General features: G+C 63.8%; 203 protein-coding genes and 3 pseudogenes (2 of these 206 only partly in view). 124 read left to right on the forward strand and 82 right to left on the reverse strand.

Features of this window, described 5'->3' with window-relative positions:
• The 3 genes from SPYCA_RS16070 to SPYCA_RS16080 all read left to right on the forward strand — a co-directional run.
• A protein-coding gene (locus SPYCA_RS16070; RefSeq protein WP_120221785.1) for a strawberry notch-like NTP hydrolase domain-containing protein crosses the window boundary here: on the forward strand, positions 1 to 430 show its 3' portion. Its footprint begins 3,920 nt before the window's first position; 430 of the gene's 4,350 nt are visible here — the last part of the coding sequence; its start codon lies beyond the left edge, outside the window; it ends in the stop codon at positions 428 to 430.
• A 1-nt stretch (position 431) separates the two neighbouring features.
• The gene (locus SPYCA_RS16075) at positions 432 to 1,481 is read left to right on the forward strand and encodes a DUF7146 domain-containing protein (RefSeq protein ID WP_120221786.1); all 1,050 of its coding nucleotides are present in this window, start codon (positions 432 to 434) and stop codon (positions 1,479 to 1,481) included.
• 309 nt (positions 1,482 to 1,790) lie between these two features.
• On the forward strand, positions 1,791 to 2,702 hold the full coding sequence (locus SPYCA_RS16080) for a DUF2493 domain-containing protein (RefSeq protein ID WP_120221787.1): 912 nt from the start codon (positions 1,791 to 1,793) through the stop codon (positions 2,700 to 2,702).
• A 17-nt stretch (positions 2,703 to 2,719) separates the two neighbouring features.
• Here the strand turns inward: SPYCA_RS16080 and SPYCA_RS19130 are convergent, their stop codons facing one another.
• Positions 2,720 to 3,253, reverse strand: coding sequence for a hypothetical protein (locus SPYCA_RS19130; protein WP_146625168.1), 534 nt, complete (start codon positions 3,251 to 3,253; stop codon positions 2,720 to 2,722).
• 253 nt (positions 3,254 to 3,506) lie between these two features.
• On the opposite strand from SPYCA_RS19130, the gene SPYCA_RS19340 reads away from it, so the two are divergent.
• The 3 genes from SPYCA_RS19340 to SPYCA_RS16095 all read left to right on the forward strand — a co-directional run bounded on the left by SPYCA_RS19340 (position 3,507) and on the right by SPYCA_RS16095 (position 5,148).
• On the forward strand, positions 3,507 to 3,671 hold the full coding sequence (locus tag SPYCA_RS19340) for a hypothetical protein (protein WP_172595107.1): 165 nt from the start codon (positions 3,507 to 3,509) through the stop codon (positions 3,669 to 3,671).
• Positions 3,672 to 3,815: 144 nt separating this feature from the next.
• Positions 3,816 to 4,220, forward strand: a complete 405-nt coding sequence (locus SPYCA_RS16090; protein WP_120221789.1) for a hypothetical protein — start codon at positions 3,816 to 3,818, stop codon at positions 4,218 to 4,220.
• A 607-nt stretch (positions 4,221 to 4,827) separates the two neighbouring features.
• Positions 4,828 to 5,148 (forward strand): DUF736 domain-containing protein, encoded by a 321-nt coding sequence (locus SPYCA_RS16095; RefSeq protein WP_120222397.1) that lies wholly within the window; start codon positions 4,828 to 4,830, stop codon positions 5,146 to 5,148.
• Positions 5,149 to 5,197: 49 nt separating this feature from the next.
• Here the strand turns inward: SPYCA_RS16095 and SPYCA_RS16100 are convergent, their stop codons facing one another.
• The gene (locus tag SPYCA_RS16100) at positions 5,198 to 5,410 is read right to left on the reverse strand and encodes a helix-turn-helix domain-containing protein (RefSeq protein ID WP_232003370.1); all 213 of its coding nucleotides are present in this window, start codon (positions 5,408 to 5,410) and stop codon (positions 5,198 to 5,200) included.
• 236 nt (positions 5,411 to 5,646) lie between these two features.
• On the opposite strand from SPYCA_RS16100, the gene SPYCA_RS16105 reads away from it, so the two are divergent.
• The 10 genes from SPYCA_RS16105 to SPYCA_RS16150 all read left to right on the forward strand — a co-directional run bounded on the left by SPYCA_RS16105 (position 5,647) and on the right by SPYCA_RS16150 (position 12,444).
• A complete protein-coding gene (locus SPYCA_RS16105) occupies positions 5,647 to 5,913 on the forward strand; it encodes a DNA -binding domain-containing protein (protein ID WP_120221791.1) in 267 nt (88 codons plus the stop codon).
• A 156-nt stretch (positions 5,914 to 6,069) separates the two neighbouring features.
• A complete protein-coding gene (locus SPYCA_RS19625) occupies positions 6,070 to 6,339 on the forward strand; it encodes a transcriptional regulator domain-containing protein (RefSeq protein WP_232003371.1) in 270 nt (89 codons plus the stop codon).
• A gap of 1 nt (position 6,340) precedes the next feature.
• Positions 6,341 to 6,844, forward strand: coding sequence for a DUF2285 domain-containing protein (locus SPYCA_RS16115; RefSeq protein ID WP_172595109.1), 504 nt, complete (start codon positions 6,341 to 6,343; stop codon positions 6,842 to 6,844).
• Positions 6,845 to 6,976: 132 nt separating this feature from the next.
• A complete protein-coding gene (locus SPYCA_RS16120) occupies positions 6,977 to 7,249 on the forward strand; it encodes a helix-turn-helix transcriptional regulator (RefSeq protein ID WP_120221793.1) in 273 nt (90 codons plus the stop codon).
• Between the two features lie 8 nt (positions 7,250 to 7,257).
• Positions 7,258 to 8,151 (forward strand): replication initiator protein A, encoded by an 894-nt coding sequence (locus SPYCA_RS16125; protein ID WP_120221794.1) that lies wholly within the window; start codon positions 7,258 to 7,260, stop codon positions 8,149 to 8,151.
• 212 nt (positions 8,152 to 8,363) lie between these two features.
• Positions 8,364 to 8,837 carry a DUF2840 domain-containing protein gene (locus SPYCA_RS16130; protein ID WP_172595110.1) on the forward strand — a complete coding sequence of 158 codons (474 nt, stop codon included), beginning with the start codon at positions 8,364 to 8,366 and terminating at the stop codon, positions 8,835 to 8,837.
• A complete protein-coding gene (locus SPYCA_RS16135; RefSeq protein WP_120221796.1) occupies positions 8,834 to 9,412 on the forward strand; it encodes a S26 family signal peptidase in 579 nt (192 codons plus the stop codon). The genes SPYCA_RS16130 and SPYCA_RS16135 overlap by 4 nt, the downstream gene beginning before the upstream one ends.
• A gap of 3 nt (positions 9,413 to 9,415) precedes the next feature.
• Positions 9,416 to 9,745, forward strand: a complete 330-nt coding sequence (locus SPYCA_RS16140; RefSeq protein WP_120221797.1) for a DUF736 domain-containing protein — start codon at positions 9,416 to 9,418, stop codon at positions 9,743 to 9,745.
• Between the two features lie 4 nt (positions 9,746 to 9,749).
• Positions 9,750 to 10,451 carry a lytic transglycosylase domain-containing protein gene (locus SPYCA_RS16145; RefSeq protein WP_120221798.1) on the forward strand — a complete coding sequence of 234 codons (702 nt, stop codon included), beginning with the start codon at positions 9,750 to 9,752 and terminating at the stop codon, positions 10,449 to 10,451.
• A gap of 247 nt (positions 10,452 to 10,698) precedes the next feature.
• The gene (locus SPYCA_RS16150) at positions 10,699 to 12,444 is read left to right on the forward strand and encodes a relaxase/mobilization nuclease domain-containing protein (RefSeq protein ID WP_120221799.1); all 1,746 of its coding nucleotides are present in this window, start codon (positions 10,699 to 10,701) and stop codon (positions 12,442 to 12,444) included.
• A gap of 100 nt (positions 12,445 to 12,544) precedes the next feature.
• Here SPYCA_RS16150 and SPYCA_RS16155 read toward each other — a convergent pair whose 3' ends face one another.
• Positions 12,545 to 13,177: a citrate synthase gene (locus SPYCA_RS16155; RefSeq protein WP_120221800.1), complete on the reverse strand. Its 633-nt coding sequence runs from the start codon at positions 13,175 to 13,177 to the stop codon at positions 12,545 to 12,547.
• 49 nt (positions 13,178 to 13,226) lie between these two features.
• Between SPYCA_RS16155 and SPYCA_RS16160 the strand changes: the two genes are divergently transcribed.
• Positions 13,227 to 14,441 (forward strand): IS256-like element ISSpma2 family transposase, encoded by a 1,215-nt coding sequence (locus tag SPYCA_RS16160; RefSeq protein WP_006954973.1) that lies wholly within the window; start codon positions 13,227 to 13,229, stop codon positions 14,439 to 14,441.
• A gap of 25 nt (positions 14,442 to 14,466) precedes the next feature.
• Here SPYCA_RS16160 and SPYCA_RS16165 read toward each other — a convergent pair whose 3' ends face one another.
• The gene (locus tag SPYCA_RS16165) at positions 14,467 to 15,105 is read right to left on the reverse strand and encodes a hypothetical protein (RefSeq protein ID WP_120221801.1); all 639 of its coding nucleotides are present in this window, start codon (positions 15,103 to 15,105) and stop codon (positions 14,467 to 14,469) included.
• 20 nt (positions 15,106 to 15,125) lie between these two features.
• Here SPYCA_RS16165 and SPYCA_RS16170 point away from each other — a divergent pair, with 20 nt between their 5' ends.
• The 16 genes from SPYCA_RS16170 (at position 15,126) to SPYCA_RS16245 (ending at position 30,558) form a co-directional block, all read left to right on the forward strand.
• Positions 15,126 to 16,577: a CoA transferase gene (locus tag SPYCA_RS16170; protein ID WP_197715352.1), complete on the forward strand. Its 1,452-nt coding sequence runs from the start codon at positions 15,126 to 15,128 to the stop codon at positions 16,575 to 16,577.
• On the forward strand, positions 16,574 to 17,305 hold the full coding sequence (locus SPYCA_RS16175; RefSeq protein ID WP_120221803.1) for a class I SAM-dependent methyltransferase: 732 nt from the start codon (positions 16,574 to 16,576) through the stop codon (positions 17,303 to 17,305). The genes SPYCA_RS16170 and SPYCA_RS16175 overlap by 4 nt, the downstream gene beginning before the upstream one ends.
• Positions 17,306 to 17,421: 116 nt before the next feature.
• Complete coding sequence (locus tag SPYCA_RS16180; protein WP_120222398.1) at positions 17,422 to 17,838, forward strand: NUDIX hydrolase; 417 nt, start codon at positions 17,422 to 17,424, stop codon at positions 17,836 to 17,838.
• A gap of 450 nt (positions 17,839 to 18,288) precedes the next feature.
• The gene (locus tag SPYCA_RS16185) at positions 18,289 to 20,277 is read left to right on the forward strand and encodes a conjugal transfer protein TraG (protein ID WP_120221804.1); all 1,989 of its coding nucleotides are present in this window, start codon (positions 18,289 to 18,291) and stop codon (positions 20,275 to 20,277) included.
• The gene (locus SPYCA_RS16190; RefSeq protein WP_120221805.1) at positions 20,274 to 20,663 is read left to right on the forward strand and encodes a CopG family transcriptional regulator; all 390 of its coding nucleotides are present in this window, start codon (positions 20,274 to 20,276) and stop codon (positions 20,661 to 20,663) included. Before SPYCA_RS16185 ends, SPYCA_RS16190 begins: the two co-directional genes overlap by 4 nt.
• A 280-nt stretch (positions 20,664 to 20,943) precedes the next feature.
• A complete protein-coding gene (trbB, locus tag SPYCA_RS16195) occupies positions 20,944 to 21,927 on the forward strand; it encodes a P-type conjugative transfer ATPase TrbB (protein WP_120221806.1) in 984 nt (327 codons plus the stop codon).
• An 8-nt stretch (positions 21,928 to 21,935) separates the two neighbouring features.
• On the forward strand, positions 21,936 to 22,256 hold the full coding sequence (locus SPYCA_RS16200; RefSeq protein WP_443029508.1) for a TrbC/VirB2 family protein: 321 nt from the start codon (positions 21,936 to 21,938) through the stop codon (positions 22,254 to 22,256).
• On the forward strand, positions 22,256 to 22,531 hold the full coding sequence (locus SPYCA_RS16205) for a VirB3 family type IV secretion system protein (protein ID WP_120221808.1): 276 nt from the start codon (positions 22,256 to 22,258) through the stop codon (positions 22,529 to 22,531). The genes SPYCA_RS16200 and SPYCA_RS16205 overlap by 1 nt, the downstream gene beginning before the upstream one ends.
• 4 nt (positions 22,532 to 22,535) lie before the next feature.
• A complete protein-coding gene (gene trbE / locus SPYCA_RS16210) occupies positions 22,536 to 24,992 on the forward strand; it encodes a conjugal transfer protein TrbE (RefSeq protein ID WP_120221809.1) in 2,457 nt (818 codons plus the stop codon).
• Between the two features lie 5 nt (positions 24,993 to 24,997).
• Complete coding sequence (trbJ, locus tag SPYCA_RS16215; protein ID WP_120221810.1) at positions 24,998 to 25,756, forward strand: P-type conjugative transfer protein TrbJ; 759 nt, start codon at positions 24,998 to 25,000, stop codon at positions 25,754 to 25,756.
• Positions 25,757 to 25,760: 4 nt separating this feature from the next.
• Positions 25,761 to 26,108, forward strand: coding sequence for a putative entry exclusion protein TrbK-alt (trbK-alt, locus tag SPYCA_RS16220; protein ID WP_120221811.1), 348 nt, complete (start codon positions 25,761 to 25,763; stop codon positions 26,106 to 26,108).
• 1 nt (position 26,109) lies between these two features.
• Positions 26,110 to 27,426, forward strand: a complete 1,317-nt coding sequence (trbL, locus tag SPYCA_RS16225) for a P-type conjugative transfer protein TrbL (RefSeq protein ID WP_120221812.1) — start codon at positions 26,110 to 26,112, stop codon at positions 27,424 to 27,426.
• A 3-nt stretch (positions 27,427 to 27,429) separates the two neighbouring features.
• Positions 27,430 to 28,113, forward strand: coding sequence for a conjugal transfer protein TrbF (trbF, locus tag SPYCA_RS16230; protein ID WP_120221813.1), 684 nt, complete (start codon positions 27,430 to 27,432; stop codon positions 28,111 to 28,113).
• A complete protein-coding gene (gene trbG / locus SPYCA_RS16235; RefSeq protein ID WP_120221814.1) occupies positions 28,110 to 29,132 on the forward strand; it encodes a P-type conjugative transfer protein TrbG in 1,023 nt (340 codons plus the stop codon). The genes trbF and trbG overlap by 4 nt, the downstream gene beginning before the upstream one ends.
• Positions 29,129 to 30,334 carry a TrbI/VirB10 family protein gene (locus SPYCA_RS16240; RefSeq protein WP_120221815.1) on the forward strand — a complete coding sequence of 402 codons (1,206 nt, stop codon included), beginning with the start codon at positions 29,129 to 29,131 and terminating at the stop codon, positions 30,332 to 30,334. The genes trbG and SPYCA_RS16240 overlap by 4 nt, the downstream gene beginning before the upstream one ends.
• On the forward strand, positions 30,331 to 30,558 hold the full coding sequence (locus tag SPYCA_RS16245; protein ID WP_120221816.1) for a DUF2274 domain-containing protein: 228 nt from the start codon (positions 30,331 to 30,333) through the stop codon (positions 30,556 to 30,558). Before SPYCA_RS16240 ends, SPYCA_RS16245 begins: the two co-directional genes overlap by 4 nt.
• On the opposite strand, the gene SPYCA_RS16250 is transcribed toward SPYCA_RS16245, so the two are convergent.
• From SPYCA_RS16250 to SPYCA_RS16305, 12 genes are all read right to left on the reverse strand, one after another.
• Positions 30,546 to 31,442 carry a LysR family transcriptional regulator gene (locus SPYCA_RS16250; RefSeq protein ID WP_120221817.1) on the reverse strand — a complete coding sequence of 299 codons (897 nt, stop codon included), beginning with the start codon at positions 31,440 to 31,442 and terminating at the stop codon, positions 30,546 to 30,548. The two genes, SPYCA_RS16245 and SPYCA_RS16250, sit on opposite strands and share 13 nt — an antisense overlap.
• Before the next feature lie 46 nt (positions 31,443 to 31,488).
• A complete protein-coding gene (locus SPYCA_RS16255; RefSeq protein ID WP_120221818.1) occupies positions 31,489 to 33,204 on the reverse strand; it encodes an acyl-CoA dehydrogenase in 1,716 nt (571 codons plus the stop codon).
• Positions 33,205 to 33,234: 30 nt separating this feature from the next.
• The gene (locus tag SPYCA_RS16260) at positions 33,235 to 34,167 is read right to left on the reverse strand and encodes an electron transfer flavoprotein subunit alpha/FixB family protein (RefSeq protein ID WP_120221819.1); all 933 of its coding nucleotides are present in this window, start codon (positions 34,165 to 34,167) and stop codon (positions 33,235 to 33,237) included.
• Positions 34,167 to 34,919 (reverse strand): electron transfer flavoprotein subunit beta/FixA family protein, encoded by a 753-nt coding sequence (locus SPYCA_RS16265; protein ID WP_120221820.1) that lies wholly within the window; start codon positions 34,917 to 34,919, stop codon positions 34,167 to 34,169. The genes SPYCA_RS16260 and SPYCA_RS16265 overlap by 1 nt, the downstream gene beginning before the upstream one ends.
• A 98-nt stretch (positions 34,920 to 35,017) precedes the next feature.
• Positions 35,018 to 35,800 (reverse strand): SDR family oxidoreductase, encoded by a 783-nt coding sequence (locus SPYCA_RS16270; protein WP_120221821.1) that lies wholly within the window; start codon positions 35,798 to 35,800, stop codon positions 35,018 to 35,020.
• Positions 35,797 to 36,792, reverse strand: coding sequence for an acrylyl-CoA reductase (NADPH) (acuI, locus tag SPYCA_RS16275; RefSeq protein WP_120221822.1), 996 nt, complete (start codon positions 36,790 to 36,792; stop codon positions 35,797 to 35,799). The genes SPYCA_RS16270 and acuI overlap by 4 nt, the downstream gene beginning before the upstream one ends.
• Complete coding sequence (locus SPYCA_RS16280; RefSeq protein ID WP_120221823.1) at positions 36,789 to 37,550, reverse strand: glucose 1-dehydrogenase; 762 nt, start codon at positions 37,548 to 37,550, stop codon at positions 36,789 to 36,791. Before SPYCA_RS16280 ends, acuI begins: the two co-directional genes overlap by 4 nt.
• 283 nt (positions 37,551 to 37,833) lie before the next feature.
• Positions 37,834 to 40,413 carry a TonB-dependent receptor gene (locus SPYCA_RS16285; protein WP_232003374.1) on the reverse strand — a complete coding sequence of 860 codons (2,580 nt, stop codon included), beginning with the start codon at positions 40,411 to 40,413 and terminating at the stop codon, positions 37,834 to 37,836.
• A 47-nt stretch (positions 40,414 to 40,460) separates the two neighbouring features.
• Positions 40,461 to 41,570, reverse strand: coding sequence for a saccharopine dehydrogenase family protein (locus SPYCA_RS16290; protein WP_120221824.1), 1,110 nt, complete (start codon positions 41,568 to 41,570; stop codon positions 40,461 to 40,463).
• Positions 41,567 to 43,189 carry an AMP-binding protein gene (locus tag SPYCA_RS16295; RefSeq protein WP_197715353.1) on the reverse strand — a complete coding sequence of 541 codons (1,623 nt, stop codon included), beginning with the start codon at positions 43,187 to 43,189 and terminating at the stop codon, positions 41,567 to 41,569. The genes SPYCA_RS16290 and SPYCA_RS16295 overlap by 4 nt, the downstream gene beginning before the upstream one ends.
• On the reverse strand, positions 43,186 to 44,409 hold the full coding sequence (locus tag SPYCA_RS16300; protein WP_120221825.1) for a thiolase family protein: 1,224 nt from the start codon (positions 44,407 to 44,409) through the stop codon (positions 43,186 to 43,188). The genes SPYCA_RS16295 and SPYCA_RS16300 overlap by 4 nt, the downstream gene beginning before the upstream one ends.
• A 96-nt stretch (positions 44,410 to 44,505) precedes the next feature.
• The gene (locus SPYCA_RS16305; RefSeq protein ID WP_232003375.1) at positions 44,506 to 45,831 is read right to left on the reverse strand and encodes an acyl-CoA dehydrogenase family protein; all 1,326 of its coding nucleotides are present in this window, start codon (positions 45,829 to 45,831) and stop codon (positions 44,506 to 44,508) included.
• A 183-nt stretch (positions 45,832 to 46,014) separates the two neighbouring features.
• Between SPYCA_RS16305 and SPYCA_RS16310 the strand changes: the two genes are divergently transcribed.
• Positions 46,015 to 46,980 carry a helix-turn-helix transcriptional regulator gene (locus SPYCA_RS16310; RefSeq protein ID WP_172595111.1) on the forward strand — a complete coding sequence of 322 codons (966 nt, stop codon included), beginning with the start codon at positions 46,015 to 46,017 and terminating at the stop codon, positions 46,978 to 46,980.
• Positions 46,981 to 47,292: 312 nt separating this feature from the next.
• Here the strand turns inward: SPYCA_RS16310 and SPYCA_RS16315 are convergent.
• Positions 47,293 to 47,786: pseudogene (locus tag SPYCA_RS16315) on the reverse strand (transposase); the annotation flags it as partial.
• Between the two features lie 126 nt (positions 47,787 to 47,912).
• Between SPYCA_RS16315 and SPYCA_RS16320 the strand changes: the two are divergent.
• The 3 genes from SPYCA_RS16320 to SPYCA_RS16330 are packed head-to-tail and all read left to right on the forward strand — an operon-like array spanning position 47,913 to position 49,380.
• Positions 47,913 to 48,794: a HesA/MoeB/ThiF family protein gene (locus SPYCA_RS16320; protein WP_172595112.1), complete on the forward strand. Its 882-nt coding sequence runs from the start codon at positions 47,913 to 47,915 to the stop codon at positions 48,792 to 48,794.
• 29 nt (positions 48,795 to 48,823) lie between these two features.
• Positions 48,824 to 49,138 carry a DUF6527 family protein gene (locus SPYCA_RS16325; RefSeq protein WP_197715354.1) on the forward strand — a complete coding sequence of 105 codons (315 nt, stop codon included), beginning with the start codon at positions 48,824 to 48,826 and terminating at the stop codon, positions 49,136 to 49,138.
• Between the two features lie 23 nt (positions 49,139 to 49,161).
• Positions 49,162 to 49,380 carry a hypothetical protein gene (locus SPYCA_RS16330; RefSeq protein WP_146625169.1) on the forward strand — a complete coding sequence of 73 codons (219 nt, stop codon included), beginning with the start codon at positions 49,162 to 49,164 and terminating at the stop codon, positions 49,378 to 49,380.
• 35 nt (positions 49,381 to 49,415) lie between these two features.
• Here SPYCA_RS16330 and SPYCA_RS16335 read toward each other — a convergent pair whose 3' ends face one another.
• The 9 genes from SPYCA_RS16335 to SPYCA_RS16380 form a co-directional block, all read right to left on the reverse strand.
• Complete coding sequence (locus SPYCA_RS16335; protein WP_197715355.1) at positions 49,416 to 49,940, reverse strand: helix-turn-helix transcriptional regulator; 525 nt, start codon at positions 49,938 to 49,940, stop codon at positions 49,416 to 49,418.
• Positions 49,941 to 49,945: 5 nt separating this feature from the next.
• Positions 49,946 to 50,179, reverse strand: coding sequence for a hypothetical protein (locus SPYCA_RS16340; protein ID WP_120221830.1), 234 nt, complete (start codon positions 50,177 to 50,179; stop codon positions 49,946 to 49,948).
• A 60-nt stretch (positions 50,180 to 50,239) separates the two neighbouring features.
• Complete coding sequence (locus SPYCA_RS16345; protein WP_120221831.1) at positions 50,240 to 51,508, reverse strand: tyrosine-type recombinase/integrase; 1,269 nt, start codon at positions 51,506 to 51,508, stop codon at positions 50,240 to 50,242.
• Between the two features lie 430 nt (positions 51,509 to 51,938).
• The gene (locus tag SPYCA_RS16355; protein ID WP_120221832.1) at positions 51,939 to 52,523 is read right to left on the reverse strand and encodes a cation transporter; all 585 of its coding nucleotides are present in this window, start codon (positions 52,521 to 52,523) and stop codon (positions 51,939 to 51,941) included.
• Positions 52,524 to 52,639: 116 nt separating this feature from the next.
• Positions 52,640 to 55,801, reverse strand: coding sequence for an efflux RND transporter permease subunit (locus SPYCA_RS16360; protein ID WP_120221833.1), 3,162 nt, complete (start codon positions 55,799 to 55,801; stop codon positions 52,640 to 52,642).
• Positions 55,802 to 55,818: 17 nt separating this feature from the next.
• Positions 55,819 to 57,081 (reverse strand): efflux RND transporter periplasmic adaptor subunit, encoded by a 1,263-nt coding sequence (locus SPYCA_RS16365; RefSeq protein ID WP_120221834.1) that lies wholly within the window; start codon positions 57,079 to 57,081, stop codon positions 55,819 to 55,821.
• Positions 57,078 to 58,313 (reverse strand): TolC family protein, encoded by a 1,236-nt coding sequence (locus SPYCA_RS16370; RefSeq protein WP_003046513.1) that lies wholly within the window; start codon positions 58,311 to 58,313, stop codon positions 57,078 to 57,080. The genes SPYCA_RS16365 and SPYCA_RS16370 overlap by 4 nt, the downstream gene beginning before the upstream one ends.
• 65 nt (positions 58,314 to 58,378) lie before the next feature.
• Entirely contained in the window at positions 58,379 to 58,717 is a 339-nt protein-coding gene (locus SPYCA_RS16375) for a hypothetical protein (protein WP_120221835.1), read from the reverse strand.
• A gap of 49 nt (positions 58,718 to 58,766) precedes the next feature.
• Positions 58,767 to 59,147, reverse strand: coding sequence for a DUF3703 domain-containing protein (locus SPYCA_RS16380; protein WP_120222402.1), 381 nt, complete (start codon positions 59,145 to 59,147; stop codon positions 58,767 to 58,769).
• 438 nt (positions 59,148 to 59,585) lie between these two features.
• On the opposite strand from SPYCA_RS16380, the gene SPYCA_RS16385 reads away from it, so the two are divergent.
• The 13 genes from SPYCA_RS16385 to SPYCA_RS16445 all read left to right on the forward strand — a co-directional run bounded on the left by SPYCA_RS16385 (position 59,586) and on the right by SPYCA_RS16445 (position 75,258).
• Positions 59,586 to 59,948 carry a hypothetical protein gene (locus SPYCA_RS16385; RefSeq protein ID WP_146625170.1) on the forward strand — a complete coding sequence of 121 codons (363 nt, stop codon included), beginning with the start codon at positions 59,586 to 59,588 and terminating at the stop codon, positions 59,946 to 59,948.
• A gap of 188 nt (positions 59,949 to 60,136) precedes the next feature.
• Complete coding sequence (locus SPYCA_RS16390; protein WP_232003377.1) at positions 60,137 to 61,321, forward strand: TolC family protein; 1,185 nt, start codon at positions 60,137 to 60,139, stop codon at positions 61,319 to 61,321.
• Between the two features lie 109 nt (positions 61,322 to 61,430).
• A complete protein-coding gene (locus SPYCA_RS16395; protein WP_120221838.1) occupies positions 61,431 to 62,600 on the forward strand; it encodes an efflux RND transporter periplasmic adaptor subunit in 1,170 nt (389 codons plus the stop codon).
• Positions 62,601 to 62,603: 3 nt separating this feature from the next.
• Positions 62,604 to 65,846 carry an efflux RND transporter permease subunit gene (locus tag SPYCA_RS16400; protein WP_120221839.1) on the forward strand — a complete coding sequence of 1,081 codons (3,243 nt, stop codon included), beginning with the start codon at positions 62,604 to 62,606 and terminating at the stop codon, positions 65,844 to 65,846.
• 12 nt (positions 65,847 to 65,858) lie between these two features.
• On the forward strand, positions 65,859 to 66,203 hold the full coding sequence (locus SPYCA_RS16405) for a DUF190 domain-containing protein (RefSeq protein WP_120221840.1): 345 nt from the start codon (positions 65,859 to 65,861) through the stop codon (positions 66,201 to 66,203).
• 81 nt (positions 66,204 to 66,284) lie between these two features.
• Positions 66,285 to 66,755 (forward strand): SRPBCC family protein, encoded by a 471-nt coding sequence (locus SPYCA_RS16410; RefSeq protein WP_120221841.1) that lies wholly within the window; start codon positions 66,285 to 66,287, stop codon positions 66,753 to 66,755.
• A gap of 190 nt (positions 66,756 to 66,945) precedes the next feature.
• A complete protein-coding gene (locus SPYCA_RS16415) occupies positions 66,946 to 69,486 on the forward strand; it encodes a heavy metal translocating P-type ATPase (protein ID WP_120221842.1) in 2,541 nt (846 codons plus the stop codon).
• 44 nt (positions 69,487 to 69,530) lie between these two features.
• Positions 69,531 to 72,710 (forward strand): efflux RND transporter permease subunit, encoded by a 3,180-nt coding sequence (locus SPYCA_RS16420; protein WP_120221843.1) that lies wholly within the window; start codon positions 69,531 to 69,533, stop codon positions 72,708 to 72,710.
• Between the two features lie 13 nt (positions 72,711 to 72,723).
• Positions 72,724 to 73,209, forward strand: coding sequence for an SRPBCC family protein (locus SPYCA_RS16425; RefSeq protein WP_120221844.1), 486 nt, complete (start codon positions 72,724 to 72,726; stop codon positions 73,207 to 73,209).
• On the forward strand, positions 73,206 to 73,640 hold the full coding sequence (locus SPYCA_RS16430) for a disulfide bond formation protein B (protein ID WP_120221845.1): 435 nt from the start codon (positions 73,206 to 73,208) through the stop codon (positions 73,638 to 73,640). The genes SPYCA_RS16425 and SPYCA_RS16430 overlap by 4 nt, the downstream gene beginning before the upstream one ends.
• Positions 73,637 to 74,281 (forward strand): DsbA family protein, encoded by a 645-nt coding sequence (locus tag SPYCA_RS16435; protein ID WP_120221846.1) that lies wholly within the window; start codon positions 73,637 to 73,639, stop codon positions 74,279 to 74,281. Before SPYCA_RS16430 ends, SPYCA_RS16435 begins: the two co-directional genes overlap by 4 nt.
• 188 nt (positions 74,282 to 74,469) lie before the next feature.
• On the forward strand, positions 74,470 to 74,775 hold the full coding sequence (locus SPYCA_RS16440; protein WP_120221847.1) for a hypothetical protein: 306 nt from the start codon (positions 74,470 to 74,472) through the stop codon (positions 74,773 to 74,775).
• 66 nt (positions 74,776 to 74,841) lie between these two features.
• Positions 74,842 to 75,258, forward strand: coding sequence for a hypothetical protein (locus SPYCA_RS16445; protein ID WP_120221848.1), 417 nt, complete (start codon positions 74,842 to 74,844; stop codon positions 75,256 to 75,258).
• A gap of 26 nt (positions 75,259 to 75,284) precedes the next feature.
• On the opposite strand, the gene SPYCA_RS16450 is transcribed toward SPYCA_RS16445, so the two are convergent.
• Both SPYCA_RS16450 and SPYCA_RS16455 read right to left on the reverse strand, forming a co-directional pair.
• Positions 75,285 to 75,944, reverse strand: a complete 660-nt coding sequence (locus tag SPYCA_RS16450) for a class I SAM-dependent methyltransferase (RefSeq protein WP_120221849.1) — start codon at positions 75,942 to 75,944, stop codon at positions 75,285 to 75,287.
• 46 nt (positions 75,945 to 75,990) lie between these two features.
• Positions 75,991 to 76,680 (reverse strand): helix-turn-helix transcriptional regulator, encoded by a 690-nt coding sequence (locus SPYCA_RS16455; protein WP_146625172.1) that lies wholly within the window; start codon positions 76,678 to 76,680, stop codon positions 75,991 to 75,993.
• Between the two features lie 167 nt (positions 76,681 to 76,847).
• On the opposite strand from SPYCA_RS16455, the gene SPYCA_RS16460 reads away from it, so the two are divergent.
• The 13 genes from SPYCA_RS16460 to SPYCA_RS16505 all read left to right on the forward strand — a co-directional run bounded on the left by SPYCA_RS16460 (position 76,848) and on the right by SPYCA_RS16505 (position 88,786).
• Positions 76,848 to 78,041, forward strand: coding sequence for a DUF932 domain-containing protein (locus SPYCA_RS16460; protein ID WP_120221851.1), 1,194 nt, complete (start codon positions 76,848 to 76,850; stop codon positions 78,039 to 78,041).
• A gap of 121 nt (positions 78,042 to 78,162) precedes the next feature.
• Positions 78,163 to 80,280: a ParB/RepB/Spo0J family partition protein gene (locus SPYCA_RS16465; protein WP_120221852.1), complete on the forward strand. Its 2,118-nt coding sequence runs from the start codon at positions 78,163 to 78,165 to the stop codon at positions 80,278 to 80,280.
• A 265-nt stretch (positions 80,281 to 80,545) separates the two neighbouring features.
• Complete coding sequence (locus SPYCA_RS19765) at positions 80,546 to 80,767, forward strand: hypothetical protein (protein WP_331852509.1); 222 nt, start codon at positions 80,546 to 80,548, stop codon at positions 80,765 to 80,767.
• 14 nt (positions 80,768 to 80,781) lie between these two features.
• A complete protein-coding gene (locus tag SPYCA_RS16470) occupies positions 80,782 to 81,504 on the forward strand; it encodes a DUF7146 domain-containing protein (protein WP_331852510.1) in 723 nt (240 codons plus the stop codon).
• A 316-nt stretch (positions 81,505 to 81,820) separates the two neighbouring features.
• The gene (locus tag SPYCA_RS16475) at positions 81,821 to 82,753 is read left to right on the forward strand and encodes a DUF2493 domain-containing protein (protein WP_120222403.1); all 933 of its coding nucleotides are present in this window, start codon (positions 81,821 to 81,823) and stop codon (positions 82,751 to 82,753) included.
• A gap of 243 nt (positions 82,754 to 82,996) precedes the next feature.
• On the forward strand, positions 82,997 to 83,740 hold the full coding sequence (locus SPYCA_RS16480; protein ID WP_120221854.1) for a helix-turn-helix transcriptional regulator: 744 nt from the start codon (positions 82,997 to 82,999) through the stop codon (positions 83,738 to 83,740).
• Positions 83,741 to 83,830: 90 nt separating this feature from the next.
• On the forward strand, positions 83,831 to 84,448 hold the full coding sequence (locus SPYCA_RS16485) for an acyl-homoserine-lactone synthase (RefSeq protein WP_120221855.1): 618 nt from the start codon (positions 83,831 to 83,833) through the stop codon (positions 84,446 to 84,448).
• 13 nt (positions 84,449 to 84,461) lie between these two features.
• Positions 84,462 to 85,373, forward strand: a complete 912-nt coding sequence (locus SPYCA_RS16490; protein WP_443029490.1) for a phytanoyl-CoA dioxygenase family protein — start codon at positions 84,462 to 84,464, stop codon at positions 85,371 to 85,373.
• The gene (locus SPYCA_RS16495; protein WP_172595115.1) at positions 85,370 to 86,008 is read left to right on the forward strand and encodes a GntR family transcriptional regulator; all 639 of its coding nucleotides are present in this window, start codon (positions 85,370 to 85,372) and stop codon (positions 86,006 to 86,008) included. The genes SPYCA_RS16490 and SPYCA_RS16495 overlap by 4 nt, the downstream gene beginning before the upstream one ends.
• Positions 86,005 to 86,211, forward strand: coding sequence for a hypothetical protein (locus tag SPYCA_RS19135; protein WP_146625173.1), 207 nt, complete (start codon positions 86,005 to 86,007; stop codon positions 86,209 to 86,211). Before SPYCA_RS16495 ends, SPYCA_RS19135 begins: the two co-directional genes overlap by 4 nt.
• Before the next feature lie 72 nt (positions 86,212 to 86,283).
• Entirely contained in the window at positions 86,284 to 86,406 is a 123-nt protein-coding gene (locus SPYCA_RS19735; protein WP_269462429.1) for a hypothetical protein, read from the forward strand.
• A gap of 56 nt (positions 86,407 to 86,462) precedes the next feature.
• Positions 86,463 to 87,110: a lasso peptide biosynthesis B2 protein gene (locus SPYCA_RS16500; protein WP_120221857.1), complete on the forward strand. Its 648-nt coding sequence runs from the start codon at positions 86,463 to 86,465 to the stop codon at positions 87,108 to 87,110.
• Positions 87,107 to 88,786, forward strand: a complete 1,680-nt coding sequence (locus SPYCA_RS16505; RefSeq protein ID WP_120221858.1) for an asparagine synthase-related protein — start codon at positions 87,107 to 87,109, stop codon at positions 88,784 to 88,786. Before SPYCA_RS16500 ends, SPYCA_RS16505 begins: the two co-directional genes overlap by 4 nt.
• On the opposite strand, the gene SPYCA_RS16510 is transcribed toward SPYCA_RS16505, so the two are convergent.
• The 6 genes from SPYCA_RS16510 to SPYCA_RS16535 all read right to left on the reverse strand — a co-directional run bounded on the left by SPYCA_RS16510 (position 88,717) and on the right by SPYCA_RS16535 (position 98,280).
• Positions 88,717 to 90,702 (reverse strand): Atxe2 family lasso peptide isopeptidase, encoded by a 1,986-nt coding sequence (locus tag SPYCA_RS16510; RefSeq protein WP_172595116.1) that lies wholly within the window; start codon positions 90,700 to 90,702, stop codon positions 88,717 to 88,719. The two genes, SPYCA_RS16505 and SPYCA_RS16510, sit on opposite strands and share 70 nt — an antisense overlap.
• On the reverse strand, positions 90,696 to 93,629 hold the full coding sequence (locus SPYCA_RS16515; protein WP_172595117.1) for a TonB-dependent receptor: 2,934 nt from the start codon (positions 93,627 to 93,629) through the stop codon (positions 90,696 to 90,698). Before SPYCA_RS16515 ends, SPYCA_RS16510 begins: the two co-directional genes overlap by 7 nt.
• A 93-nt stretch (positions 93,630 to 93,722) precedes the next feature.
• Positions 93,723 to 94,643, reverse strand: coding sequence for a FecR family protein (locus tag SPYCA_RS16520; RefSeq protein WP_120221861.1), 921 nt, complete (start codon positions 94,641 to 94,643; stop codon positions 93,723 to 93,725).
• Positions 94,640 to 95,218, reverse strand: coding sequence for an RNA polymerase sigma factor (locus SPYCA_RS16525; protein ID WP_120221862.1), 579 nt, complete (start codon positions 95,216 to 95,218; stop codon positions 94,640 to 94,642). Before SPYCA_RS16525 ends, SPYCA_RS16520 begins: the two co-directional genes overlap by 4 nt.
• 273 nt (positions 95,219 to 95,491) lie before the next feature.
• The gene (locus tag SPYCA_RS16530; RefSeq protein WP_146625174.1) at positions 95,492 to 97,150 is read right to left on the reverse strand and encodes a hypothetical protein; all 1,659 of its coding nucleotides are present in this window, start codon (positions 97,148 to 97,150) and stop codon (positions 95,492 to 95,494) included.
• A 203-nt stretch (positions 97,151 to 97,353) separates the two neighbouring features.
• A complete protein-coding gene (locus SPYCA_RS16535) occupies positions 97,354 to 98,280 on the reverse strand; it encodes a lipid kinase (protein ID WP_120221864.1) in 927 nt (308 codons plus the stop codon).
• A gap of 369 nt (positions 98,281 to 98,649) precedes the next feature.
• On the opposite strand from SPYCA_RS16535, the gene SPYCA_RS16540 reads away from it, so the two are divergent.
• Entirely contained in the window at positions 98,650 to 98,973 is a 324-nt protein-coding gene (locus tag SPYCA_RS16540) for a DUF736 domain-containing protein (RefSeq protein WP_120221865.1), read from the forward strand.
• Between the two features lie 83 nt (positions 98,974 to 99,056).
• Positions 99,057 to 99,986, forward strand: coding sequence for a HEPN domain-containing protein (locus tag SPYCA_RS16545; protein WP_120221866.1), 930 nt, complete (start codon positions 99,057 to 99,059; stop codon positions 99,984 to 99,986).
• A gap of 29 nt (positions 99,987 to 100,015) precedes the next feature.
• Here the strand turns inward: SPYCA_RS16545 and SPYCA_RS16550 are convergent, their stop codons facing one another.
• The 3 genes from SPYCA_RS16550 to SPYCA_RS16565 are packed head-to-tail and all read right to left on the reverse strand — an operon-like array spanning position 100,016 to position 101,863.
• Positions 100,016 to 100,888 (reverse strand): RES family NAD+ phosphorylase, encoded by an 873-nt coding sequence (locus tag SPYCA_RS16550; protein WP_120221867.1) that lies wholly within the window; start codon positions 100,886 to 100,888, stop codon positions 100,016 to 100,018.
• Positions 100,888 to 101,583, reverse strand: a complete 696-nt coding sequence (locus SPYCA_RS19140; RefSeq protein ID WP_146625175.1) for an HNH endonuclease — start codon at positions 101,581 to 101,583, stop codon at positions 100,888 to 100,890. Before SPYCA_RS19140 ends, SPYCA_RS16550 begins: the two co-directional genes overlap by 1 nt.
• A 49-nt stretch (positions 101,584 to 101,632) precedes the next feature.
• A complete protein-coding gene (locus tag SPYCA_RS16565; protein WP_232003378.1) occupies positions 101,633 to 101,863 on the reverse strand; it encodes an EexN family lipoprotein in 231 nt (76 codons plus the stop codon).
• Positions 101,864 to 102,030: 167 nt separating this feature from the next.
• On the opposite strand from SPYCA_RS16565, the gene SPYCA_RS16570 reads away from it, so the two are divergent.
• From SPYCA_RS16570 to SPYCA_RS16600, 7 genes are all read left to right on the forward strand, one after another.
• Positions 102,031 to 102,663, forward strand: coding sequence for a hypothetical protein (locus tag SPYCA_RS16570; protein WP_146625176.1), 633 nt, complete (start codon positions 102,031 to 102,033; stop codon positions 102,661 to 102,663).
• A gap of 57 nt (positions 102,664 to 102,720) precedes the next feature.
• Positions 102,721 to 103,896, forward strand: coding sequence for a MarR family transcriptional regulator (locus SPYCA_RS16575; RefSeq protein ID WP_232003380.1), 1,176 nt, complete (start codon positions 102,721 to 102,723; stop codon positions 103,894 to 103,896).
• Complete coding sequence (locus SPYCA_RS16580; RefSeq protein WP_197715356.1) at positions 103,896 to 104,393, forward strand: hypothetical protein; 498 nt, start codon at positions 103,896 to 103,898, stop codon at positions 104,391 to 104,393. The genes SPYCA_RS16575 and SPYCA_RS16580 overlap by 1 nt, the downstream gene beginning before the upstream one ends.
• A 100-nt stretch (positions 104,394 to 104,493) precedes the next feature.
• The gene (gene istA, locus SPYCA_RS16585; RefSeq protein ID WP_114268144.1) at positions 104,494 to 105,735 is read left to right on the forward strand and encodes an IS21 family transposase; all 1,242 of its coding nucleotides are present in this window, start codon (positions 104,494 to 104,496) and stop codon (positions 105,733 to 105,735) included.
• On the forward strand, positions 105,732 to 106,577 hold the full coding sequence (gene istB, locus SPYCA_RS16590) for an IS21-like element helper ATPase IstB (protein WP_053554354.1): 846 nt from the start codon (positions 105,732 to 105,734) through the stop codon (positions 106,575 to 106,577). The genes istA and istB overlap by 4 nt, the downstream gene beginning before the upstream one ends.
• Before the next feature lie 79 nt (positions 106,578 to 106,656).
• Positions 106,657 to 107,115 (forward strand): hypothetical protein, encoded by a 459-nt coding sequence (locus tag SPYCA_RS16595; RefSeq protein WP_232003382.1) that lies wholly within the window; start codon positions 106,657 to 106,659, stop codon positions 107,113 to 107,115.
• Positions 107,116 to 107,219: 104 nt separating this feature from the next.
• Positions 107,220 to 108,391 (forward strand): IS3-like element ISSpma3 family transposase gene (locus SPYCA_RS16600; RefSeq protein WP_120218809.1). Its coding sequence is split into 2 segments (ribosomal slippage): positions 107,220 to 107,472 and positions 107,472 to 108,391, totalling 1,173 coding nucleotides; the frame shifts between segments, so codons are not numbered across the junction.
• Between the two features lie 32 nt (positions 108,392 to 108,423).
• Here SPYCA_RS16600 and SPYCA_RS16605 read toward each other — a convergent pair.
• Positions 108,424 to 108,735: pseudogene (locus SPYCA_RS16605) on the reverse strand (glutaredoxin domain-containing protein); the annotation flags it as partial.
• A gap of 170 nt (positions 108,736 to 108,905) precedes the next feature.
• Between SPYCA_RS16605 and SPYCA_RS16610 the strand changes: the two are divergent.
• Together SPYCA_RS16610 and SPYCA_RS16615 are read left to right on the forward strand one after the other, a co-directional pair.
• Entirely contained in the window at positions 108,906 to 109,304 is a 399-nt protein-coding gene (locus tag SPYCA_RS16610) for a MerR family transcriptional regulator (protein ID WP_039578962.1), read from the forward strand.
• A 646-nt stretch (positions 109,305 to 109,950) separates the two neighbouring features.
• Positions 109,951 to 112,065, forward strand: a complete 2,115-nt coding sequence (locus tag SPYCA_RS16615) for a TonB-dependent receptor (RefSeq protein WP_058455286.1) — start codon at positions 109,951 to 109,953, stop codon at positions 112,063 to 112,065.
• Positions 112,066 to 112,372: 307 nt separating this feature from the next.
• On the opposite strand, the gene SPYCA_RS16620 is transcribed toward SPYCA_RS16615, so the two are convergent.
• From SPYCA_RS16620 to copC, 8 genes are all read right to left on the reverse strand, one after another.
• Entirely contained in the window at positions 112,373 to 113,650 is a 1,278-nt protein-coding gene (locus SPYCA_RS16620) for a hypothetical protein (RefSeq protein ID WP_011542709.1), read from the reverse strand.
• A gap of 185 nt (positions 113,651 to 113,835) precedes the next feature.
• Positions 113,836 to 114,429 carry a c-type cytochrome gene (locus tag SPYCA_RS16625; RefSeq protein ID WP_223181176.1) on the reverse strand — a complete coding sequence of 198 codons (594 nt, stop codon included), beginning with the start codon at positions 114,427 to 114,429 and terminating at the stop codon, positions 113,836 to 113,838.
• A 264-nt stretch (positions 114,430 to 114,693) separates the two neighbouring features.
• On the reverse strand, positions 114,694 to 115,170 hold the full coding sequence (locus SPYCA_RS16630; protein ID WP_011542707.1) for a YybH family protein: 477 nt from the start codon (positions 115,168 to 115,170) through the stop codon (positions 114,694 to 114,696).
• 52 nt (positions 115,171 to 115,222) lie between these two features.
• Positions 115,223 to 117,544 carry a heavy metal translocating P-type ATPase gene (locus tag SPYCA_RS16635; protein WP_039578973.1) on the reverse strand — a complete coding sequence of 774 codons (2,322 nt, stop codon included), beginning with the start codon at positions 117,542 to 117,544 and terminating at the stop codon, positions 115,223 to 115,225.
• Positions 117,545 to 117,710: 166 nt separating this feature from the next.
• Positions 117,711 to 118,388, reverse strand: coding sequence for a class I SAM-dependent methyltransferase (locus tag SPYCA_RS16640; RefSeq protein WP_003046415.1), 678 nt, complete (start codon positions 118,386 to 118,388; stop codon positions 117,711 to 117,713).
• A gap of 137 nt (positions 118,389 to 118,525) precedes the next feature.
• Positions 118,526 to 119,152 (reverse strand): helix-turn-helix domain-containing protein, encoded by a 627-nt coding sequence (locus SPYCA_RS16645; protein ID WP_231732870.1) that lies wholly within the window; start codon positions 119,150 to 119,152, stop codon positions 118,526 to 118,528.
• Positions 119,153 to 119,247: 95 nt separating this feature from the next.
• Entirely contained in the window at positions 119,248 to 120,216 is a 969-nt protein-coding gene (gene copD, locus SPYCA_RS16650; protein ID WP_003046408.1) for a copper homeostasis membrane protein CopD, read from the reverse strand.
• A gap of 6 nt (positions 120,217 to 120,222) precedes the next feature.
• Positions 120,223 to 120,612, reverse strand: a complete 390-nt coding sequence (copC, locus tag SPYCA_RS16655; RefSeq protein WP_232003687.1) for a copper homeostasis periplasmic binding protein CopC — start codon at positions 120,610 to 120,612, stop codon at positions 120,223 to 120,225.
• A 158-nt stretch (positions 120,613 to 120,770) separates the two neighbouring features.
• Between copC and SPYCA_RS16660 the strand changes: the two genes are divergently transcribed.
• The 10 genes from SPYCA_RS16660 to SPYCA_RS16700 all read left to right on the forward strand — a co-directional run bounded on the left by SPYCA_RS16660 (position 120,771) and on the right by SPYCA_RS16700 (position 129,295).
• Positions 120,771 to 121,016, forward strand: a complete 246-nt coding sequence (locus tag SPYCA_RS16660; RefSeq protein WP_137870392.1) for a hypothetical protein — start codon at positions 120,771 to 120,773, stop codon at positions 121,014 to 121,016.
• 2 nt (positions 121,017 to 121,018) lie between these two features.
• The gene (locus SPYCA_RS16665) at positions 121,019 to 121,456 is read left to right on the forward strand and encodes a periplasmic heavy metal sensor (RefSeq protein WP_003046401.1); all 438 of its coding nucleotides are present in this window, start codon (positions 121,019 to 121,021) and stop codon (positions 121,454 to 121,456) included.
• A complete protein-coding gene (locus tag SPYCA_RS16670; RefSeq protein ID WP_003046398.1) occupies positions 121,453 to 122,037 on the forward strand; it encodes an RNA polymerase sigma factor in 585 nt (194 codons plus the stop codon). The genes SPYCA_RS16665 and SPYCA_RS16670 overlap by 4 nt, the downstream gene beginning before the upstream one ends.
• Before the next feature lie 119 nt (positions 122,038 to 122,156).
• Positions 122,157 to 123,992, forward strand: coding sequence for a copper resistance system multicopper oxidase (locus SPYCA_RS16675; RefSeq protein ID WP_374046507.1), 1,836 nt, complete (start codon positions 122,157 to 122,159; stop codon positions 123,990 to 123,992).
• Positions 123,989 to 125,200, forward strand: a complete 1,212-nt coding sequence (locus SPYCA_RS16680) for a copper resistance protein B (protein ID WP_003046391.1) — start codon at positions 123,989 to 123,991, stop codon at positions 125,198 to 125,200. The genes SPYCA_RS16675 and SPYCA_RS16680 overlap by 4 nt, the downstream gene beginning before the upstream one ends.
• A gap of 92 nt (positions 125,201 to 125,292) precedes the next feature.
• Entirely contained in the window at positions 125,293 to 125,682 is a 390-nt protein-coding gene (locus tag SPYCA_RS16685; protein WP_223181178.1) for a DUF305 domain-containing protein, read from the forward strand.
• A 58-nt stretch (positions 125,683 to 125,740) separates the two neighbouring features.
• A complete protein-coding gene (locus SPYCA_RS16690) occupies positions 125,741 to 126,208 on the forward strand; it encodes a DUF411 domain-containing protein (protein WP_223181175.1) in 468 nt (155 codons plus the stop codon).
• A gap of 26 nt (positions 126,209 to 126,234) precedes the next feature.
• A complete protein-coding gene (locus SPYCA_RS19145; protein ID WP_003046382.1) occupies positions 126,235 to 126,582 on the forward strand; it encodes a hypothetical protein in 348 nt (115 codons plus the stop codon).
• On the forward strand, positions 126,554 to 126,748 hold the full coding sequence (locus tag SPYCA_RS16695; protein ID WP_058806627.1) for a DUF411 domain-containing protein: 195 nt from the start codon (positions 126,554 to 126,556) through the stop codon (positions 126,746 to 126,748). The genes SPYCA_RS19145 and SPYCA_RS16695 overlap by 29 nt, the downstream gene beginning before the upstream one ends.
• A 75-nt stretch (positions 126,749 to 126,823) precedes the next feature.
• Complete coding sequence (locus tag SPYCA_RS16700) at positions 126,824 to 129,295, forward strand: TonB-dependent receptor plug domain-containing protein (protein WP_120221872.1); 2,472 nt, start codon at positions 126,824 to 126,826, stop codon at positions 129,293 to 129,295.
• A gap of 36 nt (positions 129,296 to 129,331) precedes the next feature.
• On the opposite strand, the gene SPYCA_RS16705 is transcribed toward SPYCA_RS16700, so the two are convergent.
• Positions 129,332 to 130,237: a LysR substrate-binding domain-containing protein gene (locus tag SPYCA_RS16705; protein WP_003046376.1), complete on the reverse strand. Its 906-nt coding sequence runs from the start codon at positions 130,235 to 130,237 to the stop codon at positions 129,332 to 129,334.
• A gap of 55 nt (positions 130,238 to 130,292) precedes the next feature.
• Between SPYCA_RS16705 and SPYCA_RS16710 the strand changes: the two genes are divergently transcribed.
• From SPYCA_RS16710 to SPYCA_RS16740, 7 genes are all read left to right on the forward strand, one after another.
• Positions 130,293 to 131,363: an amino acid ABC transporter substrate-binding protein gene (locus SPYCA_RS16710; protein ID WP_003046368.1), complete on the forward strand. Its 1,071-nt coding sequence runs from the start codon at positions 130,293 to 130,295 to the stop codon at positions 131,361 to 131,363.
• Entirely contained in the window at positions 131,360 to 133,552 is a 2,193-nt protein-coding gene (locus SPYCA_RS16715) for an ABC transporter permease subunit (protein WP_223181174.1), read from the forward strand. Before SPYCA_RS16710 ends, SPYCA_RS16715 begins: the two co-directional genes overlap by 4 nt.
• 70 nt (positions 133,553 to 133,622) lie before the next feature.
• A complete protein-coding gene (gene metC / locus SPYCA_RS16720; protein WP_232003384.1) occupies positions 133,623 to 134,789 on the forward strand; it encodes a cystathionine beta-lyase in 1,167 nt (388 codons plus the stop codon).
• Positions 134,786 to 135,538, forward strand: coding sequence for an amino acid ABC transporter ATP-binding protein (locus SPYCA_RS16725; RefSeq protein WP_039578994.1), 753 nt, complete (start codon positions 134,786 to 134,788; stop codon positions 135,536 to 135,538). Before metC ends, SPYCA_RS16725 begins: the two co-directional genes overlap by 4 nt.
• 285 nt (positions 135,539 to 135,823) lie before the next feature.
• Positions 135,824 to 138,529, forward strand: a complete 2,706-nt coding sequence (locus SPYCA_RS16730; RefSeq protein ID WP_037553305.1) for a TonB-dependent receptor domain-containing protein — start codon at positions 135,824 to 135,826, stop codon at positions 138,527 to 138,529.
• 11 nt (positions 138,530 to 138,540) lie between these two features.
• A complete protein-coding gene (locus tag SPYCA_RS16735) occupies positions 138,541 to 139,245 on the forward strand; it encodes a PepSY domain-containing protein (protein ID WP_011542692.1) in 705 nt (234 codons plus the stop codon).
• On the forward strand, positions 139,242 to 139,976 hold the full coding sequence (locus tag SPYCA_RS16740) for a PepSY domain-containing protein (protein ID WP_011542691.1): 735 nt from the start codon (positions 139,242 to 139,244) through the stop codon (positions 139,974 to 139,976). The genes SPYCA_RS16735 and SPYCA_RS16740 overlap by 4 nt, the downstream gene beginning before the upstream one ends.
• 6 nt (positions 139,977 to 139,982) lie before the next feature.
• Here the strand turns inward: SPYCA_RS16740 and hutC are convergent, their stop codons facing one another.
• From hutC to SPYCA_RS16770, 6 genes are all read right to left on the reverse strand, one after another.
• Entirely contained in the window at positions 139,983 to 140,783 is an 801-nt protein-coding gene (gene hutC / locus SPYCA_RS16745; RefSeq protein ID WP_011542690.1) for a histidine utilization repressor, read from the reverse strand.
• Between the two features lie 63 nt (positions 140,784 to 140,846).
• Positions 140,847 to 142,172: an alginate export family protein gene (locus SPYCA_RS16750; RefSeq protein ID WP_011542689.1), complete on the reverse strand. Its 1,326-nt coding sequence runs from the start codon at positions 142,170 to 142,172 to the stop codon at positions 140,847 to 140,849.
• A 162-nt stretch (positions 142,173 to 142,334) separates the two neighbouring features.
• On the reverse strand, positions 142,335 to 143,090 hold the full coding sequence (gene arsH, locus SPYCA_RS16755) for an arsenical resistance protein ArsH (protein WP_011542688.1): 756 nt from the start codon (positions 143,088 to 143,090) through the stop codon (positions 142,335 to 142,337).
• Positions 143,091 to 143,095: 5 nt separating this feature from the next.
• Positions 143,096 to 144,160: an ACR3 family arsenite efflux transporter gene (arsB, locus tag SPYCA_RS16760; RefSeq protein ID WP_011542687.1), complete on the reverse strand. Its 1,065-nt coding sequence runs from the start codon at positions 144,158 to 144,160 to the stop codon at positions 143,096 to 143,098.
• A 9-nt stretch (positions 144,161 to 144,169) separates the two neighbouring features.
• A complete protein-coding gene (arsC, locus tag SPYCA_RS16765; protein ID WP_011542686.1) occupies positions 144,170 to 144,598 on the reverse strand; it encodes an arsenate reductase (glutaredoxin) in 429 nt (142 codons plus the stop codon).
• Between the two features lie 13 nt (positions 144,599 to 144,611).
• Positions 144,612 to 144,941, reverse strand: coding sequence for an ArsR/SmtB family transcription factor (locus tag SPYCA_RS16770; RefSeq protein ID WP_011542685.1), 330 nt, complete (start codon positions 144,939 to 144,941; stop codon positions 144,612 to 144,614).
• On the opposite strand from SPYCA_RS16770, the gene SPYCA_RS16775 reads away from it, so the two are divergent.
• The gene (locus SPYCA_RS16775; protein WP_232003386.1) at positions 144,916 to 145,461 is read left to right on the forward strand and encodes a DUF5990 family protein; all 546 of its coding nucleotides are present in this window, start codon (positions 144,916 to 144,918) and stop codon (positions 145,459 to 145,461) included. The two genes, SPYCA_RS16770 and SPYCA_RS16775, sit on opposite strands and share 26 nt — an antisense overlap.
• A 26-nt stretch (positions 145,462 to 145,487) precedes the next feature.
• Here the strand turns inward: SPYCA_RS16775 and SPYCA_RS16780 are convergent, their stop codons facing one another.
• The gene (locus tag SPYCA_RS16780; protein ID WP_120222408.1) at positions 145,488 to 146,756 is read right to left on the reverse strand and encodes a tyrosine-type recombinase/integrase; all 1,269 of its coding nucleotides are present in this window, start codon (positions 146,754 to 146,756) and stop codon (positions 145,488 to 145,490) included.
• A 387-nt stretch (positions 146,757 to 147,143) separates the two neighbouring features.
• Here SPYCA_RS16780 and SPYCA_RS16785 point away from each other — a divergent pair, with 387 nt between their 5' ends.
• Positions 147,144 to 148,790 carry a class I SAM-dependent methyltransferase gene (locus SPYCA_RS16785; protein ID WP_120222409.1) on the forward strand — a complete coding sequence of 549 codons (1,647 nt, stop codon included), beginning with the start codon at positions 147,144 to 147,146 and terminating at the stop codon, positions 148,788 to 148,790.
• Here the strand turns inward: SPYCA_RS16785 and SPYCA_RS16790 are convergent.
• Positions 148,787 to 149,041, reverse strand: a complete 255-nt coding sequence (locus tag SPYCA_RS16790; protein ID WP_120221873.1) for a hypothetical protein — start codon at positions 149,039 to 149,041, stop codon at positions 148,787 to 148,789. The genes SPYCA_RS16785 and SPYCA_RS16790 overlap by 4 nt on opposite strands.
• 243 nt (positions 149,042 to 149,284) lie before the next feature.
• Here SPYCA_RS16790 and SPYCA_RS16795 point away from each other — a divergent pair, with 243 nt between their 5' ends.
• The gene (locus SPYCA_RS16795) at positions 149,285 to 150,106 is read left to right on the forward strand and encodes an IS5 family transposase (protein WP_066114500.1); all 822 of its coding nucleotides are present in this window, start codon (positions 149,285 to 149,287) and stop codon (positions 150,104 to 150,106) included.
• A gap of 22 nt (positions 150,107 to 150,128) precedes the next feature.
• Here SPYCA_RS16795 and SPYCA_RS16800 read toward each other — a convergent pair whose 3' ends face one another.
• A complete protein-coding gene (locus tag SPYCA_RS16800; RefSeq protein WP_146625177.1) occupies positions 150,129 to 150,941 on the reverse strand; it encodes a phospholipase D-like domain-containing protein in 813 nt (270 codons plus the stop codon).
• A 227-nt stretch (positions 150,942 to 151,168) separates the two neighbouring features.
• On the opposite strand from SPYCA_RS16800, the gene SPYCA_RS16805 reads away from it, so the two are divergent.
• The 4 genes from SPYCA_RS16805 to SPYCA_RS16820 all read left to right on the forward strand — a co-directional run bounded on the left by SPYCA_RS16805 (position 151,169) and on the right by SPYCA_RS16820 (position 154,999).
• Positions 151,169 to 152,340 (forward strand): IS3 family transposase gene (locus SPYCA_RS16805; RefSeq protein ID WP_120218721.1). Its coding sequence is split into 2 segments (ribosomal slippage): positions 151,169 to 151,433 and positions 151,433 to 152,340, totalling 1,173 coding nucleotides; the frame shifts between segments, so codons are not numbered across the junction.
• Positions 152,341 to 152,445: 105 nt separating this feature from the next.
• A complete protein-coding gene (locus tag SPYCA_RS16810; protein WP_120221875.1) occupies positions 152,446 to 152,646 on the forward strand; it encodes a hypothetical protein in 201 nt (66 codons plus the stop codon).
• Positions 152,643 to 153,737, forward strand: coding sequence for a cell wall hydrolase (locus SPYCA_RS16815; protein ID WP_120221876.1), 1,095 nt, complete (start codon positions 152,643 to 152,645; stop codon positions 153,735 to 153,737). Before SPYCA_RS16810 ends, SPYCA_RS16815 begins: the two co-directional genes overlap by 4 nt.
• Positions 153,738 to 153,739: 2 nt before the next feature.
• A complete protein-coding gene (locus SPYCA_RS16820) occupies positions 153,740 to 154,999 on the forward strand; it encodes an HlyD family type I secretion periplasmic adaptor subunit (protein WP_120221877.1) in 1,260 nt (419 codons plus the stop codon).
• Here the strand turns inward: SPYCA_RS16820 and SPYCA_RS16825 are convergent.
• The 6 genes from SPYCA_RS16825 to SPYCA_RS16850 all read right to left on the reverse strand — a co-directional run bounded on the left by SPYCA_RS16825 (position 154,945) and on the right by SPYCA_RS16850 (position 161,476).
• Positions 154,945 to 155,976: a transglutaminase-like cysteine peptidase gene (locus tag SPYCA_RS16825; protein WP_120221878.1), complete on the reverse strand. Its 1,032-nt coding sequence runs from the start codon at positions 155,974 to 155,976 to the stop codon at positions 154,945 to 154,947. The two genes, SPYCA_RS16820 and SPYCA_RS16825, sit on opposite strands and share 55 nt — an antisense overlap.
• Positions 155,977 to 156,085: 109 nt before the next feature.
• Entirely contained in the window at positions 156,086 to 157,543 is a 1,458-nt protein-coding gene (locus SPYCA_RS16830) for a cobyric acid synthase (protein WP_120221879.1), read from the reverse strand.
• A gap of 25 nt (positions 157,544 to 157,568) precedes the next feature.
• A complete protein-coding gene (locus SPYCA_RS16835) occupies positions 157,569 to 159,029 on the reverse strand; it encodes a S41 family peptidase (RefSeq protein ID WP_120221880.1) in 1,461 nt (486 codons plus the stop codon).
• Positions 159,030 to 159,073: 44 nt separating this feature from the next.
• Entirely contained in the window at positions 159,074 to 159,769 is a 696-nt protein-coding gene (locus SPYCA_RS16840; RefSeq protein ID WP_120221881.1) for an RlmE family RNA methyltransferase, read from the reverse strand.
• Complete coding sequence (locus tag SPYCA_RS16845; RefSeq protein ID WP_120221882.1) at positions 159,766 to 160,857, reverse strand: Ppx/GppA phosphatase family protein; 1,092 nt, start codon at positions 160,855 to 160,857, stop codon at positions 159,766 to 159,768. The genes SPYCA_RS16840 and SPYCA_RS16845 overlap by 4 nt, the downstream gene beginning before the upstream one ends.
• A 214-nt stretch (positions 160,858 to 161,071) precedes the next feature.
• Positions 161,072 to 161,476, reverse strand: coding sequence for a glycine zipper 2TM domain-containing protein (locus SPYCA_RS16850; protein ID WP_120221883.1), 405 nt, complete (start codon positions 161,474 to 161,476; stop codon positions 161,072 to 161,074).
• 213 nt (positions 161,477 to 161,689) lie between these two features.
• On the opposite strand from SPYCA_RS16850, the gene SPYCA_RS16855 reads away from it, so the two are divergent.
• A complete protein-coding gene (locus SPYCA_RS16855; RefSeq protein WP_232003388.1) occupies positions 161,690 to 162,634 on the forward strand; it encodes an esterase-like activity of phytase family protein in 945 nt (314 codons plus the stop codon).
• Between the two features lie 36 nt (positions 162,635 to 162,670).
• Here SPYCA_RS16855 and rpmB read toward each other — a convergent pair whose 3' ends face one another.
• Positions 162,671 to 162,964 (reverse strand): 50S ribosomal protein L28, encoded by a 294-nt coding sequence (rpmB, locus tag SPYCA_RS16860; protein WP_120221885.1) that lies wholly within the window; start codon positions 162,962 to 162,964, stop codon positions 162,671 to 162,673.
• 130 nt (positions 162,965 to 163,094) lie between these two features.
• Here rpmB and tadA point away from each other — a divergent pair, with 130 nt between their 5' ends.
• On the forward strand, positions 163,095 to 163,550 hold the full coding sequence (gene tadA, locus SPYCA_RS16865) for a tRNA adenosine(34) deaminase TadA (protein ID WP_120221886.1): 456 nt from the start codon (positions 163,095 to 163,097) through the stop codon (positions 163,548 to 163,550).
• Between the two features lie 128 nt (positions 163,551 to 163,678).
• Here tadA and SPYCA_RS16870 read toward each other — a convergent pair whose 3' ends face one another.
• The gene (locus SPYCA_RS16870; protein WP_120222410.1) at positions 163,679 to 164,383 is read right to left on the reverse strand and encodes an NAD-dependent deacylase; all 705 of its coding nucleotides are present in this window, start codon (positions 164,381 to 164,383) and stop codon (positions 163,679 to 163,681) included.
• 108 nt (positions 164,384 to 164,491) lie between these two features.
• Between SPYCA_RS16870 and dapB the strand changes: the two genes are divergently transcribed.
• A complete protein-coding gene (gene dapB / locus SPYCA_RS16875) occupies positions 164,492 to 165,217 on the forward strand; it encodes a 4-hydroxy-tetrahydrodipicolinate reductase (protein ID WP_120221887.1) in 726 nt (241 codons plus the stop codon).
• A gap of 46 nt (positions 165,218 to 165,263) precedes the next feature.
• Here the strand turns inward: dapB and SPYCA_RS16880 are convergent, their stop codons facing one another.
• Positions 165,264 to 165,698, reverse strand: a complete 435-nt coding sequence (locus SPYCA_RS16880) for a hypothetical protein (RefSeq protein ID WP_232003390.1) — start codon at positions 165,696 to 165,698, stop codon at positions 165,264 to 165,266.
• A gap of 261 nt (positions 165,699 to 165,959) precedes the next feature.
• Here SPYCA_RS16880 and nth point away from each other — a divergent pair, with 261 nt between their 5' ends.
• Positions 165,960 to 166,616: an endonuclease III gene (gene nth, locus SPYCA_RS16885; protein WP_120221889.1), complete on the forward strand. Its 657-nt coding sequence runs from the start codon at positions 165,960 to 165,962 to the stop codon at positions 166,614 to 166,616.
• A gap of 93 nt (positions 166,617 to 166,709) precedes the next feature.
• On the opposite strand, the gene SPYCA_RS16890 is transcribed toward nth, so the two are convergent.
• The 6 genes from SPYCA_RS16890 to SPYCA_RS16915 all read right to left on the reverse strand — a co-directional run bounded on the left by SPYCA_RS16890 (position 166,710) and on the right by SPYCA_RS16915 (position 175,280).
• Complete coding sequence (locus SPYCA_RS16890) at positions 166,710 to 169,169, reverse strand: TonB-dependent receptor (protein WP_120221890.1); 2,460 nt, start codon at positions 169,167 to 169,169, stop codon at positions 166,710 to 166,712.
• A 272-nt stretch (positions 169,170 to 169,441) separates the two neighbouring features.
• Positions 169,442 to 170,713 carry an ATP-dependent Clp protease ATP-binding subunit ClpX gene (gene clpX / locus SPYCA_RS16895; protein WP_011543013.1) on the reverse strand — a complete coding sequence of 424 codons (1,272 nt, stop codon included), beginning with the start codon at positions 170,711 to 170,713 and terminating at the stop codon, positions 169,442 to 169,444.
• Between the two features lie 193 nt (positions 170,714 to 170,906).
• A complete protein-coding gene (clpP, locus tag SPYCA_RS16900) occupies positions 170,907 to 171,557 on the reverse strand; it encodes an ATP-dependent Clp endopeptidase proteolytic subunit ClpP (protein WP_120221891.1) in 651 nt (216 codons plus the stop codon).
• A gap of 152 nt (positions 171,558 to 171,709) precedes the next feature.
• Positions 171,710 to 172,048, reverse strand: a complete 339-nt coding sequence (gene fdxA, locus SPYCA_RS16905; RefSeq protein WP_120221892.1) for a ferredoxin FdxA — start codon at positions 172,046 to 172,048, stop codon at positions 171,710 to 171,712.
• Between the two features lie 114 nt (positions 172,049 to 172,162).
• Positions 172,163 to 172,513 carry an RNA-binding S4 domain-containing protein gene (locus SPYCA_RS16910; protein ID WP_120221893.1) on the reverse strand — a complete coding sequence of 117 codons (351 nt, stop codon included), beginning with the start codon at positions 172,511 to 172,513 and terminating at the stop codon, positions 172,163 to 172,165.
• A 7-nt stretch (positions 172,514 to 172,520) separates the two neighbouring features.
• Positions 172,521 to 175,280 carry a helicase-related protein gene (locus SPYCA_RS16915; RefSeq protein ID WP_120221894.1) on the reverse strand — a complete coding sequence of 920 codons (2,760 nt, stop codon included), beginning with the start codon at positions 175,278 to 175,280 and terminating at the stop codon, positions 172,521 to 172,523.
• A gap of 436 nt (positions 175,281 to 175,716) precedes the next feature.
• Between SPYCA_RS16915 and SPYCA_RS16920 the strand changes: the two genes are divergently transcribed.
• The 4 genes from SPYCA_RS16920 to SPYCA_RS16935 all read left to right on the forward strand — a co-directional run bounded on the left by SPYCA_RS16920 (position 175,717) and on the right by SPYCA_RS16935 (position 181,298).
• Positions 175,717 to 177,261 (forward strand): M23 family metallopeptidase, encoded by a 1,545-nt coding sequence (locus SPYCA_RS16920; protein ID WP_120222411.1) that lies wholly within the window; start codon positions 175,717 to 175,719, stop codon positions 177,259 to 177,261.
• A 221-nt stretch (positions 177,262 to 177,482) separates the two neighbouring features.
• On the forward strand, positions 177,483 to 178,481 hold the full coding sequence (gene hemB / locus SPYCA_RS16925; RefSeq protein ID WP_120221895.1) for a porphobilinogen synthase: 999 nt from the start codon (positions 177,483 to 177,485) through the stop codon (positions 178,479 to 178,481).
• 4 nt (positions 178,482 to 178,485) lie between these two features.
• Positions 178,486 to 180,744 (forward strand): spermidine synthase, encoded by a 2,259-nt coding sequence (locus SPYCA_RS16930; protein WP_120222412.1) that lies wholly within the window; start codon positions 178,486 to 178,488, stop codon positions 180,742 to 180,744.
• Complete coding sequence (locus tag SPYCA_RS16935; RefSeq protein ID WP_120221896.1) at positions 180,741 to 181,298, forward strand: gamma carbonic anhydrase family protein; 558 nt, start codon at positions 180,741 to 180,743, stop codon at positions 181,296 to 181,298. Before SPYCA_RS16930 ends, SPYCA_RS16935 begins: the two co-directional genes overlap by 4 nt.
• A gap of 87 nt (positions 181,299 to 181,385) precedes the next feature.
• Here the strand turns inward: SPYCA_RS16935 and SPYCA_RS16940 are convergent, their stop codons facing one another.
• From SPYCA_RS16940 to SPYCA_RS16965, 6 genes are all read right to left on the reverse strand, one after another.
• Complete coding sequence (locus SPYCA_RS16940; protein WP_120221897.1) at positions 181,386 to 181,958, reverse strand: urate hydroxylase PuuD; 573 nt, start codon at positions 181,956 to 181,958, stop codon at positions 181,386 to 181,388.
• Between the two features lie 79 nt (positions 181,959 to 182,037).
• Positions 182,038 to 182,709, reverse strand: a complete 672-nt coding sequence (locus tag SPYCA_RS16945) for an inner membrane-spanning protein YciB (RefSeq protein ID WP_120221898.1) — start codon at positions 182,707 to 182,709, stop codon at positions 182,038 to 182,040.
• Positions 182,706 to 183,632 carry a signal recognition particle-docking protein FtsY gene (gene ftsY / locus SPYCA_RS16950; protein ID WP_120221899.1) on the reverse strand — a complete coding sequence of 309 codons (927 nt, stop codon included), beginning with the start codon at positions 183,630 to 183,632 and terminating at the stop codon, positions 182,706 to 182,708. The genes SPYCA_RS16945 and ftsY overlap by 4 nt, the downstream gene beginning before the upstream one ends.
• Positions 183,629 to 184,882, reverse strand: a complete 1,254-nt coding sequence (locus SPYCA_RS16955; RefSeq protein ID WP_120221900.1) for a MiaB/RimO family radical SAM methylthiotransferase — start codon at positions 184,880 to 184,882, stop codon at positions 183,629 to 183,631. The genes ftsY and SPYCA_RS16955 overlap by 4 nt, the downstream gene beginning before the upstream one ends.
• A complete protein-coding gene (gene dapF, locus SPYCA_RS16960) occupies positions 184,879 to 185,685 on the reverse strand; it encodes a diaminopimelate epimerase (RefSeq protein WP_120221901.1) in 807 nt (268 codons plus the stop codon). The genes SPYCA_RS16955 and dapF overlap by 4 nt, the downstream gene beginning before the upstream one ends.
• A gap of 51 nt (positions 185,686 to 185,736) precedes the next feature.
• Positions 185,737 to 187,368: a putative bifunctional diguanylate cyclase/phosphodiesterase gene (locus tag SPYCA_RS16965; RefSeq protein WP_120221902.1), complete on the reverse strand. Its 1,632-nt coding sequence runs from the start codon at positions 187,366 to 187,368 to the stop codon at positions 185,737 to 185,739.
• A 247-nt stretch (positions 187,369 to 187,615) separates the two neighbouring features.
• On the opposite strand from SPYCA_RS16965, the gene ffh reads away from it, so the two are divergent.
• The 4 genes and pseudogenes from ffh (at position 187,616) to SPYCA_RS16985 (ending at position 191,279) form a co-directional block, all read left to right on the forward strand.
• Positions 187,616 to 189,082 carry a signal recognition particle protein gene (ffh, locus tag SPYCA_RS16970; RefSeq protein WP_120221903.1) on the forward strand — a complete coding sequence of 489 codons (1,467 nt, stop codon included), beginning with the start codon at positions 187,616 to 187,618 and terminating at the stop codon, positions 189,080 to 189,082.
• 37 nt (positions 189,083 to 189,119) lie between these two features.
• Positions 189,120 to 189,569: pseudogene (gene rpsP, locus SPYCA_RS16975) on the forward strand (30S ribosomal protein S16); the annotation flags it as partial.
• Positions 189,570 to 189,701: 132 nt separating this feature from the next.
• The gene (rimM, locus tag SPYCA_RS16980) at positions 189,702 to 190,193 is read left to right on the forward strand and encodes a ribosome maturation factor RimM (protein ID WP_120221905.1); all 492 of its coding nucleotides are present in this window, start codon (positions 189,702 to 189,704) and stop codon (positions 190,191 to 190,193) included.
• A 201-nt stretch (positions 190,194 to 190,394) separates the two neighbouring features.
• Positions 190,395 to 191,279: an OmpA family protein gene (locus tag SPYCA_RS16985; protein WP_120221906.1), complete on the forward strand. Its 885-nt coding sequence runs from the start codon at positions 190,395 to 190,397 to the stop codon at positions 191,277 to 191,279.
• Between the two features lie 92 nt (positions 191,280 to 191,371).
• Here the strand turns inward: SPYCA_RS16985 and SPYCA_RS19350 are convergent, their stop codons facing one another.
• Positions 191,372 to 191,539 carry a hypothetical protein gene (locus SPYCA_RS19350; protein WP_172595119.1) on the reverse strand — a complete coding sequence of 56 codons (168 nt, stop codon included), beginning with the start codon at positions 191,537 to 191,539 and terminating at the stop codon, positions 191,372 to 191,374.
• 102 nt (positions 191,540 to 191,641) lie between these two features.
• Here SPYCA_RS19350 and SPYCA_RS16990 point away from each other — a divergent pair, with 102 nt between their 5' ends.
• The 7 genes from SPYCA_RS16990 to SPYCA_RS17020 all read left to right on the forward strand — a co-directional run bounded on the left by SPYCA_RS16990 (position 191,642) and on the right by SPYCA_RS17020 (position 196,353).
• Positions 191,642 to 192,562, forward strand: a complete 921-nt coding sequence (locus SPYCA_RS16990; protein ID WP_120221907.1) for a LysR substrate-binding domain-containing protein — start codon at positions 191,642 to 191,644, stop codon at positions 192,560 to 192,562.
• A gap of 58 nt (positions 192,563 to 192,620) precedes the next feature.
• Positions 192,621 to 192,908, forward strand: coding sequence for an AbrB/MazE/SpoVT family DNA-binding domain-containing protein (locus tag SPYCA_RS16995; protein WP_120222413.1), 288 nt, complete (start codon positions 192,621 to 192,623; stop codon positions 192,906 to 192,908).
• Complete coding sequence (locus SPYCA_RS17000) at positions 192,905 to 193,285, forward strand: type II toxin-antitoxin system VapC family toxin (RefSeq protein ID WP_120221908.1); 381 nt, start codon at positions 192,905 to 192,907, stop codon at positions 193,283 to 193,285. The genes SPYCA_RS16995 and SPYCA_RS17000 overlap by 4 nt, the downstream gene beginning before the upstream one ends.
• Positions 193,282 to 194,028, forward strand: a complete 747-nt coding sequence (gene trmD, locus SPYCA_RS17005; RefSeq protein WP_120221909.1) for a tRNA (guanosine(37)-N1)-methyltransferase TrmD — start codon at positions 193,282 to 193,284, stop codon at positions 194,026 to 194,028. Before SPYCA_RS17000 ends, trmD begins: the two co-directional genes overlap by 4 nt.
• Positions 194,025 to 194,402 (forward strand): 50S ribosomal protein L19, encoded by a 378-nt coding sequence (gene rplS / locus SPYCA_RS17010; RefSeq protein WP_053555131.1) that lies wholly within the window; start codon positions 194,025 to 194,027, stop codon positions 194,400 to 194,402. The genes trmD and rplS overlap by 4 nt, the downstream gene beginning before the upstream one ends.
• A 108-nt stretch (positions 194,403 to 194,510) precedes the next feature.
• Positions 194,511 to 195,536 carry an aspartate-semialdehyde dehydrogenase gene (locus SPYCA_RS17015; RefSeq protein ID WP_120221910.1) on the forward strand — a complete coding sequence of 342 codons (1,026 nt, stop codon included), beginning with the start codon at positions 194,511 to 194,513 and terminating at the stop codon, positions 195,534 to 195,536.
• 169 nt (positions 195,537 to 195,705) lie between these two features.
• Positions 195,706 to 196,353, forward strand: coding sequence for a DUF2238 domain-containing protein (locus SPYCA_RS17020; RefSeq protein ID WP_120222414.1), 648 nt, complete (start codon positions 195,706 to 195,708; stop codon positions 196,351 to 196,353).
• A gap of 73 nt (positions 196,354 to 196,426) precedes the next feature.
• Here SPYCA_RS17020 and SPYCA_RS17025 read toward each other — a convergent pair whose 3' ends face one another.
• Complete coding sequence (locus SPYCA_RS17025) at positions 196,427 to 198,364, reverse strand: M61 family metallopeptidase (RefSeq protein ID WP_120221911.1); 1,938 nt, start codon at positions 198,362 to 198,364, stop codon at positions 196,427 to 196,429.
• 120 nt (positions 198,365 to 198,484) lie between these two features.
• Between SPYCA_RS17025 and hisS the strand changes: the two genes are divergently transcribed.
• Positions 198,485 to 199,780, forward strand: a complete 1,296-nt coding sequence (hisS, locus tag SPYCA_RS17030) for a histidine--tRNA ligase (protein ID WP_120221912.1) — start codon at positions 198,485 to 198,487, stop codon at positions 199,778 to 199,780.
• A gap of 90 nt (positions 199,781 to 199,870) precedes the next feature.
• On the opposite strand, the gene SPYCA_RS17035 is transcribed toward hisS, so the two are convergent.
• A complete protein-coding gene (locus SPYCA_RS17035; protein ID WP_120221913.1) occupies positions 199,871 to 200,197 on the reverse strand; it encodes a GIY-YIG nuclease family protein in 327 nt (108 codons plus the stop codon).
• A gap of 71 nt (positions 200,198 to 200,268) precedes the next feature.
• Between SPYCA_RS17035 and prfA the strand changes: the two genes are divergently transcribed.
• The 5 genes from prfA (at position 200,269) to SPYCA_RS17060 (ending at position 206,422) form a co-directional block, all read left to right on the forward strand.
• Positions 200,269 to 201,336, forward strand: a complete 1,068-nt coding sequence (gene prfA / locus SPYCA_RS17040; protein WP_120222415.1) for a peptide chain release factor 1 — start codon at positions 200,269 to 200,271, stop codon at positions 201,334 to 201,336.
• Between the two features lie 102 nt (positions 201,337 to 201,438).
• Positions 201,439 to 202,263 carry a peptide chain release factor N(5)-glutamine methyltransferase gene (prmC, locus tag SPYCA_RS17045; protein ID WP_232003392.1) on the forward strand — a complete coding sequence of 275 codons (825 nt, stop codon included), beginning with the start codon at positions 201,439 to 201,441 and terminating at the stop codon, positions 202,261 to 202,263.
• Positions 202,264 to 202,519: 256 nt separating this feature from the next.
• Positions 202,520 to 203,371, forward strand: a complete 852-nt coding sequence (locus tag SPYCA_RS17050; RefSeq protein ID WP_120221915.1) for a DUF4167 domain-containing protein — start codon at positions 202,520 to 202,522, stop codon at positions 203,369 to 203,371.
• A gap of 62 nt (positions 203,372 to 203,433) precedes the next feature.
• Positions 203,434 to 204,858 carry a DUF4139 domain-containing protein gene (locus SPYCA_RS17055; protein ID WP_120221916.1) on the forward strand — a complete coding sequence of 475 codons (1,425 nt, stop codon included), beginning with the start codon at positions 203,434 to 203,436 and terminating at the stop codon, positions 204,856 to 204,858.
• Between the two features lie 10 nt (positions 204,859 to 204,868).
• Positions 204,869 to 206,422, forward strand: coding sequence for a DUF4139 domain-containing protein (locus tag SPYCA_RS17060; RefSeq protein WP_120221917.1), 1,554 nt, complete (start codon positions 204,869 to 204,871; stop codon positions 206,420 to 206,422).
• A gap of 70 nt (positions 206,423 to 206,492) precedes the next feature.
• Here the strand turns inward: SPYCA_RS17060 and SPYCA_RS17065 are convergent, their stop codons facing one another.
• The gene (locus SPYCA_RS17065; protein WP_120221918.1) at positions 206,493 to 206,885 is read right to left on the reverse strand and encodes an acyl-CoA thioesterase; all 393 of its coding nucleotides are present in this window, start codon (positions 206,883 to 206,885) and stop codon (positions 206,493 to 206,495) included.
• Complete coding sequence (locus SPYCA_RS17070; protein ID WP_120221919.1) at positions 206,882 to 207,184, reverse strand: hypothetical protein; 303 nt, start codon at positions 207,182 to 207,184, stop codon at positions 206,882 to 206,884. Before SPYCA_RS17070 ends, SPYCA_RS17065 begins: the two co-directional genes overlap by 4 nt.
• Positions 207,185 to 207,308: 124 nt before the next feature.
• Here SPYCA_RS17070 and SPYCA_RS17075 point away from each other — a divergent pair, with 124 nt between their 5' ends.
• A protein-coding gene (locus SPYCA_RS17075; RefSeq protein WP_120221920.1) for a CBS domain-containing protein crosses the window boundary here: on the forward strand, positions 207,309 to 207,689 show its 5' portion. 45 nt of this gene lie beyond the right edge of the window; only the first 381 of its 426 coding nucleotides appear in the window; its start codon is at positions 207,309 to 207,311; its stop codon lies beyond the right edge, outside the window.

Here is a 207,689-nt window from a genome sequence, read left to right on the forward strand (position 1 = left end):
TCTCCCCATCTGGAAGCGGCTGCCCGAAGAATCGACCCGCGTGTACCGGCTCCAGACCGACGATGGCATGAGCATTGTCGGGCGCAGGGTGTCACCGGCATGGGCAGCGAACGCGACTGCCTGCAGCGACGCGCCCGAACTGTCGCCGCCGCAGGCGCTAGCGTTGCTGCGCGAGGGACATACGGTGCTTGACCTTGCCGATGGCCTTCAACTGCGCCGCTCGCGGTTGATGCAGGCGAACCGGATCGAGCTAACCGGCTTTGCTCCGACAGCGGTCGACCGCCTGAAGGCGATGGGGCTGTTCTCGGAGATAATCAGCTGGAAGCTGCGCCTGTTCGTCCCTGACGACACAGTGGCAGGATGCCAGGTGCTCGAACGGCTGTTCGAACGCCATCCGCTGGCCCGCATTCTCGACCGAAAGGCGGCCTGACATGGGAGGGGTTTCAACGCGCGCGGCTGACCTGTCAGAACGGCTCGCCCAGAACGCACAGGCCGTTTGCCGCCACTACCTCCCTGCAGGACGCCGCGAGGGGCGCTACTGGATGGTCGGCGATGTCGCCGGGTCGCCTGGGCGCAGCCTTTACGTCCGCCTGTTCGAAACCGACCGCGGTGCAATTGGCAACTGGGTCGATGCGGCGACCGGCGAACATGGCGACCTCATCGACCTTATCCGGCTCAACCAGCGACATGGGCGGCTTACCGAGACCATCGACGAGGCCGAGCGCTTCCTTTCACTGCCGCCACCGTCGGACGACGAACAGCGGAAGCACTCGTCCGGTCCACCAGCACGCGCAGGATCGCCAACCGCCGCACGGCGTCTCTTCGCAGCCTCCAAGCCGATTGTCGGCACGTTGGCGGCGACCTACCTGCAATCACGCGGCCTCGCACATCACGCAGACTTGCCAGCCCTGCGGTTCCACCCCCGCTGTTACTATCGCCCCAACGACGACGATGTGCCCGGAACTCCCGGTGCATTTGCGGCGCTGATTGCCGCGGTCACCGACGATGACGACCTGCAAACCGGTACGCATCGCACCTGGCTCGATCTATCCGGCAACAAGAAAGCCGCTGTCGCATCGCCGCGCCGGGCGATGGGCAATATCCTCGGCAACGCGATCCGGTTCGGTCAGGCGCAGGATGTCATGGCCGCCGGCGAAGGCATCGAAACCATGCTGTCCCTGCGCGAAGTCCTACCGACCTTCTCGCTGGCCGCCGCCACTTCCTCGTCGCACCTCGCCGCCATCCTGTTCCCGACGTCCCTCCGCCGTCTCTATGTCGCTCGCGACCGCGATGCAGCCGGGGATGCAGCATTCTCAATCCTGACCGAGCGAGCACAGGTCGCGGGGATCGAACTGCTCCCGCTCATGCCCGCGCTCGGCGATTTCAACGACGACCTGCGCCTGCATGGATCATCGGTCCTGAGCGAACGGGTCGTCATACAGTTGCATGAGGCCGATCGGGCGCGATTCCACCGTCGTTGAGCTGGGCCGAAACGGGATCGGGATGATGGTTCCCGTTCAAGGGCAGGTCTGTGCAGTCTCGCCAGACTCACCCGGCCTTCTTTGGGGGCGATCCGGGAGACCGGCTGCGGCGCGGCCGCAATGGCGGTGCGGCGACTATTTTCCGGCGGCGCGGTGCCCGCGCCGTTCCATCGCGAAGCAAAATAGCTGCCGTCCCGCCATCCTCCGCTTTCGCTTCGGCCTTGCAGGTGCGCCCGCACCGCAGCCGGTCAGAGGGATCGCCGGAAGGCCGGGCGAGGTGCCCGGCTCAGATCCGCGAGGACCGCCATCATGTCCGAACCCTTCGAACCCGATCACGAAATGTCGCCCACCGCCCATCTCCTCGATGAAATCGCCCTCTACGGCTACCGCCCCTTCTCGGACGAAGCCGACCCGCGGCCACTTCCCGACGAGCGCATCGCCGCTGGCGCGGTCGTCGACATGTTCGACGCGCTAATCGCGACCATGATCGACACCCGGCTCGAACCCGATCTTGAGGACCTGTGCTGGTCGCTCGCCAACCTCTTCCACCGCGCCCAGGGCCGGATCCAGCGCGAACTTGACGACAACGAGGATGCCCAGAAACGCGGGCAGCGCGAACAGGATGGCTCCGAGGTCAAGTCGGTCGAACTGGAACGTCTGATCAACGAAGGCATTGGCCTGATCGAACGGCGAAACGCGATGGAATTCATGCGCGAGGCTGCTTCCGACCAGTTCGAAGCACATTTCCGCAAGGCCTGGACCCCGCGCACCGGTTCACTCGTCAATCATCGCACCATGACTGCCGCCATGATCGACAGCCGCGACTTCCTTGCCGCCAAGCGCCGTTCCGAAACCGAACCACTGCTGCCGACTGGCACACGGATCGCCTTCACCTCCGGTCCCGCATATCAGGATCACAATCGCATCTGGGCTGTGCTCGACAAGGTTCTCGCCAAATATCCCGACATGGTCCTGTTCCACGGCGGCAACCCGACTGGTGGCGAGCACATCGCATCGCTCTGGGCGCGGAATCGCAAGATCGTCCATGTCCCGTTCCGGCCCGACTGGGAGCGGTTCAAGAAAGCAGCCCCGTTCCGTCGCAACGATCAGATGCTGGATGCGCTGCCCAAAGCCGTGGTTGCGTGTCCGGGCAACGGCATCAATGCCAACCTGGTCGACAAGGCCCGCAAGCTGGGGATTTCGGTCTGGGCGATCGAATGAACCTCGGCACAGACTGATCATTTTCCAGCCGACTTCCAGAGATCGCTCAATCGTAGCTTGATCGCGTCAAGCGCAGCTTGATCTGCGGCGCTTAAGGTCACTGCGATGTATTCATCCGTGCGATACCTATCGAGAATTGCGTTGCGGGCCTTGGCCATGGCGACGAACTCGATTGCAACAGGGGTGTCGTTGGCTGGCGTGATCACGTTGGATCGAAACTGGCTTGGATTGTAGACTGCGGTCGAATCCGGCAGGAAGAGTATCTCGGAGACGTCGCCCAGCTGCGGGCTAACATCAAGCAGGTCTCCGCGCCGATTGCGCCAGACTCCATGATGCTCAGCCTCAAAGTACAATCCGGGTATGTGCCAGATCGCCCATCCGTAAGCGATTGATCCACCCGCTCGGGATATCTTGCGCGCCACATTGTCAAAGCAAGCCGAAGCTTGTGCATCAGACGACCGCTTGGATCGGACGTAAACCGGGCGATCAGGCGAAATCGACTGGCAGAAGCTCTTCAATTCCGGAGTTATCGATTTAGGCAGCGTATTCATATGCAAGTGCATAGCTCGCGAGCGCGGGGCGCTCCAGCACCACCATCCGCACAACTATCGGGGATCCACCCCACTCTTAACGGCCAATCCGTTGGCCGACCCCAAGCCTCCTTCAATCAACCCGTGAAGGGTCCGCTACGCGTTCGCGTGCGGCCACTGCGGCCTGCTGCCTTCGTGGTGATTGCGGCTTTGCGCCGTCTGTCCGGGGCCTGTCGAGCGGGGATGGTCCCTGCTCCGAGACAGGAGCTCGAACATGTCACTCACCATCGCACAGCGTCACGCCTGGAGCCTCGCCCGCACCCTGATGGTCTGCGTTACCCTGTTCCACGCCGGTAACGGCTACGCCGCCGTCCCGACCTCAGAATTCGATGGCGACCCCAGCAGCATCGTTCGCGAATATGACCCGTTCAACCCCTGAACGCGCCGCACCGCACATCGCGCGCTGGCCGGATGCCCATCGGGTATTCCGGTCTGCGCCTGTGTCTGCTATCAATTTCAAGCACATTGCGCTGCGGTGGAGGTGGAGAGCGCGTCCCTTGCCCTTGGTTTCAAGGAGGACGCCATGTTGATCGGCCTTGCCCTGATAATCGTCGCAGTATTTATGTGCTGCGCGCTGCTTTTCCGCCTCTCGATCTACGCGCTGCCGCTGTTCGTGGCCTTTCTCGCTGGGTCGGCAACCTATCGCGGCGACAACGGCATCGTCGCTGCACTTGTCGCAGCAGCCATTGCCGCGATCGTGCTGCTCGCTGCCGCCCAGTTCGCACTGGCCTTTGCCAAATCCGACCTGACGCGGGCGGCGGTCGGCATTGCCTTCGCAGCTCCTGCCGCGGTCGCCGGCTATCATGCTGTCCACGGCATCGCGGCCGCGACCATGCCGCAAAGCGCATGGCAGCTTGCCGTTTCGTTGATCGGTGCTGCCGTCATTGCGACTGCTTCCTGGACTGAGTGGAGCCGGGCCCGCCTTTAGCTTCGGCGTCCCTCAAAGCCCCGCCCGGCAGGTGCCGGACGGGTCTGGCACGGTCAGATTGGCCGTGACGGGGCGGGCGATGGGATCAAGCGAGGCCTGCCCTCGTCGTTCCGGGTTGGAGCAAGGCTGGGCGGTTGCCAGGTCGAGCCAGCCATGACCATCCGGCCTTCCAAGATCTTGCGGGTTTCGGGCCGAGCTCGGCGTCGCGAATGGACCGGCGAAGGCGCGTTGCAGTCGCAAGGCATTGGGAAGCGGAAACGATCAACTGCCCCGCGATGGTGAACATCGCCCCGCTCGTTGCGCGGTCTGGCAAGTCCGGAACGGCCATGGCTTCCTGCTCAAGTGTGACCCGAGCCCACTGCCGCCTCTGCAATGGCTCTGGTTGGCAGGGGATGGCTTCGCCGCTTGATCCCTTGCTGCAACGCCGTCTCAGCCAACTTTCTTCCCCTGAGCGTACCGCCCATTCCTCGCGCGGCAAGAAAGCCGTCTGGCCGCCGTCCTCCACTCGCGTTCCGGTCCTGCGGATGCAGCGGGCACAAGCCCCTGCCTTCAACCAGCCATCGAGGCCGCGATGGGCGCGGGTTCGACCAACTTGAAGGAATGCATCATGGCCAACATCGGAACTTTCACCAAGACCGGCAACGAATACAAGGGCGAGATCGTCACCATGTCGGTGCAGCAGAAGAACGTCCGCATCGTTCCCGAGACCAGCGACAACGAGAACGCTCCGTCGCACCGGGTCTTCGTCGGCCGCGCGGAAATCGGCGCCGCCTGGACCAAGACCTCGAACGAAGGCCGCGACTATCTCTCGGTCAAGCTCGACGATCCCAGCTTCACCGCCCCGATCTTCGCCAACCTGTTCGACGACGAAGACGGCAAGTCCTACAACCTGATCTGGTCGCGCGCTCGCCGCACCAACGGCGACTGACCGGCAAGCCAGCCCCGTCCGGCACCTGCCGGGCGGGGCTTCGGCATGTTCATGCCTCGCTGTCGGCGGGCGGATCGGCGAGAAGATCGGCGGGCTTCACCCGAAGCGCCTGAGCGGTTTCGTGGATGGAAAGCAACGTTGCGTTTTGGCCGCCGCGTTCGATCATGCTCACATAGGCACGATCGACACCCATCCGCTCGGCGACCGCTTCCTGGCTCAAACCTGCGGCAACACGATAGTGACGCACGTTCGCGCCGAACAACTTACGGATATCCATCCGTAGCTTAGAAACCTGTCGCGTATCTCCGTGCTACGTATTATAATACGCGGATATTTGCGGCAGCCTACGCCGTTCGCTGTTTCGAGACGACGCTTGCTTGTACCCAAAACTGCACACCGCCCTACCAATAATGGAATAGGTCAAGTTTTCACCGTTTTGGACGGTGTTCGTGCTATGTGTAACTCCATGCAAATCGAGTCGAAGCGAAGGCTCGGCCCATGACGACACCGCCATTTGAGGACCGCGCGCCAGCCGATGATCACATCACGGCTTACGACGAGCGCCATTTTGTCACGTATTTACGGATACTTGATGCAGCCGATGAAGGAGCTGACTGGCGCGAGGTGGCGGGCATTGTCTTCGGCCTCGATGCCGACGCCGAGCCTGATCGTGCCCGCCAGGTCCATGACAACCATCTGGCGCGGGCGCGCTGGATGACCGCACACGGTTACAAGCATCTTCTTGATAAATCGCGAGAAGGTTGATTTTCGCCAGTACAATGCGGACGAATCCCTAGTCGCGCTCTCGGTTTTACTACGGAGGCCCGCACAAAGTTCCGCAAACTTGGTGACTAGCGAGTTCTCTTTACCGAACAAAGACTTGATGCTTGGCCTTCTCGCCTGTGCATTGCAGAGGTCTTTATGTCCGGTGGTTCGTCTTGGCGGTCACCATCGACCGCAGATCAGTATCGAGACCATGACTATGCGGATTTCGCGCAGGAATTTCTGAATCGCAACGCCGACTATTGCCAGGACCATGCCGACACCATGGCTCGCATCGCGGCGTTTCCCCAGACCGAGATGATACAGCGGGAGGGCCTGTCCCGGCGTTGGGGCTTGAGCTTTCCCCACGGACCCGCTGGCAAACCCGCGCGAAGCGCCCGCGCTCTGGTCGCCCGACGCCGCGCCTGACGTGGTGATCATCGAGGCGGAGGATCCGGGACGAGCCACCCCGCTTCCGCCCGGCTTTGAGCCGCTGGTGAAAGACACCAGTCCTACCGAACATCACCTGGTCGCTGCCCGCGGCGCGGCTCGGCTTCGCCTGTGCGTGCGCCATGCGCCGTCGCGGTCCGTCCCGGCCTTCTCGATCCCCTGCGATGCGGCTTGCGCGTTGCGGCTCGCCGCCGCTTCCCGCTTGCAGCGGGTGACGCGCGGCGACCGCATCGCGGCCGACCGGGCTGTGCTTCCCACCACCAATCAACGCAGGCGCTACACCGGGCTGCTCCGCATTCATGACGCGCTGGAGGCTGGCGCCTCCTCGCGCGACCTCGCCTTCGGCCTCGTTTTCCCGAACCATCGCCCACTTGCAGGAGCGATATGGAAGGGCTCGGGCGAGCGGCGGCACGTGCTCCGGCTGATCGCCGATGCTCGCCGCCTTATCGAGGCCGGATACCGAAGGCTGCTCCTCCATCGCTGATCGCACACGGGAGGGGGTGACAAAATCACCGCCCCCCATTCTGTCACTCCCTTGGCCCGCCTCCGCCACGCCAAAGCTCGCGAACCCCAGCGACAGCCCGCTGCCGCTGCCACCCTGCGCCGGAGCCTTGCCATGGATGCCAGACCCACGCCTGTGACTGCCCGTTTCTTGCGGACGCCCGATGCCGCCGTGCATCTCGGGCTCTCCGCCCGCACGCTCGAGAAGCACCGCTGCTTCGGCACCGGGCCGGTCTACCGCAAGCTCGGGGGGCGGATCGTCTACTCGGTCGCCGATCTCGATGCTTGGGCCGAACAGGGCCTGCGCCGTTCGACCAGCGATCCGGGCAAGGGTGTGGTCCACCCTGCCAAGCGGCTCGATGGCTATACCCCGCCGGTGCGGCGCTGAGGGCAGCCATGCGCCGCATGTCCGCCTTTCCTGCCAGCGCGCAGCAGCTCGACCTGTTCGTCAGCCAGGGCGGCGACATCGCCGCCCGCGACGCCCAGGACCTGATGGCCTGGCCCTTCTTCAGTCTGGCCAAGTCGAAGCGCGTCACGCCCATCGACTTCCGGATGGGCGAGGTGTCGATCCTGGTCGAGGCAACCGCCGAACATGGTATGGCGACCATCTGGGACGCCGACGTGCTGATCTGGGTCGCGAGCCAGATCGTCGAGGCGCGCGACATGGGCCGCCCGACCTCGCGTCTGATCGCCGCGACCCCGCACGAGATACTCGCGTTCACGCGCCGCGGCACCGGCAAGGCGAGCTACGAGCGGCTCAAGGCCGGGCTCGACCGGCTGCAATCAACCACGATCGCGACCTCGATCCGCCAGCGTGACGCGCGGCGGCGACATCGTTTCTCCTGGATCAACGAGTGGAAAGAGCGCCTCGACGGTTCGGGCCGTGCGCTCGGGATCGAGATGATCGTGCCCGACTGGTTTTACGAAGGCGTGATCGATCAGGCGCTCGTGCTGACCATCGACCCCGATTACTTCGCGCTGACGGGCGGCCTGGAACGCTGGCTTTACCGCCTTGTGCGCAAACACGGCGGCAAGCAGAAGAGTGGCTGGAGCTTCGACTTCCAGCACCTCCATCTGAAGTCCGGCGCGCTGTCGCCGCCCAAGCGCTTCGCGTTCGAGCTGCGCGACATCGTGCGGCGACAGGCGCTCCCCGGATACCAGCTCACCATCGAGCACGCGCTCGGCCGCGAGCGGCTCAGCTTCGTCGCGCTCCCGGTCGATCCGTTCAACGCCGCGATGCGGCGCGTGGGCCTCCGCAGCGTCGATTTTGGCTCTGGGGATAAGTCGTGATGCAACACGGACTATCAGGAACCGCCGGACTCGGACGATCAGGAACCCGAAATTCGGACTATCGGGAACCGGAATCGCCTCCAAACCCGCAGAAATCTGCGCGGAATTTCGCCCTTAACTATCCTAACAAAGAATCCTTCGGATTCTTGCTAACGGAATCCCGCCTGTGGACGGATGGCGGTGCGCCACCGCGAAGGCCAGCCGAGACGGGGTTGAGCGATGGGCCGCAGCTGACCCATGTCACGCTCGTCTGGCGTGAAGGCAGCCAGGAAGATTGGCTCAAGTTCGGCAAGCCGGTCGCCGAGACGATCGTCGACCGCAGGCAGCGCATCGAAAGCTATTCCGCAGGCCAGGTGTTCGGCCTGGTGCGCTGGGCTGCCAATGATTATGGCACGATCCGCTCGACGCTCGACATCGTGCGTGCCGTCGGAGCGCACGAGTCCTGCACCCCGATCGCGCAGGTCGATCCCGGCGGCGAGCTTCTGCTCTCCGTCCGGGGCTGGCCCAAGGTCAACCACGTCTTTCGCCTGATCGACGCGATCGAGGCGGCGGGCATCGACCCTTGCGAGGTCGCGCCCGATCATTGGCGGCACATCCACAACCGCATGGCCGGGCGCGAACGACCGCGCGGCTACAGCCCCGCGCGGCACCGCGCCTGGCTCCAGCGCAAGACGCTGCTCCCATGATGCGGCGGCGCTTCACCCTCGCTGGCATCGTCGCCGCCGCCACACTCGCAACGCTGACCTTTCGGCCCACGCGCTACGCGGTGTGGAACGCGACCGCCTCGGTCCCGACCGGGCTCTACGCCATCCGGGGCAAGGCCAGCCTGCACGTCGGCGAGCGCGTGGCCGTCGAGCCGCCGCAGCGGCTGCGCCGCCTGCTCGCCGAGCGGCACTACCTGCCGACAGGCGTTCCGCTCTTGAAGCGCATCGCCGCCGTCAGCGGCCAGCGCGTCTGCCGCTTCGCGCATGGCGTGACGATCGACGGCGAATATGTCGGCGCGGCGCGCGCCCGCGACCGGCTCGGACGCCCGCTCCCCGTCTGGGCGGGCTGCCACGCCCTGCGATCCGGCGAGCTGTTCGTGATGAACCCGGCCGCGCCCGACAGCTTCGATGGCCGCTATTTCGGCGTGCTGCGCCTCACCGATGTGATCGGCCGCGTGACACCCATCTGGACCGATGAAGCGGGCGACGGTGACCACACCTGGTTCGCCGACCCCCGGGCAACCGTACCCACCAGTTCACCAACCGAAGGAGACTGAACGATGAAGATTGGCTATTTTGTGAGCAGTGAGGACGGCTTTTCCGGACACATTTCAACGCTCACACTCGACGTTGACGTGGTGCTGCTCGCCGCCGAACCGTCCGACAACGAGAACGCGCCCGACTACCGGGTGATTGCCAGCGAGGGTGACGAGGCGCGCGAGATCGGTGCGGGCTGGAAGCGCACCGGCGAGAAGGCCGGCGACTATCTCGCGATCCAGATCGACGATCCGATGTTCGTCGCACCCTTGCGCGCCAACCTGTTCAGGGAGAATGGCAACGGCCACATCCTGATCTGGTCGCGCCCGTCCCGGCACGACAAGGCGGACTGAGCCGGTGCGCCGGAATCGTTTGGCTATCGCCGCGTTCCTCGCAGCCACCCTGTTCGGTTGCGCGCCTGCCTTCGGGCAGGCCGCTGCCGAACGGGTAGCACCGCGTATCGTCGACATCGCTTCGCACGTCGCCGAGGCGTCGCAGCGCTTCGGCATTCCCGAAAGCTGGATCTATGCCGTGATGCGCACCGAGAGTGCGGGCCGGATCGGCGCAGTCTCGCCTGCCGGAGCGATGGGTCTGATGCAACTGATGCCCGGAACCTGGGCGCGCCAGCGCACCCGGTTCGGACTTGGCGCTGACCCGTTCGATCCGCGCGACAACATCATGGCGGGAACCAGCTACCTGCGCGAAATGTACGACAGCTACGGCACCACCGGTATGCTCGCGGCCTACAATGCCGGACCGGTGCGCTACGAACAGTGGCGGGATAACGGTCGCCCGCTTCCCGCCGAGACCCGCGCCTATGTCGCCAGGATCGCACCGATGCTGCAACCGGGCGGCGCGGCAATGGTCGTTGCCAGCGCATCGCCCGTGCAGCCGGTTCGCATCAGCTGGACACAAGGGCAACTGTTCGCCGTGCGCGGGGATGCAGCGGCGGACGCATCCGGCAGCTTCGCCGCCGCCGCGCCGCCGACCTCCATTCCCGCTTCGCCCGCACCCATGAACGGCCTCTTCGCGCCCGTATCGGGGAGCCGTCCGCAGTGATCCCCTGTTCGATCCTTGATCGTGTCACGGCGTCGATTGGCGTGGGAACGTGCGGAGGGGCAGCAGGAGAAGGAGCAGGTTCAGGAGGATGGCAAGATGAAAGCGGAGCCAGCCGCCGGGGTGTGGGGGTGCGGATTTGCGTGGTTTCCAGAGCCAGCCGCCTGATACCCCGGCTGGCTCCTATCCAGAGAATGCGCACAATTCCGCCGTGGGCAGAGCCAGCCGCCATGCCGCACCGCAGAAGCTCATGAGCGACGATGACTTCGAGATCAAACCGGGGCGCATCCGTGATCGCGCCGCCGGTCAGCGCAAAGCGCGCACCCTCAAGGCGCAGCTTCGCGCCTTGTCCAACCGGGCCGGGCACGGCGGTCGATCCGGTCGCTCGGGTGCCAGGCGCGGAACCGGACGTCTGGCACGGGGCCGGATTGCCAGCCTGCGGGCGACCGCGCGCGCCAGCCAGCGCCGCGTCATCATCAAGGCGCGGATCGTGCGGCACCGGGGTTCGCGGTTCACCGCAGCGCCGCTCGCCCAGCACCTGACCTACCTAAAACGCGACGGTGTGGCTCGCGACGGGAAGGATGCCGAACTATTCGGTGCCGATCGCGAGCCGGTCGACGGCAAGCTCTTCGCCGAGCGTTGCGCCGATGACCGGCACCACTTCCGCTTCATCGTTTCGCCCGAGGATGCAGGTGAGCTGGCCGATGTCCGGACCTTCACCCGCGATCTGATGACCGACATGGCGAAAGATCTCGACACCCGGCTCGACTGGGTGGCGGTCGATCACTGGAATACCGACAATCCGCACATCCACATTCTGGTCCGGGGCAAGGCCGACGATGGCCGTGATCTGGTGATCGACCGGGGCTACATCAGCGAAGGGATGCGCGCCCGCGCCGAGCAGCGCGTGACGATGGAACTGGGTGCGCGTAGCGAGCAGGACATCGAGCGGACGCTGCACCGCGAGATTGACGCCGATCGCTGGACCAGCCTCGACCGCCGCCTCCAGCGGATGGCCGATGAGCTCGGCGGCGTGATCGATCTGCGCCCCGATCCGCAGCGGACTGCAAACCCCGGCAACCAGCATCTTATCGGCCGCGCCACCAAGCTTGAACGCATGGAGCTTGCCGACAGGATTTCGTCCGGGTGCTGGCGGCTCAAGCCAGGGTTCGAACAATCGCTTCGTGAGCTGGCCGTCAGGGGCGACGTGATCAAGACGATGCACCGGGCGATGACCGGCCAGGGCTTCGCTGCGGAGACCGGACGGTTCGCCATGCACGATGGGACCGCGCCGGAGCCGGTGATCGGGCGACTAGTTGAGCGCGGGCTTCACAACGAGCTGACCGGCGAGGCCTATGCCGTGATCGATGGTGCCGACGGCCGCGTCCATCATCACAAGTTCAGTGACATCGACATGACCGGCGATGCTGCGCCCGGCGCGATCGTCGAGCTCAGGACCTGGACCGACCGGCGCGGCCGCGAGCAATCATCGCTCTGGACGCATTCGGATCTCGATCTTGCCAGTCAACAGACCGCGCGGGGTTCGACCTGGCTCGACAAGCAGCTCGTCGCCACCGAACCGCAGGCGCTAGGCGCCGGGTTCGGGGCCGAGATCGAGGCGGCCAAGACCCGGCGACTGGAATATCTCGAAGCCGAGGGTCTGGCGAAGCGGCAAGGCAATCGCTTCGTGCTGTCCCGCAATCTGCTGGGCACACTGCGCGATCGCGACCTTGCCGAGGCAGGAACCGCGCTCTCCCGCGAGCACAACCTCCCCTATCGTCAGGGCAGGCCCGACGGCGAGGTGTCCGGCGTCTATCGCGGACGCGTCCAGCTCGCATCAGGGCGCTTTGCGATGATCGACGACGGCCTCGGCTTCTCGCTCGTGCCCTGGTCGAAGCAGCTCGACCGGCACCTGGGACAATATGTCAGCGGCGCATCGCGATCGGGTGGCGGGATCGAGTGGACGCTCGGACGCTCGCGCGGGATCGAGATTTAGGATGCCATTTTGCGACAACAATGCGGTCGCTACGCGCATCGCATCGCGCCATCCAAACTAGCCGTCTGTTAAGAATGGACCTCGTTTATGGCACCAAGGTTCAATCAAGCGCTAACGTCGGCCCATCATAGCGACCGCGCGGGCGGATGAGCTGACCGGACCGAGATTGCTCCATGGCATGTGCACACCAGCCAACGCTGCGACCGATCAGGAAGAGGCTGAAGGACGCATGTTGAGGCAATCCAAATTGGGTGGAAATTGCAACGAGTCCAAAATCGCAATTGGGTCGCAAGCCCGTTTTCGTGAAAACGGCGTCCGCCAAGCGCTTCATGCCATCAGGGATGACGCTACCCTCAAGCATGACAACCGTACGCGGATCGCCATCCGGATAAAGGGGATGGCCAAAGCCGGGCAGCTCTGCGCCGCGATTTAGCCAGTGATCAACCGTGCTTGCCACGCCGTCGCGCGAGGCTTCGGCGATTAGCTGGCTTAACGCCGATGTCGCACCGCCATGGCGCGGACCGGAAAGGGCGCAGAGTCCGGCGAGGACGCTTGCAGCAAGCGACGCTCCCGTCGATGCGGCAACCCGCACGGCGAAGGTAGACGTCGTCAGATCATGATCAGCGTTAGCGTCCGCGCTCGTGGTGTAATTTCCGGTGTAGGCGATGGTGTATTCCGGGGTGGGGCATGCCCCACCCCGGAATGCGGCGTCGCTGGTGGCCACCGGGTTCATCGTTATGGTGGAGTTTGCACACTTCAACCGTGACGAAGAGGAGTTCCCGATGACCGAGGACAGATTACTGATCGAAGAGCTGGCTGCAAAGGGCGGCCAACCGGATTTTTTGCGCACCATCGCCGAGAACGTGCTGCAGCTGATCATGGAGGCCGACGTTGATGGCCTGATCGGCGCGGGTCGCCACGAACGCAGCAGCGAGCGCGCGACCTGGCGCAACGGCTATCGCGACCGTTCGCTGGATACCCGGGTAGGCACGCTGAACCTGAAAATCCCCAAGCTGCGTGCTGGGTCCTATTTTCCGGGCTTCCTTGAGCCCCGCAAGATGGTCGAGAAAGCGCTGGTTGCGGTGATCCAGGAAGCGTGGATCGGCGGGGTCAGCACCCGGCGGGTCGATGAACTCGTCCAGGCCATGGGCATGACCGGCATCTCCAAGTCCACCGTCTCCAAGCTTTGCAAGGACATTGACGAGCGCGTCCATGCCTTTCTGAAACGCCCGCTCACCGGCGAATGGCCGTATCTCTGGCTCGATGCCACCTATCTCAAGGTACGCGAAGGCGGGCGGATCATCAGCGTTGCCGCAATAATCGCCATGGCCGTCAACACCGAGGGCCGGCGCGAGATCGTCGGCCTGCATATCGGCCCCTCGGAAGCGGAGGTCTTCTGGTCCGACTTCCTGAAGGACCTTGTTCGGCGCGGTCTTACCGGCGTGAAGCTGGTCATCTCCGATGCTCACGAGGGCCTCAAGGGCGCGATCACCCGCGTCATGGGCGCCACCTGGCAGCGCTGCCGGGTGCACTTCATGCGCAATGCCCTGTCCTATGTGCCCAAGGGCCAGAACACTGTCGTCGCCGCCGCGATCCGCCAGGTCTTCCTGCAGCCCGATCAGAAAAGCGCAACGCAGGTCTGGCGACAGGTCGCCGACCAGTTGCGCACCCGTTGGCCCAAGCTCGGCGCCTGCATGGACGAGGCCGAAACCGACGTGCTCGCCTACACCGGCTTCCCCACCCAGCACCGCACGAAGTTACACTCAACCAATCCGCTCGAGCGGCTCAACAAGGAGGTCAAGCGCCGCGCCGACGTCGTCGGAATCTTCCCGAACGAAGACAGCATCATCCGCCTCGTCGGGGCTGTGCTGATGGAGCAGAACGACGAGTGGCAGCTCCAGCACCGATACATGCAGATCGAAGGCATGGCCGAACTCAACCAACCCATGATCGAGGAGGAAAATCAGCCCCTACACATCACCGCCAAAGCCGCCTGACGATGGCCCACGGCCACAGCCGAAATTACACCACCTTGACGGACGCGACCTGATCAGCCATCAGCACGAGCGCTTCACGCAGCTTGGGCGCTGCCGCCGGATCGCAGCCCCAGCCCTCCACAAGCCGCTGGTGAAGCGGTGCATCATCCGATGTTGCGCCAGATGCGTTGGCAAGCGAACCGACAATCAGGCCGGCATCCTGCATCAAGGTCATGCTTCCGCGGCCAAGGCTTGGCTGCGACATCGATGCGAGATCAGCGAGCGCGGCAAAGGGATCAAGGGCAGCAACCGGACGACCGGACAGATCAGCTGGAATCGCCGCTTCCCACAGCAGGCCAGCGACATGCTCCAGGTTTGCGGTATGCGCTAGCGCGACTGCGTCTTGCCCCTTGAAGAATAATCTCCCTTTGGTTGAGGTTGAAATCCCGGTCGGGATAGTCGGTTCGCCGAGCGACAGGGCCCCGGCAGCAATGGCCGCAGCCTTGCGTCCGCGCGAGCGCTGCCTCACCAGTTCATCGATATCGCCAGCATGGTAAAGGCTGCGGCGCGCGTCCGCGCGATCCGGTTCCATACGGATGCGACCGCGACTGACATAGGCGTATAATGTCTGCGCCTTGACCCCCAGCAGGGCCAGCGCAGCGTTACGATCAATCCATGATTTCATATTGATTATATGTATCAAGATTGATCGCAAAGCCCAAGTGCGGAATGTTGCTCTCGTTTCACGAGGAAGCACTGATGCCCCAACAGTCTCCAAATACGATACTCTCGCGCTGCCTTTCAGCGCTTGGGCTGACCGATGAAGCGTTCGAGCGGCTCCGCATAACGGGCACTGATAGCCTTCTGTCCTGCTTTCCCGTTACTGATCTGGCTGTCGCATCGATCGGAGCGGCCGGACTGGCGGTGGCAGACTTGATGGCCGCTCTGGAACAGACCGTGCGTGTGGAGGCGGATCGGCGTCTTGCTTCGCTCTGGTTCGATTTCACGATTGCGCCTCAGGGGTGGGAATTGCCCAACGCCTGGGATGCGATTGCGGGGGATTATGCGGCTCGCGATGGCTGGATCAAATTGCACACCAATGCGCCGCATCACAAGAAAGCCGTGCTTTCCGTTCTAGGCTGTGCACCGGAACGTGATGCTGTAGCTGCCGCCGTTGCCGGACTATCCGCGCAAGAGCTGGAAACAGTGATTGTCGCAGCGGGTGGCTGTGCAGCGGTGCTGCGGAGCCATTCGGAGTGGCAGGAGCATCCGCAAGGCCGTGCAGTGATCGCCGAACCTCTCGTTCGATGGGAAGAAGTCAACAGCAACAACCCCTCGGAATGGCGGCCTAGCGCAGATCGCCCCTTGGCAGGCTTGCGCGTTCTAGATCTGACACGAGTCTTGGCAGGGCCGGTTGCGACCCGCTTTCTGGCCGGCTTCGGCGCTGAAGTGTTACGGATTGATCCACCAGACTGGGACGAACCTGCTGTTGTGCCCGATGTAACGCTCGGCAAGCGGTGCGCGCAGCTTGATCTTCGCCGTCAGTTTGATCGAGAAGTGTTTGAGCATCTGCTGTCTGAAGCGGATGTGCTGGTTCATGGCTATCGGCGTGATGCGCTTGATGCTATGGGGTATGGCTCTGCCGCGCGGCAGACCATCCGGCCCGGCCTGATCGACGTTTCGCTCAATGCCTATGGTCATTCCGGGCCTTGGGCGAACCGACGCGGGTTTGACAGTCTGGTTCAGCTTTCCTCGGGCATTGCTGCGGCGGGCATGGTCTGGCGGTCGGCGGATCGGCCTGTCTCCTTGCCCGTGCAGGCGCTCGACCACGCTACGGGATATTTGATGGCGGCTGCTGTGATCCGCGGGGTGCGCGCGCGCTTGTCGGGTTCGACCCAGCTAAAGGCGCGCCTTTCCCTTGCGCGCACAGCTGAGCTCTTGTTCGCCGCCCGTGGCGAACCAACCACCGCGGATTTTTCGCCAGCCGCGAGCACGGATTATGCCAGCGATCCGGAAATTACTCCCTGGGGTCTTGCGCGTCGATTGCAGCCACCGCTGCAGTTGTCGACCTGCGCCATGCATTGGGATCGACCAGCACAAAAGCTCGGATCGGCACACGCGCGTTGGGGCGAAGGGCTTGTCGGGGGATCAGCATGACCGCTCTCTATGATTCAATTGGCCTCAATTATGCCGATTTGCGCAAGCCGGACCCCCGCATTGCCTCGGCGATCATGGGCGCGCTGTGTGACTGCCGATCAGTGGTCAACGTGGGGGCGGGCACCGGCTCCTACGAACCGACCGACCGGCAAGTGGTAGCGGTCGAGCCGTCGATAGATATGATCCGCAAGCGTGTGATCAATGCGGTGCCCGCAGTCCAGGCATCGGCAGAAAAACTGCCATTCGACAACAACAGCTTTGACGCTGCCATGGCAATTTTGACTGTGCACCACTGGCGCGACAAGCCCAGTGGCTTGCGCGAACTGCGGCGGGTGGCGCGCGGCAGAGTGGTTCTGTTGACGTTTGATCCCGCCAGTCGCCCGTGGCTCACCGACTATCTTCCCGAACTCGCGGCACTTGACGAAGCGCAGATGCCTTCGCTCGACGACTACGAGAAGTATTTGGGTCCGGTCCGTACAGAGCCACTCCTGATCCCGCATGATTGTAGCGACGGCTTCCTCTATGCCTATTGGCGCAGGCCGCAAGCGTACCTCGACCCAAGGCTCCGTTCGGGCAGTTCTTCATTTTGGGCTCTGCCTGACGTTTCCAGAGGGATCGCGCGCCTCAGCCACGATCTCGAGACGGGCGAGTGGGCGCGGAGATATGCAAACCTGCTTGAAAGCGACGTTTACGATGCGGGCTATCGTCTGGTTGTGACAGTCGACTGAGGTCATCTGGATATTGGTAATCAGGGTGAAGGTCGATAGTTCGTTCATTTGATTGCAAATGGCTTGTGCCGGATCCACTTCTGGCCATCACAATGTGCACGACCAGAGAACTCCAGATGCGCAATATCGTAAATGCTCTGCTGCTTTCCGAAGACAAAGTCTTACTCGCCCGGCGGAGTCTGCACCGCAAAGCTTATCCGGACCTCTGGAGTTTTCCAGGAGGACACGTCGAGGGCGATGAAACATTCGACGAAGCACTGTGTCGAGAAGTGTCCGAAGAGCTCGGAATTGTCCCGTTGTCATACAATCCGATATCGCGAATTTCCGATCCAAACGCGACTTCTGAACCTATCTGGTATCACTTGTATGCCGTCACGGCATGGGAAGGTGAGCCTGCGATTATCGACGAAGAACATTCGGAACTGCGTTGGTTCTCCCTCCGCGAGGCAAATTCGCTAGATGACTTGGCACTTGAAGAATATCGGGCCGTATTTGTCGAACTGATGGCGCAGTCGTCGCTTAACTTTTCGTGATTGTGATTTCGGCTCACGGACATGGAGTTGTCACATTTCAGCGAGCAATCCGATGTCATCGAATTAAATTCGCGGCCGATAAGCGTGCCGGTGGATCGGCCTTCAGGGCGCGAGGTCATGAGCAATCTGCCTCATCGACCTGCTGGTGCAGGCGTTGAACTAGGAGCGGGTTCTACTCTAATCGGGCTCAAGCCAATTTGGGATTCAACGCAGCACGCAAGCGGCTCAGGGGCCGAAACGCTGCTGGCTGGGGAGCACCAGGCTGGCCTCAATCCAAGCCGATTTGATCAGAATCACTCACTGGTGATTTCCGCTTTTCGACGTCTTCGTTCGTAAGTAGACGTTCCGGAATCCCCGAAAAACCCGCCATCACAAGTCAGAGCTCGCCAGAGTGCGATGAGAACCGTTGCGCGCTTGCTCAACTGATCGGTCGCGCCCCATGCTGGCGCTATGTCCGCAGCGAAAATCCTCTGGGGCCAGGTGCTGGCCGTATTCCTGATCATCCTGATCAGCGTATGGGCGGCAACTCAGTGGACGGCCTCCGCGCTCGGCTTCCAGCCCGAGCTGGGTGTGCCCTGGTTTTCGCTGTTCGGCCATCCGGTCTACCGGCCATATGACCTTTTCTGGTGGTGGTTCTCCTACGATGCCTATGCGCCGCAAATCTTCGACAAGGGTGGGATGATCGCGACATCGGGCGGCTTCGTCGCCATAGTGGTAGCCATCGCCATGTCGGTCTGGCGCGGCCGCGAGAACCGCAACGCCAACACCTACGGGACCGCGCGCTGGGCGACCCGCGAGGATATCCGCAAGGCAGGTTTGTTTGCTGACAGCGGAGTGGTGCTCGGCCAGTTCAACAACAACTACCTGCGTCACGACGGTGCCGAGCATGTGCTGTGCTTCGCGCCGACCCGTTCGGGCAAGGGCGTCGGCCTCGTCATTCCGAGCCTGCTCACCTGGCCGGGCTCGGCCATCGTTCACGACATCAAGGGCGAGAACTGGGACATCACCGCCGGGTTTCGCAGCACTTTCAGCCGCACCCTGCGCTTCGATCCAACCAGTCTCGATTCCGCTGCCTACAACCCGCTGCTCGAGGTGCGCCGCGGCATCAACGAAGTGCGCGACGTCCAGAATATCGCCGACATCCTGGTTGATCCCGAAGGCAGTCTAGAAAAGCGCAATCACTGGGAGAAGACCAGCCATGCCCTGCTGGTCGGCGCGATCCTCCATGTCCTCTATGCTGGAGGCGACAAGTCGCTCGCCGGTGTCGCGGCGTTCCTGTCCAACCCCGACGACACCATCAAGAACACGCTCTATGCGATGATGGACACGCCGCATCTGGGCGAAGCCGGGCCGCACCCGGTGGTCGCCAGTGCCGCGCGTGAATTGCTCAACAAATCCGACAACGAGCGATCGGGCGTACTGTCGACCGCGATGTCGTTCCTCGGACTCTACCGCGATCCCGTGATCGCCAAGGTCACCAGCCACTCCGATTGGCGGATCGCCGATCTCGTGGAGGGCCGTCCAGCCTCGCTCTATCTGGTCGTGCCGCCATCCGACATTAGCCGGACCAAGCCGCTGATCCGGCTGATCCTCAACCAGATCGGCCGCCGCCTTACCGAAGAGTTCGATCCCAAGGCCAAGCGCCAGCGCGTGCTGCTGATGCTCGACGAGTTCCCGGCATTGGGCCGGCTTGACTTCTTCGAGAGCGCGCTCGCGTTCATGGCCGGCTACGGTCTCAAGGCGTTCCTGATCGCGCAGTCCCTGAACCAGATCGAGCGCGCCTACGGCCAGAACAACGCGATCCTCGACAACTGCCATGTTCGCGTCGCCTTCGCGACCAACGACGAGCGCACCGCCAAGCGTGTGTCGGAGTCGCTGGGGACGACCACAGAGCAGCGCTCGATGAAGAACTACGCCGGGCACCGGCTGTCGCCATGGCTCGGCCACCTGATGATCTCGCGCTCGGAAACTGCGCGGGCGCTTCTCACCCCTGGCGAGGTTCTGCAACTGCCCGAGACCGATGAGGTCGTACTGATGTCCGGCGCCCCACCGATCAAGGCCAAGAAGGCGCGCTACTACATGGATCGCCGGCTTCAGGCCCGTGTGATCAAGGCACCGGCCAACTGCGGCCAGGCGAAGGCTCCCCGCTCGCCTGACGACTGGAGTGCGCTTCCCCCGATCGAGGCCGACCCCGACTTGGCCGCAGAACATCGGCGCAGGCGCGATTCCGCCAATGGCGGTTTGCGGCGCGAGCCGGAATTGCCGGAGCATGTCGAGGTAGTTGCCCGGCCAAAGGCACCGACAGCGGAGTTCGAGTTTTCCGATGCCGATGGTGCCGAAGACGAACAGGCAACTGCGAACAACGAGCGAATCCGACGGACCATGGAGCGCAGCGCCCGGCAAGCCTCGCTCGATCTGGGTGATGGGATCGACATGTGAAGCTCAAACGCACCTTCCGCCTGCCGCCCGACGTGATCGACCAGCTAGCAGAGTTCGCGACGCGCAAGCGGGTGTGCCAACCCGATATCGTCGAAGCCGCGCTTCGCTCGTTCATGTCGCCCGACAATCCGGAACAACTCGAAGCCGCACTCAGCCGACGCCTCGACCGCATCGACCGGCGTATTGGCGCGCTCGATCAGCAGGCCGAGATCACGACCGAGGCCCTGGCCCTGTTCGTGCGCTTCTGGCTTACCGCCAATCCGCCTCTCCCAGACAGCGCGCTGGCGGCTGCGCAGGCACAGGGCAAGGACCGATATGACGGTTTTGTTGAAGCGCTTGCCCGGCGACTGGAAGGGCGGTCGCGGTTGGGGGACTTACTGAAGTAGGCCAGTGCCCAAGCCAATTCTGGCGCAAATTTCTGCTCGACTCGATTGCCCTTACGACAGGTAAGGGTAGGTCGAATCGCGCTTTGTATATTCCGCCTTGGAGGGCGCGATCGAGATAGTCACTCCCATTCGGTAGTCCGCAAAAGCACCGGGAATTTCTTGATCTTCGCCAGTCTACGCTGACCGCAACAACCTGTTGCCATCCCACATTCTGATGTCTCTTTGATCTGCCTCGCGAGTGCAGCCGGTGGTCGGTTGCCTCAATTGAACGGGGCATCCCATGAGCGTCATTCCGATCCGGTCCGAAGCATCGTCGCGCGGTGCGCGCATGCTTCGCACGGCGCTCGGTCCGGAGATCGCGGCCTGGCTTGAGGACACCTCCGTCATTGAAGTCATGCTCAATCCCGACGGGCGGCTGTGGATCGACCGGCTGGGCGCCGGGATCGCCGATACGGGGAGCGGGATGTCAGCTGCCGATGGCGAGCGGATCATTCGGTTGGTTGCGCATCATGTCGGGGCGGAAGTTCATGCCAAGGCACCTCGGGTGTCCGCCGAACTGCCCGATACAGGTGAGCGGTTCGAGGGGCTTCTGCCTCCGGTCGTGGCCGCGCCGAGTTTCGCGATCCGCAAACCTGCCGTCGCGGTGTTTACGCTCGCGGATTATGTTGCGGCGGAGATCATGGCTGGGTGGCAGGCTGAGGCGCTGATTGCCGCCGTTGCTGCCCGCAAGAATATCCTGGTCGCGGGTGGCACGTCGACCGGCAAGACCACACTTACCAATGCGCTGCTCGCCGAGGTCGCCAAAACCGACGATCGGGTGGTTCTGATCGAGGACACGCGCGAACTGCAATGCGCCGCGCCCAACCTGGTGTCGCTCCGCACCAAGGACGGTGTTGCCACCCTCTCAGACCTGGTCCGCTCGGCACTACGTTTGCGACCTGACCGCATCCCAATTGGCGAGGTGCGCGGCGCCGAAGCGCTCGACCTGCTCAAGGCATGGGGCACCGGCCATCCCGGTGGTGTCGGCACGATCCATGCCGGATCGGCACTCGGCACGCTGCGGCGCATGGAGCAGCTGATCCAGGAAAGCGTGGTCACTGTGCCGCGCGCGCTGATCGCCGAGACCATCGACGTGATCGCCGTGCTCGTCCGTGACGGCACCGGGCGGCGGCTGGCCGAACTCGCTCAAGTCACCGGGCTCGATGCCCAAGGCGACTACCGCATCCTTCCCATCACACCCCAAACCAAAGGAGTTATCTCGTGATCCAGACCATTTCGCGCGCCCGTGCCCGCCTGTCCGCTGCCATGCTCGGCGGCTTCGTTGCCCTCTCCGTTGCCACGCCCGCTTATGCGGCGGGTTCGTCGATGCCGTGGGAAGCGCCGCTCCAGTCGATCCTTGAATCCATCCAGGGACCGGTGGCCAAGATCGTCGCGGTCATGATCATCATCGCCACCGGTCTGGCGCTCGCGTTCGGCGATACATCGGGCGGCGCGCGCCGGATGATCCAGATCGTCTTCGGTCTGTCGATCGCCTTTGCCGCCTCGTCCTTCTTCCTGTCGTTCTTCTCATTTGGCGGCGGAGCGCTGATCTGATGGAGACCGCGCCGCTTGGATTGCCCGACGGGTATGTCGTCCCGGTTCACCGCGCGCTGACCGAGCATATCCTGCTCGGCGGCGCGCCGCGTGGGCTGGCGATCGCCAATGCCACGCTGGCTGCTGCGATAGGGCTTGGTCTGCGCCTGTGGATCGCCGGCGTGGTGATCTTCGCGCTTGGCCACATAGTCTCGGTCTGGGCGGCGCGGCGCGATCCGCAGTTCGTCGATGTCGCGCGGCGGCATCTGCGTTTTCCCACCTATCTGGGGGTCTGAGCCGATGCTCTCGCTTCGCGAATATAGGAACAAGGCTGATCGGCTTGCGGACTTCCTGCCCTGGGCAGCTCTGGTCGCACCCGGTGTGGTGCTCAACAAGGATGGCAGCTTCCAGCGCTCGGCTCGCTTTCGCGGTCCCGATCTCGACAGTGCCACGCCTGCCGAGCTGATCGCGACGACCGCGCGGCTCAACAGCGCGCTGCGGCGGCTGGGTTCGGGCTGGGCCATCTTCGTCGAGGCGGTGCGCCGACCGGCGCAGGACTATCCCGATAGCGATTTTCCCGACCCGGCGTCGATGCTTGTCGAGCGCGAACGCGCCGCGCAGTTTGCCGAAGAAGGCGCACATTTCGAGAGCGCCTATTTCCTGACGTTGCTTTGGATGCCGCCCGCCGAAGACGCCGCCCGCGCCGAGAGTTGGCTCTACGAGGGCAAGGCCGAAAGGGGCATCAACCCAAAGGAACTGCTCGACCTCTTCATCGACCGCACCGAGCGGTTGTTACGTCTGGTCGAGGGGTTCGTCCCCGAAGTCGCCTGGCTCGATGACAGCGAGACGCTGACCTACCTGCACAGCTGCATTTCGACCCGCAGCCACCGCGTGCGGGTTCCGGAAACCCCAATGCACCTCGATGCGCTGCTGGCCGACGAGCCGCTCACTGGCGGGCTCGAACCGCGCCTCGGTCGCGCCCATCTACGCACGCTAACCGTGGTCGGCTTTCCCAGTTCAACCTTCCCTGGCCTGCTCGACGAGCTCAACCGGCTCGCCTTCGCTTATCGTTGGTCAACCCGCGCGGTGATGCTCGACAAAACCGATGCGACCAAGCTGACGGCGAAGATCCGGCGGCAATGGTTCGCCAAGCGCAAGTCGGTCGCCGCGATCCTCAAGGAGGTTATGACCAACGAGGCGTCGACGCTTCTCGACAGCGACGCCTCGAACAAGGCCGCTGACGCCGATGCAGCGCTGCAGGAGCTTGGCGCCGATCATGTCGGCCAGGCCTATGTCACCGCCACCGTCACCGTCTGGGACGAGGATCCTGCGCTCGCAGCCGAGAAGCTGCGACTGGTCGAGAAGGTCATCCAGGGCCGCGATTTCACCGTGATCGTCGAAGGCATGAACGCGGTCGAAGCCTGGCTCGGCTCGCTGCCCGGCCATGTATACGCCAATGTCCGCACACCACCGATTTCCACGCTCAACTTGGCCCACATGATCCCCCTCTCAGCCGTGTGGGCCGGGCCGGAACGGGACGAACACTTTGCCGCCCCTCCGCTCTTCTATGCGCGGACCGAAGGTTCGACCCCGTTCCGGTTTTCGCTCCATGTCGGTGACGTCGGGCATTCCCTGATCGTCGGGCCGACTGGGGCGGGCAAGTCGGTGCTGCTCGCGCTAATGGCACTGCAGTTCCGGCGTTACAATCGCGCCCAGGTCTTCGCCTTCGATTTCGGTGGCTCGATCCGTGCCGCCGCGCTCGCTTGCGGCGGCGACTGGCAGGATCTGGGCACCAGCCTTTCCGAAGACAGCGCTGGCGCGGTGCTGTTGCAGCCGCTGGCACGCATCAATGAACCTGCCGAACGCAATTGGGCCGCCGAATGGCTCCAGGCGATCCTCACTTCCGAAGGTGTGGCCGTCGATCCGGCGACCAAGGAGCATCTTTGGTCGGCGCTGACTTCGCTTGCCACTGCTCCTGTTGCCGAGCGCACGCTGACGGGACTTGCCGTGTTGCTCCAGTCGCAGGCATTGAAGCAGGCGCTGGCGCCCTACTGCATCGGCGGACCGTTCGGGCGGTTGCTCGATGCCGAGATTGAACATCTAGGCGTAGCCAGCTTCCAGGCGTTCGAGACGGAAGGGCTGACCGGATCGGCGGCCGCGCCTGCCGTGCTCTCCTACCTGTTCCACCGTATCGAAGGACGGCTCGACGGCTCGCCGACGATGATCATCATCGACGAAGGCTGGCTGGTGCTGGACAGTCCGGCCTTCGCCGCGCAGCTGCGCGAATGGTTGAAGACGCTGCGCAAGAAGAACGCGAGCGTGGTTTTCGCGACGCAGAGCCTTGCCGACATCGAGACGAGCGCGATCGCGCCTGCCATCATCGAAAGCTGCCCGACCCGCATTTTTCTGCCCAACGAGCGTGCCGTCGAACCGCAGATCTTGAGCATCTACCGCCGCTTTGGCCTCAACGACCGGCAGATCGAGATCGTCGCGCGGGCGACCCCCAAGCGCGACTATTATTGCCAGTCGGCGCGCGGCAACCGGCTGTTCGAGCTGGGTCTTGGCGAAGTCGCGCTCGCTCACACCGCCACCTCGTCGAAGACCGACCAACTGGCGATTGCCGAACTGACCGAAACGCATGGGACGACAGGCTTTGCGTCCGCCTGGCTGCGTCATCGCGGCCTCGCATGGGCCGCTGACATGCTCCCGGCTCTCGAACCCATTCCCCCCGCCCAATTGGGCCAACCCAAGGAGTAATGCCCATGAAGTCCCCCCGCATCCGCAATCTGCTCGCCGCTGGCGCGGCCTTGCTGTCGATGACAGTCACCGCGCTTGTGCCCGCACCGGCCTATGCGCAGTTCGGCGGGATCGTTTACGATCCCTCGAACTACTCGCAGAACATCCTGACGGCGGCGCGCACGCTCGAGCAGATTAACAACCAGATCCGCCAGCTGCAGAACCAGGCGACCTCGCTGATCAACGAAGCGCGCAACCTGCAAAGCCTGCCGCTGACGATGCTCCAACCGTTGCAGCAGCAAATCCAGCAAACGCAGCAGTTGCTCGCCCGTGCGCAGGGCATTGCTTACGATGTCCAGCAAATCGAGCGCGAGTTCGGACGGCAGTACAAAGATATCGACCTGACCGGCAGCCAGCGCGCGATGGTCCAAGGTGCTGAGGAGCGCTGGCGGGGTAGCGTTGCCGCGTTCGAGGATGCGCTCAAGGTTCAGGCCGGTGCGGTCAGCAATATCGAAGGTGCGCGCACCGCAGTGCAAAGCCTGGTCACCGCCAGCCAGTCGGCAACTGGCGCGCTGCAAGCCGCGCAAGCCGGAAACCAGCTGCTGGCGCTTCAGTCGCAGCAGCTCGCCGACCTGACTGCGACCGTTGCCAGCCTCGGGCGCGCCCAGTCGCTCGATGCCGCCAATGCTGCTGCGGCCAAGGTCCAGGCGCGCGAGCAGCTTCGCCGCTTCCTTCAACCCGGGCGCGGTTACGTTCCCACCACCGCCCAGATGTTCCGGAACTGAGGCGATGGACACCAAGCTCTTCGCGCGGATCGGAGCTGGGGCATTCGTCGCTGTGGCACTGACGATGTCGCTGCTTCAGCTGCGCGAAGAGCGCCCGGAACCGCTGCCGGAAGTGATCACCGTCTGGGAGCCCGACGGCGATCCACTGCCTGCACAGCTGCGTGCCTGCGGGGCGATGGGCGAACTCGCGCTGTCGTCGCCCGACTGCCGCGCGGCTTGGGCCGAGAAGCGACGGCGGTTCCTTGGGGTAGAGTCCGAAGCCAGCGACGCTGCCAGCGATCGTGCGGTCGGTGCGAGTGCGGCTCCGGCTCCGATGCCGTCATCCGAATCCCAATCAGCAAAGGGCTTTTGACATGGGTGGCACCGGCGTCGTCGACCGCTTCCTCGACATCTTCTCGCGCTACATCGACAGTGGCTTCGGCCTGCTGTCTAGCGAGGTCGCGTTCATTGCGACCACTTTGATCGTGATCGACGTGACGCTGGCCGCTTTGTTCTGGTCGTGGGGCGAGGCCGACGACGTGCTCGCGCGTCTGGTCAAGAAGACGCTGTTCGTCGGGATCTTTGCCTACATCATCGGCAACTGGAACAACCTCGCGCGCATTGTCTTCGAGAGTTTCGCCGGGCTTGGCCTCAAGGCCAGCGGCACAGGCTTTACCGCTGCTGAACTGCTGCAGCCAGGCCGGGTCGCGCAGGTCGGCCTCGATGCCGCACAGCCGATGCTGACCGCGATTTCGGACCTGATGGGGTTCGTCAGCTTCTTCGAGAACTTCCTCCAAATCGTGATCTTGCTGGTCGCCTGGGCGATCGTCATCATCGCCTTCTTCATCCTGTCGATCCAGTTGTTCATCACCCTCATTGAGTTCAAGCTGACCACGCTCTGCGGGTTCGTGCTGATCCCGTTCGGCCTGTTCGGCAAGACCGCGTTCATGGCTGAGCGCGTGCTCGGCAATGTCGTCTCATCCGGTATCAAGGTGCTGGTGCTTGCGGTGATCGTCGGCATCGGCTCGACCATCTTCTCCGAGTTCACCAGCGCGATTTCAGGCGAGCCGACCATTGAGGACGCGCTGTCGATCATGCTCGCCAGTCTGGCTCTGCTTGGCCTTGGCATCTTTGGCCCTGGCATCGCCAATGGCATCGTCTCTGGTGGACCGCAGCTTGGCGCAGGTGCTGCTGCCGGGACCGCGCTGCTTGCCGGTGGTGCAGCCGCAGGTGCGGTTGCTGGAGCGAAGCTCGCAGGCGGCGCGGTCGCCAGCGCTGCATCCAACGTCGCGCATGGCACCTCGCGTGCCGCTGGCGGGGCTACCATGGCCTATGCCTTGGGTTCGGCGGGCAAATCTGGCGCGGCTGCGGTCGGCTCAGGCATGGCCGCGGTCGGCGATGCCGCCGTGGGGGCTGCAACCTCGCCGCTGCGCAAAGCGGGCGATGGCGTGAAGCAGTCGTTCCGCGAAGGCAGCCGCGCCGCAATCACCAACACCGGCGGCACGATCACGCCCGGACCAAACACACCGCCGCCACCTCCGCCAAGCGCCGACGCAGGTCAACCAGCTTGGGCCAAGGCGATGAAGGACCGGCAGACCATCGCGCACGGCGCGACCATCGCCGCCCATACGCTGAAATCTGGCGACAGCCACGGCGGCGGAGCTTCCATCGACACTTCCGAAAAGGACTGACCTATGTTCCGACGACCCTCGATCCGCTACGGCAAGACCCCCGACCCCGAAACGCCCTACCAGCGCGCCGCGCAGGTCTGGGATGACCGGATCGGTTCTGCCCGCGTCCAGGCGCGCAGCTGGCGGCTTGCCTTCTTCGGCGCGCTCGGTCTTTCGACGTGCCTCACTGCGGGGATCATCTGGCAAGGTGCGCGTGGTTCCATCATCCCTTGGGTAGTTCAGGTCGACAAGCTCGGTGAGGCGCAGGCCGTCGCCCCCGCCGATGTCGGCTATACGCCTTCGGACCCCCAGGTAGCGTTCCATCTGGCCCGATTCATCGAGCAGGTCCGCGCCGTCCCCGACGATCCGATCATCGTCCGCCAGAACTGGCTGCGCGCCTACGATTTTGCGACCGACAAGGGCGCGCTTGCGCTCAACGACTACGCTCGGACCAATGATCCGTTCGCCCTGATCGGCAGGGAGCAAGTTGGTGTGGACGTCACCAGCGTCATCCGCGCCTCGCCGACCAGCTTCCGCGTCGCCTGGGTCGAGCGGCGATACCGCGACGGCAGTCTTGCCGAAACGAGCCGCTGGACCGCGATCCTGACCATCGTCGTCCAGGTCCCCCGCACCCCCGATGCCCTGCGCAAGAACCCGCTCGGCATCTTCGTCAACGCCATCAATTGGTCGAAGGAACTCGGATCATGATCAGCACTTTTGCAACGGCCAATCGCCGCATCGCCTTTGCCGTGCTCGCAGCAAGCACAGCGCTTGCCTCGCCCGTGCAGGCCAAAGAATCTAAAACGCATCAGCCTGCATCGCCTGCGGTTCCGGGCGAGGTTCCGCAGGCGACCCATTCAGCCGAGCGTGTGATCGCGATCCCTGTACCGCTACCGCTTCCTGGCCAGCTCAAACAGTTTCCGCAAGCGTCGCTCCCCCGCGCTGCGGGCCGCTCCCGCCCGTCCTTGCCCCGGGACAGGGTGGGAGCGGCAATGGAGGCGGCACGGGTGCAGCCCGACCGAACCGGGTTCATCAACGCGATCCAGGTCTTTCCCTACACCGAAGGCGCGCTCTACCAGGTCTATGCCAAACCCGGACAAGTGACCGACATCGCCCTGCAGGAAGGTGAACAACTGGTCGGCTCGGGTCCGGTCGCATCCGGCGACACGGTGCGCTGGATGATCGGCGATACCGTCAGCGGCAGCGGACCCGCGTCGCGGGTTCACATTCTGGTGAAGCCGATCCGTCCCGACATCGCGACCAATCTGGTGATCAACACCGACCGGCGCACATACCATGTTGAGCTGCGTGCCAATCCTTCGGTCTATATGGCGTCGGTCTCCTGGACCTATCCGCAGGACGAGTTGATCGCGCTGCGCCAGGCCCGGGCCGAAGCAGAGCGTGCCGCGCCAGTTACGGCGGGCATGGATCTGTCGCTGCTCAATTTCCGATATGCGATCGACGGCGACCGCCCCGACTGGCGGCCGCTGCGCGCGTTCGACGACGGGGTCCGCGTGTTTATCGAATTCCCCGAGAGCATCGCGCAGGGTGAGCTGCCGCCGCTATTCGTGATCGGCGCCAAGGGCGAAGCCGAATTGGTCAACTACCGGGTCGCCGGTCGCTACATGATCGTCGACAGGCTGTTCGCAAAGGCCGAACTGCGGCTCGGCGGGCGCAAGGGGCAGCAGACTGTCCGGATCACCTCCAACCGGCGGGGGCGGGCATGAACGGGCAAGGTCAGACCGAACGCCCCGAAGTACCGCCCGTGGATCCGGATAGCGCGGTCAAGCTGCGCGGCGATCCACCGCGCGTGATGCGTCTGTCTCGCAAAGCGATCGGCATTGCCTCGGCCTGCGGTTTCGCGCTGGTCGGCGGTGCGCTGATCTATGCGCTCCAGCCTGCTGGCCGGAAGGGGGCTGAAGAACTCTACAACACCGATGGCGTGGCGGTGGCCGACAATCTCGCGGGAGCACCCAAGGATTACGGCCAGGTGCCCAAGCTCGGGGCTCCGCTCCCCGGCGATCTTGGCAAGCCCATCCTCGATGCCCAGCGGCGCGGTGACGTCGCTGCCCTGCCTCCGATTGGCGCGCAGCCGCCTGCGGCTTCAGTCGACCCGGCAGTCGCTGCCGCTGATGCCGCTCGCAATCGCGCCGAGCAGGAACGCGAAGTCGCGCGCGGTAGCCGCCTGTTCTTCGGCGGCGGATCGCCGGGAAGTGGGAGTGCGGGCCTTGTGAGCCTCCCGCCACCAGCCGAAGCATCGGCTGCAACACCTGTGGCGGCGCCGCAGTCCGACGCTGCCCGCAAGCAGGCCTTCCTTCAACGCGCCAGTGACCGGCGCACCGTGTCGGGCGAGCGCCTGACCGGATTGGCCTCTCCTTCAATCCTGCAGGCGGGATCTGTCATTCCCGCAGCGCTGATCACAGGCATTCGCTCCGACCTTCCAGGGCTGGTGACCGCACAGGTTACCCAGAATGTCTTTGACAGCCCGACGGGGCGCATCCTGCTCATCCCGCAGGGCTCGCGGCTGATCGGCGACTATGACGCCGACGTCGCTTTCGGGCAGAGCCGGATCCTGCTCGCCTGGAACCGGCTGATCCTGCCCGATGGCCGCTCGATTGTGCTCGAACGTCAGCCTGCGTCCGACCCACGTGGGTTCGCAGGATTGCAGGACGGCACCGACTATCATTGGGGCGGCTTGCTCAAGGCCGCGCTGGTCTCGACCTTGCTAGGCGTTGGTTCGGAGCTTGGCTCGGGCAGCGATGACAACATTACGCGCGCCTTGCGCCGCGGCAGCCAAGACAGCATCAATCGCGCCGGCGAGCAGATCGTGTCGCGCGAACTCAATGTGCGACCGACACTGACCATCCGGCCCGGGTTTCCGGTGCGGGTGTTGGTGACCCGCGATATTGTGCTGGGAGATGGCCAATGACGCGGCTGAAACTGGCCGACCTCGCCGATGAAAAGCCGGTGCGGCTGACAATTGAGGTGTCGGCGCGGCTGCACCGTGAGCTGCTCGCCTATGCGACCGTGCTCAATGGTGGCGACACCAAAGGCGCGCCGGCGCCCGAGCGGCTGATCCCGCCGATGATTGATCGGTTCATCGCGACTGACCGAAGCTTTACGAAATCGCGCCGATCGGCTCAGCTGGGATAGCGTTCCCCGATCATCGAGAAGAACTGCTTGAGGGCTGGGTTGGCGTTGCCGTCGCGCCAATAAAAGGCATAGTCGAGCCGGGTTGGACCATTGGCATCGAATATCTCGCGGAATTCGATATCCGGCCAGTTCACGCCCTGGGAAGCTTCGGTCGCGATCGTGATGAAGCGCTTGGCCGCCACGATGCTGATCACGCTCTCAAGGCTGGTGTTCTGGCGGATGATCGCCGGACTCTTGCTTTGCTCGGTCAATCGCGCAGCGATGAGGTTGCCGAACGATGGCCCCAAACCGCCAGCCTGCACCACGAAAACTTCACGGCGCAGATCCTGCCAGTAGATGCGATCCCTTGCCAGCAACTCATGATCGACCGGGAGGGCTACAAGTATCCTCTCGGCCCAGGCCGGGCGTGAAGCCAGGCCTTCCTCTTCGATGCCGATGGGGCAAACCGCGAGATCGATCGTCCCAAGATGAAGGCCGTGGCGCAATTCGTCGGGACCGGCCTCTTCGCCGTCGAACTGGACGTCCGGGAATTTCGTCAGATAGTCCGAGATTGCCAGCTTGAGATTGCCCGACATCAGACTTGTGCAGAAGCCTACAGTGATCCGGCCTTGCAAACCGTAGCTCACGTTGCGGGCAATGGTTTTGAGGTTATCGACATCGGTGATGATGCGGCGGGCGAGTTCGACGCACACCTGACCATGTTCGGTCAGTTCTGCACCGCGCGTGGAGCGCTCAAACATCTTTATGTTGAGACGGTCCTCGAGCTGTTGGACCCGCCTGCTCAGGGTGATTTGTTTGACGTTAAGCATTGCCGCCGCCCGCGCGAAACTCTTCGCATCGGCCGTTGCGACCGCATAGCGAAGTTGGCGCAGTTCAATTGGCATTGGAGTTTGGCGTTGATCTATCTGAGACCAAATCGATCATAAGCCATCACATCTCCATCGGTAGGCCGTCATAAAGATGCAATGCTCCAGCTCTTACCGATGACGCCAATCCCCCTACTTCTGGCACGAGGTGAGTGAGATACCAGTCAACGGCGGATCGCTTTCGGGACAAAAATCCTACTTCGCCTTCACCGCTGGCTAGTAGGCGCGAGGCAATAAGGCCCTGGCGTTCCATCAGCCAGCCACATATCATTGTGCTCACCATGGTCAGATAAGGCGCGCTGGCGGCCAACCGGTCGTCGATTTCGGCGTATAGCAGCACCTTCGTCAGTTCTTCGACTGTCGCGGCAAGGGCAAGCACCCCCTTATCTCGCGCTTCGGCTCGCACTTCGGCGATCAACGTAGCCATGCCCGCGCCACCATCGCCAGTCAGCTTGCGGCCAACCAAGTCAGCGGCCTGAATTCCGTTGGTACCTTCATAGATCGGCGCAATGCGCGCATCGCGGTAATGCTGAGCGGCCCCTGTTTCCTCGATAAAGCCCATACCGCCATGCACCTGGACTCCCAGTGAAGTTACTTCGCAGCCAATGTCGGTGGCGTGGCTCTTGGCCAACGGAGTCAGCAGATCCAATCGCTGCTTGGCGCCCACGATGCCAAGATGGGCGCGGTCGATTTCTGCCGCGGCGGCATAGACCAAGGCGCGCGCCGCTTGGGTCTGCGCCATCATCCGCATCAGCATGCGCCGCACATCAGGGTGCTGGACGATTACCACAGGGCGGGTCGCATCGCCGCCCACGCGAGATGACTGAACCCGTTCTCGAGCATAGGCCAGCGCCTGCTGGGTCGCGCGTTCGGCTATCTGCACGCCTTGCAAGCCAACATTAAGCCGGGCGTTGTTCATCATCGTGAACATCGCCCGCATTCCGCCGAATTCCGGCCCGATCAGCCAGCCGTGGCAATCGTCGTTATCGCCAAAGGACATGACACACGTGGGAGAAGAATGGATTCCCAGCTTGTGCTCGATCGAAACGCAGCGAAGATCGTTGCTGCTGCCATCTGGGCGTACCTTGGGTACCAGGAACAGCGATATTCCGCGCGTTCCCGGCGCGCCGTTTGGTGTGCGGGCCAAGACTAGATGGATGATGTTGTCCGCCAGATCATGCTCACCAAAGGTGATAAAGATCTTGGTCCCCTTGACCCGCCACGAACCATCGCCCGCCGGCGTTGCAGAAGTGCGCAGCGCGCCGACGTCCGATCCGGCCTGCGGCTCGGTCAGATTCATCGTGCCAGTCCATTCGCCAGACACTAGCTTTTCTAGATAGGCCGCGCGCAACTCGTCGCTGCCGTGGCTGGCCAACGCCTCGACCGCGCCAGAGGTCAGGATCGGGCATAGGCCAAAGCCCATGTTGGCCGCACCCAGGCTTTCGATCACGGCGAAGCCCAGCGCGTTGGGCATGCCCTGGCCGCCGTATTCGACCGGACCCGCAATCGTCCCCCAGCCGCCATCGACATAAGCACGGTAGGCTTCGCGAAAGCCCGGCGGCATGGTCACGTCGCCATCAACCCATCTGGGATTGACGGTATCGCCGGTGCGATTGGTTGGTGCCCATTCCCCTTCAGCCAGCGCCGCTGCGCCTCCCAGGATCGCGTCAATCATGTCAGGCTCGGCCGCAGCAAAGCGCTCTGCGGTGGCCAGATCGGCGATCCGCGCAACATGTTCGAGGACAAAGCGTTGTTCGGTCACGGCAGCGGTAAAAGTCATGGTGGCCCTTCTTAAATTTGTGGACGCTGCTCAGAGCTTGCCGGTCAGTTCCGGTACCGCGTTGAACAGATCGGCGACCAGGCCGATGTCCGCCACCTGGAAGATCGGGGCGTCTTCGTCCTTGTTGATGGCGATGATGGTCTTGGAATCCTTCATGCCCGCAAGGTGCTGGATCGCGCCCGAGATGCCGACCGCGACATAGACTTCGGATGCCACGATCTTGCCGGTCTGGCCGACCTGGAAGTCGTTGGGCACGTAGCCAGCGTCGACCGCAGCGCGGCTGGCGCCAACCGCGGCACCCAGCTTGTCGGCCAGCGGGAAGATGGTGGCCTTAAAGGTATCTGCGTCTTTGAGCGCACGGCCACCCGAGACGATGATCTTGGCGCTGGTCAGTTCGGGACGTTCGCTCTTGGCGATTTCCGAACCGATGAAGCTCGACAGGCCGGCATCGCCCGCGCTCGAAACGGCTTCAACGCTGCCCGAGCCGCTGCCGACTTCCGCCTTGGCAAAGGCGGTGCCGCGCACGGTGATCACCAGCTTGGCATCGCTCGATTCGACCGTGGCGATGGCGTTGCCGGCATAGATCGGGCGGGTGAAGATCTTGGGGCCTTCGACCGAAAGGATGTCGGAAATCTGCATCACGTCGAGCAGTGCGGCCACGCGCGGTGCCACGTTCTTGCCGGTGGTTGTGGCAGGAGCTAGGAACGCGTCGTGGCTGGCCATCAGCCCGGCCACCAGCGGCGCGACGTTTTCAGCCAGCGCATTGGCATAGGCCGCGTCGTCAGCCAGGTGGACCTTGCCAACGTCGGCGATCTTGGCGGCTTCGGCAGCAACGCCGGCGCAGCCCGAACCGGCGACCAGCAGGTGGACTTCACCCAGCTGGGCAGCGGCGGTGACGACGGCCAGGGTAGCATCCTTGACCGAGGTGTTGTCGTGTTCGACCCAAACGAGCGTCTTGGCCATCAGGCGACTCCCATTTCCTTGAGCTTGGCGACGAGGGCGTCCACGTCTGCCACCTTGATGCCGGCGCTGCGCACCGGCGGTTCGCTGACCTTAAGGGTCTGCAGGCGCGGCGCGATGTCCACGCCGTAGTCGGCCGGGGCCTTGGTGGCGAGCGGCTTCGACTTGGCCTTCATGATGTTCGGCAGCGAGGCATAGCGCGGCTCGTTGAGGCGCAGGTCGGTGGTGACCACTGCCGGCAGCACCAGCTTCACGGTTTCCAGACCGCCGTCGATTTCACGCTTCACGACGACCGAATCGCCTTCAACGGTGACTTCGTTGGCGAAGGTGCCCTGCGGGCGGCCCATCAGCGCGCTGACCATCTGGCCGACCTGGTTCGAGTCGTCGTCGATCGCCTGCTTGCCGGTGATGATCAGGCCCGGGGCCTCTTCCTCGGCCACACCCTTGATGATCTTGGCGACGGCGAGCGGCTCAACCTCGACGCCATCGTCGACCTGGACCAGCACGGCGCGGTCTGCGCCCATCGCCAGCGCGGTGCGCAGCGTTTCCTGGGCCTTGGCTGGACCGACCGAAACCGCGACGATCTCCGAAACCACGCCCTTTTCCTTGAGGCGGATGGCTTCTTCGACCGCGATCTCGTCGAACGGGTTCATGCTCATCTTCACATTGGCGAGATCAACGCCGGTACCGTCGGATTTCACCCGCGGCTTCACGTTGTAGTCGATCACGCGCTTCACGCAGACCAGGGCTTTCATCAAACTTTCTCCAAGTGTACCTGCCGTTACAAACCGCCTTGAAGCAGCATCGTGATCTGGCTTCCTTACTCACGCGTCGTCACGGTGCGGCGAAGGTGTCAAAAACCTGTGATGCTCTTCACAAAGTTTCGCCGCGCTTCCCAAGGTGTTTCATCAATCTTCGACGCGACGGCGGCGTCAGCGTCAGTGACGAACCAATGCACCTTGCGGCCCGTGGTGGCAGCGAATGCTGTATCAGCGACCTGTGCGGGCGTTACGTTGATGCCAAGGATATCGACCGACTTGGCCCTTCTTGCGGCATTCTGCACCATCGGTGTTGCAACATAGGCTACCATCACGTCGCTGACCCAAATCCCGGCGCCTTCCAGCTCGATGTTCCACGCTTCGGTAAGCCCACGCACCGCAAACTTACTTGCTGAATAGACCGCTTCCTCGGGAATGCCGTAGATCGCGGAGACAGAGGACATGTTGACAATGTGCGGATCGCGGCCCTTCCTTAGCCAGGGAATGGCAGCATGAGTGGCATTGATGACGCCCATGAGATTGACATCAACGATATCCTTCAGCCGATCGAGATCGGTTTCCGCAAACGCGCGCATTTCCAGAATGCCGGCGCAGTTGAACAAGGCGTCAAGTCCACCTTGTTCTCTGCAAAAACACGCCAGCGCATCAGCGAGTGCGCCGGCGTCTCGAACATCGGCTTCGTAGACCAGGGCGTCGCCGTGCAGTTCTTCCCGTAGGGCTTCCAGCAGGCCGGCATTCCGATCGGACAAGCCGACCCGCCAGCCTGCGGCTAGAAATCGCTTTGCACTCTCCCGCCCGATCCCAGATGCAGCACCTGTGATGAAGATCGATTTTTGGTCCTGCTTGTTCTGCGTCATGTTCCTACTTCCACAACAATCCGTCCACGAACCCCGCCAGCCAAAATGGTCGGTGCCACTTCGATCACATCCGCCAATGCAATTTCGTTTGTCATGCTTTTGAGGAGGCCGAGGTCCAATTCCGCCGCCAGAGCCTTCCAGGTCGTTTGCCGCAACTCGACGGCAGCGTGCACGCTATCGACGCCACAAATGGTAATGCCGCGTAATGCCAGCGGATACATGGTCGCCGGGAAGTCGGCTCCCTGCGCGATACCGGTTGCCGCGACCGTGCCCCCGTAACGGAGCGACGCGCAGATGTTGGCCAGCATATGACTGCCGGCGGTATCGATAGCGCCAGCCCAACGCTCTTTCTGCAACGGTGCTCCAGCCTGCGCGAATTCGGCGCGGTCGATTAGCGACGCGGCGCCGAGATGGCGCAGGTAAGGCTCTTCCGACAAGCGTCCCGTCGCCGCTACAACTCGATACCCGCGCCTAGCCAGCAACGAAATGGCGATACTTCCAACGCCGCCGCTTGCGCCGGTGACTAGAATTTCACCGTCATCGGGCTGTACACCCTGTCGTTCCAAAGCAAGCACACATAGCATAGCGGTATATCCGGCGGTGCCGATCGCCATTGCCTGTTTCGCCGAGAAGCGATCAGGACATGCGACGAGCCAGTCGCCGTCAAGACGGCACTTGCCGGCATATCCGCCCCAATGCCGTTCACCCAGACCCCAGCCGTTGGCAATTACGCGGTCGCCGGGTCGCCAGCGGGGGTGGTCGCTCCATTCGACGATCCCGGCCAGATCGATGCCGGGCACCATCGGAAAGGACTGAATCAGCGGGATCGCGCCGGAAAGGAGAAGGCCGTCCTTGTAATTGACCGTCGATGCTTCGACCCGAACCAATGTATTGCCGGGTGGCAGGGCGGTTTCGTCAATACTCCGGAACGATACCTTTTGTCCGTCTCCTTCGCGATCGATAATGATCGCCGGGAAGGTTTCTGCGCTCATGCGGTATATCCTCCGTCGATGATCAATTCTGCGCCGGTCATGTAGCTGGAGTCATCCGAAGCCAGGAACACCACTGCGCGCGCGATCTCGTCGGTTTCACCGAACCTGCCCATCGGCGTACGTGCCAACGCCTGGGCACCAAAATCGTCCGGCAGCAGTGGAAGGGCGTCAATTACAAGGGGCGTCGCAACATATCCGGGATGCAGGCTGTTGATGCGGATCGGATAGCCTGAACGCGCGCAATGCAGTGCGGCGGACTTCGTCAGGAGACGAACACCACCCTTCGATGCATTGTAGGCTGGTACATGGGGATTGCCGACGATACCTTCGATCGACGAGACGTTGATGATGGCTCCCCCTCGCTGCTTCATACTGCGGACCGCAGCGCGTGTACCAAGAAACACGGCGTCGAGGTTGACCGCCATGGTCTTGCGCCAGGCCTCAAACGTCTGATCCTCGATCGAACCCGGGATTGCGATTCCGGCATTGTTGACGACGATATTGATCGGGCCAAGCGCGGCACCAGCGATCTCAAATATCTCGTCCCAGCCAGGTTCGGAGGTAACATCCTGCCGATGAAATACCGCCTTGTGACCACTGCTCGCGAGTTGATCGACTAGCACCCGGCCTTCATCGACGATGACGTCGGTCACGACTACCGCTGCACCTTCCAGTGCAAGGGCGCGGCAGATTGCATTGCCGATGCCGCGAGCGCCGCCCGTGACCAAGGCGACCTTGCCTACTAATCTGCCTGACATATTTTATGCTCCCCCTATTGAACTGCGAATGTGCCACCGTCTGTTTCGGCGTGAAGTTTGTCATGAATTTTGCTTGGTCGCTCCGATCACCTGTCGCGACAGCCGTTGAACTGGTCAGGCAAAGGAGGGGTAAATCAGCGCGTAGATCTAGCGAGAAGCGCTGTCGATAACCCAACTCTGTTTCTGATAGTATGATACGAAACGAGAGTTTCGGTTCAGACACTCAATGCATAATTGGCCAGCGAATGGCCGGGAGGGATGTTCTTCCTCCCGGCCATCGCAATCAGAACCTTGCAGTCAATTCGACACCATAGGTCCGCGGTGTACCACGGTTCAGGTAATCGAGGCCGAAAATGTCGATGTTAAGACCATAGCTGTAGTAAAATTTGTTGGTCAGATTCTTGACCCAGAAACTTGCAGAGTAGTTCCCTCTTTCAACAGTCAGGCGACTGTTTGCGAGCCAATAACCCGGGTTTCCGCATGTAATGGCAACACCTGCTGGGCGGACGGCTCCAGGAGCACCAGGCCTATCACACGGATTCAGACCATAGTCTCCAAACGGATCGAAGAAGTATCGACCCGTATAGGCTGCGTCGGCGCGCAGGTTCACCTTCCAGTCGTCCGATTTGTAAGCATCCCAGTCGAGACCGAACGAGAAGGTTTCACGCGGTGCGTTCGGGAATGGGTTGCCATTGACGTTGCGAGTGGGGCTCGAAGGATCAGCCGGATTCAGGACATTACCCTGATACTTGCTTCTGAGCAGGCTGGCCGAAGCGTCAAAACGCAGTGAAGGAACGATCTGCCAAGTGAGCTCCGCCTCGCCGCCATAAAGGCGGCCATCGGCACTGCGTGTGAACGACGTGGCGCCAATAACCTGTGTAACTTGGTGCCCCTTATAGTCGTAGTAAAATCCAGCTAAGTTTATCTGCACGCGCCGATCAAATAGGCGCATTTTCAAACCGCCTTCATAGGCATTAATTTCTTCAGGCTGAATGTAATAAACCTGGTTGGTTCCCTGATAAGCCAAACCATTGAAGCTACCACTCCGATAGCCACGGCTATAGTTCACATAGCCCATAATATCGTCAGAAAAATCATAGCTGACGTTGAAACGGCCAGTGAGGCGATTGGCACGCTCGCGTTGCTCAAGTGCAGGCACCGACGGGTCAAATGGAAATGTGTAAGGAATGGTGCTGGCAACGATGTTGGTACCGCTCAGGTCGAACAGGACGGTACGGCCATTGAGGTAGTTGATCTTGTCGCGCGTGTATCGCAGTCCCAAACTGACGGTAAGCGCGTCAGTCACATCATAGGTCGCATCGGCGTAAATCGCCATCGATGGCCGGCTGACAGTGAATTGCTGGACGCCATTGATTGGACCGAACGGCGGAGCACCCGCCGCACGGCATGCTGCGGAAATTGCGCCGCCGAAACCGCCGCCACCGGAATTGTTGAGTTGGACATCGGTCAGGAAGGCAATGAGCGACCGAGCATCAAGAAAACCATTCGGGTTGCCTGTGGCCACTGGAGCACAGCCAGCAGCGGTGGTGGGATCAAGCGCCGGGTTGACAGCAAATGCCGGAATAATAGCTGCAGCTTGCGGCGCAGACACGGGGGCGTTGAAAAAGCTGTTGCCAACCCCCGCTCCACGCAGAAGGGGTTCAAGCACGCCGAAGAAATCAATCTCGTTGCGTGTCTTGATCGTGTCCTTGCCGTAGTACAAGCCAGCGATCAAGTTCAACTTGTCGGTGTTGAAACTGAAGCGCAGATCCTGGTTAAAGTTGCGGCTGGTAGAATTGTAGCGTAGTGCACACACGTCGTTTGGCGAGCCATCACAATCAAATGGCGAGTTGCGATACTTCCCCCAATCATAGCCTGTGATCGAGGTCAGAGTCAGACTATCGGACAGCTCTGCAGAGATGTTCAAGGACAATCCACTCGAAGAGGTGTAGTAGTTTCCTCCTGTGTCAGCAGCCACTTCATCCCTATTCAGGGCACGGCCGCCATTCTGTGCCGGATCGAACCGCGAATAGCCCAGAACATCGCGATCCCCTGCCAATTGCCCGATTGCATAGGGGTTCGGGGCAACTGGATTGTCGCGTGCCACATAACCTTTGAGGTTGATATCGAGGGTTTCACTGGGCTTCCAGCGTATGCTCACGCGACCAGCAACTGTGTCTGTAGTCCCTGTATCCCGGTTCTGAACGGGATTGAACTGCCAACCATCCCCTTTGGCGAAAGTCCCGGCGATGCGGATGCCAAGCACGTCCGGAACGAGCGTTGCCTCAGCGGCTCCCTCCAATGTCCATGTGTCATAATTGCCGTAACCAGCGGTCAGATAACCTTCTGAATCGCTTAGCTTGGGCTTGTTGCTGAAAAAGCTGATCGCACCGCCTGTGGTGTTTCGGCCATAGAGCGTACCCTGCGGGCCGCGCAGCACCTCGACGCGCTCCAGATCGTAAAGTTGCTGGCCGTGGCTGGCTCGGAAGCTCTGGTAGACTTCATCGACATAGACGCCGACGGGCGATGCGGTCGAAGCCGAGAACTCGTTTGCGACCGACACCCCGCGCAGAGCGAAGTTCGGCTGGGTTCTGCCATATGGGGTGGTGATCTGCAGGCTTGGAACAAAGCCCTGCAAATCCGACGTTTCGCTGACGCCGCGAGACTGGAGTTCGTCGCCCGCAAGCGCGGAGACAGCAACCGGAACGTCCTGAAGATTCTGCGAACGTTTTTGTGCTACAACAACAATATCGGCAATTGCCCCATCGTCTTGTGAAACGGCTTCTGCTTCCTGGGCCAAAGCAGGTGTGCCAAATAGCACCAATAGTGCCGATCCGGTCAGTAACCGTGTGTAAGTTTTCAAGGAAACTCTCATCATAACCCCCTTAATGTCTTGATTTTCCGTTAATTTTATAGTGCCGTGGCTGACCAGCTATGGTAGCCCTTCTCTGCCCAGGCATTGAGAATGTTGCGGGCTCCGATAGCTTTTGATGGCGATTGGAAGCCTGTGGCGAGAAGTTTGCCTGCCAGAATACGACGGCACGCTTCTGCTGCGAGTTCGCCGGTCTGAAGATAGGGTGAGTTGCCGCGCATGACGACGCTGACCCCGTTCATATTGCCGCGACCAATGCATGAGATCACGGAGCGATTCCTGTTCGGATCCTCGCGATCAGGTTCAACTTGGGTGAGATCGCCGCCAAGCTCGTTTGTCACGCGCTCCTGAGCATCATAATCAAGATTGCGGTATTTTTCCTCAAATTCCTTGAGGACATTGAGGACCGCACCAAACATAACCTGATTCTTGAATCCAACCAGGGTCGTGCAATTCGTGACGCGGGCGTCGTCCATATACCAGATCGGTTCGCCGCCGCCGCTCCACGGCAGCGCCTTGAACAACCGGTTCTGGTCGGGCGAACGCACATCATAGGCCGTGGCATAGGGCCACATGACCAGTTCGTTGTGTTCGAGAAAATACTGCGGCTTTGTGCACATCCGCAGAAACGACTTGGTCGATGCGACGCTGGTGCTCGAATCCGCGAGATAGAGGATGTCGAGTGAGTCGACGCCCGGCGTCTCGAGAGCGATCTCTGCCGCGATATTGCCTGCCGCCCACATATATGAGGACGCTGGCGCGAGCAGCAAGCTCTTGGCGGAAAACTTCGCGCCGTAATTGTCGCGACAGAAGGCCATCCAGTCGGTCTCGCCCGTGGTATCGAGGTAGTGACACCCCGCATCGAGTGCCGCCTGAACGACCGGCTCGCCAAGCTGCATGAATGGCCCAGTTACGTTGTAGACGACCTTCGCGCCCTGAAAGAGCGCAGCGAGCGATGCCCGGTCATGCGCTACTTCGGCGATGCTGTAGTCCGCGCCGGCGAGTTCCGGCACTTTCGCCATCTGCTCTTCCAGGCGTGCCTTGCTTCGCCCGGCTGCGATGAATGGAATCCCGGCCAAAGCCAGATGCCAAACGATCAGTTTGCCAGTGTAACCGCTGGCGCCATAAACCACGACAGGTGCCGTCATGATGTAATCCTCTCCTCGCTTGTGTTCCATGTTGTCAGGCCGTTCCTGTCGAACAGGTGGCAGTTTCCTTCTTCCAGCATCGCCGCGAGATGCCGGTCCTGGGGTTTCTCCGATGCCGTCTTGGGGATGGCCTGGACGATCTGGAGGTAGGTCGGCACATTGGCCGAACCGAGCGCTGCGGCACATGCCGGAATGACCATCGCAGCATCGAAACCGTCTCCGGCGACGATCGCCGCGATCACTTCCTTTTCGCCCGGCGTGTTCCTCGGCGTGGAGAGACCATAAACATAGGTATCCGCTACGCCTGGCATCGCGGCAATCGCGGTTTCGATCGCGCGACCGTCGATGAAGTCACCGTTGCGCCGGATCGAATGGCCGTCGCGATGTGAGAAGAACAGCCAACCGTTTTCGTCTTTCCAGCCAATATCGCCCGTGTGAAACCAACCGTTGCGCGTTTTTGCAGCCGATGCCTCGGGATTGCCGAAATACGTCACCGGAGCCACCGAGCCGTCCTCGTTCCGAAAGCAGATTTCGCCAGGTTCCAACGCGGGAAGTACTGTGCCGTCGCTGCCGAGTATCTCGCAGATGCCGCCACCCGGCGGTTTCCCGATTGAACCGACTGGGCCGGTGCCGGGCGGGTTGAGCGACAGACCGCCTTCCGCAGCACCGAAGAACTCGAAGATCCCGACGCCGAACCTATCTTCGAATGCACGCCACATCGAAGCTGGCATACCGGCGCTCAGCACAAAGCGAACCTTGTGCGCGCGATCAAATGGTCCGTCTGGCTCGGCGAATATCGCCGTCGCCATGCCACCCAGCAGGTTGAAGGTGGTACAGCCGTACCGCGCCAGGATTTCCCAAAGCCGGGATTTGGTAAACTGTCGGCTGATGATGACGGGGAGTTGTAAGGACAAACCATTCCCGAGCGTGATAAGTTGGGCATTGGCGTGAGTCAGCGACAGTCCGGTGTAAAGAATGTCGTTCGGCTTAAGTCCGATCACCGCGCCGAGCGACGCGACCGCTGCGAAACGTGCGTGTGGTGCGAGGATTGCTTTGGGGTCCCCGGTCGTGCCGGACGTAAACAGCATCTGCATCGGCTTATCGGCCGGGCGCGGCGCGACTTCCCCCACTGGCTTCGCCGCAGCTCGGACATCGGCCAACGCATGGTGATCTTGGTTGCTACCCAAGTCGTCGATGACCCAGACCCAGGCAAGATCGGGCAGTCCCTCTCGCAAGGCATTGAGATGGGGCAGGACGTCGCGCGAGACGATCGCTCCCCTGCAACGCGAGAAGCGAAGCATATAGGCGAGCTTGTCGCCTCGGGTGCGAGGATCGATGGGCACGAAAACCGTTCCGGCGATCTCGGATGCTACCATTGCCTCGAGAAATTCGGGATGGTTGCGCATGATAAGTGCGAAGGCGTCGCCTTCGACCATGCCTGCACCCCGCAGTGCGCCAGCAAGTTCCCGACCCGCGAGAAGCAGATCGGCATAGGTGCGCGCTTCCTCGACGAAAGTGCCTTCAGGATCGATGTCGACAAAGGTGACGATTGGCGCCGACATGTTCGAGGCCACGCCGTCGAGCACCATTCGCAGCAGAGGCCGGACCGGCGCGCTCATCGCGATAGCACCGTCATGGCGATGGCGGCTGCATCGGTGCCGATGAAGCCTCCGCCATTTTCTGCGAACGCCAGTTTCGCCCCTACGGCCTGGCGCGCACCGCATCGCCCGCGCAGCTGCTGGACCAATTCATGGATCTGGCCGAGACCGGTAGCGCCGATCGGATGCCCCTTGCGAACGAGGCCCCCCGAGGGATTGACCGGCACATGCCCGCCGAGCGTCGTGGCACCGCTGGCGAGGAAGGATGGCCCTTCGCCAATCCCGCACAGGCCCAACGCTTCATAATAGATGAGTTCGGCCGGCGACGTTGCATCATGGAGTTCGACGCAGTCGATGTCGCGCGGATCGATACCGGCTTCTTCATAAGCCTGGCGCGAGACCGTGACCGTGACACCCGGCGCTCCAGAGACCACGTCGAAACCACTCGACACGATCGAGGAAAGCACATGGACCGGGTCACTGATGCCGAGTTCCGCAGCCACGCGCGGGGAGACGATCACTGCCGCCGCCGCCCCGTCGCCAATGGGCGAGCACATCGGCAACGTGAGCGGCGGAGAGATGAGCTTGGCGGAGAGAACGTCCTCGACGCTCAGCACATCGCGGAACTGAGCATTGGGGTTGAGACTGCCGTGCCGGGAATTCTTAGCCGAAACCAGGGCGAAGTCGCGTTGGGTCGCGCCGCTTGCCGCCATATAGTCGCGCGCCATCCGTGCGTAGATATCCATGAACAGCGAGCGACGGTCCTGCGGCGCCGCCTCGACTTGCGCTGCACTGAGATCGCCAACCAGATACTGGTCCAACAGTTCCGGGCGCTCTGTGTCGACGCAGCCCGCATAGACGGCCATGGGCCGCTCCTTGTCGGGATGGTAGAGTTTCTCCATCCCGAAGGCGAGAACGACATCATAGGCACCCAGTGACACCATCGAGCAAGCCTGCTGGAACGCGGTCGATGCGGTAGCGCAGGCATTTTCCACATTGATCACGGGGACGCCGCCGAAACCCATCTGTCGAAGCACGACCTGGCCAGCGACGCAGACTTGGCCGGTAACCACGGGCCCGCCAGCATTACCTGACCAAACCGCCTGTATGCGATCGAGCCCTATGCCGGCATCGCTCAGCGCTTGCCGGATCGCGTCCTGGCCGAGACTGGCAAGGGTGCGATCGAGAAGTTTCCCAAACGGAGTGATCCCCACTCCCGCAATGACCGCCTTCTGGCGCAAGACAATTCTCCCCTTCCGCAGCCCCAAATTGGAGCGCGGCAGATGCAATTTTCGACAGACAATGCCCTTTTGCTGCCGCCGGATGGCGGCGCAGCCTCAGGCAGTGGGTTTCAGCAGATCGGGATCGACCATAAGCGTTCCTCCCTTGATCGACAGAATCTCGTTGCAACCGTCCTCAATCAGTGAGGAGCGCGCGTCACGAAATATCTTCTCGACCGGATATTCGCGAGTGACACCGTTGCCTCCGAACATCTGGACAGCATCGCTGGCCACTTCGAGGGCGTGTTGAGTTGCGGTCACTTTCGAGAACATCGCAGCCTGAAGCGCAGGCATGTCGTTGAGCATGTTGAAGGTCGTGACGCGGCGGGTGATCGCGCGCGAAAGCTCGACCTTGCGCGCCATGTGAAACAGACGCTTGGCGACATCCTGGTGGCGGATAATCGGAACACCGCCTTGCTTGCGCTCATGAGCATAGGCGAAGGCATGCTCGTAAGCGGCGCGCGCACAGCCGGTGAAGACACCGCCCATCAGTGCATTGGCCTCGCTGTGGATAGCATAAACGCCCTTCTTGTAATCCTCGGGCGCGACGATGAGGTGATCGATGTCGAGTTCAACATTGTCGAAGAAGATCTCGCCCTGCGGCAGGGCGCGCTGTCCCATCTTCTCGAGCGGTTTGCCCTTGGATACGCCCAGTGACTTCAACGGCACGATGACGACAGCACCGCGGCTCGAGTCGATGCCAGCTTTCGTTTCCGCTGCGCAATAAAGGATGGCAAGCTCGGCGATTGGGCCGTTTGACACCCATGCAGACTTTTGCCCCGAAATGATTACTTTGCCATCACTGATCTTGGCGACGCAGTTAGGCCGGCCGTAAGTCCCCTGCGGGTGAAAGATTGCTCCGTTTGCGTCGAGTGAGTCGCTGCCATGATCGGGTTCGGTGATGCCCCAGCATCCGATCAGCTCCTCGGGATAGGTCTTGAAAACGAATTCGTTGCCGAATTTCGCAGCCATATAGTGCGGCAGAAGATCGACGCCTGCCGAAATGGCGAGACCAGCATCGCCCCAACCCAGCTCCTCGAAAAGGATGGCGAAGATGTCAGGCATGAGATTCGGCGGGAAGGTCGCAAGCGCCTCCATAGTGATACCGAGTTCTGCATAGGCTTCACGAAAGGCCCAAAGCTGTGATCCCGGCGCGATGACCTCTTCGGCGCTCAGGCGATCGAGATTCCGCCCGATTGGTTGCATGACCTTTTCGGCGAATCCGTGCACGCTCTGCTGCAATTGCGCCACGAGATCGTCGAGTGGAGGTTCGGCGCCGAGTGAGCCAAGCCTGACCTTGGGATTCTCGTCCCAACGAATGAACGGGCGGGGGCCGGTCGCTTCGACCGGCAACGCTTCGAGCGCTGCAACTTGACTCATCATATCCTCTCCATCCAATCTCGGATTTCCGAGTTGTTATTGGCTTAGCGGAGTGGATGCTTGCATTGAATGGCTCCATCTGCCAATATTTGACTTTAACTGCCATTTGGGTGGTTTGGTGCAAGGCAGACAATGCAGATACACCTCCTAGAAACCGTTCGGCTGTCGAATCAAAGCCTCCGGATCATGGCGTCAGCCCTGGAGGAGAATGCCATCAATCCGGTGCCTTTGCTTGTTCAGGCAGGAATTGCGCCTGACATTATCAACAACGTACAAGGCGAAATTACTTGCGCGCAAGAACTTCTGTTCCAGCAGTACTTTACCGATAAAACACGCAATATTCCAGGACTTTGGATGAGAACTGGCCTGCGCTATAGAGTCATGTCTTATGGCCCACTCGGCTTGGCTGTGCTGGCAGCAAGTAATGTAACTGAGGGGCTTCACGTATTGGGCGCGTTCCAAGGTCTAACTTTCTCCTTGATGTACTACGAGGTGGAAATGGAAGACGACCAAGCCGTCGCGCTCACTGCCCATGACCATGATGTTCCGGCAAGCCTCCGCGAGTTTCATCAGGAACGAGCTCTTGGCTCTGTGACCATGTTTCTCAATGACATGCAGCCACCACAGTTTCCACTAGTCCGTATTGAATCAACCCTACAACGGGCTGCTGGATGGCAAGGCTGCGACGCATTGCTTGGCGCGCCTGTAATTTTTGGAGCAAAAACAACCCGCTGGATATTCAAGAAGGGGGCTGGCGACTTGCCTCTTCCGATGGCGAGTCCTCTCTTAGAAGAGACATACAGCAGCTTATGCAAGAAACTCGTTGCGACCGCCTCGGTCCAAAACTCGTTTGTGAGTCACGTTCTTGACCTTCTTGTGCGATCGGGGCGCGGCTTTCCGTCGGCCGCCGAAGTCGCCGCGCAATTGCACGTATCTGAACGAACATTGCATAGACGCCTCGAATCAAATAATACTAGTTTTGGAAAATTGTTGGATCGAATTAGATATGATCGCGCTCTCGATCTCCTAAATAAATCAACACTCACCATTGAAAAAATAGCTGATATGCTTGGATTTTCAGAAACATCGAGTTTTACGCGCGCTTTCAAGCGTTGGTCGGGAGTTTCTCCGCAGCAGCACAGAATGAAATAGAGAGTCTATATATAAATTATCTCGATTTTCGATAATACGCTCTCTCTCTGTTGCGTACATTTTGGCTACGCATTCATTACCTTGGGCTAAAGTGATGTCGGTAGCTTTGAATACCGGATTGCCCTGTTCGATAAGTTCTGCAATGGCTTGCCTCAGCTTGCCGGTGCTGTTGTGAGCTGGACATCTCGAAGAACCGTCCATTTGCGGGCTGACGAGGCGACGGCACGGCTTTGATTGTGCGGAAGTGGCGCTCCGCCAACGATCATTGTCTGATTTTGCAGGTGGCTCCGGCTCTTTTGGTCGTTTCCGGTGTCACGCGGGCGCAGTACGCCCCTCTAGCCAAGCGAGCCGCTGGAAGTTATTAGCGAGGTTCGCCATGCCGATCTTGATGCGGGCGCGGGCGATGCCGATGGTGCGCACGGCGAGCCCCATGCGGTGCTTTTGCCCAGCGAACACGTGCTCGACCGCCGAGCGGACAGCGGATCGCTTCGCATTGGCCCTGGCGATACGATCGGGCATCGGCCGGCGCGGCGGCTTCTTCTGGTGGATGTGGCTGGTGAACATGCATTTAGCCAGGAATGCCTCGTTCTTCTTCGACCGATAGGCGGTATCGGCCCAGACGCCCGAACCGGTGTTGTCCTTACTGACCACGTCGGCAGCCGGGCGCCGTCGTGGGCATTGGCGGCGCTCGCGTCCCATTTGCGAATGAGGTCATGGGCGCGGTCGATGCCGATGTGGTTCTTGTAGCCGAACATCCGGATGGCGAGGTCGACCGGCTTGAACGTCATCGGATCGGCACCCTGCCGTCCGGGCAAATGCTGGGGCGGGTCGGCCTCCCCGATGGATCGCAGCACTCCATTGCGCAGATCGGAATTGCTGGCCGCCAGCCGCAATTCTGGTGGCGGGAAACACATTCAGACAGTTCAGCTTCCATGGGAACGGTGGGGCGGCATTCGCGCGGCTTCGGCCAGGAGATGCGCAGTGAACTGAAGCGGCTCAGCGTCGGCATCGTCGGGGTCTCCGGAACTGGCAGCATCGTTGCCGAGCAATTCGCCAGACTCGGCTTCGGCCGGATGGTCTTGGTCGATCCCCAGCGTGTCGAAACCCGGAACCTCGATCGGATTTTGAACGCGACCGCGACCGATGCGCGGGACGCTACGTTCAAGGTCGATGTCGCCAAGAGAGCGATTGACGCACTGGGGTTCGGCATCCAGGTGACGGCCATCCCGGCGAACATAGTCGATCGCGACGCAGTGGTCGCACTGGCCGCCTGCGATATCCTGGCCGGCTGTGTCGATGGCGCCGAAGGCAGGGCGATCCTTGACCGTCTGGTGGCAACGCAGCTGCAAGTGCTCGTCGATGTCGGTGTTGGCGCGGTGGCAGACGAAGACGGCTCGATCGATCAGGTCGACACTGCGGTGAACTTCATCGTCCCCGGAGGATCGAGCCTGCTTTCCAGGGGTGTCTACACGCCCGAGCAAGTCCACGCCGAAAGTCTGGCCCGGGCCGCGCCGGAAGAGTATGCCCGGCAGCGCGCGGAAAAATACATTATTGGCCGTGACGAGGAACAGCCGGCGGTCATCGGCATCAACATGCTCGGTGCGGCGAGCGCGGTTGTCGAACTGATCGCGCGGCTTTACCCGTTCCGCCATAACCCCGATCCTGCCGCTTTCGATGCCGTGCGGATGAACCTGGCGGAAGTCGAATTCACCACCGAGACCTACGAAAAGCCGTGCCCGGTCATGGGCAAGCTGTTCGCGACTGGCAGACGCGAACCCCTGCTCAACCTGCCGCAATTGTCGAGGAAAATCTGATGCGGAAGTTGCGATCGATACCGAGGCTGGTGAGCCTCTGGCTGCAGGACAAGTATTATTCCCGGTGGGGGCGTTACCGCGTCATCGAAGACGAAGATCTGCCTGACGATGCCATTCCCGGCAAGCTCTACCTGGTCGGCGAAGATTGCCGCTACTGGATCGCTGCCATGCGGTGTCCGTGCGGGTGCGGCACCTTACTGGAAATGAATCTGTTGCCTGACAGCGAGCCCGTCTGGTCGCTCAGTCTCACCTCAACCGCACCAACTCTGCATCCGTCGGTTTGGCGCAAGGATGGCTGCCAGGCGCACTTTCTGCTGCGCAACGGCCGCGTTGTTTGGTGCTGACAGCCACGTTCAAGGATTCGATCATGCCCGCTAAGAGTGGCCCTCGGGGTGAAGTCCACGCGATTGACGGGAATGGTGAACCCGTCGTCATCCGGGTATTCTGGAAGCGTGGCTCGACCTATCTGTCGCTCAACGGGCACGAGCACCTCGTCCATCCGTCCAATCTGCGCCGGGCGAGCGGCTTCGCCTTGGAAGCGGTTCTGGTCTATCACGTTTCCGATGCGGTCTATGTGCCGCGCTAGGAAACCGGCCCCCATGCGCCGCTAGCTTCCCGCGGCTAGGCGGGTTCGAGCATCTCCAGCCGCCGCATGAAATTGTCCGGCTGCCCATCGTGCAGCTCGAGGAAGCGGTTGGCTTCCTTGACGATCCGCGCTTCGACCACGGCCTCACGGTCGATCCTCGACTGGGCGTGGAGCCACTCGGTCACTTCGAGCCAGTCCCATAGCGGGCTGTTCGAGGTGACCCGGGCAACCGGATTGGGGAAGCCGGAGCCGCGTTCCGCCTTCGTGTAGAGCGAGATCGCCTGGCGAGTGAGGCCAGAGCGTTCGGCAATGTCACTTAGGCTCACCAGATAGTCAGGCTCGACGCGTTCGACCTTGGCACCGGTCTTGAGGATGTCCTCATATGCCGATGCAACCGCCTTGGAGAAGGACACGGCTTCACGGGCGAACTCGGCGATGATCACGCCCTTCTGGAAAGAGAGGGTGGCATCGTCGCAGCCCGCCTCAAAAAAGCGGTCCTCATAGCCTTCCATCTCGGGATCGAGACCGGAGGCGACAATCGTGAACTCGTGCGTCTTCATCTCAATCACTCCGTGCCCGGATGGGGGCACCGCGCCACGTCACGCCGGATCGCCTTGGCGTGGTTCTCCGCATTGCGCGGGGTGCTCCACACCGAGACCATGCAACCGTCGCGGTCAGCCCAGGGGCAGTAAAGCCGTCCCCAGGCATGGCCGCTGATCGGAACCACCCGCCAGCCCAGCGCTTCGGCATGGGCGACAGCTTCCTCAATCTCCTTGTTCGGATGGCGTGGCCTTGCCATTCGACTGAACTCCTTATCGCTTATCCGTTGACATTTGTCAACACCATAGCTGTTTTGCAGCTACACGCCTGTCCCCAGCGCCGCCGCCAGTTGCGCGCCAACCCGATCAGCCGCGAGTTTTGAGGGATCCATCTCGACATGCGCGTAGATCATCGTCGAGCGCATGTTAGCATGGCCGAGGATGGCGCCGGTGAGGGCCAGAGCCTCACCGCTGGAGGTGGCGATGGCACCCACGGTGTGGCGCAGCGTGTGTGGCGTCACGCCTTCCAATCCAGCCTTGGCGATGATTTTCGGCCACACCTTCTTGGTGCCCTGAAAGAAGCTCTCGCCGCTGTCGGCGGGGAAGACGAAGTCTGAGTCCTCATCGCGCTCGATTGTCTGCAGCAGCTTGACCGCGGCAGCGGCCAAGGGACGTACCGACCGACCGGTCTTGCTGTCGGCCAGTACGAGCAGGCCACGCTCGAAATCGATCTCGTTCCATTTGAGTTCGGCGATCTCCTGGCGGCGGCAGCCCGTCAGCACCCAGAGGCGGGTGATCTGGAGCGCCTTGAGGTTCATCCCTTCCGCCTCGAGTTCGTCCAGCGCCGTGCCCAGCCGCTTGATCTCGTCGATCGACAGGAAGCGCTCGCGGCGATTGTCGGTCTTGCGCACCACCGCCTTCTCGCAAGGGTTGGTCTCGACGATTTGGCGCCGAACGGCAAAACTGAAAACCGCTGAGAGATCGCGGAACACTTTTCGAGCGGCCCCGTCACCGCCCCGGACGACGATCCGCTTGCGATGGCCGATCTTGGTGTCGCTCGCAGACTTGCCAGTGGCGACGTCGCGGAAGAAGCGCTCGATCTCGGACACATTGACTTCAGACACGCGCTTGGTGCCGAGAAGGGGAACGACATGGTGGCGAAGCCGCGCGATGGTGTACGTTTTCGTCCGGTCCTTCATCGGCTCGCCCTGGCGCTTGCCGCGCTGGATGAAGCAGCCTTCCTTCTCGTAGAGATCGATCAGCGCGGCCATCTTGAGCTCTTCACGCCTCGCATTGCGCTGCATGGCGGGGTCTTCGCCCACCATTGCTTCGGCGAGGATCTGCTGTGCCTTCTTTCGGGCCTGCTCGACGGTCAGCGTTCCATGGCGGCCGACAGTCACATAACGCCTGGGTGCAGATCGCCCACCACCGTTTGCCCGATACCGAACAACGTATGTCTTGGCACCCGACGTCCCGACACGTAGACCAAAGCCAGGCAATTTGCTGTCCCAGACATCATAGCGCCTGTCGGCAGCGTTGCAGCTATCGACCACTCCTTTGGTCAGGACGGTTTCAGAGGTTTTGGGCATGGCTCACTTGACCCTGGTTCACTGCTTCTGGTGTCCACCGGGCGTCCACCAAATGGCGAACTAACGGTAGCAGAAGGATGAGTCAGCGTAGGCTCCAAGTCAAGAAAAGTATTGATTTATATGGCTTTGGAGCATGTTCGGATACGATGGCGTACACCCGGAAAGATGCTCGGAGAACTTTGCCAAGGTTGGGGTCGAGGGTTCGAATCCCTTCGCCCGCTCCAGTTTTACTAACAATTTCAGGCACTTACTCCGAACGGCGGCGTAATATGCGTCGTTACGCGGCCCGAATTTTGCCTCGCGTAATAAGGACGTAATATGATGGGAGCGAGCTGTCGGGCGCCTCTAGGGCGGGATCGGCGGCGTTGTTCGCAGAGGTCCGAACATTCTTCCGCCGATCCGATGCGCCTGAAAGCTTCTAGGCTCGCTGCTATTTGGCCTCTTGCCGGGCGTCGCGAAGGATTTCGATCCCGCCCTTGATCGCGATCAGCGCGGTCGCGAATCCCACCAGGAGGTCCGGCAAGTTCGTGCCGAGCCACCACACGAGGACACCCGCGATCAGGATGCCGCCGTTCGAGATGAAGTCGTTGAAGCTGAACGTGGTCGCGGCGCGCAGATTGACGTCCGGATCCTCAATGCGCTGTAAGAGCTTCAGGCAGGCATAGTTTACGACCGCAGCGACGGCGGACATGATCATCATCGTCGGGCCGATCGGCTCGCTGCCTTCGAAATAGCGGCGTCCGACGTCGAACAGGACGCCGGCCGCAAAGATCAGCAGCATGACGCCCGATGCCGTGGCTGCACGGGTTTTCCATTGCAGGCCGTGGCTGAGCGCAACGAGGCTCAAGGCATAAACCGCGGCGTCGGACAGATTGTCGAGCCCGTTGGCGATGAGCGCGCTCGAATCGCCGAGCGCGCCGGTTACAAGGAAGGCGATCGCAATCGCCGCGTTCAGGACGAGAACGATCTGGAGCGTTCGCTTCTCGCGATCGCTCCCGGATGCTTTTTCTTTCATTGCAAGCTCCTCAATCCTCACCATCCCTAAAAGGAGGCGGAACCCTCTTGGGTTCCGCCCCAGTCGCATTCCCGGTTGCCGCCGACAGGGGGGAATGGCGGCCATCCGGGAGGGTCTCAGCCCGCGGGGCTGGGCACGCCGCTCGGGCGCGCCAACTCTTCCTCTTCGATCTTCGCGGTCCGTCGATGGACCAGGAGGTAAAGCGCAGGCAGCACCAGTAGCGTCAGGATCGTCGAGGAGATGATCCCGCCGATGACGACGGTCGCCAGCGGCCGCTGCACCTCGGATCCCGCCCCGACATTGAGCGCCATCGGTACGAACCCGAGCGACGCGACGAGCGCGGTCATCATCACCGGCCTGAGGCGGGTAAGTGCGCCTTCGCGGATCGCATCGACGAGCGCTTTTCCGCGTTCGCGCAAATCATTGATGAAGGACAGCATCACCACGCCGTTGAGCACCGCGACCCCGGAGAGTGCGATGAACCCGACGCCCGCCGAGATCGAGAGCGGAATGTCGCGAAGCGCCAGCGCCGCGACGCCGCCCGTCAGCGCCAGCGGCACGCCCGAGAAGACGATCGCCGCATCGCGAACCGACCCGAACAGCATGAACAGCAAGCCGAAGATCAGCAGCAGAACGAGCGGCACCACGATCTGGAGGCGCTCGGTCGCCGACTGAAGCTGCTCGAACGTCCCGCCATAATCGACATAGTAGCCGTCGGGCAGCACGACATCGGCTTCCACCTTCCGGGTCAGTTCGTCGATAAACGAGCCAAGATCGCGGCCCCGGACATTCGCCGTGATCACCGCGCGGCGCTTGCCATTTTCGCGGCTGATCTGGTTCGGCCCGGCTGCAAGCGAAATGTCTGCCAATTCCGAAAGCGGCACGAAGCCGCCGGCAGGAAGCGCGACGGGGAGGTTGCCGAGCGACGCGAGGTCGGTGCGAATGGCTTCGGGAAGCCGGACGACGACATCGAAACGCCGGTCGCCCTCGAAGAGCTCGCCCGCCTGCCGGCCCCCGGTCGCGGTCGAAACCGCATCCTGGACCGTCTCCATGCTCACGCCATAGCGCGCAAGCTTGTCGCGATCGGGCGTGACCGAGAGCATTGGCAGGCCGGTGACCTGTTCGAGTTTCACGTCCTGCGCGCCCGCGACTCCGCCGGCGACTTCCTCGATCGCCTGCCCGGTTTCGAGCAGTTGATCGAGATCGTCGCCGAACAGCTTGATCGCAACGTCGGCGCGAACGCCGGCGATCAGCTCATTCATCCGCATCTTCACCGGTTGGGTGAACTCATAATTATTCCCCGGCACTTCGTTCACCGCCTTGTTAAGCTCGGCGACGAGCTGGTCGCGCGGCTTTCTGGGGTCGGGCCACTCCTTCCGGTCCTTGAGCATGATGAAATTGTCGGCGACCGACGGCGGCATCGGATCGGTCGCGACCTCGGGCGTACCGATCTTCGCGAACACCCGCTCGACTTCGGGGAACTGCCTGATTCTCTTCTCCAGCGCCTCCTGCATCGCGATCGACTGGGTGAGGCTCGTTCCCGGAATGCGCATCGCGTGCATCGCGATATCGCCTTCGTCGAGGTCCGGAATGAACTCGGACCCAAGACTCGTCGCTGCCACGCCGCTGAGTGCGACGAGCAGCAGCGCGCCCGAAAGCGCCGCCTTTGGCCAATTCAGGACTCGGTCGAGCATCGGACGATAGCCCTTGCCGAGACCGCGCATCAGCCAATTCTCCTTCTCCTCGACCTTGCCGGTAACGAAGAGCGCCACCGCGGCCGGAACCAGGGTGAGCGACAGGAGCAAAGCGGCGGTTAGCGCGAGGACGACCGTGATCGCCATCGGATGGAAGGTCTTTCCTTCGACGCCTTCGAGCGCGAAGATCGGCAGATAGACCGCGGTGATGATGATAATGCCGAAGATGCTCGGCTTGATCACCTCGGCGCTCGCCGAGGCAACGAGGCCGAAGCGTTCGTCGCGATCGAGCAGGCGTCCGAGCCTGTGCTGGGCCTCGCCAAGCCTGCGGAGACAATTTTCGACGATGATGACGGCCCCGTCGACGATGAGGCCGAAGTCGAGCGCGCCGAGACTCATGAGGTTCGCCGATGTCCGCGTCTGGAGCATGCCCGTCAGCGTCATCAGCATGGCAACGGGAATGACCGCCGCCGTTATCAGCGCCGCACGGAAATTGCCGAGCAGCAGGAAGAGGATCACGATGACGAGCAGCGCGCCCTCGGCGAGATTCTTCTGCACCGTCGAAATGGTCCGTTCGACGAGTGCGGTGCGATCATAGAGCGGCTTCGCAACCACGCCCTTCGGCAAGGCACGCGAGGCTTCGACGAGCCGTTCGGCCGAGGCCTGTGCCACCACGCGCGGATTTTCGCCGATCAGCATCGAGACCGTTGCAAGGACGACCTCCTTGCCATTCTCGGTCGCGGCGCCCGTGCGAAGGCCCGATCCGATCGCGACATCGGCGACGTCGGCGATCCGGATCGGAACGCCGCCGCGGGTGGTGACGATGATCTGCGACAGATCGCGCTCATTATTGGCCTGACCCGGAACGCGGATCAATATCTGTTCGCCGCTGCGCTCGACATAGCCGGCGCCGCGATTGGCATTATTGGCCTCGAGCGCGGTGACGACATCGTTGAGCGAGAGATTGAGCGATGCAAGCGAAGCCGGATTGGGGGTCACATGATATTGGCGGGCATAGCCGCCGATCGTGTTGATCTCGGCGACCCCCGGAATCGTCCGCATCTGCGGCCGGATGACCCAGTCGGACATCGTTCGGAGGTCTTCCGCCGTGTAGGGCGTGCCATCGGGCTTTCGTGCGCCCGGTTCGGCTTCGATCGAGAACATGAAGATCTCGCCGAGGCCGGTAGAAATCGGCCCCATTTCGGGCTCCATTCCGGGTGGAAGCTGGCCGCGCGCGGCCTGGAGCCGCTCGTTGACCTGCTGGCGCGCGAAATAGATGTCGGTCCCGTCCTCGAAAACGACGGTGACCTGGCTGAGCCCGTAGCGCGAGATCGATCTGGTATAGTTGAGGTTCGGGATGCCCGCGATCGCGGTCTCGATCGGATAGGTGATGCGCTGCTCGGATTCGAGCGGCGAATAGCCTTCCGCTTTTGTGTTGATCTGGACCTGGACGTTGGTGATGTCGGGAACGGCGTCGATGGGCAATTTGGTCGCGCTCCACGCGCCGATCGCGCACAGGAGCGCGACGACCGCGAGGACGAGCCATCGTTGCCGGATCGAAAAGCCTATGGTTCTGGCTAGCATGTTATCCTGCTCCCCGATCAATGGTCGTGGCCCGCGCCGGACTTTTCGATGTCGGCGCGAACGAGGAAACTGCCCTTGGTGACATAGGCGGTGCCGGGCTTGATGCCCGACAAGACCTCGGTCCATTCGGGCGACGAACGGCCGAGCTTCAGCATCCGGACCTCATAGTCCTGCCCGAAATTGGCAAAAACCACCTTGAAGTCGCGGAAGGGCTGGATCGCCTCGGTGCGCACGGCGAGCGGCACGGTGACGGGGTTGACCATCACGCGGCCGCGCAAGGCCATGCCGGGGCGGAGCGTTCCCGAACGGTTGGGGATCGTCGCGCGGATGAGAGCGGTGCCCGCCTCTACATTGCCGTCGGGCAGGAACTGCCCGAGCGGCGCGGTCGCGATTTCGGCGCCGTCTTGCGTCTCCACGGTCACCCGCATCCCTGGACGGATAATCGCGAGGTCGCGGGGGAAGATGTTGAAGACGACCGTGGTCTGCGCCGGGTCGGTGACCACATAGAGCGCGCGCCCGTCGGTGACGTCACCGGGGTTAGCGTTGCGCTCAGCGATCACGCCGCCGACCGTCGCATAGACCGGATAGACCTGGAGGCTCTCGCTCGACTCGATGCGCGCGAGAAGCTCTCCGCGGCGGACGCTATCGCCCACCGCCTTGGTCACCGAGACGACGCGACCGGGGAACTGGCCGCGAATTTCGGAGCGGGCGGTCGGCGACAGTTGGACGGTGCCGTAGAGTTCGCGCATCTCGCCGACGGTCGCCGGTCCGACGACCGCGGTTTCGATGCCGCCGGCCTTCGCGGCGTCGGCCGCGATCCGCGTGCGCCCTTCGGGGTTCGCATATTTCCAGACGTAGCGCTTGCCGCCCGTCACCGCGACAACCTCGACATCGAAGCTGTGCGGTTCAGTGACGACGCCATGGCCTGCGAGGAATTTGCCCTGCGGGCGGAAGGTGAAGCGATCGACATCGCCGCCAAGCCGCGTGAGCGTGATGGCGAGCTGGACATCCTTGGGGTCCACCGGCTTGCCGTCCCGCGTTGCGAAAACGCGAAATTGCGGCTCGGTGCCATTCTCGAAGATCGTGACCTCGACAGCGAAATCGCCGTTCTTGAGCAATTTGCCGCCGTTCGGGCCTTTGGCATCTTCCTCGCCTTCGCCCTCGGCGTGGCTTTCGCCTTCTTCATGCTTGTCTTCGCTCTCGGCTCCGCCGCCGCAGGCGGCGAGAGGCACGGCAAGGAAAAGCGCCGCAGCCGCGGCGGGAAAAGGAAACTTCTTCATGGAATATTCTCCGCAAGGGGAGCCGCATCGAAGCGGCCGGTCAGGCGATCGATTTCCGCGAGCAAATCGCGGTAGCGCGTCATGGCTTCGGCCCACTGACCCTGGATCTGGATGATGACGTCGGCGGCATCCTGCACATCGGCGAACAGAAAGCCGCCGCGGGCATAGCCTTCGCGCACCTGACCGAGCGTCTTCACCGCCTTGGGATAGACGTCGTTCATGATGCCCTCGGCCCGCACCCGTGCGGCGTCGGCATCGGCGCGCAGCGACGCGAGGCGCCGCAGCCGTTCGAGGCGGCTCGCTTCGGACTGGAATTCGAGCTGCCGTCGTTCGGCCTGCGCCCGGGCGATATTGCCCTGGTTGCGATCGAACCGTCCGAGCGGGATCGAGATGCCGCCAAGAACGGCGACATCGTTGGTTTCGCGAAGAAAGCGCGTTCCGCCCGAGACCGTATAGTCCTGGTGCGCACGGCTCTGCTCGACGACAACCTGCGCCCGGGCCCGGTCGACCGCGGCGTCGAAGACCGCCGCGTCGGCTTCGGCCAGCGGCGGATCGCGCGGATCGGGTTTCTCGATCCCCTCGGCGATAACGAGGCTATCAGGCGTGCCGCCCCAGAAGGAGGTGAGCAATGCGCGTGCGGATTGCCTCTTCGCCTGGGCTTCCTTAAGGGCCAGTTCGGCTTCGAGAATGCGGGCATCAGCGCGCGTCTCCACGAACAGCGGATCCTTGTAGCCGCGCACGCGGCGTATGGCCTCGGTCCGCATCTCCTTTTCAAGTTTGACGCGATCCTCTGCGATCCAGACCATCTGCTCGGCGATCTGGACGTCGATATAGGCGCGCTGCACTTCCTGGGCGATGTCGAGCCGGACGAGCCGCCACTGCGCCTCGGCGAGTACGACACCGCGCTCGGCAAGAGCCATCCGCGCCTCGCGCTTGCCCCCGCGTTCAAGCGGCTGCGAATAGGTGACGGTGAGTTCCGATTGCCGGAACAGGCCATAGCCGCCCGTCCCGACGCCATTGTCCATGTCGACCGACACGGTCGGATTGGGGCGGACGCGGGCTTGCAGCTGGTCGGCGCGCGCAGCGTCGACCCCCGCTTCGCCCGCTCTAAGCTCGGGCGATGCAGCGATGGCCCGCTCGACCGCTTGGTCGAGCGTTAGCGGCTGGGCCCAAACGGACCCCGCCAGCAGCGCAGCCCCAGCCAACAGGGCGGCGCGCATATGGATATGCATGAATGATCACTCCTGAACGGTTCGACTGAGCGCAGGCCGAAAAGGGGCCGCGCGGCAGGCTTCGTTCAGGCGAGGGGCGGGTTCAGGGGCGGTGCGAGCGCGCGCGAAGCGAGGCGCGTCGCGGGCAGCGCAAAGTGCAGGCCGCCGGAAAAACAGGACAGATCGTCATGACCCGAAAGGGCCTGATCGGATGCGACCGGGCAATTATGGTGACTGCCGTGGAGGTCGGCGTCCTGCTGACCTTCTTGCGTGTTCCTATCCGACGCATGGCCCGGCTCGACATGGTGGGACAGATGCGAATCCGTCGCGTGATGCGTCATGCCCGCCATCGCCGGCGCAGCATTGTGGAGCCCGCTGAGCAGCAGGATGAACACAAGCAACAGGCGAAGGGGAGCGCCGGACATGGTCGCGCCCCTAACAGCGAATGACCGGTTCCGGAAGTCCAAAACCGGATCAATCGGTTCGCGCAGCGCCTCCCTCCCTCGACCGGGCCGTCTCGATCAGCGCTTCCAAAGCTTTCGGCATCGGCATCGGCTCGAAGGCGCTCACCCGCGCGCGGCCAATATTCCCTGCTGGGAGACGGCCGGTCAGCGAACCGAGCGGAACGAGCAGGAACCGCATCGCCTGGCCGGCAGCCTCGCGGGCATCGCCGAGCTCTATCGCGTAGCGAAACATGTGCCAGTGGGAGGCGAGATGCGCGCCCATAAAGGGCTGGCTCAATATATGTTCCCATTCGAGCGCCTGCCACGCAGCGGCTTCATCTCCGATCCGGCGTGATTCGCAAAATAGGCGATATTGATCGCGCAGCAGCGGCTCGATGACGGCCTTGCTCACGGGTTTTGCTATCGGCGGCACCATGCTCTTCCCCTTTTTTGTCCACCGCAGGCTTTTGCACCCTGCAGTAGATACAGGGTCAAGCCCTGATGTTCCGGCAGGACGCTGTGCCGCTCGGCTTCCGATTTACGCCCTTGTCTGACGGGAAGCATATCGCTCGAATGTCGTCACGAACAAAGGAGGCGGGAGCCAATAGCGGAGCGATAGAAATAACAGCAAAAGACATTCGTAGAATTATTGTGCCTAACGCGCGATTGTTCGGCGGATATCCTGTTTACTTAGACCGTCCTGCAACTATAGCGGGGCAAGATGCACTTCTCCGTTGCCTCCATGAGATAATATTACGGAGACGGTTCGAGGCATCGAAGAGTGCCGCCGAAGTTGATTGAAAATCTTCTACTTTTCACCGCGCCGTTTCGATGCTAGGGGCCGGTCTCAATGCGACGGGTGATCCTCTTCCTCCTGACTCTTCTCCTTGCATCCGGAACGGTTGCGGGGTCGCTCGCACATGCGACCGAGGATCGGGCCGAGGCGAGCCTTTTTGTCGCGGCGATCGAAGCCGGCTGCGTTTCCGCACCGGCGATCGAAAGCGCCGAAGTCGACAAGAAAAAATCCTCTCCCGGCGAAAAGCAGCAGGTGCCCGCCGCCGCTCATGGTTGCCATGGTCACCATTCGGGCGTCCCGGCGGAAACGCTGTCGGCAGCGACCGAAACACCTGTCCCTGAAGCGCACACGCGCATCCTGACGGCAGCCTTGCCGCCCGTCGCCTATATCGGCACGTTCCGCCCTCCAATCGCCTGACGCTCTAGGTCTGCGCGCGCCCTTCGCGTGCGCTTCTCCCTGGAAACGTCAGGAGTATCTTTTTCATGAAATCCATAGTTGTCGCCGCGAGTCTCGTGGCGCTCGTTGCAGGCGCAAATTCCGCGCCCGCCGCTGCCCAGACGGCAGCGACGGAGTTGGTGGGACCGCCTTCTTCCGCAGGCGAGGCCGTGCGTACCGGCCCGCTTCCCGCTCGATTGTCCCTCGCGCAAGCGATGGAGGAAGCCGACGCGCGCTCGCCGCGCGTGGTTGCTGCCGAAGCCGAAGTGGAGGCCGCTCGCGGTCGCCAGCGTCAGGCGGGCTATCGCTACAATCCGACGCTCAATGTCGATGTCGAGAATTTCGCGGGCACCGGCCCCTATTCGGGCCTAAACGGTCTCGAAACGACTGTGTCGGTAAACCAGCGTCTCGATATCGGGGGCCGGCGTCGGGCGCGCATGACGCTCGCCGACGCCGAGTTTCTGGCTGCGAAGTACAGGTTGGAGATTGCGCGCGCAGATCTTGCGCTCGATGTCCGCAACCAGTTCGCGACCGCTCTCGCGGCGCGCGATAGCCTCGCGCTCGCACGCGAAAATGAAGCGCGTGCCCGTGAACTCGTCCGCGTGGCACAGGCCATGGTCGATACCGGCAACGAGCCGCCGCTCCGCGCGTTCCGCGCCAATGCGGCTCTCGTTCAGGCCACCGCCGAGCTACGCACGGCCGAGGTCGAAGAAAGAACCGCACGGCGTTCGCTCGCGGCGCTCCTCGGAAGCTCCGTCCCGCCTGCCGAGTTGATGGAAGGCGATATGTGGGTGGCACCGGAGACGGTGGACTCGCTCGCGACGCTCGACGTTCGCTTGGCAGAAACCGAGAAGCTGATTGCTGAGGCGCGGCTCCAGGGGCAGCGCGCCGATGGCCGGCTCGACCCGTCGGTCGGCTTCGGGGTGCGTCAGCTTCGCGACACCGGCGATCGTGCATTGATCGCCAACGTCTCCGTGCCGCTCCCCGTCTTCGACCGCAACCGCGGCAACATCTCGGCGGCCAAGTCCGATGTCGGCGCCGCCATTGCGCGGCGCGAGAATGCAGTGGTCAACGCTCAGGCGGAGATCGCCAATGCGCAGGCCGAACTTGAAGCCGCAGAGGCCCGCCTCGCGGCGCTTGAGGGCAGCGGCATCGAGCAGGCGCGCGAAGGTGTCCGGCTCGCCGAACTCAGCTACCGCGCCGGCAAGTCCTCGCTCGTCGAATATATCGACGCGCAGCAGGCCTATGCGGCGACTCAGGCCGAGCTGATCGCGGCGCGCCAGGCCCGGGCCGAAGCCCGCGCCATCCTCTCGCGCCAGGCAGCCGCCGACGGCGATGCGGATCACCAGCCATGAGCGCGCCGAGCCTTCCAGTGGACGGAGGCGCCTTCGCCATCGTCCTTCCAAGTCAACAGGGGTGCGCCGCCGGTCGGCGCGCGAACCGCATCAACAGCGGAGATAGAATATGATCACCAAGGACAAGCGTCTCCTCGGCACTGTCGCGGGCGCCATGATACTCGCGGCCGTCACGGGCTTCGGCGTTGCACGCTGCACCGCCGACCCGGCCGCCGCGCCGGCTGCCGAAGGCGAAGAGGAAGCGGCGAGCGAAGCCCTTCCGAGCAGCCTCGCCATCACGCCCGAAGCGATCAAAGCCGCCGAAATCGGCGTCGAGACGATCGGCGCCGGCGGACTCGGTTCGGAAATCATCTCGCAAGCGACCGTTACCGCTTCGCCGAGCGGCGAGGCGATCGTCACCGCCCGCGCTGGCGGCGCGGTCACCCGTCTTTTCAAGCGGCTCGGCGATCCGGTCAGCGCCGGTGAGACGATCGCGATCGTGCAAAGCCGCGACGCCGCCCAGATTGCGGCCGAACGGATTGCCGCCGATGCACGCTCGACGCTCGCGCAGAAAAATCTCCACCGCGAGAAGACCCTTTTCGACCAGAAGGTGTCGGCGCGCGTCGACTATGAGCAGGCGCAAGCCGAAGCCGCGGCTGCCGCGGCGGAAGCGCAGCGCGCCCGCGCCGCCGCGAGCGCGGCGCAGGTCACGCGCGATGGCAGCAGTGTCATTGTGGCAAGTCCGATCTCGGGGCGGATTACGGCCGAGAACGCCAGCCTTGGGGCCTTTGTCCAGCCCGAAACCGAACTGTTCCGCGTTGCCGATCCCAGCAAGGTGCAGATCGAGGCCGCGGTTGGTCCGGCCGATGCACAGCGGCTCTCGCTCGGAGATCGTGCGATCATCGAACTTCCCGACGGCCGGACGATCGATGCCCGCGTGCGGGCTGTGACCCCCGGCCTGTCCGGCGACACGCGCTCGGCAACCGCCGTGCTCGACGTGCCTGGCGCGTTGCAGCCGGGCCTTGCGGTTCGGGTACGTCTGCTTCCGAGCCGCGGCGCCGAAGCCGGTGGCCCCGCCCGAATCGTGATCGCCGACGAAGCCCTCCAGACGCTCGAAGGCCGCGACGTGGTGTTCGTGCGCACCAAGGATGGCTTCCGCGCGCAGCAGGTCACTGTCGGGCAGCGTAGCGCCGGCCGCGTTGAAATCCTCTCCGGGCTAAAGCCGGGCCAGATCGTCGCGACCAAGAACGCATTCCTGCTCAAGGCCGAACTCGGCAAGGGCGCGGGCGAGGAGGAATAAACCGTGATCGCGAAACTGATGGCGCTATCCGTCCGCGCGCGCTGGGCGGTACTCTTTCTCTTCCTCGTGATAGCCGGGCTCGGCGTATGGCAGCTCACCAAGCTGCCGATCGACGCGGTTCCCGACATCACCAACAAGCAGGTGCAAATCAACACGATCGATCCGCGTCTTTCGCCGGTCGAAATCGAGAAGCTCGTAACCTACCCGATCGAAATCTCGCTGGCTGGCATTCCGGGGCTCGAGACGACACGCTCGATCTCGCGCAACGGATTCAGCCAGGTGACGGCAATCTTCACCGATGAAACCGATCTGTATTTCGCACGCCAGCAGGTGGGCGAGCGGCTGCTGCAGGCGGGCGAAAATCTCCCCGATGGAGCGCAGCCGCAGATCGGTCCCGTGACGACCGGTCTTGGCGAAGTCGTCATGTACACCGTCGGCTATAAGAATGCCGACGGAAAGGGTGCCAAGAAGGTAGCGGGCCAACCCGGCTGGCAGCCGGACGGCAGCTATCTGACCCCCGAGGGCGATATCCTCACCGACGAGATCGCCAAATCGGGCTATCTTCGCACGGTGCAGGACTGGATCGTCAGCCCACAGCTCAAGTCGGTCGGCGGCGTCGCCGGCGTCGACTCGATCGGCGGCTATGCCAAGACCTTCGTGGTCGAGCCCGATCCGACCCGTCTCACCAGCTACGGCATTTCGTACGGCGAACTCGGCGAAGCCCTCGAACGCGCCAATCTCGCGGTCGGTGCCAACTACTACAACCGGGCAGGCGAGGCCTATCTCGTGCGCGTCGATGCACGCGTCCGCTCGGTCGACGAGATCCGCAACGCGGTCGTCGCGACGCGCGGCGGCGTCCCCGTCACCGTCGGGCAGCTTGCCAATGTGAAGATTGGCGGCGATCTTAGAACCGGTGCGGGCAGCATGAACGGCAAGGAGGCCGTCATCGGGACCGTGCTCATGCTGATCGGTCAGAACAGCCGCACGGTTGCGGAGGACGTCTCGGCGAAGATCGCGCAGGTGTCGAAGACGCTGCCGCCGGGTGTCGAGGTGAAAGTGGTGCTCGACCGCGCCAAGCTCGTGAACGCGACCGTCGGCACGGTTGAAAAGAACCTCACCGAAGGCGCGCTGCTCGTGGCGGCCGCGCTCTTCTTCCTGCTCGGCAACTGGCGCGCCGCGATTATCGCGGTGCTCGTCATTCCCTTCTCCTTCCTGATGATGGCGATGGGCATGAACGCGTTCCGGGTCCCCGGTAACCTGATGAGCCTCGGCGCGCTCGACTTTGGTCTGATCGTCGACGGGGCGGTGATCATCATCGAAAACTGCCTCGCCAGACTGGCGCACCGGCAGGAACATGAAGGGAGATTGCTCAATCTTCGCGAACGTCTCGAGGAGACGATGCGCGCCAGCCAGGAGATGATCAAACCGACCGTCTTCGGGCAAGCGATCATCCTGCTCGCCTTCGCGCCGCTGCTGATGTTCACGGGCGTCGAGGGCAAGACCTTCTCGCCGATGGCCATTACCATCATGCTCGCGCTCGTTGCCGCCTTCATTCTCGCTATCACGCTGGTTCCGGCGCTTGTCGCGCTGATGATCCGCGGCAAGGTTGCCGAGAAGGAAGTCTGGGCAATCCGCAAATCGAAGGAGCGCTATCTGCCGCTGCTCGATAAGGCGATTGCCAAGCCCTGGCCTTTCATCGCGGGCGGCTTTGCTTTCTTCCTCTTCGCCATCCCGGCGTTCGGCCTGCTTGGCTCGGAATTCATTCCGCAGCTCGATGAGAAGAATATGGCGCTCGCCTCGACGCGCGTGCCGTCGGTCAGCCTCGAACAGTCGCTTGCGATGCAGCGCAACGTCGAGACAGCCATCTCGAAATTGCCCGAGGTCGAGCTGATGTTCTCGAAGACCGGTACAGCCGAGGTCGCGACTGATCCGATGCCGCCGAACATCTCGGACGGTTTCATCATTCTGAAACCGCAAGACCAATGGCCCGTCGGGGTCGATTCCAAGGCCGACGTGGTCGAGCGCATCGAGAAGGCCGCTGGCGGCCAGCTCGGCCAGCTCTACGAGGTCAGCCAGCCGATCGAGCTTCGCTTCAACGAACTGATTGCGGGTGTCCGCGGTGACGTCGCGATCAAGCTCTATGGCGACGACCTCGACAAGATGTCGCTCGCCGCGAACGAGATGGTGAAGGTGCTTCAGGGCATTCCGGGAGCGGGCAGCGTCAAGGCCGACCAAGTCGGCGGGGCTCCGATGCTCGACGTGAAGCTCGATCGCAACGCGATTGCGAGGTACGGCCTGTCGGTCCAGGAAGTCGCCGACACCGTGTCGGCAGCGCTCGGCGGGCGCGAATCGGGCCTGCTCTATGAGGGCGACCGGCGCTTCGACATCACCGTGCGCGTTCCAGACGCAACGCGCGTGAATCTCGACGATATTCGCGCGCTTCCTGTCCTCCTTCCTTCGGAAGGCGACAATCGCGGGCAGATACCGCTCGCGCAAGTGGCGCAGATCCGGCTGACCGAAGGGCTCAACCAGATCAGCCGCGAGAATGGCAAGCGGCGCGTCGTCGTGCAGGTGAACCTCGAAGGCCGCGATGCGGGGTCCTTCGTGGCGGAAGCGCAGGCGAAGATTGCCAATGTGAAGCTCCCGGCGGGCTATTATCTCGAATGGGGCGGGCAGTTCGAAAGCCTGCAGGCTGCGTCGAAGCGGCTCTCCATCGTGGTGCCGCTCTGCTTCGCGGGCATTTTCATCCTGCTCTACATGGCGCTCGGCACCTTCGGACGCGCGACCGCCGTGTTCCTCGCGGTGCCGCTGGGCCTCGCGGGCGGGGTGTTCACCCTCGCGCTTACCGGGATCAACTTTTCGGTGTCTGCGGCGGTGGGCTTCATCTGCCTTGCCGGCGTCGCGGTGCTCAACGGTCTCGTCGTCATGACGGCGATCCGCGAGCGGCTTGAGAATGATGTCCCGCTCACGGAGGCAATCCGCGAGGGCATGACCGAGAAGATGCGTGCGGTGATCATGACCGGCTTCGTGCCCGCGATCGGCTTCGTGCCGATGGCGATCGCGACCGGAACCGGCGCCGAAGTGCAGAAGCCGCTCGCGACCACCGTCATAGGCGGCCTCATCGCGGCGACGATCCTGACGCTGCTCGTGCTCCCCGCGATCGCGAAGGTCGTTCTCGGGGCGGACTGGCAGCCGAAGTTCCTGAAGCGGAGAGCGGAGCCGGCAGTGCAGCCGGTCGCGGAATAGGGAGAGACTGTCATGACAAAAGCATCCAAGCTCTTGCGCATCTACACCGATGAATCCGCCTTCTTCGGTGATCAGCGGGTCTTCGAATTCATCTCCGAACTCGCTCGCCAGCAAAAGCTGGCAGGCGTTACGGTGCTCGAAGCGGTTCTCGGTTTCGGTCGCTCGGCGCATCTCCACCGCAAGCATGCGCTGGAGAATGACCGGGCGGTCGTGATCGAGATCATCGACGAGGGGCAGCGGCTCCGCGACTTCGCGGCGCAGCTGACCGAAATACCGGACATCGGGCTCATCACGCTCGAAGCGGTCGACATCCTCGGCGGGAAATCCGCCGCGGAGCCCCCCGATGTTCAGAGCTGACCGGCATCTTGCCGGTCTACACCGCGGCGCAGGTCCCCGGCCTGCGTCGCGGACCAGCTCGCGCGAGCGAGGAGGTCTCCGATGTTCTCGGTAGGCACCTCGCTCCGCTTGCCGGTCCCGATCGGGCGCGTCTGGCGTCTGCTCGTCGATATCGAGCGCTACGGCGACTGGCATCCGACGCTTCGCTTCACCGATCGCCCGGGAGATGAAGAACGCGTCGACTATGTCTACTCGCCGCGCGGACCGCGCGGGCCGGAACTGTCTGCCGAGGGCCGGATCACGCGGCTCGACTGGCTCTCTGGCTTCTCCTGGCGGACGGGTATGCGCGGCCTCCTCGTCATCGAGGAAAGCTACCGGCTCGAAAAGCTCGGGCAGGGTGTCGAGGTGACGCACCGGCTCGATTGCCGCGGTTTCTTCTCGTGGCTCGGCTATCCCTTCCTGCGCCGCGCCTGCTCGGTGTTCCTGCGCCGCTCGAACGCTGCGCTGGAAAAGCATTTCCGCCGCACGACGGTCCAGTCCCGCTACGCGCGGCCGAGCGGACGTCGCGCATGATAATGAATTCGAAACCTGGCCGTCGGAGGCCCCTCTCAATCGCCCCCCTCACCACGGGCAGGGATCTCCGGCTGTCAGGGAGGTGCGGGAGCCGGGTCGCATCCCGCAATGGCTCCCGCACCTCATCCTGCCGGGCGTTTCGTGTAAGTCCGGATCGCAGTGCCGATCGCCAAGAGAAAAGGATGGCATCATGAGTGACCAGTTGCGGCTCGATATTCCGCTTCTCCTCCCTGAAGTCGCCGACACCGCCGACCGCTGCGTCGCGCGCCTGATGGGCGAACTCGAAGGACGCGAAGGCGTCGACAAGGTCCATGTGGTCCGCTCGAGCGACGGTTCGCCGCCGCAGCTCTGCATCCACTACCGTCCGGATATTCTCCCGCTCGAACGTGTGCGGCAACTCGCGCGCAGCGCCGGTGCCGAGCTCACTGGCCAATATCAACATCTCTTCTGGGACGACCTCGAAGGCGTCGGCCACGCCCGTCGCGCGCGGACCATCGGACTGAAGCTTCGCGAAATGCCGGGCGTGATCGAGGCCGAAGTCGGCGCCGCCGGCACGCTGCGCGCCGAGTTCCAGCGCTCGGAGACCTCCATCGAAACGATCAGAAAGACACTCTCGGATATGGGCGTCACACAGAAATCGGCTACCGTGGCCGCGGTTGCCCCGGCACAGGCCCCCCATCAACATGGCGATGATGGCCATGACCATGGACCGGATCATGCGCATGGGCCTGATCACAAACATGGCCATACGGGCGAGGACAGCCACGACCATGGCCATGATCATGGCGGCATTTTCGGCGAGCGGACCGAGCTGATCTTCGCGCTGCTGTGCGGTCTCGTCCTCGGCATCGGCTTTGCCATCGAGAAGCTCGCCGCGGCACCGGAGTGGGTGCCGCTCGCATTCTATATTGCCGCTTATGGCTTCGGCGCCTGGTTTACGGTCCGCGAGGCCATCGAGAATCTGAAGCTCAAGCGCTTCGAGATCGACACGCTGATGCTCGTCGCCGCGGCCGGCGCTGCCGCGCTCGGTGCGTGGGCCGAAGGCGCGCTGCTCCTCTTCCTCTTCAGCCTCGGCCATGCGCTCGAACACTATGCCATGGGCCGCGCCAAGCGCGCGATCGAGGCGCTTGCGGAGCTGGCGCCGCAGGCCGCGACGGTGAAGGATGCCGACGGGACGGCGCGCGAAGTCCCCGTCGAGCAACTGGCGATTGGCGACACCGTCATCGTCAAGCCCAACGAGCGTCTTGCCGCCGACGGCTTCGTCGTCGTTGGCCGCACGGCGATCGATCAGGCCCCGGTGACTGGCGAGAGCGTCCCCGTCGACAAGGAACCGGTGACCGATCGCGCGCAGGCCGCGGCAAAGCCCGATGCACTCGACGCGAAGTTTCGCGTCTTCGCAGGCACCATCAACGGCTATGGCGCGATCGAGATCGCGGTAACCCGTCTTGCGGCCGATACGACGCTCGCCAAGGTCGTAAAGATGGTGAGCGAGGCCGAAACGCAGAAGTCGCCGACCCAGCGCTTCACCGACAAATTCGAGCGCATCTTCGTACCGAGCGTTCTCGCGCTCGTGTTCGTCCTGCTCTTTGCTTGGGTCGTTGTCGACGAACCATTCCGCGACAGCTTCTATCGCGCCATGGCGGTCCTCGTCGCGGCAAGCCCCTGCGCGCTCGCGATCGCGACGCCGAGCGCCGTCCTGTCGGGCGTTGCGCGTGCGGCGCGCGGCGGCGTGCTGGTCAAAGGCGGTGGCCCGCTCGAAAATCTCGGCTCGCTGACTGCGCTGGCGTTCGACAAGACGGGAACGCTCACCGAAGGAAAGCCGCGCATCACCGATGTCTTGCCGGCCAGCGGCGTGCCGAAGGAGGAACTGCTGCGCATCGCCGTGGCGGTCGAGCGGCTGAGCGATCATCCACTTGCCGCCGCCATCGCGCGCGATGGTGAGGCCATGCTGACGTCGACGCGCGTACCGGTAGCGGACGACCTCAACAGCCTGACGGGTCGCGGCGTCACGGCGAAGGTCGAGGGCGAGACCGTCCTGATCGGCAAGGCCGAAATGTTTGGTGCCGACGGCATCGCGCCGATCGGCGGCGAAATGGCGGCTGCGATCGCCGGCCTCCGCGAGCAGGGCCGCACGACGATGGTCGTTCGAATGGGCGACCGCGACCTTGGCGCGATCGGTCTGATGGACACGCCGCGCGAAGCGGCGCGCGAAGCGATCGCCAAACTGCGCGAACTCGGCATCGGCCGGATGATCATGATTTCGGGCGATCACCAGAAGGTCGCGGAATCGATTGCCGCCGAAGTCGGGATCGACGAGGCCTGGGGCGACCTGATGCCCGATCAGAAGGTCGACGCCATTCGCGACCTCAAGGCGCAGCAGCCGGTCGCAATGGTCGGTGACGGTGTCAATGACGCACCGGCGATGGCGAGCGCCACCGTCGGGATCGCGATGGGCGCCGCGGGGTCCGATGTCGCCCTCGAAACCGCCGACGTCGCGCTGATGGCCGATGACCTCGCTCATCTGCCGTTCGCGATCGGGCTCAGCCGCCAGACGCGCCGCATCATCCGCCAGAATCTGGTGGTCAGCCTCGGCGTCGTCGTGGTCCTCGTGCCGGCGACGATCTTCGGGCTCGGAATCGGTGCGGCGGTCGCGGCGCACGAAGGCTCGACCCTCGTCGTCGTCGCCAACGCGCTTCGCCTGCTCGCCTATCGCGATCGCAGCATGGGCTGAGGGCGCACAGTCGCGGCGGGATCGAACCGGAAGGGTGAGAGAGGATGAACTTCAAGAATATCTCGGCCTGGTCCATCCGGAACCCGATCCCGCCGCTCGTCATGTTCTTCGGTCTGACGGTGGCGGGCATCGTCTCCTTCCTGATGATGGGGGTCCAGAGCGATCCCGACATCGATTTTCCGGGCGCCATCGTCATCATCGCCCAGCCGGGAGCCGCGCCGACCGAACTCGAAACGCAGGTCACGCAGCGCGTCGAGGCGGCGGTGCGGACGATCGAGGGGATCGACGAGCTCAATTCGACGGTTACCGAAGGCCAGTCGCAGACCTTCGTCCAGTTCGCTATCGGCACTCCGATCGACCGGGCGGTGACCGATATCCGGGACAAGATCACCCAGATCCGCAGCAACCTGCCGAACGGCATCCTCGAACCGCAGGTTATCCGCCTCTCGACCTCGGGCAACACGCTTGCCTATTGGTCGGCCTCGGCCACCGACATGACGCTTGAGGAATTGAGCTGGTATGTTGATAATGTCGTCGCGAAGCGGCTGATCGCGGTCCCCGGCATGGGCGACGCCTATCGACGGGGCGGCGTGAGCCGCGAAATCCGGGTCATCCTCAACCCCGAGCGGATGCGCGCCTATGGTCTCACCGCCGCAGCGGTGAACACCCAGCTCGTCCAGCTCAACGTCAATGCGGCCGGCGGCCGGATGGAGGTCGCGGGGTCCGAGCAGGCGGTCCGCATCCTCGGCAACGCCAGCAGCGCCAACGCCCTCGGCGAGACGCTGATCTCGGTCGGGACGAACCGGACCGTGCGCCTTGCCGATATCGCAGAGGTCAAGGATCTCTACGCCGAGCAGCGCTCGGTCTCGAAGCAGGACGGGCGGCAGGTGCTGACCTTCGGGTTCGAGCGCGCGAAGGGCGCCTCCGATGTCACCGTTTACGACGCGGCGGTCGAGGAACTGCGCAAGCTCGAGAAGGAGAATCCCAAGGTCAAATTCACCGAGCTGTTCAGCGATATCGAATATACCAAGGGTCAATATCATTCGGCGATCAATGCGATGGTCGAGGGCGCGATCCTCGCAGTCGTCGTCGTCTTCCTTTTCTTGCGCGACTGGCGGGCGACGCTGATATCCGCGCTCGCCATCCCGCTGTCGGCGGTCCCGACCTTTCTGTTCATGGACCTGATGGGCTTCTCGCTCAACATGATGACCTTGCTCGCGCTCAGCCTCGTTGCCGGCGTGCTGGTCGACGATGCGATCGTCGAGATCGAGAATATCGTGCGCCACATGCGGATGGGCAAATCGGCCTATCAGGCCTCGATCGATGCCGCCGACGAGATCGGCCTCGCGGTGCTCGCGACAACCATGACGATTGTCGCGGTGTTCCTGCCGGTCGGGCTAATGCCGGGCGTCGCCGGGCAATATTTCAAGAATTTCGGACTGACGGTCGTGGCCGCGGTGCTGATGAGCCTCGCGGTCGCGCGCATGATCACACCCATGCTCGCCGCCTATTTTCTCTCCGCGCAGGGTCCGCAAAAGCATGGCGAGGGCCCGCTGATCGACACCTATATGCGCATCTTGCGCTGGAGCCTCGATACCAGCGGGGCCGCTGCCGCGCGTGCGCGCGGCGGGCGCTGTAAATGGCTCGGTTACATCAAGGACCATCGCGTCTGGGTGGTCGGCATCGGTGTGCTGGCGCTCTTCGCGACCATTTTCAGCTTCTCGCTGCTCCCGATGACCTTCCAGCCGTCAATCGATTCCGACACGAGCCGCGTCGCCATCCAGCTCGCCCCGGGTGCAACGCTCGAACAGACCGAGGCGGTGGCCGACGAGGTGACCGATCTCATGAAGCGCGACCCGCTCGTCGAATCCGCCCTGTCGCGGATCGATGTCGGCACGGCGACGGTCTATCTGAAATTGCGCAAGGATCGCGAGCTCACCTCGACCGAGTTCGAAAAGGACCGCGCGCCGCGGCTCGCGCAGGTTCCCGATGCCCGCATCAACTTCCAGTCACAGCATGGCGGCGGCGGCGGCAGCAGCCGCGACATCTCGATCACGCTCGGCAGCGACGACCCGAAGAAGCTCGACGATGTCGGCAACCGGCTGCTTGCCGAAATGGCACGCGTGAAGGAAATCCGCTCGCCGCGAGTCGAGGGCAATCTTCAGCGCCCCGAGATCGTCATACGCCCTCGCTTCGCGCTCGCCGCGCAGCTCGGGGTGACGACACAGGCCCTGAGTCAGTCGATCCGCGTCGCGACACTTGGCGAGATCGATCAGAACAGCGCCAAATTCTCGCTGTCAGACCGCCAAATCCCGGTCCGCGTCGCGCTCGCGGAAACCGCGCGCGAGCGGCTCGATACGCTCCGCAATATGCCGGTTCCGACCCGGAACGGCGGAACCGTGCCGCTGTCGGTCGTCGCCGAAATCGGCTTCGGCGCTGGCCCGACCCAGATCAATCGCACCAATCAGGTGCGCCAGCTTACCATCGGGGCCGACCTCGCCCCGGGCCTCGTGACGGGTCAGGCGTTGGAAGAGATCGAGGCCCTGCCGGCGCTCAAGCAGCTTCCTGCCGGCGTCACGCGGCTCGTGCTCGGCAGCGCCAAATGGCAGGCCGAGATGCTGCGCAACTTCGCGATCGCGGTGGTGTCGGGCATCTTCCTCGTGCTCGCCGTCCTGATCCTGCTCTATCGCAAGATCATCCCGCCCTTCGTCAACATGGGTTCGCTGCTGCTCGCTCCGCTCGGCGGCGCGATCGCGCTGCTCTTGACCGGCTATCCGCTGTCGCTCCCCGTCTTCATCGGGGTGCTGATGCTGCTCGGGATCGTCGGCAAGAACAGTATCCTGCTCGTTGACTTCGCGATCGAGGAGATGGCATCCGGCGTGCCGCGCGACGAGGCGATCGTCGATGCCGGTCACAAGCGCGCGCAACCGATCCTGATGACCACCGTGGCGATGGTCGCCGGCATGATACCGACCGCGCTCTCGCTCACCGGCGACGGCGCATGGCGCGCGCCGATGGCGGTCACCGTGATCGGCGGACTCATCCTGTCGACGATGCTGACGCTGCTGATCGTGCCAGCGTCCTTCAGCCTGGCGGCGGGCTTCGAACGCCGGATGGCCCCGCGCCTGCGCCGCTGGTTCACAACGGGCGGCGCGCACGCCGACCCATCGCCTGCTGGCGTCACCGACATCGGGGCGGGGCAAAGCCCGGCGGCCGATCGATAGAGGAGTGAAGTTGATGGAGTTCGAGCGGGAGCATGACCTCCCCTATAGTCCGGAACAGATATGGGCGGTCCTCGGCGATTTCGAGAACCACCGGATCTGGAACCCCTATGTCCGGATCGAGCGGCTTGCCGAGGACCCGATCGCGATCCGCTATTCGATGCGTATGGATCCGCACAAACCCAAGTTTCTCGAAGTCTCGGCGGCGGTGCTCTCCGCGCGCCCCGGCGAGGAGTTGATACTCGACGTCAAGCCGAGCTTCATCCTCCAGTTCGAGGAGAGTTACATCCTGACCCCGACGGCAAGCGGGACGAAATTCGTTCACCGCTATCGTTGCCGCGGGCCCTTTGCCTGGCTCCGGCTTCCCGGCATCAAGACCAGCTTTCAGCGAATGATCGCGTCGATCGACGGCATCCTGCTCAGCTACCTCAAGTCCAAATACAGCAAGCCGCAACCGCCGCCGCGACGGCCCAGGTCCAAGTTCAAAGGTGGCCGGCGATGACGAGCTTTCCGCTGCTCGCGCCGCACAAATGGCGTCCGCTTGGCGCGGCTTGGGCCATTGCCCTCCTGTCGAGCCTAGCCGTCCTCTTCGTCGGCGAGGTCATGGGCCAGGCGCCGTGCGACCTCTGCTGGTTTCAGCGCGCCTTCATATTTCCGCTTGCGATCATTCTCGGCATCGCAGCGTTCAAGTCGGACCGCGCCGTTGTGCCTTACGGGCTGGCGCTGGCAGCGGGAGGCGGCCTCGTCGCCCTCTATCATAGCCTGCTCTACGTCGGCGTCATTCCGGCCCCGATCGTCCCCTGCACCGGCGGCCCGTCCTGCTCGGGCGAGAGCATGGCGATCGGAGGGGTGCCGCTGCCCCTGCTGTCGCTCGCCGCCTTCGCTTCGATCCTCACCCTCTTGCTGACTTTCCAAAGGAGACTGAAATCATGAACAGACGTATCGGTGTCGTTGCCACGCTTGTCTTCTCGGCCCTCGCCTTCACCGGCGGCGCGATGCTCTACAGCGGAACCGCCGAGGGCGAACCCACGAAAAAGGTCGTGGCAGGGCCCGTCGACAGCCTCATTCGTCCGCACTCGCCGATCATCGGCCCCAAGAATGCGCCCGTCACCATCGTCGAATTCTTCGACCCGTCGTGCGAGGCCTGCCGCGCCTTTTATCCGACGGTGAAGGGCATCGTCGCCAAATATCCCAAGGATGTGCGTCTCGTGATGCGCTACCTGCCGCTGCACCCCGGCTCGGCCGAGGCGATCGTGATCCTCGAAGCCGCGCGCGTCCAAGGCAAGCTCGAGCCGGTGACGGCGGCGCTGCTTGAGGCGCAGCCCGACTGGCACGACGGCAAGATGGAGGGCGCTTGGGCCGCGGCCGAGAAGGCCGGCCTCAATGTCGCGAAGGCGCGCGCGATGCCGACCGCCGATGCCATGAAGTGGATGGAGCAGGACATTGCCGACGCGCGTGCGGTCGGCGTCAAGGGCACCCCGACCTTCTTCGTCAATGGCGAGATGCTCGTCCAGCCGAGCCCCGAACAGGTTGAGGCCCGAGTCCAGGCCGCGGTAGCGGCAAAGGGCAAATAAGGGCCCGCACCCGTCCCGCTTCGTCCACGCGGGACGGGTGCCTAGCGTCCGTCGCGACGCTCTCTCCCGCCATCGGCCTGTCGCGTAGAGACGCCGGGTCACCGTCGAATCGGGGGTGAAACAGCCAGTATTCACAGCGCATTCAACGATGAAGGGGACTTTGGACGCCACGAAAAGGAGAGACTGACATGCGAAAACTGATGACGGTCGCGGCCGCGATGCTCGCCTTCGCGCTCCCCGGAACGGCACTTGCCCAGCACCATGGCGATCGCGGCGGATATAGCCGCAGCCATGATGCGCCGCGGGGCCACGACCGCGACTATCGTTCCAACCGGCACGACCGCCCCCATTATGGCAATGACCGGGGCTATCGCGGTTACGACCCCTATTATCGGGGATACGACCGTCGCTACGAACGCCGCGACCGCTACGAGCGGCGCTATCAGAAGCGGCGAATGCACCACCACCATCGCGGTCGCCACCGGCGCGGGTGAGCGGGCGGGGACTGTTGGCGCCAGAGTCGCGCTCGTCTAGGAAGGGCCGCTTCTATGGGGGGATAGATGATGCGGCACCGATCCGAGACATGGCTTGCCTGGTTTTCGCTTTTCGCGACGACGGTCCATTTCACCCTCGAAACCTGGTATCATATGGTCTGGGGGCAACCGCTTCAGGCGTTGCTCGTCGACTATATCAGCGTTGCCCTGATGATATTCGGGGCCGTGACGTCGCTCCGCATCAGGCCGCATAGTGCGGCCGGCCTGCTGGCCGCCGCCTGGACCTACAATCTCGGCTTCGGGTGGCGGAGCGCCTTTGGCAGGCTGGAGGCGCTGGAGCGCGGCGCAGCGCCGGTCAACGGCGAGGCGTCGTTCGTCCTCCCGATCGTCGCGGCCACTCTCATGATCGTGGCGATCGTGATGGTCTGGGCGCTCTATCTCGCCTGGAGGCAGGCGTTGAGCCCTTCACCGGCGAACGGCTGACGACGGGCGCGGCACCCGGCTGAGCGCTATCGCCGCGCGCGGTAGATCGAAATCGAGCCGGTCGGCGTGGGAATGATCTTTACCTCTTCGACCGCCTCGAAGCCCGCGTCTGTGAGGATTTCCGGGACGCAGCCCTTGGCATTGGGCTCGGTATATTTGAACCCGTCGAGCAGCTGAATCTGGCGAAACAGCATGCGCATCAGGAGTGAGCGCTGCTCGCCATAGTCGGCGATGAAGAGAGTGCCGCCGGGCTTCAGGAGCCTGAACATCTGCGCGGCGATCGCTTGCTTGACGTCCATTGGGCACTGGTGGAGTACGAGGCTCGAGACGATCTTGTCGCATCGCTGGAGCGCGTCGATGGCATCGAGTTCGTCGCCCATCGCCTCGAACCATCGGATATCAGCGCCTGCTGCATCCGCTTTGGCGCGCGCGATCTCCAGCACCGCCGGGTCGGGGTCGACCGCGAGCATATCGCTCGCAGGCGCCGCCTCTTTCAGCGCGATGGCAAGCGTTCCCGTTCCGCACCCGATATCGACAACCCGCTCGCCGGCTTGCGGAGCGACGAGGCGGACGAGGTCGCTGCGCCAGCGTTTCTCCCGCGTCATGAGCGCGATGGCGGCATCATAACGGTCGAGCGATCCGCTTTTTCCGAGCGCCGGGACGAAGTCTCTGTTCTTGTCGGTCATCCGGGTCATCTAGCGGCGCGGCGGCCCACGCGCTTGAACGCAGGGGCTATGGCGCGAAGAGCAGATCGCTCGCGCGAATTCCGAACATTGCCTTGATCGTGCGCGCGAAATGGGCGCTGTCAGCGAAGCCCGCCGCATGTGCAGCGGCGGTCACATTGCTCTGACCCTGAAGCGAGTCGAAGGCGATGATCAGGCGGCGCCAAAGAACATAGCGCTGGAATGGCATTCCGACCTCGGATGCGAAGAGATGCCGGAAGCGACCGAGGGAAAGCCCGCTCACCTGCGCCGCATCGGCGAGCTGCACCGGCCCTTCCTTCATGCGTTGGTCAATCGATGCCATGGCGCCGGCAATGCGCGGATCGATCGCTCCCTTCGCTCCCTTCTTGAGCCACCGCTCCCAGAAGGTCGATTGATCGTGTCTTCCCACGACGATCGGCTCCGCCCCTTTCAGCCTGGCTCTCAGCTCGTCGGGAGGGCCGAAGGCGACGGTCGGTTCGATAAACCAGAGATCGGCGTCGCGCGAAGGCAGCAACCGGTGGGCAGCGTCGGGTTCGATCAACAGGCATTGGCCCTCGATCCGCCTGCCCTCAGCATCGACCGCGGCGATGGGCTCCCCTGAGAAGATCGCCTGAGCAGCGAAATGGCGATGCAAAAGAGCATCGCCGACCGATCCCGACCAGCGCGCATAATAGCTTTCGAGGCGAAGCTGCCCCTTCCAGTCGGACGTGTCGCGCATCGGGTGGCGATAGCAGCAAGCGGGCTCGGCCGACACCTGCGTCCGTGGCGGGCTGTTCCGCCGCGACGCGCGGCCCCCTTCGGCGGCCGCAGAGGGAGAGGAGAGAGGGCCCAGGTGACGGGTTGAAACCGGGAGAGAGTCTTCCGGACCCGTCGCGGAGACACGCCATGACACTTCTACCCAGCACCCTCGCCCGCGATTCGTCCCCGGGCTACAAGGTCGATATCTCGCGCGGCCAGCGCATCGGCCGCGTCTCGTCCGAGTGGTTCTCCCGGCTCGACGACGAACGCTATCTTTCGCTCTCCGACCTTTATGATGCGGTGCGCGTCCGGGCCGAGACCGCGACTGCGCGGACTGTCGAAACCCGCGCCATTCGCGTCATCGCCGCGCCCGACGAGCCCGAGCGACTGAGCCTGCTCCTTCCCGATCGCGAAGCGCCGGTCGCGCCCACGCACTGGTCTTTCGGGCAAATGTGCAGTCTCGTCGGCGCGCCGTCGGCTTATCTGCGCCAGCTTCCCGCCGCGTTGGCGGGCATCAACATGCAGCACGGTCTGCTCGCGCATCGCGGGGAATTGGTGAAGACGCTCGAGACCGGCGACGGGCGCACCGAGCTGCGTGCCGTGACCGGCCCCGATTATGGCCGCATCTGGGATCATGAGCTTGTCGCCGCAGTCATGAAGATCGCGGGCAATGGCACCGGCGACACGCGGTGGAAGGTGCCGGGTCTCCTCGACTGGTCGATGATGCGCCACAATCCCTTCATCGAGGTCACGAAGGATACGACGACGCTCTACGCCAGCGATCGCGACGTCTTCCTCTTCCTTGTCGACGACGCCAATCCGATCGAGGCCGGCCGCCTGCCCAACGGTGATCCCGATCTTTTCTTCCGCGGCTTCTATTGCTGGAACAGCGAGGTCGGCTCGAAAGCGCTCGGCATGGCGACCTTCTATCTGCGCGCCGTGTGCATGAACCGGAATATCTGGGGCGCGGAGGGCTTCGAGGAAATCAGCATCCGGCACAGCAAGTTCGCGGCAGGACGCTTCGCGCAGGAAGCGGCGCCCGCGCTCGAACGCTTCGCCTCATCGTCGCCGGGAACCTTCATCAACGGGATCAAGGCGGCTCGCACGGCGATCGTCGCGCGCGATGATGACGATCGGCAGACCTTCCTGCGCAAACGCGGCTTCTCGAAGGGTGAGAGCGAGCGGATCATCCGCAGCGTGCTGCAGGAAGAGGGGCACCCGCCCGCATCGATCTTCGACTTCGTGCAGGGGATCACCGCGCTGGCCCGCGAGCGTCCGCATCAGGACGGACGGCTCGAGCTCGAAGCCAAGGGTGCCAGGCTTCTGGCCTCGGTGCACTGAGCAAGTCTCGCGTTCGCCGCCGGCGCGGTCCTTTCCCTTCAGAGGGAGAGGGCTGCGCCGGAGCCATGACGGGCTGAGAGCCGGGAGAGAGTCTCGCGGCGGCCTGTCATGGAGAAGCATCATGACGAAACAGGCAAAAATCACCCTCAGCGGTGCGCGGGAAATTCCCTTCTGCGCGCTCGTGCTGAGCCAGGCCAATGTGCGGCGTGTGAAGGCCGGCGTGTCGATCGACAGTCTCGCGGCGGACATCGCGCGGCGCGGCCTCCTCCAGAGCCTGACCGTGCGCGCGCAGCGCGATGAGGACGGTCAGGAAACCGGGGTTTTCGAAGTCCCGGCAGGTGGCCGCCGCTTCCGCGCGCTCCAGATGCTGGTGAAGCAGCGGCGTCTCGCGAAGACCGAGCCCGTCCCTTGCATCGTCCGCGAGGACGAGGCCGTGTCGGCCGAGGAAGATTCGCTCGCCGAGAATGTCCACCGCGAGCCGCTGCATCCGCTCGACCAGTTCCGGTCGATGCAGAAGCTCGTCGAACAGGGCACCGACGTCGAAACGATCGCGGCGACCTTCATGGTCACGCCCGCGGTCGTGAAGCAACGCCTCAAGCTCGCCGAGGTTTCGCCCAAGCTCCACGACATCTACGCCGATGACGGCATGACGCTCGAACAGTTGATGGCATTTTCGGTGTCGAGCGATCACGCGCGGCAGGAACAGGTCTGGGATATGCTCGCCTCGAGCCACACCCAGCAGTCCTGGTATATCCGTGCGCGGCTGACCGAGGACAAGGTTCGTGCATCGGACAAGCGCGTCCTGTTCGTCACCCTCGACGCCTATCGCGAGGCAGGCGGACATATTCTTCGCGATCTCTTCGAAAGCGATGACGGCGGCTGGCTCGAGGACGTCGCGCTGCTCGACCGGCTGCAGGCCGAGAAGTTCGAAGCCGAGGTGGCGCGTATCGCGGCGGAAGGCTGGAAGTGGATCGAGACCGCGGTCGACTTCCCCTATGGCCACACCTTCGGCCACCGCCCGCTCGATGGCGTGGCGGCCGAGACGACCGCCGACGATGAGGCGCGGATCGAAGCGCTGCGCGAGGAAGCCGACCGGCTCGAAGACGAATGGGCGGGCGCCGAGGACATCCCCGATGAAATCAGTGCCCGGATCGATGCGATCGATGAAGAGATCGCGCCGCTTGTCTCGAAGCCGCTGATCTACGACCCGGAGGACGTGGCGATTGCCGGCACCTTCGTCAGCATCGATGTCGACGGGTCGCTACATATCGAACGCGGCTTCGTTCGCCCCGAGGACGAACCGCAAGAGCCCGCCGAGGAAGGGGCCGCGGAGAGCGAGGGTGCGTCCGGCGACGCGACCTTTGATGACGTCGACGAGGCGGGGACCGGCGAGACGGCCGCGGAGGAAGTTGGCACCGGCGAGGCGGAAGATCCGGACGATCTTGTCCGCCCCCTTCCCGACAAGCTCGTGACCGACCTCACCGCGCACCGCACCCTTGCGCTGCGCAACGCACTGGCCGCAAGCCCGTTGGTGGCCTTCGCGGCGATGCTCCACGCCATCGTGCTCGAATGCTTCTACACCTATGCCTCCTCGGCGAGCTGCGTCGGCATCGCGCTGCGCAATCATTCGATGGTCGGCTATGATGCGGGGCTCAACGACACGCCGTCCGCGCGGGCCATTCGCGAACGGCACGAAAGCTGGTCCGAACGGCTGCCCGATGCGACCGCCGATCTGTGGGACGTGCTTGCAGGTCTCGACGCTGATGACCAGGCGGCACTGTTCGCGCATTGCGTCTCCTTCGGCGTCAATGCGGTGTGGGAGCCGGCGACCCGCTATAATGAGGGTCGGGTGTCGGCCCGCGCGGTGGCGAGCCGGATTGACCATTCGCACATCCTCGCGCGGGCGTCGGGCCTCGACATGGTCCAGGCGGGCTGGGTTGCTACCACGGCCAATTACCTCGGCCGGGTGACCAAGCCGGGCATCCTCGATGCCGTCGAAGAGGCTTGCGGGGCCGAAGCGGCCGCGCGGATTGCGGGACTGAAGAAGCCCGAGATGGCCAGCGCAGCCGAGGACCTGCTCAAGGGCACCGGCTGGCTCGCACATCCGCTGCGCACGCCGGTCATCGACGAGCCGGACGGTGATGGGGAGCTGGCGGCGGCCAATGACGATGGCCTTGCAATCGAAGCGGGCCATGACGAGCTGGGCGACGACGACATCGACGCGATCGCCGCCGAATAACGTCACCGACCATCATTCGGGGAGTTCGGCGCTGTGCCGGGCTCCCCATTTTTTCGCTGGCCCTTGAAATCAGGACGCTCCGCGCGAATATCGGAGGTGTCCGGCAGGGGCTGCCAGACCGCCGCGTGCCTTCCTGACCCGCTCCTCCGGGCGGGATCGCGTGCAGCCTGTCTTGTGAAGGAGGCCCCCATGTCGAGTCCTGCAGCGGAGGTCGCGCGACGCCTTGCCGACGATGCCGAGGCGGTTTGCCGCCGATATCTCTCCCATGGACGCCGCGAGGGACATTATTGGCTGGTCGGTGACGTCCATAATTCGCCGGGTCGCAGCCTTTACGTTCGCCTTTCTGGCACCGCCGACGGTCTTCGGTCCGCTGGCAAATGGACCGATGCCGCCCGCGGCGATCATGGCGATCTTCTCGATGTCATCGCCGCGAGCTGCGGCCATGCATCCTTCCGCGACACGCTCGACGAGGCGCGTCGTTTTCTGAGCCTGCCTGCGGTCATGCCGGGCGACCGAAATCCGGCTCCGCGTAAAGCACCGCGTGGCACCCCCGAGGCCGCCCGCAGGCTATGGGCCGGATCGAAGCCGCTCAGCGGCACCCTTGCCCGCGCCTATCTGTCTGCCCGCGCGATCGGCGACCTTCGCGATGCCGAATGGCTTCGCTTCCATCCCCATTGCTTCTATCATCCATCCGAGGACGACGCCCCCGATGTCCGCCGAGCATGGCCCGCCCTGATCGCGGCGGTCACTGACGAGGCGGGCAATGTCACCGGAGTTCATCGCACCTGGCTCGACTCGGCCGCCTGCGACAAGGCGCCGGTTGCCTATCCGCGGCGCGCCATGGGCCAATTGCTCGGTCATGGCGTTCGGTTCGGCACGTCGGCTGCGGTCATGGCGGCGGGCGAAGGCATCGAAACCATCCTGTCTTTGCGTCAGATCACACCAGCCCTGCCGATGATCGCCGCCCTTTCGTCAGCCCATCTGGGAGCGTTGACCTTTCCGCGCGGACTGCAGCGCCTGTATGTCGCGCGTGACGACGACCCGGCGGGTGCGGCCGCCTTTGGGACGCTTTGCGACCGAGCTCGGCCGGTGGGCATCGAGGTCATCGCGCTCGAAGCCGATCGAGGCGATTTCAACGCCGATCTCATGACACTCGGCCGGCAGCGAATGATCGGCTCGCTTCGATCCCAGCTCCGGACTGCGGATCTTTCACTCCTGCTCTGACGCCTCGGCATCGCCGGATGGAAGGCGGCCGAGGGATGGACCGGCGCTGATGCAGCACCACCGGGTGGCCGCACTCCGGCCTTCGCAAGAGGGCGACTGCGGCGAACCGCACCGGGCCCGCAATGGCGGGCGGGCGACTATTTTCCGCCGGGGCGCGCGACGCCCCTTTGCATCGCGAAACAAAATAGCCTTCGCCCGCCATCCTCCGCCTTCGGCTTCGGCCGCGGCCGGGGCCGCGGTGCAGTTCGGTACGGCGCGCCGCGAGTGGTCGCCGCGAAGGCCGCGCGAGCGCGGCAAAACCCGACTGGAGACGATCATGTTGAGCCCCACCGAACCCGCCGACGACGCTGCCGAAGCCGGCGCCACCCATCTCCTCCTTCAGGAGATGCAGCTCTTCGGACATCGCCCCTTCGAAGACGAACCCGACCCGCGCCCGCTGCCCGATGCCCGCCTGGCGGCCGGCGCTGTCGCCGACATCTTCGATGCCCTTGTCGGCTGTCTCGACGATACGCGGATCGAGCCCGATCTCGAACAGCTCCTCTGGAACGTCGTCAACCTCTTCCACCGCGCGGGGGAGCGGGTCGAACGCAGCCTCGACGACAATGAACAGGCGCAGCGCCGGGCCCAGCGCGAACAGGACGGGAGCGAAATCCGGTCGGTCGAGCTCGAACGCCTCGTGCAACAGGGGATCAGCCTGATCGAACGGCGCGATGCGATGGAATTCTTCCGCGAAGGCGCCGCCGAACAATTTCGGACCCACTGCCGCAAGGCCTGGACGCCGCGCACCGGATCTCGCGCGCAGCACCGCTCGATGACCGCGTCGATGATCGACAGCCGCGACTTTCTTGATGCGCGATTGCGCCAGAAAGCGGCCGCACTTCTTCCCGAGGGCACGCGTATCCTGTTCACCGGCGGCGCCGATGTCGACGATCATAGGGCGATCTGGGATGCTCTCGACCGCGCACGCGACCGCCATCCCGATATGATTCTGCTCCATGGGGCGACGCCGACGGGGGCCGAACGCATCGCCGCCTGCTGGGCCGAAGCCCGCAAGGTGACGCAGGTGGCCTTCCGGCCCGACTGGAGCCGGCACGGCAAGTCCGCGCCCTTCAAACGCAATGACCGGATGCTCGAAGCGCTGCCGGTCGGGGTCATCATCTTTCCCGGCACCGGCATTCAGGACAATCTCGCCGACAAGGCTGCGAAGATCGGCCTTCCCGTCTGGGATTTTCGCAAACGGGCTCGATGATGGCAGCCGGGGCTTTCGGACGCTTTCGGCAAAATGGCCCCAATCTGGTTCTATCTCCCGAATATAATTGAAATATATTCGTAACATCCGCAAATTTACATGATTGTAGATCGCTATGACCAGCGGCGATCACCCGTCGCCAGCGGGACGGCCCATTGAGAGGGCATCGCTCGCAGGCCATGACGAGGAGCAGGGACGGTCAGCCGACTTGGCGACGACTGCCGTCCGCTGCCATGGGTCGCAATGCCGACGATGGACGCTGCGCATGCTTTTGCGCTCGACGTCACGCGGGTGAAGGATGCAGCGGGTCTGACCGATCTGCTGGCGGAAGCCTGTGCGCGCATGGGCTGTTCCTGGTTCGCGCTGAGCCACCACGTCGATTTCCTCGCCGCGCCCGACAGGGGCGTTCGTGTCCACAACTATCCCGAGGACTGGGCGCGCTGGTTTGACGAGCGCGGTCTCGGGCTCACCGATCCGGTGCATCGTGCCAGCCACCGCAGCCTCGAAGGCTTCTTCTGGCGCAACATGAAGCCACTCTCGGGCGAACGCCCCGAGGACGAACTGGTTCTCAGCGAGGCGCAGCGGCACGGAATAGGAGACGGGCTTACCATACCGGCGCACATTCCGGGCGAGGCGCATGGCTCGGTGTCCTTCGCCTGGACGCCGGGGATCGCCGCCAATGATATGGCGCTGCTCTTTGCAAGAATGATCGGTGGGCCGGCCTTCGAAGCCGCGCGCCTCCTCGCCAATCCCGAACTCGCGCAGGTCGGGCCGCGACTGACCGACCGTCAGCGCGAATGCCTCATCTTGTCGGCCAGGGGCAACAGCGCTCCAAAGGTCGGACGTATCCTGGATCTCAGTCCCGACACAGTACGCGAGCATCTCCGTAACGCGCGGCAGCGCTATGATGCGAATGGCGGTATCACGCTGACCGTGCGCGCGCTCTATGCCGGCGACCTCAGCTACGAGGATATCGCCAAGCGCTGAACTTTTTTATCGGGCACCCCCCGATCATGCTATGGTGCGGCTCCAAAAAGCGGTTCAATTGGATGGTCTCTTTTTCAAGGAGACATATCCATGCTGTCTGTTATCGACCATTCCAACCGAGCGCATGAGCATCAGTTGCTTCGCGCGATGTTCGAAGCGCGCAAGCGCGTTTTCGTCGATCTCCTGAAATGGGACCTGCCGGTACTCGCCGACCGGTTCGAGATCGACCATTTCGACGATCCCCACGCCACCTATCTAATCGTTGGCGATACGAGGGGACGCCATCTGGCCTCGGCACGGCTTCTTCCCACCACGCGCCCCGCTCTGCTCGACGGCTTGTTTCCGAACCTGGTCGACGGCATTCCGCCATCGGGTCCCGACATTTTCGAAATCACCCGCTTCTGCCTTTCGCCAGGAATAGGGGCCCGCCAGCGCCGGATCGCGCGCGACACGCTCCTCGTCGGTCTTGTCGAATTCGCTCGGGCCAACGGCATCCGCTCCTACACCGGCGTCGCCGAGGCCGACTGGTTCGCTCAGATCATGACCTTCGGATGGGACTGCCGTGCCCTTGGCAAGCCTGCCCTTCACGAGGGCCGACTGCTGACCTCGCTGCGGATCGAGATCGACGCTGACACCCCGGCAAAGCTCGAAGCTACGGGCATCGTCTCGGATCGTGCGACCGAGCCGGTCGCCGCCGATGCCGCGTGAAGGGAGCCGGATCATGATGACCAATCCGTTACCGGCAACCGTCGGCGAGACCTCTTCCTCTGCTGTTCAGACCTTGAAGGACGAGGGGTATGCGGTCCTTCGGTCGGCCGTGCCCGCCGACCTGATCGCTACGATCGATCGCGACCTCGACCCTCGCTACGCTGCGACGCCCTTTTGCGAGGGCGGTTTCTATGGCGAACGCACCAAGCGGTTCGGACGGCTGCTCATCCGTTCGCCGCACGTCGGCGAGCTGGCGATGAACCCGGCCATCCTCGCGCTGGCCGAGGCGGCGCTCGGCGACTGGTGCGACCGCATTCAGCTCAATCTTGCGCAGGCGATCGAGCTTCATCCGGGCGCACTACCGCAATTCCCGCACCGCGATCAGGACATGTGGCAGGGCACGCTCGGCGAGGTCGAATATCTCGTCAATGTGATGTGGCCGCTGACACCCTTTACCGCGGACAATGGCGCCACGATCATATGGCCGCGGAGTCACGGGCTCGAAGCACTTGTCGAGGAGCCGGCGGAGAAACCGATCATCGCCGAGGCCGCGCCGGGCGACGCGATCGTCTTCCTGGGGTCGACCCTGCATGGTGCCGGCGGCAATAACAGCCCCGCCGTACGGCGCGGGATCATCATCAGCTACTGCCTTGGCTGGCTAAAGCCCTATGAAAATCAGTGGCTCGCCTATCCGCCCGACATTGCGAAGGACTTTCCGCCCGAGCTGGCGGCCCTCACCGGCTATGTCCAGCACCGCCCGAATCTCGGCAATTTCGAGGGTCAATGCCCCTCGATCCTGTTCCGTGGCTATCCTCCCGATCCAATCGCTGCGGTGGATGCGCTTCGGCCGGACCAGGAGGCGCTTCTTGCCGACTATATCGGCGACCAACGGTCGGCGGGCGGAGACGGGACACTCGCGGCATGAGCCCGGGTGCAACAATGGAGCGTGTGTACCTCGACCTTAAGGCGCGCGTCCTCGCGGGTGCCTATCCCCCCGGGACCCGGCTCGAACCTGTGCACCTCGCGAAATTGCTTGCCTCGAGCGCCACTCCGGTCCGTGATGCGCTCTATCGGCTCTCTGGCGAGCGCATTATCGAGAGCTGGCACCAGGAGGGGTTTCGGCAACCTCTCTTGAACGAGGCCGATCTTGTTGACCTCTATGGCTGGGCCGGCGCGCTACTCGCGATGGCACTCAAGGGGAGGTCGCCGCGACCCGATTTGCCGGGCGGACTGATCGATCTCGCGACTCACGACTCGTATCCGGAAGCGATCGAAAGCCTCTTTCGGACCATCGCGATCGGTAGTTCCAATGGCGAACTTCGCGCTGCGATCGTCAATATTGTCGAGCGAAGCACGACAATTCGCACTTTGGAGGCGCGTGTCGACGGGACTGCTGCCCATGCGCTCACCGCCATGGCGGACGATTACCGCTTCGGCCGGTGGAGTGCTTTGCGCAGCAAAATCACACGCTTCCATCGTCGCCGCGCCCATTATGCGGGCCGCGTCGCTGCAGAGATCCGGCAGCGCTCCGAGCCGCTGGAAAATATTCGGAGAATATGAGTCGTATAAAATTCCTATACGGCGCGGCGCCCTTAGCTTCGATGGTGCCGCAATTCCGCGGCTTCATGGAGGTAGCGATCATGGAACGCGCAACCAATGAACTGATCGAACTCGGCAGCGTCTCGACGGACACGGCCGGCGACGTGCCGCTCGGCATCGAGCAGGGCGGCAAGTTCGAGGTGACCGGTCTCCGCCAGGACTGACCGCAAGCCCCGGGGGCCGGCTCTGCCGGCTCCCGGTCTGCGCTTCTCGTTCGCGACGGAAAGGAACGACAAATGGAACGCAATACCGACGATCTCGTCGAGCTCGGCACCGTCACCGCCGATACCGCTGGCGATATCGGCCTTCCCATTGAAATGGGCGGCCGCGAACATTGGGCCGGTCTGCAGCAGGACTGACCCGTCCGCCGGGAGCCGCGCTTCCGGTGCGGCTCCCCAAGTCGGCTGAGGTTTCTATGGGTTGGCAACTCGCGCCCGGGACCGGATTTTGCGAAGCGGGCGGCGAGCTCGTCTTTCTGGATCTGACCCGCGACAAATATCTGGCCATGCGCGGCGAGGATCGCGCAGCCTTTGATCGATTGCGCATCGGCGAAGCGAACGACAGCGATGCCATGACCCGGCTCGTGGCGACGGGCTTCATAACCAGAAGCGATAGGCCTGGGACGATCGAGCCGACGCAGATCAATGTCCCATGCCGGGATCTCGCATCCGAACCGGATCCAGGCTTCAGCCCCTTGATGGCGTTGGCGGCCGCCCGGTCGCTTAGCTGGGCAAGACGGGCCATGCGCCCCGGTCATATCGCAGCCACGATTGCGGCGCTGGCGCGAGAAAAGGCGGCGCTATCCAGCGACTCTGGCACCGCTGCCGATCTGGCGGGACGCTATGCCGCCTGTCGTTGGATCGTTCCAATCGCTCCGCGCTGCCTGATCGATGCGCTGGCGCTCGATCGCATCCTGTTGGCGCGAGGACAGCATGCGGCCCTCGTCTTCGGTGTGCGGCTCGCGCCCTTCGCTGCCCATTGTTGGCTTCAGACAAAGGATTGCGTCCTGACCGGGACCGCTGCGGACGCGAACAACTATACGCCGATCCTGGCCGTCCGATGAGACGGAGCATCCTCGCCATCCTCGGGGCAGTGGAGATTGACCGAGACTTGAGGGGCCTGGCCCGGCGTTTCGGCCTCCAGGCGACCGGTAGCCTGCCGGGCGTGCAGGTATTCGCGAGCAGCGAATTGCCGTGGCGGACCCTAGGCGAGGATAGTCTGGTAATTGGCGACCTCTTCGCGCCGGCCCGTATGAGAGCAGATGAGAAGAATTTGGCGCTCGCTTGGGGCAATTTTCTGTCCATTGCCGCGAGGCCGGACGAGGTGCAGATCGTCCGCGCTCCACTGACCGGGCATCCTCTCTACTGGCAGCGCGTCGGCGGCGCGCTCCTGTGCGCTTCCTCTCCTTCACTCCTCGACGAAATCGCACCGCGCCGCGCTGTCGACTGGGATTTCGTGGCCGAAGCGCTGGCCTATGTGAACTTGCGCTCTGCACGGACCGGGATTTCGGGCGTGTCCGAGTTGCTCCCCGGGTCACGGCTCCGCTGGAACGGGCAGAGGGTAAGCATCGAATCGATCTGGTCGCCATGGGATCATGTTGCCGATCAACGCCGGGGGGCCGCGACCGACCTCGCTCCCGAACTCGAGCGGCGCATCATTGCCTGTACCGGTAATTGGATCCGTTCGAGGCCGAAGTCCGTTCTCGAGCTCTCCGGCGGTCTCGACTCCTCGATTGTCGCCGCTGCTCTCACGGCTGCGGAGGCTGATTTCAAGGCGATAACGATGGCGACACCCGGGGCCGATGGCGACGAACGGCGCTTCGCCCGCGCAGTTGCCGATCGGTGCGGCTTCGAGCTGGTCGAGACGCTGCACGACGCGAGCGCCGTCGATCTTGCATCGACCATCGAGGAACCCGGCTTCAGGCCGGCTGCGTATAGCGTTCTCGGCGGGATCGACCGCGCTTTTGTCGATGCGCTTCCGGGCTGCGACGAGGCGATATTCAGCGGGGTGGGCGGCGACAATATCTTCGCCTTCGACGGGACAGTAGCGCCGATCGTCGATGCCTTCGAGACGCTCGGACCGGGCCCGGCGGCCTTCCGGGCTCTTCGCGACCGTGCCCGGGCAGCTGATGCCACGATCTGGCACGCTGCCCGTCTTGCGTGGCGCGCGCGCCGGCAGGGCCCGAGAGCTGGCTGGCGCCGCGACACCAGCTATCTGAACGAGGGCCGGCTTCCCTCGGGACACCCGGCTCATCCGTGGGACGAAGGGGCCGGGGCCGCTTCCCAGGCAAAGCGCAACCATGCGGAGTCGATCAGGCGCATCATCGACTTTCTCGATCGCCCCATGCGCTGGCGAGGCCGGGACGTCGTAGCGCCTCTGCTTTCGCAACCCGTCGTGGAATATTGCCTGTCGGTTCCGAGCTGGACCTGGTTCGAGCGAGGGCGCGACCGCATTGTTGCCCGGACGGCGTTTGCGAGCCGGCTCCCACCGGAAATTATCTGGCGGCGAGGAAAGGGACGCCTCGAGTCCCTTGTCGCCGCCGCCTATCTTGGACAGCGCCGGGAGCTGGGCGACTTGCTCCTTGGGGGAAGGCTCGCCGAAAATGGACTTCTCGACCGGTCGGCGATCGAGGCCTATCTCGGGCGGGATCTCGCGGACGGCAATTTCGACTATTTCCGGTTGATCGAGATCGCCGATGTCGAGCGATGGGTCAGAGCCGTCGAGGCTGGCTCGAATTGACCTAGCATCCGCCACCGGCGATATTGTTCGGCCTTGGCGGGATCGGGGTCGACCTCGCCCTTCAGCCAGAAGCGAAACCAGTCGAGATTTCGCTCATAGGCGGCCAGTTTTTGCCGCGGCTCTACCTTGATATGCGGTGCTAGCGGGAAGATATGCATCTCGCCCATCCGCCTCGTCGCGAGCTTGCTGAACAGCTCCACGGAGAGGCGCGCTTCCTGCTCGGGCAGTTGCATGAGCACCGGAGCCTCGATCCGGTCCACATTCAGCGCCGCCGACACTTTGCTCCATTCGGCGGGGGTCTCATCGGGCGAGCCGAGCCCCCACACCTTGCGAACATTGTCGGAGAAGGTCTCGCGACCCGGACGAGCGTTGAACCAATAATATCCGGGTTCCATTTGAACCGACGCGATGGAGACAGCCTTCAAAAGCTTGCTGTGAAGCGCGGTCCACATCGTTACCTCGCTCCCGAAGCTGAGCCCGCCCATTCCGACCCTGTCGGGATCGACGATACCGCGCTTCGCGAGCATGTCGACGGCGCTCTTTACGACTGCGGCGCCAGCTTCATAGCGCTTGGTGCCTCCGTCCGTCGCAGGCAGGCTGTTGATGCAGAGCGCGGCAATCCCGTGGGCCGCCAGGGCTCGAAGCGGCCATTCGTCACCGACACCTCCCCGCAGATATCCGTTGCAGCGATAATAGGTGACGAAGAGCGGCAGCCGCCCGGGGATCTTCGGGCGGATCAAAACGCCCGACGCGCGGCTGCCGCTCACCTGCCAAGCGAGCGTTTCGGCAAGGAGCCCGTCGCTGGAAGGATTGGGATTGGGACTATCGACCACGCGCTTCTTGCCGGTGCGGTCGATGCGGACGAGACGGGGCGGCAAGGCAGGCGCCGCCTCAACGCAGAAGAGAGAGGCGCCGGCCAATGCACACGGCTGAAAATAATAACGTCCGCCCGACAGCTGGCCATCGGAGGATGCTGCGCGCACAAGATGACCCCGGCCCGGCGGCAGGCGATAGATGGTCTGGCGAAACGCTGCATTACGAACGGCAAGATAGCGTTCGTTCCCCCGGTCGCTGATCGACCATGCGATGCGGTCGCTGCCGGGCGCACAATCACTCCGATCAAAGCATATTCCCTGCAGCTCGGCGGCATGCGCCAACTCCGGTGGCAGGTCTGCCTTGCCGAGGAGGGCAGGGTGTTTTTCAGGTGCGAGCAAGGCCGTTTCGGATCCCGTTGCGGCGCGCATGCTTCCATCGAATGCGACAGATGAGAAAAATCGTGGTGCTTCGGCCAGCAGTGGAGCGCGATCGAACCAGTCGTTCGAGAAGCGCTGCGTTGTCGGGCGGCCGTTTATCAGTGCGCCGCGATAGAGCGATTGGCCAAGGTCGACGGTCCCGTCGACATAAATGCCGGCCAGCCGCTCAGCATCTTCGGCGCCTGCGATCGTGTCGCGCGATGGCCCCTCGCTGAAGACGAGGCGGCCATCCGGTGCGAAAGCGAAGGCTTCAACCTCCCCCGAGCCACGCGAGACCATCCGGAACCCCAATCCATCGATCGATGTCGACCAAAGCGACATTCGACCGTCGACCAGCGCGCGAACGACGAGTCGTTCGCTGTCGGGGGACCATTTCGCTTCGCCGCCAATCACGACCCCCGCATCGTCCCACCATGCTTCGCCGGTTCGGCCCAGCGCGCGGGGCGCTGTACGGCCGTCGGCCGCAACAATATACCAGTCGACGTCGATCCTGTTGGTCGTCGTCGACGGGCGCTCGATCCTATACGCAAGCCACTGCCCATCCGGCGAGGCGGTGAGTCCCGACAGATCGGCGGTTTCGGCGATCGCGCGCGATGTCGTCTGGCTGACCGCCCCCGAAGGGACGGCCAGCAGCGAAAGAAGAAGAGCGATGCGGCTTACCACCGGATCACCGCCTGGATCGAAATCATTCGACCCAGCGGATTCGATTTCTCAGGGTCATAGCCGAGAGCCGAGGTGTTGCTCCGGTTGTTCACATAAGGCGGATCGCGGTCGAATAGGTTCTGGATGCTGAGGCCGAGTTGTAGGCCGCGACGATCCTCGCCGCCGGCGCCCCCGATCCGCTGCGAAACGCTGAGGTCGACGGTTGTCCAGGAAGACACTGACTCGATGGGCGTCACGACCTGATTGGTATAGCCGTCGATATAGTTGACGAAGGCATTGGCGGAGAAGCCGCCCGTCGACCATCCCATTCGCCCGCGCAGCCGCCACTCGACCGGGTTCGCGAACAGGCCGACGAAATCGCTGCTGGTCGCGCCAGGCGTGAGCTGCCGCTTTATTGAGAAGATGTGAGTGCCGCTGATTCCGAAGTCGAGGATACCCCCAGCGAATTCCGGTGCGTAGCCGATATCGAAATCGATCCCGCGCTGGCGCTCGCGCGCGAGGTTGCGCGTCCTTCCGTCGAGTATCGCGACGACCTGGCCCGGCGTGATGTTGATCAGATTGCTGAAGGTCGGCTTGTTGAAATAGAATTGCACGAGGTCGATCGGCGGGTTGTCGGTGACGACGCCGCCGAAGAGATCGCGCCGGGTTAGAAAGCGCAGATAATCCTCGGTCACCGAGCCGATGCGGTCGCGATAGTCGACATCATAATAGGTCAGCGACGCCTTGAGCCCGGGAAGCGAAGGGGGCGCGATGTCGAAGCCTGCGGTCCAGGTGGTCGCCTTCTCGGGCCGAATGTCCGGCGCGTAGCCGAACAGCGCCAGCACGTTCGAACTTCCACTGGGCGAGGCTGGGTTTGCGACCGTCGTCGTCGTGAAGAGCGACAGATTCTCGCCGAGCTGCTCGTCGAAAAGTGGCGCGCGAAACGACGTCCCGTAGGAGGTGCGTAGCGCGACCCCTTCCACCGGCTCCCAGCGCATGCCCATCTTCGGATTCTCGGTGCGGCCGAACTGGTTATAGTCCTCGATCCGCCCGGCGAGCGTCAGGTCGAGTTTGCGGAAGCCCGGGACGGCATTGTCGGCGCCGAAGATGGGTACGAGCAGTTCGGCATAGACGGATTTCACTTTCCGCGGGCCGGGAAGTCCGGGGTAAGGAGCCGCATTCGGGACAAGCGTGCTGAGATCATTGTCGACGAAATAGTCGTAGGCCTCGCGGCGATATTCCGCGCCCGCAGCCAGCCGCACATCGCCCGCCGGCAGTGCGAACAGAGGGCCGTCGGCGCGCAGGGCTGCCGACCAGGTGCGGAAGTCATCGACCGTATTATAGTGGCCACGAATGGCCGCGATCGTCGCGGGGTTGTTGGCACTCCCATCGCCGAAGACATTGAAGGCGGTCGCTCGGTTGGTGTCGGCAAGTGCGGCCGCGAGCCGTGCGCTATTGAAGACATTGTCGGTGAACGCCCTGCCCTTTTGCGCGCCATAGGCCCCGCCGAGCGACATGCGCCACGGACCGATTTCCTGCTCGAGGCTGCTCGACAGCGAAATGGCGCGAACCCGCCCCGAATTGATCTGGGGTCCGAGGTCGTTGACGAAGCTGTAGAGAACCGTGACGGGCTGGTTGGTCCCGATGGGATCCACATAGAAGGGGTTGGTGACGGGGACGCGCACGGTGCGGAGGAAATTGCTGTTATTGACCTTTCGGTACCGCCGCTCCGCTGCCAGCCCGCTCGCACGGAAAGTCAGCGTGTCGCTCAGCTCGATTTCGCCCGAGGCATAAAGACTGTGCACCCGCTGCCGCGGCAACAGATCGCTAGGTTCCCGCTGGTCGCGCCGGTTCTGAACGCCGGGCAGAAGCTGGGCGGCGGTGAGGTTGCGGCCATCCTGCCCGGCTGGGATGCCGAAAATCCGATTGTTGGCGGCTCGGATCGTGCCGGGCACGCCGTAAAGCGATCGATAATCGGGGCCCCCAAAGGGGCGCAAATCTTCGCGGGCGAAGTCACGCGTCGCCGCCGCTAGCGATCCGCGCTCCGAGAATTGATAGGCGAGGACGAGCCGTCCACCGCCCCACGCCTTGCCGAAGAGTTGGCTGAACTGAACCTCGGTCATATCGCCGTCGGCCGTTCCTGCGCGCAGCATCGTCTCGGCACCTTCGAAACGGTTGCGCAGCCGGACGTTGACGACACCCGCCACGGCGTCGGCGCCATAAATGGCCGACGCGCCGTCGGTCAGCACCTCTAGACGCTCGACGGCGCCCATCGGAATGAGCGAAATGTCGGTGAATAGCCCTCCGACCCCGCCAAGGGCCGGTCGGCTCCCATCGATCAGCACCAGGGTCGACGACGTGCCGAGACCCCTCAGGTTGATGCTCGAGCCGAGCGTCGCGTCGTTGCCGGTGCCATTGCGTGTCGTCGCGCCAGTTGTAGTTTCGTTCGAACCTCCGCCGAAGTTTTGCGGAAGCGATTGAAGCATCTGTTGGACGGTCGCGAAGCCGCTCTTCTCGATCGCCTCCCGATCAATGCTTACTACTGGCGATCCGACTGGTCCGGCACCGCGAATGCGGGAGCCAGTAACGATGATGGCTTCGCTCGAAGGTACTTCAGTCGAACCGAGACCCACGGCATCGGCGTTTCCCGACCGAAGCACCCATGCGCCTTCGACGAGTTCGATCGTCAGGCCCGTGCCGGAAAGGAGGCGGGAAAGGGCGGCGTCGGGAGAGAGGCGTCCGCGGACCCGATTGCTGCGGCGGCCTTCGAGCAGACTCGAGGCAGCGATGACCTCGCGGCCGGAAATTTCCGAATATTTGCGAAGCGCGTCGCTAAGGCGCTGGGCCTCGATATTGTACGTCTGCTCGCCCGTCTGCGCGCACGCGCTAGGTGCATAGAGTGCCGTCGCCGAGACGCCCGAAGCCAGAACGGCCGCGAAAAATTTCATCGTCATTCATCCCTCCCGTGCGGCCGATTTTGGCCGTCTGAAGGGAAAAAATGACGGGTGCTCCGAACACCCTATGCATTTTTCTTGGGTAGCCTACTCGGATTTCGCGCCGAGAATTGGTCCATTCGCACCGAACTCAACCTTGAGATCGAGCGCGGCGCCGAGCTTCAGCGCAAGTTTCCGGGCATCGGTCATGTCGAAGCGCCCCGTCACCTGCAGCGATGCCAGCGCCGGATCGGCCAAGCTGATCTTGACGCCATTCTCGCGACCCGCGCGGTCAAGGATCGCACCAAGCGGGAGATTGTCGGCCCACAGCGATTTGGCCGGGCCGTTCGCCTCCACGCTCTTGATCGGCTGGGGACCGGTCGACCTGACCTCGGCGCGTTCGCCGGGACGGAGGCGAAGTGCCTTTCCGCCTTCGAGGCGCCGCACTTCGACCGAGCCTTCGACCAATGCGATGCGCGGAACGTCCGCGCGGAGATCGACCTCGAAGATGGTGCCGAGCGCGCGCGTGACCGAATCTCCGGCCTCGACGAGGAAGGGTCGCGACGCGTCGTGTGCGACCTCGAACCTAGCGCGGCCGTCATGCAGAATGACGCGGCGTTCGCCGTCCGAGAAGCGCGTCTCGATGCGGGCGCCGTCCATCAGCGTCACGCGCGTCCCGTCGGCGAGTTGGCTCTCGCCTTGCGCCGAATTGGTGGCGATGATCGGCTTATCCCTATCGCGACCGACCAGATACCAGGCGAAACCGACCGCGATCACCGCAGCGAGGATTGTGGCAAAAGCCCATCGCCGACCGCCGGGTTCGCGCTCCCGAGCATCGGCCCGCACGTCGGCCGCGATCCGTGCAGTCGACATGTCGCCAGCCCAGGTCCAATTATCGCGCGCCTCGTCATAGGCCTTGGCATTGCCCGGCTGGGTCAGCCATTCGTCGAACGCCGCCCGGTGCTTGTCGGCATCGGGCCCCATCATCTTGTCGAGCCAGGCGGTGGCTTCGCTCTCGGCGCGGCTCACTGCTTACCCCGCGCACGCTTGATGGCGGCAAGGGCTTTGGTCATGTGGCTTTCGACCGTCTTCACGCTGATTCCCTTGATTCGAGCGATCTCGGGATAGCGTAGTCCCTCGAAGCGATGCATCAGGAAAATCTCGCGCGTGAGCGGAGATAGCCTCGAAATGGCTCTTTCTGCCCGGCGCAGAACGTCGCGGGCCTCAAGCGCGGCGTGCGGGTCGCTCGATCCTTCATGCTCGTCACTGAAACTGTCGTGCTGCGACCTGTGTCGGCGTCCGTCGGCGCGGCCATATTCGGCGAGCAGCATGCGCGCGGATTTCACGAGATAGGCGCCCGGGCCTTCGACAAGTGCCGCGAGGCCGCCGCGCGCGCTTGCGAAACGACTGAAGACCTCCTGTACGAGATCACCGACATCCTGGTTCGGTGCGCGGGTCTTGAAGAAGCGTGTAATTTGCGGCCGATGTTCGGCGTAGATGGCCTCGATACGGGCGCTCCGCCCAAAGAGTTCCCAGTCTTCCGGTGGCAAGGGATCGCTGCCGGCAACGCCCGGTCGATCGCTGTCCTTGTCCTCGAAGTCCATAGCTTGCCGCCTTCCCGTTCGGGACGAAGGCGGCAAGCCGGGCGTTGAGAACTTGCTTAGCGAACAAGCGCCGCCGCCTTTAGCCCGAGGGCTTGGACATGCGCAGCGGCCACCCGGCAGGATGGAATCAAAATACTAGGCTAAGCAGGTTCTCACGCCTGGCACCGTGCGCCTCGCCCGATGCGAGGCAAAGCATAGCTTTGCCCCTGTCGCTTGCAACCCGGCAGTGCGGAGATAGGTCCAGATCGAGTCGAATTCTTCCAAATCGTGGCGCTATTTCGCGCCATTTAACTCGTCGTCGAGCGAGCATTCGGTGACCATCGCCGAAAGGTCGGGGAGGGCGGGCAGTCCCGAGCCTTCTGCTCCCGTGTCTGGCTTGAATGCAGGCATCATGAACGACGGATAATTGGACTCCGGCGGATTTTCGGCCGCAAGCGTCTTGCCGACTTCGGCGAACGGGTGCTTGAAGAAATGCTGGTTGAGTGCGTCGGCGATACCCTTTTCCTTGCCGGCCCGTGCCAGCGCGAGAACAGCATCCCCGTCCTTCCAGTCGATCGGTGCCTTGGACCGCCTGGCCTTTTCTTCCTTGAGAAGATTGAGAGCGTCAGCGTCGATCGTTCCGCTCGTCCAGATCTCAAAGCGATGTAGGGCTTCTCGCAGGGCGGCATGGTTCGCATAGTGCGCACGTATGACCGGAATCTTCTTGAGCCAGATTTCGACCTCGGCGCGCGACAGCGACCCGCCAGGCTCTTTGCCCTTACACTCTATTGCTGTCACCGCGCTCGACTGGTGGGCGATCGCCTGGACATCAATGTCCGCGGTCCTGCCGGTCGCAGGATCTCGGGCGGTAACCCCCATATCGATCGAGATGGCGCTTCGCCGTGCGAGATAGCCGACCACTAACTCGAAAAGGATACCGCGCAGGTTGAGGCTACGTCCCTCGATATCGAGCAAATTATCGAGGAGGTAGGTGAGCCGTTCCGGGCTGGAAGACGCATATTTGGCAGCATCTTTGAGCACATCGCATAGCGACGCAATCGCGGCACCGACCCGTTTGCCGAACAGATCTTTCGGCGTGGCGAGCATCACTCCCGCGGCATGGCCTGCCTTCATTGCCTCGCCGGTAAATTCCTCCGCGACAATGATCGACAAGACTCCGATATTCTTGAGGGTCGCCTTCAGCATCCGCGCCTTGCGGATGAAGAACTGGATTTCGTCGTCGGTCAGCCGCCCTTCGGCGAACACGTCCGCGACAATGAAGCCTGGCTTGCCGCCGAGACCCTGAAGCGGAAGCAGGTAGCTCGGGCCGGCGAAATCGAAGGCAAAGGGGCCGATAGGCTTGAGTTCTTCGTCGCCGCGGATGCGGATCTGATTGTAGCTCGCGAAACCGATCTTCCGCGCCCATTCGCGCATCCCGTCGAGCAGGATACCTTCCGTGAGGTCGCGAGCCCTAAGCCCGGCTAGCGTCCCGAAAGCCAACGACGGCGCGAGCTCGAAGCATCGGCCATGTTCGAGATTGTGAATTTCCTTGATGAAGCCCGCGGCAATCAGGCGTTGGGCGACCGTCTCGACTGGCAGCTGTCCGCGCTGCGGGATTACCGTCGCGCCGCTGATCGACGCGAATTGGTCGGCACGAATGAGGCCCCCGCGGGCGATCATGCCATCGACCGACGCGGCGAAGACCGAATTGGTCGCGCGCATGTCGCGGATGAAGTTCTGCCAGAAGCGTTCGCTGTTCCGGTCCTTGTCGAGGTAGAGAAAAGCTTCGCGCTTGGGCAGCATCGGGACCGGAAAGCGGCGTATCGGTTTGGCGACCCGTGCGACGCGCTGGCGGGCCGCCTCAGGGCTCGCACCAGCAGCGACGAGCGCTTCGACAATCAGCGACGAACGCGATGGGCCATGGTCTGAAAGATATTGCGCGATGGTGGTCATGATCGATGTCACACTGCTTAATTTATTAATTTAACTACCTTGTGCCTCCTCGTTTTTCAACCTTCGATATGAAGTCAAATTTTTCAAATACTTACGCGCGTGTTTTTGGGGCGTGTGCACGGCGCGATGTCACGGAGCCATTTTAAGTGATCGAGATTCGTCTATGCGAGCTGCACCCGCGACCGCGATTTGTCTGCGCTCGGTCAGTGATGATAGAGCGGGAAATGCCGTGCCGCGGCGGGACACTCGCAAGGTACGAGGACCGATATCGCGCGCGGCAAAACCCGGAAATGCGCCGGCGTCGCGGTGACGATCTCACCATCGGTGTTCACCGGCATCGGCCGCCGCGTCTCGATATCGAACTCGACGCACTTGGCGGTGCGCACTTCCTTCCACGCGCCATGCGTGCCGGACCGGAAGGCACGAAGCATGAGGGCGAGCTTCCAGAGGTTTTTCACCTCGAGGCTATAGAGATCGAGCGTGCCGTCATCGATCGCGGCATTTTCCTCGACGACATTGCCTCCGCCATAGAGGCGCCCGTTGCCGATCGCGACCTGGTAGGTGCTGACGGTCCTCGACTCCCCCTTCTCCCTGATCCTCGCCCGGAAACGCTGGGCAGCCAGGATAACTCGCAGTGCGGCGACGGCATAGCCGAGGCGGCCGAACTTCTTCTTGATCGCCGGGTCGAGCTTCTGGGCGAGTTCGCTACTGATCCCGATGCTCGCGACATTGAAGAAGGCATGGCCATTGACCGTGCCGACGTCGATCCGTCGGCTGTGACCCTCGACAATGACTTCGGCCGCCGCCGCGAAATCGAGCGGGATCGAAAGGGTGCGCGCCAGATCATTCGCGGTTCCGGCGGGAATGATTCCCAGCGGCAGGCCGCTCTCGATCACCGCGGGCGCGGCGGACGAGATCGAACCGTCGCCGCCGCACACGACAATGATATCGGCGGTCTGATGCAGGCGTGTCACGTCGCGGGCGATTTCGGGCAGGCTTTCGAACGGTTCGACCGTCACCAGCAGGCCGCCGGCAGCGAGGCGCTCGCGAACGGGAACGATGGCCTGCTCGCCCTGCCGCGCCTTGGCATTGTGCAGCACGAGGGCGCGCGTATCCTTGGGCCACGGCATCGACACGATCCTGTTCAGCAGAGTTGCGACTTTCGAGCGCGGGCCTTCAGAAGCGCCCCGTCCGATGGAGCTGGCCTATACGTTGCCGCGATGAGGCCGGGAAGCATCTGGATCGATGCCGCCCTCTTTCCCGCTTCGACACATCCTGGGCGTCGTCGCTCGCCGTGATCGCAGTTCCATTCTCGATGTTCGTCCGGTCCCACCCAAGAGCGCTCCGCCAATCTGGTCGGCGGCGGCGCCCGCGCAAGCGAGGCCAAGCCTCGCTCCTCCGCTGCGCTTCGGCCCTTCGGGTGCGCAAGCGCCTCCAGCCGCCGACCTGCCCGGCTGCACGCCCGGGATGGTCCCGGGCAAATCAGCAGGAGTATCGACATGGCGAGCATCGGCATCGTCAGCGGCAGCATCGAGAAGGGCTTTGTGGGCCAGCTCATCACGCTGTCGATCAAGGCACCGATCGAGATACGCCCCAACCGCGGCAAAGCGAGCGATGTGCAGCCCGATTATCGAGTTTGGTCCGATGGCGTCGAAATCGGCGCCGGCTGGATCCGCGTCGCCGAGCAATCGGGGCGTTCGTATGTCTCGCTCTCGCTCGCGACCCCCGAGTTCGGGCCGCGGCGCATCTACGCCAATCTCGGGCGGGCCGCGGGGCAGGACCGCGACGATGTTTTCGCGATCATCTGGACACCAGCCGACTGACCGACAGCCATCTTGCGGCATCCTTGCGCATCGGAACAATCTCCCGGGTGCAATGGTGCCGCCACCTTGTTAGGGTGACCCCAATGCAGAGCAGCCTCGAACATCTTCCCCCGCACAAGCGGCGCGAAATAGAGCGCGTCGTCGAGATCATCTTCGAGGAATTCGAGGATGCGCTGGCGCTCGCGACGCAGGACTGGAAGCGCAAGGGCCGCATTTCCAAGATCATCCTCTATGGCAGCTATGCGCGGGGTGGCTGGGTCGACGAGCCGCACACGGCGAAGGGCTATCAGTCTGACTATGACCTGCTGATCATCGTCAACGACAAGCGGCTGACCGATCGGGCGGACTATTGGTCGAAGCTCGACGATCGGCTCATTCGTGAGCTGTCGGTTACCAAGCGGCTCCGCACGCCGGTGAACTTCATCGTTCACAGTCTCGACGAGGTGAATTCCGGACTTACGCAGGGGCGCTATTTCTTCATCGACGTCGCTTGTGACGGGATCGCGCTGTACGAGGCCGATGGGAAGGAGCTTGCTGAGCCCAAACCGATGACGCCGCATGCGGCGCTAGAGATGGCGGAGGAATATTTTGACGAGTGGTTCTCCGGCGCGACGGAGTTCATCGAGGGTTACAAGTTCTACCTCGATCGAAAGAGCTTCAAGAAGGCGGCGTTTCTCCTTCATCAGGCTGTCGAGAGCTACTATCACTGTGTATTGCTTGTTGGCACGCTGCACACACCGCACATCCATAATCTTGCCTTCCTGCGCACGCAGGCTGAGCGGATAGATGCGCGCCTGTTCGAGGCATGGCCTAGAGAGGTGAAGACCGATCGGTCACGCTTCGAGAAATTGAAGGAAGCGTACATCAAGGCGCGCTACTCAAAGCATTACAGCATATCAGCGGAGGAGCTTGAATGGCTCGGCGCGCGCGTAGAGCGGCTCGCGGAGATCGTTGATGGAATCTGCCGCGATCGTATCGCCGAGCTCGAGACCACAGCCCGACGCGCAGGCTGATCTTGTTCCTCAAAGTTGCGCGATGCGCTTCAGGTCGGTCGGTGATCTTCTTCGGTACTGTTCGCTAGCTGGTTCAGCTCCTCCTCCCCAGCGACGTGTTTGTACCAGTCGTTGTCAAACTGCGCGGCGGTGACCTTGATCGTCTCCACGCGATATGGGGCGCAGCTGATCACATCGACTGCTGATGGATCGAACACCGCAATATTGTAGCCCTCATCGTCACCGAACTGGCTCTTGTACGCGATTGCATCATAGCCTTGCGCGCGGAAAAGCTCTGCGAGAATTTGGGTCGGAACATAGTCGGCTGAATCGTCCGACAGGGTGACAGGTCGTGAGAACGCGTTGTCGATATCGGTCCAAACGGCGCTCTTCTTCTCCGACGCTGATATAGGCGTAGTTCCCATAATCTGGCCCATGTTTAGACCGCCGAACGAACTATGTCCGTGGCCGAGCGACAGATCCAGAGTCCTGAGATCGCGGAGAATTCTGCATTTTGCTACAGAGACTTCTGCGCCGACCCAAGGTCGAACTTCTGAAATGGATGTCTCCGCGGTGCTCCCGAGGTAGAGGACCGGGATGCCTGCGGGGTTGGCTCGGCCCTCTTTCGCGCGGCGTTCCAGTGGCTTCATCCGCTTTGCACCGAAACCTGAAGTGTACTCGCCGATCCAATTTCCTTGTTCATCATGCTGGTCGAAGACCTCGACGCCTTGCTGCGCACGAAACAGAATGCGTCCGGTGTGCAGTGTCTGATCACGCTGTTCGATCGTTGCGATGACTGTTGCCAAAAAGGCTTGGATTGCGGGGTCCCAAACGTACCGGCTCGAATGGCGCACTCGATCCGCATAGACGTCGTAACTGCGCCAAGACGCAAACTCCTTGGCGTCGGGATTGTCGAGTTCCATCACTGGCTCCGAAGCGAGGCGGATTTGGCCCTTTGCCGCCGCTCCGCGAGATAGGCAGCTGCCTTTCCGCTTTCAACGAAATCGAACGCACTAATCTTTGCATCCAGTATCGTCGGATGATCGACCTTTCCACGCGCTTCGTCGAGGTGAAACCGAAACTGCCCAGGGGCCGTCGAAACGATTAGGATCGCAATGCCGCTACGTCGGATGGACAGGCTCCCGTCGCTGTTAGCCTGCCATTTGCTGGAACCGACGAAGCGCTTTCTCCGATCGAGAAAGTTCAGGAACTCGGCATGGCTCTCAGTTCCTACGGTGCCCTCGGTGAGATCATCGCAACATTTTTCGCCGACGACCATTGCCCACCATTTAGGATGGAACACCATGTGGGCGTAGCGCAGCGCCTGACCACATTGTTCGCATTCGCCATCTAAACCGCCGAGATCGTCATGCCCGATAAGGACCCAGTCCTTCGATGGCTGGATAATGCCATGCTCCTTTGCGTGGCATCCTCTGCAAAGAACTTCACATTCCTGGTAGGGATATTCCCAGGGGAGGCGTCCCGCGACATAATCGCGATGATGGACTTGAAGCACAACCTCGTCGCCGGAGCGACGGCAGTGGGCACATACTCCACCATGCAGCCTGATCTGCTCTGCACGATAGGCTGCCCATTCCTTGTGCCGGTATAAGTTCATCTCGCCCCAAGATCGCTCCGTCCGATACCTTAGCATATTGGAGCGGGGATTACTTCCTGCCGCGAAAGCGTTCGAAACGGGCCTTGCCCGCCGCTGTCTCAACAGCGACGTTTGCATTGCTGCATTCATCACCGCCCATATCGCCCGCCTTACAGCGATTGACGATATCGCGCGCCTCTTCAAGATTGGCCTCGAAGTATTGAACGCTTCGCGGTTCGGGCGGCGCGCATGCTGTCAGGGTCGCGAGGCCGGCGATCGCCAGCATCTTCACATCGGACATCGTCACCTCCAGTGGCCGATCTTAGCGCCAGAGTGTCCGAAACTGCAGCGGCGTGCTGGCAGATAGAACCAGATTGGGGCTGTTCTCCTGTACGGCCACTTTGCCGCCGGCTTCGTGTCGCAATATGGGGTGCAGGAGCCTTGCGAGGATGGACTAAGGGGGAAATGATGTCGAAATTGAACGCCGCTCTGCCTGCCTCGATCGCATCGAAAGAGACAACTACTGCCCTCGCGACGGTCGGTGATGCTGCCCTCGACGCCGCTATTTCTTCGGGTGCATTGGACGGCGTGCCCATCCTTGGCGCGGCGACCGGAATTTGGCGCGCGCACAAGGAGATCGGGCAACAATTATTCACGCGGAAGGTCGTTCGTTTTCTTCGCGAAACCAATCAAACAACGGATCAGGAGCGGATCGATTTCGTGGACCGTCTCAAAGCTGAGGGAAAGACAGAGGATTTTGGAGAAGCGATCCTTCTTATTCTCGATCGTCTCGATGATACGGTGAAGCCCGTCATCCTCGGGCGGCTCGTCGCGGCGCATATTCGCGGCGATATGGATTATGATAAGATGATGCGTCTGACGTCGATTGTGTCGCGCTGTTATGCCGAAGATCTCGAATTGCTGCGTAACTTCAGCGATGGCGTTCAGGGCGAGAAGACGCTGATCGCCGAGAGTTTGCTCGCAGCGGGCCTTTTGTCCAATGGCGGCATCGATGGCGGGGATTTTTCGGATCCGCTTGCAGGCGGCATCATTTTCAATCTCAATGAGTATGGCGATTTGCTCAAGCGGTTTGGGCTTTAGGCCGTAAATCGCAAAATCGGCGGAAAGCGCCCTGCCGAGATTTTTCTCATTTTTTTGATGCAAATTTTCTGCGCAGCAAATATCAGCTTTTTTCCGAATATTCACCTTTTTGCTGATTTTTGCTGGACACGAAATATGGCCGAATTTGAAAATTCCCAGCGCGAATTGCTCGATGCGCTTTTGGAAGCGCTATTGGCGCTGCCTCAGTCGCACGCGCAAATCGAGCGATATGAGGTCGAAATCGGGCCTCGCGGCCGCGCCGACGCGCTGATCGGCGCATTTATCAACCGCCAGCCGTTGGTCTTGCTCGTTGAAATCAAGGCGCAGCTTTTTCCGCGCGATGTGCGCGAAGCAATCTGGCAGCTTCGGAATAATCAGGCCCATCTCAGCAATTCCGGTGACGACCGGGAAATCATTCCTTTTTTTGTCGCCCGTGCGATCTCGCCGGGCGCTCGAGAGATTTTTCGGGAAGAGCGCGTCGGATATTTCGACCTTGGAGGCTCACTTTATATTCCGGGCAAAAAGGCCTTTATATTCCTCGATAAACCGGCTCCGAAAAAAGGGGCGAAGAAATTCGATTCCATTTTTCAGGGGCAAAAAGCGCGCGCGCTCCATGAAATTTATGAGCGGCGTCAGGACTGGTTGAGTGTGAAGGACCTCGCCGATACGAGCGGTGTTTCGCCCGCTACTGCTTCCGAAACTCTCACGGAACTAGAACGGCGCGAATGGGTCGATGTGCAGGGCGCGGGTCCGTCCAAACAGCGTCGACTGCGCGCCGCACGCCCCCTTCTAGAAGCCTGGACGAGCTACGCCAGCGATCAGAAGGCACCGACGGTGCGGCGCTACTATGTTCCGAAAGCGAGTGACGCACTGGAGCTGGCGCTGCGCCTTGATCAGGCATGCAGGGACGCGAAGGCTGCCTATGCGGTCACCGGTGAAGTGGCCGCTCAAATCTATGCGCCCTATCTCTCGTCGATCTCGCAGCTTCGTTGCCGGATCGAGCCCGGGCAGAAGCTGATCGAGGCGCTGCTTGGTCTCGACGCGCGACCCGTCGCCGAAGGCTGGAACCTCGGCATCATCGAAGCGAAGAGCCGGCGCGATGTCGCGGTGGGCCAACGGATCGATGGCGTCTGCTACGCTCCGCCGCTGCAGGTCTATCTCGACCTGCTACAGGCGTCTGGCCGTTCCCGTGAAATGGCGATGCATCTTCGTAGCGAGTGTCTGGATAAATAATGCCCAAACCACAGACGATCAGCGGCTATGAGGATATGGTCACCGATGCGTGCGAACGCGTTCTGGTCACCCTTCTGCGCGGGCTTGGGCCATGGAAGGACTCGGTCTTTCTCGTCGGGGGTCTCGCCCCGCGCTATCTCGTGACCGCAAGGCCGCCGAAGGTCCCCAAACATGCAGGCACGGGCGACGTCGACATCGTCGTCGATGTCGGAATCCTCACGACGACCGAAGCTTACAGCACGCTCGAAGAAAATCTGAAGGCGATGAACTTCGAGCGCGCCGAGAATGACAAGGGCGCGAAGCAATCCTGGCGGTGGCGCGCCGAGATCGAGGACGGCACGACGATGATCCTCGAATTTCTGGCGGACTCGCCAGAACTCGGAGGCGGCAAGGTCAAGGAACTGCCATCGGACGGCAACGTCTCGGCGCTGAATATCCCCTTGTCGATACCGGATGTATTCTCCCCAGAAGTGCCGAATGAAAATTCCCCAGTTTGAGGTGAGCGCCAATTCGCTCCGGGGCTAGCCCCGGAGCGAATTGGCAACGACCCGCACGGATCCCTCCTATGCTTGCCCGGATTGGCGGGAGGCGTGGCAGGTGATCAGACTTGAGGAAATTGTCATGATCCATGACTTGAAGCGGCAGGGGCTGTCGGTGTCGGCGATTGCGCGGCAGACGGGCCTTGATCGAAAGACGGTACGCAAACACCTGGCCGGCGGCGTGAAGGCGCCGGTGTACAAGCCCCGGCCACCCCGTCCGCGGGAGCTGGAACCCTACGAACCATATCTTCGCGATCGCATCGCGTTATATCCTGGGTTGTCTGGCAAGCGTCTCTTCCGCGAAATCGCTGCGATGGGGTTCAAGGGCGGCTACACGACCGTCACGGACTTCCTGCGCCAGATGCGGCCGCGGCGAGTGGTCCCGTTTGAGCGGCGCTTCGAAACACCCGCGGGACGGCAGGCCCAGGTGGACTTCGCCCAGTTCAAGGTGGCGTTCAGCGATGAGCCGGGCGTGACCCGGATCTTCTGGCTGTTCTCGATGGTGTTGGGTCATAGCCGCTGGCTGTGGGGTCGGTTCTGTCCGACCCAGGATCTGCAGACGGTGATGCGCTGCCACATCGACGCCTTCGATGCGATGGGCGGTGCCCCGTCCGAGGTGCTTTACGACCGCATGAAAACCGCTGTGATCGATGAGGATGCCGAGGGTATTGTGATCTACAATCGGTCGCTGGTGGCCTTGCTGGATCATTACGGCGCTTTGCCGCGTGCATGCAGGCCCTATCGGGCGAAAACCAAGGGCAAGATCGAACGGCCCTACCGCTACATCCGTCAGGACTTCTTCCTTGGACGCACCTTCTGCAACGCTGATGACCTGAACAGGCAGTTCCGCGAATGGCTGGACACGGTCGCGAATGTTCGGTTGCATGCCACGACCCGGCGGATCGTCAGCGAGCACTTTGCCGAGGAGCAACCGGTCCTGACGGCCTTGCCTGCGGCCCCATACAATGCGGTGCTCACGATCGAGCGGCGAGTCAGCCATGAAGGCATGGTATCGGTTGGCGGCAATCTCTACTCGGTGCCCGACGCTACGCGCAAACGGGTCGTGGAGGTGCAGAATCATCCCCGTGAGATCAGGATCTTCGAGGATCGCAAGCTGATCGCGGTGCATCCCGTTCTCGATGGACGCAATCAGCGCCGGGTTGATCCTTCCCACCGGCGGCTCGCTCCGCCTCGCGCGGCAACAGTGCCGCCGCCTGCAGGGCTTGAGATTACCAGGCGCTCGCTGGGCTTCTACGAGGCGGTAGGACGGCGACTGGCCGGCAGCGAGGTACGGCCATGACGGAGATCATCGACCGCATCCGCACGAGCCTGGTTGGCCTGAGAATGCCCCGCGCGCTCGAGGTACTTGATCATACCATGCGGTGTCTGGAGCGCGGCGAAATGACCGCGCTTGAAGCCATCGATGTCTTGCTCTCGCATGAGTATGGCAATCGGGAAAGCAGGCGCTTCACTGTCGGGCTCAAGACCTCACGGCTCATGCCCATGAAAACCCTCGAAGGCTTCGACTTCTCGTTCCAGCCTTCGCTGGATCGCGGCCGCATCCTCGCACTGGCGCAGCTCGACTTTATCGAGCGCGGCGAGGTGGTCCATCTGCTGGGACCGCCGGGCACAGGCAAGAGCCATCTGGCGACAGCCTTGGGCGCAGAGGCTGTTCGCGCTGGCAAGCGTGTTTACCGCGCCAGTCTGGCTGAGGTGATCGACATGCTGGTGCGTGCCGAGCGTGACGGACGGCTTCCCGAACGGCTCCGGTTCTTCAACCGAAACACCCTCCTTATCGTCGATGAGATCGGCTACCTCCCGGTTACGCCCGGCGGTGCCAACCTCTTCTTCCAGCTGGTCAACTCCCGTTACGAAAAGGGAGCGATGATCCTCACATCCAACCGCGGCTTTGCTGAATGGGGCGAGGTGTTCGGGGATCCGGTGGTGGCAACGGCGCTCCTCGATCGCTTGCTGCACCATGCCATCGTGATCCAGATCGAGGGCGCCAGTTACCGCTTGCGCGCGCACTCCGACCTCGTGCCGGAACACACCAGGGCGATCTCAGCGATCACGCCGCCGCCGCCGCCCAAAAGGCGCGGGCGGCCACCGAAGGAGCGCACGCACGATCACTGGAACGGCTGATCACCGAAACCCAAACTGGGGAATTTTAACCCGGCACTTCTGGGGAATTATTAGTCAGCGTTGACACCCCTACGCCTCCATGGTGTTCGACCATCACGGGACCGTCGAAATCACGGCGGACCTGCTGAACGGCAAAGGCCGCGCCACCGAGGTCGTCCGCTACGCCGATATCGTCACCTTCACCTGCCTCAAGGCCTTTGCTTTCGACCAGAGGTTCGAGCGGAAGGATGCGCACGACCTGATCTACTGCATCGAAAATCTGGAAGGTGGCGTCGGTGCGGCGCAGTCCGCCTTCGCGGCAGCACTGACCGGCCCGCATGCCAACGCCATACGCGAGGCGCTTACCCGCTTGGCGGTTCGCTTTCGCGATCCCAATCCCGACGAGAGCTATTTGCGCGACGGACCAGTCGCGGTCGCTAGCTTCGAAGACGACGAAGCCGATGTCTCGGCCGACCCCGATCTGCTGAACGCCCGGATCTTGCGGCAGCGGCACGCCGCGGAGGTGATGGCTGACTTCCTGGCCCCATTCGAAATTTGATGCCGGGATGCCGTAGCTCTAGTCTGGTTCTGGTCGTTCTGACGTGACCCCCTGATTTTCCTCCAACAGTGATTAGAGTCCGGTCTTGAAGGAAGGACGGACAGATGAAGCGTTTGAGGTTTTCGGAAGAGCAGATCATCGGGGTGTTGAAGGAAGCGGAGGCGGGCGCGAAGACCGGCGAGCTGGCGCGGCGACACGGGGTGTCGGAAGCAACGATCTACAACTGGAAGGCCAAGTATGGCGGCCTTGAGGTGTCGGAGGCGAAGCGGCTACGCTCGCTCGAGGACGAGAACGCGAAGCTGAAGCGGTTGCTTGCGGACTCGATGCTGGACAATGCGGCGCTGAAGGATCTTCTCACAAAAAAATGGTGACGCCCGCCGTTCAGCGGGAAGCGGTCGCCCATCTCCAGGCTTGCCATGGGATGAGCGAGCGGCGGGCGTGCCGTGTCACAGGCGCCGATCGGAAGAGCATGCGCTACCGGTCGCAGCGTGGCGACGATGCCGAGGTTCGGGAGAAGCTGCGCGAGTTGGCGCAGCAGCGTCGCCGGTTCGGTTATCGGCGCCTGCATATCCTGCTGCGCCGGGAGGGCGTGATGATCAACAGGAAGAAGACCCAGCGCCTGTATCGAGAGGAGGGGCTGATGGTCCGACGAAGACGCAACCGGCGCCGGGCGATCGGTGCGCGGGCGCCCGCACCGGTGCTCGCGCTGCCGAACCAGCGGTGGAGCCTCGACTTTGTGCATGATCAGATGGCGTCAGGTCGGCGGTTCCGGGTGCTCAACATCGTGGACGATGTCACGCGGGAGTGCCTGCGCGCGGTGCCCGACACGTCGATCTCCGGGCGCCGGGTCGTGCGCGAGCTCAGCGATCTGATCGAGGAGCGCGGCAGACCGGGGATGATCGTCAGCGACAATGGGACCGAGCTGACATCGAACGCGGTGCTCGCATGGTGCGGTGAGGTCGGGGTCGAGTGGCATTATATCGCGCCGGGCAAGCCGATGCAGAACGGCTATGTCGAGAGCTTCAATGGCCGGATGCGCGATGAGCTTCTGAACGAGACGCTGTTCCTCGACCTCGATCATGCCCGCACAGTGATCGCGGCCTGGGCCGAAGATTACAACCAGGCGCGGCCACACTCGGCCCTTGGATATGAGACACCGGCGGCGTTCGCCGCCGAACTGCATAAGCAATGGCCTGTGCAGCTACGCCCTTCGGGCTCCGCTGCACAGGCCATTGCTTACACTGCGCTCATGCGCAACAAAGCTGCTGGGCTCTAATCCCCGCTGGTGGAAACCAGGGGGTCACGTCACGTGCCCGACACCGCTTGGCTGGCGGCCAGCGCCATCAGCGCGGTGATAGAGAAGAGCGCGATGACGGGCTTATAGGTAAGCGCCTTAGGATCGCGGACTTTCAGACCGAGATGGCGCCTCAGATCGTCAAGACCGCCGATCCGCTCGCCTTCGATGAAGGTCTGCGGCGTCGTCGCGACGCCATGTTTCGCCTTGAATGCGTCGGTTTCCTCGCGGGTCGTCAGCCAGACATCCTCGACGTCATAGCCGCGGCTGCGCAACAGATGCAGCGCCTTCAGGCCATAGGGGCAGATATGCTGCTCCATCACCATGCGATAGATGGTCGCCCGCGGCTTGCCCGAAACCGCCGCACCAGTGTGCGCTGGCGCGCTTTCGTTCGCGCGCTGAACCTGCATATTCATCGATTCGCCTTTCTTGATTCCCGATCGCTTCCCGCTATATAGGCTCCGTACCATAGTACGGAGTCAAGGCCTTGCGTGACATGACCATCGGCCAGCTTGCCCGGCAGGGCGGCGTCAATGTCGAGACGATCCGCTATTACCAACGCCGCGGCCTGTTGCCCGTTCCGCCTCAGTCGGCCAGCGCCCCGTCGGAAGGCCGAGTCCGGCGTTACGACGAGGCGGTTCTGCGCCGTCTGCGCTTCATCAAATCGGCACAGGCAGCGGGATTTACGCTCACCGAGATCGCCGAACTGCTCGAACTCGACGCGTCGAGCGATCGCGCGCGAGCGCGCGAACTGGCCGACGCGCGCATCGCGGCGATCGAAAAGACGATCGCCGAACTCGATGTGGCGCGGCGCGCGCTCATGGGCCTGTCGCGCCAATGCGCTGCCGCCGACACGCTCCACTGCCCGATCATAGCGGCGTTCGAGCAGATCTAGCCCGACTGGTCTTGGGGGCGGATGGTGCTGACGGCCCGTCTCACCTCCCTCAAACTGGTGTCAATCGGTCGCAAATGGTTCCAGCATCCCGGCTACAAGCGATGGGATGGTAACTCCGGCTGCGACATCGAGCTGAAGGCTAGCGCGGATCGCAGCCGCAGTGTCTCGCCGCTGCCGCGTCCGGAGTTGCGACGGCCGTCCGAAGTGCCTGGGTCAGGCGCCATCGAATCTCCGCGGCTAGGACCGGCATCAGAGCGAACAAATAGGCTTCCACGGGGAAGACCTGACCATAGGGTCAAGCGAGCGATTGCGTCACGTGCACGGCGCCGACCAAGGCTCCGACGAGGGGCAGAAGCGAAAAGCGCCGCTTCTGGATGAAGGTAGGAGCCTTTGGGCGTTCCGGATCAACTTCATCCTGGCGATCTGAACAAATCGGGGAGCCCAATTCCGATGGTTTTACGTCGCCCGAACCATTTTTGAGGGATGAGTCGTTCTGGTGCGTAATCAATGTCAGTAGGGGATGTTGGGTGCTTGAACCCGGAAGCCGTAAGCAGCGGTTTCCGGGCATGCATGTTTTTGTCCTCGACTTCCCCGAAACTCATTTGGGCTGCGCGAAAGGGCAGTTCTTCGAAACAGGGGAAGCATAATGAACAAATTATACTGTTATTCGTCGACGAAGCGCGCAATGCAGCGAAGCTCGATGGCGGCGATTGCGGTGGCGGTCGCGTTTCCCGCGCAGGCTCAGGAAGCCCAGTCGGACGGCCTCGCCGAGATCATCGTAACGGCGGAGAAGCGCGAGGAAAATCTGCAGTCCGTTCCCGTCTCGGTGACAGCGATGACCGGCGAGGCGCTTACGGCAACGGGCATATCAAACGTCGAAGACCTCCAATTTTTTGTGCCGGGCGTGTCGATCACCAACGATTCCATGGCGATCATCAATATTCGTGGAATTGGCACCTCGGCGTTCGGCGTTGCGACCGACCCCAGCACGACAGTCCATTATGACGGCGTCTACATCTCGCGCCCGACCACAAGCTATCAGGATTTGTTCGACGTCGAACGCATCGAGGTGCTGCGCGGACCGCAAGGCGTTCTCTTCGGTCGCAACTCCGCCGGCGGCACACTCAACATCATTTCCAAAATGCCTACGGAGGATTTGACTGGCGCGCTGGGACTCACCGTCGGAAATTACGAGAAGCGCTCGCTGAGCGGCACGATTTCTGGACCGCTTGGAGCGGGCGTCCGAGGCCGCCTCACCTTGCTTGCCAACCAGCGCGACGGCATCTACCGCGACGTCGTCTCGGGACGGCGATACCAAAACGAAGATAATCTCGCTGGACGACTGACGCTTGCGATTGACGCGAGCGACCGTCTTGAGATCGTGTTGCGGGCGGATGCCAGCCGTGATCGCGAGACCGGCGCGCGGTCTGTTCGGCCCTTTTATCCGCAAGGCTTCGTCGATGCGGGGGCGACGATCCCGGCCAATGACAAAGAGGCCGCACTCGACCGCCTGCCGCGTTACGATGTCGATGCCTGGGGCGTGTCCTCGACCATGAACTGGGACGGCGGCCCGGTCACGCTCCGCTCGATTACGGCGCTGCGCAAGAGCAAGGTCGTCCAGGCGCTCGACGTTGACTCGACTGACCTCTTCCTCCGCGATATCGAATTTTACGAACGTTCCCGCAGTTTCACGCAAGAGTTCCAACTTCTCAACAACGATGCGGACAAGCTGCGCTGGATCGTCGGAGCATTCTATCTGAATGAAAAGGGCAACGACGAAATACGGATCATCGAACCGGGTCGTCGGCTCGCGATCCCGGAAAACAATACGACGAATGCATTCGCGCTCTTCGGACAAGCAAGCTACGAACTCATCGACCGCCTGCGATTGACCGGAGGGCTTCGATACTCATACGAAAAAAAGGATTTCGGATATCGTGTCCTGCTGAACGGAAATCAGGTCGATGCCGGTCAGCCCAAATCATCCTGGACCGCCTGGACTCCGAAAATTGGGATCGATTACGACCTTGCCGATGACGTCATGGCTTATGCGTCGGCAACCCGCGGGTTCAAATCGGGTGGATTCCAGCTGGGAGACGGGCGGCCTTTCCTCCCGGAGTATGTCTGGAGCTACGAAGTCGGCTTGAAGTCGACGCTCCTCGATCGCCGGCTTCGAGCTAATTTTTCGGCCTTCTATTATGATTACACCAATCTTCAGGTGGTTGAGTATAACAATGGCGTTGCCAGTACCACCAACGCCGGCAAGGCGACGATCAAGGGCGTTGAAGCGGAACTGATGGCACGGCCGTTCGATCGCCTGACGCTTACATCCACGATCGCTTATCTCGATGCGCGCTACGATGTCTATTTTGACGACGTCGGCGCAAGCCTCAAGGGCAAGCGGCTGCCGAACGCGCCGAAGTGGAACATCACTCTCGGCGGAGAATATAAGGCCTCCCTGGGCGGCGGAATGCTGACATTACGGACCGATATCTCCTGGCGCGACAGCATCTTTTTCAAGCCCAGCAACAATCCGCTTTTTTCCGGAAACGCCACGACCCTTATAAATGGGCGTGTCGCATGGCAGCCGGCGAGCGAAGCGTGGGAAATTGCGCTTTATGGCCGAAATCTCACCAACGAGCGCTATGTGAGCTATAGTACGATCGGGACGGACGCGACGGGTGTCTCGAACCCTACTCTTCCGCTCTACATCTACGGCGAGCCGCGCCAGTACGGATTGCAGCTGCGCTACTTTTTCTGAGGTTCCTCGTCCTGCGAGGTCCCCCGGCGACTCCCCTACGGTCGTCGGTCCCCCTGGGCGCTTGCGCCCGGGGGGAATACTCCCTCTGAACGCAGGACATGATATGTCCCTGTTCTCACCGGCGCCGTTACTTGAACGGCCCTGCTGATGGCACGATGAGCCGGACAGTAAGATGGCACGAACAGATACGGGCTAGTCCCATCCTGAACGTCGGTAGCGCGCGCGATTTCGATGCCCGGCTTTCCCTGTGACGCCGCGAGGATGCAAAGACCAACTGCTTTCGGAGGCCTACGCGTCGTCGGCTGCCTCACGGCAATGGATGGGAGATCGCCTTGATCGCCTTCAGGCCCGTACCGAAGCGGGCAATGGCGACCCTGTTCTGTTCGAGCTCGGCGTAGGGCAGGTAGGAAATGTCGAGATCACCGATCCGGCTGAAAGCCGGGCGTCGGAGCTGAGCGCGGACATCGGCTTCTCGCGCATCGGGTGCAACCAGGAAAAGTGGCGTCGACAAATGAAGATTCTCGCTGCTCAGCGCGAGATCAAGCATGCGGACAATTCCGGAATAAATGGATGTCGAATGCTCGACTTCGAATGCCGCCGCGACCGTAGCCGTCGATTGCTCGAGCCATAAGATGTCGATCAGTCTTATGGCATCGCTTCCTTGAGCGGTTGCGATGGCATGCGGCAAGCTATCGAGGCATCGAGACCCGAGCGGTACACCCTCATGAAGGCGCCCCCGGTCATTTGCCGCTACCCAGACGTCATATCCAAGTGCAAGGCCGAGGTCCCGAAGCCAGGATTGGACTTCGCTATGCGTCCGGTCGCTCTCTTTCTGATTTGCAAGCCCCTTATCGAACTTGTCGGACTGTGAGCGCGTTTCATTCAGCAAGGCCATCCAATCGCGAGCATTTTCGCTCGAACCGCTGAGCGGTGGGGCTGGAAACCGTCCCGATCCGATATCGAACAGCAGCCCTCCTATCGCGCCCAAATCGTTGGAGAGAAGATCCCGGTAGCAATCGTTGAGATCCAGAATGCCCGCGCGCATCGCGAGAAAATGCTCCCAGCTGCCAAGCTTCACATTCGCACCCGTCAGCGCGTTGTAGCCCTTTACGATTGCCGTATTGAACGGAGGCACAAGGGTGGGATGCAGAAAATAGAGAATGTTGGCTACCGCAGGACCCAACCCCTTGATCTTCTGTCTGTCGATTGCGAGGATCCCGGCGACGACCTCCTCGGCGGTATCGCAACAGGAGCAATGGTGAAGAAGTCTGCCAAAAGCTCGTTGATTGTCGGCGTTCTCGTAGATGTCCGGGATTCGGAGTTTGGGCTTCCACAAGAAAGCATGATCCGCACCTTTGAAAATCTGTCGTTGCTCGGCGATTGAATGAACAATGATCTCCAATGACGAGCCCCGATATGCCGCTCCGAAGGTGCCGGCCTCAATTTCGGCGACGACCTGCGAGATTCCTCTTCTGATCGACCGAAAATTCTTCAGTCGTTCCTCCCACAGGAACCAGCTTTGATAGGTCGAGCCGGAATCGCCGCGCCAGCGCTCGATCAGTTCGCGAACAAGATCGCGCTTCATGTTTATAGCCCCCGCTTGATCCATTCCGAATTGCTGTTTTCCACCTGCGGCTTGCCGGCCAAGACAGTTCGCTCGATCCGGCCCTTAGCGAAAGGCGAAACCTTCCGTCCCACCGGCAAGGTGGGCGGGAATGGAAGGTCGAAACGAGCCCGTTCACGCCCGGCGCTGCATAATTGTCGACGACCTCAGTGCCCTGCGTGTTCGCCCGCTCCGCTTGGTTTCTGACTCGCGCCTTCCGCCTCTGTCATGCCCTTCATCATCGCGTCATGGTCCATTGGCGCATTCTGCGTAATAGCCTGATATTGTGCCGGCGACAGGCCAGGGAGTTTTCGGACAAACGCGACCATATCCCAGATGAGACGATCATCATGCGTTTTCCCCCAGGCCGGCATGGCGGTCATCTTGATGCCATGCTTGATGATCCAGAATTGCTCCGCAGCCGAACGTTCCGAACCTTTGAACAAGACGGGCGCTTGCGGATACAGCCCTTGACTCATTTCGGTCTTTTCCATCCCGGGCGCGAGATGGCAGCCGCTGCACATCTCGGTATAGAGACCTGCGCCCGACGCGATCCGCGCCGGAGCCGCCAAATCTGCCGGCACCGCGATCGATCCGGATCGCGCTGCGATGGACTTCTCCCTGAATGTTTCGATGACGCTGTAAGTCAGCCGGTTATGGGGGGCATCGGCCGCTATATTATATAGGCCGAGATAGACGGTGATCGCACCCGCGCCCGCTATCAGGGCAACCGCCAGCAGCGTGAACGTCACGCTCGGCATATGCTTTCGGAAATCGAAAGTTCGAAATCGCTCCATTATCTATCTCCCGCATAACAGGCCTTGAGCTTTGCAGCCGAACGCAATGCGGCGGCTGTGCAACAGATGATACGCACCCCAACAGCTTTGCCCTTGTCACAGACGAGGCAGGCGTTTCCGTACTTGCCGCGACGAGCCATTTCAGGGTGCCCACACCCGCTCGGGCTCATGCGTCCTGCTAGGTGTGGGTTCGGAGAGATCGTGAGGACTAGCCCCTTTTTTGCCCGCTCAGATGCCACCCGCCGGCCGCACCTTCGGCTTGCGTGAGGAGCTGTGGAGATTGAAGATCTGCCACTTTCCGTTGTCCTGTTTGAGGACACTCGTAGCGACGCCATCCCGTTCGATGGTCTCGCCGCTCGCGAGCACAATCGAGAAGCTGTAGGTCTCGGTTGCGATCGCGATATTTCCTTCGCCGCGAACCGAAATCTTGTAATTGCGGAAGGTGAAGGATTTGAATTCCTTGAGTTCGGGACCCATGTGATGGTCGCGATAGTGGGCGAAGTTCCCTTCAACGCCGCCGGACTCGAATATCTGGGCGTCTGGCGAAAAGAGGGCCTCGACGCCGGTCAGGTCCAGTTTCTCCATCGCCGATTTATACTGCGCGAGCGCTGCCGCCGCGCCCTGATAATCCGCAGGCTCGGTCGCCTGAGCCGGGACGGCCACCAGCATGGCCAATGCGATTGCTGTAATCGTCAGTCGTCTCATATCATTTCCCCTTGTTGTGCCGACACTTCACGAGTGCCTCCGGTGGTTTCGATCAGATTCTGGCAAAGCGCAGCCGCAAAGAATTGGCGATGACGCTGACGGACGAGAGTGCCATTGCAGCGGCGGCAATGACCGGCGAGAGCAATAGTCCGAAAATCGGATAGAGCACGCCCGCAGCGACGGGAATCCCGGCGACATTATAGGCGAAAGCGAAGAAGAGATTCTGACGGATGTTCGCCATCGTCGCATGGCTGAGATGCCGCGCCCGCACGATGCCCAGAAGGTCGCCGCGCAGTAGCGTCACACCCGCGCTTTCGATGGCGACATCGGTTCCCGAACCCATCGCGATGCCGACGTCGGCGGCGGCGAGCGCGGGGGCGTCGTTTACCCCGTCGCCGGCCATGGCGACGATCCGGCCCTCTTCGCGCAGCCGCTGCACGACCGCACTCTTCTGGTCGGGGAGGACATCGGCCTCGACGTCGTCGATGCCGAGGCGCCGCGCGATCGCCTCGGCGGTGACGCGATTGTCGCCGGTTAGCATGATGACCTTGATTCCGGCTTCGCGCAGCGCCGCGAGTGCGTCGCCCGTCGTCTCCTTGACCGGATCGGCGATGGCGATGACGCCGGCCGCCTTGCCGCTGACCGCGATGTAGATCGCCGTTGCACCGTCTGTACGAAGCCGGTCAGCCGCCTCGGCGAGTGCGCCCAGATCGACGTCATATTCTTCGAGAAAGTTCGCATTGCCGAGGACGATCGCCTTGTCGTCGACGACCCCGACGATGCCCTTGCCGACCGGCTGGTCGACTCCCGATGGCTCGACGAGCGCGAGGGCGCGGTCTTCCGCCGCTTTGACGATTGCGGCGGCCAATGGATGTTCGCTGCTGCGCTCAAGGCTCGCGGCAATCCGGAGGAGGTCGTTTTCCTCGAACCCTTCGGCGACTTCGATGGCGACGACCGAGGGTCTGCCTTCTGTCAGCGTCCCGGTCTTATCGACGACGAGCGTGTCGACCTTCTCCATCCGCTCAAGCGCCTCGGCATTTTTGATCAGCACGCCAACTTCGGCGCCGCGCCCCACGCCGACCATGATGGACATTGGCGTCGCGAGGCCGAGCGCGCAGGGACAGGCGATGATGAGCACCGAGACGGCGGCGATAAGGCCATAGGCCATGGCGGGCACGGGGCCCAGAAGCGACCAGACAACGAAAGCGGCAATGGCGACGACGATGACGCCGGGCACGAACCAGCCCGAAACGGCATCGGCGAGACGCTGGATCGGCGCGCGGCTGCGCTGCGCATCGGCGACCATCTGTACGATTCGCGCGAGCATCGTGTCGCGCCCGACCTTCTCGCTGCGCATGAGCAGGCCGCCCGTTTGATTGATCGTTCCGCCGACCAGCGCCGCCCCGGCCGCCTTGGTCACCGGCATCGATTCGCCCGTGACCATCGATTCGTCGACCGTGCCGCGGCCTTCTACGACGATGCCATCGACGGGGACTTTTTCGCCCGGACGGATGCGTAGCATGTCACCGACCGCGACGTCCTCGAGCGCGACCTCCTCGTCGCTTCCATCGCTGCGGACGCGCCGGGCGAGCTTCGGTGTGAGGTCAAGGAGCGCGCGGATCGCGCCGCTCGTCGTTTCGCGGGCCCTGAGTTCGAGCACCTGCCCGAGTAGCACCAGCACCGTGATGACCGCCGCCGCCTCGAAATAGACCGCGACCGAGCCATCATCGGCGCGGAACGCAGCCGGAAAGATTTGGGGGACGATCGCCGCGATCATGCTGTAGCCCCACGCGACCCCGGTCCCCATCGCGATGAGGGTGAACATGTTGAGGCTTTTGTTGCGGATTGAGAGCCACGCGCGCTCGAAGAAGGGCCAGCCCGCCCATAGAACGACGGGAGTCGCGAGCAACATCTGGGTCCAGTTGTTCGTCTGGCGACCGACAAATTGATGAAGGCCTGTCAGATGGCCGCCCATTTCGAGCGCAACCACCGGGAGTGCGAGAAGGAGCCCGATCCAGAAGCGCCGCCGCATATCGCGATATTCTTCGCTGGGGCCGCCCGATGCTGTCGGCATGACGGGCTCGAGTGCCATGCCGCAGATCGGGCAGCTTCCGGGGCCGGCGCGCTGGATCTCGGGATGCATCGGGCAGGTCCAGATGGCGCCTTCGGGTGCATCGGCTGCGGCCGGCTCGCGTTTTGCGGCATAAAGATCGGGATCGGCCTCGAATTTGGCGAGGCAGCCTGCGCTGCAGAAATAGTGATGCTTGCCGCTATGCGTCGCGATATGAGGTGTGGTGGCCGGATCGACCATCATGCCGCAGACCGGATCAGTCGTGCTCCCGCTGCCTTTTTCTGCGCCCTGATGATCGTGCATCGCCGCCGCTCCCGTATGTGTCGGATGCCCGCCTCGCGGCGGGGCGGTCCAAACGCCACCGGTCGAGTTCGCCGTTGGCGTCGTTCCTGGCGGTTCCAGAATGGAGCCGCTTCTATCGATACGCAAGAAGAGCGGTTATCCCTTGGATTTTCTTTGCCCCGTGCCGTCAGGTCCCGGGCTTTCGGGCCTCGATGATCCCGATCGCACCGGTTGGCGTGCGGAACGTCTCAAGCTCGCGAACATCGCAAAAGCCTGCCTCTCTCATCAGCACCGGGAGCAATCCATCGGCGTTGGGCTGGGTGTCCTGGACGCCGTCGAGCTGCTGGATCGTGAGGCGGAACAACAACCGCATGAGGCGGCTGCGCTGTTCCCCATAGTCGGCAACATAGAGTTTGCCGCCCGGCGCGAGCACCTGCCGGGCCTCGCGTAGCAGACGTGCCTTTTCCTCAAGCCCGACCTGATGAAGGACGAGGCAGATCGCAATCTTGGCAGGCGGGGGCCAGTCATCGATCGCCGAAGCCGCGAAAAAGCCAACTCGAAACTCCGGCGGTGGAACAATCTGCGCGGTCTTCGTTCGGGCAATTCGCGTCGCTGCCTCGTCGGGGTCGAAACCAAGATAGCGGACGTCCCGGCTATGGCGAGCGATCGCCAGCGCAAGATTTCCCGTACCCGAGCCGATATCGAGAATGACGTCACCCTCGCCGAGCGCCATATGGCGAACGAGACGGTCGCGCCACACGCGCTCGCGCGTTGTCACCGCGACGCCGAAATCATAAAAGGGCGTCAGGAAGTGATATCCTGCCGCTGGCGTGTAGGATCTTGCTACGGGTTTCGGGTCGGGCATGGCCGTCTCCTTTCGACGCTTTGGCTTGCCGCCGGATTGCGGCCGCAATCGCCGGTCTCGACGAGACGCTTAAGGGCAAACAGGCGCGGCAGTCTTGAATGTTTCGCCGGGGCGACGCGGTGCGAGGCGCATCCGGCTCAGGGCACGATTTCGAACGCGAAGGCACTAAGGCCGGCCGAAGGCGTCACGCCTAGCCATTGAGCGCAGCGGCGCGTGAAGTGCGATTGATCGGCGAAGCCTCCCGCCGCCGCGGCGTCGGCAAGACCTCCGCCGCCGACCAGCGTCCGCACGGCGCGTTGAAGCTGGAGCCATTGCAGCAATTTGGCCGGAGGCACGCCGAAGTCGCGGCTGACGATTTCGCGGAGGCGCGAGGGCGAAAGGCAGGCGACGTCGGCCAAGGCGCGCGCGGTCGACAAATCGTCAGGGGCCGCGAGCACTTCGGACAGGCGGGCATCCACCGGACGCGCCTGCGAGCGGTCGAGATAGTCGGACGCCCAGCGCTTCGCGTCCGCGCCGCTTGCGATGTCACCTAGTCCGGCTGTCTCTATCGGCGTCAACAGGACAGGCGCCGATCCGGCGGACAGCCGGGTGCCGGCACGAAAAAGCGGGTCGAGATAAAATGACCGCACGAGGGCGCCCGGCGGCCCGAGGCGGTGCCGGACATGCGACGCTATCGCAATGGCGTGTCCGGCGGGAACTATCAGGTCGGCATCACCGGAAATTTCGAGGTCGCGTTCGATGGCGAGGCTGATCTGGTGCGCCACATGGTTATGGGGACGGCTGCTCCCGATGCGCGCGTCAATGAGCGCCCAGCCGGTCCCGAGCATGATCGAACCCGACCAAGAGGCGGTGCTTGGGGTCAAACCGGATCGGCGGTGACGAAGGGTTCGAGCGTACCGAACCAGGCAACCAGCGCGAGTATGGCGAGCGCGGCCGACGCTTCGATGATGAGGCTTCTGCGCATGGCTGCAATCGCGAGGTCGGGGTCGGCGTCGACATTGTCGGTATCGGTCCCCGGGACGGCGGCCGCGAGCGCCGGGGTCAGCCGCCAGCGGTTCGCCGCCGCGAGCGCCAGCATCAGTCCGAACAGCGCAAGCTTGGCGAGAAGCAATTGTCCATAGGGCGAGCCGAGGGAACGGCCGAGATTCTCGGCGCCGACGATCATCTGGCTGTTGACGAGGCCGGTGGCGGCGATGACGAGGACGCAGATCGTACCGACGCGCGAGAATTGATCGAGGCTCCGCGCCGCAATTTGGAGTCCGCCCGGCCATTCGCGGACACGACGTGGTGAGATCAGGATCAGGAAGGCGCCGATCGCGCCGATCCAGACCGCCGCTGCAATCAGGTGCAAGATGTCGCTGATCCGGTGCACGGTGCCTGCGGCGCCTTCGGTCGCGCCGGCGTGGCCGGACCAGACCAGACTCGCGACGGCCACCGAGCCCGCGGCCGCGAGTACGGCGGCCGAAGTTGTCGGCCAGCGGACCATCCAGATCGCGACTCCCAGCGCGAGCAGCAGCGCTGCGCTCCGGTAGACCCAGGCTGTGCCGACCTCGGTCTCGCGAACAAGGTCCCAAAAAGGCTGGAGTTCCAGGGAGAGGAGCCCCACACCCTGCATCGAAGCCGCGAGCACGCCCATCCCCAAGATGGAGAGAAGCAGTCCGGCGGCGCAGAGCCATCGCTCTGCGCGCCAGATCGAGGCCATCATCGACTGCGGCGCAAGGCGTTCGCTCCGTGTCAGCGCAAAAAGCGGGAACGCAGCAAGGCCGGCGATGAGCATCAGGTCCGCATAAAGTGCGAACCTGATGCCGATCAGAACGGGGTCCCCCACCGTCTTTTACTTTACGGTGAAGCTGAATTCGCTGCCCATGCGGTGGGTATCAGCGCCCGCCGCCGACCATGTGACCTTGTAGGTTCCGGCTGTCAGCGGCCGCTTGAGCATCAGCATCGCCGACTTGCCCTCTTTGCCCATCATCGACGAGTAAGGCACCTTCATCGGGGCATGATTGGCCATGCCGGGCATGCCGGTCATGACCAGCTCGGTCTTGAGGGTCGAGGCGACGATCTTTTCGTTGAACTGAAGATTGACCGACGTGACCTTCGAAACGGTCGAATTGGCGGCGGGCGTCGAGCTGACGAGCTTGGTGTGCGCGCTTGCCGTGGCCGGCATGAGAAGCAGAGCGAAAGCCGCCGCTGCAGAGGGGAGAAGAGACTTGAACATGAACACCTCCAAATGCGTGTCTGTCCTGCTAATACGCAGGATATCGGCATGGCCCTCAAATATTCCGGAATAATATTCTGGTGTGAGGGGTGAGGCGCTTCGGCGCGTATGTACAATGATGGAAAGGTTTGAAGAGACGATCGATGGATAAGGAGCTTCGCATTTTGAACAGGATCGATCTGCCCGCAGCGCTCGATGCGCTCGATGATCGCATCATGGGCGCATTGGCGATCCGCCGGCGCGAAGCGGTAGCGATGCGCCGCCTGATGGCGCTCGCGGCCTTTGTCTCGCTCGGCGGCGGTGTCTTTGCGGGGAGTGCGATTTCCCAGCCGGCGGTCGCGGCAAGCCCCCTGACCCCATTCGGCCCGCCTAGCGCATTGGTGCCTTCCACCTTGCTGGATGTACAGTAGCGATGCCGTCGCGCCGTCTTCTTCTCTTGGGGCTCATTGCCTTCGCCGCGGCGATTGCCGGCGTGTTCATCGGCCGTCTGGTAGCCGATGCGCCCAAAGCCAGCGAAACCGAACTTCATGCGCTTCTCCACGGCCAACTCGACCTGACCCCGGAGCAGGAAAAGAAACTCGAGCGGATCGAAGCCGACTTCGCCGGTCGCCGCCAGGCGCTCGAACTCGAGATGCGCGCCGCCAATGTCCGGCTCGCGCAGGCGATCGAAGCCGAGCATGGCTATGGACCGCGCGTCACCGAGGCGATCGACGAGACGCATGAGGTGATGGGGACATTGCAGAAGGAAACGCTCCAGCATCTCTTCGCGATGCGCGGGGTTCTCAACCCCGATCAAGCGGAAATGTTCGACAAAAGCGTGGTCAAGGCGCTGACCGCCGATGCGCGGTGAGCGCCGACCTATCGCAATGTAGCGACCAGGATCTGGCGGCCTTTGCGCGCGCGCACCGCGAAGACGCCTATCGCGAGTTGCTGCGCCGTTACAAAACGGGCGTCTACCGGCTCATCGTAAAGCAGATCGGCGATGCCGACGAGGCGATGGATTTGACGCAGGAGACGTTCGTCTCCGGCTTTTCGGCGCTCGATCGCTATGATGGCGAACGCCCCTTCCGCACATGGATCGCCCGTATCGCGCTCAACAAATGTCGCGACTGGGCACGACGGCGAAAGGTGCGCGCCTTTTTCTCCCGCGCGCTCCCGCTCGAAAATGCGCATCACGTAGCAAGCGATGGTCCTGGGCCCGATTCCGCGGCGACCGACAGGCGAGAGCTCGCCAGGGTTCGCGGGGCGATCGATCAGCTGCCGCAGAATTTGCGCGAAGTGTTGCTCCTCCGCGGTGTCGACGAGGTCAGCCAGGCCGAAACAGCGGTCATTTTGCGGGTCAGCGAGAAAACAGTCGAAACGCGCCTCTATCGAGCGCGGACCAGGCTCCGGGAATTGCTCGCGGGAACATCTGCGAGCGCCGAGGGTTGAGGGTTCGACCGCTCGTTCAGGCGGCATCTCCTCATCGTCCGGCATTTTTATTGAGGGGCAGGCGTGCCGCCTGCGTATAGCTTTAGGAACAGTCAGTAACGGTCGGAAAGAATATGCAGATGGAAAGGCGTCGGTTCGTCAGTGGAGCTTTGGGTGGAGGGGCTGCTGCGGCGATGGCCGCATGGTTCCCGGCCTGGGCCCAGCCGGTGTCGTCCGGCATCACCGCGCCGCTTCCGACCGTATCCGGCAATGACATAACGCTGCGCATCGCGCGCCAGACGATGCGCATCGACGGCAAGGTCAGTCGCGCGATCGGGATCAACGGCACCGTGCCCGCGCCGCTCGTCCGGCTGAAGGAGGGACAAAACGCGCGCCTCACCGTCGTCAACGATCTCGACGAGGACAGCTCGATTCACTGGCACGGCCTGATCCTGCCGTTCCAGATGGACGGCGTGCCCGGCGTCAGCTTCCCCGGGATCAAGCCGCGCTCGAAGTTTGTCTATGAATTCCCGGTCGTTCAATCGGGGACCTATTGGTATCACAGCCATTCGGGGCTTCAGGAACAGCTCGGCCATTATGGCCCGATCGTCATCGATCCCGCGGGCGCCGACCCGATCGGCTACGACCGCGAGCATGTCGTCGTCCTGTCCGACCACAGTCAATTGTCGCCCGAGGCGATCTTCCGCAAGCTCAAGGTCAATCCCGGCCATTTCAACATGCAGCGCCAGACGCTGGCGGGCCTGCTTGCCGGCAAGGATCAACCGCTCAAGGAGCGGATCGATTGGGGCAAGATGCGGATGGACCCGACCGACGTCGCCGACGTCAATGGTTCGACCTACACCTTCCTCGTCAACGGCCATGGTCCGCGCGACAACTGGACCGCGCTCTTCAGCCCCGGCGAGCGGGTACGCCTGCGCATCGTCAATGCGTCGGCGATGACGATCTTCAACGTCCGTATCCCGGGCCTCAGGATGACCGTCGTCCAGGCTGATGGGCTCAATGTCGTGCCGACCGAAATCGACGAGTTCCAGATCGCGGTCGCCGAAACCTATGACGTCATCGTGACCCCGGTCGAGGACCGTGCTTATACGCTCGTTGCCGAGGCCAATGACCGCTCGGGCATGGGACGCGCGACGCTCGCACCGCGCGCTGGCATGGTCGCCGAGGTGCCGCCGCTCCGCGAACGGCCGCTCGCGACCATGAAGGACATGGGCATGGGCGACATGTCGGGCGGCGCGATGGCGGGTATGGACCATTCGGGCGGCGATATGGGCGCCATGCCCATGCCGGCGAGCGACCCTTCTTGTCCTCCCGAACATGCCAAGATGGGCCATTGTACGCCAGCGGGGGAAAGCGGCGCGATGGCGGGCATGGATCATGGATCTGGCGGAGGCATGCAGCACAGCATGCGCGACTTCAGTGTCGCGCCGCAGGTCAAGCGCGATCCCAGCGTTCAGACGATCTCGCCGATGCCGATGGATCGCATGGGCGAGCCGGGGCAGGGACTGGAGAATGTCGGGCACAAGGTGCTGACCTACCATGACCTTGTCGCGCTCGAGCGCAACCCCGATACCCGCGCCGCCTCGCGCTCGCTCGACATCCATCTGACCGGCAATATGGAACGCTTCATGTGGTCGTTCGACGGCATCAAGATGTCCGACTATCACGAGCCCATCCCCTTCATCGAGGGAGAGCGCGTGCGGATCAACCTCATCAACGATTCGATGATGAGCCACCCCATCCACCTCCACGGCCATTTTTTCGAACTGGTGACGGGCAAGGGCGACCGGTCGCCGCGCAAGCATACGGTGCTTGTCCAGCCGGGCGGCATCGCGAGCTTCGATTTCACCGCCGACGCGCTCGGCGACTGGGCGTTCCATTGCCACCTTCTCTATCACATGCACGCGGGGATGATGCGCGTCGTCAGCGTCCGTCCGAAGGGAGACGGCGAATGACCCGGGTCGCGCTTCTCCTCGCGGGTATCGCCCCGCTGGCCTTTGCTGTGCCCGCCGCGGCGCAGTCGATGGATCATTCGATGCATGGTGCGGCGCCCGCGCCGACACCCGCTCCCTCGCCAACGCCAGCACCCGTAGCGCAGTCCGCGCCCGAAGCGCCCGCCGAAGGGTCGATGGAGCAGATGGACCATGGGAACATGCAGGGCATGGACATGGAACCCGAGGCTTCAAGCTGCCCGCCCGAACATGCGGCGATGGGTCATTGTACGCCTGAGGCGGAAGCTCCAGGCAAGGGCGCTTCGGACATGGGTGCGATGGATCATGGCGCACCGCAGCCGTCCGATCCCGATTGCCCGCCCGAACATGCCAAAATGGGCCATTGCACCCCGAAGGGCGGATCTGCGGACGCGATGGCGGGAATGGAAGGCATGGCGACCACGAGCAGCGCTAGCGGCACCGATTTGCCGCCGGGCGATGCTACCGCGCCTGCGCCTCCCGGCGACTGGTATGCCGATCGCATTTATCCCCAAGCCGAAATGGAGCATTCGCGCCACGACATGATGAAAGAGAATGGTGCGCAGACCATCGCTTTCATCAGCTTCAACCTTGCCGAATATCAGGCGCGCAAGGGCCGCGACGGGTTCCGCTGGGACGGTGAGGCTTGGTACGGCGGCGACATTAACCGGCTGACGATCAAGAGCGAAGGCGAGGGCGTGTTCGGCGAAGGCATCGAGAGCGCCGAGGTACAGGCGCTCTACAGCCGGGCGATCGGACCCTATTTCAACGCGCAGGCGGGTATCAGGCAGGATCTTGGGCCCGGCCCCGACCGCACCTATGCGACGATCGGCTTCGAGGGGCTCGCCCCCTATTGGTTCGAAGTCGAGGGCGCGCTGTTTCTTTCGAACAAGGGTGATCTGCTCGCCCGGCTCGAAGGCTATTACGACCAGCGCATCACCCAGAAACTGATCCTCCAGCCGATGGCGGAGGTCAATTTTGCGCTCCAGGATGTCCCCGAGACCGGCGTTGGTTCGGGGCTTTCGGATTTCGAGCTCGGGCTTCGCCTGCGTTACGAGGTCGTGAAGGAATTCGCGCCTTATGTCGGCGTCGAATGGGCGCGCAAGGTCGGCGATACCGCGCGTTTTGCCCGCGCCGCGGGCGAGGATGCGAGCGGCGTCAGCTTCGTGATGGGGGTGCGGGCCTGGTTCTAGAAGTTTCGCGGGGTGGCGACACGTCGAGGAGAAATGCCGTGAAACCAGCCTATCGCAGCCTCGCGCTGCAGACGATCGTCAGCGGCGTCATCATGTATCTGGTGATGTTCGTCATGATCGACCGCCTCTCGAGCTTCTACAATAATCTCAACATGCTCTACATGACGCTGATGATGGTCTCGCCGATGGTCGTGCTGATGATCGTCGCAATGCCGGGCATGTTCCCGTCGAAACGTCTCAATACGTTCCTGCTGCTGGGATCGGCAGTTGCCTTCTTCGGGAGCTTCGGGCTCATCCGGACACAGACGACGATCGGCGACACGGCCTTCTTGCGTTCGATGATCCCGCATCACTCGGGCGCGATCCTCATGTGTGAACAGGCTTCTCTCAAAGATGCCGAGATACGCGAACTCTGCCGCGGCATCATCGCGGGGCAGGCGGCCGAAATCGAACAGATGAAATCCATTCTCGCGAGGAAATGACATGAAAAATCTGATGACGCGCCGTCATCTTTTCGGCCTGATTGCGGTCGGATCGGGGATGGCGCTTGCGGCATGCAATTCTGCCTCGGGCCCGGCGGCGACCAGCGATAAGAATGGCGCGGCGCCCGCGCCGGGCGCCGAGACGTCCAGCCCCAAGCGAATGCTCGTTTATCGCGATCCCGAATGCGGCTGCTGCGAAGCTTGGGCGGATATCGCACGCAAGGCCGGTTATGATGTGACTGTCGAGAACCGCGCTGACATGGCCGCCGTAAAGACGCGATATGGTGTGCCTGGCCAGCTGGCGTCGTGCCACACGGCCGTGATCGGCGGCTATGCGATCGAGGGTCATGTGCCGATGCGGCATGTTGCGAGACTCCTCCACGACAAGCCACGCGACATTCGCGGAATCGCCGTGCCCGGCATGCCGCGCGGTTCTCCGGGAATGGAAATGCCGGACGGAAGCGCGGACGCATTCGAAGTGATGGCATTCGGCAGCGACGGCAAGGTTTCTGAATTCCGCGCATGACCTGCCGACACGAAGAGGAGACAGATATGACGAGATTCATTCCCCTAGCGAGCGCCGCCGCGCTGATATTTGCTCTGGCAGGATGCGGCACTGAGCCCGCGCAGCAGAGCGACGTCACACCGGAACAGAGTGAGGTCACTGCCGGTGAGCCGCCCGCAATGGTCGAGACCATGCCCGTAGCGGACGAGCCGCCCGCCGCGTCTGCCCCGGCGGCGCCGACCGAAGAAGCGATGCCTCCGGAGAAATCCCGCCCCAAGCAAGAACCCGCCGCGAAGGCCGCTGTGCCGCCGCGGGCAAAGGCCGCGCCGGAAGCGCCGAAACCTGTCGAACCCGAACCCGATCCTCATGCCGGGCACGATATGGACAAAAAATAAGGAGCATGTGCCGACGCGGCATGTCGCCCGGGCGGTCGAGGACAAGCTGCGCGAAGTGTCCGGCATCGCCGCGCCCGGCATGCCGCGCGGTCGGGCGCTGCTCGATGCCGCAGCGAGAGATATAACCATATGGAATAACCATCTCGTTTATAGCGATGAGTGGTGATTATTTCTGGTCATGCCAAGGCCGCGAAGATAGCTCGGTGGCGAAGCCGAGAGCTTTCGCAAATGGGAGGGGACCATGAGAAAATTGCTTCGCACGAGTGGCTCGATTATCGCCGTCCTGGCAGGCATGTCGGCCGCCGCCGCCTTCGCGCAGGATAACGCCAAAGAGGCGCCGGGGCCAGGCGCGTCGCAGGGCGAAATCGTCGTGACGGGTACGCGGCGGAACGATCTCAAGGCGGCCGATTCCGCTCAGCCGATCGACATCATCACCGGTGCCGAACTGCTCGAAAAGGGCACGGCCGACATGAATGATCTCCTGCGCACCGAGGTCCCGTCGCTCAATGTCCAGCGCCTCGTCAGCAACGACGGCGCCGTTTTTACCCGGCCTTTCTCGCTGCGCGGCCTGCCGCCGGACCAGACGCTGGTGCTCGTGAATGGCAAGCGGCGCCATCGCGGCGCGACGGTCCAGTTCACCAATGTTCCCTATATCCGGGGATCGCAGGGACCCGATCTTTCGGCGATCCCGTCGATCGCGATCGGCCAGCTCGAGGTTCTGCGTGACGGCGCGTCGGCGCTCTATGGATCGGATGCGATCGCCGGCGTCCTCAATTTCGGTCTGCGCCGCGACCGCGAAGGCGGATTGCTGATCGCCCGCTATGGCCAATTCTATAAGGGCGACGGCGAGGATTTCCTCGTCCAGGGCAATGTCGGGCTTCCCTTCACCGACGCCGGTTTCGTCAACATCAGCGGCGAATATGTGAACGCCAGCACGACGTCGCGCGGCATTCAGCGTCCCGACGCGCAGGCGCTCATCGATGCCGGCGTTCAGGATGTCCCGGTCCCGGCGCAGCGCTGGGGAAATCCCGAATCCGAGGCGGCGCGCATCTTCGTCAATGCCGGCATCGAACTGTCGGAGGAGATGGAATTCTACACCTTCGGCAACTATAGCTGGAGCCGCGGCACGACGGCCTTCTTTTACCGCAACCCCGATGCCAGCTTCATTTCCACCTCGATTCCGCTCACCAATACGCCCGGAGGACAGCGCTTCAGCTTCCGCCAGCTCTTTCCCGGCGGCTTTACGCCGGATTTCGGCGCCACGGTGACCGACGCGGCGCTTGCGGCCGGCCTCAAGGGCGAATTCTCCTCGGGCCTGACCTATGACCTCAGCGCTTCTTATGGCCAGAACCATGCTTCCTACCGGATCGAAAATACGGTCAATCCGTCGCTTGGCCTCGCGTCGCCAACATCCTTCAAGCCGGGGCAGCTCGAGCAGCGCGAACTCGCTTTCAATCTCGATCTCACTTACCCCATCGCGATCGGCACCTCCGATCCGCTGACGCTTGCCGGCGGTCTCGAGTATCGGCGCGAGACATATGAGATCACGGCCGGCGACATCGCATCATGGCAGGTTGGTCCTTTCGCGTCGGTCATCGATCCCGATACCGGAAACCGCGTCGGACTGCCGGTCGGCTCGAACGGCTTCCCGGGCTTCAGTCCCATCCAGGCGGGCGAGTTCGCGCGCAGCAACTGGGCCGCCTATACGTCGCTCGAAGGCAATCTCACCGACGCGCTCCAGTTCGGCCTTGCCGGCCGCTACGAGAATTACTCGGACTTCGGCTCGAAATTCACCTGGAAGATCAACGGGCGATATGATTTCTCGGACGTCTTCGCGGTGCGCGGATCGGTCAACACCGGCTTTCGGGCGCCGACGCCGGGCCAGTCGAACGCCTCGCAAGTCCAGACCAACATCGACTCGATAACCGGGGCGCCGCTGACCGCAGGCATTATCGCGCCCAACAATCCGGTGGCGCAATTCTTCGGCGCGACGCCGCTTCGGCCCGAGAATTCGTTCAACGTCGCCGGCGGCATCGTGGTGAAGCCCTCCAATCGCATCACCTTCACGCTCGACTATTTCAACATCAAGGTCGAAGACCGGATCGCCGTATCGGGCAATTTCAATCTCACCCCGGCGCAGCGCGCGCAGCTCGCGGCGCTTGGCATTCCCGGTGGGGATTCCTTCCAGCAGGTGAGCTTCTTCACCAACTCCTTCGACAGCCGCACCCAGGGCGTCGATGCGGTGCTCACCGTGGGCTTCGACCTCGGCGGCGGCAAGGCCACGCTCGGCCTCAACGGCAACTATACCAAAACCGATGTCATCAAGGCTTCGCCGGTGATCACTGCGGACCGCGAGCGGCTGCTCGAACTCGAGGGCTTCGTTCCGAAGTGGAAGGGCAATGCGTCCTTCACTTATGCGGGCGAGCGCTTCGGCTTCGTCGCGCGCGCGAACTATTATGGCAAATGGACCGACTATGGCGCCGCACCGGCTGCCGACCAGACGGGCGGCGCCGAACTGCTGGTCGATCTCGAGCTGTCCTACAAGGTCAGCGACATGCTCAAGCTTGCGGTCGGCGGCGAGAATATCTTCGACAATTACCCCGACGTCGAGGCGCGGCAATCCCAGATCAACAACGGGATCCGATATCTCCGCTTCGCGCCGACGGGGTTCAACGGGGGCTTCTGGTACGTTCGCGCGACCGCCTCCTTCTGATCGGTGGCCGTGAGGGCCGTGCGGCGTCTTGTGTCTTCAGCTGGCGTCGGAGCCGAACATCGCGTCGCGGTGGGATTCGAGCACCGCGATAAAGGCCGCAGCGACTTGGGACATCGGCCTCAACTTCGGCGTGAAGAGCATATATTCGAAATGGACCTCCGGCGCGAAATCACGGACCGTAAGGCCCCGCTCGGCATAATCCGCTGCGGTCACGGGGTTGAGAATCGAACATCCGACCCCCTGCATGACAAGCGCGCAGATGGTCATCGCATATTGGGTTTCGATGACCATCTCGCGGTGGACGCCCGCGTCCTCGAAAATGCGGTCGATGCGGTGACGCACGCCGTCCTCGAGCGCGAGCGAAATGAAGGGCTCGCCCTCGAGATCGGCCGGCCGGATGACGTCCTTGACGGCCAAGCGGTGGCCGGCAGGGAGAACGCAGGCGCCGGGGCAGCGCAGGAAGCGCTCCATCCTTATGCCGGGCAATTCGCGCGCCGGCGTCGCGAGCCCGATGTCGAACTGCTGGTTCGCCATCCATTGCCGCACCGTCGAGGAACTGCGGGTCTGGAGCTGAACGGTGACGCCGGGATGTGTCTCGCGAAAGGCCGCGATCACACGCGGCAGGAAACTGACCGCGAGCGCCGGAAGGGCGGCGATCCGGAGCGTGCCGGTCGCCATGTTGCGGATGTCTTCCGCTACCCGCTTCAGGGCCGCAATGCCCGAGAAGCTCCGCTCGACTTCGTAGAAAAAGGCGTCGGCTTCGGGCGTCACGGTGAGCGCGCTGCCGCGCGAACGCAGGAAGAGCTGAAAGCCCAGCTGATGCTCGAGCTCGGCAAGCATCTTGCTCACCGCGGGTTGCGACAGGTTGAGCGACTGCGCGGCCTGGGTGACCGATCCCGAGAGCATCACGGCCCTGAAGGCTTCGAGGTGACGCAGGTTCATCGGACATCGCTCCCTATAGCTATTTCTTATGGCGCTAGCATTGAAAGCCTCGTTTATGAATAGGTCGCACGCATCGCGCCGCTGGTTACCGGCGCTGCTCGCCGCAGGCGCCCTGTTACTCGGCGGCTGCGGCCGCGAGCCCGCCGGCACCGGTGGGCATGAAATCGCCGCGGCGAAGGGATCGACGCTTGCGCGGATTCGCGCGCGCGGAACGCTCAATTGCGCAATTCATACGGGGCAGCTCGGCATGTCCTATCTCGACAAGCGCGGGCGCTGGCAGGGGTTCTTCGTCGACTACTGCCGGGCGCTCGCCGCTGCGGTCCTCGGCGATGCCCGCAAGGTCCGGTTCATGCCGGTCGCCTCGAACAAGCGCTTCACGATCGTGCAGACGGGCGAGGCCGACGTCCTGTCGCGGACGACGACATGGACGCTGACGCGCGACACCGACCTCGGGGTGAATTTCGTCGGCACCATGTATTATGACGGGCAGAGCTTCCTGGTGCCCCGGCGATCGGGTGTGCGGCTTCCGACGGATCTCGATGGCGCATCGATCTGCATCACCAAGGGGACGACCTCCGAACTCAACACCGCCGAATATTTCGAGCGCAAGGGGCTGCGTTTCCAGTCGGTCGTGTTCGAGAATCCCGAGGAAGCCAAGCTCGCCTTCTTTGCCGGGCGGTGCGACGCGATGACCACCGATGCCTTCACGCTGACCGTGATCCGTCTCGCCGATACCGCGCATCCGGACGATTATGTTGTGCTGCCCGAACGACTCACCAAGGAGCCGGTAGGTCCCGTCGTGCGCAGCGACGACGAGCAATGGTATGAGATCAACAAATGGGTGCTGAACGCGCTCTTTGCTGCCGAGGAAATGGGGGTCACCCGCGCGAATGCAGCGCGCATGCGCATGGCCTCGCGTGACCCCGAAGTGCGCAAGATGCTCGGCGGCCTGCCCGGATTCGGCAAGTCGCTCGGCCTCGACGATGACTGGGCGTATCGCGCGATCGAGGCGACGGGCAATTATGGCGAAATCTTCGACCGGCACATTACGCCGCTCGGCGTCGAACGCGGACAGAATAAGCTCTATCGGGACGGCGGGCTGATCTACCCGTTGCCGATGCGATGACTCATAAACACAGGCGGCTTGCCATCGCTGCGTTACCCTGGCTGCTGATCGCGGGCGGGCTTGTGGTCGCCTACGGCCTGTTTGCGACATTGGCGGACAATCTCGCGGACCGAAACATCCGGACGGGGTTCGGTTTCCTGTTCGACCGGGCGGGTTTCGCGATTGGCGAAACGCTGATTGCTTACGCGCCGGGCGATTCCTATGCCGCGGCGCTGGCGGTGGGTCTTCTCAACACGCTCCTGATATCGGCGCTCGGCATCATCTTCTCGACCTTGCTCGGCCTCGCGGTCTGCATGGCGCGCCTGTCGTCCAACTGGCTGCTTGCGAGGCTCTCCGGCCTTTATATCGAGCTGGTTCGCAATATTCCGCTGCTGCTCCAGATGTTCGTCTGGTACGCCGCGCTGCTGTTCGGTCTGCCCGGACCCGGCCCGGGCGCCGTCGGACCGTTCGACCTCGATAATCGGGGATTGCACCTCCCCGCGCTCTCCTTGGCCGATCCGGGACGGCCGGTCTTTCTCATCGCGATCGTCGCCTGTGCGATCCTGCTGGGTGCCGTGCGGCGAGGAGCCGTTCGCACGCGCACTGCGCTGGCCTTCGCCGGCATCTCCCTGGTGCCGCTCTTGCTGTGGGGCGGGATCGATCTGCCGCGGGCGGGGCGCTTCGGAACCGTCGGCGGATTGTCGCTCTCCACGGAGTTTCTGACGCTGGTCGCCAGCCTTTCGGTCTATGCCTCGGCCTATCTGGCCGAGATATTCCGCGGCGCGATCCTCGCCGTTCCCGCAGGGCAGAGCGAGGCCGCCAAAGCGCTCGGCCTGTCGCCCGCGCAAACAATGGGACGGATCGTGATGCCGCAAGCGCTGCGCATCGCCATACCGCCGATGACGAGCTGGCATCTCAACACGATCAAGAACAGCTCCCTGGGGGTCGCGATCGGATATCCCGAATTTGTCTCGGTGGTCGATACCGTCATCAGTCAGACAGGGCAGGCGATCGAGGGCGTCGGCCTGATCGTCGCGACCTTCCTGCTGCTTTCGCTATCCTTGTCGTTCGTCACCGGCCTCTATGCCCGCCAGTTGGGCTGGAGCGTCGCCGGGCAGCCCGGCCGGAGCATCCAGTCGGCGCCCCTCGAACCCTTTCCGCTGCGCTCGGCGACCGCCTGGCCGTCGTGGATACGGCGCAATCTGTTCAGAGGAGGACGCCAGTCGATACTCACCATCGCGATCCTCGCCATGACCGCGGCTTTCGCCGGCAAGGGGCTCTCGTGGCTGCTGTTCGACGCGACCTTCGCCGGGGGCGCGGCCGATTGCCGTTTGGCCAGCGGTGCTTGCTGGCCATTCCTCCGCGAAAATGCGCGGCTGATATTGTTTGGCACCTATCCCGAAGCCGAGCAGTGGCGGTCCGCAGCAGCGGCGGCCGCGCTGCTTTCATGCCTTGCCTTCTCCTTCGTCCCGCGATTCTGGCGCAGCCGCCTCGGGCTTGTCTGGCTCGGCGCAATCGCCGTGGCGGTACTTCTGCTACGAGGAGGATTCGCGGGCCTTTCCTATGTCCCGATGGAGAAGTGGAGCGGCCTGCCGGTCACATTGCTGCTCGCGAGCCTTGCGGTGGTCGGCGCTTTTCCATTGGCTATACTCCTCGCGTTCGGCCGCAGGTCGGCGCGGCGCGGCATTCGCTGGCCGAGCGTCGCCTTCATCGAGCTGGTTCGCGGAACGCCGCTGATCGGAGTGCTCTTCCTCGCTGCGGTCCTGTTCCCGCTGTTCGTGCCCTCCTATCTCTCGATCGACAGCCTGCCGCGCGTCCAGCTCGCGCTCATATTCTTCACTGCCGCCTATATGGCCGAGGTCATCCGGGGCGGCCTGCTGGCGGTTCCCGTCGGGCAAGCCGAGGCCGCGCATGCTCTTGGCCTCACCAAATGGCAGGCGCGGCGCCATATCCTGTTGCCGCAGGCGCTGAAAGTCAGCGTGCCGGGGCTGGTCAACACTTCGATCAGCGAGGTCAAGAACACGACGCTCGTCCTCATCGTCGGCGTCTTCGATTTGTTGCAGACGACCCGCCTCTCCTACGTCGAGGCGCAATGGCGACCCTATTTCGCCGAAGCCTATCTTTTTACCGGGACAATCTTTTTCCTCCTCTGTTTCTCCCTGTCCCGGCTCAGCATGAAGATCGAACGGAAACTAAACTATGCAGGATAATCACGACAGAAAATGGCCCGGGGAGCCGGCAAGCCCGAAAGGGCGCGCCTGGCAGGATCCGACGCGTGCCGTGCACGGCGGTCCCCGTCCGTGCGATCAGCGGGGCCTCATCAATCCGCCCGTCGACCGGGCCTCCACCATTATCTACGACAGCGTCGAGGCCTATATGGACCGGCACCAGGGTCTCTACGATGAGGTCATCTATGGCCTGTACGGAACGCGAACGACCTTTGCGCTCGCCGAGGCTGTCAGCGAACTTGAAGGCGGCTGCGCGACCGTCATCACCTCGTCCGGAACCAGCGCAATCGCGCTAGCCCTCACGGCTTTCGTGGCCGGGGGCGACCATCTGCTCGTCGCGGACTGCGTCTATGGGCCGACCCGCAAGTTTCTGACCGACGTTCTCGCGCGTTTCGGGGTCGAGGTGGAATATTTCCGGCCCGATATCGGAGCGGAGATTGCCGGGCTGTGCCGCAGCAACACCCGGCTCATCTATATGGAGACCCCGGGCTCGCAGACATTCGATATGATCGACGTCCCCGCGATCACGGCGGTTGCGCGCAGCCGGGGCATATTGACCGCTCTCGACAACACCTGGGCCACGCCGCTCTTCTTCAAGCCCTTGGCCCATGGCGTCGACATCTCGCTTGCTTCGGCAACCAAATATCTCTCGGGGCACTCCGACTGTCTGCTCGGCACGATGACGGCGGCCAGCGATGCCGTCTACCGCCAGCTCAAGGACGCGGCGGCGCGCTGGGGCAACTGCGCGAGTCCCGACAATTGCTATCTGGTCCACCGGGGCATCAGGACGCTCGATGCGCGCCTTGAACGCCACCAGCGCACCGCAGCGACGCTGATCGAATGGTTCGCCCAGCAACCCGAAGTGGTTGCGGTCCGCTATCCGGCTCATCCCGCCGACCCCGGCCATGCAATCTGGAAGCGGGATTTCACCGGTGCTTCCGGATTGTTCGGTGTTCAGCTCGATGGCCTGACCCCGCCCGAAACCAGCGCCTTTTTCAACGAATTCTCGCTATTCCAGCTCGGTTCGAGCTGGGGCGGCTTCGAAAGTCTCGCGGTTCCGGCGTGGCCCGCTCCGATCCGCGATTTTCCCAATGGCGAGGCAGATGGGGCGCTGATCCGCATTCACGCCGGCCTCGAAGCGCCGCAGGATCTGATCGCCGACCTCGCCGCAGCCTTCGCGCGGGTACGAGCGCTCCGCGGCCGGGGGCAGGCGTCATGACCGACGCCTCGGGCCACGCGGCCGTCAGCTTGCGGCAGGTCGACAAATATTATGGCGCCTATCATGCCCTCCGCTCGATCGACCTCGAAATCGCCCCGCGCGAGCGGATCGTGATTTGCGGCCCTTCAGGCTCCGGCAAATCGACGCTCATTCGCTGCATGAACAGGCTCGAGGTGCCCGACTCCGGTGCCGTCCTGATCGAGGGAACCAGGATAACCGACGCGTCGCGGGAGGCCGTTGCGGCGCTCCGCGCCGTCGGCATGGTCTTTCAACAGTTCAATCTGTTCCCGCACAAGACGGTGCTGGAGAATTGCACCCTCGCGCCCGTCCTGCTCGGCGGCTTGTCTCTTCCGGAGGCGGAGGCGCGCGCCATATCCTATTTGGACAAGGTGAGGATTGGCGACCAGGCGGGCAAATATCCGGGGCAGCTCTCGGGAGGGCAGCAACAGCGGGCCGCGATAGCCCGCGCTCTGGCGATGGAGCCCCGGATTCTTCTCTTCGACGAGCCGACATCGGCGCTCGATCCCGAGATGATCAAGGAGGTACTCGATGTGATGACGTCCCTTGCCGGCGAAGGACGGACGATGGTGTGCGTGACGCACGAAATGGGATTCGCGCGCGAGGCGGCCGATCGCATGCTTTTCATGGATCAGGGCCAGATCATCGAAGACGCAAGGCCGGCAGATTTTTTCGCCGCGCCGAAAAGCGAGCGCGCACGGACCTTTCTCGAACAGATACTTTCGCATTGAGCGGCTCAAGTCGGTCGCGCCCCCAAGCTGTGCCGACCCACTTAATCATGTCATTTCATAAGCAAGCCGAGGGAGGGGCCCGCCGGCTCCTTGCGCGAAAAGGCTCAGGCCGGAAAAAATTTCAAAATTGATGAGGGGTAGAGCTTTGGGGTGCGTATCTAGTAAGTATCGTGCGCCCGGAATTTACTTCATAACCAATTGATATGATTCAATAAATTCCTATTGACCTGTATATACATTTGATGCTCTCTGAGGGGAATCAGCCAACCATCAGGGGGTTTCGCTATGATGACCAGGACAATTTTGCTCGCCAGCGCCGCAGCGGTCGCGACCTTTGCAACGCCAGCGCTCGCGCAGAGCGATGCTGCGACGCAGTCACCCGCCGCGGAGGATGCTCCGAACGGATCGGACATCGTCGTGACCGGCTCGCGCATTCGTCGCCAGGATCTCGCGGGCGTCGGCCCCGCGACCGTCGTGTCGGCCGAGCAGATCGAGAACACCGGCGTCGTCAATATCGAGACGGTGCTGCAGCGCCTTCCCGCCAACGCCGGCTTCGCAGGCAACCAGACCTCCGCCTATTGGGCGAACAATGGATATGGCACGGCGCAGGTGAACCTGCGCGGTCTCGGCATCAAGCGCACGCTTGTTCTGCTCAACGGCCGCCGCCTCGTCGCGGGCGGCACCGGCGCGAACTCCTCGCCCGATCTTAACATGATCCCGGTCGCGGCGCTCGCGCGCACCGATGTGCTCAAGGACGGCGCCTCGGCGATCTATGGCGCCGACGCGATGGCGGGCGTGGTCAACCTCGTGACCCGCACTGACTATGAAGGCCTCGGCCTCAGCGTGCGCCAAGGCATCACCGAAAAGGGCGATGGCTCGGACTTCACCGCCGACCTCCTGTGGGGCGTCCGCAACGATCGCGGCGGTTTCATGGCGGCGGTCACCTATCAGAAGACGAGCGCGGTCAATATGGCAACGCGCGCGCCTTGCTCGCTTGCCGAAACCACGCCCGGCATGCTGAGCTGCGTGAACAGCGCCTCGACGATCGGCGGCCGCGCGGTGCTGCCGAACGGCCAGCAGATCAACTTCAATCAGGTGCTGGGCGGTAACGGCAACTTCTTCGAGCCGTACAGCGCTGCCAAGCACAACTTCAACTCGAACCCGTTCCTCAACGCGGTGAGCCCGGTCGAGCGCGTGAGCACGGCGTTTTTCGCCGACTATGACATCACTGACAATATCGAGGCGTTCGGCGAATTCCTTTACACCTTCCGCAAGTCGAATCAGATCGCGACGCCCGGAACGCTGCGCAACCTCTCGATCGCGGCGAGCAATCCCACCAATCCGACGGGGCAGAATATCGTCCTCATCCAGCGCCGCCTCGCCGAGCCCGGCCCGCGCCAATTCTTCCAGGAAACCGATACCTGGCAGGGTACGTTTGGCCTCCGCGGCAAGCTCTCGAACGATTGGGGATGGGAAATCGCGGGCGCCTTCGGCCGCAACACCGCGGTCGATGGTTCGACCAACATCGCCAATCTCGAGCGAGTGGCGAATTCCCTCGATACGACCAAGTGCAGTCTTGCTGCCGGTGCCACGATCCCCTGCGCCGACTATCTCGGGTTCGGCGACCTGACCCCGGAGGTTCTCGACTATATCCTGTTCACGTCGCGCGACCGCGGCGGCAACGAGCTTGCGACGGTCACCGCCGATATCAACGGCGATCTCTTCAAGCTGCCCGCAGGCCCCGTCTCCTTCGCGGCGGGTGTCGTCTATCGCAAGGAAAAGGGTTGGCGCGATCCCGATCCGCTGACGGTGCTCGGTATTGCCAACACCAACCAGCAGGATCCGATCTCCGGAACGAGCACGGCGAAGGAAGCCTATCTCGAACTGTCGGTGCCCGTTCTGGCCGACACACCCTTCTTCCAGTCGCTTACCCTCGACGGCGCGGTTCGCTACTCGAACTACGACCTGTTCGGCAGCGACTGGAACTACAAGGGGAGCGTCGACTGGGTCATCAATGACAGCTTCCGCCTGCGCGGCACCTACGGCACCGGCTTTCGCATTCCGAACGTCCCCGAATTGTTCGGCGGCGTCTCCGAGGGCAATCTGACGACCACCGACCCCTGCTCGCGCTATTCGACCAGCGGCAATGCGACACTGATCGCCAATTGTCAGGCGTCGGGCGTGCCGGCCAATTATGTTCAGCTCGGTACAACGATCCTGACAACGGTCGGCGGCAACGAGAATCTGAAACCCGAAAGCTCGACGACCTGGACCGTCGGGACGGTGATTTCACCGAAGGGACTGGTTCCGGGACTCTCGCTCACTGCCGACTGGTTCGACATCAAGATCAAGGATGCGATCCGTGCTATTCCGGGCTCGACAAAGCTCAGCATTTGTTATGCGAGCCAGAATCTTTCGCATCCCTTCTGCGAAGATTTTACCCGCAGCCCGTTGACCGGCGAGGTTACCTTCCTCTCCGCGCAACCGATCAACACGGGCCGCGAAGAAATGAACGGCCTCGATCTGGGTCTCGTTTACAACAATGACATCGGCAGCGTGAACGTCTCGCTCGACGTCAACGTGACCTATCTCAACAAATATGTGGTCCTGCCTTTCCCCGGCGGCGCGCCGATCGACTTCGACGGCTTTATCGGCGGCGGCAATGGCGGCTATCCGAAATGGCGCGGCTATGGCGTGCTGACCGCTGAAAAGGACGGGGTCAGCGCGACCTGGTCGACCCAGTGGATCGGCAAGGCGACCGACTTCAATGCGGCCCCCGGCGACATCGGCTACAGCACGCCGAATGTCTTCTACCACAATCTCCAGGTCGCTTTCGAAATCGACGAGAAGACCCGGTTCCAGGTCGGTGTCGACAATCTTTTCGATCGCAAGGCGCCCTATATCCAGAGCTTCACCGATGCGAACACCGACACGATGACCTATGACCTGCTCGGACGGCGTTTCTACGTCGGCTTCCGCACCGCGTTCTGAGGGTAATCGATATGGCGATCCGTTGGCCGCTGCTCGTCCGGCGAACGCATAAATGGCTGGCCTTGGTGGTCGGCGTCCAGGCGCTGCTCTGGACGCTGACCGGCTTCTACATGGTGGTCGTGCATATCGACACCATCCATGGCGACCATCTCGTGCGCGCGCCGATGGTTCAGCCCTTCGACCTCGCGGGCCTCGCGCCGCCGTCGCGGATCGTTGCGGCCGCGCCCGGTGCGTCCGAGGTTCGCTTGCAGCGGTTCTTCGATCGCCCCGTCTGGCGCGCTGAAACTCCCGAAGGGGCGCGGCTGTTCGATGCCCGCTCGGGTGCGCCGCTGCCTGCGCTTACCGAGTCCCAGGTCCGCGAGCAGGCGCGGCGCATCTACACCGGCGACGGCAAGATCGTGTCGGTGCGGCTGTTGACCGAAGCGCCACAGGAAATGCAGTCGCGCAAGCCGCCCTATTGGCAGGTCGAGTTCGAGGGCTGGAACCGCCCGACGCTCTATCTGTCGCCGACGACCGGTGAGCTTATCTCGCGCCGCCACGCATTGTGGCGCGTGTTCGACTTCGCGTGGATGCTCCACATCATGGACTATGATGAGCGGACCGACGTCAACAACCCGTTGCTCCGCGTCGCGACCTGGAGCGTCTTCGCGATGGCGATCAGCGGGGCGTGGTTGCTGATCTGGTCCTTCAAACGCCGCAAGAGGAAGCAGGCATGAAACGCATCCGACTGACGCCGCTCTTCTTCCGGCGCATCCACAAATGGGTCGGGCTGATCCTGGGTCTCCAGTTCCTGCTCTGGGCGCTCAGCGGATCGGTGATGGCGCTGCTCGACAAGGATAAGGTCGGCGGGCACGGCGGCGGGATGTCGCATGCGCATCCACTGCCACCGGGGGAATATTTCGACGTGGCGGCCCTGCCGCGCGGCGAACCTGTCACGGGCGTGATCCTTCGCGATCTCGGAACCCGGCCGGTCTATGAAGTGCGCTCCGCAAAAGGCGTCCGTCTCGTCGACGCGACAAGCGGCGAGCACATCCGGGTCGACGAGGCCATGGCGCGCGAAGTCGCCTCCATGATGAACGAGGCGCCGATCCGAGAGGTGAGCGTAATCGCCAAGCCGAACCTCGAATCGCGCGATCATGAGGGGGCGATGTGGCGCGTCGATTTCGCGGACGACGAGAACAGCAGCGCCTATGTCTCGCTCGACACCGCGCGCTTCCTCGTCATGCGCGGCGACACCTGGCGGACGTGGGACTTCTTCTGGATGCTCCACAACATGGATTACATCAACCGGAAGAGCTTCAACCACCCGCTCATCATTTTCGTCGCCTTTGGCGCGCTCTGGCTCTCGGGCACCGGCTTCTATCTGCTGTTCAAGAGCTTCAGCCGCGCCGATTTCCGCTGGCTGCGCCGGCGCCGCAAACCGGTGGTCGTCACGCGCACCAGCTGAGCGGCGTCAATCGTCGATCGAGAAGGCCGCCGACAGCTCGAATCGCGATCCGGGATGCGTCAGCCAGGCATGGCTGACGAGGCGCGAATGGCTCCACGTCCGCCGCGTCATCCGCAACACGGGTTCGCCGTCCGAGAGCCCCAGCATGCTGTGGGTGTGCGCGTCGGGCATCTCGGCGCGAACCCGATGTTCGACGCGCTCGAGCGGCGCCGTCCGCGTCAGATATTCGTTCGGCGTCATCTGGGTGAAGTCGATCTTCCCATAATCGGGAGCCGCCGACGCGAGCACGAAACGCTCCTCGAGCTGGATCGGGAACTCGGCTTCGTGATGAACGATGATCGAGTGGAAAAGCCTCGTGCCGACCGGAACCTCCAGTAGCGCCGCAAGGTCCGCATTGGCGCGTATCTCGTCATTCTGCACGACGCGGGCCCGATAGATGTGACCGCGCTCGCGGATCTCTTCGGCGATATTGCGAATTTCGATCATCTGGCCGATCGGCTTGGGCTCGGCGATGAACGATCCGCTACCCGCGCGGCGTACAAGAACGCCTGCCGCCTGTAGTTCGCGAAGCGCCCGATTGGCGGTCATCCGTGACACGTCGAATTGTTGGACTAGCTCTGCTTCCGATGGAACCCGGTCGCCCGGCTTAAGAAGTCCGTCGCGAACGGCATCGCAAATGCTCTGCTTGATGGCGGCATAGCGAGGCGGAGACTTGTCATTTTCGTCATCGGAGTTGCCGGGCCGGGCGGCCGCAGATCCATTCGAGAGTTTTGATCCGCGTCCGGGGGTGCGAGTGGTAACATCCATAACCCGTCTATACAGGTTGCTGCTCGCAGAAGCCAAGCATGCTGTTTGCGACCTGCGCCGGTTTCAGAAGCTGATGGTGGCATTGAAGGAATTATACAGCGTGTTGCCCCCGGCCGGTGCATTGGGCGCGTTTCGGAGAAACCGGCCCTTGCCGAGAAACAGGCCGCTCCATTCGAGGCGGAGGCGCTTCGGTACGAGCCAGTAGCGCAGGCGCGCTTCGACCTGGTGTCCCGCGAAGCGGCCGGAGGCGCCGGATGGATCGCGAACGCCGGTCGTCGAAAAACTGTCGAACCGCGAGGCCAGCCAGAGCGGCCGGTAGGCCGCAAAGGCATCGAGGCGCCTTGACGGTATTGTTTCGATACGGATCGCCGGGGACAGAAGATTGGCCCGTCCGACCGCATTATAGAGGCCCGCTGGCGCGAGTTCCGCGCGGCGCATGCCGAACAAGGTATCGAAGCGGCCGAAATCGCCTCCCCGGCCGTCGCCGCTCGCATAGTCGAATTCGAGCGATAGGCGCGGCGACCAAGGGTGGCGGAAGCTGTAACCCGCCTCGAGATGCGTGAACCACGCCGACACATCGGACTTGGCTGCCGAGGGAGCGAGGCTGCTGCTGATCGTACCGAACTGGTAGAAAGTCTCGCTCTCATAATCGAACCGGCCCGGCGCGGGATCGCGATAGGCGCGCAGTCCGATCGTTTCGAGCGAACGGTCGCGCGTCGGCCGCTGCGGCGCGTCGCGCTCGCCGAGATGGAAGTAGGAAATCTCGACCGAGCCGCGCGACCCGCCGAGCTTCTTCGTCGCGAGGCCGCCCCAGAGTTGCAGGTCAAAGCTCTCCTTGTCGAACTTGACCCGGTTGGCGTCGAGCGACGCGCGGTCGTCGGGCAGCCGCACCTGCGGAAGCGTATAGATAAAGGTCGCCGCGACACCTCCGCGCAGCGCCAGGTCGGCGCGGAGACCCGTATAGCCGCTGGTCGTATTGCGATAATCGTCCGCGGCCACCAGCCGCCGCGATCCCAGGTTCAGCGTGAAGCGGCCGGCCTGGAGATCGAGCTTCGTGCCTGCACCGAAGGCATCGCGCGCCTCATAGCCGACATAGGCCTGGACCAGTTCGAACGCGTTGACTTCGCCCGTCGTCACCGGGGTTCCCGCCTCGCTCCCATAGACGCGGCTGTCGTAGAGTTCGGCGCCCAAGCGAAATCCGTCGCTGCGATATTCGCCGCCGACGATCGTGCGGACATTGAGCAGGTCGTCCTTCTCGTCGAATCCCGTCCGCGCCTGTCCTTGGATCATTTCATAGCGCAGGCGCATGCTGCCCGTGATGGTCAGGCCATCTTCGGCGAGAGCGGGTGCGGGCAGGGCGAGTAAAGTCGCGGCAAGATACAGCCTCAAGCAAACCTCCTGATCCCCGAAATCGAGGACGAACAGGCAACGCTTGAGCGCCGGGACGCTTTACCGGGAGGTTGCGCGGCCCCGGTAATCCGCCTCTAGATCGGAGGCGCCCCTGGTGCAAGATCGCTTCGGTGCCGACCTGGGCTGGACGTGGTCCCGGGCTCAGGCTCCCGGCAGCCCCGCCAATCGCGCCGGCGTCACGACGGGTTCGGCGCGGTCCTTGCGTTCCGAATAGCGGTCGACAAGCTGCGTGGCATGGCCGCGCGTCAGCACGGTGAAGCACACAAGTTCCTCCGCAACGTCGACGATCCGGTCGTAATAGCTCGACGGGAGCATCCGGCCCGCCTCGTCGAACTCGGCATAAGCCTTGGCGACGCTCGACTGGTTGGGGATGGTGATCATCCGCATCCAGCGGCCGAGGATGCGGAGCGTATTGACGCTGTTGAACGATTGCGACCCCGCCGACACCTGCATCACCGCGAGGGTGCGGCCCTGTGTCGGGCGTAGCCCTTTGTATGCGAGCGGCAGGTGATCGACCTGCGCCTTCATGATGCCGGTGATCTGGCCATGCCGTTCGGGGCTGCACCAGACCTGGCCCTCGGACCAGAGCGAATGCTGGCGCAGTTCCTCGACGGCCGGGTGGTCGTCGTCGGCGATCAAATCGGGCAGCGGCAGGTCCGACGGATCGAAGATGCGCGTCTCGCAGCCGAAGAGCTGGAGCAGGCGCGCGGTCTCTTCGACGACGAGCCGCGAATAGGAGCGTTCGCGCAAGCTGCCGTAGAGCAGCAGGATGCGCGGCGCTGGGTCGAGCGGGCCGAGGCCGAGCGCGGGCTGCGAGCGGATATATTCCGCGCTGAGCGCCGGAAGATGGGTGGGATCGGCGAGCGCGCGCAGGCGCGAAAAGGTGGGGGAAGCCATGACAATCAGTCTTTCGCGGGGGTGGATGCCGGGAACCAGCGGCGTCCGAACCAGAAGGCGACGCTCACCAGCAGGATGAGCACGGGAACTTCGACGAGCGGGCCGATGACGGCGGCGAAGGCGACCGGCGAGGCGAGCCCGAAGGCGGCAATCGCAACCGCGATCGCAAGCTCGAAATTATTTCCGGCGGCGGTGAAGGCGACCGCGGTCGTGCGCGGATAATCGGCCTCGATCAGCTTGCCCATCCAGAAGCTGATGACGAACTGCACGACGAAATAGATGGTCAGCGGGACGGCGATGCGCACGACGTCGCCGGGAATGGTGACGATCTCACCGCCCTTGAGGCTGAACATTGCGACGATCGTGAAGAGCAGCGCGACAAGCGTGATCGGCGCGATGCGCGGGAGGAAGCGCGTCTCATACCATTCGTTGCCCTTGGCGTCTGCGAGCCACTTGCGAGTGAGATAGCCCGCCGCAAAGGGAACGCCGAGATAAATGAGGACGGCTTCGGCGACGGTCCAGAAGCTTACGTCGATAACGCTGCCTTCGAGACCGAACAGCGGCGGCAATATCGTCAGGAAGAACCAGGCATAGATGCTGAAGAACAGGATCTGGAAGATCGAGTTGAACGCCACCAGTGCCGCGACATATTGATTGTCGCCCTTCGCGAGCTGGTTCCAGACGATCACCATCGCGATGCAGCGCGCGAGGCCGATCAGGATCAGCCCGGTCATATATTCGGGCTTGTCTGACAGGAAGATCACCGCGAGCGCGAACATCAGCACGGGACCGATGATCCAGTTCTGGATGAGCGAGATGGCGAGCACCCTTTTGTCCTCGAACACGCGCGGCAATTCCTCGTAGCGGACGCGCGCGAGCGGCGGATACATCATCAGGATAAGGCCGATCGCGATCGGGATGTTGGTCGAGCCCCACGAGAGGGCATCGATCGCGGCGGGCAGGCCGGTGAACACCGAACCGAGCAACACGCCGAGCGCCATCGCGAGGAAGATCCAGAGGGTGAGATAGCGATCGAGGAACGACAGCCGTTCCCGCTTGGGTTCTGTCATCGGCTTGGCTCAGGCGCCGACGCGGTTGCCAGCGGCGTCGATTACCTGTTCGCCGTCTTCCTTGGCGAAGGCGCCGCGTTGCCCCGCAGGGATGAGGTCGAGTACCGTTTCGGAGGGACGGCAGAGCTTCACGCCGAGCGGCGAGACCACCAACGGGCGGTTGATCAGGGCGGGATGCGCCATCATCGCGTCGATCAGCGCTTCGTCGCCAAGGGCCATGTCTCCGAGCCCCAGCTCCGCATAGGGCGTGCCTTTCTCTCGCAGGAGTTCGCGAGCCGTGATGCCGGCGCGGACGATCAACTGTTCGAGCAGCGCACGCGACGGCGGCGTCTTCAGATACTCGACGACATGCGGTTCGATCCCGGCATTGCGAATCATCGCGAGGGTGTTGCGGGAGGTCCCGCAGGCGGGGTTATGGTAGATGACGATGTCGGTCATAGCGCGCGTTCCTTCAGCAGCAGGCGAGTTCTGCGAGCAGCGGCTCGCACAGCTCCGCCCGGCCTTGGCAGCAGTCCTTCGCCAGGAAGAGCATCAGGCCGCGAAGCGCGTCGATATCCGCGCGCTGGATAATTTGACGCCCGCGCTTCTCGGATATCACGAGGCCGGCTTTGGCGAGCACCGCGAGATGGGTGGAGAAGGTACTCTGGGTGAGTCCCGACGCTTCGACAAGTTGACCCGTCGACAGGCCGTCGGGCTCATGTTTGACGAGCAGGCGAAAGGCATCGAGGCGTGTCGGGTGTCCCAGCGCGGCGAGAATGGACAAGGCGGAATCGGTTTGCATGCATCGGAATTATCCGATGGAATCGCATCCGTCAATTCCAATCGGGAATATCCGATTAGTTGGTCCGCTTGCGCGATCGGGCTATAGCCTCGTCATGGGTCGCGAACAGCAGAGCGAGATCGCCTTTCGGATCGTCATCGAACAGCCGGTGCCTGGCGTGCTTCACAGCTTGCAAGGCAAGGACGACCGGCCGCTCGATCCCAAAGCGTCCCGCATGGGTGAAGCCTTGGCCTTCGATTTCTCCGTGCGCGTCGGCCCGGGTCCCAAATTCTTCGGCGACCAGGTGCGGCGCGAGGGGCCGGAGCGCCGGTTCGTCTATATTCGTGTCGGGCAAATGGCGGGTGACGCGGCTTCGCCTTGGTCGCGGCGGATGAAGATCGACATACATGATATCGATCAGGAGCTGCTCGACGCGGCCGCGAAGGATATGCGGCCCATCGAGATTGCGATCATTGGCACGGGTAAGGATGGCACGCCCGCGTGCGCGACGGTGCGTCCGACGATGCGGCGCATCGCCTAGCAGAGCTCGTATCCTGTTCCGTCCCGTCAAGCGGCGTGTCGCATGGTCCCGAGCTTGGCCGCGCCGCTCGCCAGCAGCCGCTCGATTTCGTCCGAGGTCCGCCGGACAGCGAGTTTCAGCGCTTCATCGATGTGGACATAATCCTGGGTCACATTCTGCGAAGCATGTCCGAGCATTGCGCGGATCGTGAGTTCCGAGAATCCCAAATCTCCCGCGACGCTTCCGAAGGTGTGGCGAAGCGTATGGGGCGTCACACCCTCTATACCTGCCAAAACGCACACGCGCCGGAGGCACTCGCTAACCGCCGTGAAGGGACCGTCGCCGATGGTCGAGGGAAACAGGTGCGGATTGCCCGCAATCTCTGCCTGGTCTTGCAGAACCCGCACCGCGGCCGGACCGATCGCTCGAATCTGTGCGCCGCCCTTCGTGTCGGGAAAAGCAACATAGCCGGCATCGGGATGAAGCCAGCTGCGGCGCATCGCTTGCCCTTCTTCCCGGCGATAGCCCGTCAGCAGCAAGGTGCGCAGGACGCCGAGAGCGACCGGATTCTCGCCGCTCGCCTCGGCATGAGCGATGGCCTTCCCCATCATCTCGATTTCAGCGACGCTGAGGCGCCGCGTCTTCTTTTTGCTCGCGAGCTTCTTGGCCCCGAGGGTCGGGTGTACTTCGAGCAGACCCTTGTGCTTCGCGTGACCGATGATCGCCTGAAGCGTGCCGAGGCAGCGGCCCGCCACGCCGGGCCCGCCCGTTGCCATGCCGCCTCGCCCTCCCGTTCGGGGTTTGGCCGTCTTCCCGTTCTTTACGTCGGATTGCATCTGCTCGACGTCGGCGATCCGGAGATGCTTCACGATGCGATTGCCAAGCAGGGGTACGATGTGGGTTCGAACCCGGCTCTCGTCCATATCGAGCGACGACGTTTTGATGGGAAGATTCTTGCGGCCTAGGATATTCCCGGCGCGAGCTTCCTCCAAATACCAGTCGCACATCTCCGCTACGGTCATTCCCTTGCGGACCTGCCTGACCTTGTCGGCGGGATCCTCGCCGACGATGACCTCGGCCAACTTGAGCTTTGCAAGATCGCGGGCCGTATCGACCGTCAGCACGCCGAACCGGCCGAGGTTCATCCGGCGTTTGATACCCTCGGCATTGCGATATTGAACGACGAAAGTCTTGAGCCCCGAAGGGAGCACCCTCAGGCCGAAGCCCTTCACTTCGCTATCCCAATAGATGAGCTGCTTGCTGTCTGGCACGGCAAGCGCGTCGATCGCCCGTTTGGTCAGCTTGCCCGTCGGCATCATGTCTCTCCTGCTGGAGACAAAACCAAAACCGAGCGGCTTTGTCTCCAAATTGTCTCCTGCAACCGTCAAACTGGAGACAAAATTAGGATACGAGAGGGCAGAAAGAAAATCAAGAAATATAGGAAATATAGGGTTTTAGGATAGCATTGGAAGCTCTAGGAAAGCCCGAAGGTCAAGTTGCCAAGGTTGGGGTCGAGGGTTCGAATCCCTTCGCCCGCTCCAGATTTCGGGTGTAATCTTAGGAAGTTAGCAGGGCTGCCGAAAGGCGGCCTTCGTTGTTTTTGGGCTTTGGGGAGCAGGTGGGGGAGCAGAAACAGTTTTAGTTTGCTCCTTGGAATCCCAGACTCTAAGATTCCCAAATGGGGTAACGTCAAGGGAGTGGCCGTGAAGTTCATCGAGGATCAAACGGCTCAAAAGCTGCGGGGTGGTTACTACACCCCCCTCGATCTTGCGTCCTTCATTGCCCGCTGGGTTGCCGAGCTTAAGCCAAACAAAATCCTAGAACCGAGCTGCGGCGACGGAGCCTTTTTCCAGGCGATGGCCGACGTTGGCGGCTTTCAAGCAGCCAATCTTACCGGGTTCGAACTCGACGACGACGAGGCCGGCAAGGCAATCCGGCGCGCCAAGGAGCTTGGCCTTCGTCGTGCGGACATTCGTTCGGAAGACTTCCTTGGCTGGGCCATCGACAACATGGAGAAGGGCGGCGAGCGCTTCGACGCGGTCGTGGGAAATCCACCCTTCGTCCGCTACCAGTTTCTTCCGCCAGAATTTCAAACGCGCGCTGCCATAATTTTCGACGAGCTTGGGCTAAAGTTCACAAAGCACACGAATGCTTGGGTGCCGTTTATCCTCGCGTCGATGTCACTGCTTCGTCCGGGCGGTCGGCTGGCAATGGTTGTCCCGGCCGAAATAATCCACGTCACCCATGCGCAATCGCTTCGCAGCCATCTCGGCAAAGAATGTCGCAGGCTCGTCATTATCGACCCGGAAGAGCTATGGTTCGATGGCACGTTGCAGGGTGCTGTCATCCTCATGGCCGAGAAGCGCAGTAGCGCTCGCCAGAAGGCAGAGGGTCTTGGCATGGTGCCGGTTCGGGGCCGGGAGTTTCTTCGTCGGTCCCCGTCCGAGCTGTTTGCAGAGCCACAGTCGATTAATGGAAAGACGGTTGCAGGCAAGTGGACGCGGGCGTTGCTCGATCTGGAGACGCGGGACCTGTTCGACGAACTCGAGGCCCATGCCGAGGTTCACCGCTTCGACGATATCGCGCGTGTGGACGTTGGCATCGTTACCGGTGCGAACAAGTTTTTCCTCGTCCCCGACGAGACGGTCAGGGCCTACAACCTAACCAAATATGCCCACCCTATGTTCGGTCGCAGCGAACACTGTCCTGGCATTATCTACGACGAGCGACAACATGCGGCGAATGCCGAGAAGGGGAGTCCGACGAACTTCCTCTGGTTCGACGATGCGCCCAACAAAATGTCGAGCCGGGCACGCCAGTATATCGAGCGTGGCGAGGCCGAAAGTCTGCACACCAGATATAAGTGCCGTATCCGCGCGCCTTGGTTCAAAGTGCCGTCGGTCTATTCCACCGAAGTCGGAATGCTCAAGCGGTGTCACGATACCCCGCGTCTCATCCTCAATAAAATTGGGGCCTATACCACGGATACCGCCTATCGCATTCGCACACGCGAGGGGGAAGGCGAGCGACTGGTAGGATGCTTCATCAATCCGCTAACAGCACTAAGTGCGGAATTGGAGGGGAGGCACTACGGCGGCGGCGTGCTCGAACTCATCCCCTCCGAAATCGAACGGCTCATCATACCTCTCCCGAAAGCGGTCACGCCGGACCTGGAGGATTTGGACGCCTCTATCCGTAATCGACCGACGCACGAGACGTTGGAGCGGCAGGGGAAGATTGTCCTCGGTGCGCTGGGTATATCCAAGGCCAAGCAAAGCAGCGCATTGGAGGGGTGGCGCAAGCTTCGGGATCGGCGACATCGAACATCAACGGAAACCGTCGAGGCCTAGTCGATTTCGACCTGGAACTCTGTCGGGTCTGCGGTGGAGCGCCAAATCCGCATCGTCCGCCCAAGCAGATCTTCACGGGCAACAAGGGAGCGAGCTTCGTTCCAGCTTAGGCTGGTGGGGGAGTTATGGTCTGCCGCTGCCGCCGCCGCTCGCGTCAGGCTGTGGCGTAGCGTGAGGTCAAACGTACCGACCAAAACGCCCTTAATAACGAGGTCGAACTGCTGGTCTGCGGTTTCGATTGTACCGTTCAAGGCCCAGCCAAGATGCCCAAAAAGGTCATCCCGGAAGTAAGTTACTCGGTCGATGTCATCGAACGTCCCCGAGCCGAGCGTCGTCGATCCGGTTGGATTGGAGTTCGGGCCAGCAGGGATACCGAGAGACCGTCGGCTTAGAGCCTGATCCGAAATTAAGTTGAGTGGTGCCAGCGGGTTAGCTTGACGCGAGCCCAAGTCGCTGATTCACGGGGTTTTGCAACAAACTTCGGGAGTTCAACGATGTGGACCGACACCACCCGGGCGCAGTATGCCCGTGCCGACCTGGCTTTGCCAAGCGATTTGACCGATGCGGAATGGGCCGTGCTGGAGCCGTTACTTCCGGGCCCTTGCTGTGTAGGGCGACCGCGCAAATGGCCGCTGCGGCGGATCATCGAGGCGATCCTGTATCTGCTGCGCGGTGGGCTGCCCTGGCGGATGTTGCCGCCCTGCTTTCCTCCGGTCTCGACGGTGCGGCGCTGGTTCTATCTGTGGCGCGACAATGGTCTGTGGCTCTCGCTCAATCACGCCCTGCTGCTGATCGGGCGGGAAGCCCTCGGGCGCGAGGCTTCTCCGAGCGCTGGGGTCATCGACAGCCAAAGCGTGAAAACCACGGAAAGCGGCGGGCCTTGCGGCTATGACGCAGGCAAGAAGATCAAGGGCCGCAAGCGACACATCGTGACCGACACCGAGGGCAATCTCGTTCATGCCGTGATCCACACCGCTGACGTGCAGGATCGCGATGGCGCGCCGTTTGTTCTGGCCGAGATCATCCGCCGTCACCCTTGGCTCAGGCACATCTTCGCCGATGGCGGCTATGCTGGCGACAAGCTTCGCCAGGCGCTGCGCAAGATCGGGAAGTGGACGGTCGAGATCATCAAGCGATCCGACCATGCCAAGGGCTTCGAGGTCCTGCCCAGACGCTGGGTGGTCGAGCGGACCTTTGCGTGGCTCGGTCGCAACCGCCGCCTCGCCAAAGACTTCGAGCAGACCATCGCATCGGCAACCGCGTGGCTGTTCATCGCCTCAATTCAGCTCTTCGTCCGCCGTATCGCAAGAGCATGAAATCTATCGCGATAATTTTGAATCAGACTCTTAGAGACTTGCTTTCCCAAACCAATTCCAAGTCGGGGGCGACAGTCGTGGAAGCGCCTGCCGCATTTCCCGGCGAGGCTGCGGCGGGAGGTGCCGCCGCTGGTTGGATTGGTGGAACGACTGGAGCAGGAACTGCGGGCGGACCTTTCGGTTTCGCTTTCCCTCGAACGGCCTTCGGCTGCATTTTCATCCGAGGCGTTGGGTCTGTACTACCTGCCTTGGCTTTTGTTGCTGTGCGGGGCGGCGGTGCCGCAAGTTCGTCGATCAGTCGGCCTGCATCTAACAGTCCGTTGACCATCGCCTCGTTCTCAATTTCAAATACATTCTCCGGGTGCTCGCCTGTCAGCCCGTCAAAAGACGCCTCCAAATTATCCACGAACGCAGCGTCATCTGCGTCGGCAAGCGATAGGTCGATTAAGACGCCAGCCTCGATGTTATTGTTAAGGCCACCCAGCGTGAGATTTGCACTTCCTACGGACAGCTTCGCCGTAGCACCTGCGCGGACGTGGTATAATTTCGGGTGGAACAGTAACATTCGAGTTCCGGTATCGACCGCGTAAAGCGATACTCCGATTTCCAGCAGCCGCTTAAGCGCTTGGGCTGAGGTAATTTCGGTTCTTATCCCCGCATATACCGTGATCTTGTCGGCGTGGGCGGCGAGCAACGGTGCAATATGCTCCACGCCGTCCTGCGAGACGAAGGCCACGCTCACGATTGCGCGCTCCACTTCGCCCGCGAACATTTCCCCGATCACTTCGGCGTGTGTCCGCTTGGTCAGCCCTTGCAGAATCAATTCTAACGACACTGGCACCCCCTCTGTCGGGAACACCGTAGCCAGCAATCCTGTTCGGCTGCAATGGCTTCGACCTTGCGCGAACGGATTTGTTCTTCGTGTCAGTTACTTATGCGGCTTCGCACACCTGCTTCGTTGCCTATTGCGCCAATTGCGGCCATAAAAGGCATTGGAGCTGATCTGCCCCCTTCTGAGTGGTCCAAAATTGATGATATTTTGGATGACGAAGGAGAATATGAATGCCGGCCAAGAAGCATCGCCCGGAAGAGATTATCGGCAAGCTGCGTGAAGCGGAGGTCGTGTTGGCGCAGGGGGCGACGACGGCTGAAGCGTGTCGCCGGATCGGCGTTACGGAACAGACCTATTATCGGTGGCGTAAGGAATATGGCGGTCTGAAGACCGACCAGGCGCGGCGGATGAAGGACTTGGAGAAAGAGAATGCGCGGCTTCGGCGTGCGATATCGGACCTGACGCTGGACAAGCTGATATTGCAGGAGGCTGCCCGGGGAAACTTCTGAGCCCCGCGCGCCGAAGGCGCTGTATCGATCACATCAGAATGATGATGCCGGTGTCTGAGCGGCGGCTGTGCCGTGTGCTCGGGCAACATCGATCGACACAGCGCAAGGCGCCCCGCGGGGCGAACGACGAAGCAGCTCTGACCGAGGACATCATTGCGCTGGCCCGGCAATATGGTCGTTATGGCTATCGCCGGGTGACGGCGTTGCTGCGCGATGCGGGGTGGCATGTGAACCGCAAGCGGGTCGAGCGCATCTGGCGGCGCGAGGGGCTGAAGGTACCGCAAAGGCAGCCGAAGCGCGGGCGGCTCTGGCTGAACGACGGATCGTGCATCCGGCTTCGGCCCGAGTATCCCGGCCATGTCTGGTCCTACGACTTCGTCGAAGGGCGGACCCACGATGGTCGCAAATACCGGATCCTTTCGATCATCGACGAGGCGAGCCGGGAGTGCCTGGCGTTGCCGGTGGCACGCAAGCTCAGGAGCGATGACGTTCTGGCGGCGCTCGCCGAGCTGTTCGTCACGCGTGGGCCACCAGCGCACATACGGTCCGACAATGGCCCGGAGTTTATCGCGACGGCGGTGCAGCAATGGCTCGCCCAGATCGGCGTGAAGACGCTGTATATCACGCCCGGATCACCATGGGAGAATGGCTATTGCGAGAGCTTCAACGGATCGCTGCGTGATGAACTGCTCAACGGCGAAATCTTCTACTCGCTCGCCGAGGCCCGGATCCTGATCGAGGCCTGGCGGCGACATTACAACACCGTCCGGCCGCACAGCTCGCTGGGATACCGACCACCCGCGCCGGAGGCCGTTCCATCGCCAGTGTCGCCCTCCGGTTCCGCTTCGCTCCACCTACGGCCGACACTGGCGATGGAGGCGTCAATGCACTAACATATAGCCCGGACCACTCGGTGGGGGCCGGTCAGTTTCCTGACCATAGCACGCGCGCTTGCGTCGCCGTCACGCCTGCTCTTCCTCGACGAACCGACGGGCGCGATGGACACGCAAAGCGAGCGGCTGTTCATCGAGGCGCTCGGCCGCTCGGTCGCCAGGTCGCAGACGGTGATCATCGCGACGCACCGCGAAGCCATCCTGCAAATGTGCGATCGCATCATCGTCATCGACGGCGGCCGCATCGTCGCCGACGGTCCGCGCGCCGAGATCCTCGCGCGATCGATCAGGGAGCCGGCCGCATGATCCCCGAACTCCATATCGCGCGCGCCAGCGCGGCGCCCGCCGAGGCGCCGTGGGCCGATGGCGATGCCGCGCCGTCGACATCGAAGACGGTCGTCCTCGTCCTGCTCGGCCTTGCGCTTCTCGCCGCGGCGATCCTGTTCGCTGCGTCGAACGACCGGCTCGCGCGCTTTGTCGAGGCGCGCTTCGCCGCCTGGTCGGCCGACCCGGCCGAAACCGCCAGGGCGGCGAAGAAGCAGGCAATCGCGCGGCTCATTGCCGCGACCGAGACCGATGCGGCGCTTCCCGTGGCCGAGGGGGATGATGCGGTCGCGCGCAATGCGCTGCTGCCCGTATCGACGCTTCCGGTTGAGGCGGCGCGGCCGTTCCGCCTGCCGACGATCAGCGTGGCGCAGGCGACCAACGCCGAACGCTGCCTGACGCAGGCGATCTATTATGAAGCGGCGACCGAATCGGATACGGGCAAGGCGGCGGTCGCGCAGGTCATCCTCAACCGGATGCGCCATCCCGCCTATCCCGATACGGTGTGCGGCGTCATCTATCAGGGCAGCTCGCGTCCCGGATGCCAGTTCAGCTTCGCGTGCGACGGGTCGATGCGGCGCGCGCCGGTGCCCGCGCTGTGGCATCGTTCGGCGGAGATAGCGCGTGCGGCGCTGGCCGGGCGGGTCGAGGCGAGCGTCGGCATGGCGACGCACTATCACGCCAATTACGTGCTGCCGCGCTGGGCGCCCCGGCTCACCAAAATCGACCAGATCGGCGCGCATATCTTCTATCGCTGGCCGGGTTCGTGGGGCAAGCCTGCGGCCTTTTCGGATGCCTATGCCGGCGCCGAATGGATTCCCGCGCTCAGCCAGCTCTATCAGGGCGGGGCGGCGACCACCGATGAGCCTGCTGACGTCGCCGCGCTCGCCGCCGCCGCGCCGCCCCGCGATCCGACCGATCGCCGCGCCGACAATGATGTCGGCGGCCGTATCGATGTAACCAAAGGCTGGGTGCCGAGCCTCCCCGATCCGACCAGGAGCAAGTCGCGCTTCGACAGCCTGACGAGCCAGCAAGGCGGGGCGCCGGCGCCCGACATTCAACCTGGGCAATAATCATGCGAATCGTCCAATTCTGGCAACGGCTGCGCGGCAGCGAGCAGATCATGGTGGCGGCCGCCGCGGGCATGGTGCTGTTCCTGCTGTGGGCGAGTATCGCGCGCGTCGACGAGGTGTCGCGCGGCCAGGGCCGCGTCATCCCGTCGTCGCGGGTGCAGATCATCCAGTCGGCCGAGCCGTCGACGATCCGCGAAATCCTTGTCCGGTCGGGGCAGACCGTCGAGAAAGGACAATTGCTCGTGCGGCTCGACAATACGACTTCGCAATCCGAACTGGGACAGCTCGAAACCGAAAACGAACGCCTTGCGCAGCGTGCGGCGCGGCTTGCGGGCGAGGGGGGCAGCGGCGCCGGCTGCACCGGCGACAATTGCGGCGACGAAGCGCGCCTCGCCGAGGTGCGACGGTCGGCGCTGCAAAGCCAGCTTGCGGCGCTGTCCGCCGGGGTTGAGCAGCGCCGCCGCGACCTTGGCGAAGCGCAGGCGACGGCAAGCGCGCTCGAAAGCAGTCTGCGGCTCGCGCGCGAACAGGTGGCAATGCTCGAACCGCTCGCGGCGCGCGGCGTCGTGCCGCAGACCGAGCTGCTCACCGCGCAGCGCGAGGTCGTCGATATCCAGGGCCGCCTCGCCGCCGCGCGGCAGGCGATTTCGCGCTCGCAGGCGGCGATCCGCGAAGCGAGCGCCGAAGTGTCGCGCGCGCGCTTCGACTTCCAGCAGGAAGCGCTCAACGAACGCAGCCAGCTCGCGACCAAGATGGCGGTCAACGAAGAAACGATCCGCGGCGCCGAGGGGCGACTCGCGCGCTCGGAAATCCGTTCGCCGACGCGCGGTGTCGTCAACGACCTGCTCGTCAATACGCTCGGCGGCTTCGTCAACGCGGGCGAACAGATCATGCAGATCGTGCCGCTCGGCGACAAATTGCTCGTCGAAACGCGCGTCACGCCGCGCGACATCGCGTTCATCAAGGTCGGCGACCCGGCGAACGTCAAGGTCACCGCCTATGATTTCTCCATCTATGGCGGGCTGAAGGGCAGGGTCGTGCGCGTGTCCGCCGACAGCATCTATGACGAGGTCGAGCGCGAAGCCTATTTCACCGTCGTCGTGGAAACGACGAACAGCTTTCTCGAATCGAACGGCCGCCGCCTGCCGATCACGCCGGGGATGCTATGCGATGTCGAAATCCTGACCGGCAAGAAATCGGTGCTCAGCTATTTGCTGAAACCCGTCTTGAAGGTCAGCGGCACGGCCTTGACCGAACGCTGATCGGCGAGCGCAAGGGTAAAGCTCTTGCGCGATGCCGGAACGACGCGGCTGTCGGGTGAGGCGGCCGCGGTGCGATAGGCGTGGACCCAGCGCCGATCTTCGCTGAACGACAGCACGGGGCGCACCGCTTGCGGACGGGCGCCGTCATAGACGCGGTCGGTCACGTTATCGAGCACCAGCTTGCCGCCGGTTGTTTCGACGAGCAGAAAGGCATGGTCGGCGTTGGCGGCGAGGTCGCGCAGCAGCACCAGTTTCATGCGGTCGGCATCGACCCCAGCCGCGCGCAGCATGTGCATCTTCAGGATCGCGAAATCCTCGCAATCGCCGCTGCCGCGCGCGATCGTCTGTTCGGCGGTCGCCCAATGGTCGCGTTGCCGGTAATTGCGATCGTCACCGACATAGGCAATTTCGCGGTTGACCCACTGGTTGACGCGCGCGAGCAGCTCGGTTTCGCTGAGCCCCGGCGCCGCGTTGGCGCTGCGCAGCTGGCGCTGCATCAGCGCGGCCGGCGCGGCGCGGCGGACGCGGTCCCAGCGATCGTCGAAGCGCGTCCGCCTGACCGGAATGGCGCGCGTGCCGAGTTCGGAATCGGCATCCCATTCGGCCATCGCGCCCGGCGCGCCGCTGCAACCCGCCGACGCCGACAGCGCAAGGGAAGGCGGCGTGCGGCTTGCAGGTTCGAGCGGCGCCCGCGCGGCAACCGGGGCGGTATTGCCTGAAACGGCGGCTGCGGATCCCTGCTGCTGCATCCGGATGCGATCGAGCGCGCTCGGCGCGCCGCCCAGAATGAGTTGCGACAGATTGCGGGCGAGCGGCATCGCGGAAACGCCCGCCGTGTCACAGGCAACCTTGGCTGGCGCCGATGCCTTGATATTGTCCAGCTTTGCCGACGCCTGCGCCGAGGTCGGCGCCAGGACGGTCGCGATCAGCGGGAGCAGATACCGCGCAGCGCGGACCGGAGGGGCATGACCGAACATGCCACCCCATTTGCCGCAGCGGGATGAGGATAAGCTTCATGGCGATGGTGAACCATGTCTTCACCATGATTCCCCGACGTCGGCCCGGTGCCGCCGCGTGACGACCCCGCTATCCCGGCTGCGCGGCGATGTGCAGCAGTGCCTCGATGTCGAGATGGATCGCCAGTTCGGCGGCGATGTCGTCGAGCGCGGCGTCGACATCGGCGCCATGGTCGCGCCCGTTCCCGGTGACGTTGATTCGTTCCAGCAGCGCGCCGCGCAGGTCGGGCGACGCGAGCAAGCCGTGGATATAGGTGCCGATCACATTGCCCGCGGTGTTGGTCGCCCCTTCGTTCCCGCCGCCCTCGATTCGCGCAAAGGGCCGCGCCGTGTCGGCGCCCGCGGTTTCGCCCATGTGCATTTCATAACCCGCGAAGGGGCTGCCCCATGCGGTCCCGGACACCTCGCGGAGCGTCTTGGCCGGGGCCAGCGTCGTCGACACGTCGAGCAGCTCCAGCCCCTCGACCTCCGACGGCGCGCCCTCGATCCCCAGCGGATCGGCGATGCGCTTCCCCAGCATCTGATAGCCGCCGCAGAGGCCGAGAATCAGCCCGCCGCGCCGGTGATGCGCCTTGATGTCGATGTCCCAGCCTTCGCGGCGGAGCGCGGCAAGGTCCGCGATCGTCGCCTTCGATCCAGGCAGGACGATGATCGCCGCGTCGGCGGGAATCGGCTGCCCCGGCGGCACCATCACCAGCGCGACGCCGGGCTCCTGCTTCAAGGGGTCGAGATCGTCGAAATTGGCGATGCGCGGCAGGATCGGGCAGGCGACGATGCGGCGGCCCTCATGCGCGTCGGCACGGCGTTCGAGGATCACGGCATCCTCGCTCGGCAGGCGCGATGCCGCCGCGAGCCAGGGCACGACCCCCAATCCCGGCCAGCCGGTGCGCTCGGCAATCGCGCGATAGCCATCGTCGAACAGCGCGGGGTCGCCGCGGAACTTGTTGATGATGAAGCCCTTGATCATCGCCGCATCGTCCGCGTCGATCACCGCGCGGGTGCCGACAATCGCCGCAATCACGCCGCCACGGTCGATGTCGCCGACAAGCACGACCGGAACATCGGCGGCGCGGGCAAAGCCCATGTTGGCGATGTCGCCCGCGCGCAGGTTGATTTCGGCGGGCGACCCCGCGCCTTCGACCAGGACGATATCGCACGCGCTGCGCAGCCGGTGATAGCTTTCGAGCACCTCGCCCATCAGCGCGCCGCGCCCTTCGCGGAAATTGCCGCTGCCCAATGTGCCGCGCACGCGGCCGTGGACGATCAGTTGCGAGGTGCGGTCGGCCTGCGGTTTCAGCAGCACCGGGTTCATGTCGCTGTGCGGCGCGGCGCGGCAGGCGAGGGCTTGCAGCGCCTGCGCGCGGCCGATCTCGCCGCCGTCGATGGTGACCGCGGCGTTGTTCGACATATTCTGCGGCTTGAACGGGCGCACGCGGAGGCCGCGGTTGGTGAGTGCGCGGCAGAGGCCGGCGACGAGCACCGACTTGCCGACGTCGGAGCCGGTGCCCTGCAGCATCAGCGCGGCCATGAAATGCCCCTGTCGGACTGGACGGTCAGAACAGGCCGGGCAGTTCGCGCTGTGCCGCGCTCGGCCGGTCGGGAACGAGCATTTCGGGTTCGGCGCTCATGGGGGCGCCGCTGCTTCGCGCCGCCGCGCCGACGCTCGCCTCGGCGATGCGCGTCGTGCAGGCGTTGCCCGCGAGGAAGTCGATCGCGGTGCGGATCGACGCCTCGCGCGGGTCTCCCAGCGGAAAATTGAGGTCGTCCCCCGCCGCGCAGCTATTCGCGATTTTCGGCGCCAGCCCGTCGTAATAGTCGCTTTGGCCCGCTGCATTGCCCGTTGCAAAGGCGACGACGCGCATCCGGTCGTCGCATTCGGCGCGGTCGAGCGCGATCTGGCCGACCGGCTTGCCAAAGGTGTTGCCGCCAACGAGCGTCATGTTGGCGCCAAGATAGGGCAGCATCGAATTGATCACCAGCTCGCTCGCCGATGCGGTCGATCCTGTGCCGATGAAGGCGATGCGCGTCGGGGCGATCGACTGGCTGCCGGGCGCGAAGCGATGCTCGTCATTCTCCGCCGATTTGCTGGCGCGGAACAGCGTCTGCGAGAAAATCTGGCCGCTGCGCCCGGCGCCGAGCAGGTCGCCCATCAGATTGGCGGTCGAGACGAGCCCGCCGCCATTGTAGCGAAAGTCGATGACGATGTCGGTGACGCCCTGCGCGCGGAAATCGGCAAAGGCGGCGCGCAGCTGGTCGTCGGCGGAGCCGATGAAGGTGCGGAGGTTGAGATAGCCGTAATTGCGCCCGCCCTCGCTGATGATCCTGGCGCCATAGCGGTCGGACACCGGATCGAGCGCATAATCGGCCTTGGTCACCGTCACGTCGCGCGTGCCCGCGGCGTCGGCGATACGCAGCACGCGCGTGACGCCGGGATCGCTGGGGCCAAGCGCGCTGGTGATGCCCGCGGTCCCCTCCGCAGCGACGATCTCGGCTATGGTGCGCAGATTGCTGCTGGTCGTGCCGATCGCGATGATTGCCGTGCCGCGGTCGATTCCCGCGGCAAAGGCCGGGGCGCTCTCATAGGCCTCGGCGATCAGCAGGCGCTGGTTCGCGGCGTCATAGACCAGGCGCACGCCGAAACCCGCGCTCGATCCGCTGGAAAGAAAGGCATTCTCCTCGGCGATCGAAGTGATGTAGGTGAAGAAGCGATCCTTGTTCAGCGCGCGCGCGGGCGCGACGAGCGCGTCGATATAGGATTGGACGTCGCTGAAGCTGGCGGGATTGACCCCCGCCGCGACGTCGCCGGGGAACAGATACCATTCGTCGATAACCGCTCTGGCAAAGTTCTGCCGCGCGGCGAGCGCGCAATTCGCGGTCGGCGTCGGCGTCGGCGTGGGCGTGACCGTAACCGGCCCGCCGCTGCCAAGGCTCGAATCGCCACCCCCGCCACCGCACGACGCCAGCAGCAGCGCCGCCAGTGTCATCGCGGTGAGCGATTGCCTGGATTTCGTCATCGTCCCGTCTCTCCGCTTCGACCTGGCTGCCTGTTTACAGGGGATTATGCCGCATCACCGCGCCCCTTGAAACCCTGTGCGATCACATAAAGTTCGGGCGATCCCTTGCGGCTCGCCGGCGGCTTGGCGTGCTTGACCGTCGCGAAGTGGCGCTTGAGCTGCGTCAGCAGTTCACGGTCGGCGCCGCCCGCGAACACCTTGGCGACAAAGGCGCCGCCGGGCAGCAGATTCTGCACGGCGAAATCGGCCGCGGTTTCGGCCAGGCCGATCGTGCGCAGGTGATCGGTCTGCGGATGGCCTACGGTGTTCGCCGCCATGTCCGAAAGGACAAGGTCGGGAGCGCTGCCGAGCGCGGCGATCAAGGCATGGGGCGCCGCGTCGTCCATAAAATCCATTTCGAGGATCGCGACCCCCTCGATCGGCTCGCACGGCAAAAGGTCGATCCCTGCGACGCGCGCGCGCGGGTTCGTGTTGCGCACGACCTGCGACCAGCCGCCGGGTGTGATGCCGAGATCGACGACCGCGCGCGATTTTTTGAGGAAACCGAACTTCTCGTCGAGTTCAATCAGCTTATAGGCCGCGCGCGAGCGATAGCCTTCGGCCTGCGCGCGGCGGACATAGGGATCATTCAATTGCCGTTGCAGCCAGCGTGTCGACGACACGCTGCGCCTTTTTGCGGTCTTGACCCGCACATGCAGGCCGCCGCGACCGCCACCACTCTTGCCGCGCGCGCCGCTCATTTGCGATATTCGCGGCGGGTTACGGGAATGTCGCGCCCCTGCATCGCCAGCGTGCGCAAAATGCCCTCGCGGATGCCGCGGTCGGCGACGCCGACACGTGCCGCCGGCCAAAGGTCGATGATGCTTTCGAGGATCGCGCAGCCCGCGACGACCAGGTCGGCGCGCTCGCGGCCAATGCACGCGATTTCGGCGCGGTCCGCGATGCTCGCTTCGGCGAGGCGGCGGCTGATCGCGCGCATCGCCTCGCTGGGCACGACAAGGCCGTCGACCGCGCGGCGGTCGTATCGCGGCAGGTTCAGGAACACGCTGGCCAGCGTCGTCACCGTCCCGCTGGTGCCGAGCAGGCGCAGCGGCTGACCGGCAAAGGCCCCGGCGCGGTCGGCAAAGGCGGCAAAGGCCTGGCGCGTCACGTCGCGCATATGGGCATAGGCTGCCCGGCGTCCCTCCGTGCTGTCGTCGGGGAGCGGCGCATGTTCGGTCAGCGACACGACGCCCCACGGCACGCTGATCCAGTCGCGAATCTGGACGTCATGGTCCGACACCTCGACGCGCATCAGCTCGGTCGAGCCGCCGCCGATATCGAAGATCAGCGCGGGTCCGTCGCCAGGCTCCATCAGGTTATGGCAGCCGAGAACCGCGAGCCGGGCCTCTTCGGCGGCGGAGATGATGTCGAGCACGATCCCCGTTTCGCGGCGGACGCGCTCGGCCAGCTCGGCGCCGTTGCTCGCGCGGCGGCATGCTTCGGTCGCGACCGCGCGCGACAGCGAGACGTGGCGGCGGCGCAGCTTGTCGGCGCAGATCGCCAGCGCCGCGACGGTGCGGTCCATCGCGGCTTCGCTGATCCGTCCGCTATTGTGCAGCCCTTCGCCAAGGCGGACGATACGCGAAAAGGCGTCGATGACGACCAGCTCGCCGTCCTGCGGCCGGGCGATGAGCAGGCGGCAATTGTTGGTGCCGAGGTCGATTGCGGCATAGCTGCGCGGCCGCACGATCGGAATCGGTCGCCGGGGGGCGCTCGCCTTGTTCCGTCCTTTTGCCGCCGACCCGGGCCGCGGCGGTCGCCCTGATGGCGCTGCCATTTGCCGCATGGCTAGTATAACCTGTTCTGCTCACGCGCCCGCAGAACCGCGGGCGTGCACTTGTCGGCAAACCTAGGCGCGCACCGGGCCAATGGCAAGCGTCTCCTCCGGGGCGCCGCAGGCAGGCAAAACCCCGCCCGGCGCGAGGCCGGGGCGGGGCAAAGGAGGGACGGAAATTATTGGAGGTCGGGACTGCCTCTCGCGCGGCAGCCGTCATTCCCCGTCAGCGGCGGCAGCCGTCATTGCCTTTGTCGATCGCGCGGCCCGCGATGGCGCCAACGGCGCCGCCGATGATCGTGCCGACGGTCTTGTCGCCGCGCCCGGCGATTTCATGGCCGGCCAGGCCGCCCGCGATCGCGCCGATGATCGTGCCGCCGGTGCCCTTGTCGCACTGCCGATAATAACGGCGGTCGCCACGATAATAACGGCGGTCGTGGCGATAGTCGCGGCGGTCGTAGCGGCGATAGTCGCGATGGTCATAACGGCGGTCGTCGCGGTCATAGCCGCTGTAATAGCTCGAATAGCCGCCCTGGTCATAATAGCCGTTCTGCGCCGCGGCTGGTGTCGCCACGCCCAGCGTCACGGTGGACATCAGGGCGGCGATCGAGAGGGTCACCATCTTTTTCATCGTTATACTCCTGCTTTCGCGTTTGGCCCTTCGGGGCAGTGGTCGATGAAAGAGGTTCTGCCCGATTCGCATTGAGCGAAGCCTGAACGCGGCGGTCGGCTGGCGTTCAGCTTCGCCGTCGCGAAAGCCTTTCCTTTCGCGGTCCGGCGGCCTACGCCCCCGGCGATGCGCCGTCTGCTTGCCGCTGTCCTTGTTTTCGCTGCGCTTGGTCCGATGCCTGGCACGGCCGTGCGCTTTGCCGATGTCGACCTGTCGCAACGCGCCGTGGCGCGCCCGCTCGGCTTCGCTGCCGAAACCGCGGCGCCGATGCGCTTTGTGCGCGGCTGGCGCCTCGATAGTCCGAACAGCCGCTTCGGCGGGTTTTCCGCGCTGGCGCGGACGGAGCCGGGCCGCTTCCTGCTGGTCGGCGATAATGGCTATTGGACGCGTCTGACGTTCGATTCCCGCGGCGCGGTGTCGTCGGCGCGGATCGACGCGCTTCCCACAATCGACGGCCGCCCGGCGCGCAAGACGATGGCCGATGTCGAGGCGCTGGCCGTCCATCAGGCGGGCGGCACCGTCTGGCTCGCGCTGGAAGGGGTCAATCAGGTCTGGCGGCTCGATGCCGGGCTTGCGCGAATCGAATCGCGGCGCCGTCTGCCGCGCTGGCCCAGGAATCGCGGGGCCGAGGCCATGGTTCGGCTTGGTGACGGACGGACGATCCTTTTTTCCGAAGATGCCGACGACGATCCGCGCGGGCGCGAGGCGCTGCTCTATTCGGACGATCCGGCGGTGCCGGGAATGCCGCCGGTGCGCTTCTTCTATGACGCCGCCGGACGCGGTCTTGTCAGCGACGCGGCGCCGCTGCCCGACGGACGCATCCTGCTCGTCCACCGGCGGCTCGGTTTCGACCCCGTTTTCACGACGACCGTTTCCGTCCTCGATCCCGCCGACATCGCCCGCGACGGCGTCGTGCGCTCGCGGACGATCGGGCGTGTGCCGCGACCACTGGCCGAAAATTACGAGGGCGCGGCGGTATCGGTCGAGCGCGGCCGCACCTGGCTCTGGCTCGTCTCCGACGATAATTTCAACGTCTGGCAGCGCAGCCTGCTGCTCCAGTTCGAGCTCGTCGACCTGCCGCCCCGAAAAGCGCCACGCAGCAAAAAGGCCGCGCGGTAATCCGGCGGCCTCTTTGCGTCAGCAAAGCGGAAGCGTTCAGGCGGCCTTTTCGGCCAGCTTTTTCGCGACTTCCTTTTTGAGCTTGCGCGCATTCGCCGACAGCTGGTCGTCGCCGGCCTTCAGCAGCCAGTTGTCGAGGCCGCCATTATGCTCGACCGAACGCAGGCCGTGCGTCGACACGCGCAGCTTCACGCCCTTGCCCAGCGCGTCCGAGAGCAGCGTCACATTCTGCAGATTGGGCAGGAAGGTCCGCTTGGTCTTGTTGTTGGCGTGGCTGACATTGTGGCCAATCTGGCGGCCCTTGCCGGTCAGTTCGCAAATACGCGACATCGTTCTCGTCCTCACAAAATCTGGGCGGCGTGCCGGTGGGCGCCTGAAGCGCCACAGGGACCGGTTGGGCCGGGAAAGGCGCGCGCTTATCGGCTTGCAGGGGATTCGTCAAGCGATTAGCGGGGAAGCCATGGCGCAATTCCCGCTTCCCGAACCGATGCGCCGCGCGCTCGACCTCGCCCGCATCGCCGCCGAATGGGGCGAAGTGCCCGTCGGCGCGGTGATCGTCAAGGATGGCGCGATCATCGCCGAAGGTCACAACCGCCCGCGCGAATCGCACGATCCCACCGCGCACGCCGAAATCGTCGCGCTGCGCATGGCGGCGGCAAAGCTCGGGACCGACCGGCTGGGCGGCTGCGATCTCTATGTTACGCTGGAACCCTGCGCGATGTGTGCCGGCGCGATCGCGCACGCACGGATCGCGCGGCTCTATTATGGCGCTGACGATCCGAAGGGCGGCGCGGTCGTTCACGGCCCGCGCCTGTTCGCGCAATCGACGGTGCACCATCGACCGGAGATTTACGACGGCATCGGCGAAGGCGAAGCGGCGGCGCTGCTCCGGGATTTTTTCGCCGCGCGGCGGTGATTGCGGTGACGTCTGTTTCGGGGTGGGGAGCGGACCTTCCCTTATCCGTCATCCCGGCCTTCGCCGGGATGACGATTGAATAAAGGTCCGGAACCGGCCGAAACGCGGCATTTCAGTACGGCGTGGCTTCACCCGCCGAGCATCTCTTCGACCCATTCGGGCACCAGCCAGGTTGCGGGGCCGTGGCGCGCCTCGTCGAACCAGTGGCTGCCCTGGCTTGGTTCCATGTTGAGTTCGAGCGTGCGCGCGCCTGCCGCGCGTGCCTCGCGGACGAAGCCCGCGGCGGGATAGACCGCGCCCGACGTGCCGATCGACACGAACAGGTCGGCGCGATTGATGGCATGGTAAATCTCGTCCATCCGGTACGGCATCTCGCCGAACCAGACGACATCGGGACGCAGATAACCGGCGGCGCCGCACGCGGGACAGGCAGGCCGGTCGAGCAGCGGCGCGGTCCATGCGCTCCGCGTATCGCAACCGGTGCACCAGGCGTTCAGATGTTCGCCGTGCATGTGGATGAGCCGCCGCGCGCCCGCGCGTTCGTGCAGATCGTCGACATTCTGGGTGACGATCAGCAATTCGCCCGGCCATTCGGCATCGAGCCGCGCAAGCGCATGGTGCGCCGCATTGGGCTCTTTCGTCTGGATCGCCGCGCGCCGCATGTCGTAAAAGCGCAGCACGAGGTCGGGGTCGCGCGCGAAACCTTCGGGCGTGGCGACATCTTCGACGCGGTGCTGTTCCCACAGTCCGCCCGCGTCGCGAAACGTGTCGATGCCGCTTTCGGCCGAAACGCCGGCGCCGGTCAGGATGACGATATTCTGGATGGGGGGCACGCTAACTCCGTTCGTCCTGAGCTTGTCGAAGGACCGTTCTTCCTTCAAAGCGGCGGTTTAGCAAGGACGGCTCTTCGACAGGCTCGGGGCAAGCGGGGGTTTGGGTTTATGACCAGCATCGGCATCATCGGCAGCCAGGGACGCATGGGCGTTGCGCTCGCCGCGGCGATTTCCGAGGCGGGACAGCGCAGCTGCGGCGTCGACAAGGGCGGCAGTGTCGCGAAGCTCGCCGCAAGCGCCGACGTGCTCGTCGATTTCTCCTCGCCCACGGCGCTCGAAGCGACGCTCGACGCCTGCGTCGCGGCCGCCAAGCCGATCGTGATCGGCACGACCGGGCTCGAAGAGCGCCACCATTATCTGATCGACGACGCCGCGCGCGACATTGCGGTGCTCCAGACGGGCAACACCTCGCTCGGCGTCACGCTGCTCGCGCATCTGGTGCGCGAGGCGGCGGCGCGGCTCGACCCCGAATATGATATCGAGATCGTCGAGATGCACCACCGGAACAAGGTCGACGCACCGAGCGGCACCGCGCTGCTGCTGGGCGCGGCGGCGGCGGCGGGGCGCGGGATCAATCTTGCGACCTGTTCCGAACGCGGCCGCGATGGCCTCACCGGCGCGCGCGGGCATGGCAAGATCGGCTTTGCCAGCCTGCGCGGCGGGACGGTCGCGGGCGACCATGACGTGATCTTTGCAGGGCCGGAGGAGATGATCACCCTGTCGCACCGCGCCGAAAACCGCATGATCTTTGCCCGCGGCGCAGTGAAGGCGGCGCTGTGGCTGATCCATCAGAAGCCGGGGCGTTACACCATGCCGCAAGTATTGGGGCTGTGAGGCCCGGTGGTGGCGCCGGACCCGAACGGCCCGGCGCCCCCGACGGCTATTTGAACTTCAATTCGCGCAGCAGGAAGCTGCCCATGACGGTGCGATATTTGGCGCGGTCACCCGATTCCGCCGCCAGCTGCGTATCGGTACGCTTCATATAGTCGCGATAGGCCTGGTTGCGCCGTTCCTCCTCCGCGCCGTCGGGCATGCTGGCAAAGGTCACCGACAGATAAAGGTCGGGCTCGCCGGGGCGCGAGTTGAAATTGCTGTACACGGCATAATCGCTGATCCACCCTTGCGATTTCGCGAACTCCTGGGATTTTCGCCACTGATCGGCCAGAAAGGTGGCATATTGCATGCCGCCGCCGTCGGCGACGTCGATCATCGCCACTTCGGTGAAATTGCCGAGCGTGAACGGATAGTTCTGCGCCGATGCCCCCGTGGCGATTGCGCACGACGACAGGCCGGCCAAAATGGCCGTTTTCCACATTTTCAGCATTGTCTGGTCCTCCAACCCCGGCAGGGAGCCCCCTTGGTTCCCTTGCCCCGGTCCCCGGTGTCGACATCACGTCGGCGCCCAATACGGCGCGACTCGGCATCGAAGCGGCGAAAGGCTGCGCCCCTTGCGGTAAAGAGTCAAATGCGACGGCGTGGAAGTCGACCGGCAAAGGCGCTAGACCCTGTTTCAATCTCACTGAAACAGGGTCTAGGGATTGCGCGCGGCGCCCAGGCCGCGCGCCGGAGCCATGCGATGAAACGCAGCGACATCTTCGAATTCTACCGCCGCCTCGCCGAGCTCAACCCCAGCCCGGAGACCGAGCTGCAATTCGGCAATGTCTATCAGCTGCTCGTCGCGGTGGTGCTGTCGGCGCAGGCGACCGACGTCGGGGTGAACAAGGCGACGCGGCGGCTGTTCGAGGTGGTGAAGACGCCGCAGCAAATGGTCGAGCTGGGCGAAGAGGGGCTGAAACAGCATATCAGGACGATCGGGCTGTTCAACGCCAAGGCGAAGAATGTCATCGCGCTCAGCGAAATCCTGATCCGCGACCATGGCGGCGAAGTGCCCGCCGACCGCGATACGCTCACCCTGCTTCCCGGCGTCGGGCGCAAGACCGCCAATGTCGTGATGAACTGCGCCTTCGGGGCGGAAACCTTCGCGGTCGATACGCACATCTTCCGCGTCGGCAACCGCACCGGGCTGGCGCCGGGGAAAACGCCGCTGGCGGTCGAGAAAAGGCTGGAGAAGGACACGCCCGCGCCCTTTCGCGTCGGCGCGCATCACTGGCTGATCCTTCACGGGCGCTACATCTGCAAGGCGCGGACGCCCGAATGCTGGCGCTGTCCCGTCGCCGACCTTTGCCGGTACAAGCCGAAGACGCCGCCGCCGAAGGGAAAGGGCGGGGCGTAGGTTCGGCGCAGAAAGATATTCCGCGCACGGATATTGGCAAAAGAAAGGGCGCGAGAGTTTCTTCTCGCGCCCTTTTTCATACCCGCGAACGCCTTAGAAAGCGACTGTAAGCGTTCCGCTGACGGTGCGCGGCGCGCCGATCTGGGCGAACGGCGGCGATGAGCCCTGCGAGATCGACGTCGTATAACGGCCGACATAAAGCGTGTCGAACAGGTTGTAGACGTTGAGCTGGAAGAAGGTCTGGTCGTTAAGACCCAGGAATTCCAGGCCAAGACGCGCATCAAGATTGACGAGCCAATAGGCGTCCGTCTTCGCCGGGTACACCTCGTTCCCGCCGATCACGATCGGCAGGTTCGTGTCGTAAATATACCGACCACCCGTGCGCTTGGCTGTTACGCCGAGTTCGACCGGGCCCAGCGTGCCGCGGGCCGACCCACCAAAGGTATAGGCAGGAGCGCCCGATTCGCGCTTGCCGGCGGTCGGAATAAAGCTGTTGCCGCCCGACTGGACGTCGTCCTTGATTTCCGATTCGAGATACGAACCGAAGGCATAGAGTGCCAGCTCGGGAAGCGGCTGCCACGCAATACTGCCGTCGATGCCATATTTGTCGACGCGACCGAGGTTCCGATAAAGGTTGCGATCGGTGACCGGGTCATATGCCGAGGCAAGACGATTGTCATATTTGGTGAACCAGCCTGAAACCTGCGCCTGCACCTGTCCGGTGCGATAACGGACGCCGAGGTCGAAATTGTCGGTCGTTTCGGGTTCCGGACGCGCCGAAGGCGTATCCGGGGCGAAGAAGAAGGCATTGTACAGGGCGTCGGTGCCCGGGACCTGCAGACCCTTCGAATAATTGGCGAAGATCGAGAACTGGTTGCTCGCCCTGAACAGCAGCCCGACGTTCGGCAGGATGTCATCATACTTCAGAACGCGCTGCTGGGGTCCCTGGACGGTCGGATTGGCGGCGGCGTAGGTTGCATTGCGCGGGTCGCCTTGGCCGAAACAGTCGACAAATCCCGTATCGCTCGTCGTGAAGCAGAAATTGTTGAGGTCGCGCTTGAAGAAAGGTGCGCGGATGCCGAGTGTGGCAACGAGCGACCCATCCATGAATTCGCCGCGATACTCGCCCGATACCTGCGACAGAATCGCATAGGACAGGCGATCGCGCTTCTGAAGCACGGCGCCGGTTACGTCGGTGAGCGGATCGTTGATCGGGAAGACATCGACCGGCTCGCCGTTCAGGTGAAGGCTGCCGACCTGACCGGTCTGGCGATGCCGGGCGCGGTCATAGGTGAAGCCCACGCGGACGCTGTGCTCGTCGTTGATGTCCCAGCGCAGGTTGGCAATCACGCCATAGCGGTGCGTCTGCGTCTGGCTGGGCGCCGTCATGGTGACTTCGTCGAGCAGGTCGCCGTCGCCGTTCAAGTCCATCCCGAAATAGGGGCGACCGCCGATATAGCCCGACAGTCCGTTCTGCAGGCGCTCACGCGCATTGACCGTGCCGCCGCCATTGGCCTTCACATATTGATAGCTCGGGTCGACCGTCAGCACGACGCCTTCGGCGAGCGTGAAGCGCGATGCGCCGCGGATATTACCGGTGTTCGAGGGATTGTAGCGACGATCGAACTCGGTGCCGCAACCGTTGGTCAGGTCGGCGACGCCTGGCCGTGCGACGGTACTCACCGTGCACGGATAATTGATGTCATATTCGCGCTCGTCCTTCGCCTGCGGGAAACCCGACGGGACGGCACGATCGAAACGCAGCGGCAGCGAACCGAAGAAATTGTTCCGGTTCTCGTTATAATGGCCGGCGATCGAAACGAAGTCGCCATTGTCGCCGATGGGTTGCCAGACGCGCGCATTATATTGTTGCTTGTCGACAACGCCGTAATTGTTGAAGGGATTGTCGTTCGACGCGGTCGAAGCGGCAATAAAGGCGCGCGTGCCCCAGGGGGTGAAGACGCCGGTGTCGACCATGCCGAAAATGCGGAAGAATTTATACTCGCCGGCCGAGCCCGATAGGCGGACGCCGAATTCCTCGCCCGGCGTGCGCGTGCGATAGTTGACGGTCGAGCCCGTCGCCGCTGCGGTCGGGCTGTCGACATCGGTGGTGCCGAGGTTGACGTTGACCTGCTCGATCAGCTCGGGATCGAGCTGCTGGTTGGAATAAATGGCATAGTTGCCCGAATCGTTGAGCGGAACGCCGTCGAAGGTCAGGCTGATGCGATCTTCCGAAAAACCGCGAATCGAAAGCTGGCCGCCGGACGAGCCGTAGGCGTCATTGTTGGTGAAGACGACGCCGGGAACCAGGTTGATCGTGTCGAGAATGGTCTGGCCCGGGTTCTGGCGGGCGATGACTTCCTGGCCCAGGACGGACTTCGCTTTCGACGTGTCGGGCGACTGGATGCCGGCGACGTCGGTCGCGCGGGCACCGGTCACAACAATCTCGTCGTCGAAGTCGACCGAGCCTGTCGACTGGGCAAAGGCCGGGGTAGAAAGCAGCGCGACCGGAAGCAGCGCGACGCCGGCGGTGAGCGTTTGACGGAATTTCATGTCAGGATGTCCCCTTTTGATGCGATCGGCAGGCGCACGACAAGGGGCGCGCCAGAACCTGCGAGCGCCCCTGAAGCCCGCATGTGGCACGATTGTGACAGCAATTGTTACAGTGCAAGCGGCGAGCCGTACGCGCGGCACGCGGGAGTCGAAAAACCCCCGATTTTCGTCACGCGTCCGATCTTATCCACAGGCGTCGATGCGTTTTTCGCGGCAACTGTTGCTGCAATGCAACATCATGGTCGCGCGCATGCGGCCGCGCGCGACTCGGATCAGGCTGCGTCGCCCGCCGCTTCCTTCGCCTTGTCGGCATAAACGCGCACCGGATCCTTGCGGCCTTCGACGACATCCTTGTCGACGACGATCTCGACGACATCGGTGAGGTCGGGCAGGTCGAACATGGTGTCGAGCAGGATCGCCTCGACGATCGAGCGCAGTCCGCGCGCACCGGTCTTGCGTTCGATCGCCTTTTTGGCGACCGCGACCAGCGCGTCGTCGGTGAAGGTCAGCGCGACCTCCTCCAGGTCGAACAGCTTCTTATACTGCTTGACCAGCGCATTCTTGGGCTCGCCCAGAATCTTGACCAGCGCGTCGACGTCCAGATCCTCGAGCGTCGCGATGACCGGCAGGCGGCCGACGAATTCGGGGATCAGGCCGAACTTCAGCAGATCCTCCGGCTCGATCTGTTTCAGCACTTCGCCCGCGCGGCGCTCGTCGGGGCCGGCGACATGCGCGCCGAAACCGATCGACTTGCCCTGCAGGCGGTCGCCGATGATCTTTTCGAGGCCGGCGAAGGCGCCGCCCGCGATGAACAGGATGTTGGTCGTGTCGACCTGCAGGAACTCCTGCTGCGGATGCTTGCGCCCGCCCTGCGGCGGCACGCTCGCGGTCGTGCCCTCCATCAGCTTCAGGAGCGCCTGCTGCACGCCTTCGCCCGACACGTCGCGGGTGATCGAGGGATTTTCGGCCTTGCGGCTGATCTTGTCGATTTCGTCGATATAGACGATGCCGCGCTGCGCCTTTTCGACATTATAGTCGGATGATTGCAGCAGCTTGAGGATGATGTTCTCGACATCCTCGCCGACATAGCCCGCCTCGGTCAGCGTCGTCGCGTCGGCCATTGTGAAAGGCACGTCGAGGAAGCGCGCGAGCGTCTGCGCGAGCAAAGTCTTGCCGCTGCCGGTCGGGCCGACAAGCAGGATGTTCGACTTGGCAAGCTCTACATCCTCGCCGCGGCCGCTGTTCGCCAGCCGCTTGTAGTGATTGTGGACCGCGACCGACAGGACGCGCTTCGCCTTGTTCTGGCCGATCACATAGGCGTCGAGATGCTGGCAGATTTCGAGCGGCGTCGGCACCGCGCCATCCTTGCGCGCGGCGACCCCGCCCTTGATCTCTTCGCGGATGATGTCGTTGCACAGCTCGACGCATTCGTCGCAGATGAACACGGTCGGCCCGGCAATCAGCTTGCGGACTTCATGCTGCGACTTGCCGCAGAAGGAGCAGTAAAGAGTGCTCTTGCTGTCCGAGCCGCTCAATTTCGTCATAAATCATCCTTTGGCGGGCGCCAGAAGGGCGCTGCCATCCTTATCCTAGCCCCCGGCCACCCAATTACAATATGGCAATTGGGTGACATCGGTTCAATGTTCCGCCTAGCGCCAAGGCGCCAAGCGAGCGTCAAGAAACAGGGTTACTATTGTCCGTCACCCGGACTTGATCCAGGGTGACGAGGGTGTTGTGTCAGGGCGTCGGGCCTTCGCTCACATCCTTGGGCGCGTCGTCGCCGGGCAGGCCGGGGCGGCGGTCATAGACATGATCGACGATGCCGAACTCCTTGGCCTCGTCGGCTTCGAGGAAAGTGTCGCGGTCCATCGCCTTCTCAATGTCTTTCAGCGATTTGCCGGTATATTTGACATAAAGGTCGTTCATCCGCTTGCGGATGCGCAGGATTTCCTTGGCCTGGATTTCGATGTCCGACGCCATGCCGCGCGCGCCGCCCGACGGCTGGTGGACCATCACGCGCGCGTTGGTCAGCGCGACGCGCATTCCGGGCTCGCCGGCGGCGAGCAGGAAGCTGCCCATCGACGCCGCCTGGCCGATGCAGACGGTGCCGACGCGCGGGCGGATATATTGCATCGTGTCGTGGATCGCCATGCCCGCCGTGACGACGCCGCCCGGCGAGTTGATGTACATATAGATGTCCTTCTTCGGATTCTCCGATTCGAGGAACAGGAGCTGCGCGACGATCAGCGAGGCCATCTGATCCTCGACCTCGCCCGTCACAAAGACGATCCGTTCGCGCAGCAGGCGCGAGAAGATGTCGAAGCTGCGTTCGCCGCGGCTCGTCTGCTCGACGACGACGGGAACAAGGGCGGCGAGCGGGTCGATCATGCGAATGAATCCTTGTCGATTATCGGGTTGCCCGGCCGAGGACCGGCGGGTTGCCCCTCCGGCGCCCTACATCGGCGTCAAGCGGAGTTGTTTCAAGGGGGCAAAAAAAGGGGCGGGATGTCCCGCCCCGGCATGGTGTCGGTTCGTGGCGATCAGTCGCCTTCGCCCGGTTCGGGCGAGAAGAACTTCTCGAACTTGCCTTCGACGCCCTTATATTCGTCGGCGTCGGCGGGGCTGTCCTTCTTGACCGTGATGTTCGGCCATTCGGCGCTGAACTTGCTGTTCACTTCCAGCCATTTTTCGAGGCCGCTCTCGGTGTCGGGCAGGATCGCCTCGGCGGGGCATTCGGGTTCGCACACGCCGCAGTCGATGCATTCATTGGGGTTGATGACGAGCATATTCTCGCCCTCATAGAAACAGTCGACGGGGCACACCTCGACACAGTCCATATATTTGCACCGCACGCAGGCATCGGTGACGACATAGGTCATGGGCTTCCGGCTCCCTCAAGTGACGCCAAACGGTCGGTCACACACTCATATTGGCTCGCCTCTATGCCGCTGAAAGGCGGTGCGTCAACGCTAAGCGACAGTTGCGAATCACTCTCACTGGTTAGCGCGCCCCGCCGCCCCGGCGTGCAAAGCATTTCCATCATCGCCGATAGCCGCTGGCTCGGCATTGACGGCGAGCCGGACGTAGCAGCTCTGCGCTTCGGTCGCCGGGCCGCGGCGCAGCGGCAGCGAGACGAGGCGGATCACCTCGATCCGTTCGCCGACCGGCAGCACGAGCGTTGCGCCCGCATGGACGGCGCACGACGAACGCGAGACGCGACGCCCATCCAGCCGGATATGCCCCGCGGCGACCATCGCCTGCGCGACGCTGCGCGAGCGGGCGAAGCGCAGGAACCACAGCAGCTTGTCGAGCCGGATGCTGCCTGCGGCGCCGGGGCTGGCCATCCGTGCGTCAGTCCTTGCGCGCGTCGGCGAGCAGCGCGGCGAGACCCGCGAAGGGGCTGTTGGGCGACGGCCCGCGCCGGTCGGACCGGTCGCGCCGCAGCGGGTGCGGGGCGTCGGGCCGGGGCTGGCCGGGCTTGCCGCGTTTCGCCTTCGCCGCCTTGGCCGGCGCCCGCCGTGCGTCGCCGTTGACAGCGCCTTGCGGCGGGGCATCGGCACCGCTCCGCCGCTGCTTGCGCCGGGGCCGCTTGTCGGCAGCCTTGCGCAGCCCCGACCAGCGCCAGCGCTGCAAGGCCGGCTCACCTACGCTGCGGAAACCGAAACTGCCGAGCAGCGCGCGGCGCGTTTCCTCGTCGAGCCCGAGCGAGGTGGCGAGCGCAGGATCGATCACGAAGCCCGGCGGCGGCGCGCCGAGCGCTTCTTCGCCGACCTCGTCGTGATGATGGTCGCCGCCGCCAATCGGCGCGGTCGGCGGCGCCGCTGCCTGCATCCGCGCGGCATGCGCCTGTCGCGCGAGCTTTTCGGCCATGTCGATCCGCAGCCAGCCCGACGCGCAGCGGCGAAACCCCGCGGTGGTCAGCCCGGCCTGGCTGCCGCTCTTCTGGAGCACCGCGCCGTGCGGCGGCAGCGGCGGGATCGCGCTTCCCTGCTGCGCCGCGATCAGCGCCGCCCGCCAGCGCACCGCCTCGGGTTTGAGCAGCTGGGGATGAAAAATGTCGAGCGAGCCGATGGTGAGGCCCAGCTTGCGCAGCAGTGGCCGTTCGTCGGCGGTCAGCGCATTGAGCTGCTCCTCGACCACCGCGCGGCCGATCGTGCCGCTGTTGTCGGTGAGCGCGGCGAGCAGCGCGCGGACGCGCGGCGGGGTGAACAGGTCGCCCGCCGCCTCGCCCATCGCGGCAAGCGGCGCGGCGTGGCGCGCGAGCTGGCTGGCGACAAAGCGCTGGAGCCGATCGGCCATCGCCTGCACCTGTGCGGGTTCGAGCCGACGCAGCGACGGGTCGAGCTGGATCGTCGGCTGCACCAGCGTCGGGCCGCGGGCGAGCGTGGCGATCACATGGCCGTGCCAGGCGAGTCGCGGCGCGCTTCCCGCATCGGCGACGAGCGACAGCGCGGCGTCGTCGCCTTCGGCCAGCGCGGTGGCGCGGCGCGCCAGCTCGCCGCGCAAATGCTTTTCGGCCGCGGCAAGCAGCATCCGGTGATCGCTCGCCTTGGCTATCGGATCGACCTTGAACTGAAAGCCGTTGAGCGTCCCGATCGCCTCGCCATCGACCGCGACCGTGCCGTCGGCGCCGACCGCGACGGGCAGGCTGTTGCCGCGCTGCCCCGCGTCGCGCAGCAGCAGCGCGAGGCGCCGGTCGACGAAGCGTTGCGCGAGCGCGGAATGCAATGCGTCGGAAAGGCGCGATTCGAGCGCCTGCGTCGCCTCGGCCCAGCCCGCGCCGCCCGCGATCCAGTCGCCGCGCTGCGCGATGAAGCAAAGCGTGCGCACGGCGGCGATGCGGCTCGCGAGCTGGTCGATATCGCCCTCGACATCGTCGAGCCGCGCAAGCCGCCGCGCGAACCAGTCAGGGTCGATCATCCCGTCGCCGCTGGTGCGCCATTGCCAGAGCCTGAACACGGTGCGGCTGTGGTGCTCAGCGCCCAATTGCTCGAAATCGGGAAGGCCGCACACATCCCAGAGGCGCTGAACGGCGTCGAAATCGCTCCCGCGCGCGCGCACCTCCATGTCGCCCGCGAGATGTTTGAGCACGGCGAGGTCGACCGCTTCGGGCGCGGGACGCAGTCCCGGCTGCGTCGGCGGCTGCGCCAGGTCGGCGAGCAGCTGGTCGAGCGAGCCGAAGCGCGGATTGGGCTCGCGCCAGAACAGGCTCGGCACCGGCGGGAAATGATGCCCCTCGATCGCCGCGACTTCTTCGGGGGTGAAGCCGCCCTGCGGCAGTCCGACGGTGCCGAAGCTGCCGTCCTGCTGGTGACGCCCCGCGCGGCCCGCGATCTGAGCCATCTCGGCGACCGTCAGGCGGCGCAGGCGGCGGCCGTCGAACTTCTGCAAGGACGCAAAGGCCACATGGCGCACATCGAGGTTCAGCCCCATGCCGATCGCGTCGGTGGCGACGAGATAATCGACCTCGCCCGCCTCGAACATCGCGACCTGGGCGTTGCGGGTACGCGGCGAAAGCGCGCCCATGACGACGGCGGCGCCGCCCGAAAAGCGGCGCAGCATCTCGGCGATCGCATAGACTTCCTCGGCCGAGAAAGCGACGACCGCCGATCGTTTGGGAAGGCGCGACAGCTTCGACGATCCGGCATAGCTCAGGGTCGAAAAGCGCGGCCGGGTGATGATTTCGGCCTCCGGGACCAGATCGCGGACCAGCCCGCGAATGCTCGCCGATCCGAGAATCATCGTTTCCTCGCGCCCGCGCGCGCGCAGCAGCCGGTCGGTGAAGACGTGCCCGCGTTCCGGATCGGCGCCGAGCTGTGCTTCGTCGATGCCGACGAAGGCGACATCGCGCTCTACCGGCAGGGCTTCCATGGTGCCGAGCAGGTAGCGCGCCTGCGCCGGCATGATCCGTTCCTCGCCGGTGATCAGCGCAACTTCGGCGGCGCCCTTGATCGCCACGACGCGGTCATAGACCTCGCGCGCCAGCAATCGCAGCGGAAAGCCGATCATGCCGCTCGCATGGGCGGTCAGGCGCTCGACCGCCAAATGGGTTTTGCCGGTGTTGGTGGGGCCAAGGACAGCCTTGACCGGCTGGGAGAAGGAGGGCGTCATTGTCTTGGCTCCAAGCTGGCATGGGCGCGCGCGCGGCGCAACAGGCGATCGTCGAAGCGATCGCTTTCCCCTCCCCCTCGAAGGGGGAGGCCGCGAGCCCCGGATCAGGTCCGGGGCGCAGCGGAGGGCGCGCGGTTTCGGCCTGCCGCGACGGTACAAGGACGCGCCATCACCCCCATCCAGCTTCGCCTGCTCGCTTCGTGACAAGGCTATGTATCCTTCCCCGGCAAGGAGGAAGGGCGACCGGGACGCGTGCATAATATCCCGGTGGCATACCGGTCCGTCGCAACGCGGGACGCTGTTCGACCCATTAAATTGACTTTAACGACCTTTCTTTACACACGATCCTTCGATACTATCTTTCGGCAGCCAGTGCGAAGGGGGGCTGCCGGGCGGGGGTTGCATTTTGTTCCAGCGTCACGAACCCATCGCGGGGATGTCCGGCAATGCGGCCGCCCTGACGATGTCGCAGGCGATCCCGCTGCGGCGCGCGGCGTCCGATTCGCCCGACTCGCTGGGCTGGCGCGACCGTCTGGCGCAGCTCGACCTTGTTCCTGACCTTGGCAGCAACATCGGATCGGCCGAATGGTGGCGCGGACTGGCCACGCTCACCCTGCTCTGCGGAACCGCAATAGCGACCTTTCCGGGCGTCCGCCCGCTGACGGTGACGACCACCCCGGCGCTCGACGCCGCCGATTTCAACGAAGCGCGCGGCCAGATGATCGTCCCGCTGGCCTTCGGGGGTGATACGGGGCGCCACATGGCGGCGACCGATGCGGTCCGCCCGCTTGCCCAGACCCCCGAACGACCGCAGATCGAGCTCACCGCCACCCTGGGCCGTGGCGACAGTTTCGCGCGCGTGCTCGAACGTTCGGGCGTCGGCAGCGTCGAGGCACGGGCGATCGCCGACAAGGTGTCGGGGGCGGTGCCGCTCACCGACATCGCGCCGGGAACGCGCATCGACCTGATCCTCGGCCGCCGTGCGGCGCGCACCATGCCGCGCCCGGTCGACGCGCTGGCGATGCGCGCGCGCTTCGACCTGCGCATCGAAATGGAACGTGTCGGCGGCCAGTTGGTGCTGCGACCTATCCCGATCGCGGTCGATGCGACGCCGCTGCGTGTTCGCGGACGGGTTGGCGACAGCCTTTATCGCTCGGCGCGCGCCGCGGGGGCGCCGCCGCAAGCGATTCAGTCCTATCTGCGCGTCATCGGCCAGCAGATTTCGGTCGGCAGCGACATTCAGGCAAGCGACGAATATGACATCATCGTCGAGCACCGCCGTGCCGAAACGGGCGAAAGCGAAACCGGCAAGCTGCTTTATGCAGGGTTGATCCGCGGCGGCAGGCCCAAGGTTTCGATGCTTGAATGGCGGGCGGGCGGACGCTCGCAATGGTTCGAGGCGTCGGGCGTGGGGCAACAGCGTGGCGGCATGGCACGACCCACCAACGGCCGAATCACATCGACCTTCGGGATGCGCCGCCACCCGATCCTCGGCTATCGGCGGATGCACAGCGGTATAGACTTCGCCGGCGGCTATGGCGCGCCCATCTATGCCGTGACCGACGGCGTCGTGACGATGGCGGGGCGCAACGGCGGCTATGGCAATTATGTCCGGCTCAACCATGGCAATGGCCTCGGCACCGGCTATGGTCATATGAGCCGCATCGCGGTGCGGCCGGGCCAGCGCGTCAGCCGCGGTCAGGTGATCGGCTATATCGGCTCGACCGGCCTGTCGACCGGTCCGCACCTTCATTATGAGCTCTATCGCAACGGCCGCGCGGTCAATCCGTCGTCGGTAACCTTCGTGACCCGTGCGTTGCTCGAAGGGAAGGAACTTGCCGCCTTCCGCGCCCGCATCCGCGAACTGACCGCGATCGCGCCCGGCGCCGCGCTGGCGCCGATAGCGCCCAAGCAGGTCGAGGGGCCGAAGCTTGGCAGCCTCGCCGACGTGGCGTCGAAGCGGGCGGGTGAGGGTATTTGACCCTGAGACTGAACATCCCCTAATCCCGTTTGTGTCGAGCGAAGTCGAGACACCCATCGGCGTAGCGCCACCCCAATGGGCATCTCGACTTCGACCAAAGGTCGAAGTTTATCCTGAGCGCCTGCCAAGGCAGTCGAAGGGCTCGATGCGAACGGCAAAAGGGTTTGTCGGGCCTGCCAATATCCATTTGCCCTGCGCCGCCGCGCCGCTATGCACCCGGCATGACCCATGCCGCTTTTCCCGACCTGCGCCTGCGCCGCACCCGCCGCACCCGCTGGAGCCGTGCGATGGTGCGCGAAACGCATCTGTCGCCCGCGAACCTCATCTGGCCGCTGTTCGTGTGCGACGGCACCGGCGCCGAGGAGCCGGTCGCGAGCCTGCCCGGCGTGTCGCGCTGGTCAATCGACCGGCTTGTCGATCGTGCAAGGGAGGCCGCGGCCGCGGGCATTCCGTGCCTCGCGCTCTTTCCCTATACGCAGCCCGACCGGCGCGGCGAGGATGGCGGCGAGGCGCTCAATCCCGACAATCTCATGTGCCGCGCGACCGCCGCGATCAAGGATGCGCTCGGCGACGACATCGGCGTCCTCACCGACGTCGCGCTCGACCCCTATACCAGCCACGGGCAGGACGGGCTGGTCGATGACACGGGTTATGTGCTCAACGACGAAACGGTCGCGGTGCTGGTGGGGCAGGCGCTCAACCAGGCGCGCGCGGGCGCCGACATCATCGCGCCCAGCGACATGATGGACGGCCGCGTCGGCGCGATCCGCGAGGCGCTGGAGGCCGAAGGTTTCGGGCATGTCCAGATCATGAGCTATGCCGCCAAATATGCCTCGGCCTTCTATGGCCCGTTCCGCGATGCCGTGGGCTCGCGCGGCCTTTTGAAGGGCGACAAGAAGACGTACCAGATGGACCCCGCGAACAGCGAGGAAGCGCTGCGCGAGGTGGCGCAGGATCTGGCCGAAGGCGCCGACAGCGTGATGGTCAAGCCCGGCCTGCCCTATCTCGACATCGTGCGCGCGGTGAAGGAGCATTTCGCGGTGCCCGTCTACGCCTATCAGGTGTCGGGCGAATATGCGATGATCGAGGCGGCGGCCGCGGCGGGCGCGGGCGATCGCGATGCGCTGGTGCTCGAAACCCTGCTCGCCTTCCGCCGCGCCGGGGCGTCGGGGGTGCTCAGCTATCATGCGCTCCACGCGGCGCGGCTGCTCGGCGCCTGATGTCGTGACCAACACCGCATCGCCACGGCGCTGGCTGTTCGTGCTGACGATCCTCGTCGGCAGCTTCCTGCTTTTCCTCGTGCAGCCGATGGTCGCGCGGATGGTGCTGCCCAGGCTGGGCGGCGCCCCCGCCGTTTGGAACAGCGCGATGCTCGTCTATCAGGCGCTGCTGCTCGGCGGCTATGCCTATGCGCATTGGCTCGGGCGCTTCGCCGTGCGGCGGCAGGCGATGATCCATCTCGCGCTCTTTCTGGTCGCCGCGCTGTGGCTGCCCATCGGCATCGCCGTGATCGCGCCGCCGGGGCCGGGGCAGGAAGCGTTGTGGGTGCCGCTCCTGCTCTTCGCGTCGATCGGGCCGGTGTTTTTCGTGGTCTCGGCGCAGGCGCCGCTGATGCAGCGCTGGTTCGCCGCCGATCCGCAAGCGGGTGATCCCTATTATCTCTATGCCGCCTCGAACCTCGGCAGTTTCGCGGGGCTTCTCAGCTACCCGGCGCTCGTCGAGCCCAATATGCCGCTCGCGGTGCAAAGCTGGGGCTGGACCGGCGGCTATGCGCTGCTGCTGCTGCTCGTCGCCGGGGCGGCGGCGGCGCGTTGGCGCGGCGGCGCCGAAAGCCATGCCCCGGCGGAAACCGCCGAACCGCGCCCGACGCTCCGCCGCCAGCTTCACTGGCTGCTCATCGCGGCGGTGCCCTCGGGGCTGATGCTGTCGACGACGACGCACCTCACCACCGACATCGTCGCCATGCCCCTGCTCTGGGTGCTGCCGCTCGGCCTCTATCTGCTCAGCTTCGTCATCGCCTTTTCGCGCCTCGAACGGCCGACCGAGATCGTCACGCTGATCGCGCCGGTCATATTGCTCGCGATCGGCGGGCTGGGGCTGCTGAGTTCGGGCGGCGGGTCGATGACGGTCGCGCTGGCCAGCCTCGCGATGCTCTTCATCGTCGCGGTGGCGCTCCACGGCTATCTCTATTTCCTGCGCCCCGCGCCGCAGCATCTGACGCTCTTCTACCTTCTCATGTCGGCGGGCGGCGTGCTCGGCGGGCTGTTTGCGGCGCTCGTCGCGCCGCTGCTGTTCGACTGGGTGTATGAGCATCCGCTGCTGATCCTCGCAGCGGCGATGCTGCTGCCGCTGCCCGCCCTGCTCCCGTGGGACAAATGGCTGGGGCTGGAAGCAAGGACCGCAGGCGGCATCGCGGCGCTGCTCGTCGCGCTTGCCGCCTTTGCCGCCTGGCACATGGTCGACAACTGGGCGGGCCGTGCCGATGGCGACGTGGCGCCGTGGGGCATTGCGATCTTTGTCATCGGCATTCTCGTGACCGGCTGGCGCTGGGCCTATGTGGCGGTTCTCGCGCTGCTGATGATCGGCGTCGGCGGCTGGGACACGATCCAGGAAAGCTTCACCGGCGCGCGCGTGCGCAGCTATTTCGGCGTCTATACGGTCACCGACTATCCGCACGCCAACCAGCGCCGCCTCGCGCATGGCACGACGCTGCACGGGCTCCAGCGCACCGATGCCGCGCGCCGCCGCGACCCGACCACCTATTATGGCCCGCAATCGGGCGTGGGCCTGACGCTGGCGCAGGCCGAGGCGCTCGCGGGTCCGAACGCCGCGATCGGCATCGTCGGGCTGGGCGCGGGCACGCTCGCCTGCTACCGGCGGCCGGGGCAGGACTGGACGATCTTCGAGATCGACCCGGTGATGATCGACATCGCGCGCGACCCGGAAAAATTCACCTTCCTGTCCGATTGCGCGCCCGACGCGGCGATCGTGATCGGCGACGCGCGGCTTCAGCTCGCGAGCCAGCCGCCGGGGCGCTTCGACATCGTCGTCATCGACGCCTTTTCGTCCGACGCGATCCCGCTGCACCTGCTGACCAGCGAGGCGATCGGCATCTATGCGCGCGCGATGAAGCCGGGCGGCATATTGCTCGTCCATATCTCGAACCGCTTTTTCGGGCTTGAACCCGTGCTCGCGGCCGAGGCGAAGGCGCGCGGCTGGAGCGCGGCGATCCGCATGGACCCCGGCCCCGCGAGCGGCAGCGACTATGACGATCTGACCGCGTCGAACTGGGTCGCGCTGACCGCGACACCCGCCCGGATGCGGCAACTCACCGGCGGCGTCCGCCCACGTGATCAGGCCTTTGCCGAAGGCGCCTGGGTGCCGCTGGAGGCGCGCGCAGGGTTCGAACGCTGGACCGACGATTATGCCTCGACGCTGCCGGTCCTTATCTGGAAGAATATCATCGGAGGTCGCGACGAATGAACGATGTCAGCATCATCAGCGTCAATGGCAAGACGCCGCAGATCGACCCCAGCGCCTTCATCGCGCCCGGCTGCCGGATTATCGGTGACGTGACGATCGGACCCGACGTCAGCATCTGGTATAATTGCGTGCTGCGCGCCGACGTCAGCCGCATCGTCGTCGGCGCGCGGTCGAACATCCAGGACGGCAGCGTCGTTCACTGCGACGGCCCGATGCCACACCGGCCCGAGGGTTTTCCGACGATCATCGGCGAGGATGTGCTGATCGGCCATATGGCGATGGTGCATGGCTGCACGCTCGCCGACCGGGCGTTCGTCGGGCTGAAAGCGACGGTGATGAACGGGTGCCGTATCGGCAGCGACGCGATGCTGGCGGCGGGGGCGCTGCTCACCGAGAATAAGGAAATCCCCGATCGCGAACTCTGGGCCGGATCGCCCGCGCGGCGGGTGCGCGAGATCGACGAGAGCCAGGCCGCGGGGATGCAGCTGGGCGTCGCGCATTATGTGATGAACGGACGGCTGCACAAGGCGGCGATAGCGGCGATAGAAGAATGATCGTCGCCCCCGCCTTCGCGGGGGCGACGGACAAGAAAGGGCGCCCCGGTCTCCCGGAGCGCCCCCATTCAAAGCTATGCTTTCCGATCAGCTGAAATTCACCATCGCATAGAGCATCGGGATCGAAAGCAGGGTGTTGGTCCGCGAAAAGATCATCGCGGTCTTCGCTGCCTTGGCCTTCGTTGCGTCATCGGCTTCGACGATGCCCAGCGCCTTTTTCTGGTTCGGCCAGATCAGGAACCAGACGTTGAACGCCATGATGAGGCCCAGCCACATGCCGACGCCGATCAGCTTGTACGGATCCTGGAGCGCCAGCGCGGGCGCCAGATATTGGGCGTGGCCGGCGATGCCGATGCCCAGCAGAACGGTGAGCAGCGCCGCCCAGCGGAACCAGAAGAGCGCGGCGGGCGCGATATGTTTGCCGACCGCGGGTTTCAGTTCGGCCGGAATCTTGGGCATCGTCGGTATCTGGACGAAGTTGAAATAATAGAGCAGCCCGATCCACAACACGCCGAAAAACGTGTGCAGCCAGCGCATGATGGCATTGCCCGCGGCGACGCCATCCTCGAAATTCTGGCCGTTGAGGCCGAACATCACGACGATTGCAAGCAACAGCCCCGCGCCCAGGACGGCGTGCAGATTACCGAAAAATTTGTCCATGGCATTTCCCCCATTTTATCGCGGCGCCGCGTGCGACCCGGTGCCGGTGACGCAGCTATGCCAGCGACGGGGGGCGGCATCAACTTTTGTCGGTGGCCGCCTCCTCGGGCACCGCCAGCCCGTTCTTCAACATCACCGGCAACTGGCTGAGCGTGAAGAGGAAGGAAAGGGCGGTGACGCCCCACACCTTGATCGTCAGCCAGAGGTCAAAGCTCATCTGTCTCGCCTGGATAAGCTCGTACATCACATGATTGGCGATGCCGAGCGCGGCGAAAAAGAGGCCCCAGTTGCGCGACAGGAGCAGCCAGCCCCGCTCGGTCAGCCCTTCGAGCGCCGACTGGAGCAGATATTTGAGCATGGGTTTCCCGAACCACCAGCCCCCCAGCAGCATCGCGGCAAAAGCGCCATAGATGATCGTCGGCTTCATCACGATGAAGCGTTCGTCGTGAAACCAGATGGTCAGCGCGCCGAAACCGAGCACGAGGATGCTCGACATCCACAGCATCGGCGAAATCCTGCCGAGCTTCCACTTCGATACCGCCATCGCGATGACGATCGCGACCATGAAGGCCGCCGTGCCCTTGATCGCCGCGGTCGTCGCCGCGAACGCGCCCTCGCCCCCCGACGACAATTTATACGCGAGGAAAAAGACAAGCAGCGGCCCGAAATCGATCGCGAAACTGAGCCAGCCGTGCTTGGCGGGCGGCGGCGCCGGAACCGGCTCGGGGCCGCTGGGAAGCAGGTCGCTCATCTTATGTTTCCTGCAATGATGCCCGCGATCTCGTCGGCGTCGAAGGGGCGCAAATCCTCCATCGTCTCGCCGATGCCGATGGCGTGGATGGGAAGGCCGTGGCGCTCGGCCGCGGCGACGAGCACGCCGCCGCGCGCGGTGCCGTCGAGCTTGGTCATCACGAGCCCGGTGACTCCCGCGACCTCGCGGAACACGTCGATCTGCGCCAGCGCATTCTGCCCGGTCGTCGCGTCGAGCACCAGCACGACGTCGTGCGGCGCCGCGGGATTGAGGCGGCCGAGCACGCGCTTGATCTTGGCGAGCTCGTCCATCAGCTCGCGCTTGTTCTGAAGGCGCCCGGCGGTATCGACGATCAGCACGTCGATGCCCGTCGCGGTCGCCTGTTTGACCGCGTCGAACACGATTCCCGCGCTGTCGCCGCCTTCCGGCCCCGCCATGATCGGCACGCCCAGCCGTTCGGCCCAGACCTTCAATTGGCCGATCGCGGCGGCACGGAAGGTGTCGCCCGCGACCAGCATCACGCCATAATCCTGTTCCTGGAACAGATGCGCGAGCTTGGCGATGGTCGTCGTCTTGCCCGACCCGTTGACCCCGATTACCAGGATCACCTGCGGACGCGGAAAGGCGTCGATGTCGAGCGGCTCGGCCACCGGGCGCAGCACCGCGGCGATCTCGTCGGCGACGATCTTGCGCAATTCCTCGGTGCCGTTCGCGGCGACGTCGCGGCGCTCCGACAGGCGATCGCGAATGCGCGCCGCCATTGCGGGGCCAAGGTCGGCGGTGATCAGCGCTTCCTCGATCCGGTCGAGATCCGCCTCGTCGAGTCGCGCCTTGCCGGTGAGGCCCGCGAGATTCTCGCCGAGCCGTTCGGAGGTGCGGCGAAAGCCGCCGAGCAGTCTTTCGCTCCAGCTTTTGCCGGTCATGCGGCGATGTCCTTTGCTTGCGTGGGGGTGGCGACCATGCGATCGCCGTCGCGCGCCAGCAGGCGCACGTCGATGATGGCGCCGGGCGGAGCGGGCGCGACCAGTGCCAGCGATGCGAAGTTTTCGGCGTGGCCCGTGATACCGTCGCGCTCGACGAGCATCGACGCGGTGCGACCGACCTGCGCGTCGAGCCAGCTTTCGCGGCGCCGGGCATTGGCCTCGCGCAGCGCCGCGGCGCGTTCGCGCGCGACGGCGCGGCCGACCTGCGGCATCCGCGCGGCGGGCGTCCCGGCGCGCGGGCTGTAGGGAAAGATGTGGCCAAAGACGATGTCGCAATCGTCGATCAGCGCCAGCGAATTGGCGAACATCGCGTCGTCCTCGGTCGGAAAGCCCGCGATCAGGTCGGCGCCGATCGCGATTTCGAGGCGCGCGGCCTTCAGCCGTTCGATGAGGCGCACGGCATCGGCGCGGCGATGGCGGCGCTTCATCCGCGTCAGCACCATGTCGTCGCCCGCCTGCAACGACAGATGGACATGCGGCATCACGCGCGGCTCCCCGGTCAGCAGCGCGAACAGCGCATCGTCGATCCGGTCCGGGTCGAGCGAGGAAAGCCGCAGCCGCTCGACCGGCAGCGCGAGCAGGGCTTCGACCAGCGCTGCCAGGCTGGTCCCGCTGTCATCGCCATAGCTCGCCAGATCGACCCCGGTGAGGACGATCTCGCGCTGGCCGCGATCCAGCGCGGTGCGCGCGGCCTCGACGACCGCTTCGGTGGTCGCCGACCGCGCGGTGCCGCGCGCGAGCACCGTCGCGCAGAAGGTGCAGCTATGCGGGCAGCCGGTCTGGACGCCGAGGAAGGCGCGGGCGTGATCGGAGCCCGAGAGGGCGGGAGAATAAGCTCCCGTGTCCCCGCCTTCGGGGGGGGACAAGGAAGCGTAAGAATGGTAGCTCTCAACCACCCTCTTCGCATCGTTGCGTACCACCCGCGCGCCCATCGCGACAAAGCGTTCGGCCTCCAGCTCCGCCGCGCACCCCGTTACGACGACCTCGACGCCCGGCCGCTCGCGCAAGCTCCGCCGCACCGCCTGCCGCGCCTGGCGCACCGCTTCGCCGGTTACCGCGCAGCTGTTGAAGACGATCGTGTCGCGTGCGCCCGCGGCCTCTATCGCGGCGCGGATGGCCTCACCCTCGGCGATGTTGAGCCGGCAGCCGAAATTGACGACCTGAACGCGGTCGGCGGGGGTTGCGCTCATCCGAACTGCGCCCAATCGGTCTCGCCGTCGAACACCCGCGTCGCGGCGCCGCTCATCACGATCGGTTCGCCCGGCGCCCAGCGGATGACGAGGTCGCCGCCGGGCAGCGCAACGGTCACCGGTGACTGGACGAGGCCCGCCCGAACCGCCGCGACCGCGGTGGCGCAGGCGCCGGTGCCGCACGCCTGCGTCAAACCCACGCCGCGCTCCCATACGCGCAATTGCAGCTGGTTCTCGCCGTCGAGGCTCGCGACATTGACGTTGATGCGCTCGGGAAACAGGGGGTCGGTCTCGATCCGCGGGCCGAGTTCGTCGAGGCGTATCGCATCGGCCTCGGGCACGAAGAAGACGATGTGTGGATTGCCGACATTGACCGCGGCGCCATGCTCCAGCTCGTCCCACGCGACGGGCATGTCGCGGGTGTCCATCGGCATCGCAAGCGGGATATGTTCCCAGTCGAAGACGGGCTCGCCCAGCGTGACTTCGGCGCCGCCGTCGGCCGGGGTGACGCGCAGCATCCCGCCCAGCGTCTCGATCACCGCGGGCTTGCCGAGCAGCGTCGCAACGCAGCGCGTGGCATTGCCGCACGCCTCGACCTCGCCGCCGTCAGCGTTGAAGATGCGCATCTTTACGTCCGCACTGTTCGACGGTTCGAGCAGGATGAGCTGGTCGCAGCCGATGCCATGGCGCCGGTCGGCGATCGCATGCGCGCGCGCCGCCGTCATTTCGACGGGCGCCGCGCGCGCGTCGATGACGACAAAGTCGTTGCCGAGGCCGTGCATCTTTGTGAAGCGATCCGCCATAGTCCGCGCATGTAAGGGCGCGGGCGGGCGAAGTCTAGCGAGGCGCGGGCATTACGCCGTTTTGCGCAGCGGCTCTTTCTCGTCGGCGACAGGTCTGGCCGACGGCACGCCGACGCCGCGCAGCAGCCCGCGGTCGGCGAGCAGGCGGTCGGTGTCGGCGGCGGAGGCGGCGCGGCCGAAGTACCAGCCCTGCCCCTTGGCGCAGCCGAGCCGCGTCAGTTCGATCGCGGTCGCCTCATCCTCGACGCCTTCGGCGGTGATCGGCATCGCCAGGCTTTCGCCCAGCCGCACGATCGCGAGCACGATCGCCTGCGCATCGGGGCTGCCGCGCATCGCCGCGACGAAGCTGCGGTCGATCTTGATGCGGTCGAAGGGGAGCGCGCGCAGATGCGACAGCGAGCTGTAGCCGGTGCCGAAATCGTCGAGGGAGAGCGATACGCCCTGATTCTTGAGGCTGGTGACGATCGACCGCACGAGCGGCAGATTTTCGAACAGCGAGCTTTCGGTGATCTCGACCTCGAGCTGTGCCGCGGGAAAGCCCGTTTCGACGAGCAGCTTGGTGAGCTTCTGGCTGAACCAGGGGTCTTTCAGCTGTTGTGGCGCGATATTGACCGCAAGGATGATCGACGGATCCCAGCGCTTGGCGATCTCCATCGCGTCGCGGATGACGCGGAGCGACAATTCGCCGATCAGCCCGCTTTCCTCGGCGACCGGGATGAAGCGTTCGGGCGGGATCAGCCCATATTCGGGCGATTCCCAGCGCATCAGCATTTCAAAGCCGACGAGGCGGCCCGACGCGATGTCAACCTGTGGCTCGAAATGCGGTACGAATTCGCCGCGCGGCATGCCGTCGCGAATGCCCGTTTCGATCTGGTTGCGGACCTGCACCGCCATTTCCATGCCCTGTTCAAACCAGACATGGCGATTCCGCCCTTCGTCCTTGCCGTGATACATGGCGATGTCGGCCTGACGAACCATGGTTTCCATCGACACGCTGGCGTCGCTCGCGAGCGCAATGCCGAGCGACGCGCCGATGCGAATCGGTTGCGCGTCGTGCATGATCTTGTTGTCGAGCGCGGCGACCAGCTCGGCCGCCAGCGCGTCGATGTCGCTGCGCGCCGCGGGGTCGAAGGCGATCATCGCGACGAACTCGTCGCCGCCGAGCCGCGCCTTGGTGGCGCTGGGCGGCAGCACCGCGGCGATGCGTTCGGCCGCGACTTGCAGCACGCGGTCCCCCGCGGCGTGGCCGTGAATGTCGTTGACGGTCTTGAAATGATCGAGGTCGAGCAGGAACAGCGCGACATCGCGTTTGTCGGCAGCGGCTTCGGCGATCATCCGCTGGCCCGAAACGAGCAGCGCCCGGCGGTTGAGAAAGCCGGTGAGCGGATCGGTGTCGGCCAGATAGCGCGCGCGCTGCTCGGCCTCCGTGCGCTCGCGGATTTCGCGGTTAAGATCATTGTAGCGACGCCAGCCGAAGAGGATCAGCGCGATATTGAGCACCAGCGCGGTGGCCAGCACGCGATCGGGCCCGCCACCGATGCCGATCAGCGCTCGCACAACGGCCTGCATCACGTTGCCGCCCGTGCCGATGAACAACAGGATCGCGGCCACGACGATGCCACCGGTGATGATGTCGCGTTTGGCGCCTTCGCTGCGGTCCAGTGACTTTGGCGTCGAATACATATGAACTTGTCCCACCCTCGATCCATCTTATGCGGGCGAAGCGGTGAAATTTGGGTTAAGTGCGGCTCCATCCCTTCGTCTTGCCTTTGCGCGCTGCTTGCTGTAGGGCCGCGTCGTCCGGGTGCATCTTGCGCCGGGACATATCGACATCCGCGACGGAAATCTGTCCACGGATAGCCGCTGGTTGGCGAGGTTTCGCTCACCGGCGTCTTTTGCGTTGCGGTCGTCAGAAGGATTGAAAAGACGCATGTTCGACAGTCTGAGCAATCGGCTTGGCGATGTTTTCGGAAAGCTCCGCGGTCGCGGCGCGCTGACCGAAGCCGACGTGCGCGCGGCGATGCGCGAAGTGCGAATCGCCCTGCTCGAAGCCGACGTCGCGCTGCCCGTCGTGCGCAGCTTCGTCGACCAGGTCACCGAACTTGCGATCGGCCAGAATGTCCTGCGCTCGGTCACGCCGGGGCAACAGGTGGTCAAGATCGTCAGCGACGCGCTGACCGAAATGCTCGGCTCCGAAACCGCCGAGCTGGACCTGAATGTCGCCCCGCCCGCGGTCATCATGATGGTCGGCCTCCAGGGGTCGGGCAAGACCACCACGACCGCCAAGATCGCCAAGCGGCTGAAGGAAAAAGAGCGCAAGAAGGTGCTGATGGCGTCGCTCGACGTCAACCGCCCCGCCGCGCAGGAACAGCTCGCCGTCCTCGGCCGCCAGATCGACGTCGCGACCCTGCCGATCGTCGCGGGCCAGCAGCCGGTCGAGATCGCGCAACGCGCCATGCAGGCTGCAAAGCTCCAGGGTTTCGACGTCCTGATGCTCGACACGGCGGGCCGCCTCCACGTCGACCAGCAGCTGATGGACGAGATGCAGGCGGTGTCGCGCACGGCGAATCCCGTCGAAACCTTGCTCGTCGTCGACAGCCTGACGGGCCAGGACGCGGTGCAGGTTGCGCAGCGCTTCAGCGATCAGGTGCCGCTGACCGGGGTGGTGCTCACCCGCATGGACGGCGACGCGCGCGGCGGCGCCGCGCTGTCGATGCGCGCGGTCATCGGCAAACCGATCAAGTTCGCGGGCACGGGTGAGAAACTCGACGGGCTCGAATTGTTCCAGCCGGCGCGCATCGCGGGCCGCATCCTCGGCATGGGCGACGTCGTCAGCCTCGTCGAACGCGCCGCCGAAACGATCCAGGCCGAAGAGGCCGAGGCGATGGCGGCGAAGATGGCCAAGGGCCAGTTCGACCTCAACGACCTGCGGACCCAATTGAACCAGATGCGCCGCATGGGCGGCCTCGGCGCGCTCGCGGGGATGATCCCGGGGGTCAAGAAGGCGCAGGCGGCGATGGCCGCGGGCGGCGCCGACGACAAGATGCTCGTCCACTTCGATGCAATCATGGGGTCGATGACGCCGAAGGAGCGCGCGAAGCCCGAAATCATCAACGCCAGGCGCAAGATTCGCATCGCCAACGGGTCGGGAACGACGGTGCAACAGGTCAACAAGGTGCTGAAGATGCACCAGGAAATGTCGACCGCGATGAAGAAGATCCGCAAGATGGGCGGCCTCAAGGGCCTCGGCGCGCTGTTCGGGCGCGGCGGCGGCATTCCGGGGATGCCCGGCCTTGGCGGCGGCACAATGGGCGGCGGCGGGCTTGGCGGGCTGCCCGGTCTCGGCGGCGGAGCGATCCCGCCCGACCTCGCCAAGCTGATGAACAAGAAGAAATAATCCAGACAATCCTGTTTAGACTTAGAAGGAATTATTCATGGCTACTTCCATTCGCCTCGCACGCGGCGGTTCGAAAAAGCGTCCCTATTACAAGATCGTCGTCGCCGATTCGCGCTCCCCGCGCGATGGCCGCTTCATCGAGCGCATCGGCAGCTACAACCCGCTGCTCGCCAAGGACAATCCGGAGCGCGTGAAGCTCGACACCGAGCGCGCGAAGCACTGGATTTCGGTGGGTGCGCAGCCGACCGATCGCGTCGCCCGCTTCCTCGACGCCGCGGGTGTCAAGGAACGCGCAGCGCGCAACAACCCCAAAAAGGCCGAGCCCGGCGAGAAGGCCAGGGAACGCGCCGAAGAAAAGGCCGCGAAGCAGGCCGAGGCGGCAGAGGCGGCCGCCGCTGCTGCCGCTGCGCCGGCCGAAGAGGCGCCTGAAGCTGCTGCCGAATCGGATGCGACGGGTTCGGTGAAGAGCGAAGAAACCGCCGAGGCCGTCGCCGACGCGGTCGCCGACGAAGTCCCTGCCGACGCGACCGCCGAAGACGCGGCGGCGATCGCCGAGGAAGTCGCCGAAGGCGGCCCGGTCGCTCCCGAAGCCGAAGAAAAGGCCGAAGGCTGAACCCCTGTGACCGCCGACCGCCCCGTCACCCTGGCCGCGATTGCAGGCGCGCATGGGGTGCGGGGTGAGGTTCGGCTCAAATTGTTCGGCGAAGGCGCGGAGGCCCTCCGCGCCTTTTCCGTTTTTGACGCGGGTGGCCGCAAGCTCACGCTGAAATCGGTGCGTCCTGCCAATCAGGGCGCCGTTGCGACTTTTGCCGAAATCGCCGATCGCAGCGCTGCCGAAGCGCTGCGCGGCGCATTGCTCACCGTCCCGCGCTCGGCGCTGCCGCCATTGGGGCCGGGCGAATATTATCACCATGACCTGATCGGCCTGCCGTGCGTGTCGACCGACGGCACTCCGGTCGGCCATGTCGCCGCGATCGACAATTTCGGCGCTGGCGATATCCTCGACATCGAGAAGCCGGACGGCAGGCGTTTCATGGTGCCGATGACGGAACAGGCGGTGCCGACATGGGACGCAACCGGGGTGACGGTGAACGCGGCATTCATCGAATAATGGCGCGGTCGCCGCGTGGCCACCGGCGCCGCGGGCCCGCATCGACGCCGTCAAAACGCTCTTGGGGGGTGGCTGCCCTCGTTTCGCCGCACAATGCACTCCAATTGGCGGCGCGGCGCGTCAACGCTCTTGCTCCGCATCATCGGCTCGCGGAAAGGGCAAACCGATCACGCGGGGGCGGCTCATTGAAGGAGTAGGGTAATGAGTGCGGTTTCCAGAAGTCCGAAATTGCTGTTGCTGCTGACCATGCTGGTCGCGCCGACGACCGGCAGCCTCGCCGCGCAGGCGCAGGAGGAAGGCGCAGAGGACGGTGTCATGGCCACTGTCTATGGCGAGCGGATGCCCGACCCGTCGCAGATGGCGGAAGGGCCCGAACTCGAAGGCATCATCTCGGCGCGCAGCGGCAACCAGATCCAGATCACGACCGCCGACGGCGCGAAATCCGTGGTTATCGTCAACGAGAATACGCGCGTGAAATCCAGCGGCGGCTTCCTTGGTTTGAGCCGCAACAAGCTCGCGACCGACGCGCTGCTCAACGGCCTGCCGGTCAAGGTCGATACGCGGCAATGGGCAGGCGGCCTGTTCGCCAGCGAAGTCGACCTCAAGAGCAAGGATTTGCGCACCGCGTCGATGATCCACACCGGCACCGACCAGCGCTTCGCCGAACAGACCGCGGCGACCGAGGCGCTGCGCAGCCGTGTCGGCGACATCGATCAATATAATGTCAAAAGCACGACGAACGTGAACTTCGACGTCGGCAAGGCCGCGTTGTCGGCGCAGGCCAAGGCCGATCTTTGCGCGACGGCGACGGCGGCGGACGCGATGGACAATGCGCTGCTGCTCGTTGTCGGCTACACCGATTCAACCGGAAGCCAGGAGTTCAACCAGAGGCTCAGCGAAAAGCGCGCGGGAGCGGTGGTCAACCATCTGCAACAGGCGTGCGGCTGGAAGCCCTATCGGATGCTGACGCCCACCGGCATGGCCGAAGCCGATCCGGCCGCCGACAACAGCACCCCGGAAGGCAAGGCGCAGAACCGCCGTGTCGCGGTGAATGTGCTGGTCAGCAAGGGGCTCGACGGTCTGTAAGGCTGGCGGGGCGGCGCTTTGCAAGGGACAGCGCCGCCCCGCTTCGCGGCGGGCCTTGGAGGGACGACGCCCGCGATTCTCCGGTGTCGGGGTCAGGGGGTTGGCACCCCGATCCGCGCGCGCAGCTTGCGGTCGCGAAGGTCGCGCCGCCGCCGCAGCCGCGATACGGCGCCGGCGATCCCGGCAAGGCAGCGGTCGAGATCGGCGCATAGCGCATCGTGGCCGCTGTTCCAGTTCCGCATCCATATTTCATCCATCATTGTCTTGCTCCTGTCGGTTCGATGCAATGCAGATGCGCCTTTGCCCGCGCGACCGCCAACTAAAGCTTTGCTATCCATCATAAGGTCAGCTTATGGTGACGCATGAACCAAATCCCGCCCCTCGCTGCTGTGCGCAGCTTTGAAGCGGCCGGGCGCTTGCAGAACTTTTCGCGCGCGGCCCAGGAGCTGGGCATGACTCAGGCGGCGGTCAGTTATCAGATTCGTCAATTGGAGGACCGGCTCGGTCGCGCATTGTTCGTGCGCGAAAAGGGGCGCGTGCGCCTGTCCGAAACGGGTCAGCGGCTGCTCCCCGCGATCAGCAACGCCTTTGCGATGATGAACGACGCCTTCGCAGCGCTGGGCAGCGACGAGGCCGATGTGCTGACGATCAACGCGGTGACCAGCTTTGGCGGCACCTGGCTCAGCGCGCGCATCGGCGGGTTCCAGCTTCTGTACCCGGACCTTGCGGTGCGCATGTCGATGAGCAATGAACTGATCGATTTCGATGCCTCGAACGTCGATGTCGCGATCCGCATGGGGCGGGGCCAATGGCCGGGCTTGCGCAGCGATTTTCTGATGCGCCAGCATGTCGCGCCGCTTGCCTCGCCCGCTTTTCTCGAAAAACATCGCATTCGCGAACCCGCCGACCTGCTGCGCGTCGAGCGGCTGGCGCCCAACGACAGCTGGTGGGCCGATTGGTTTGCCGCCGCCGGGGTTGCGACGCCGCTCGCGCCGTCGCGCCGCGGGATCGAACTCGACAGCCAGCTTCAGGAAGCCAGCGCGGTGCAGGCGGGTTTCGGCGTCGCGATGATGACCCCGCTTTTCTGGCAGGCCGAGATCGCCGCGGGGCGCATGGTCCAGCCCTTCGACACGCTCCATATATCGGGGTCGGCGATGTGGCTCGTCCACCGCGAGAACCGCGTCGGGGTGCGCAAGATCGAGCGCTTTCGCGAATGGCTCCACGCCGAGCTGGCCAAGGATCGGCACCTGGTTCCCGACATATTGTGGGAGCCGCCGGAGTGAATCGCCTCGACACGGGTGCAAGCATTGTATATACATCGTGTATATACGGAGATGGATGGTGACCAAGGAATATCGCGCGAAGGTGTTTAAGTCGGGCAACTCGCTCGCGTTGCGTCTGCCCAAGGCGCTGGGGATCGAAGAGGGGACCGAGATGGTCGTGCGTGAAGAGCGGGGCGAGTTTCATTTTGGCCCGGCCGACAAATCCAAAGCAAAGATCGACGTCAGCGGCTTTTGGGGCAAAGCGCCGGGTCTGAAACTTGCGCCGCGGGAAGACTTCGAAGAACGCCCAAGCACGATCGCCGCGCGCAAAGCCGCTGAGGCAGCGAAGGCGAAAAAGAAAGAGTGACGCGCTATCTGATCGATGCCGATTGCGCGGTCTATGCGATGACCGCGCGCTTCGAGCCGCTGCGTGAGCGACTTACCGCTTGCGCTCCGGGCGACGTCGCCATTTCGACGATCAGTTTTGCCGAAGTTGCGCTGGGAACCGAAAATGGCAAGCCGCCGTCACCGGAGATTCTGGAAGCCTTTATTGCCGCCATCCCGCTCGTTGCCTTCGACGAAGCGGCGGCACGCGAATATGCACGGCTTCCATTCAAGCGGGCGCGTTTTGATCGCTTGCTCGCCGCCCATGCGTTGAGCCTCGGGGTAACGATTATTACGAATAACCAGGCCGACTTCGCCGATGTGCCGGGACTTCGGGTCGAAAATTGGACCCAGCCTTGACCTTCACCGCCGTCCCCCTCACCCTTTATCCCGACATGTTCCCCGGCCCCCTGGGGCACAGCATGGCGGGCCGCGCGCTCGATGCGGGAACGTGGCATTGCGCGCCGGTGCAGATCCGCGACTTTGCGACCGACAAGCATCGCACCGTCGACGATACGCCCGCGGGCGGCGGGGCGGGGATGGTGCTCAAGGCCGATGTTCTTGCCGCCGCGATCGACCATGCGGTGGCGGCGCATCCGGGCCTGCCCGTCCTTGCGATGACCCCGCGCGGCACCCCGATCACGCAGGCGCGCGTGCGCGACCTCGCCGCCGGTCCCGGCGCGATCATCCTCTGCGGCCGGTTCGAGGGTTTCGACGAGCGCATCTTCGACGCGCGGCCGATCGAACAGGTCTCGATGGGCGACATCATCCTGTCGGGCGGCGAGATGGCGGCGCTATTGCTGCTCGACGCTTGCATTCGGCTGCTTCCCGGCGTAATGGGCGCGGCTTCCAGCGGCGACGACGAATCGTTCGAGAACGGTTTGCTCGAATATCCGCACTATACCCGGCCCGTCACATGGGAAGGGCGCACGATCCCCGAAGTGCTGCGATCGGGGGATCATGCGAAGATCGCCGCCTGGCGGAAACACCAGGCGGAAGAGACAACACGGTTACGCAGGCCGGACCTTTGGGAGCGCCATGAGGGCGCTCGGGACCGACCTGCCTCTGGCGCGCGGCAAAAGAAGAAGGACCAGGGGCCATGAACCTCATCCAGACGATCGAAGCCGAAGAAATCGCCAAGGCTGGCAAAGACATTCCGACCTTCCGCCCCGGCGACACGCTGCGCGTCGGCGTGCGCGTGGTCGAAGGTGAACGTACCCGCGTCCAGAACTTCGAGGGCGTGTGCATCGCGCGCTCGAACAAGGGCATGGGGTCGAACTTCACCGTGCGCAAACTGTCGTTCGGCGAAGGCGTCGAGCGCGTCTTTCCGCTCTATTCGCCCAACATCGACAGCATTACCGTCGTCCGCAAGGGCGCCGTCCGCCGTGCGAAGCTTTACTATCTGCGCGGGCGCACTGGTAAATCGGCACGAATTGCGGAACGCCGCGATTACCGGTCGGAAGCCGGCGAAGGCTAAGGAGAGCTTCTCTCACCCAAAGCCGAAACAGCTTTCCAAAACGACCGGTTCGGCCAAGGGGCAGAACCGGTCGTTTTTCGTTTCACGGACAAGATAAAGGACAGTTTCATGGGTTACCGGATCGTCGTCGCGGGTGCGACGGGCAATGTCGGACGCGAAGTCCTCGCCATCCTCGCCGAGCGCGAATTTCCCTATGACGAACTGGCGGCGGTCGCATCGCCCCGCAGCCAGGGCGACACGATCGAGATCGGCGACAGCGGCAAGACCGTGAAATGCCAGAATATCGAGAATTTCGACTGGGCGGGCTGGGACATGGCGATCTTTGCGATCGGCAGCGACGCGACCGCCATTTACGCGCCCAAGGCGGCGGCGGCGGGCTGCGTCGTGATCGACAATTCGTCGCTCTATCGCATGGACCCCGACGTGCCGCTGATCGTGCCCGAGGTCAACCCCGACGCCATCGACGGCTACACGGCGAAAAACATCATCGCCAACCCCAATTGCTCGACCGCGCAGATGGTGGTCGCGCTGAAGCCGCTCCACGATGCCGCGACGATCACGCGCGTGGTCGTGTCGACCTATCAGTCGGTGTCGGGCGCGGGCAAGGCGGGCATGGACGAGTTGTGGAACCAGACGCGCCAGATCTTCGTCGGCGACGAAAAGGATGTGAACAAGTTCACCAAACAGATCGCCTTCAACGTCATCCCGCACATCGACAAGTTCCTCGACGACGGCTCGACCAAGGAAGAGTGGAAGATGGTCGTCGAGACCAAGAAGATCCTCGACCCCAAGGTCAAGGTGACCGCGACCTGCGTGCGCGTGCCCGTCTTCGTCGGCCATTCGGAAGCGATCAACATCGAGACCGAGAAGGAATTGTCGGCCGAGGATGCCCAGCGCATCCTGCGCGAAGCCCCCGGCGTCGTGCTCCACGACAGGCGCGAGGACGGCGGTTACATCACCCCCGTCGAATGCGTCGGCGATTTCGCGACTTTCGTGAGCCGCGTGCGCGAGGATCCGACGGTCGAGAATGGCCTCAACCTCTGGTGCGTCAGCGACAATCTCCGCAAGGGTGCGGCGCTGAACGCGGTGCAGATCGCCGAACTGCTGGGACGGCGGCATCTGAAGAAGGGCTGAGGGTAAGATGCTGGGCCCCTGCGAAGGCAGGGGCCCATCACCCAAGATTGCGGTATGCGTCGCCGTCTCTGTGAAAGGCGACGGCGGGAGATGGACCCCTGCCTCCGCAGGGGTGCAGTGGAGTCGGCGTATCTCGACTTTGCGCGATACGAACGGGTAGGATGTGGGCGTGCCGTCCGTGTCCGCCACCCCACCCGCGCAGCGCCGCCTGATTGGCCTGCTCCTCGCGCTGCTCCTCATCGCGCAGATCGATCAGCCCTATCCCGAGGTCGCGCTGCTCCAGCATATCCCGACGATGCTATTGATCGTCGCATCGCCGTGGCTGCTTCGCCGCTGGCCGCTGTCGACCGCGGCGGTCGCGTGCATCGCCCTCTTCCTCGCGCTCCACACGCTCGGCGGGCGCTTCGCCTACAGCAATGTGCCCTATGACGACTGGGCCCGCGCGCTGACCGGAGCGACATTGTCCGACACCTTTGGTTGGACGCGCAACCATTATGACCGGTTTGTCCATTTCGCCTTCGGCGCGCTGTCGGTGGTCCCGGTGGCCGAAGTCGCGCGCCGCCGGAGCGGGCTGGGCGCGCGCGGCGCCATGCTGGCGGTGCTCGGCTGGGTGCTTTCCGTCTCCGCGCTTTATGAGGTGTTCGAATGGCTGCTCACGCTCTTCGCGGCGGGCGAAACCGCCGACCGCTACAACGGGCAACAGGGCGACATGTGGGACGCGCAAAAGGATATGGCGCTGGCGGCGCTCGGCGCGGTCGCCGGGCTGGCGATCGGAGTGCGCCAGCAGGTGGGCCTCGGGACAGGTGGCCCCACCTGATGTTAAACGTCATCCCGGCCTTCGCCGGGATGACGGAAAAAAGGGGGGCGCTGACTCCACCCTCGCACTGCCGTCAAAGCGCGCGTTTCGGCGCGAACAGCCGGTCGAACCCGTCGGGCGTTCCTTCGATCTTTTCCAGATGCGGCCAGCGCAGCCCGCTGTGCCAGGCGATCTCGACCGTGCGATAACGCCCGCCGCGTTCGACGAGCAGGCGCACCGGCGTCTTGCCGTCGGCGGCGGCGCGGATCGCGGCCTCGATGCGCTCGCGGCTGTAGCTCATCCCATCGACCGCGACGATTCTGGTGCCGTTGACGATGTCGGCGCGGAACGCCGGGCCGTTCCACAGGATGCTGCCAGCGACGCCCTCCTTGTCGATCGTCAGGCCGAGCGAGTGGGTGAGATCGACATTTTTCCCCTGCGCCATCCGGTCGCGGTCATAGGCGTTCGGCGTGTCGCGCCAGACGAGGCGGTAGCCCGCGCGCTCGATCCCGCCGATGGGCGCCGGGCGGCCGGACGCCTGCATCCGGTCGCGCAGGAAACGCTCCCAGTCGTGGGGATGCACGGCGTTCAGCGCCGCGACGACATCGCCGAAATCATAGGTCGACTGCCCCCAATCACCCTCGCGCCCGCCGAAAAAGGCGCGCGCGAAATCATCGAGGCTTTTGCGGTTGTCGGTGGCGCCGCGGATCAGCATGTCGGCCTCCAGCCACATCAGCGACCCTTCGTTGTAATAATCCTCGGTCCGCGACCAGCTCGGAAAGGGCTTGGGCTTGCGCGCGGCGATGATCGGGTCGAGCGTCGTATCCTCGACCGAGCGCCAGCTGCGCCCCGGCTGGACGCTGTAATTGGCGGCATGGCTCGCCCATTCGCCGAGGATCGTCTCCTTCGCCTGCATTCCCGACCGCCCCGCCAGCACCAGATCCCAGAAGCTTGTCTGCCCTTCGTAAACCCACAGCAGATTGTCCTGCATCGGGGTGCGGTAATCGGGGGTCCATAATTTGTCGGGGCGGCGATATTTGCCGTTCCAGCTATGCACCAGCTCGTGCGGGAGCAGTCCGCGCTCCCAGTCATTCTCGTCCCATTTGGTGAAATAATCGACCGCGCGGCTGTTCTCGCTCGACCGATGATGCTCGAGCCCGATGCCGCCAAGTTCGTCGGTGAGCGCGAGCAGAAACTCGTAACGGTCGAAATGACGCACGCCGAACAGCGCGACCGCTTCCGATACCAGCGCCGCGTGGCGCGCGATATGGTCGGGGGTGGCGGCGAGATATTGCGGCTCGTCGGCGATGACGTTGAGCGTGACATTGTGGCCAAGATCCCATTTGCGGAAATGGGCTCCTGCGAACATCGGGCTGTCGACCAGCACCTCGTAACTGGTCGGCGCATAGCTGTAGCGATTACCGGAGGTCTTGAGCCCGTCGAGCGCCGCGACGCCGGTCCAGCCGTCGGGCAGCGTCACCTCCAGCTGCACCGGGATATTCCGCGTGAAATATCCGGCGGGATAGAGGCTGACCTGTTCCCATTGCAGATTCATCATCGCCGGGGTCACGACGACGCGGCCCTCGCTGCTGCGCGTCGGCGACAGGAAGTCGAACCCAACCTCGATGGTCTTCGCGCCCGCGGGTACGTCGATGTCGAAGGCGTAAACGTCGGTCGGCTGGCGGGTCCATGCGAGCGGCTTGCCGCCCGCCGATGCGGTGAACCCCGCCATCTCGGCGACCGCGCCGCGCGGCGCGTGCTTGCCGGGCAGCCATTCGGGATAGAGCAGGGTCAGCTTGCCCGCCTTTGCCACCGGAATCGTCTGGCGGACGCGGAAAATGCCGCGCGCAACATCGGTCGCATCGACGCGCAGCTGCATCGTCCCCGGATAGGGCTTGTCGGCGGGCAGCGGGATGGTGAGCGGCGGAACGACCGGCTGCGGACGGCTGTTCATGTCCTGCGCGGACGCGGCGGGGACAAGGGCGAGGGGCGCGGCAAGGAGTGCGGCGGCGACAAATGCTGCTGTTTTCATGGCGACATTCTTAGGCAGGAATGGAGGGGGAGGTCCAGCCTTCCTCCCTTCTCCCTCAAGGTGAGAAGGTTTGATGGCGGCTCTTTGCCTTTCATACAAAAACCATTAGACGCCGCCGCCATGAGCAAGGACAAACCCGCCAAAATCCCGACGCCGCAGCCGGTGCGCGGCACGCAGGACATGCTCGGCGATTTCGCCGACCGTTTCGCGCATGTCGTCGAGACATTCGAGCGCGTGCGCCGCCTCTATGGCTTCAGGCGGATCGAGGTGCCGGTGATCGAGCCGACCGCGGTGTTCGCGCGGTCCCTGGGTGAAACCACCGACGTCGTGTCGAAGGAAATGTATTCGTTCGACGATCGCGGCGGCGAATCGGTGACGCTGCGCCCCGAATTCACAGCGGGGATCGCACGCGCCTATATCACGAACGGCTGGCAGCAGTTCGCGCCGCTGAAGGTCGCGACGCACGGCCCGCTGTTCCGCTACGAGCGGCCGCAGAAGGGGCGTTATCGCCAGTTCCACCAGCTCGACGCCGAAGTGCTGGGCAGCGACAGCCCGCTCGCCGATGCCGAGCTGCTGGTGTTCGCCGACCAGCTGCTGAAGGAATTGGGGATCGCCGAGGGCGTGACCTTGACGCTCAACACGCTCGGCGACGCCGAAAGCCGCGACGCCTGGCGTGCGGCGCTGGTCGAGCATTTCATGGCGCATCGTGGCGATCTGTCCGAAGACAGCCTCGCGCGGCTCGACAAGAATCCGCTGCGGATATTGGACAGCAAAGACCCGCGCGACCGCCCGATCGCCGACAGCGCGCCCGACATCGACGCGTATCTGACGAGCGAAGCGCAGGATTTCTTCGGCGCCGTCACCGCGGGGCTCGACGCCGCGGAGGTCGCGTGGGAACGCAACGCGCGGCTGGTGCGCGGGCTCGACTATTATCGCCACACCGCGTTCGAGTTCGTCACCGACCGGCTGGGCGCGCAGGGCACGGTGCTCGGCGGCGGACGCTATGACGGGCTGATCGAAAATCTTGGCGGCCCGCCGACCCCGGCGGTCGGCTGGGCGGCGGGGATCGAGCGGCTGGCGATGTTGGTGGAAAGCGGTCCGGTCGAGCCGCTGATAGCGGTGATTCCCGATAACCCGACGCTCGAAGGCGATGCGATCAATATCGCCTATCGCTTGCGGCAACAGGGTTTCAGAACGACGATCGCTTACCGTGGCAAGGCGAAGCGTCAGGTTGAGATTGCCAGGAAGGTCGGCGCTGATGCGGCGCTCTATGTCAGGCCGCAGCCGGACGATGGTTCGTCCCGCTATCACCTTACCGAATTGAAGCCCGACCCCGACCGTGCATTCCTGGGCCGTGTGCTGCAGGCCATTGGGCCTGGCGTGGGGGGGGTGTCTGGTGGAGGTTCGGGATTCTGAGCGTCGGCGTAATATAACTCGTCACCCTGAACTTGTTTCAGGGTCCATGGGATAAGGGCGCGGCGTTGCGCCATGGATGCTGAAACAAGTTCAGCATGACGGCGGTTTCGGAATTGGCTCGGCAATTCGCCACGCTTCGGCCAAATCCTGCCAATCGGGATTGTCGGCCTCGATCAAGTTTATTTTCCATTCGCGATGCCAGCGCTTCAGCTGCTTCTCGCGGGCTATTGCACCATGCATGTCGTCGAAAAATTCGGCGTGGACGAGCCGGTGCACGCGGTATCGCATTGTAAATCCTGGCACCGCGCCAGAACGATGCTGCCAAACGCGCGCAGCCAAGTCTGATGTAACGCCGATATAAAGCGTGCCGCGCTTCTGGCTGGCAAGAATATAGGTGCAGGGTTGCCGCGACCGCATCTAGGCCTCTATGCGGCGCCGTGGATGCTGAAACAAGTTCAGCATGACGTGTTTGTACTGTTTTGGACAAGATGACCCAGGTTTCCCGAAAGCAGATCGAAGCCATCGTCGAACGCCATGCCGCGCTCCAGGCGCGCATGGCGACGGGCGATATGGCGCCCGCGGATTTCGTCGCGGCGTCGAAGGAGTTTGCCGAGCTCGAACCCGTCGCCACCGCTGCCCGCGAAGTCGTGCGGTTGCGCGGCGAACTCACCGCGCTCAAGGAAATGCTCGCCGATCCCGAAATGAAGGCGATGGCCGAGGAAGAAATCGCCGCGATCGAGGACGCGCTCCCCGCCGCCGAGCATGAGCTGGCGGTCAAGCTGCTCCCCAGGGACGTCGCCGACGAGCGCGCCGCGATGCTCGAAATCCGCGCCGGCACTGGCGGCGACGAGGCGGCGCTGTTCGCGGGCGATCTGCTGCGCATGTACAGCCGCTACGCCGACATACAGGGGTGGAAGGTCGAAATCATCTCGGCGAACGAGGCCGAGGTCGGCGGTTACAAGGAAGTCGTCGCGTCGGTGAAGGGGCAGGGGGTGTTCGCCAAGCTGAAGTTCGAAAGCGGCGTCCACCGCGTCCAGCGCGTTCCCGTCACCGAAAGCGGCGGGCGCATCCACACCAGCGCGGCGACCGTCGCGGTGCTGCCCGAGGCCGAGGAGGTCGATGTCGCGATCAACGACAGTGACCTCAAGATCGACATCTATCGCGCATCGGGGGCGGGCGGGCAGCATGTCAACACGACCGATTCGGCGATCCGCATCACGCATATCCCGACCGGCCTTGTCGTGATCCAGCAGGACCAGCGCAGCCAGCACAAGAATCGCGCCAAGGCGATGCAGGTGCTGCGCGCGCGGCTTTACGACCTCGAGCGCGAGAAGATCCACAGCGCCGAAGCGTCGGCGCGGCGGTCGATGGTCGGGTCGGGCGACCGGTCGGAGCGCATCCGCACCTATAATTTCCCGCAGGGACGCGTGACCGACCACCGCATCAACCTGACGCTCCATCGCCTGCCCGAAATCCTGGAGGGCGCGATGGACGAGCTGATCGACGCGCTGATCGCCGAGGATCAGGCGCAGCGGCTGGCGGGGCTGGGTGAGTGAGCCCCCTAATTCCGCTCGCATCGAGCGAAGTCGAGATGCCCATCGGGGCAGGCGCGATTTCGACGGGTGTCTCGACTTCGCTCGACACGAACGGGATTAGAGGTGGGTGAGGTGGGCAAGGCGCTGCGCGATGCGGCGCAGCGGCTCGCGGCGGTGTCGGATACGCCGCGGCTCGACGCCGAACTGCTGATGGCGCATGCGCTGGGGATCGAGCGGCAGGCGCTGCTGCTCGACCCGGCGCGCCACGATGTCCCGGCGGGCTTTGACGCGCTGGTCGCGCGGCGCATGGCGCATGAACCTGTCGCCTATATCCTCGGCTATCGCGATTTCTGGACGATCCGGCTGGCAATTGGCCCCGGCGTGCTGATCCCGCGACCCGACAGCGAAACGCTGATCGAGGCGGCGGTCGATCATTTCCGCGCTGCACCGCCGCAGACCATCCTCGACCTCGGCACCGGTCCCGGCACGCTGCTGTTCGCGGCGCTCGCCGAATGGCCGGACGCGCGCGGGCTGGGCGTCGACGCCAGCGACGTCGCGCTCGATTATGCGCGCGCCAATGCGGCCGCGCTGGGGATGGCGGATCGCGCCGCGCTGGTGAAGGGCGATTGGGCAGCGGGCGTCGCCAGCCGGTTCGACCTCATCCTCTGCAACCCGCCCTATATCGCCGACAGCGAAGCGTTAATGCCCGATGTCGCGGATCATGAACCCGCGGGCGCGCTGTTCGCGGGCGCCGATGGGTTGGGCGATTATCGCCGCATCATCCCCGATCTCCCGCGCCTCGTCGCGCCCGGCGGCGCGGCGATCCTTGAAATCGGTCACGCGCAACGCATATCGGTGAGCGAGCTGGCCCGCGCCGCGGGGTTTGCCGTCGCCTGCAAACAGGATCTCGCTGGCCGCGACCGGGCGCTTTTGCTGACCCGTGCCTGACCGGCGCACAAGAAATCGCTTGGTTTTGGCGGCAAAGCGCGGTAGGGGCGGCTCACAGGCCTGATCAGGGTCCCTTTGGCGGTGCGGCGCACCGATACTGGTCCGGCGGGTCTGCTTCCCAATTGCGATGCTCGTGCGGGACCGTGGGGTCCGGCGCAGGCGGTAAAGGGCAAGGCCGCGCACGAAGCGCGGACGCGACGCGCAAAGAGCGCAGTCGGCCAAAAGGGGTTGGCATAGCTATTAGCTTATCGACAGGATGTCTCAGTTGAACATGAACAACCGGCAGAGCGGTCGCCGTCGCGGCCGCAACAACAATAACAACAATAATCGGTCGCAGTCGGGTGGGCGCGGAGGCGTCGACCAGGCGAACCGCATCGACAGCCGGGCGCGCGGCAACGGCGCGCAGATGATCGAGAAATATCGCAACCTCGCGCGCGATGCTCAGCTCGCCGGCGACCGCGTCCTCACCGAATATTATCTCCAGTTCGCCGACCATTATTTCCGCGTCGTCAGCGATTTCCGCGCGCGCCAGGAAGAAAAGGCCGCGGCGAACGGACAGGAACGCAGCCACGACCGTGGCCGCGAGATTCGCGGGGTCGAGGATTTCGACGGCCATGACGACACCGATGGCGATGGCGACGGCGACAATGGCACCGACGATCAGAGCGATGAGCGGAACGACCGCGGTGATCGCAATGACCGGAACGACCGTGGCCAGCGCGACAATCGCGGCAACCGCGAACCGCGCGGCGATCAGGGGGACGACAGCCGCGGGAACCGGCCGTCATCGCGTGGCCGCTCGCGCAGCCGCGACGATGCCGACAGCGGCAACGAGCGCGACGAGCGCAGCGATGACGACGCGCACGATCAGAAGGCCGAAGCCGAGCGCGCCCCGCGCGCGGCGCGGCGCCCGACGCGTCGGCCGCGACAGAATGACAGCGGCGAGACCGCCGATGCCGGGATCGACACGGCGGTGCTGCCGCCCGCGATCGGGCGCGGCGAACGCCCCGCCGACGCCGACGGCGCCGACGAAGCGCCCGCAGCCAAGCCGCGCCGTACGCGCCGCACGCTGGCCGCGCGGAACACCGACGTCGAGGCGGCCGAATAGACTGGCCTTTCAGTGAGACATGCCATAGCCTCCCCGCGGGACCGTCGCGGGGAGGCTTTTTTATGCGCGCTTTGTCAGGGCTTTGGGCTCCGCTGATCCTTGGGGCCGGGCTGGCCGCGATGCCCGCGGGTGCGCAGGATCCGACGAGGGGCAATGCGCAGGGCGAGCTGGCCGTCACCATCTATAATGGTGGGCAGTCGCTGGTGCAGGACATCCGCCAGATCGCCTTCCCCGTCGGCCGGACGCGGCAGGAGTTTCCCGATGTGTCGGCGCAGATCCGGCCGCAGACGGTCGCCTTTGCCGCGGCGGACACCGCGATCGTCGAGCAGAACTTCGACTATGACCTGCTCTCGCCGAATGCCTTGATGCAAAAGGCGGTGGGCGAGACGGTGACGCTGCTGCGCACCAACCCCGCCACCGGCGCCGAAACGCGCGAGCGCGCGAAGGTGCTCGCGGTCAATGGCGGCGTCGTGCTGCAAATCGGGCAGCGGATCGAGATTCTGCGCGACGACGGGATGCCGGTGCGCGTCATCTTCGACAAGATTCCGCCGAACCTGCGCGCCAAGCCGACCCTGTCGATCACGCTCGACAGCGCGCGCGCGGGGACGCGGCCCGCGACGCTCTCTTACCTCACCAACGGGCTCGGCTGGGCGGCCGACTATGTCTCGCTCTATGACGAGAAAGCGGGGACGATCGACGTCCAGGGCTGGGTGACGCTCACCAACAACACCGGCACGACCTTTGACAATGCCAAGACGCTGCTCGTCGCGGGGACGCCGTCGGCGGGCGGTGCGGTCTCGCCGCGCTATCGCCCGCGGCCGCAGCCGCCCGGCAATCTGCGCCGCGCCGGCACCGAAACCGCGCCGCGCGAGCAGCTTGGCGATTATTATCTCTATCCGCTCGCCGAACGCACGACGATCGCCAACGCCCAGACGAAGCAGGTGAGCTTCCTCGACGTCAGCGGCGTTCCGGCGCAGAAAATCTACGAGTTCACTGTCGGCGGGTTCGACACGATGACCGAACCCGCCAGCGCCGCGAGCGTCATCAAGTTCAACACCAGCGCGAAAGGCGGTGGCCTCGGCGACGCGCTGCCCGCGGGAACGGTGCGTTTCTATCAGCGCGACCTTCGCGGCGACCCGCAGTTCATCGGCGAGAACAATATCGGCCACACGCCGATGGGCAGCGAGCTGGGTCTTGCGACGGGCCTCGCCTTCGACGTCAAGGTGCAGGCGACGGTGGTAAAGCGCGAACGCGTGTCGGCGCGCGTCACGCGCTCGTTCATGTCCTACACGCTGACCAATGCGCGCGCGCAGCCGGTGACACTCGACCTCATCCAGCGCGGGCTCGACTGGTATTGGGATGAAACGCGCATCCTAGATGAAAGCCGGAAGAGCCAGCGGCTCGACAGCGACGGGACGCGGTGGCGCGTCGAACTGCCCGCCAATGGCGAGGCGACGATCACCGCCACCTTTGAAACGCGCTATTGATTCGCGGGCGATGCGCCGCTGGCCGCTCCTGCTGACGATGCTCGCCGCATCCCCGGCGGCGGCGCAGCCGGTGGTCACGTCGCTGGCGCCCGAGAAGGTGTCGGTCAGTGTGTTCCGCGATCCCGGCCGCGACGAAGGCGGCGAAATCTCGCCGAACTGGCTGGAGGGCTTTGCGCTCATCTCCGAGATGCGCACCGTCGACCTGCCCGCGGGCGAGGTCGTGCTGCGCTTCGAGGGGGTCGCCGAAGGGATGATCGCGGTCAGCGCGATCGTCACCGGCCTGCCCGGCGGGGCGGCGCAGAAGAATCGCGACGCGGCCTTGCTGTCACCCGCCAGTCTGCTCGACGGCTCGCTCGGCAACCGCGTCCATCTTCGCCGTACCGACCGCGCGACGGGCCGGGTCACCGAAGAGGAGGCGATCATTCGCTCGGGGCCGGCGGGCGCGGTCGTGCTTCAGACTGCTGCGGGCTATGAAGCGCTGCGCTGCACGGGCATTCCCGAAACGATCCTCTACGACGGCGTACCGCCGGGGCTCACCGCCAGGCCGACCCTGTCGGTGACGACGCGCAGTCCGGTGGCGCAGCGCGCGACGGTGACGCTGACCTATCTATCGACCGGCTTCGACTGGGCGAGCAATTATGTCGCGCGCGTGCGCGATGATGGGAAGACGCTCGACCTCTTCGCCTGGCTGACCGTCGCCAACAGCAATGGCGAGAGTTTTGCGGACGCGGGGCTCGCGGCGATTGCGGGCATGCTCAACCAGGTCAGCGATTTCGAGGAGCTTGCCGATCGTCCGCGCCCGCCGCCGCTGCGCCTCAGCTGCTTTCCGACCGGCAGCGGCCGCTATGGCGCGCCGCCACCTGCCCCGCCGCCCGCGCCGCCGATGATGATGCCAGTTGCGGGGATGGAGGATATCGTCGTCACCGGATCGCGAATGCAGCGCGCCGAACTGATGTCGCCGGTGGCGGTCGTCGCGAGCCAGGAGGATCTCGGCGACCTCAAGCTCTATCGCGTGCCGATCCCCGTCACCGTCGCGGCGAACGGGCAGAAGCAGGTGGCGCTGCTTGTGAAGGACCGCGTGCCCTTTCGGACCATCTATCGGATGCGCACGGGCCTTGGTGACGAAGGCCGGGCGATGACGCCGGACATCGTGCTGCGAATGCAGAATAGGGAAGCCGACGGGCTTGGCGTGCCGCTGCCCAGCGGACAGGCGGCGGTGTTCGAGCGCGTCGGCGACCGCGAACTGCTCGTCGGCGAAGGCGCGATGCGCGACCATGCGATCGGCGAAAAGGTCGACCTGGTCATCGGGACAAGCGATCAGGTGCGGATCGACGTCGAAAATTACGGGCCGCCGAAGAATGGCAAGCATGATTACCGCGTGACGGTGAGCAATGCGAATCCACGTCCGGCCGATGTCGAGATCGGCTTTCTTGTCGACGACCATGAAGGGCTCGATTCGCGGATACGGAAATTGCCGCGCAGCGATGGCTTGCTGACTTGGACCGTCCGCGTTCCGGCGAACGGCAGCAAGACGTTCGACTACCGCGTGAAGGCGGACGAATAGAGCGTGGTCGCATTTATGAAATCGTCATCCCGGCGAAGGCCGGGATGACGGACTGAGGTAATTTGATGCTTCAAACCGGCGGCAGCGGGCGCGGGCGATGGTTTTCGTCGAGCGCGACGAAAGTGAAGAGCCCGCCCGTCACCTTTTCCTCGGTGCGCCCGCCGTCGCGCGTCGCTATCACCTCGATCCGGATCGCCATCGACGTGCGCCCGCGGCGCTCGAGATGCGCATAGACCGAGATGATGTCGCGCAGCAGGATCGGCGCGATGAACTCCATCGATTCGATCGCGACCGTCGCGACCGCGCCCTGCGCGATTCGCCCCGCGACGATGCCGCCCGCAATGTCCATCTGGCTCAGCACCCAGCCGCCGAAGATGTGGCCATTGGCGTTGATGTCGGCAGGGCGCGGGACGACGCGCAGGATCGGGTCGCGCGGGGCGACCGTGGGTGTGGCTTCGGTCATGGTTTCCAATCCGGGTCGTTTTCGAACGGGTCTTCGATCGATTCGTCATGCCCGCTGCCGCTCGACAGGAACACCAGGCCCATCAGCGCCGCGCCGAGCATCACCGACAGACCGACGCCCGCGGCCGTCGCGATGATCATGTGGATCGTCAGCGCATCGCCCATCGAAAAGCGCAGCCAGCCGAGCGCGCCGACGACGGCGGCGAGCGAGACGAGCGCCATGCCCTTCATCAATCGGCGATAGCGTGCCCAGGCGACGTTCGATGTGTCGCGATTGTCGAGCGGGGAGCGTTTGGCCATGCGGGCCTCCATGGACCAAGCCGTCGCCACCGCCAAGCGCGATCGCCGCGGTGGGACGTTTCGTCCATCACCCGAATCATGATAAGCTGTCGCCGCAACGGCGATAAGGACGGGAGCGGCACCTATGACGATCGGGGCGATTCTTCGAGGGCGGAGCGGGACTGTGATTTCGGCGCGGCCCGACGACACGGTGCGCGCGGTCGCCGACCTGCTCGCGCAGAACCGGATCGGTGCGGTGCCCGTGGTCGACGGTGACGCCGTCGTCGGCATTTTTTCCGAACGCGACATCGTGCGCCTTATTTCCTCTTATGGTCCCGACGCGCTCGACCGGCGAATCGACGATGTGATGACCAAGTCGCCCGTCACCTGCGAACCGAATATGGCGGTGATCGCGGCGCTGTCGCAGATGACGCAGAAGCGGATTCGCCACCTGCCGGTGGTCGAGGGCGGCAAGATGGTCGGCTTTGTGTCGATCGGCGACCTCGTCAAATATCGAATCGACCGG

This window comes from Sphingopyxis sp. FD7 (assembly GCF_003609835.1).
GTDB lineage: Bacteria > Pseudomonadota > Alphaproteobacteria > Sphingomonadales > Sphingomonadaceae > Sphingopyxis.

What these genes read in the sequence shown, in the direction of transcription:
- SPYCA_RS16335 (WP_197715355.1), bottom strand. Translation starts at nt 49,940, where the DNA reads ATGAAGACGCACGAGTTCACGATTGTCGCCTCCGGTCTCGATCCCGAG.
- SPYCA_RS16310 (WP_172595111.1), top strand. Translation starts at nt 46,015, where the DNA reads ATGGCGTCAGCCCTGGAGGAGAATGCCATCAATCCGGTGCCTTTGCTT.
- SPYCA_RS16410 (WP_120221841.1), top strand. Translation starts at nt 66,285, where the DNA reads ATGTTCTCGGTAGGCACCTCGCTCCGCTTGCCGGTCCCGATCGGGCGC.
- SPYCA_RS16695 (WP_058806627.1), top strand. Translation starts at nt 126,554, where the DNA reads ATGCCGGGCACGATATGGACAAAAAATAAGGAGCATGTGCCGACGCGG.
- SPYCA_RS16515 (WP_172595117.1), bottom strand. Translation starts at nt 93,629, where the DNA reads ATGAAATTTTTCGCGGCCGTTCTGGCTTCGGGCGTCTCGGCGACGGCA.
- SPYCA_RS16855 (WP_232003388.1), top strand. Translation starts at nt 161,690, where the DNA reads ATGCCTGGCACGGCCGTGCGCTTTGCCGATGTCGACCTGTCGCAACGC.
- SPYCA_RS19145 (WP_003046382.1), top strand. Translation starts at nt 126,235, where the DNA reads ATGACGAGATTCATTCCCCTAGCGAGCGCCGCCGCGCTGATATTTGCT.
- clpX (WP_011543013.1), bottom strand. Translation starts at nt 170,713, where the DNA reads ATGACGAAATTGAGCGGCTCGGACAGCAAGAGCACTCTTTACTGCTCC.
- SPYCA_RS17070 (WP_120221919.1), bottom strand. Translation starts at nt 207,184, where the DNA reads ATGGCCAAACGCTCCCCGCTCGACAATCGCGACACATCGAACGTCGCC.
- istB (WP_053554354.1), top strand. Translation starts at nt 105,732, where the DNA reads ATGACGGAGATCATCGACCGCATCCGCACGAGCCTGGTTGGCCTGAGA.
- SPYCA_RS16625 (WP_223181176.1), bottom strand. Translation starts at nt 114,429, where the DNA reads ATGCCGAGCGTGACGTTCACGCTGCTGGCGGTTGCCCTGATAGCGGGC.
- SPYCA_RS16480 (WP_120221854.1), top strand. Translation starts at nt 82,997, where the DNA reads ATGCCGACGATGGACGCTGCGCATGCTTTTGCGCTCGACGTCACGCGG.
- SPYCA_RS16685 (WP_223181178.1), top strand. Translation starts at nt 125,293, where the DNA reads ATGTATCTGGTGATGTTCGTCATGATCGACCGCCTCTCGAGCTTCTAC.
- SPYCA_RS16255 (WP_120221818.1), bottom strand. Translation starts at nt 33,204, where the DNA reads ATGACTTTTACCGCTGCCGTGACCGAACAACGCTTTGTCCTCGAACAT.
- arsH (WP_011542688.1), bottom strand. Translation starts at nt 143,090, where the DNA reads ATGGCTTCCCCCACCTTTTCGCGCCTGCGCGCGCTCGCCGATCCCACC.
- SPYCA_RS16360 (WP_120221833.1), bottom strand. Translation starts at nt 55,801, where the DNA reads ATGCTAGCCAGAACCATAGGCTTTTCGATCCGGCAACGATGGCTCGTC.
- SPYCA_RS16425 (WP_120221844.1), top strand. Translation starts at nt 72,724, where the DNA reads ATGGAGTTCGAGCGGGAGCATGACCTCCCCTATAGTCCGGAACAGATA.
- SPYCA_RS16615 (WP_058455286.1), top strand. Translation starts at nt 109,951, where the DNA reads ATGAACAAATTATACTGTTATTCGTCGACGAAGCGCGCAATGCAGCGA.
- SPYCA_RS16405 (WP_120221840.1), top strand. Translation starts at nt 65,859, where the DNA reads ATGACAAAAGCATCCAAGCTCTTGCGCATCTACACCGATGAATCCGCC.
- SPYCA_RS16355 (WP_120221832.1), bottom strand. Translation starts at nt 52,523, where the DNA reads ATGAAAGAAAAAGCATCCGGGAGCGATCGCGAGAAGCGAACGCTCCAG.
- SPYCA_RS16810 (WP_120221875.1), top strand. Translation starts at nt 152,446, where the DNA reads ATGGACACGCAAAGCGAGCGGCTGTTCATCGAGGCGCTCGGCCGCTCG.
- SPYCA_RS16835 (WP_120221880.1), bottom strand. Translation starts at nt 159,029, where the DNA reads ATGACGAAATCCAGGCAATCGCTCACCGCGATGACACTGGCGGCGCTG.
- SPYCA_RS17060 (WP_120221917.1), top strand. Translation starts at nt 204,869, where the DNA reads ATGCGCCGCTGGCCGCTCCTGCTGACGATGCTCGCCGCATCCCCGGCG.
- SPYCA_RS16740 (WP_011542691.1), top strand. Translation starts at nt 139,242, where the DNA reads ATGAAACGCATCCGACTGACGCCGCTCTTCTTCCGGCGCATCCACAAA.
- trbG (WP_120221814.1), top strand. Translation starts at nt 28,110, where the DNA reads ATGATCAGCACTTTTGCAACGGCCAATCGCCGCATCGCCTTTGCCGTG.
- nth (WP_120221889.1), top strand. Translation starts at nt 165,960, where the DNA reads ATGAAACGCAGCGACATCTTCGAATTCTACCGCCGCCTCGCCGAGCTC.
- SPYCA_RS16985 (WP_120221906.1), top strand. Translation starts at nt 190,395, where the DNA reads ATGAGTGCGGTTTCCAGAAGTCCGAAATTGCTGTTGCTGCTGACCATG.
- hisS (WP_120221912.1), top strand. Translation starts at nt 198,485, where the DNA reads ATGAGCAAGGACAAACCCGCCAAAATCCCGACGCCGCAGCCGGTGCGC.
- trbL (WP_120221812.1), top strand. Translation starts at nt 26,110, where the DNA reads ATGGGTGGCACCGGCGTCGTCGACCGCTTCCTCGACATCTTCTCGCGC.
- SPYCA_RS16540 (WP_120221865.1), top strand. Translation starts at nt 98,650, where the DNA reads ATGGCGAGCATCGGCATCGTCAGCGGCAGCATCGAGAAGGGCTTTGTG.
- SPYCA_RS19735 (WP_269462429.1), top strand. Translation starts at nt 86,284, where the DNA reads ATGGAACGCAATACCGACGATCTCGTCGAGCTCGGCACCGTCACCGCC.
- SPYCA_RS16185 (WP_120221804.1), top strand. Translation starts at nt 18,289, where the DNA reads ATGTCCGCAGCGAAAATCCTCTGGGGCCAGGTGCTGGCCGTATTCCTG.
- SPYCA_RS19340 (WP_172595107.1), top strand. Translation starts at nt 3,507, where the DNA reads ATGTCACTCACCATCGCACAGCGTCACGCCTGGAGCCTCGCCCGCACC.
- SPYCA_RS16935 (WP_120221896.1), top strand. Translation starts at nt 180,741, where the DNA reads ATGAACGATGTCAGCATCATCAGCGTCAATGGCAAGACGCCGCAGATC.
- acuI (WP_120221822.1), bottom strand. Translation starts at nt 36,792, where the DNA reads ATGAGCGCAGAAACCTTCCCGGCGATCATTATCGATCGCGAAGGAGAC.
- SPYCA_RS16830 (WP_120221879.1), bottom strand. Translation starts at nt 157,543, where the DNA reads ATGGCCGCGCTGATGCTGCAGGGCACCGGCTCCGACGTCGGCAAGTCG.
- arsB (WP_011542687.1), bottom strand. Translation starts at nt 144,160, where the DNA reads ATGACAGAACCCAAGCGGGAACGGCTGTCGTTCCTCGATCGCTATCTC.
- SPYCA_RS16575 (WP_232003380.1), top strand. Translation starts at nt 102,721, where the DNA reads ATGCAAATTTTCTGCGCAGCAAATATCAGCTTTTTTCCGAATATTCAC.
- SPYCA_RS16710 (WP_003046368.1), top strand. Translation starts at nt 130,293, where the DNA reads ATGAATAGGTCGCACGCATCGCGCCGCTGGTTACCGGCGCTGCTCGCC.
- SPYCA_RS16955 (WP_120221900.1), bottom strand. Translation starts at nt 184,882, where the DNA reads ATGAGCGCAACCCCCGCCGACCGCGTTCAGGTCGTCAATTTCGGCTGC.
- SPYCA_RS16465 (WP_120221852.1), top strand. Translation starts at nt 78,163, where the DNA reads ATGACGAAACAGGCAAAAATCACCCTCAGCGGTGCGCGGGAAATTCCC.
- SPYCA_RS16485 (WP_120221855.1), top strand. Translation starts at nt 83,831, where the DNA reads ATGCTGTCTGTTATCGACCATTCCAACCGAGCGCATGAGCATCAGTTG.
- SPYCA_RS16075 (WP_120221786.1), top strand. Translation starts at nt 432, where the DNA reads ATGGGAGGGGTTTCAACGCGCGCGGCTGACCTGTCAGAACGGCTCGCC.
- SPYCA_RS16250 (WP_120221817.1), bottom strand. Translation starts at nt 31,442, where the DNA reads ATGCCAATTGAACTGCGCCAACTTCGCTATGCGGTCGCAACGGCCGAT.
- SPYCA_RS16545 (WP_120221866.1), top strand. Translation starts at nt 99,057, where the DNA reads ATGCAGAGCAGCCTCGAACATCTTCCCCCGCACAAGCGGCGCGAAATA.
- SPYCA_RS16420 (WP_120221843.1), top strand. Translation starts at nt 69,531, where the DNA reads ATGAACTTCAAGAATATCTCGGCCTGGTCCATCCGGAACCCGATCCCG.
- SPYCA_RS16245 (WP_120221816.1), top strand. Translation starts at nt 30,331, where the DNA reads ATGACGCGGCTGAAACTGGCCGACCTCGCCGATGAAAAGCCGGTGCGG.
- SPYCA_RS16155 (WP_120221800.1), bottom strand. Translation starts at nt 13,177, where the DNA reads ATGAACCCGGTGGCCACCAGCGACGCCGCATTCCGGGGTGGGGCATGC.
- ftsY (WP_120221899.1), bottom strand. Translation starts at nt 183,632, where the DNA reads ATGACCGGCAAAAGCTGGAGCGAAAGACTGCTCGGCGGCTTTCGCCGC.
- SPYCA_RS16385 (WP_146625170.1), top strand. Translation starts at nt 59,586, where the DNA reads ATGCGACGGGTGATCCTCTTCCTCCTGACTCTTCTCCTTGCATCCGGA.
- arsC (WP_011542686.1), bottom strand. Translation starts at nt 144,598, where the DNA reads ATGACCGACATCGTCATCTACCATAACCCCGCCTGCGGGACCTCCCGC.
- SPYCA_RS17050 (WP_120221915.1), top strand. Translation starts at nt 202,520, where the DNA reads ATGTCTCAGTTGAACATGAACAACCGGCAGAGCGGTCGCCGTCGCGGC.
- SPYCA_RS17065 (WP_120221918.1), bottom strand. Translation starts at nt 206,885, where the DNA reads ATGACCGAAGCCACACCCACGGTCGCCCCGCGCGACCCGATCCTGCGC.
- SPYCA_RS16430 (WP_120221845.1), top strand. Translation starts at nt 73,206, where the DNA reads ATGACGAGCTTTCCGCTGCTCGCGCCGCACAAATGGCGTCCGCTTGGC.
- SPYCA_RS16135 (WP_120221796.1), top strand. Translation starts at nt 8,834, where the DNA reads ATGATGCGGCGGCGCTTCACCCTCGCTGGCATCGTCGCCGCCGCCACA.
- SPYCA_RS16265 (WP_120221820.1), bottom strand. Translation starts at nt 34,919, where the DNA reads ATGAAAGCCCTGGTCTGCGTGAAGCGCGTGATCGACTACAACGTGAAG.
- hutC (WP_011542690.1), bottom strand. Translation starts at nt 140,783, where the DNA reads ATGGATGTTACCACTCGCACCCCCGGACGCGGATCAAAACTCTCGAAT.
- SPYCA_RS16635 (WP_039578973.1), bottom strand. Translation starts at nt 117,544, where the DNA reads ATGCACGATCATCAGGGCGCAGAAAAAGGCAGCGGGAGCACGACTGAT.
- SPYCA_RS16815 (WP_120221876.1), top strand. Translation starts at nt 152,643, where the DNA reads ATGATCCCCGAACTCCATATCGCGCGCGCCAGCGCGGCGCCCGCCGAG.
- SPYCA_RS16440 (WP_120221847.1), top strand. Translation starts at nt 74,470, where the DNA reads ATGCGAAAACTGATGACGGTCGCGGCCGCGATGCTCGCCTTCGCGCTC.
- SPYCA_RS16880 (WP_232003390.1), bottom strand. Translation starts at nt 165,698, where the DNA reads ATGTGGAAAACGGCCATTTTGGCCGGCCTGTCGTCGTGCGCAATCGCC.
- SPYCA_RS16920 (WP_120222411.1), top strand. Translation starts at nt 175,717, where the DNA reads ATGTCCGGCAATGCGGCCGCCCTGACGATGTCGCAGGCGATCCCGCTG.
- SPYCA_RS16845 (WP_120221882.1), bottom strand. Translation starts at nt 160,857, where the DNA reads ATGCGGCAAATGGCAGCGCCATCAGGGCGACCGCCGCGGCCCGGGTCG.
- SPYCA_RS16270 (WP_120221821.1), bottom strand. Translation starts at nt 35,800, where the DNA reads ATGACGCAGAACAAGCAGGACCAAAAATCGATCTTCATCACAGGTGCT.
- ffh (WP_120221903.1), top strand. Translation starts at nt 187,616, where the DNA reads ATGTTCGACAGTCTGAGCAATCGGCTTGGCGATGTTTTCGGAAAGCTC.
- SPYCA_RS16505 (WP_120221858.1), top strand. Translation starts at nt 87,107, where the DNA reads ATGAGACGGAGCATCCTCGCCATCCTCGGGGCAGTGGAGATTGACCGA.
- SPYCA_RS16775 (WP_232003386.1), top strand. Translation starts at nt 144,916, where the DNA reads ATGGACAAGGCGGAATCGGTTTGCATGCATCGGAATTATCCGATGGAA.
- SPYCA_RS16240 (WP_120221815.1), top strand. Translation starts at nt 29,129, where the DNA reads ATGAACGGGCAAGGTCAGACCGAACGCCCCGAAGTACCGCCCGTGGAT.
- SPYCA_RS19765 (WP_331852509.1), top strand. Translation starts at nt 80,546, where the DNA reads ATGGACGCCGCGAGGGACATTATTGGCTGGTCGGTGACGTCCATAATT.
- SPYCA_RS16725 (WP_039578994.1), top strand. Translation starts at nt 134,786, where the DNA reads ATGACCGACGCCTCGGGCCACGCGGCCGTCAGCTTGCGGCAGGTCGAC.
- SPYCA_RS16990 (WP_120221907.1), top strand. Translation starts at nt 191,642, where the DNA reads ATGAACCAAATCCCGCCCCTCGCTGCTGTGCGCAGCTTTGAAGCGGCC.
- SPYCA_RS16295 (WP_197715353.1), bottom strand. Translation starts at nt 43,189, where the DNA reads ATGAGCGCGCCGGTCCGGCCTCTGCTGCGAATGGTGCTCGACGGCGTG.
- SPYCA_RS19350 (WP_172595119.1), bottom strand. Translation starts at nt 191,539, where the DNA reads ATGATGGATGAAATATGGATGCGGAACTGGAACAGCGGCCACGATGCG.
- dapF (WP_120221901.1), bottom strand. Translation starts at nt 185,685, where the DNA reads ATGGCGGATCGCTTCACAAAGATGCACGGCCTCGGCAACGACTTTGTC.
- SPYCA_RS16305 (WP_232003375.1), bottom strand. Translation starts at nt 45,831, where the DNA reads ATGATGAGTCAAGTTGCAGCGCTCGAAGCGTTGCCGGTCGAAGCGACC.
- SPYCA_RS16530 (WP_146625174.1), bottom strand. Translation starts at nt 97,150, where the DNA reads ATGACCACCATCGCGCAATATCTTTCAGACCATGGCCCATCGCGTTCG.
- SPYCA_RS16475 (WP_120222403.1), top strand. Translation starts at nt 81,821, where the DNA reads ATGTTGAGCCCCACCGAACCCGCCGACGACGCTGCCGAAGCCGGCGCC.
- SPYCA_RS16165 (WP_120221801.1), bottom strand. Translation starts at nt 15,105, where the DNA reads ATGAAATCATGGATTGATCGTAACGCTGCGCTGGCCCTGCTGGGGGTC.
- SPYCA_RS16375 (WP_120221835.1), bottom strand. Translation starts at nt 58,717, where the DNA reads ATGTCCGGCGCTCCCCTTCGCCTGTTGCTTGTGTTCATCCTGCTGCTC.
- SPYCA_RS16850 (WP_120221883.1), bottom strand. Translation starts at nt 161,476, where the DNA reads ATGAAAAAGATGGTGACCCTCTCGATCGCCGCCCTGATGTCCACCGTG.
- fdxA (WP_120221892.1), bottom strand. Translation starts at nt 172,048, where the DNA reads ATGACCTATGTCGTCACCGATGCCTGCGTGCGGTGCAAATATATGGAC.
- SPYCA_RS16095 (WP_120222397.1), top strand. Translation starts at nt 4,828, where the DNA reads ATGGCCAACATCGGAACTTTCACCAAGACCGGCAACGAATACAAGGGC.
- SPYCA_RS16280 (WP_120221823.1), bottom strand. Translation starts at nt 37,550, where the DNA reads ATGTCAGGCAGATTAGTAGGCAAGGTCGCCTTGGTCACGGGCGGCGCT.
- SPYCA_RS16780 (WP_120222408.1), bottom strand. Translation starts at nt 146,756, where the DNA reads ATGCCGACGGGCAAGCTGACCAAACGGGCGATCGACGCGCTTGCCGTG.
- SPYCA_RS16595 (WP_232003382.1), top strand. Translation starts at nt 106,657, where the DNA reads ATGGTGTTCGACCATCACGGGACCGTCGAAATCACGGCGGACCTGCTG.
- SPYCA_RS16890 (WP_120221890.1), bottom strand. Translation starts at nt 169,169, where the DNA reads ATGAAATTCCGTCAAACGCTCACCGCCGGCGTCGCGCTGCTTCCGGTC.
- SPYCA_RS16105 (WP_120221791.1), top strand. Translation starts at nt 5,647, where the DNA reads ATGACGACACCGCCATTTGAGGACCGCGCGCCAGCCGATGATCACATC.
- rpmB (WP_120221885.1), bottom strand. Translation starts at nt 162,964, where the DNA reads ATGTCGCGTATTTGCGAACTGACCGGCAAGGGCCGCCAGATTGGCCAC.
- SPYCA_RS16260 (WP_120221819.1), bottom strand. Translation starts at nt 34,167, where the DNA reads ATGGCCAAGACGCTCGTTTGGGTCGAACACGACAACACCTCGGTCAAG.
- prfA (WP_120222415.1), top strand. Translation starts at nt 200,269, where the DNA reads ATGACCCAGGTTTCCCGAAAGCAGATCGAAGCCATCGTCGAACGCCAT.
- SPYCA_RS16665 (WP_003046401.1), top strand. Translation starts at nt 121,019, where the DNA reads ATGCCGTCGCGCCGTCTTCTTCTCTTGGGGCTCATTGCCTTCGCCGCG.
- SPYCA_RS17055 (WP_120221916.1), top strand. Translation starts at nt 203,434, where the DNA reads ATGCGCGCTTTGTCAGGGCTTTGGGCTCCGCTGATCCTTGGGGCCGGG.
- SPYCA_RS16290 (WP_120221824.1), bottom strand. Translation starts at nt 41,570, where the DNA reads ATGACGGCACCTGTCGTGGTTTATGGCGCCAGCGGTTACACTGGCAAA.
- SPYCA_RS16820 (WP_120221877.1), top strand. Translation starts at nt 153,740, where the DNA reads ATGCGAATCGTCCAATTCTGGCAACGGCTGCGCGGCAGCGAGCAGATC.
- trbE (WP_120221809.1), top strand. Translation starts at nt 22,536, where the DNA reads ATGCTCTCGCTTCGCGAATATAGGAACAAGGCTGATCGGCTTGCGGAC.
- tadA (WP_120221886.1), top strand. Translation starts at nt 163,095, where the DNA reads ATGGCGCAATTCCCGCTTCCCGAACCGATGCGCCGCGCGCTCGACCTC.
- SPYCA_RS16735 (WP_011542692.1), top strand. Translation starts at nt 138,541, where the DNA reads ATGGCGATCCGTTGGCCGCTGCTCGTCCGGCGAACGCATAAATGGCTG.
- SPYCA_RS16180 (WP_120222398.1), top strand. Translation starts at nt 17,422, where the DNA reads ATGCGCAATATCGTAAATGCTCTGCTGCTTTCCGAAGACAAAGTCTTA.
- SPYCA_RS16770 (WP_011542685.1), bottom strand. Translation starts at nt 144,941, where the DNA reads ATGCAAACCGATTCCGCCTTGTCCATTCTCGCCGCGCTGGGACACCCG.
- SPYCA_RS16640 (WP_003046415.1), bottom strand. Translation starts at nt 118,388, where the DNA reads ATGCCCGACCCGAAACCCGTAGCAAGATCCTACACGCCAGCGGCAGGA.
- SPYCA_RS16140 (WP_120221797.1), top strand. Translation starts at nt 9,416, where the DNA reads ATGAAGATTGGCTATTTTGTGAGCAGTGAGGACGGCTTTTCCGGACAC.
- trbB (WP_120221806.1), top strand. Translation starts at nt 20,944, where the DNA reads ATGAGCGTCATTCCGATCCGGTCCGAAGCATCGTCGCGCGGTGCGCGC.
- hemB (WP_120221895.1), top strand. Translation starts at nt 177,483, where the DNA reads ATGACCCATGCCGCTTTTCCCGACCTGCGCCTGCGCCGCACCCGCCGC.
- trbK-alt (WP_120221811.1), top strand. Translation starts at nt 25,761, where the DNA reads ATGGACACCAAGCTCTTCGCGCGGATCGGAGCTGGGGCATTCGTCGCT.
- SPYCA_RS16730 (WP_037553305.1), top strand. Translation starts at nt 135,824, where the DNA reads ATGATGACCAGGACAATTTTGCTCGCCAGCGCCGCAGCGGTCGCGACC.
- SPYCA_RS16965 (WP_120221902.1), bottom strand. Translation starts at nt 187,368, where the DNA reads ATGTATTCGACGCCAAAGTCACTGGACCGCAGCGAAGGCGCCAAACGC.
- SPYCA_RS16840 (WP_120221881.1), bottom strand. Translation starts at nt 159,769, where the DNA reads ATGAGCGGCGCGCGCGGCAAGAGTGGTGGCGGTCGCGGCGGCCTGCAT.
- SPYCA_RS16470 (WP_331852510.1), top strand. Translation starts at nt 80,782, where the DNA reads ATGCCGGGCGACCGAAATCCGGCTCCGCGTAAAGCACCGCGTGGCACC.
- SPYCA_RS16320 (WP_172595112.1), top strand. Translation starts at nt 47,913, where the DNA reads ATGGGAACGGTGGGGCGGCATTCGCGCGGCTTCGGCCAGGAGATGCGC.
- SPYCA_RS16445 (WP_120221848.1), top strand. Translation starts at nt 74,842, where the DNA reads ATGATGCGGCACCGATCCGAGACATGGCTTGCCTGGTTTTCGCTTTTC.
- SPYCA_RS16345 (WP_120221831.1), bottom strand. Translation starts at nt 51,508, where the DNA reads ATGCCCAAAACCTCTGAAACCGTCCTGACCAAAGGAGTGGTCGATAGC.
- clpP (WP_120221891.1), bottom strand. Translation starts at nt 171,557, where the DNA reads ATGATCGACCCGCTCGCCGCCCTTGTTCCCGTCGTCGTCGAGCAGACG.
- SPYCA_RS17035 (WP_120221913.1), bottom strand. Translation starts at nt 200,197, where the DNA reads ATGCGGTCGCGGCAACCCTGCACCTATATTCTTGCCAGCCAGAAGCGC.
- SPYCA_RS16570 (WP_146625176.1), top strand. Translation starts at nt 102,031, where the DNA reads ATGTCGAAATTGAACGCCGCTCTGCCTGCCTCGATCGCATCGAAAGAG.
- SPYCA_RS19130 (WP_146625168.1), bottom strand. Translation starts at nt 3,253, where the DNA reads ATGAATACGCTGCCTAAATCGATAACTCCGGAATTGAAGAGCTTCTGC.
- SPYCA_RS16680 (WP_003046391.1), top strand. Translation starts at nt 123,989, where the DNA reads ATGACCCGGGTCGCGCTTCTCCTCGCGGGTATCGCCCCGCTGGCCTTT.
- SPYCA_RS17015 (WP_120221910.1), top strand. Translation starts at nt 194,511, where the DNA reads ATGGGTTACCGGATCGTCGTCGCGGGTGCGACGGGCAATGTCGGACGC.
- SPYCA_RS16630 (WP_011542707.1), bottom strand. Translation starts at nt 115,170, where the DNA reads ATGAGACGACTGACGATTACAGCAATCGCATTGGCCATGCTGGTGGCC.
- SPYCA_RS16415 (WP_120221842.1), top strand. Translation starts at nt 66,946, where the DNA reads ATGAGTGACCAGTTGCGGCTCGATATTCCGCTTCTCCTCCCTGAAGTC.
- SPYCA_RS16435 (WP_120221846.1), top strand. Translation starts at nt 73,637, where the DNA reads ATGAACAGACGTATCGGTGTCGTTGCCACGCTTGTCTTCTCGGCCCTC.
- SPYCA_RS16160 (WP_006954973.1), top strand. Translation starts at nt 13,227, where the DNA reads ATGACCGAGGACAGATTACTGATCGAAGAGCTGGCTGCAAAGGGCGGC.
- SPYCA_RS16610 (WP_039578962.1), top strand. Translation starts at nt 108,906, where the DNA reads ATGACCATCGGCCAGCTTGCCCGGCAGGGCGGCGTCAATGTCGAGACG.
- SPYCA_RS19625 (WP_232003371.1), top strand. Translation starts at nt 6,070, where the DNA reads ATGTCCGGTGGTTCGTCTTGGCGGTCACCATCGACCGCAGATCAGTAT.
- SPYCA_RS16700 (WP_120221872.1), top strand. Translation starts at nt 126,824, where the DNA reads ATGAGAAAATTGCTTCGCACGAGTGGCTCGATTATCGCCGTCCTGGCA.
- SPYCA_RS16910 (WP_120221893.1), bottom strand. Translation starts at nt 172,513, where the DNA reads ATGGCCAGCCCCGGCGCCGCAGGCAGCATCCGGCTCGACAAGCTGCTG.
- SPYCA_RS16715 (WP_223181174.1), top strand. Translation starts at nt 131,360, where the DNA reads ATGACTCATAAACACAGGCGGCTTGCCATCGCTGCGTTACCCTGGCTG.
- SPYCA_RS16500 (WP_120221857.1), top strand. Translation starts at nt 86,463, where the DNA reads ATGGGTTGGCAACTCGCGCCCGGGACCGGATTTTGCGAAGCGGGCGGC.
- SPYCA_RS16945 (WP_120221898.1), bottom strand. Translation starts at nt 182,709, where the DNA reads ATGAGCGACCTGCTTCCCAGCGGCCCCGAGCCGGTTCCGGCGCCGCCG.
- SPYCA_RS16690 (WP_223181175.1), top strand. Translation starts at nt 125,741, where the DNA reads ATGGCGCTTGCGGCATGCAATTCTGCCTCGGGCCCGGCGGCGACCAGC.
- SPYCA_RS16550 (WP_120221867.1), bottom strand. Translation starts at nt 100,888, where the DNA reads ATGGAACTCGACAATCCCGACGCCAAGGAGTTTGCGTCTTGGCGCAGT.
- SPYCA_RS16535 (WP_120221864.1), bottom strand. Translation starts at nt 98,280, where the DNA reads ATGCCGTGGCCCAAGGATACGCGCGCCCTCGTGCTGCACAATGCCAAG.
- SPYCA_RS16460 (WP_120221851.1), top strand. Translation starts at nt 76,848, where the DNA reads ATGACACTTCTACCCAGCACCCTCGCCCGCGATTCGTCCCCGGGCTAC.
- rplS (WP_053555131.1), top strand. Translation starts at nt 194,025, where the DNA reads ATGAACCTCATCCAGACGATCGAAGCCGAAGAAATCGCCAAGGCTGGC.
- SPYCA_RS16175 (WP_120221803.1), top strand. Translation starts at nt 16,574, where the DNA reads ATGACCGCTCTCTATGATTCAATTGGCCTCAATTATGCCGATTTGCGC.
- SPYCA_RS16205 (WP_120221808.1), top strand. Translation starts at nt 22,256, where the DNA reads ATGGAGACCGCGCCGCTTGGATTGCCCGACGGGTATGTCGTCCCGGTT.
- SPYCA_RS17025 (WP_120221911.1), bottom strand. Translation starts at nt 198,364, where the DNA reads ATGAAAACAGCAGCATTTGTCGCCGCCGCACTCCTTGCCGCGCCCCTC.
- SPYCA_RS16125 (WP_120221794.1), top strand. Translation starts at nt 7,258, where the DNA reads ATGCGCCGCATGTCCGCCTTTCCTGCCAGCGCGCAGCAGCTCGACCTG.
- SPYCA_RS16915 (WP_120221894.1), bottom strand. Translation starts at nt 175,280, where the DNA reads ATGACGCCCTCCTTCTCCCAGCCGGTCAAGGCTGTCCTTGGCCCCACC.
- SPYCA_RS16120 (WP_120221793.1), top strand. Translation starts at nt 6,977, where the DNA reads ATGGATGCCAGACCCACGCCTGTGACTGCCCGTTTCTTGCGGACGCCC.
- SPYCA_RS16825 (WP_120221878.1), bottom strand. Translation starts at nt 155,976, where the DNA reads ATGTTCGGTCATGCCCCTCCGGTCCGCGCTGCGCGGTATCTGCTCCCG.
- SPYCA_RS16525 (WP_120221862.1), bottom strand. Translation starts at nt 95,218, where the DNA reads ATGGACTTCGAGGACAAGGACAGCGATCGACCGGGCGTTGCCGGCAGC.
- SPYCA_RS16795 (WP_066114500.1), top strand. Translation starts at nt 149,285, where the DNA reads ATGTGGACCGACACCACCCGGGCGCAGTATGCCCGTGCCGACCTGGCT.
- SPYCA_RS16365 (WP_120221834.1), bottom strand. Translation starts at nt 57,081, where the DNA reads ATGAAGAAGTTTCCTTTTCCCGCCGCGGCTGCGGCGCTTTTCCTTGCC.
- SPYCA_RS16565 (WP_232003378.1), bottom strand. Translation starts at nt 101,863, where the DNA reads ATGTCCGATGTGAAGATGCTGGCGATCGCCGGCCTCGCGACCCTGACA.
- SPYCA_RS16675 (WP_374046507.1), top strand. Translation starts at nt 122,157, where the DNA reads ATGGAAAGGCGTCGGTTCGTCAGTGGAGCTTTGGGTGGAGGGGCTGCT.
- SPYCA_RS16450 (WP_120221849.1), bottom strand. Translation starts at nt 75,944, where the DNA reads ATGACCGACAAGAACAGAGACTTCGTCCCGGCGCTCGGAAAAAGCGGA.
- SPYCA_RS19140 (WP_146625175.1), bottom strand. Translation starts at nt 101,583, where the DNA reads ATGAACTTATACCGGCACAAGGAATGGGCAGCCTATCGTGCAGAGCAG.
- SPYCA_RS16370 (WP_003046513.1), bottom strand. Translation starts at nt 58,313, where the DNA reads ATGCATATCCATATGCGCGCCGCCCTGTTGGCTGGGGCTGCGCTGCTG.
- SPYCA_RS16080 (WP_120221787.1), top strand. Translation starts at nt 1,791, where the DNA reads ATGTCCGAACCCTTCGAACCCGATCACGAAATGTCGCCCACCGCCCAT.
- SPYCA_RS16150 (WP_120221799.1), top strand. Translation starts at nt 10,699, where the DNA reads ATGAGCGACGATGACTTCGAGATCAAACCGGGGCGCATCCGTGATCGC.
- SPYCA_RS16330 (WP_146625169.1), top strand. Translation starts at nt 49,162, where the DNA reads ATGCCCGCTAAGAGTGGCCCTCGGGGTGAAGTCCACGCGATTGACGGG.
- SPYCA_RS16580 (WP_197715356.1), top strand. Translation starts at nt 103,896, where the DNA reads ATGCCCAAACCACAGACGATCAGCGGCTATGAGGATATGGTCACCGAT.
- SPYCA_RS16090 (WP_120221789.1), top strand. Translation starts at nt 3,816, where the DNA reads ATGTTGATCGGCCTTGCCCTGATAATCGTCGCAGTATTTATGTGCTGC.
- trbJ (WP_120221810.1), top strand. Translation starts at nt 24,998, where the DNA reads ATGAAGTCCCCCCGCATCCGCAATCTGCTCGCCGCTGGCGCGGCCTTG.
- SPYCA_RS16495 (WP_172595115.1), top strand. Translation starts at nt 85,370, where the DNA reads ATGAGCCCGGGTGCAACAATGGAGCGTGTGTACCTCGACCTTAAGGCG.
- SPYCA_RS16620 (WP_011542709.1), bottom strand. Translation starts at nt 113,650, where the DNA reads ATGAAGCGCGATCTTGTTCGCGAACTGATCGAGCGCTGGCGCGGCGAT.
- SPYCA_RS16490 (WP_443029490.1), top strand. Translation starts at nt 84,462, where the DNA reads ATGATGACCAATCCGTTACCGGCAACCGTCGGCGAGACCTCTTCCTCT.
- dapB (WP_120221887.1), top strand. Translation starts at nt 164,492, where the DNA reads ATGACCAGCATCGGCATCATCGGCAGCCAGGGACGCATGGGCGTTGCG.
- SPYCA_RS16395 (WP_120221838.1), top strand. Translation starts at nt 61,431, where the DNA reads ATGATCACCAAGGACAAGCGTCTCCTCGGCACTGTCGCGGGCGCCATG.
- SPYCA_RS16940 (WP_120221897.1), bottom strand. Translation starts at nt 181,958, where the DNA reads ATGGACAAATTTTTCGGTAATCTGCACGCCGTCCTGGGCGCGGGGCTG.
- SPYCA_RS16340 (WP_120221830.1), bottom strand. Translation starts at nt 50,179, where the DNA reads ATGGCAAGGCCACGCCATCCGAACAAGGAGATTGAGGAAGCTGTCGCC.
- SPYCA_RS16455 (WP_146625172.1), bottom strand. Translation starts at nt 76,680, where the DNA reads ATGCGCGACACGTCCGACTGGAAGGGGCAGCTTCGCCTCGAAAGCTAT.
- trbF (WP_120221813.1), top strand. Translation starts at nt 27,430, where the DNA reads ATGTTCCGACGACCCTCGATCCGCTACGGCAAGACCCCCGACCCCGAA.
- SPYCA_RS16705 (WP_003046376.1), bottom strand. Translation starts at nt 130,237, where the DNA reads ATGAACCTGCGTCACCTCGAAGCCTTCAGGGCCGTGATGCTCTCGGGA.
- SPYCA_RS19135 (WP_146625173.1), top strand. Translation starts at nt 86,005, where the DNA reads ATGAGTCGTATAAAATTCCTATACGGCGCGGCGCCCTTAGCTTCGATG.